The sequence below is a fragment of the Streptomyces sp. NPDC047081 genome (assembly GCF_040643775.1).
Taxonomy (GTDB): Bacteria; Actinomycetota; Actinomycetes; order Streptomycetales; family Streptomycetaceae; genus Streptomyces.
In genome coordinates this window covers 114,024-344,709 of record NZ_JBEYUY010000009.1, presented here as the reverse complement: position 1 = coordinate 344,709, position 230,686 = coordinate 114,024, and the positions used below count along the sequence as shown (strand labels likewise).

At 70.3% G+C, this 230,686-nt stretch carries 195 protein-coding genes, 4 tRNA genes and 2 pseudogenes (1 of these 201 running past the window's edge); 61 read left to right on the top strand and 140 right to left on the bottom strand.

Annotated features, from left to right (window positions below; all coding sequences use genetic code 11):
* The first annotated feature begins 100 nt into the window (after window positions 1-100).
* Window positions 101-538, top strand: a complete 438-nt coding sequence (locus ABZ848_RS20160) for a gamma-glutamylcyclotransferase (RefSeq protein ID WP_242771318.1) — start codon at window positions 101-103, stop codon at window positions 536-538.
* 146 nt (window positions 539-684) lie between these two features.
* Window positions 685-1,509: a purine-nucleoside phosphorylase gene (locus ABZ848_RS20155; RefSeq protein ID WP_360833513.1), complete on the top strand. Its 825-nt coding sequence runs from the start codon at window positions 685-687 to the stop codon at window positions 1,507-1,509.
* A 300-nt stretch (window positions 1,510-1,809) separates the two neighbouring features.
* Here the strand turns inward: ABZ848_RS20155 and dusB are convergent, their stop codons facing one another.
* Window positions 1,810-2,952, bottom strand: a complete 1,143-nt coding sequence (gene dusB, locus ABZ848_RS20150) for a tRNA dihydrouridine synthase DusB (RefSeq protein ID WP_360833549.1) — start codon at window positions 2,950-2,952, stop codon at window positions 1,810-1,812.
* A 98-nt stretch (window positions 2,953-3,050) separates the two neighbouring features.
* Here dusB and ABZ848_RS20145 point away from each other — a divergent pair, with 98 nt between their 5' ends.
* Window positions 3,051-4,496, top strand: coding sequence for an MFS transporter (locus tag ABZ848_RS20145; protein ID WP_360833511.1), 1,446 nt, complete (start codon window positions 3,051-3,053; stop codon window positions 4,494-4,496).
* Between the two features lie 50 nt (window positions 4,497-4,546).
* Here ABZ848_RS20145 and ABZ848_RS20140 read toward each other — a convergent pair whose 3' ends face one another.
* A complete protein-coding gene (locus ABZ848_RS20140; RefSeq protein WP_360833547.1) occupies window positions 4,547-5,443 on the bottom strand; it encodes a helix-turn-helix transcriptional regulator in 897 nt (298 codons plus the stop codon).
* Between the two features lie 110 nt (window positions 5,444-5,553).
* Here ABZ848_RS20140 and ABZ848_RS20135 point away from each other — a divergent pair, with 110 nt between their 5' ends.
* The 3 genes from ABZ848_RS20135 (at window position 5,554) to ABZ848_RS20125 (ending at window position 8,493) form a co-directional block, all read left to right on the top strand.
* Window positions 5,554-6,984: an MFS transporter gene (locus ABZ848_RS20135; RefSeq protein WP_360833509.1), complete on the top strand. Its 1,431-nt coding sequence runs from the start codon at window positions 5,554-5,556 to the stop codon at window positions 6,982-6,984.
* An 88-nt stretch (window positions 6,985-7,072) separates the two neighbouring features.
* The gene (locus tag ABZ848_RS20130; RefSeq protein ID WP_360833507.1) at window positions 7,073-7,279 is read left to right on the top strand and encodes a hypothetical protein; all 207 of its coding nucleotides are present in this window, start codon (window positions 7,073-7,075) and stop codon (window positions 7,277-7,279) included.
* Window positions 7,280-7,347: 68 nt separating this feature from the next.
* Window positions 7,348-8,493 carry a serine hydrolase domain-containing protein gene (locus tag ABZ848_RS20125; protein WP_360833505.1) on the top strand — a complete coding sequence of 382 codons (1,146 nt, stop codon included), beginning with the start codon at window positions 7,348-7,350 and terminating at the stop codon, window positions 8,491-8,493.
* Window positions 8,494-8,499: 6 nt separating this feature from the next.
* Here ABZ848_RS20125 and ABZ848_RS20120 read toward each other — a convergent pair.
* The 3 genes and pseudogenes from ABZ848_RS20120 to ABZ848_RS20110 all read right to left on the bottom strand — a co-directional run.
* Window positions 8,500-8,655 (bottom strand): annotated as a pseudogene (locus ABZ848_RS20120) (VOC family protein); the annotation flags it as partial.
* A 2-nt stretch (window positions 8,656-8,657) separates the two neighbouring features.
* Window positions 8,658-9,248, bottom strand: coding sequence for a TetR family transcriptional regulator (locus ABZ848_RS20115; RefSeq protein WP_360833503.1), 591 nt, complete (start codon window positions 9,246-9,248; stop codon window positions 8,658-8,660).
* Window positions 9,249-9,273: 25 nt separating this feature from the next.
* On the bottom strand, window positions 9,274-10,284 hold the full coding sequence (locus ABZ848_RS20110) for an aldo/keto reductase (RefSeq protein ID WP_360833501.1): 1,011 nt from the start codon (window positions 10,282-10,284) through the stop codon (window positions 9,274-9,276).
* A gap of 148 nt (window positions 10,285-10,432) precedes the next feature.
* Between ABZ848_RS20110 and ABZ848_RS20105 the strand changes: the two genes are divergently transcribed.
* Both ABZ848_RS20105 and ABZ848_RS20100 read left to right on the top strand, forming a co-directional pair.
* On the top strand, window positions 10,433-11,479 hold the full coding sequence (locus ABZ848_RS20105) for a chitinase (protein ID WP_360833499.1): 1,047 nt from the start codon (window positions 10,433-10,435) through the stop codon (window positions 11,477-11,479).
* Window positions 11,480-11,607: 128 nt separating this feature from the next.
* Window positions 11,608-12,714, top strand: a complete 1,107-nt coding sequence (locus ABZ848_RS20100; protein ID WP_360833497.1) for an endonuclease/exonuclease/phosphatase family protein — start codon at window positions 11,608-11,610, stop codon at window positions 12,712-12,714.
* Window positions 12,715-12,764: 50 nt separating this feature from the next.
* Here ABZ848_RS20100 and ABZ848_RS20095 read toward each other — a convergent pair whose 3' ends face one another.
* A complete protein-coding gene (locus ABZ848_RS20095) occupies window positions 12,765-14,147 on the bottom strand; it encodes a glycine--tRNA ligase (protein ID WP_360833495.1) in 1,383 nt (460 codons plus the stop codon).
* 142 nt (window positions 14,148-14,289) lie between these two features.
* Between ABZ848_RS20095 and ABZ848_RS20090 the strand changes: the two genes are divergently transcribed.
* Genes ABZ848_RS20090 through ABZ848_RS20075 form a run of 4 tightly spaced genes read left to right on the top strand, consistent with a single transcriptional unit; the run spans window position 14,290 to window position 17,410 of the window.
* The gene (locus ABZ848_RS20090; protein WP_360833493.1) at window positions 14,290-15,249 is read left to right on the top strand and encodes a metal ABC transporter substrate-binding protein; all 960 of its coding nucleotides are present in this window, start codon (window positions 14,290-14,292) and stop codon (window positions 15,247-15,249) included.
* Window positions 15,246-16,022: a metal ABC transporter ATP-binding protein gene (locus ABZ848_RS20085; protein ID WP_360833491.1), complete on the top strand. Its 777-nt coding sequence runs from the start codon at window positions 15,246-15,248 to the stop codon at window positions 16,020-16,022. Before ABZ848_RS20090 ends, ABZ848_RS20085 begins: the two co-directional genes overlap by 4 nt.
* Window positions 16,023-16,032: 10 nt before the next feature.
* Window positions 16,033-16,935 (top strand): metal ABC transporter permease, encoded by a 903-nt coding sequence (locus tag ABZ848_RS20080; protein WP_360833489.1) that lies wholly within the window; start codon window positions 16,033-16,035, stop codon window positions 16,933-16,935.
* A gap of 58 nt (window positions 16,936-16,993) precedes the next feature.
* Window positions 16,994-17,410 (top strand): transcriptional repressor, encoded by a 417-nt coding sequence (locus ABZ848_RS20075; protein WP_360833487.1) that lies wholly within the window; start codon window positions 16,994-16,996, stop codon window positions 17,408-17,410.
* Window positions 17,411-17,416: 6 nt separating this feature from the next.
* Here the strand turns inward: ABZ848_RS20075 and ABZ848_RS20070 are convergent, their stop codons facing one another.
* The 6 genes from ABZ848_RS20070 to ABZ848_RS20045 form a co-directional block, all read right to left on the bottom strand.
* A complete protein-coding gene (locus tag ABZ848_RS20070) occupies window positions 17,417-17,950 on the bottom strand; it encodes a YcxB family protein (RefSeq protein ID WP_360833485.1) in 534 nt (177 codons plus the stop codon).
* 24 nt (window positions 17,951-17,974) lie between these two features.
* A complete protein-coding gene (locus tag ABZ848_RS20065) occupies window positions 17,975-19,315 on the bottom strand; it encodes a histidine-type phosphatase (RefSeq protein ID WP_360833483.1) in 1,341 nt (446 codons plus the stop codon).
* Between the two features lie 75 nt (window positions 19,316-19,390).
* Window positions 19,391-20,245, bottom strand: a complete 855-nt coding sequence (locus ABZ848_RS20060) for an isoprenyl transferase (RefSeq protein WP_360833481.1) — start codon at window positions 20,243-20,245, stop codon at window positions 19,391-19,393.
* Window positions 20,246-20,271: 26 nt separating this feature from the next.
* Window positions 20,272-21,018 carry a DNA repair protein RecO gene (gene recO, locus ABZ848_RS20055; protein ID WP_360833479.1) on the bottom strand — a complete coding sequence of 249 codons (747 nt, stop codon included), beginning with the start codon at window positions 21,016-21,018 and terminating at the stop codon, window positions 20,272-20,274.
* A gap of 26 nt (window positions 21,019-21,044) precedes the next feature.
* Window positions 21,045-21,668, bottom strand: a complete 624-nt coding sequence (locus ABZ848_RS20050; RefSeq protein ID WP_360833477.1) for a DUF1266 domain-containing protein — start codon at window positions 21,666-21,668, stop codon at window positions 21,045-21,047.
* Between the two features lie 22 nt (window positions 21,669-21,690).
* Window positions 21,691-21,906: a hypothetical protein gene (locus ABZ848_RS20045; RefSeq protein WP_360833475.1), complete on the bottom strand. Its 216-nt coding sequence runs from the start codon at window positions 21,904-21,906 to the stop codon at window positions 21,691-21,693.
* A 138-nt stretch (window positions 21,907-22,044) separates the two neighbouring features.
* On the opposite strand from ABZ848_RS20045, the gene ABZ848_RS20040 reads away from it, so the two are divergent.
* The 5 genes from ABZ848_RS20040 (at window position 22,045) to ABZ848_RS20020 (ending at window position 27,813) form a co-directional block, all read left to right on the top strand.
* Window positions 22,045-22,182 (top strand): hypothetical protein, encoded by a 138-nt coding sequence (locus tag ABZ848_RS20040; protein ID WP_360833473.1) that lies wholly within the window; start codon window positions 22,045-22,047, stop codon window positions 22,180-22,182.
* A gap of 33 nt (window positions 22,183-22,215) precedes the next feature.
* A complete protein-coding gene (locus ABZ848_RS20035) occupies window positions 22,216-22,800 on the top strand; it encodes a DinB family protein (protein WP_360833471.1) in 585 nt (194 codons plus the stop codon).
* A 113-nt stretch (window positions 22,801-22,913) separates the two neighbouring features.
* Window positions 22,914-24,563 carry an NAD(P)/FAD-dependent oxidoreductase gene (locus ABZ848_RS20030; RefSeq protein ID WP_360833469.1) on the top strand — a complete coding sequence of 550 codons (1,650 nt, stop codon included), beginning with the start codon at window positions 22,914-22,916 and terminating at the stop codon, window positions 24,561-24,563.
* Window positions 24,536-26,224: an FAD-dependent monooxygenase gene (locus ABZ848_RS20025; RefSeq protein WP_360833467.1), complete on the top strand. Its 1,689-nt coding sequence runs from the start codon at window positions 24,536-24,538 to the stop codon at window positions 26,222-26,224. The genes ABZ848_RS20030 and ABZ848_RS20025 overlap by 28 nt, the downstream gene beginning before the upstream one ends.
* Before the next feature lie 113 nt (window positions 26,225-26,337).
* Window positions 26,338-27,813, top strand: a complete 1,476-nt coding sequence (locus tag ABZ848_RS20020; RefSeq protein WP_360833465.1) for an alpha/beta hydrolase — start codon at window positions 26,338-26,340, stop codon at window positions 27,811-27,813.
* Here ABZ848_RS20020 and ABZ848_RS20015 read toward each other — a convergent pair.
* The 7 genes from ABZ848_RS20015 to ABZ848_RS19985 form a co-directional block, all read right to left on the bottom strand.
* Window positions 27,801-28,913, bottom strand: coding sequence for an abortive phage infection protein (locus ABZ848_RS20015; RefSeq protein WP_360833463.1), 1,113 nt, complete (start codon window positions 28,911-28,913; stop codon window positions 27,801-27,803). The genes ABZ848_RS20020 and ABZ848_RS20015 overlap by 13 nt on opposite strands.
* A gap of 173 nt (window positions 28,914-29,086) precedes the next feature.
* Window positions 29,087-30,154: a DUF6879 family protein gene (locus ABZ848_RS20010; protein ID WP_360833461.1), complete on the bottom strand. Its 1,068-nt coding sequence runs from the start codon at window positions 30,152-30,154 to the stop codon at window positions 29,087-29,089.
* A 48-nt stretch (window positions 30,155-30,202) separates the two neighbouring features.
* Window positions 30,203-31,186, bottom strand: a complete 984-nt coding sequence (locus tag ABZ848_RS20005) for an SCO2521 family protein (RefSeq protein ID WP_360833459.1) — start codon at window positions 31,184-31,186, stop codon at window positions 30,203-30,205.
* Window position 31,187: 1 nt separating this feature from the next.
* Window positions 31,188-32,150, bottom strand: coding sequence for an SCO2522 family protein (locus tag ABZ848_RS20000; RefSeq protein ID WP_360833457.1), 963 nt, complete (start codon window positions 32,148-32,150; stop codon window positions 31,188-31,190).
* Complete coding sequence (locus ABZ848_RS19995; protein ID WP_360833455.1) at window positions 32,147-33,064, bottom strand: SCO2523 family variant P-loop protein; 918 nt, start codon at window positions 33,062-33,064, stop codon at window positions 32,147-32,149. Before ABZ848_RS19995 ends, ABZ848_RS20000 begins: the two co-directional genes overlap by 4 nt.
* The gene (locus ABZ848_RS19990) at window positions 33,061-34,893 is read right to left on the bottom strand and encodes an SCO2524 family protein (protein ID WP_360833453.1); all 1,833 of its coding nucleotides are present in this window, start codon (window positions 34,891-34,893) and stop codon (window positions 33,061-33,063) included. Before ABZ848_RS19990 ends, ABZ848_RS19995 begins: the two co-directional genes overlap by 4 nt.
* Window positions 34,894-34,960: 67 nt before the next feature.
* Complete coding sequence (locus tag ABZ848_RS19985) at window positions 34,961-35,767, bottom strand: SCO2525 family SAM-dependent methyltransferase (RefSeq protein ID WP_360833451.1); 807 nt, start codon at window positions 35,765-35,767, stop codon at window positions 34,961-34,963.
* A 151-nt stretch (window positions 35,768-35,918) separates the two neighbouring features.
* On the opposite strand from ABZ848_RS19985, the gene ABZ848_RS19980 reads away from it, so the two are divergent.
* Window positions 35,919-36,398: a GNAT family N-acetyltransferase gene (locus tag ABZ848_RS19980; protein ID WP_360833449.1), complete on the top strand. Its 480-nt coding sequence runs from the start codon at window positions 35,919-35,921 to the stop codon at window positions 36,396-36,398.
* Here the strand turns inward: ABZ848_RS19980 and ABZ848_RS19975 are convergent.
* The 3 genes from ABZ848_RS19975 to ABZ848_RS19965 all read right to left on the bottom strand — a co-directional run bounded on the left by ABZ848_RS19975 (window position 36,395) and on the right by ABZ848_RS19965 (window position 37,461).
* Window positions 36,395-36,838: a protein phosphatase gene (locus tag ABZ848_RS19975; RefSeq protein ID WP_360833447.1), complete on the bottom strand. Its 444-nt coding sequence runs from the start codon at window positions 36,836-36,838 to the stop codon at window positions 36,395-36,397. The two genes, ABZ848_RS19980 and ABZ848_RS19975, sit on opposite strands and share 4 nt — an antisense overlap.
* 153 nt (window positions 36,839-36,991) lie before the next feature.
* A complete protein-coding gene (locus ABZ848_RS19970; RefSeq protein WP_360833445.1) occupies window positions 36,992-37,114 on the bottom strand; it encodes a hypothetical protein in 123 nt (40 codons plus the stop codon).
* A 26-nt stretch (window positions 37,115-37,140) separates the two neighbouring features.
* A complete protein-coding gene (locus tag ABZ848_RS19965) occupies window positions 37,141-37,461 on the bottom strand; it encodes a hypothetical protein (RefSeq protein ID WP_360833443.1) in 321 nt (106 codons plus the stop codon).
* Between the two features lie 47 nt (window positions 37,462-37,508).
* Here ABZ848_RS19965 and ABZ848_RS19960 point away from each other — a divergent pair, with 47 nt between their 5' ends.
* On the top strand, window positions 37,509-37,811 hold the full coding sequence (locus tag ABZ848_RS19960) for a hypothetical protein (protein ID WP_360833441.1): 303 nt from the start codon (window positions 37,509-37,511) through the stop codon (window positions 37,809-37,811).
* A gap of 3 nt (window positions 37,812-37,814) precedes the next feature.
* Here the strand turns inward: ABZ848_RS19960 and ABZ848_RS19955 are convergent, their stop codons facing one another.
* Window positions 37,815-38,561: a FadR/GntR family transcriptional regulator gene (locus ABZ848_RS19955; protein WP_360833439.1), complete on the bottom strand. Its 747-nt coding sequence runs from the start codon at window positions 38,559-38,561 to the stop codon at window positions 37,815-37,817.
* 257 nt (window positions 38,562-38,818) lie between these two features.
* Between ABZ848_RS19955 and ABZ848_RS19950 the strand changes: the two genes are divergently transcribed.
* From ABZ848_RS19950 to ABZ848_RS19930, 5 genes are read left to right on the top strand one after another with little or no spacing between them, the layout of a single operon-like run.
* A complete protein-coding gene (locus tag ABZ848_RS19950) occupies window positions 38,819-40,417 on the top strand; it encodes an ABC transporter substrate-binding protein (protein ID WP_360833437.1) in 1,599 nt (532 codons plus the stop codon).
* Between the two features lie 10 nt (window positions 40,418-40,427).
* Window positions 40,428-41,387 (top strand): ABC transporter permease, encoded by a 960-nt coding sequence (locus ABZ848_RS19945; RefSeq protein WP_360833435.1) that lies wholly within the window; start codon window positions 40,428-40,430, stop codon window positions 41,385-41,387.
* Entirely contained in the window at window positions 41,387-43,357 is a 1,971-nt protein-coding gene (locus ABZ848_RS19940) for a dipeptide/oligopeptide/nickel ABC transporter permease/ATP-binding protein (protein ID WP_360833433.1), read from the top strand. Before ABZ848_RS19945 ends, ABZ848_RS19940 begins: the two co-directional genes overlap by 1 nt.
* The gene (locus ABZ848_RS19935) at window positions 43,354-44,373 is read left to right on the top strand and encodes an ABC transporter ATP-binding protein (protein WP_360833431.1); all 1,020 of its coding nucleotides are present in this window, start codon (window positions 43,354-43,356) and stop codon (window positions 44,371-44,373) included. The genes ABZ848_RS19940 and ABZ848_RS19935 overlap by 4 nt, the downstream gene beginning before the upstream one ends.
* A complete protein-coding gene (locus tag ABZ848_RS19930; RefSeq protein ID WP_360833429.1) occupies window positions 44,370-45,296 on the top strand; it encodes a dihydrodipicolinate synthase family protein in 927 nt (308 codons plus the stop codon). The genes ABZ848_RS19935 and ABZ848_RS19930 overlap by 4 nt, the downstream gene beginning before the upstream one ends.
* Here the strand turns inward: ABZ848_RS19930 and ABZ848_RS19925 are convergent.
* From ABZ848_RS19925 to leuA, 6 genes are all read right to left on the bottom strand, one after another.
* Complete coding sequence (locus ABZ848_RS19925; RefSeq protein ID WP_360833427.1) at window positions 45,293-46,477, bottom strand: sialidase family protein; 1,185 nt, start codon at window positions 46,475-46,477, stop codon at window positions 45,293-45,295. The genes ABZ848_RS19930 and ABZ848_RS19925 overlap by 4 nt on opposite strands.
* Window positions 46,474-47,142, bottom strand: a complete 669-nt coding sequence (locus ABZ848_RS19920) for a response regulator transcription factor (RefSeq protein ID WP_360833425.1) — start codon at window positions 47,140-47,142, stop codon at window positions 46,474-46,476. Before ABZ848_RS19920 ends, ABZ848_RS19925 begins: the two co-directional genes overlap by 4 nt.
* The gene (locus tag ABZ848_RS19915) at window positions 47,139-48,317 is read right to left on the bottom strand and encodes a histidine kinase (RefSeq protein ID WP_360833545.1); all 1,179 of its coding nucleotides are present in this window, start codon (window positions 48,315-48,317) and stop codon (window positions 47,139-47,141) included. The genes ABZ848_RS19920 and ABZ848_RS19915 overlap by 4 nt, the downstream gene beginning before the upstream one ends.
* A gap of 56 nt (window positions 48,318-48,373) precedes the next feature.
* Window positions 48,374-50,455 carry an MMPL family transporter gene (locus ABZ848_RS19910; protein WP_360833423.1) on the bottom strand — a complete coding sequence of 694 codons (2,082 nt, stop codon included), beginning with the start codon at window positions 50,453-50,455 and terminating at the stop codon, window positions 48,374-48,376.
* A gap of 150 nt (window positions 50,456-50,605) precedes the next feature.
* Entirely contained in the window at window positions 50,606-51,301 is a 696-nt protein-coding gene (locus ABZ848_RS19905; protein ID WP_360833421.1) for a TerB family tellurite resistance protein, read from the bottom strand.
* A 184-nt stretch (window positions 51,302-51,485) separates the two neighbouring features.
* Entirely contained in the window at window positions 51,486-53,207 is a 1,722-nt protein-coding gene (gene leuA / locus ABZ848_RS19900) for a 2-isopropylmalate synthase (protein ID WP_360833419.1), read from the bottom strand.
* Window positions 53,208-53,552: 345 nt separating this feature from the next.
* Between leuA and ABZ848_RS19895 the strand changes: the two genes are divergently transcribed.
* From ABZ848_RS19895 to ABZ848_RS19880, 4 genes are all read left to right on the top strand, one after another.
* The gene (locus ABZ848_RS19895; RefSeq protein ID WP_360833417.1) at window positions 53,553-54,626 is read left to right on the top strand and encodes a M4 family metallopeptidase; all 1,074 of its coding nucleotides are present in this window, start codon (window positions 53,553-53,555) and stop codon (window positions 54,624-54,626) included.
* Window positions 54,627-54,647: 21 nt separating this feature from the next.
* Window positions 54,648-54,914 carry a protealysin inhibitor emfourin gene (locus ABZ848_RS19890; RefSeq protein WP_360833415.1) on the top strand — a complete coding sequence of 89 codons (267 nt, stop codon included), beginning with the start codon at window positions 54,648-54,650 and terminating at the stop codon, window positions 54,912-54,914.
* Window positions 54,915-54,998: 84 nt separating this feature from the next.
* Window positions 54,999-56,321 carry a GH1 family beta-glucosidase gene (locus ABZ848_RS19885; RefSeq protein ID WP_360833413.1) on the top strand — a complete coding sequence of 441 codons (1,323 nt, stop codon included), beginning with the start codon at window positions 54,999-55,001 and terminating at the stop codon, window positions 56,319-56,321.
* Window positions 56,318-57,571, top strand: coding sequence for an MFS transporter (locus tag ABZ848_RS19880; RefSeq protein ID WP_360833411.1), 1,254 nt, complete (start codon window positions 56,318-56,320; stop codon window positions 57,569-57,571). Before ABZ848_RS19885 ends, ABZ848_RS19880 begins: the two co-directional genes overlap by 4 nt.
* Here ABZ848_RS19880 and ABZ848_RS19875 read toward each other — a convergent pair.
* Window positions 57,568-58,422, bottom strand: a complete 855-nt coding sequence (locus tag ABZ848_RS19875) for an NAD(P)-dependent oxidoreductase (protein WP_360833409.1) — start codon at window positions 58,420-58,422, stop codon at window positions 57,568-57,570. The genes ABZ848_RS19880 and ABZ848_RS19875 overlap by 4 nt on opposite strands.
* Window positions 58,423-58,541: 119 nt before the next feature.
* Here ABZ848_RS19875 and ABZ848_RS19870 point away from each other — a divergent pair, with 119 nt between their 5' ends.
* Window positions 58,542-59,399: a helix-turn-helix transcriptional regulator gene (locus ABZ848_RS19870; RefSeq protein WP_360833407.1), complete on the top strand. Its 858-nt coding sequence runs from the start codon at window positions 58,542-58,544 to the stop codon at window positions 59,397-59,399.
* Here the strand turns inward: ABZ848_RS19870 and era are convergent.
* Window positions 59,379-60,332: a GTPase Era gene (gene era / locus ABZ848_RS19865; protein ID WP_360833405.1), complete on the bottom strand. Its 954-nt coding sequence runs from the start codon at window positions 60,330-60,332 to the stop codon at window positions 59,379-59,381. The two genes, ABZ848_RS19870 and era, sit on opposite strands and share 21 nt — an antisense overlap.
* Window positions 60,333-60,481: 149 nt before the next feature.
* On the opposite strand from era, the gene ABZ848_RS19860 reads away from it, so the two are divergent.
* Both ABZ848_RS19860 and ABZ848_RS19855 read left to right on the top strand, forming a co-directional pair.
* Window positions 60,482-61,804, top strand: coding sequence for an ammonium transporter (locus tag ABZ848_RS19860; RefSeq protein ID WP_360833403.1), 1,323 nt, complete (start codon window positions 60,482-60,484; stop codon window positions 61,802-61,804).
* A complete protein-coding gene (locus ABZ848_RS19855) occupies window positions 61,801-62,139 on the top strand; it encodes a P-II family nitrogen regulator (RefSeq protein WP_360833401.1) in 339 nt (112 codons plus the stop codon). Before ABZ848_RS19860 ends, ABZ848_RS19855 begins: the two co-directional genes overlap by 4 nt.
* Here the strand turns inward: ABZ848_RS19855 and ABZ848_RS19850 are convergent.
* The 5 genes from ABZ848_RS19850 to ABZ848_RS19830 form a co-directional block, all read right to left on the bottom strand.
* Window positions 62,033-63,046 carry a DUF916 domain-containing protein gene (locus ABZ848_RS19850; RefSeq protein ID WP_360833399.1) on the bottom strand — a complete coding sequence of 338 codons (1,014 nt, stop codon included), beginning with the start codon at window positions 63,044-63,046 and terminating at the stop codon, window positions 62,033-62,035. The genes ABZ848_RS19855 and ABZ848_RS19850 overlap by 107 nt on opposite strands.
* 61 nt (window positions 63,047-63,107) lie before the next feature.
* Window positions 63,108-64,427, bottom strand: coding sequence for a beta-xylosidase (locus ABZ848_RS19845; RefSeq protein WP_360833397.1), 1,320 nt, complete (start codon window positions 64,425-64,427; stop codon window positions 63,108-63,110).
* A 157-nt stretch (window positions 64,428-64,584) separates the two neighbouring features.
* Window positions 64,585-65,061: a hypothetical protein gene (locus ABZ848_RS19840; protein WP_360833395.1), complete on the bottom strand. Its 477-nt coding sequence runs from the start codon at window positions 65,059-65,061 to the stop codon at window positions 64,585-64,587.
* Between the two features lie 208 nt (window positions 65,062-65,269).
* Window positions 65,270-65,623 carry a cytidine deaminase gene (locus tag ABZ848_RS19835; protein WP_360833393.1) on the bottom strand — a complete coding sequence of 118 codons (354 nt, stop codon included), beginning with the start codon at window positions 65,621-65,623 and terminating at the stop codon, window positions 65,270-65,272.
* A 28-nt stretch (window positions 65,624-65,651) separates the two neighbouring features.
* A complete protein-coding gene (locus ABZ848_RS19830) occupies window positions 65,652-66,539 on the bottom strand; it encodes a helix-turn-helix transcriptional regulator (RefSeq protein ID WP_360833391.1) in 888 nt (295 codons plus the stop codon).
* Window positions 66,540-66,634: 95 nt separating this feature from the next.
* Between ABZ848_RS19830 and ABZ848_RS19825 the strand changes: the two genes are divergently transcribed.
* Entirely contained in the window at window positions 66,635-68,077 is a 1,443-nt protein-coding gene (locus ABZ848_RS19825) for an MFS transporter (protein ID WP_360833389.1), read from the top strand.
* Here the strand turns inward: ABZ848_RS19825 and ABZ848_RS19820 are convergent.
* The 7 genes from ABZ848_RS19820 to ABZ848_RS19790 all read right to left on the bottom strand — a co-directional run bounded on the left by ABZ848_RS19820 (window position 68,039) and on the right by ABZ848_RS19790 (window position 74,855).
* Window positions 68,039-68,398 carry an MmcQ/YjbR family DNA-binding protein gene (locus ABZ848_RS19820; RefSeq protein ID WP_360833387.1) on the bottom strand — a complete coding sequence of 120 codons (360 nt, stop codon included), beginning with the start codon at window positions 68,396-68,398 and terminating at the stop codon, window positions 68,039-68,041. The genes ABZ848_RS19825 and ABZ848_RS19820 overlap by 39 nt on opposite strands.
* Window positions 68,395-69,702, bottom strand: coding sequence for a hemolysin family protein (locus tag ABZ848_RS19815; RefSeq protein ID WP_360833385.1), 1,308 nt, complete (start codon window positions 69,700-69,702; stop codon window positions 68,395-68,397). The genes ABZ848_RS19820 and ABZ848_RS19815 overlap by 4 nt, the downstream gene beginning before the upstream one ends.
* Window positions 69,699-70,196, bottom strand: a complete 498-nt coding sequence (ybeY, locus tag ABZ848_RS19810; protein WP_360833383.1) for an rRNA maturation RNase YbeY — start codon at window positions 70,194-70,196, stop codon at window positions 69,699-69,701. Before ybeY ends, ABZ848_RS19815 begins: the two co-directional genes overlap by 4 nt.
* 13 nt (window positions 70,197-70,209) lie before the next feature.
* Entirely contained in the window at window positions 70,210-71,268 is a 1,059-nt protein-coding gene (locus tag ABZ848_RS19805) for a PhoH family protein (protein WP_360833381.1), read from the bottom strand.
* Window positions 71,269-71,398: 130 nt separating this feature from the next.
* Entirely contained in the window at window positions 71,399-72,541 is a 1,143-nt protein-coding gene (locus ABZ848_RS19800) for a PfkB family carbohydrate kinase (protein WP_360833379.1), read from the bottom strand.
* Between the two features lie 86 nt (window positions 72,542-72,627).
* Window positions 72,628-73,917 (bottom strand): glucarate dehydratase family protein, encoded by a 1,290-nt coding sequence (locus ABZ848_RS19795; protein ID WP_360833377.1) that lies wholly within the window; start codon window positions 73,915-73,917, stop codon window positions 72,628-72,630.
* Window positions 73,914-74,855 (bottom strand): 5-dehydro-4-deoxyglucarate dehydratase, encoded by a 942-nt coding sequence (locus ABZ848_RS19790; RefSeq protein ID WP_360833375.1) that lies wholly within the window; start codon window positions 74,853-74,855, stop codon window positions 73,914-73,916. Before ABZ848_RS19790 ends, ABZ848_RS19795 begins: the two co-directional genes overlap by 4 nt.
* A 100-nt stretch (window positions 74,856-74,955) precedes the next feature.
* On the opposite strand from ABZ848_RS19790, the gene ABZ848_RS19785 reads away from it, so the two are divergent.
* On the top strand, window positions 74,956-75,741 hold the full coding sequence (locus ABZ848_RS19785; RefSeq protein WP_360833373.1) for an IclR family transcriptional regulator: 786 nt from the start codon (window positions 74,956-74,958) through the stop codon (window positions 75,739-75,741).
* Window positions 75,742-75,921: 180 nt separating this feature from the next.
* Complete coding sequence (locus ABZ848_RS19780) at window positions 75,922-77,112, top strand: MFS transporter (RefSeq protein WP_360833371.1); 1,191 nt, start codon at window positions 75,922-75,924, stop codon at window positions 77,110-77,112.
* Here ABZ848_RS19780 and ABZ848_RS19775 read toward each other — a convergent pair.
* The 10 genes from ABZ848_RS19775 to hrcA all read right to left on the bottom strand — a co-directional run bounded on the left by ABZ848_RS19775 (window position 77,109) and on the right by hrcA (window position 87,854).
* Complete coding sequence (locus ABZ848_RS19775) at window positions 77,109-78,098, bottom strand: adenosine deaminase (protein WP_360833369.1); 990 nt, start codon at window positions 78,096-78,098, stop codon at window positions 77,109-77,111. The two genes, ABZ848_RS19780 and ABZ848_RS19775, sit on opposite strands and share 4 nt — an antisense overlap.
* A 20-nt stretch (window positions 78,099-78,118) precedes the next feature.
* Window positions 78,119-79,024 carry a ribonuclease Z gene (locus tag ABZ848_RS19770; protein ID WP_360833367.1) on the bottom strand — a complete coding sequence of 302 codons (906 nt, stop codon included), beginning with the start codon at window positions 79,022-79,024 and terminating at the stop codon, window positions 78,119-78,121.
* Between the two features lie 10 nt (window positions 79,025-79,034).
* Window positions 79,035-79,388, bottom strand: coding sequence for a histidine triad nucleotide-binding protein (locus ABZ848_RS19765; RefSeq protein WP_360833365.1), 354 nt, complete (start codon window positions 79,386-79,388; stop codon window positions 79,035-79,037).
* A 48-nt stretch (window positions 79,389-79,436) separates the two neighbouring features.
* Window positions 79,437-82,637, bottom strand: coding sequence for a S41 family peptidase (locus tag ABZ848_RS19760; protein WP_360833363.1), 3,201 nt, complete (start codon window positions 82,635-82,637; stop codon window positions 79,437-79,439).
* Window positions 82,638-82,682: 45 nt separating this feature from the next.
* Window positions 82,683-83,249: a hypothetical protein gene (locus ABZ848_RS19755; RefSeq protein ID WP_360833361.1), complete on the bottom strand. Its 567-nt coding sequence runs from the start codon at window positions 83,247-83,249 to the stop codon at window positions 82,683-82,685.
* Window positions 83,250-83,324: 75 nt separating this feature from the next.
* Window positions 83,325-83,717 carry a VOC family protein gene (locus ABZ848_RS19750; protein ID WP_360833359.1) on the bottom strand — a complete coding sequence of 131 codons (393 nt, stop codon included), beginning with the start codon at window positions 83,715-83,717 and terminating at the stop codon, window positions 83,325-83,327.
* 16 nt (window positions 83,718-83,733) lie between these two features.
* Window positions 83,734-84,480: a 16S rRNA (uracil(1498)-N(3))-methyltransferase gene (locus tag ABZ848_RS19745; protein WP_360833357.1), complete on the bottom strand. Its 747-nt coding sequence runs from the start codon at window positions 84,478-84,480 to the stop codon at window positions 83,734-83,736.
* Window positions 84,477-85,553, bottom strand: coding sequence for a nitronate monooxygenase (locus tag ABZ848_RS19740; protein WP_360833355.1), 1,077 nt, complete (start codon window positions 85,551-85,553; stop codon window positions 84,477-84,479). The genes ABZ848_RS19745 and ABZ848_RS19740 overlap by 4 nt, the downstream gene beginning before the upstream one ends.
* Window positions 85,554-85,700: 147 nt before the next feature.
* On the bottom strand, window positions 85,701-86,837 hold the full coding sequence (gene dnaJ / locus ABZ848_RS19735; RefSeq protein WP_242759449.1) for a molecular chaperone DnaJ: 1,137 nt from the start codon (window positions 86,835-86,837) through the stop codon (window positions 85,701-85,703).
* Window positions 86,838-87,854 (bottom strand): heat-inducible transcriptional repressor HrcA, encoded by a 1,017-nt coding sequence (hrcA, locus tag ABZ848_RS19730; protein ID WP_360833352.1) that lies wholly within the window; start codon window positions 87,852-87,854, stop codon window positions 86,838-86,840. It lies immediately after the preceding gene.
* 150 nt (window positions 87,855-88,004) lie between these two features.
* Between hrcA and ABZ848_RS19725 the strand changes: the two genes are divergently transcribed.
* A complete protein-coding gene (locus ABZ848_RS19725) occupies window positions 88,005-88,736 on the top strand; it encodes an MBL fold metallo-hydrolase (RefSeq protein ID WP_360833350.1) in 732 nt (243 codons plus the stop codon).
* Between the two features lie 31 nt (window positions 88,737-88,767).
* Window positions 88,768-89,583, top strand: coding sequence for a DUF3097 domain-containing protein (locus ABZ848_RS19720; RefSeq protein WP_360833348.1), 816 nt, complete (start codon window positions 88,768-88,770; stop codon window positions 89,581-89,583).
* Here the strand turns inward: ABZ848_RS19720 and ABZ848_RS19715 are convergent.
* The 3 genes from ABZ848_RS19715 to ABZ848_RS19705 form a co-directional block, all read right to left on the bottom strand.
* A complete protein-coding gene (locus ABZ848_RS19715; protein ID WP_360833346.1) occupies window positions 89,561-90,139 on the bottom strand; it encodes a Uma2 family endonuclease in 579 nt (192 codons plus the stop codon). The genes ABZ848_RS19720 and ABZ848_RS19715 overlap by 23 nt on opposite strands.
* Before the next feature lie 99 nt (window positions 90,140-90,238).
* A complete protein-coding gene (gene hemW / locus ABZ848_RS19710) occupies window positions 90,239-91,471 on the bottom strand; it encodes a radical SAM family heme chaperone HemW (protein WP_360833344.1) in 1,233 nt (410 codons plus the stop codon).
* Window positions 91,472-91,721: 250 nt separating this feature from the next.
* Window positions 91,722-93,689 carry an ATP-binding SpoIIE family protein phosphatase gene (locus ABZ848_RS19705; protein WP_360833342.1) on the bottom strand — a complete coding sequence of 656 codons (1,968 nt, stop codon included), beginning with the start codon at window positions 93,687-93,689 and terminating at the stop codon, window positions 91,722-91,724.
* Between the two features lie 102 nt (window positions 93,690-93,791).
* Here ABZ848_RS19705 and ABZ848_RS19700 point away from each other — a divergent pair, with 102 nt between their 5' ends.
* Both ABZ848_RS19700 and ABZ848_RS19695 read left to right on the top strand, forming a co-directional pair.
* Window positions 93,792-97,928, top strand: a complete 4,137-nt coding sequence (locus ABZ848_RS19700) for a HAMP domain-containing protein (RefSeq protein WP_360833340.1) — start codon at window positions 93,792-93,794, stop codon at window positions 97,926-97,928.
* A gap of 12 nt (window positions 97,929-97,940) precedes the next feature.
* A complete protein-coding gene (locus tag ABZ848_RS19695; protein ID WP_360833338.1) occupies window positions 97,941-98,513 on the top strand; it encodes a response regulator in 573 nt (190 codons plus the stop codon).
* 36 nt (window positions 98,514-98,549) lie between these two features.
* Here the strand turns inward: ABZ848_RS19695 and ABZ848_RS19690 are convergent, their stop codons facing one another.
* Both ABZ848_RS19690 and lepA read right to left on the bottom strand, forming a co-directional pair.
* Complete coding sequence (locus ABZ848_RS19690; protein WP_360833336.1) at window positions 98,550-100,424, bottom strand: AMP-dependent synthetase/ligase; 1,875 nt, start codon at window positions 100,422-100,424, stop codon at window positions 98,550-98,552.
* A 249-nt stretch (window positions 100,425-100,673) separates the two neighbouring features.
* On the bottom strand, window positions 100,674-102,542 hold the full coding sequence (lepA, locus tag ABZ848_RS19685) for a translation elongation factor 4 (protein WP_360833334.1): 1,869 nt from the start codon (window positions 102,540-102,542) through the stop codon (window positions 100,674-100,676).
* Window positions 102,543-102,764: 222 nt separating this feature from the next.
* Here lepA and rpsT point away from each other — a divergent pair, with 222 nt between their 5' ends.
* Entirely contained in the window at window positions 102,765-103,031 is a 267-nt protein-coding gene (rpsT, locus tag ABZ848_RS19680) for a 30S ribosomal protein S20 (RefSeq protein ID WP_015660447.1), read from the top strand.
* A 203-nt stretch (window positions 103,032-103,234) separates the two neighbouring features.
* Here rpsT and ABZ848_RS19675 read toward each other — a convergent pair whose 3' ends face one another.
* From ABZ848_RS19675 to leuS, 10 genes are all read right to left on the bottom strand, one after another.
* The gene (locus ABZ848_RS19675; RefSeq protein WP_360833331.1) at window positions 103,235-103,633 is read right to left on the bottom strand and encodes a nuclear transport factor 2 family protein; all 399 of its coding nucleotides are present in this window, start codon (window positions 103,631-103,633) and stop codon (window positions 103,235-103,237) included.
* Window positions 103,634-103,700: 67 nt separating this feature from the next.
* The gene (holA, locus tag ABZ848_RS19670) at window positions 103,701-104,687 is read right to left on the bottom strand and encodes a DNA polymerase III subunit delta (protein WP_360833329.1); all 987 of its coding nucleotides are present in this window, start codon (window positions 104,685-104,687) and stop codon (window positions 103,701-103,703) included.
* A 67-nt stretch (window positions 104,688-104,754) separates the two neighbouring features.
* The gene (locus ABZ848_RS19665; RefSeq protein WP_360833327.1) at window positions 104,755-105,000 is read right to left on the bottom strand and encodes a hypothetical protein; all 246 of its coding nucleotides are present in this window, start codon (window positions 104,998-105,000) and stop codon (window positions 104,755-104,757) included.
* Between the two features lie 45 nt (window positions 105,001-105,045).
* Window positions 105,046-105,927 (bottom strand): YceI family protein, encoded by an 882-nt coding sequence (locus tag ABZ848_RS19660; RefSeq protein WP_360833543.1) that lies wholly within the window; start codon window positions 105,925-105,927, stop codon window positions 105,046-105,048.
* Window positions 105,928-106,072: 145 nt separating this feature from the next.
* Window positions 106,073-106,876, bottom strand: a complete 804-nt coding sequence (locus tag ABZ848_RS19655; protein ID WP_360833325.1) for an arylamine N-acetyltransferase — start codon at window positions 106,874-106,876, stop codon at window positions 106,073-106,075.
* A 4-nt stretch (window positions 106,877-106,880) separates the two neighbouring features.
* Window positions 106,881-109,472: a ComEC/Rec2 family competence protein gene (locus ABZ848_RS19650; RefSeq protein ID WP_360833541.1), complete on the bottom strand. Its 2,592-nt coding sequence runs from the start codon at window positions 109,470-109,472 to the stop codon at window positions 106,881-106,883.
* A 386-nt stretch (window positions 109,473-109,858) separates the two neighbouring features.
* Window positions 109,859-110,872, bottom strand: coding sequence for a ComEA family DNA-binding protein (locus ABZ848_RS19645; protein ID WP_360833323.1), 1,014 nt, complete (start codon window positions 110,870-110,872; stop codon window positions 109,859-109,861).
* A gap of 446 nt (window positions 110,873-111,318) precedes the next feature.
* Window positions 111,319-112,164 (bottom strand): DegV family protein, encoded by an 846-nt coding sequence (locus ABZ848_RS19640; protein WP_360833321.1) that lies wholly within the window; start codon window positions 112,162-112,164, stop codon window positions 111,319-111,321.
* A gap of 72 nt (window positions 112,165-112,236) precedes the next feature.
* Window positions 112,237-112,968, bottom strand: a complete 732-nt coding sequence (locus tag ABZ848_RS19635) for a hypothetical protein (RefSeq protein ID WP_360833319.1) — start codon at window positions 112,966-112,968, stop codon at window positions 112,237-112,239.
* Between the two features lie 189 nt (window positions 112,969-113,157).
* Entirely contained in the window at window positions 113,158-116,037 is a 2,880-nt protein-coding gene (gene leuS / locus ABZ848_RS19630; RefSeq protein WP_360833317.1) for a leucine--tRNA ligase, read from the bottom strand.
* A 414-nt stretch (window positions 116,038-116,451) separates the two neighbouring features.
* Here leuS and ABZ848_RS19625 point away from each other — a divergent pair, with 414 nt between their 5' ends.
* Both ABZ848_RS19625 and ABZ848_RS19620 read left to right on the top strand, forming a co-directional pair.
* Window positions 116,452-117,744 carry a cytochrome b/b6 domain-containing protein gene (locus ABZ848_RS19625; RefSeq protein WP_360833315.1) on the top strand — a complete coding sequence of 431 codons (1,293 nt, stop codon included), beginning with the start codon at window positions 116,452-116,454 and terminating at the stop codon, window positions 117,742-117,744.
* Complete coding sequence (locus ABZ848_RS19620) at window positions 117,741-119,357, top strand: NADH-ubiquinone oxidoreductase-F iron-sulfur binding region domain-containing protein (protein ID WP_360833313.1); 1,617 nt, start codon at window positions 117,741-117,743, stop codon at window positions 119,355-119,357. Before ABZ848_RS19625 ends, ABZ848_RS19620 begins: the two co-directional genes overlap by 4 nt.
* Window positions 119,358-119,467: 110 nt before the next feature.
* On the opposite strand, the gene ABZ848_RS19615 is transcribed toward ABZ848_RS19620, so the two are convergent.
* The 4 genes from ABZ848_RS19615 to ABZ848_RS19600 form a co-directional block, all read right to left on the bottom strand.
* Window positions 119,468-119,540, bottom strand: a tRNA-Ala gene (locus ABZ848_RS19615).
* Between the two features lie 105 nt (window positions 119,541-119,645).
* The gene (locus ABZ848_RS19610) at window positions 119,646-119,879 is read right to left on the bottom strand and encodes a hypothetical protein (RefSeq protein ID WP_003976229.1); all 234 of its coding nucleotides are present in this window, start codon (window positions 119,877-119,879) and stop codon (window positions 119,646-119,648) included.
* Window positions 119,880-119,882: 3 nt separating this feature from the next.
* Window positions 119,883-120,056: a hypothetical protein gene (locus ABZ848_RS19605; RefSeq protein ID WP_242759341.1), complete on the bottom strand. Its 174-nt coding sequence runs from the start codon at window positions 120,054-120,056 to the stop codon at window positions 119,883-119,885.
* Window positions 120,057-120,126: 70 nt separating this feature from the next.
* Complete coding sequence (locus ABZ848_RS19600; RefSeq protein ID WP_360833310.1) at window positions 120,127-121,596, bottom strand: MFS transporter; 1,470 nt, start codon at window positions 121,594-121,596, stop codon at window positions 120,127-120,129.
* A gap of 134 nt (window positions 121,597-121,730) precedes the next feature.
* Between ABZ848_RS19600 and ABZ848_RS19595 the strand changes: the two genes are divergently transcribed.
* Window positions 121,731-122,597, top strand: coding sequence for a helix-turn-helix transcriptional regulator (locus ABZ848_RS19595; RefSeq protein ID WP_360833308.1), 867 nt, complete (start codon window positions 121,731-121,733; stop codon window positions 122,595-122,597).
* On the opposite strand, the gene ABZ848_RS19590 is transcribed toward ABZ848_RS19595, so the two are convergent.
* The 7 genes from ABZ848_RS19590 to ABZ848_RS19560 form a co-directional block, all read right to left on the bottom strand.
* Window positions 122,579-122,651: transfer RNA gene (locus ABZ848_RS19590), tRNA-Ala, on the bottom strand. The genes ABZ848_RS19595 and ABZ848_RS19590 overlap by 19 nt on opposite strands.
* 76 nt (window positions 122,652-122,727) lie before the next feature.
* Window positions 122,728-123,399: a histidine phosphatase family protein gene (locus ABZ848_RS19585; protein WP_360833306.1), complete on the bottom strand. Its 672-nt coding sequence runs from the start codon at window positions 123,397-123,399 to the stop codon at window positions 122,728-122,730.
* Window positions 123,396-123,839, bottom strand: coding sequence for a ribosome silencing factor (gene rsfS, locus ABZ848_RS19580; protein WP_360833304.1), 444 nt, complete (start codon window positions 123,837-123,839; stop codon window positions 123,396-123,398). The genes ABZ848_RS19585 and rsfS overlap by 4 nt, the downstream gene beginning before the upstream one ends.
* 102 nt (window positions 123,840-123,941) lie before the next feature.
* Window positions 123,942-125,657, bottom strand: coding sequence for a LytR C-terminal domain-containing protein (locus tag ABZ848_RS19575; protein ID WP_360833302.1), 1,716 nt, complete (start codon window positions 125,655-125,657; stop codon window positions 123,942-123,944).
* A gap of 16 nt (window positions 125,658-125,673) precedes the next feature.
* The gene (nadD, locus tag ABZ848_RS19570) at window positions 125,674-126,360 is read right to left on the bottom strand and encodes a nicotinate-nucleotide adenylyltransferase (protein WP_360833300.1); all 687 of its coding nucleotides are present in this window, start codon (window positions 126,358-126,360) and stop codon (window positions 125,674-125,676) included.
* A gap of 46 nt (window positions 126,361-126,406) precedes the next feature.
* A complete protein-coding gene (locus ABZ848_RS19565; RefSeq protein WP_360833298.1) occupies window positions 126,407-126,568 on the bottom strand; it encodes a hypothetical protein in 162 nt (53 codons plus the stop codon).
* Window positions 126,569-126,678: 110 nt separating this feature from the next.
* Window positions 126,679-126,840, bottom strand: a complete 162-nt coding sequence (locus tag ABZ848_RS19560; protein ID WP_360833296.1) for a hypothetical protein — start codon at window positions 126,838-126,840, stop codon at window positions 126,679-126,681.
* 128 nt (window positions 126,841-126,968) lie between these two features.
* Here ABZ848_RS19560 and ABZ848_RS19555 point away from each other — a divergent pair, with 128 nt between their 5' ends.
* Window positions 126,969-128,069, top strand: coding sequence for a M48 family metallopeptidase (locus ABZ848_RS19555; RefSeq protein WP_360833294.1), 1,101 nt, complete (start codon window positions 126,969-126,971; stop codon window positions 128,067-128,069).
* An 80-nt stretch (window positions 128,070-128,149) separates the two neighbouring features.
* Here the strand turns inward: ABZ848_RS19555 and ABZ848_RS19550 are convergent, their stop codons facing one another.
* The 8 genes from ABZ848_RS19550 to ABZ848_RS19515 all read right to left on the bottom strand — a co-directional run bounded on the left by ABZ848_RS19550 (window position 128,150) and on the right by ABZ848_RS19515 (window position 136,490).
* On the bottom strand, window positions 128,150-129,220 hold the full coding sequence (locus tag ABZ848_RS19550) for a hypothetical protein (protein ID WP_360833292.1): 1,071 nt from the start codon (window positions 129,218-129,220) through the stop codon (window positions 128,150-128,152).
* Between the two features lie 120 nt (window positions 129,221-129,340).
* The gene (locus ABZ848_RS19545) at window positions 129,341-129,916 is read right to left on the bottom strand and encodes a hypothetical protein (RefSeq protein WP_360833290.1); all 576 of its coding nucleotides are present in this window, start codon (window positions 129,914-129,916) and stop codon (window positions 129,341-129,343) included.
* A gap of 152 nt (window positions 129,917-130,068) precedes the next feature.
* Window positions 130,069-131,355: a glutamate-5-semialdehyde dehydrogenase gene (locus tag ABZ848_RS19540; protein ID WP_360833288.1), complete on the bottom strand. Its 1,287-nt coding sequence runs from the start codon at window positions 131,353-131,355 to the stop codon at window positions 130,069-130,071.
* 82 nt (window positions 131,356-131,437) lie between these two features.
* A complete protein-coding gene (locus ABZ848_RS19535; RefSeq protein WP_242761327.1) occupies window positions 131,438-131,890 on the bottom strand; it encodes a hypothetical protein in 453 nt (150 codons plus the stop codon).
* 170 nt (window positions 131,891-132,060) lie between these two features.
* Window positions 132,061-133,167 (bottom strand): glutamate 5-kinase, encoded by a 1,107-nt coding sequence (gene proB, locus ABZ848_RS19530; protein WP_360833538.1) that lies wholly within the window; start codon window positions 133,165-133,167, stop codon window positions 132,061-132,063.
* A gap of 264 nt (window positions 133,168-133,431) precedes the next feature.
* On the bottom strand, window positions 133,432-134,598 hold the full coding sequence (locus ABZ848_RS19525) for a phospholipase D-like domain-containing protein (RefSeq protein WP_360833536.1): 1,167 nt from the start codon (window positions 134,596-134,598) through the stop codon (window positions 133,432-133,434).
* Window positions 134,599-134,802: 204 nt separating this feature from the next.
* On the bottom strand, window positions 134,803-135,546 hold the full coding sequence (locus ABZ848_RS19520; RefSeq protein WP_360833286.1) for a trypsin-like serine protease: 744 nt from the start codon (window positions 135,544-135,546) through the stop codon (window positions 134,803-134,805).
* Between the two features lie 134 nt (window positions 135,547-135,680).
* Window positions 135,681-136,490: a trypsin-like serine protease gene (locus ABZ848_RS19515; RefSeq protein WP_360833284.1), complete on the bottom strand. Its 810-nt coding sequence runs from the start codon at window positions 136,488-136,490 to the stop codon at window positions 135,681-135,683.
* A 570-nt stretch (window positions 136,491-137,060) separates the two neighbouring features.
* On the opposite strand from ABZ848_RS19515, the gene ABZ848_RS19510 reads away from it, so the two are divergent.
* On the top strand, window positions 137,061-137,795 hold the full coding sequence (locus ABZ848_RS19510; protein WP_360833282.1) for an AfsR/SARP family transcriptional regulator: 735 nt from the start codon (window positions 137,061-137,063) through the stop codon (window positions 137,793-137,795).
* Window positions 137,796-138,418: 623 nt separating this feature from the next.
* Window positions 138,419-139,666: pseudogene (locus ABZ848_RS19505) on the top strand (RNA-guided endonuclease TnpB family protein); the annotation flags it as partial.
* Between the two features lie 538 nt (window positions 139,667-140,204).
* On the opposite strand, the gene ABZ848_RS19500 reads toward ABZ848_RS19505, so the two are convergent.
* The 13 genes from ABZ848_RS19500 to ABZ848_RS19440 form a co-directional block, all read right to left on the bottom strand.
* Complete coding sequence (locus ABZ848_RS19500) at window positions 140,205-141,410, bottom strand: glycosyltransferase family 2 protein (protein ID WP_360833280.1); 1,206 nt, start codon at window positions 141,408-141,410, stop codon at window positions 140,205-140,207.
* Between the two features lie 167 nt (window positions 141,411-141,577).
* A complete protein-coding gene (locus ABZ848_RS19495; RefSeq protein WP_360833278.1) occupies window positions 141,578-143,665 on the bottom strand; it encodes a hypothetical protein in 2,088 nt (695 codons plus the stop codon).
* 167 nt (window positions 143,666-143,832) lie between these two features.
* Window positions 143,833-145,329, bottom strand: coding sequence for a bifunctional cytidylyltransferase/SDR family oxidoreductase (locus tag ABZ848_RS19490; protein WP_360833276.1), 1,497 nt, complete (start codon window positions 145,327-145,329; stop codon window positions 143,833-143,835).
* A 193-nt stretch (window positions 145,330-145,522) separates the two neighbouring features.
* Window positions 145,523-146,713, bottom strand: coding sequence for a hypothetical protein (locus ABZ848_RS19485; RefSeq protein ID WP_360833274.1), 1,191 nt, complete (start codon window positions 146,711-146,713; stop codon window positions 145,523-145,525).
* 104 nt (window positions 146,714-146,817) lie between these two features.
* On the bottom strand, window positions 146,818-148,368 hold the full coding sequence (locus tag ABZ848_RS19480; protein WP_360833272.1) for an alkaline phosphatase D family protein: 1,551 nt from the start codon (window positions 148,366-148,368) through the stop codon (window positions 146,818-146,820).
* A gap of 215 nt (window positions 148,369-148,583) precedes the next feature.
* On the bottom strand, window positions 148,584-150,071 hold the full coding sequence (locus ABZ848_RS19475; protein ID WP_360833270.1) for an FG-GAP-like repeat-containing protein: 1,488 nt from the start codon (window positions 150,069-150,071) through the stop codon (window positions 148,584-148,586).
* 131 nt (window positions 150,072-150,202) lie between these two features.
* Window positions 150,203-151,657: a GTPase ObgE gene (gene obgE / locus ABZ848_RS19470; protein ID WP_360833268.1), complete on the bottom strand. Its 1,455-nt coding sequence runs from the start codon at window positions 151,655-151,657 to the stop codon at window positions 150,203-150,205.
* A gap of 118 nt (window positions 151,658-151,775) precedes the next feature.
* Window positions 151,776-152,030, bottom strand: coding sequence for a 50S ribosomal protein L27 (rpmA, locus tag ABZ848_RS19465; RefSeq protein ID WP_242759227.1), 255 nt, complete (start codon window positions 152,028-152,030; stop codon window positions 151,776-151,778).
* Between the two features lie 14 nt (window positions 152,031-152,044).
* Window positions 152,045-152,365 (bottom strand): 50S ribosomal protein L21, encoded by a 321-nt coding sequence (gene rplU / locus ABZ848_RS19460; protein WP_003990208.1) that lies wholly within the window; start codon window positions 152,363-152,365, stop codon window positions 152,045-152,047.
* Window positions 152,366-152,547: 182 nt separating this feature from the next.
* Complete coding sequence (locus ABZ848_RS19455) at window positions 152,548-153,276, bottom strand: hypothetical protein (protein WP_360833266.1); 729 nt, start codon at window positions 153,274-153,276, stop codon at window positions 152,548-152,550.
* Window positions 153,277-153,302: 26 nt separating this feature from the next.
* Window positions 153,303-160,160, bottom strand: a complete 6,858-nt coding sequence (locus tag ABZ848_RS19450; protein WP_360833264.1) for an RHS repeat-associated core domain-containing protein — start codon at window positions 160,158-160,160, stop codon at window positions 153,303-153,305.
* 162 nt (window positions 160,161-160,322) lie between these two features.
* Window positions 160,323-164,033: a LamG domain-containing protein gene (locus ABZ848_RS19445; protein WP_360833262.1), complete on the bottom strand. Its 3,711-nt coding sequence runs from the start codon at window positions 164,031-164,033 to the stop codon at window positions 160,323-160,325.
* A gap of 140 nt (window positions 164,034-164,173) precedes the next feature.
* Window positions 164,174-165,673: a VCBS repeat-containing protein gene (locus tag ABZ848_RS19440; RefSeq protein ID WP_360833260.1), complete on the bottom strand. Its 1,500-nt coding sequence runs from the start codon at window positions 165,671-165,673 to the stop codon at window positions 164,174-164,176.
* A gap of 255 nt (window positions 165,674-165,928) precedes the next feature.
* Here ABZ848_RS19440 and ABZ848_RS19435 point away from each other — a divergent pair, with 255 nt between their 5' ends.
* Window positions 165,929-166,531, top strand: coding sequence for an acyltransferase (locus ABZ848_RS19435; RefSeq protein ID WP_360833258.1), 603 nt, complete (start codon window positions 165,929-165,931; stop codon window positions 166,529-166,531).
* 54 nt (window positions 166,532-166,585) lie between these two features.
* Here the strand turns inward: ABZ848_RS19435 and ABZ848_RS19430 are convergent, their stop codons facing one another.
* The 10 genes from ABZ848_RS19430 to ABZ848_RS19385 all read right to left on the bottom strand — a co-directional run bounded on the left by ABZ848_RS19430 (window position 166,586) and on the right by ABZ848_RS19385 (window position 182,282).
* Window positions 166,586-167,875 carry a hypothetical protein gene (locus ABZ848_RS19430; RefSeq protein WP_360833256.1) on the bottom strand — a complete coding sequence of 430 codons (1,290 nt, stop codon included), beginning with the start codon at window positions 167,873-167,875 and terminating at the stop codon, window positions 166,586-166,588.
* Between the two features lie 77 nt (window positions 167,876-167,952).
* Window positions 167,953-169,236 (bottom strand): nucleotide sugar dehydrogenase, encoded by a 1,284-nt coding sequence (locus tag ABZ848_RS19425; protein ID WP_360833254.1) that lies wholly within the window; start codon window positions 169,234-169,236, stop codon window positions 167,953-167,955.
* 9 nt (window positions 169,237-169,245) lie between these two features.
* Window positions 169,246-170,892: a glycosyltransferase gene (locus tag ABZ848_RS19420; RefSeq protein WP_360833252.1), complete on the bottom strand. Its 1,647-nt coding sequence runs from the start codon at window positions 170,890-170,892 to the stop codon at window positions 169,246-169,248.
* Window positions 170,889-172,475 (bottom strand): glycosyltransferase family 4 protein, encoded by a 1,587-nt coding sequence (locus tag ABZ848_RS19415; protein ID WP_360833250.1) that lies wholly within the window; start codon window positions 172,473-172,475, stop codon window positions 170,889-170,891. Before ABZ848_RS19415 ends, ABZ848_RS19420 begins: the two co-directional genes overlap by 4 nt.
* Window positions 172,465-173,490 carry a Gfo/Idh/MocA family oxidoreductase gene (locus ABZ848_RS19410; protein ID WP_360833248.1) on the bottom strand — a complete coding sequence of 342 codons (1,026 nt, stop codon included), beginning with the start codon at window positions 173,488-173,490 and terminating at the stop codon, window positions 172,465-172,467. The genes ABZ848_RS19415 and ABZ848_RS19410 overlap by 11 nt, the downstream gene beginning before the upstream one ends.
* On the bottom strand, window positions 173,487-174,602 hold the full coding sequence (locus ABZ848_RS19405; protein WP_360833246.1) for a DegT/DnrJ/EryC1/StrS family aminotransferase: 1,116 nt from the start codon (window positions 174,600-174,602) through the stop codon (window positions 173,487-173,489). The genes ABZ848_RS19410 and ABZ848_RS19405 overlap by 4 nt, the downstream gene beginning before the upstream one ends.
* A 436-nt stretch (window positions 174,603-175,038) precedes the next feature.
* Entirely contained in the window at window positions 175,039-178,989 is a 3,951-nt protein-coding gene (locus ABZ848_RS19400) for an Rne/Rng family ribonuclease (protein WP_360833244.1), read from the bottom strand.
* A 271-nt stretch (window positions 178,990-179,260) separates the two neighbouring features.
* The gene (locus ABZ848_RS19395) at window positions 179,261-180,025 is read right to left on the bottom strand and encodes a TIGR03936 family radical SAM-associated protein (protein ID WP_360833242.1); all 765 of its coding nucleotides are present in this window, start codon (window positions 180,023-180,025) and stop codon (window positions 179,261-179,263) included.
* Between the two features lie 48 nt (window positions 180,026-180,073).
* On the bottom strand, window positions 180,074-181,072 hold the full coding sequence (locus tag ABZ848_RS19390) for a hypothetical protein (protein ID WP_360833240.1): 999 nt from the start codon (window positions 181,070-181,072) through the stop codon (window positions 180,074-180,076).
* Window positions 181,073-181,127: 55 nt separating this feature from the next.
* On the bottom strand, window positions 181,128-182,282 hold the full coding sequence (locus ABZ848_RS19385) for a glycosyltransferase (protein WP_360833238.1): 1,155 nt from the start codon (window positions 182,280-182,282) through the stop codon (window positions 181,128-181,130).
* A gap of 198 nt (window positions 182,283-182,480) precedes the next feature.
* On the opposite strand from ABZ848_RS19385, the gene ABZ848_RS19380 reads away from it, so the two are divergent.
* The gene (locus ABZ848_RS19380) at window positions 182,481-183,386 is read left to right on the top strand and encodes a hypothetical protein (protein WP_360833236.1); all 906 of its coding nucleotides are present in this window, start codon (window positions 182,481-182,483) and stop codon (window positions 183,384-183,386) included.
* Window positions 183,387-183,450: 64 nt separating this feature from the next.
* Here the strand turns inward: ABZ848_RS19380 and ABZ848_RS19375 are convergent, their stop codons facing one another.
* The 3 genes from ABZ848_RS19375 to ABZ848_RS19365 all read right to left on the bottom strand — a co-directional run bounded on the left by ABZ848_RS19375 (window position 183,451) and on the right by ABZ848_RS19365 (window position 184,805).
* Window positions 183,451-183,756: a hypothetical protein gene (locus ABZ848_RS19375; protein ID WP_360833234.1), complete on the bottom strand. Its 306-nt coding sequence runs from the start codon at window positions 183,754-183,756 to the stop codon at window positions 183,451-183,453.
* 104 nt (window positions 183,757-183,860) lie between these two features.
* Entirely contained in the window at window positions 183,861-184,271 is a 411-nt protein-coding gene (locus ABZ848_RS19370) for a hypothetical protein (protein WP_360833232.1), read from the bottom strand.
* A gap of 51 nt (window positions 184,272-184,322) precedes the next feature.
* On the bottom strand, window positions 184,323-184,805 hold the full coding sequence (locus ABZ848_RS19365) for a MarR family winged helix-turn-helix transcriptional regulator (RefSeq protein WP_360833230.1): 483 nt from the start codon (window positions 184,803-184,805) through the stop codon (window positions 184,323-184,325).
* Window positions 184,806-184,930: 125 nt separating this feature from the next.
* Here ABZ848_RS19365 and ABZ848_RS19360 point away from each other — a divergent pair, with 125 nt between their 5' ends.
* The gene (locus ABZ848_RS19360) at window positions 184,931-185,314 is read left to right on the top strand and encodes a hypothetical protein (protein ID WP_360833228.1); all 384 of its coding nucleotides are present in this window, start codon (window positions 184,931-184,933) and stop codon (window positions 185,312-185,314) included.
* A 20-nt stretch (window positions 185,315-185,334) separates the two neighbouring features.
* Here ABZ848_RS19360 and ABZ848_RS19355 read toward each other — a convergent pair whose 3' ends face one another.
* The gene (locus ABZ848_RS19355; RefSeq protein WP_360833226.1) at window positions 185,335-186,033 is read right to left on the bottom strand and encodes a TetR/AcrR family transcriptional regulator; all 699 of its coding nucleotides are present in this window, start codon (window positions 186,031-186,033) and stop codon (window positions 185,335-185,337) included.
* Between the two features lie 110 nt (window positions 186,034-186,143).
* On the opposite strand from ABZ848_RS19355, the gene ABZ848_RS19350 reads away from it, so the two are divergent.
* Window positions 186,144-186,584 (top strand): SRPBCC domain-containing protein, encoded by a 441-nt coding sequence (locus ABZ848_RS19350; RefSeq protein WP_360833224.1) that lies wholly within the window; start codon window positions 186,144-186,146, stop codon window positions 186,582-186,584.
* A 62-nt stretch (window positions 186,585-186,646) separates the two neighbouring features.
* The gene (locus tag ABZ848_RS19345; RefSeq protein WP_360833222.1) at window positions 186,647-187,228 is read left to right on the top strand and encodes a dihydrofolate reductase family protein; all 582 of its coding nucleotides are present in this window, start codon (window positions 186,647-186,649) and stop codon (window positions 187,226-187,228) included.
* A 21-nt stretch (window positions 187,229-187,249) separates the two neighbouring features.
* Here the strand turns inward: ABZ848_RS19345 and ABZ848_RS19340 are convergent, their stop codons facing one another.
* The 11 genes from ABZ848_RS19340 to ABZ848_RS19290 form a co-directional block, all read right to left on the bottom strand.
* The gene (locus ABZ848_RS19340) at window positions 187,250-189,214 is read right to left on the bottom strand and encodes a TIGR03960 family B12-binding radical SAM protein (protein WP_360833220.1); all 1,965 of its coding nucleotides are present in this window, start codon (window positions 189,212-189,214) and stop codon (window positions 187,250-187,252) included.
* Window positions 189,215-189,418: 204 nt separating this feature from the next.
* Complete coding sequence (locus tag ABZ848_RS19335; protein WP_360833218.1) at window positions 189,419-190,927, bottom strand: CYTH and CHAD domain-containing protein; 1,509 nt, start codon at window positions 190,925-190,927, stop codon at window positions 189,419-189,421.
* Window positions 190,928-191,013: 86 nt separating this feature from the next.
* Window positions 191,014-192,213, bottom strand: a complete 1,200-nt coding sequence (gene rodA, locus ABZ848_RS19330; RefSeq protein ID WP_360833216.1) for a rod shape-determining protein RodA — start codon at window positions 192,211-192,213, stop codon at window positions 191,014-191,016.
* Window positions 192,210-194,462, bottom strand: coding sequence for a penicillin-binding protein 2 (gene mrdA, locus ABZ848_RS19325; RefSeq protein ID WP_360833214.1), 2,253 nt, complete (start codon window positions 194,460-194,462; stop codon window positions 192,210-192,212). Before mrdA ends, rodA begins: the two co-directional genes overlap by 4 nt.
* A 131-nt stretch (window positions 194,463-194,593) precedes the next feature.
* Window positions 194,594-195,274 (bottom strand): rod shape-determining protein MreD, encoded by a 681-nt coding sequence (mreD, locus tag ABZ848_RS19320; RefSeq protein ID WP_360833212.1) that lies wholly within the window; start codon window positions 195,272-195,274, stop codon window positions 194,594-194,596.
* A gap of 14 nt (window positions 195,275-195,288) precedes the next feature.
* Window positions 195,289-196,227: a rod shape-determining protein MreC gene (gene mreC / locus ABZ848_RS19315; protein ID WP_242759094.1), complete on the bottom strand. Its 939-nt coding sequence runs from the start codon at window positions 196,225-196,227 to the stop codon at window positions 195,289-195,291.
* 144 nt (window positions 196,228-196,371) lie between these two features.
* Complete coding sequence (locus ABZ848_RS19310; RefSeq protein ID WP_004931372.1) at window positions 196,372-197,391, bottom strand: rod shape-determining protein; 1,020 nt, start codon at window positions 197,389-197,391, stop codon at window positions 196,372-196,374.
* A 217-nt stretch (window positions 197,392-197,608) separates the two neighbouring features.
* On the bottom strand, window positions 197,609-198,022 hold the full coding sequence (ndk, locus tag ABZ848_RS19305) for a nucleoside-diphosphate kinase (RefSeq protein ID WP_079311146.1): 414 nt from the start codon (window positions 198,020-198,022) through the stop codon (window positions 197,609-197,611).
* Window positions 198,023-198,089: 67 nt separating this feature from the next.
* Complete coding sequence (locus tag ABZ848_RS19300) at window positions 198,090-198,455, bottom strand: DUF4233 domain-containing protein (protein ID WP_360833208.1); 366 nt, start codon at window positions 198,453-198,455, stop codon at window positions 198,090-198,092.
* Between the two features lie 3 nt (window positions 198,456-198,458).
* Complete coding sequence (locus ABZ848_RS19295; protein WP_360833206.1) at window positions 198,459-199,943, bottom strand: folylpolyglutamate synthase/dihydrofolate synthase family protein; 1,485 nt, start codon at window positions 199,941-199,943, stop codon at window positions 198,459-198,461.
* A gap of 195 nt (window positions 199,944-200,138) precedes the next feature.
* Complete coding sequence (locus ABZ848_RS19290; RefSeq protein ID WP_360833204.1) at window positions 200,139-202,763, bottom strand: valine--tRNA ligase; 2,625 nt, start codon at window positions 202,761-202,763, stop codon at window positions 200,139-200,141.
* Window positions 202,764-202,900: 137 nt separating this feature from the next.
* Here ABZ848_RS19290 and ABZ848_RS19285 point away from each other — a divergent pair, with 137 nt between their 5' ends.
* A complete protein-coding gene (locus ABZ848_RS19285) occupies window positions 202,901-203,887 on the top strand; it encodes a hypothetical protein (RefSeq protein WP_360833202.1) in 987 nt (328 codons plus the stop codon).
* A 77-nt stretch (window positions 203,888-203,964) separates the two neighbouring features.
* Here the strand turns inward: ABZ848_RS19285 and clpX are convergent, their stop codons facing one another.
* From clpX to ABZ848_RS19260, 5 genes are all read right to left on the bottom strand, one after another.
* The gene (clpX, locus tag ABZ848_RS19280; RefSeq protein WP_058925301.1) at window positions 203,965-205,254 is read right to left on the bottom strand and encodes an ATP-dependent Clp protease ATP-binding subunit ClpX; all 1,290 of its coding nucleotides are present in this window, start codon (window positions 205,252-205,254) and stop codon (window positions 203,965-203,967) included.
* Window positions 205,255-205,431: 177 nt separating this feature from the next.
* On the bottom strand, window positions 205,432-206,112 hold the full coding sequence (locus ABZ848_RS19275) for an ATP-dependent Clp protease proteolytic subunit (RefSeq protein ID WP_360833200.1): 681 nt from the start codon (window positions 206,110-206,112) through the stop codon (window positions 205,432-205,434).
* Window positions 206,113-206,164: 52 nt separating this feature from the next.
* Window positions 206,165-206,770, bottom strand: a complete 606-nt coding sequence (locus tag ABZ848_RS19270; RefSeq protein WP_360833534.1) for an ATP-dependent Clp protease proteolytic subunit — start codon at window positions 206,768-206,770, stop codon at window positions 206,165-206,167.
* 313 nt (window positions 206,771-207,083) lie between these two features.
* Window positions 207,084-208,484, bottom strand: coding sequence for a trigger factor (gene tig / locus ABZ848_RS19265; protein WP_360833198.1), 1,401 nt, complete (start codon window positions 208,482-208,484; stop codon window positions 207,084-207,086).
* A 132-nt stretch (window positions 208,485-208,616) separates the two neighbouring features.
* Window positions 208,617-208,693, bottom strand: a tRNA-Pro gene (locus tag ABZ848_RS19260).
* Window positions 208,694-208,858: 165 nt separating this feature from the next.
* On the opposite strand from ABZ848_RS19260, the gene ABZ848_RS19255 reads away from it, so the two are divergent.
* Window positions 208,859-208,932 (top strand) — tRNA-Gly (locus tag ABZ848_RS19255).
* Between the two features lie 373 nt (window positions 208,933-209,305).
* Here the strand turns inward: ABZ848_RS19255 and ABZ848_RS19250 are convergent.
* Together ABZ848_RS19250 and ABZ848_RS19245 are read right to left on the bottom strand one after the other, a co-directional pair.
* Complete coding sequence (locus tag ABZ848_RS19250; RefSeq protein WP_360833196.1) at window positions 209,306-209,713, bottom strand: SseB family protein; 408 nt, start codon at window positions 209,711-209,713, stop codon at window positions 209,306-209,308.
* A gap of 73 nt (window positions 209,714-209,786) precedes the next feature.
* On the bottom strand, window positions 209,787-209,981 hold the full coding sequence (locus tag ABZ848_RS19245) for a hypothetical protein (RefSeq protein WP_016435177.1): 195 nt from the start codon (window positions 209,979-209,981) through the stop codon (window positions 209,787-209,789).
* Between the two features lie 473 nt (window positions 209,982-210,454).
* Between ABZ848_RS19245 and ABZ848_RS19240 the strand changes: the two genes are divergently transcribed.
* Window positions 210,455-211,591, top strand: coding sequence for an acyltransferase family protein (locus tag ABZ848_RS19240; RefSeq protein ID WP_360833194.1), 1,137 nt, complete (start codon window positions 210,455-210,457; stop codon window positions 211,589-211,591).
* A 2-nt stretch (window positions 211,592-211,593) separates the two neighbouring features.
* Here the strand turns inward: ABZ848_RS19240 and ABZ848_RS19235 are convergent, their stop codons facing one another.
* The 4 genes from ABZ848_RS19235 to ABZ848_RS19220 all read right to left on the bottom strand — a co-directional run bounded on the left by ABZ848_RS19235 (window position 211,594) and on the right by ABZ848_RS19220 (window position 216,585).
* Window positions 211,594-212,064 (bottom strand): HD domain-containing protein, encoded by a 471-nt coding sequence (locus tag ABZ848_RS19235; RefSeq protein WP_360833192.1) that lies wholly within the window; start codon window positions 212,062-212,064, stop codon window positions 211,594-211,596.
* Window positions 212,061-214,493, bottom strand: a complete 2,433-nt coding sequence (locus tag ABZ848_RS19230) for an FtsX-like permease family protein (RefSeq protein ID WP_360833190.1) — start codon at window positions 214,491-214,493, stop codon at window positions 212,061-212,063. Before ABZ848_RS19230 ends, ABZ848_RS19235 begins: the two co-directional genes overlap by 4 nt.
* 34 nt (window positions 214,494-214,527) lie before the next feature.
* Window positions 214,528-215,286, bottom strand: a complete 759-nt coding sequence (locus tag ABZ848_RS19225) for an ABC transporter ATP-binding protein (RefSeq protein ID WP_360833188.1) — start codon at window positions 215,284-215,286, stop codon at window positions 214,528-214,530.
* A 117-nt stretch (window positions 215,287-215,403) separates the two neighbouring features.
* Window positions 215,404-216,585, bottom strand: a complete 1,182-nt coding sequence (locus tag ABZ848_RS19220; RefSeq protein WP_360833186.1) for a PP2C family protein-serine/threonine phosphatase — start codon at window positions 216,583-216,585, stop codon at window positions 215,404-215,406.
* A gap of 183 nt (window positions 216,586-216,768) precedes the next feature.
* Between ABZ848_RS19220 and ABZ848_RS19215 the strand changes: the two genes are divergently transcribed.
* On the top strand, window positions 216,769-217,998 hold the full coding sequence (locus ABZ848_RS19215) for a GNAT family N-acetyltransferase (protein WP_360833184.1): 1,230 nt from the start codon (window positions 216,769-216,771) through the stop codon (window positions 217,996-217,998).
* A gap of 225 nt (window positions 217,999-218,223) precedes the next feature.
* Here the strand turns inward: ABZ848_RS19215 and ABZ848_RS19210 are convergent, their stop codons facing one another.
* Together ABZ848_RS19210 and ABZ848_RS19205 are read right to left on the bottom strand one after the other, a co-directional pair.
* Window positions 218,224-219,033, bottom strand: coding sequence for a DNA-formamidopyrimidine glycosylase family protein (locus ABZ848_RS19210; RefSeq protein WP_360833182.1), 810 nt, complete (start codon window positions 219,031-219,033; stop codon window positions 218,224-218,226).
* Window positions 219,034-219,064: 31 nt separating this feature from the next.
* On the bottom strand, window positions 219,065-219,553 hold the full coding sequence (locus ABZ848_RS19205) for a ribose-5-phosphate isomerase (RefSeq protein WP_360833180.1): 489 nt from the start codon (window positions 219,551-219,553) through the stop codon (window positions 219,065-219,067).
* A 207-nt stretch (window positions 219,554-219,760) separates the two neighbouring features.
* On the opposite strand from ABZ848_RS19205, the gene ABZ848_RS19200 reads away from it, so the two are divergent.
* Entirely contained in the window at window positions 219,761-221,188 is a 1,428-nt protein-coding gene (locus ABZ848_RS19200; protein WP_360833178.1) for an amino acid permease, read from the top strand.
* Here ABZ848_RS19200 and ABZ848_RS19195 read toward each other — a convergent pair.
* Entirely contained in the window at window positions 221,175-223,394 is a 2,220-nt protein-coding gene (locus ABZ848_RS19195) for a protein kinase (protein ID WP_360833532.1), read from the bottom strand. The two genes, ABZ848_RS19200 and ABZ848_RS19195, sit on opposite strands and share 14 nt — an antisense overlap.
* Before the next feature lie 185 nt (window positions 223,395-223,579).
* Here ABZ848_RS19195 and ABZ848_RS19190 point away from each other — a divergent pair, with 185 nt between their 5' ends.
* Both ABZ848_RS19190 and ABZ848_RS19185 read left to right on the top strand, forming a co-directional pair.
* Window positions 223,580-224,311 (top strand): hypothetical protein, encoded by a 732-nt coding sequence (locus tag ABZ848_RS19190; RefSeq protein ID WP_360833176.1) that lies wholly within the window; start codon window positions 223,580-223,582, stop codon window positions 224,309-224,311.
* 78 nt (window positions 224,312-224,389) lie between these two features.
* Window positions 224,390-225,724: an FAD-binding oxidoreductase gene (locus ABZ848_RS19185; RefSeq protein ID WP_360833174.1), complete on the top strand. Its 1,335-nt coding sequence runs from the start codon at window positions 224,390-224,392 to the stop codon at window positions 225,722-225,724.
* Here the strand turns inward: ABZ848_RS19185 and ABZ848_RS19180 are convergent.
* On the bottom strand, window positions 225,708-226,286 hold the full coding sequence (locus ABZ848_RS19180; RefSeq protein WP_360833172.1) for a biotin transporter BioY: 579 nt from the start codon (window positions 226,284-226,286) through the stop codon (window positions 225,708-225,710). The two genes, ABZ848_RS19185 and ABZ848_RS19180, sit on opposite strands and share 17 nt — an antisense overlap.
* A 422-nt stretch (window positions 226,287-226,708) precedes the next feature.
* On the opposite strand from ABZ848_RS19180, the gene ABZ848_RS19175 reads away from it, so the two are divergent.
* From ABZ848_RS19175 to ABZ848_RS19160, 4 genes are all read left to right on the top strand, one after another.
* A complete protein-coding gene (locus tag ABZ848_RS19175) occupies window positions 226,709-227,890 on the top strand; it encodes an ROK family protein (RefSeq protein WP_360833170.1) in 1,182 nt (393 codons plus the stop codon).
* Between the two features lie 192 nt (window positions 227,891-228,082).
* On the top strand, window positions 228,083-229,150 hold the full coding sequence (locus ABZ848_RS19170) for an ABC transporter substrate-binding protein (RefSeq protein ID WP_360833168.1): 1,068 nt from the start codon (window positions 228,083-228,085) through the stop codon (window positions 229,148-229,150).
* A 5-nt stretch (window positions 229,151-229,155) separates the two neighbouring features.
* Window positions 229,156-229,989, top strand: a complete 834-nt coding sequence (locus ABZ848_RS19165) for an ABC transporter permease (RefSeq protein WP_360833166.1) — start codon at window positions 229,156-229,158, stop codon at window positions 229,987-229,989.
* A protein-coding gene (locus tag ABZ848_RS19160) for an ABC transporter ATP-binding protein (RefSeq protein ID WP_360833164.1) crosses the window boundary here: on the top strand, window positions 229,965-230,686 show its 5' portion. The gene runs 4 nt beyond the window's last position; 722 of the gene's 726 nt are visible here — the first part of the coding sequence; it begins with the start codon at window positions 229,965-229,967; its stop codon lies beyond the right edge, outside the window. The genes ABZ848_RS19165 and ABZ848_RS19160 overlap by 25 nt, the downstream gene beginning before the upstream one ends.

Sequence of the window (230,686 nt, the reverse complement as noted above, 5' to 3'; positions counted from 1 at the left end):
GCACGCTTCAAGGTGCTACCGCCCGGGGGCGGGGCAACGGGTCGGCAGGAGGCGCCTGATCCCTGTGAGCCCCCTGTTGCCACTGCCGTACCCTCGACCCATGTCGCTCTACGCCGCGTACGCCGGCAATCTCGACGCGCGGCTGATGACCCGCCGCGCTCCCCACTCGCCGATGCGTGCCACGGGCTGGCTGAACGGATGGCGGCTGACGTTCGGCGGCGAGCACATGGGCTGGGAGGGCGCGCTGGCGACGATCGTCGAGGACCCGCTCTCCCAGGTCTTCGTGTCGCTGTACGACATCGCGCCGCCGGACGAGGAGTCGATGGACCGCTGGGAGGGCGTGGGCCTGGACATCTACCGCCGCGCCAGGGTCCGCGTCCACACCCTGGAGGGCGAGGAACAGGCGTGGGTCTACGTCCTCAACGGCTACGAGGGCGGCCTCCCGTCGGCCCGCTACCTGGGCGAGATCGCCGACGCGGCGGAGTCCGCAGGAGCCCCCCACGACTACGTGATGGAGCTGAGAAAACGCCCCTGCTAATGACACAGCCGAGGCACAGCAGCACCACAGTCATCACATAGATCCCGTTCCGCCCCATCCTTCGTTGGAAACGACAAGACAACGATCGCCATCCCGTGAGCTCTGTCATCTACGCGCGTAGGCCCAGACCAGCTACCCTCGACCGCGTGAACGCATCTCTTCTTCCGGACGACATCCAGGGCGACCCCCACGCCGCCGCCGACGCCGCCGCCGCGCGCCTGCGCGAACTGACCGGCGCCGAGACCCACGACGTCGCCCTCGTGATGGGCTCCGGCTGGGCGCCGGCCGTCGACGCCCTCGGCAGCCCCGACGCCGAGTTCCAGGTCACCGAGCTGCCCGGCTTCCCGCCGCCGGCGGTCGAGGGGCACGGCGGCAAGATCCGCTCGTACAAGATCGGCGAGAAGCGCGCGCTCGTCTTCCTCGGCCGCACCCACTACTACGAGGGCCGCGGCGTGGCCGCCGTGGCCCACGGCGTCCGCACCGCGGTAGCCGCCGGCTGCAAGACGGTCGTCCTCACCAACGGCTGCGGCGGCCTGCGCGAGGGCATGCGCCCCGGCCAGCCGGTCCTGATCAGCGACCACATCAACCTCACCGCCACCTCCCCGATCATCGGCGCGAACTTCGTCGACCTCACCGACCTCTACTCCCCGCGCCTGCGCGCGCTGTGCAAGGAGATCGACCCGACGCTCGAAGAGGGCGTGTACGCGCAGTTCCCCGGCCCGCACTACGAGACGCCGGCCGAGATCCGCATGGCCCGCGTGATCGGCGCGGACCTGGTGGGCATGTCGACGGTGCTGGAAGCGATCGCCGCGCGTGAGGCGGGCGCGGAGGTGCTGGGCATCTCCCTGGTGACCAACCTCGCCGCGGGCATGACCGGTGAGCCGCTGAACCACGAGGAGGTTCTGCAGGCGGGCCGTGACTCGGCGACGCAGATGGGTTCGCTGCTGGCGCAGGTACTGGGCAGGATCTGAGGGTCGCAGGAGGGGGTGCCAGGATCGGTCACAGGGCGAGCCGGTGGGGGCTGATCGCGCAGTTCCCCGCACCCCTGATGCGCCGCTGAAGGGGCGCGGCAGCCGCGTACGGCGAGAAGGGGACGGGGCGGGGGTGTCCGCCCGCAGCGAATGGCGCGTCAACCCCAGCACCTTCCTGGCCGACCGATTCCGCGCCATTCCGAGGACGGACACCCCCGACCCGGCCCCGACCCACAACCAAACCAAAGGCGCTACACAAGCCCCCACCAAACCCGCAGCGGCGCCGCAGGCATCCCCACCTCAGCCCCCGGACGTGTCGAGCTCGGCGTCCTCACCGATCCCCGCACAGTCGTACGGATCCTTCAGCCACCCGTCCGGCAACACCACCCGGTTGTTCCCGGACGTACGCCCCCGCGGCCCGTCCGCCCCCACCGGCCACGGCTGATCGAGCTCCAACTCGTCCAGCCCGGCCCGGAGTTCCGCCAACGACGACGTGATCGCGAGCCGCTTGCGCATCTCGCTCCCGACCGCGAACCCCTTCAGGTACCAGGCCACATGCTTACGGAAGTCGACAACACCCTTCGACTCGTCCCCGATCCACTCCCCGAGCAGCGTCGCGTGCCGAACCATGATGTCGGCGACCGAACGCAGCGACGGCCGCGCGATGTCCTGCTCCCGCCCCTCGAACGCCGCCACCAGATCCGCGAACAGCCATGGCCGCCCAAGGCAGCCCCGCCCGACGACCACTCCGTCGCAGCCCGTCTCACGAACCATCCGCAGCGCGTCCTCGGCCGACCAGATGTCACCGTTCCCGAGCACGGGAATTTCCGGCACGTGCTCCTTGAGCCGGGCGATGGCCTCCCAATCCGCAGTACCCCCATAGTGCTGCGCGGCAGTACGCCCATGCAGCGCGATCGCGGTCACCCCCTCCTCCACCGCGATCCGCCCCGCATCGAGGTACGTGATGTGATCGTCGTCGATCCCCTTGCGCATCTTCATCGTGACCGGCAGCTCCCCGGCCCCACTCACCGCCTCCCGCAGAATCGCCCGCAGCAGATTCCGCTTGTACGGCAGCGCCGACCCCCCACCCTTCCGCGTGACCTTCGGCACCGGACACCCGAAGTTCAGATCGATGTGATCGGCCAGCCCCTCCTCCGCGATCATGCGGACGGCCTTGCCGACAGTCGCCGGATCCACCCCGTACAGCTGAATCGACCGCGGCTTCTCACTCGCGTCGAAGTGGATCAGCTGCATGGTCTTCTCGTTGCGCTCGACCAGCGCCCGAGTGGTGATCATCTCGCTGACGAACAGCCCTTTACCCCCACTGAACTCGCGACACAGAGTCCGAAAGGGCGCGTTGGTGATCCCGGCCATCGGGGCCAGGACAACAGGCGGCTGAACGGTGTGCGGACCGATCCGCAGAGAGGACAAGGGCATGGACATTGCCCCATTGTCGCGCACCGGCAATGATCATGTAACACACATTAGTTAGCGGCACTATTAGTTAGACACACTATCGAAGTCGGCGTACTCTGGACCACATGCCCGAGCTCAGCCACCGCCGACGCTTTCTGATCCTCGCGATCTGCTGCATGAGTCTGCTGATCGTGAGCCTCGACGTCACCGCCCTGAACGTCGCCCTCCCGTCGATGCAGCACGAACTCGACGCCAGCACGTCGGGGCTCCAGTGGACGATCGACGCGTACACCCTGGTCCTGGCCTCGCTGCTGATGCTGGCCGGCTCCACCGCCGACCGGATCGGCCGCAAGAAGGTCTTCATGGCGGGCCTGATCGTCTTCTCCCTGGGCTCGCTCCTCTGCTCGCTCGCCCCCAGCCTCGACGCGTTGATCGGCTTCCGGATGCTCCAGGCGGTAGGCGGCTCGATGCTCAACCCGGTCGCGATGTCGATCATCACGAACACCTTCACGGACCCGCGCGAGCGGGCACGGGCGATCGGCGTGTGGGGCGCGGTCGTCGGCATATCCATGGCGGCCGGTCCGCTCGTCGGCGGCGCGCTGGTGGAGTCGGTCGGCTGGCGCTCCATCTTCTGGGTCAACATCCCGGTGGGCCTGACGGCACTCCTGCTCACCCTCCGCTTCGTCCCCGAGTCCCGCGCGCCCAAGGCCCGCCGCCCGGACCCGATCGGCCAGGTCCTGGTGATCGCGCTGTTCGGCTCACTGACGTACGCGATCATCGAGGCGCCGGACTCGGGGTTCACCTCGATCCTGCCGTTCGTGGTGATCGCGGCGCTCGCACTCACGGGACTGCTCCGGTACGAGCCTCGGCGCGCCGAACCCCTCATCGACCTGCGCTTCTTCCGGTCGGTTCCGTTCAGCGGGGCAACGATCATCGCGATCGGCGCGTTCGCGTCACTCGGCGGGTTCCTGTTCCTGTCGACGCTGTACCTGCAGAACGTGCGGGGTTACGACGCCTTGCACGCCGGCCTCTGGATGCTGCCGATGGCCGTGCCGATGTTCCTGTTCGCGCCGGTGTCGGGGCGGCTGGTCGGGAACCGGGGGCCGCGGCTGTCGCTCGTGATCGCGGGGGCGGCGATGACGGCGAGCGCGGTGCTGTTCGCGGCGTTCGACGCGGAGTCCTCCGACCTCACGTTGTTCATCGGGTACGCGGTGTTCGGGGTCGGGTTCGGGTTCGTGAACGCGCCGATCACCAACACGGCGGTGTCGGGGATGCCGAGGGCGCAGGCGGGGGTCGCGGCTGCTGTCGCCTCCACGAGCCGGCAGTTGGGGCAGACGCTCGGGGTTGCCGTGATCGGGGCGGTGTTGGCGTCCGGGGTGGGCTCGTCGTCGTACAGGTCGGCGTTCGCGTCGGCTGCGGTGCCGGGGTGGTGGATTCTGGTGGGCTGCGGTCTGGTGGTGCTGGTGCTCGGGGCGCTGACCAGTGGGCGGTGGGCTCGTAAGACCGCTGAGCGGACGGCGGACGAGCTGGAGTCTGCCGAAGTTCGCCAAATCGCGGGGGTCAGCGCGTAGTTCGGCGGCTGCGGGTCGGTGGGGGCTTGTCGCGCCGTTCCCCGCGCCCCTTAGGGGGTTGCTCTCTCCAGCGCTATTTTGTGCAGTTTTTCCAGCTTCTCCCTCGACTGCTCGTCCGCCGGCGCATACGTGACCATCCGCGGCCCCAACTCCGGCCCCAGCCACAGATCCGTGTGATCCACGGTCACCCGGCCCACATACCGGTTGTCGAACTCCTTGCGCTTCGTGCTCGGCGCGATGACCTCGTGCCGGTCCCACACCTCGCAGAACTCCTCGCTCTCCGCCCGCAGCCGCTTGAGCAGCATCTTCCAGGCGGGCTCGGCGAGATGGCCCGCCATCGCGGCGCGGAAGCGGGCGGCCATCATCCGCTGGGCGTCCTGCAGGTGCACGATCGAGGACTGCCACTCGGCATTCGTATAGGAGAGGACCAGCGCGTTGCGGTCCTGCGGTGGCACCGTGTCCATGTCGCACAGGAGCAGGCCGTACGTGCGGTTGTGGGCCAGGATGTCGTACCGGCTGTTCTGCACGCTCACCGGCACCGGGTCCAGCTGTGCCAGCAGCGCGCGCACCGCCGGGGTGATCGACGGGCAGACGGTGGCCGGTGTCGGGTCGACCTGGCCGGCCAGCTGGAAGAGGTGGGCCCGCTCCCCGGGGTCCAGGAAGAGGGTGCGGGCGAGGGCGTCGAGGACCTGGACGGAGACCTGGATGTCGCGGGCCTGTTCGAGCCACGTGTACCAGGTCACGCCGACCGCGGCGAGCTGCGCGACCTCCTCGCGGCGCAGACCGGGGGTGCGGCGCCGGCGGCCGCGGGGCAGGCCGACCTGCTCGGGGGTGATGTGCTCACGGCGGTGACGCAGAAAAGCCGCGAGCTCGTGCCGCCGGACCGAACCGGCCACGTCCCTGCTCGGCGGGGTACCGGTACCGCGTACTGCCTGTTCCTGGGCCATCGTCGCCATGCCTCCAGCCTGCCGCCCCGCGCACCCTGTTTCCAGGTAGTGGTTCTACCAGGATAAGAAGACTCTGGTACCAGCCTGGGAACGGGCGCACGCTCGTAGGCGTGACCGAAACCATCACCTCACGGACCACCTCCCGCTCACCGGCGGCCCCGCCCACCCTCGGCGGCCTCGGCCTCTTCACCGTGCTGCTGGCCGCGGCGCTCCCCCTCATCGACTTCTTCATCGTCAACGTGGCCCTGCCGACGATCGGCGGGGACCTGAACGCGAGTGAGTCCGTCCTCGAACTCGTCGTCGCCGGCTACGGGTTGGCGTACGCCGTCCTCCTCGTGCTCGGCGGCCGGCTCGGCGACCTTTTCGGCCGGCGCCGTTTCTTCCTCGGCGGTATGGCCGCCTTCGGCCTGACCTCGCTGGCCTGCGGACTCGCGCCGAGCGCCTGGACGCTGGTCGCGGCCCGGGTGCTGCAGGGCGCGTCGGCCGCCGCGATGCTCCCGCAGGTCCTCGCCACCATCCAGTCGGCGACCGCGGGACAGCGCAGGGCCAAGGCGATGGGCCTCTACGGCGCCACGGCGGGCCTGTCGATGGTCGCCGGGCAGATCCTGGGCGGCGTGCTGGTGGCCGCCGACATCGCCGGCACCGGCTGGCGCGCGGTGTTCCTCGTGAACGTCCCGGTGGTCGTCGTAGGCCTGGTCCTGGCGGCCCGTGGCGTGCCCGAGACCCGCTCCCAGCACCCGGAGCCGGTGGACGGGCCCGGCACCGTGCTGCTGACCGCGGCCCTGCTCGCCCTGCTGGCCCCGCTCACCGAGGGGCGGACCGCGGGCTGGCCGCTGTGGACGTGGCTGTCGCTGGTCGCGTTCCCGTTCCTGGCGGCGGCCTTCTACCTGGTCGAGCGCCGGGAGGACCGGCGCGGCCGTACGCCCCTGGTCCCGCCGAGCCTGTTCGCGCTGACCTCGCTGCGGCGCGGGCTGGTGATGATCCTGCCCTTCTCGGTCGGCTTCAGCGGGTTCATGTTCGTGATCGCGGTGGCGTTGCAGCGGGGCGCGGGCCTCGGCCCGGTCCCGGCGGGCATGGCCCTGGCGCCCATGGCCGTGGTCTTCTTCTTCGTCTCGCTCGCCGGTCCGCGGCTCGTCGCGCGGTACGGCACCCGGATCGTGACCGCGGGCGCGCTGCTCCAGGCGGCCGGCGTCGGCCTGATGGCCCTCGCGGCCTGGCGGGCCTGGCCGGACCTCGGCCTTCTCGAACTGCTTCCCGGAGCCGCCCTCGCCGGAGCGGGCCAGGCGCTCCAACTCCCCATCATCTTCAGGGTCGTTCTCTCCGAGGTGGAGCCCGCGCGGGCCGGTGTCGGCAGCGGTGTGATGATGACGACCCAGCAGTCGGCCCTCGCGCTCGGCGTGGCCGCCCTGGGCACCCTCTTCCTGTCCCTGGTCCCCCACTTGGGCATGCGGGACGCCCTGGTCGTCACCCTCCTCACCCAACTCGGCTGCGTGGCCCTGACCGGCCTGCTGAGCCTGCGGCTGCCGAGGACCATCGGCTGAGCAAAGTTCACGGGTTGGACAACTCGTCGTGAAGATACTCCTGTTGATATTGGTCTTGCTGCACACTCCAAGCCGGAGGCGAGGCTTCATGCTGCAGATCAACACGAGCAAGGTGAGCCGCTGGGACCAGCACGGCCGCGAGCACGTCGTCCAGGTGCTGCGCAAAGGTCCGCAGCGCACGATCAGATGTGACACGTGCGGCTGGCGCAAGGGGGCGCAGTTCCTGCCCTGGCTGAAGGCGGAGGAGCACCTCGCCGAGGCCCACCAGGCGACCGTGAACCCGGCGGACGAATAGCGGGCGATGACTTTCCGCCGCGACGGGAGTCGTACGCAGGACGACCGCCGAGACCGGAAGGCCGAGCGATGAGTGCGCTGTACGACACCCTGCGACGGTATGTGGACGACGGGAAGCTGCCGGGTGCCGTGGCCCTGGTGGCCCGCGGCACGGACGTCGAGGAGGTGACCGTCGGCTCGGTGGACGCCGACGGCACCGCCCCGATGGCACGGGACTCGATCTTCCGTATCGCGTCCATCACGAAGCCGATCACGGCGGCCGCCTTGCTGATGCTGGTGGAGGACGGGGTGCTCGCCCTGGACTCGCCGGTCTCGAAGTGGCTCCCGGAGCTGGCCGGGCCGAGCGTGGTCCGTACCCCGGACGCCCCCGTGGACGACGTGGTCCCGGCGGCCCGCCCGATCACGGTCGAGGACCTGCTGAGCTCCCGCACCGGCTGGGGCTTCCCGGCGGACTTCACGCTCCCGGCGGTGCGGTCGCTCTTCGAGGTCCAGAAGGACGGCCGCCACCTCCAGGACTGGCCGGACCACGGCACCTGGCTGGGTCTGCTCGCCGGGGTCCCGATGCTGTACCAGCCGGGCGAGGCCTGGCTGTACGGCACCTCGTCCGACCTCCAGGGCATCCTGATCGCCCGGGCGTCCGGCCGTACGCTCCCCGAGTTCCTCGCGGAACGGCTCTTCGAGCCGCTGGGCATGACGGACACGGCGTTCGAGGTGCCGCCCGCCAAACGCGACCGCTTCACCTCGGCGTTCGCCCCGGCCCCGGACGGCACGCTCCGGCTCGTCGACCGGCCGGACGGCGAGTGGACCCGCACCCCCCGCTTCCACTCGGGCGGTGGCGGCCTGGTCTCCACGGCCGACGACTGGCTGGCCTTCGCCCGGCTCCTGCTGAACTCCGGGGAGACCCCGTCCGGCCGCCGCCTCCTGACCCCCACCTCGGTCAGCCGCATGACCACGAACCACCTCACGGCCCAGCAGCGCGACCGCGTCCCCCTCTTCCTGGAGGGCCAGGGCTGGGGGTACGGCGGCCAGGTCGACGTCACCCCGTCCGACCCGTGGAACGTCCCGGGCCGCTACGGCTGGGTCGGCGGCACCGGCACCGCGGCGCACGTCATCCCGCCCACGGGGACGGTCGCGGTCCTGCTCACCCAGGTGGAGATGGAGAGCCCGACGCCGACGGATGTGATGCGGGACTTCTGGAGGTGTGTCGCGGGCTGAGGCCCAGGACGACATCGCGGCGCGATCGGAGTCACCGCGCAGGACGCAGAACTCGTTGCCCTCGGGATCCGCGAGGACGGCCCAGCCCCCGCCATCGGGCTCGCGCGAGGTCGTCGGGCGCAGGCAGAGGTGGATCCGGTTCTTGACGGTCTTCGCACCAGGCCCTAGGCCCGCAGGCCGCGTACCAGCAGATCGACCACGGCCTCGAACTCGGCCTCCGCGCCCGGTAGTTCCCACTCCCTGGCGTAGTGCGGGTCGTGGAAGCAGGCGGTGGCCCGGAAGAGGGCGTTGGCGGCGGTCGCCGGGTCGTCGACGGCGAAGGCGCCCGACTCGGCACCGTCCCGCACGATGTCCGTCAACTGGCCGGTGAGCTCGGCGATATGGATGCCGACCACCTCCACCGCGTCGACGGCCAGGACCGAGTAGGTGGCGAACAGCTCCGGGTCGATCCCCGCCTTCTGGCGCTTGGCGGCGAACAGCGCCGCGAGCCACTCGCGCACCCGCGCCTCCGGGTCCCGGCCGGTGTCGGCGGCGATGGCCGCGAGCAGCTCCGTCGTACGGTCCAGCCACTGCTTGGTCACCGCCGCCCGCAGCTCCGCCTTGGTCCGGAAGTGCCGGTAGACGCTGCCGTGGCTGACGCCGAGCGATCGGGCCACGTCGACCACGGTGGCCTTGGCCGGGCCGTAGCGGCGCAGCACCTCCTCGGTGGCGGCGAGGATGCGCTCGGCGGTCAGGGTTTCGCTGGTCGGGGCCATGCCTAGACGGTACCCGGCACCGGGATCAGCGTTCGCTGTCGAGCATCGCCATCTGGGCGGGCGCGTACCGCTCCCCGGCCGCCGCGTCCGCCGGCACGGCCGCCTCGATCGCGGCGAGGTCGGCCGCGTCCAGGGTCACGTCCAGCGCGCCGAGCGCCTCCCCGAGCCGCTCACGGGTCCTGGCGCCGACGAGCGGCACGATGTCCTCGCCCCGGGAGAGCACCCAGGCGATGGCGATCTGCGCGACGGAGACGCCCTTCTGCTCGGCGACCTTGCGCAGGGACTCGACCAGCGTGAGGTTGTGCCGGAGGTTGTCGCCCTGGAAGCGGGGCGTGTGGGCGCGGAAGTCGTTCGCGGCGAACCCCTGGCCGGCCGTGAGATGCCCGGAGATCAGCCCGCGGGAGAGCACGCCGTACGCGGTGACGGAGATGCCCAGCTCGCGCAGGGTGGGCAGGATCTCCCGCTCGGGGCCGCGGGAGATGAGCGCGTACTCGATCTGGAGGTCGGCGATCGGGGCGGTGGCGGCGGCCCGGCGGATGGTCTCGGCGCCGACCTCGCTGAGGCCGATGTGGCGGACGTATCCCTGCTCGACGAGTTCCGAGATCGCGCCGACGGTCTCCTCGATCGGCACGTTCGGGTCGAGCCGGGCGGGGCGGTAGACGTCGATGTGGTCGACGCCGAGGCGCTGGAGGGAGTACGCGGCCCAGGTCTTCACGGCGGCCGGGCGGGCGTCGTAGCCGAGCCAGGAGCCGTCCGGGCCGCGGTGGGCGCCGAACTTCACGCTGGTCAGCGCGTTCTCCCGGAGGGCGGCCGGGGCGGTGCGCAGGGCCTCGGCGACGAGCAGTTCGTTGTGGCCCATGCCGTAGAAGTCGCCGGTGTCGAGCAGGGTCACGCCGGCCTCCAGGGCCGCGTGGATGGTGGCGACGGACTCGGCGCGGTCCGCCTCGCCGTACATCCCGGACATGCCCATGCAGCCGAGGCCGAGGGCGGAGACCTGGGGGCCGGTGGTTCCGAGCGTGCGTGTCTGGATCGTCATGGGATCCACCCTGACATGACAGCTGACAGATTTCAATATCTGTCAGCCCATACTTGTCCAGCATGGTCCAGACCTATTGACGAGAGGTCTGGACCAGAGCACTGTCATGGCTACGACACCTCACCGCACCCCCACCGGGAGGCCTCGCATGATCCGTCGCGCCCTGAGCCTGCTCGCAGCCGCGCTCGCGACCGCCTGTCTGACCCAGCTCCCCGCCGCCGCACCCGCCTCGGCCGCCGACACCTGCGCGGTCAAGTCCCGTCCCTCCGGCAAGGTCCTCCAGGGCTACTGGGAGAACTGGGACGGCTCCGCCAACGGCGTCCACCCGCCCTTCGGCTGGACCCCGATCACCGACTCCCGTATCGCCGCGCACGGTTACAACGTGGTCAACGCGGCGTTCCCGGTCATCCGCTCCGACGGGACGGCCCTGTGGGAGGACGGCATGGACAGCGGGGTGAAGGTGGCCACGCCCGCGGAGATGTGCGCGGCGAAGGCGGCCGGCCAGACGATCCTGCTGTCGATCGGCGGCGCGACGGCCGGCATCGACCTCAACTCCACCGCCGTGGCGGACAAGTTCGTCGCGACGATCGTGCCGATCCTGAAGAAGTACAACTTCGACGGCATCGACATAGACATCGAGACGGGCCTGGTCGGCAGCGGCAGCATCACCCAACTCTCCACGTCCCAGGCCAACTTGATCCGCATCGTCGACGGCATCCTGGCGCGGATGCCGTCGAACTTCGGCCTGACGATGGCCCCGGAGACGGCGTACGTCACCGGCGGCAGCATCACCTACGGCTCGATCTGGGGCGCGTACCTGCCGATCATCAAGAAGTACGCCGACAACGGCCGGCTGTGGTGGCTGAACATGCAGTACTACAACGGCAGCATGTACGGCTGCTCCGGCGACTCCTACTCGGCGGGCACCGTCGCCGGCTTCACCGCCCAGACCGACTGCCTCAACAAGGGACTGGTCGTGCAGGGTACGACGATCAAGGTCCCGTACGACAAGCAGGTCCCGGGCCTGCCCGCCCAGTCGGGCGCGGGTGGCGGCTACATGTCCCCGTCCCTGGTCTCCCAGGCCTGGAAGCACTACGGCACCTCGCTCAAGGGACTGATGACCTGGTCGATCAACTGGGACGGCTCGAAGAACTGGACCTTCGGCGACAACGTGAAGTCCCTGCAGGGACGTTGACGGCCGGGGTTCCTCCGTTGGACACCGCTCACCGACGCTCGGAGAATGGGGAGTGTCGGCGAGCAGTCTCCTCGGCGGCGCCTGCCGTCGGCCGCGCGGTGCTCCTGCGCCGCCCGAGGAGGCGCGCCATGACCATCCGTATCGCCACCTTCAACACGGAGAACCTGTTCCGCCGCCCCAAGGCCTTCGAGCTCGAGGACGACAACGACCGCCAGGAAGTCCTCAACGACTACGCCGAGTTGGTGTCTCTGCTCGAGCAGCCGGTCTACCAGGAGGCGGACAAGGTGCGGATCGCCGAGCTCGTCGTGAAGTACCGGGCCTACGACTCCGATCCGAAGAACCCACCGCTGATCTACGTCAACCAGACCCGTGGCGGCTCGGCTCAGCTGTTCAAGAAGACCGGGGACAAGAACTCCCCCACGATCGAGGTCACCGCCAAGGGCCGGGGGAAATGGTCGGGTTGGGCCGAACTGACCCGGACCGAGCTGGACTGGACCGTCGTGAAGAACACCGGCCGGGTGGTCGCCGAGGTCAACGCCGACATCCTGCTGACCGTCGAGGTCGAGGACCGGCTCGCCCTGGCCCGCTTCAACGAACAGGTACTGGGCGGTGCGCTGGGCAAGCAGCCGTACCCGTACACCATGCTGATCGACGGGAACGACCCCCGGGGCATCGACGTCGGGATCCTCAGCCGCCACCCGATCAGGTCCATCCGGTCGCACCTTTCCGAGCTGCGCTCGAAGGGGCACCCGCTGTTCAGCCGGGACTGCCCCGAGTACGAGATCGCCCTGGACGGAACGAGCCTGTGGGTGCTCGGCAACCACCTCAAGAGCAAGCGCAGCGGCGGCGCGTCGCTGCGCCTGGCCCAGGCCCGGCGGGTCGCGGAGATCTACGGCGAGGCCCTGGACCGTTCTCCGTACGTGGTGGTGGCCGGGGACCTCAACGACTCCCCGGACAGCGAACCGGTCAAGCAGCTGCTGGCCACCGGCGCCCGGGACGTGATGAGTCCCCCCGTGTACACGGGAGACCCGGGCACCTACGGGACCGGGCACTCGCTGAACCAGAAGATCGACTACCTGCTCTGCTCGCCGGAGCTCCTCGGCCTGGTGCGGCACGTGGACGTGGAGCGGCGCGGGGTCTGGGCGCCCCGGACGTTCAAGTCCTTCGACACCGTGACGTCGAAGGCCACGGAGGCCTCCGACCACGCGGCGCTCTACGCGGACGTGGACCTGTGAACGCCGGTGCCCCGCACCCCTGAACAGGGGCGCGGGGCACCGAACGACCGCTAGGCGCCGATCAGGCGGCTGGCCAGGTAGCTCTCGATCTGGTCCAGCGACACGCGCTCCTGCTTCATCGAGTCGCGCTCGCGGACCGTCACCGCGTTGTCGTCCAGGGTGTCGAAGTCGACGGTCACGCAGAACGGCGTGCCGATCTCGTCCTGGCGGCGGTAGCGGCGGCCGATCGCGCCCGCGTCGTCGAACTCGATGTTCCAGTGCTGGCGCAGCGTCTGGGCGAGGCCCTTGGCCTTGGGCGACAGCTCGGGGTTGCGGGACAGCGGGAGGACGGCCACCTTCACCGGGGCCAGGCGGTGGTCGAGGCGCAGCACCGTGCGCTTCTCCATCTTGCCCTTGGCGTTCGGCGCCTCGTCCTCGATGTAGGCGTCGAGGAGGAACGCGAGCATCGCGCGCCCGACACCGGCCGCCGGCTCGATGACGTACGGCGTCCAGCGCTCCTGGGCCTCCTGGTCGAAGTAGGAGAGGTCCTGGCCGGAGGCCTTGGAGTGCGCGTTCAGGTCGTAGTCGGTGCGGTTGGCGACACCCTCCAGCTCGCCCCACTCGTTGCCGCCGAACTGGAAGCGGTACTCGATGTCGGCGGTGCGCTTGGAGTAGTGGGAGAGCTTCTCCTTCGGGTGCTCGTACCACCGCATGTTCTCTTCACGCAGGCCCAGGCCGGTGTACCAGTTCCAGCGCTGCTCCATCCAGTACTCCTGCCACTTCTCGTCCTCGCCCGGCTTGACGAAGAACTCCATCTCCATCTGCTCGAACTCGCGGGTGCGGAAGATGAAGTTGCCGGGCGTGATCTCGTTGCGGAAGGACTTGCCCATCTGCGCGATGCCGAACGGCGGCTTGCGGCGCGAAGTGGTCTGCACCTGGGCGAAGTTGGTGAAGATGCCCTGCGCGGTCTCGGGGCGCAGGTAGGCGATCGAGCCGGAGTCCTGCGTCGGGCCGAGGTGGGTGGAGAGGAGACCCGAGAACTGCTTGGGCTCGGTGAACTGGCCCTTGTTGCCGCAGTTGGGGCAGTTGACGTCCGCCAGGCCGTTCTCCGGCAGGCGGTTGTGCTTGGCCTCGTAGGCCTCCTCCAGGTGGTCCGCGCGGAACCGCTTGTGGCAGGAGGTGCACTCGGTCAGCGGGTCCGTGAAGGTGGCGACGTGACCGGAGGCGACCCAGACCTCGGGGGCCAGGATCACGGACGAGTCGATACCCACCACGTCCTCGCGCGACGTCACCATGTAGCGCCACCACTGGCGCTTCAGGTTCTCCTTGAGCTCGACACCCAGCGGCCCGTAGTCCCAGGCGGCGCGCTGACCGCCGTAGATCTCACTGCAGGGGAATACGAAGCCACGGCGCTTGCTCAGGCTGACGATGGTGTCGATCTTGTCGGCGGCCACGGTGCTCTCTTCATTACGACGGTGGACGAGCGAATGCTTCAGGGTACCGGCGGGGGATCCCCCTCAATCAAATCGGTTGGGTGAGGACGCTTTGCAGAGGGTTTATTGACAACGGTTTCCATGTTTGATGAAAATGACTGTCATGAACGTACGACGACAGCACATATCCGGGGTGGCCGTGGCGGCCGTCACCGCCCTCGGCCTCGGCTCGCTCTCCGCCTGCTCCTCCGACACCGCGGCCGCGGCCGGCACCGGCAAGTTCGACGTCGTCGCGTCGTTCTATCCGATGGCCTACCTCGCCGATCAGATCGGCGGCGCCCATGTGCACGTCACCAGCCTCACCCAGCCCGGCCAGGAGCCGCACGACCTGGAGATCAGCGCCAAGCAGACCGCGCAGCTCCAGGAGTCCGACGCGGTGCTCTACCTGAAGAACCTCCAGCCCTCCGTCGACGACGCGGTGGCCCAGTCCGAGGTCAAGACCAAGATCGACGCCGCCTCCCTCACCGATCTGGAGAAGCACGGCAACGAGGTCGGCGGCCACGCGAGCGAGAGCGACCACTCCGAGAACGAGGAGCTGTCCGGCCTCGACCCCCACATCTGGCTCGACCCGGTGCGCTACGCCCAGGTCGCCGAGGGCGTCGGCAAGGCCTTCGAGAAGGCCGACCCCAAGCACGCGGCCGACTACAAGAAGAACACCGCGGCCCTGGTGAAGAAGCTGGACGCGCTCAACACCCAATTCAAGGACGGGCTGGCGAACACCAAGACCAAGGTCTTCATCACCACGCACGCAGCCTTCGGCTACCTCGCCGAGCGCTACGGCCTCACCGAGGAGGCCATCAATGGCCTCGACCCCGAGTCCGAGCCGAGTGCGGCCCGGGTGAAGGAACTTGAGAAGATGGCGAAGGCCGACGGCGTCACCACCGTGTTCTACGAGACGCTCGTCAGCGACAAGACCGCGAAGACCATCGCCTCCGACGCCGGCCTGAAGACCGACGTCCTCGACCCGATCGAGGGCATCACGGACAGGTCCCGCGGCAAGGACTACTTCTCGGTCCAGGAGGCCAACCTCAAGGCGCTGCAGACGGCCCTGGGAGAGAAATGACTGTGGAGGACGGCATGACCGAGCCCGTCATATCGCTGCGCGGCGTGACCGCCGAGCTGGGCTCGCGCCCCGTCCTGCGCGGAATCGACCTCACCGTGTCCCGCGGTGAGGTCGTCGCGCTGCTCGGCGCCAACGGCTCCGGCAAGTCGACGGCGATCCGCACGATCATCGGGCAGGTCCCGGTGAGCGCGGGCGAGATCGAGCTGTTCGGCACGGAACGCAGGCGGTTCCGGGACTGGGCGCGGGTGGGTTACGTCCCCCAGCGCACGACGGCCGCGGGCGGTGTCCCCGCCACGGTCACCGAGATCGTCTCCTCGGGCCGCCTCTCCCGCGCCCGCTTCGGCGTACTGCGCAAGGCGGACCACGCGGCCGTGCGCCGGGCCCTGGAGCTGGTCGGCATGGCGGACCGCGCCAAGGACTCGGTGAACGCCCTCTCCGGCGGCCAGCACCAGCGGGTGCTGATAGCCCGCGCGCTCGCCGCCGAACCCGAGCTCCTGATCATGGACGAGCCGATGGCGGGCGTCGACCTGGCCAGCCAGGAAGTGCTCGCGCAGACCCTGCGGGAGCAGGTCGCGGCCGGTACGACGGTCCTGCTCGTCCTGCACGAACTCGGCCCGCTGGAGCCCCTGATCGACCGCGCGGTCGTACTCCGCGACGGCTGCGTCCTGCACGACGGACCACCGCCGCGCGCGGTCGGCCAGCACGCCCTGCCGGGCCACGACCACGTCCACCCGCACGAGCCGGCGCCCGTGCGCACGGGACTGCTGAGCTGAAGGACCTGTGATGGATTTCCTCGACTACGCCTTCATGCAGCGCGCCCTGCTCGCCGCCGTCCTCGTCGGCATCACGGCCCCGGCGATCGGCATCTACCTGGTCCAGCGCCGCCAGGCCCTGATGGGCGACGGCATCGGCCATGTGGCGATGACCGGCGTCGGCCTCGGCTTCCTCCTCAACACCTCCCCGGTGTGGATGGCCACCCTGGTCTCCGTCCTCGGCGCGGTGCTGATGGAGCTGATCCGCTGGTACGGCCGCACCCGCGGCGACATCGCCCTCGCGATGCTGTTCTACGGCGGCATGGCCGGCGGCGTGATGTTCATCAACCTCGCGCCGGGCGGCTCCAACGCGAACCTGACGTCGTACCTCTTCGGCTCGCTCTCGACGGTCTCGCAGTCGGACGTGACGGCGATCTGCCTGCTGGCGGGCTTCGTGGTGCTGGTCACCCTCGGCCTGCGCCGCCAGCTCTTCGCCGTCAGCCAGGACGAGGAGTTCGCGCGGGTCACGGGTCTGCCGGTGCGCGCGCTGAACCTCCTCACCGCGGTCACGGCGGCGGTGACGGTGACGGTCGCGATGCGCGTGGTGGGCCTGCTGCTGGTGTCCGCGCTGATGGTGGTGCCGGTCGCCGCGGCGCAGCAGCTCAGCCGGAGCTTCGCGGCGACCTTCGCGATCGCCGTCGCCATCGGGGTGAGCGTGACCATCGGCGGCACGGTGACCTCGTACTACCAGGATGTGCCGCCCGGGGCGACGATCGTGCTGCTGACGATCGCCGCGTTCATGGCGCTGACCGTCCTCGCGACCCCGCTGGCCCGTCGCCGGGCCCGGGCGGCAGCCGCCGCGCGGCCCGCCGGGGACCCCGTGGAGTGCGCGATTCCGGCCAGTAGGGAGGCCGACGGGAAGGTCGGCGTCTGACCGTCCACAGCCCGGACTGGCACAATGTCCGGGCAGGCGCAGACGTGAGGAGACAACGGTGACGACCGCTGGACCGCCCGTGAAGGGCCGTGCCACCCGGCAGCGTGCCGCCGTGGCGGCGGCGCTCGACGAGGTCGACGAGTTCCGTAGCGCGCAGGAACTGCACGACATGCTCAAGCACAAGGGCGACTCGGTCGGCCTGACCACGGTCTACCGCACCCTCCAGAACCTCGCCGACGCGGGCGAGGTCGACGTCCTGCGCACCTCCGACGGCGAGTCGGTCTACCGTCGCTGCTCGACCGGCGATCACCACCACCACCTGGTCTGCCGCGTCTGCGGCAAGGCGGTGGAGGTGGAGGGCCCGGCCGTGGAGAAGTGGGCGGAGGCGATCGCGGCGGAGCACGGGTACGTCAACGTGGCGCACACGGTGGAGATCTTCGGTACGTGCGCGGACTGCGCGGCCGCGGCGAGCTGACGCCGCTCAGACGCGGGTGAGGTTGCGGTCGAGGATCTCGCGCAGGCGGTCGGCGTCGGCGGGGGTTGCGAGGCCGCGCTTGGGCAGCACGGTGAAGCAGGTGGCGTTCTTGTCGTCGCTGTAGAGGACGAAGGCGTCCTTGGTCTCCCGGTAGCGGGGCTGCCCGGTCCAGTTGACCGACGTGGTGCTGTGGTCGTTGGCCATGGTCAGCCCGGTGTCGGTCACCGTCACCCGGTACGAGCCGTTGCGGGCGGCGACCTTCATAAGCTGGCGGGCCTGCAGCTGCGGTGTGAGCAGCAGCAGTACCGCGACCACCGGCATCCAGATCAGCAGGAACCAGTCGGGATCACCCTCGGGCACCGAGACCGCCAGGTTCAGCACCCAGGCAATGCCCAGCAGGATCAGGGCCGTGCCCTGGATCTTCCCCGCCCGGTTGAACCGCTTGCGGGCGCGCAGCGCCCCCGCGTAGTCCTCCACCACCGGCTCGTACGTCAACTCGACCACGCCCTGCCCGGCGTCCCGCCCCATGTTCATGACCATGAGGCGGGATCGTACAACCGTCGGCTACGACCTGCCGAAGCAGCGCTCCAGTTCGTCCAGGTCGTAGAACTTGCTGCCCTTCGAGATCGGCGTGCAGCCCGCCTTGAAGGACGTCTCCTTCTCGTTGTAGAGCATGCGGACCAGGTACTGGTCGCCCTTCCTGAACACGTCCCACTGGATGTTGGAGCCCAGCGGAGCCACATCCGCGCCGCGCCACGGGTTGTTCGCGTAGGTGTACGGCACTCCCGGCGTCGCCGCCTCCGTGCTGCCCGGCAGCCCCATCAGCGCCGCCAGCGGGATGATCTCCTCGGCATGGGTGAAACGGAGTTCCGCGCCGAGGGTGCTCGTGCCGGCCTTCTTCGCCTCGACCTGCTTGAAGAAGTCGTCGAGCAGGACGTCCGCCATCTTGTAGGTGATGTCGCTGTCCGAGAAGCCGGGACCCTTCTCGTAGAAGTCCTCGGCGTCGGAGAGGTACCCGAACCAGGCCGCGTTGGAGGTGGAGATGTAGCGTTCCATCCCCCAGCCCTTGCCGTCCGGGCTCTCCTCGCTCATCGCCGGGGCGATGGCGTACAGGTTGTAGACCGCGGTCGCGGCGGCCACCTGGTCGTCGCTGCTCAGCGTGTCGACGAAGTCGGCGGTGAACAGCCGGCGCAGCACGCTGTACGCGGCCTTGTGCGTCTTCGGCTGGTCGGTGATCGACTCCAGGGTCGAGGCGAGCCGCTGATCGCCCGCGATGTAGTCGCGGTAGGCCGCGCCGCCCGCCGCCTTGTGGAAGTACAGCAGGTCCTTGTCGGTGCGGGTCGCGCCGATCAGCGGCTTGAGGTCGGGGTCGGCGGTGGCGAGCGCGCCCGCGTACAGGTTCGCGCTGTCCACCGCGCGGCCCTGGCCGGAGCTGACGACGTCGATCTTCTCGCCGTTCGCGGCGATCGACTTGAACAGGGAGGGCAGGCGGTCGGCCATGCGGTCGGCCGTGTCCTGGATCTCCTGCTTGCCGCGGGCGCTGAGGTTGCCGTACCCGATCGTGGCCATCGCGTCGAGCAGCGCTTGCACCTTGGGGCCGAACTCGGCGCCCTTGCGGGTGAGTTGGTCCGCGGCCTGCGCCTTGTTCCACAGGGCGAGGATCAGGTCGCCGTCCTCGCTGTCGGTCGCGGAGCGCGAGCCGTGGCGGGAGACGTTCTCCGTGAAGACGGGGGTGAAGCCGGCCGGCACCCTCTGGTAGGTGCGGGCGCTCTGCTCGGCCTCGTAGGTGGCTTTCGTGCCGTAGGTGTCGCGGTGGGCGAGCCGGTCCGCGGCCTGGGAGGGCAGGGCCGCGGCCAGCAGGGTGCACAGGGCGACTACGGGGATGGCGGGGGTGACGCGCTTCATGGCCGGATCGTCAACGATCTCCGTGAACCCCCGGTGGCCGTGAGATGACCGCCCCAGGCCCCCACCTGTGAGTTCTTACCGCTCACCCTCGGGCCGGCCCCTCATCGCGGCCTCCATGGCCAGCAGCTCCTCGTTCGGCACCGCGCCCCCGAAGCGGCGGTCGCGGGAGGCGAACTCGACGCAGGCCCGCCACAGGTCACGGCGGTCGAAATCCGGCCACAGGACGTCCTGGAAGACCATCTCGGCGTAAGCGCTCTGCCAGAGCAGGTAGTTGGAGGTGCGCTGCTCGCCGCTGGGCCGCAGGAACAGGTCCACGTCCGGCATGTCCGGGTAGTACAGGTACTTCGCGAGGGTCTTCTCGTTGACCTTCGAGGGGTCGAGCCGGCCGGCCTTCACGTCCTCGGCGAGGGCCTGCGCGGCGTCCGCGATCTCGGCCCGGCCGCCGTAGTTCATGCAGAAGTACAGCGTGAGCTGGTCGTTGCCCTTCGTCTGCTCCTGGGCGACCTGGAGCTCCTTGGCGACCGACTTCCACAGCTTGGGCATCCGGCCCACCCAGCGGACCCGGACGCCGAGTTCGTCGAGCGTGTCGCGGCTCTTGCGGATGAAGTCGCGGTTGAAGTTCATCAGGAAGCGGACCTCGTCGGGCGAGCGCTTCCAGTTCTCGGTGGAGAAGGCGTACAGCGAGATGTTGCCCACGCCCATCTCGATCGCGCCCTGCAGGACGTCGACCACGCGCTCGGCGCCGACCTTGTGGCCCTCCGTGCGCGGCAGGCCGCGCTGCTTCGCCCACCGGCCGTTGCCGTCCATGACGATCGCCACGTGGTTCGGGACGAGCTCGCCCGGGAGCTTCGGCGCGCGGGCGCCGGACGGGTGCGGCTCCGGCGCTTTGTACTCGCGGCGCTGACGCCCCAGGATCCCGCGTACGACCATGTGCCTCTCGTCTCCTCTTGCAGCTCTTACTTCTCTACGTAACGAAGCGAACGCAGCCCGCGTTCCAGATGCCAGTGCAGATACGCGGACACCAGCCCGCTCCCCTCCCGGACATACCGCGGCTCGCACGCGTCCGCGGTCTCCCAGTCTCCCGTAAGCAGCGCGCCGAGGAGTTCCAGGGTCTGCGGCGACGGTACGACACTGCCGGCGACCCGGCAGTCGACGCAGACCGAGCCACCGGACGCGACCGAGAAGAAGCGGTTCGGGCCGGGCATTCCGCACTTCGCGCAGTCGCTGAAGGTGGGGGCGTAGCCGTTGACGGCGAGGGAGCGCAGCAGGAAGGCGTCGAGGACGAGGTGCGGGGCGTGCTCGCCGCGGGCGAGCGTCCTGAGCGCCCCGACCAGCAGCAGGTACTGCTGCACGGCCGGCTCGCCCTCGTGGTCGGTGAACCGCTCGGCGGTCTCCAGCATCGCCGTCCCGGCGGTGTATCGCGCGTAGTCGCTGACGATCCCCCCGCCGTACGGCGCGATGGTCTCGCTCTGCGTACAGAGCGGCAGCCCCCGCCCGACCAACTCACTCCCCCGCGCGAAGAACTGCACGTCGACATGGGAGAAGGGTTCGAGCCGGGCCCCGAACTTGGACTTCGTACGCCGAACCCCACGAGCCACGGCCCGCACCCGCCCATGACCGCGGGTGAGCAGCGTGATGATCCGGTCCGCCTCGCCCAGCTTCTGGGTGCGCAGCACGATGCCGTCGTCGCGGAACAGACTCATGGACCCATTCTCGCGTACCGCGGGGGTCAGCGGGTTCGGTCGGGGTTACTGATGGTGTCCCAGGGGGCCAGATTCCAGGGGCTGGAGGCGTTCGCCGGGTCCAGCAGGGCGCGCAGGTGGGCGTCGGCGACCGTCTGCGGGGCGGGGAGGTCCGGGTCCCCGGCGCCCCGGAGGCCGTCGCGCCACACCTGCCGGCCGAGCAGGTAGTGGTCGGCGTACTCCTGCCAGGAGGCGTACGTGCGCACCACCGACGGCACGATGTTCCTCAGCGCGGTCCAGGCGTCGGCCTCGGTGATCAGCCCGCAGCCGAAGCCGCGCCGCGCGATGTCGACGTACAGGGCGGCGTCCCAGGCGAGCGGCGCGACGCCGAACAGCCGCTGGGCCCGCGCGCGGTAGCCGGTGCGGGAGAGGTCGTCGAGCCGGTCGACCAGCTCTTTCCGCGAGGTGATCTCCCACTGCTCGGCGAGCCAACCGCGGGCGGTCTCGTCGTCGACGCGGGTGAACGGGTACAGGGTGGTCCGCGAGGCCGTGCGGTCCCGGCTCACCGGCGCGCTCAGCGACACCATCCACAGCTGGTGCGTGGTGAGGGGGACGGGGTACCGCTTGGCGGCCTTCGGCTTCAGCCGGTTCCGTATGTTCCACAGACCCATGCGGCCGCACCCTATCCACACGTCAAGGGACCTCGCCCCGGCTGCGTGCGTTGGCGTACGCCGTCGCCGCGCTGAGCCGCTCGGCCTGGGTGGCACCCCGCACCACGCCCGGCTCGGCGTCCCACTCCCTGCCTCCGCCGTACGGTCTGAGTTGGACGTACGGTCCTTCATGTCCCATGACGATGCCGACCTTTCCGGTACGGGTGTCCACTACGTGAGTGCCGACAGGGGGTTTCATTTCTTCTCCTTAACGACCCCCACGGTGTTCCCCTTTCTTTTTGGGTTTCACTCTTCGCATCTCCATCGCGGGCCCTTCCGCCTACACTCGGCAGGAGTCTGTGCACTGTAAGTCCGGTGCAGGTCAGGGGCGTTGCCCATGGCCAACACTTTGCGCGGCCCATTCGAAAATCTCGCCCGTATATCGCACTGGCGGATTTCCGGACGCCCGCGGCACGGCCGCATTTTCGAGCGCTTTTCACTGACGATCGTCACCGGCAAGCAATATGGGGATTGAGACCACGAGCCGTCCATGACAGGCTCATGCCCCATGATCGACGAATTCGCGAAGACCAACCTGCACGGGCGGCTGCGGCGGGACCGCGAGGCCCTGCTCTGGAAACTCGACGGCCTGTCCGAGTACGACGCCCGCCGACCCCTGACGACGACCGGAACCAACCTCCTCGGCCTGGTCAAACACGTGGCCACCGTCGAGGCCAGATACTTCGGCGAGGTCTTCGACCGCCCTTCCCCGGAACCGCTGTGCCGCTGGCAGGACTCCGACGGCAGCGACCTGTGGGCGGCCGAGGACGAGACCCTCGACCAGATCGTCGGGTTCTACCGGCGCACGTGGGAACACTCGGACGCGACGATCGACGAGCTCCCCCTCGACGCTCCCGGTCACGTCCCGTGGTGGTCGGAGCCGTATCCCAACACGAACCTGTTCGCCATCCTGACCCATGTCCTCAGCGAGACCGTCCGGCACACCGGGCACGCCGACATCCTGCGCGAGGGCCTCGACGGCCGGACCGGGCTGCGCCCCGAACACGAGAGACCGATCGACGAGGAAGCCCGCGCGGCCCACCGCGCGAGGATCGAGCAGGCCGCCAGGTCGGCCGCACCGCTCCAGGCTTAGCGGCCGCCCGCTCGCGGCCACACGCCGGTGGCCTCTGGCCACCAGAAGTCATGCCTTGTAGAATTCAACGCCGGGTGCATTCATGGGCATGTCCAGCGACGGTGAGGCCTGCGATGACATACGACGTCGGCGTGATCGGAGGCGGCTTCGCGGGGTCCGTCCTCGCGGCCGCGCTCGCCCGGAACGGCGTACGGACGCTGCTGCTCGAATCCCGCCCCTCCCCCGGCTTCCGCGTCGGCGAGACCCTCGTCCCGTACGCCTCCTCCTTGCTGCGCGCGGTCGCCCGGCGCTACGACGTGCCCGAGGTGGAGGCGCTCGGCACGCTCAGGTCGGTCGAGCGGGACGTCTCGCAGGGCTGTGGGGTCATGCGGAACATGGGGTTCGTACTGCACCGGGAGGGCCTGCGGCAGCACCCCGGCGAGGTGTACCAGGTCGTCAACCCCAAGGTCGTGCCCGACCCGCCGCACCTCTTCCGCGCCGACACCGACGCGTACCTCCTCGACGTCGCCCGGCACCACGGCACCGACGTGCGCACCGGCGCCGAGGTCACGGACGTGCGGATCGAGCCCGGCGCCGGCGCTCACCTCAGTACCGCCGACGGCGCGGACTTCCACGTGCGCTACGTCGTCGACGCGGCCGGTCACCGGTCCCCGCTGGCACGGGAGTTGGGGCTGCGGGAGGAGCCACCGGCGTTACGGCACCGCTCGCGCGCCTTCTTCACCCACATGACCGGCATCCTGCCGTACGACCGCACACCCGCAGGACGCCAGACCGGCCAGCCCAGTCCCTGGCACGAGGGCACCCTCCACCACGTCTTCGACGGCGGCTGGATGTGGGTGATCCCCTTCGGCAACCAGCGCCAGGCGAGGGCGAGTTCGGTGTGCAGCGTGGGGGTGGTACTGCGGGAGACGGGGAGTGAACTCCGGCCGCCGGAGGAGGAGTTCGCGGGCGTGCTCGCGCGATACCCGGACATCGGCGCGCAGTTCGAGCACGCCGTGCCCGTGCTGCCGTGGACCTCCGCCCCGCGGTTGCAGTACTCCTCCCGGTCGACCGTCGGCGAGGGCTACTGCCTCCTCGCAGACGCCGGCGGTTTCGTCGACCCGCTCTACTCGCGCGGGCTCGCGCACAGCCTCGAAGTCGTCGGCGCCCTCGCCCGCCCGCTGATCGACGCGGCGCGGGACGGCGACTGGTCGGCCGCGCGGTTCCGCCCTGTCGAGGCACTCCAGCGCGGGCTGCTGACCGCACACGACGACCTGACGTACGCCTCCTTCGTGGCCTTCCGGGACTACGACCTGTTCAACGCCGTCGTCCGGGTGTGGACGCTGAGCACGGTGCTGGGCGCGCTCGCGGTGGAGAACGCCTGTGCCGCGTACGCGAAGAGCGGCGACGAGGGCGTCTTCGCGGCCGCCCGCCCCGGTGGCGAGCACTTCGCATCGCTGGCGCCGCTCGCCCGCGACCTGTGCCAGGAGGTCGAGGCCGGCGGCCGTACCCCGCAGGACGCGGCGGAGCGGATCTTCGCCGCGCTGGGTGCCGCCGACTACGTGCCGCCCGCACTGGGCCTCGCCGACCCCGCCGACCGCTTCTTCCACAACACCCCGGCACGCATGGTGCGGGCCGCCCGCTGGGTGCGTACCGAGGCGCCCGAGGAGACCGCAGCGCTGCTGAAGGGAGCCATGGCCGGGCTGGTCAGGGAGCGGCTCAGGAGCCGCCGACGACGACAAGGAGAGAGCACCTCATGGAGCCACAGGCAAGCAGCACGTTAGAGCCCGCCAAGGAGAAGGAGACGTACGACGTCGCGATCCTCGGATCGGGGGTCGCCGGTTCCATCCTGGGCGCGATCCTCGCCCGACAGGGTGTCAAGACCCTTCTGCTGGACGCCGGTTCGCATCCGCGGTTCGCGATCGGCGAGTCCACCATCCCGTTCACGCTGGTGTCGATGCGCACCCTCGCCGAGCGGTACGACGTACCGGAGATCGCCCATCTCGCCTCGTTCACGGACACCACGCGCGCCATCGGACCCCGGTTCGGCGTCAAGCGGCACTTCGGGTTCCTGCTGCACCGCCCGGGCGCGCCGCAGGACCCGCGCGAGGTCAACGAGTTCAACACCCCGCCCCAACTCCTGCACGAGGCCGCGCACTTGTTCCGGCAGGACACCGACTCCTACCTCTTCCAGGTGGCGGTGCGCTACGGCTGCAGCATCCGGCAGAACTTCTTCGTCACCGACATCGACTTCGACGGCTCGGGCGTGACGCTCGCGGGGCGGGGCGGCGAGTACCGGGCCCGCTATCTGGTCGACGCGAGCGGCTTCCGGTCGCCGGTGGCGGACAAGTTCGGGCTGCGCGAGGACCCGTGCCGGTTCAAGCACCACTCCCGGTCGGTGTGGAACCACGTCGTCGACCTCACTCCCACCGACCGCATCTTCGACCACGTCCCGGCCGAGCAGCGCCCGCCCGTGCCCTGGTACGAGGGCACGGTCCACCACATGTTCGAGCGCGGCTGGGCGTGGGTGATCGGCTTCGACAACAACAAGTGGTCGAAGAACCCGCTGTGCAGCATCGGCATGACGGTCGACCCGCGCCGCTACCCCAAGCCGGAGAATCTCTCCCCCGAGGAGGACTTCGCCCAACTCGCCGCCCCTTACCCGGACATCGTCCGGCAGTTCGAGGGCATGAAGCCGGTCCGCGAGTGGACGTCCACGGGCCGACTCCAGTACTCCTCCAAGCAGACCGCGGGCGACCGCTGGCTGCTGCTCTCGCACGCGGCCGGCTTCATCGACCCGCTGTTCTCCCGCGGTCTGTCCAACACCACGGAGGCCCTGAACCTGCTCGCCTGGCGCCTGTTGCGCGCGGTCAAGGACGACGACTTCTCCGGCGAGCGCATGGCCCCCGTGGACCGCCTCCAGCAGGGGCTCTTCGACTACAACGACACCCTGGTCAACTCCGCCTTCATCTCCTGGTGCGACTACGACCTCTGGAGCGCCGTCTTCCGGATCTGGGCGTGGGGCGCCAACGCGGGCGTCTACCGCATGCAGACCGCCCTCACCGAATTCCGCAAGGACGGCCGCGACAGCCACTTCACGGATCTGGAGGAGGTGCCCTACCCGGGCCTGTACTGGCCCGACCACGAGGGCTTCGCCGAGCTGTACCACGCGATGGTCCGGCAGTGCGAGGCGGTCGAGGCCGGTGCGGTGAGCGCCGAGGACGCGGCGGACTTCCTCTACGACCGGCTCCAGTCCGCCGACTTCGTCCCCAAACACTTCGGCTTCGCCGAGCGGGAGGTGCGCTTCCTGAACCCGCGCCCCAAGACGCTGCTGAAGATGGCCCGTTGGGCGGCGACGGAGGCGGACCCGGTGGTGCGCAGGCTGGTCCTCGGCAACGGACGGGAGGCGGTGAAGGCGCGGCTGAGGGGCAAGCGGCTGCTCTGAGGGAGGGGATGAAAGGGGGGCCGGGACCAGGGCGGGCGCGGGGGTAAACCCCCCTGCGTACAAGGCTGTTGGCCGGATGGGAGGAGCGGGACGGTTCCGGGAGGCTCGTGGGCATGAAGGAGATCACGAAAAGCGCCGCCCTGATCGCGGCCGCCTCCGGCATCGTCTTCGGTGTCCTCACCCCCCTCACCGCGTCCGCCGCCGACGCACCACTGGCGTGGGGTACGTGCTCGGGCTCGGGCCTCGACCCACGTCAGCAGTGCGCGACCCTCCAGGTCCCGCTGGACCACGACCGCCCCGGCGGCCCGAAGATCGACCTGGCCCTCTCGCGCATCCCCGCCGAGAAGCCGTCCGCCCGCCGGGGCGCCCTGCTGCTGATCCCCGGTGGACCGGGCGGCACCAGCCTCAACGACCCTTCCGGCAAAGGGCAGAAGCTCCCGCAGAGCGTGCGGGACGCCTACGACCTGATCGGGTTCGCGCCGCGCGGCAACGCGCCCTCCACGTCCGTGAGTTGCGGCCTCGGCCACGCCGACCTCGCCCTGACGACCCTGCGGCCGTGGCCCGGCGCCGACGGCTCGGTCACCGGCAACATGGCCGCCGCCCAGCGCATGTCCGACGCCTGCGCCCGCAACGGCGGCGAACTGCTGCGGCACATCAGCACGGTCGACAACGCGCGTGACGTCGACCGGATCCGGGCCGCGCTCGGCGAGCGCAGGATCTCCGCCTGGGGCGTCTCGTACGGCACGTACGTCGGCGCGGTCTACGCCCAGCTGTTCCCTCAGCGCACCGACCGGATCGTCCTCGACAGCAACGACAACCCGGATCCCGTGAACCCGGAGCGCGCCTGGCTGAAGGCGGCCGAGGTCGGAGTCGAGGACAACTTCCCGGAGTTCGCCGAGTGGGCGTCCACGCCCGGCAATCCGTACCGCCTGGCCGATACGGCCGCCGAGGTCCGCCCGCTCTTCCTCCACCTCGCCGCACGCCTGGACCGCGAGCCGATCCCCTGGCCCGGCGCCAACCCGGACGAGCTCAACGGCAATGTGCTGCGTCAGACCATGCTGAGCGCCCTGTACGACCCCGACGACTACCCGGCGCTGGCCCAGCTGATCCTGGCCGCGAGCAAGGGCACGGTCCCGCCCGCGCCGGTTTCCGCTCCGGACGCGGCGCTGCAGAACGTCACCGCGGTCGGCGCCGCCACCATCTGCAACGACGGCGCCTGGCCGCGTACAACGGCCGTGTACGAGAAGGGTGTTGAGGAGAGCCGCGCCAAGTACCCGCTGACGGCCGGCATGCCCCGTAACGCCATGGTGTGCGCCGCGTGGCAGTGGCGGCCCGAGCGGGCGCCGGTGCGGATCACCGACCGGGGGCCGTCGAACGTCCTGCTCGTGCAGAACGAGCGGGACGTGGCCACCCCGTTGAGCGGCGCGCGCAAGCTGCGCGAGGCCCTCGGCGGGCGGGCCGTCATGGTGACCGTCGACGCCACCGGTCACGGCTCCTACCTGCGGAACGGCAACGCGTGCGGAGACGCGACGGTCTCCCGCTTCCTGGCGACCGGTGCGCGCCCCGGCTCGGACGTCTACTGCCCCTGAGCGCAGCGGCCGTACTGCCGGGCCAGCGCGTGGAACGCCTCCTTCGGCTCCCAGTGCCAGCCCGAACGGGGGTCGTCGGGGCGGTCCTTGACGACCTTGGTGATGCTGTAGCTCGCCATGTCGAGGTCCTTGCGCGGGTCGTCGGCGCGGTGCGGGGCGTCGGGGGTGACGAACTCGAAGGCCATCGCGCCGTACAGGCCCATCGACTCGAAGACCGACAGCAGGTCCGTGAGGTAGGCGGCCTGGGTGTGCTCGCTGCGGACCAGGTCGCCCTTGATCTCGCCCTTCTCGTAGTCGACGACGTCCCAGCCCATGCCGCCGGCCTGGGGCGCGCCCTTGTAGGCGCAGGTGCCGAACTCGGTGATGGCGAGGGGCTTGCCCCAGCGCAGGTACTTCCTCAACTCCCGCACATAGTCGTCGTGTTGACGGAAGTACGAGTAGTAGTCGATGCCGACGATGTCGAAGAGCCGCCAGTCGACCTGGTCGTCCTGGGCGGCGGCGTAGGCGAGGTTGCCGTGGAAGACGGAGCGGCCGGTCTTCGCGGCCTTCGCGGTGAAGCGGTCGAGGCGCCGCTGCATCTTCACGGGGTCGAAGGTGCCGTTCTGGAGATTCTTCACCCGCTCCAGAACCGTCTCCCCCGGCACGATCCCGGGCACGAACAGCCAGAACTCGCAGCCCACGCTGAAGTCGACGCTCGCACCCTGCCGGCGCAGCCGCTCCGCGAACCGGCCGCACTCGGCCATGTGCTCCAGGATCTCCCGCTCGGGCGCGTCCGCGAGGGTCGGCTGCAGCCAGACGTGCAGCCCCTGCTCGGCGGCCTCGGCGGCGGTGGCGGTGAGCCGCGCGACGCCGTCACCGGTGACGTCGACGGCGTCGGCGTGCAGCCGCTCGCGGATGACACGGACATCCCGGCGCATCCGGCCTGCACTCCAGGCGGTACCGGGGGTCTCACCCTCCCCGACGGTGTAGACGACACCCCGGTGCCGCAGCCCCCGCCCGCTCGCCCCCGCCGCCCCGCCCGGCAGCACCACCGCCGACACCCCCAGAGCCGCGGCCCCCGCCAAGAACCGGGCCCGACTGATCCCCTTCGTCTTCTCCATGCCCTTCACTGTGGCGTCCCCGGGCCCGCCCCGCCGTCCGCCGATGGTCTACGGCCCGGCAACCAAGGAATGACTTACGGCGTCGGTCGCTGATCGCCGAACGAAGCAGACCGAGATCCCAGCCCACGCCACCACCACCGACCGCCTGCCCGAACTGGAACAGCCGGGGCGTCCTAGTCCGGCCGTCCGTCGGCCGCCTGTGGAATGCCCGCGCCCGGCAGCCTCAGCGTCGCGTCCCACAAGCGGGTGAACTGGCGCATGCGGTGTTCCACGTGGCCGGGGCGGGCGTTGAGGGTGGTCTTGGCGTTGACGTCCTTCGTGTCCTGGTCGATCTCGTACGACAGCTCCCGGTCGAAGATGATGAAGTCGGACTTCGTGCCGAGCTGCGCCCAGGCCGGCAGTTCGGACAGGGCCACCACACGGGCGTCGATCTCCAGCGCGCGCTGGTTGTTGCACAGGGCGCGTACCTCGTCGTCGATCTCCTCCGGGGTGTCGACGAGGAACAGCCGCCGTATCTCCACGCCGTTGGAGAGCGCGTCGCTCTGCGCCTCCAGATAGCGGGCTGCGGGCTCGCTGCCCCAATAGCCCCGGTCGACGGAGGTGCTGGTCGCGTCCAGGCTGTACTTGATGCAGTGGGTGAGGCCGATCAGCCAGTCGTCGTTCTCGCCGAGGCAGTCCGCGCTGCGGCTGCTGAGGTTCTCCAGCAGGCCCGCGAGCCGCTCTATCTCCTCGCTGGCGAAGGTCTTCACGGTCTCGTTGTTGAGCTTGCCGCACTCCGTGGCCCGCCGGGCCAGCTTGATGACGGCGTCCGAGCGCAGCACCGAGCGGTCCACGTTGCTGAACAGCTCGGTCGCCGCGTTGATCTGCCGGAAGCGGTCGTCGACCAGTCCCGTGAGCGCGACATGGTGGCTGACCAGGTTGTCCTTCACGTCCCGGATCATGTCGGCCTGGCTGGTCTCGATCTCCTCCAGCCGTTTCTCGAAGTCGACGAGGTACTGCACGATGAGCGCCGCGCCGCCGATGACGACGGAGGCGGTCAGGTTCCACACGTCCCCGGCGCCCTGTTTCTGGTCGAGCGCGTTGGTGACCAGCAGGGCGATGACGAAGACCAGCGAGGTCACCAGGATCTTCATCAGGACCGGCGGTACCCGCAGCCCCCTGGATTCGGGGCGCTGCGGCGCCGGGGCGGCGGGCGGCGGCTGGCCCGTGGTCGTCGTCGTGGTCGCCGGTGCTCCGTTCATGGCCTCTCCCCCGTCATGTCGACTCCCCCGGTCATGTCCTGTCCCCCGTCATGTTTTCTCCCCCGCCCGGGCGGGCTGCGCGATCGGCTGCTTCGGCAGGGCGTTGAGCAGAGCAAGTCGGTCCCGGACCCGCTGGACGAGGTTGTCCCACTGGCGGGTGAATCCCGGGTCGTGTTCGAGTACGTCCCACAGGGCGCGCAGGGCGCGGTCGCCGCGTGCCCGTGGCATCCACAGGTGCATCAGGTGCTCCACGGCCGGCCGCAGGGCGGTGAGCGCGTCGGGGCCCTCGACCGGGCCGAGCCGGCCGTCGAGCAGTCGTACGACCGTGGTGAGCAGCCAGTCGTGGAGCGCGAAGTCCTCGCACAGGGCGGCGATCGCGGCCGGGTCGGTACCGGCGGGCACCCGCAGTCGTACGGTGCGCAGGTCGTCCTCGGCGAGGGTGAACTCCTCGATGGCGGGCCCCTGTCCGGGTTCGGCGGGCAGCGCGGCCCAACGCAGGCGTGTGTGCCGGGACTTGAGGGGTGCGCGCTGGTCGAGCAGCGGGTGCCGGACGAGGGGGGTGAGCACGCCGTCGGCGATCAGGCCGAGGTCGAGTTCGCCGGGCCGGCCGCCGGTCAGGACGCCCTGGGCGGCGGCCGACTCGGGGAGCCTGCCGAGGGGTTCGAGCACTCCGGGCCGTATCAGGTAGTGCCCCCAGGGGCGGCGCCGGTCGGGGCCCTGGGCCGGGGTGCGGAAGTAGGCGCTGCTCTGCAGTATCCGGCCCTCGGTGAGGGCGGCGCGCACGGCGACCGTGCCGACCACGCGGACCTTCGCGCCGTTGGCCGTGGGCAGGCGGCAGTCGACGCCGGTGAGGGTCTGCGGGGAGAGCGCGTAGAGGTTGGGGCGCTTGGAGACCAGGACGCGTTCGTCGGCGCGCAACTGCAGGAGTTGGGCGGCCGCGTCGATGTCCAGGGGCTGGCGGGAGGGCAGCACGCAGGTGCGTACCTCCCCACAGGCCAGGACCGTGGGCGCGGTGTCCGGCGGGGCCGTCATGTCAGGGTTCCGGGTAGAACACGTAGGAGACCCGGTCGACGACGGAAGCCGGCGTCGGATGCCGCTCGCTGCCGGTGCGCCTGGTGATCTGGTCGACGGCTCCGGCGTCGACGTCGGTCTGGTCGAGGATCACCCGCACCGCGTGCTCGACGGACAGGAAGCGGGTCGGCAGTACGGAGCAGGTGCGATACGCGCTGAACGGGTCCGCGTCGGGGTTCAGCCGGACCAGCGGGGGTAACTCGTCCCACGCGCCCGGGAGTTCACCGACGCGCGCGTCGCGCGGGAGCAGCACGGCCTCGCCCTCGTTGCGGAGCAGGCCGAGGCGGGCGAGCTGCCAGACGGCGGCGAGGAAGGGGCAGGACCAGGTGCGGTTGCCCTCCTTGTCCTCGTCCCACAGTTCGACGTCCACGAAGACCGAGTGCCGGCGCGCGTTGGTCTCGCTGGGCGGCTGCCAGGGCTCGGCCCTGCGCATGGCCTGCGGGGAGCGCCCGGCGGGGCTGCGCTGGCCGTTGGCGAGCCAGCCGGACTCACTGACGGGCGGACGGGCGCCGTAACTGCCGGGCGGCGGCGACTCGACGAGGCGGCCCGCGACGGCCTGGGCGAGCGGGACCTTGTCGGCGACGGCGCAGGCCGACTCGCGGGCCAGGTAGTCGATGACGAGCCCGGCCCGCTCGGCCTCCTCCAGCACGAGCGGCAGCAGGTCGGCGGGGGTGGAGAAGCGGCTGAAGTAGTCGTCGACGAGGAAGCAGGTGCTGATCCGGGGCCGTCCGCCGGTGGTCCGGGCGGCGAGGTCGGCACGCGCCGCGTCGGCCCAGGGCCGTACCCGCTCGAAGTGCCTGCGCAGGCCGTCGCGTCCGTCCGCGAGGTCCTCCATGTACAAGTGGCCCAGTTCCAGGGAGAGATGGGAGAGCGGGACCGCCTCGGTGCGGGGCTGTGCCGCGGTCTCCCGGAAGACGTCCGTCACGGCTGCCCCCAGTGGGTGTCCTCGGTGAGGCGGCGGGCGATCGCCTCCATCGCCTCCAGGGTCTCCTTGTTGGCGATCTGGGTCGCCACGACCTCTTCCTCGGTGATCAGCTGTTCCCGCCACTGCAGGATCGGCTCCAGCGGCACGGTCCCCAGCAACACGCTGTCCCCGACGCCGAGTTCGGCCGCGAGCCGGCGCAGCTTCTCGTCGTACATCTGCATCCAGGCGAACTGGGCGGGCGACAGGTGCGACCACAGTGCGGAGTCCGGATCCGGTACGGCGGCGCGCACGAAGCGGATCACGGACCTGAGGGCGTCCTTGTCGTGGCCGCGTTCGGCGCCGCCCTCCAGCAGGCCGCGCTCGGCGAAGACCAGCCCGGCGGCGGCGATGACGTGCTGGCGGGTCCAGCGGTGGAAGACCACCCAGCGGGAGACGACCCGCTGCAGTTCGCGTCCCGCGGTGGCCTCCAGGACCATGTCCATGGCGTAGCTGCGGCCGGCGCTGAGGTCGACGAGGATCAGGTCGAACTCGGCGTTCAGGCGCAGCAGGAGGTCCACGCAGCGGTGCACGGAGTCCTGGTCGGTGACGAACTCGCCGCCGCTCGCGTCGCCGGGCAGCAGTACGAGCCGGCCCGCGCCGATGGGCATGCGGCGCAGGACGGTGTGCTCGGTGCGCCGCCAGATGTCGATCCGGGCCGGTTCGGGGACCGTTCCCTCCAGATACGAGTGCAGGCCGCCGTACTCGATGCCGCGCTGCATGTCGGGCACGTCGAAGACGGCGGGCGCGGTGGGCGAGCCGAAGTCGAAGTCGACGTAGACCACGTCGTCCCCGGCCAGTGCCCGCTGGTAGGCGAGGTTGGCGCTGGTGACGGAGCGGCCGGTGCCTCCCTTGTCGGAGGCGGCGAAGACGATCACCGTCGCACCTCCCCGGCGGCGGCTCCACGAGCCTGGGCGAGGGTGTCGAGCTCCACGAGCACGGCCATCGCGAGCGCGCTCGCGGTACCGGGCTGCCTGCGGACGAGTTCGCGGGCCCGCCTGAGCCGGATCTCGATCATGCGCAGGGACTTCGCCAGATCGCTGTCGGTGGCGACCACGGACTGCATCTGCTCCTTGCCGAAGCGGTGGGTGGCCTCACTGATCAACGCGGTCGCGTAGGTGCCGAGTTGGGGGCTGCGCACCGGCTCACGCGCGTAGAAGCCGTACGCGGCGACCATGCACTCGGTGAGGCGCTCGGTCATGCTCCAGGACAGCGGCCCCTCGCGCTTGGGCGCGACAGGGAACACCGCCTGGACGTCGTCCCAGAGGTCGACGCCCTCGCCGTCCTCGATGCGCCGCTGCCACAGGTGCTCGAAGGTGTCCTCGGCCAGCTCGAGGAGCCGGTTCTGGGTGCCGATGTTGCGGGAGAACGTGGCCAGTTGGACGGTGCGCTTGAGGAGGTGCGCGGAGAAGTCGGTGACGGTCCAGCGCAGTTGGGGGCCGAGGCTTTCGCTGCCCTCCAGGGGCAGGATGACGCCGGGGCTGTGGAGTTCGAGGGAGCGGTCGTCGCGGGTGAGGGGGCTGTTGATGCGGCCGCGTTCGGCCAGGCGCCACAACACCTCGGCCGTACGGGCGAGTTCCTCGTCGCCGGCCCGGCTGCGCACCAGGTCGTGGACGACGAGCGAGGCCACGGAGAGCGAGAAGTACTCGGATTCGAGCTTCTGGTTGGTGACCCGCCAGGGGATGTCCTCCAGCGGCCAGCGGTCCGCGCCGAACCGTGCGATGCCCGACCAGTACTCGCGGGTGACGGTCCAGCGCAGCCGTAGCGCCTCGGCGAGGGTCTGCTGTTCCTCGGTGAGCAGGCCGAGGGAGAGGGTGCGGTCGGAGGACAGGTCCTGGATGCCGTCCAGGGCGACGACGGTGAAGTAGAGGTAGGGCACGGGGTCGGCGACGCCGTCGCGGTCGGTGGGCCGGATCACGGGGGCGTCGCGCACCATGCCCCAGGCCCAGCCGCACTCGAACATCATGCTGGGGTCCTGGAGGCCGTCCGCGACGTCGACGCCGAGGGTGATGCGGTCGGCGATGGTGGCGCGCAGGGCCGCGAAGGTCTCCTGGAACTGCTGGAGCACGGCCCGTTCGGACAGCCGGCGCTGGCCGAGGGTGCGGGCGAGGCGCCGGCCCTGGGTGGTGTCGGCGTCGAAGACGTTGACGGTGAAGGAGCGCAGCAGGCCCACCATGGCGGCGGTGAGCCGCTCGCTGGTGGCCCGTTTGAGTTCCTCCAAGGCGTCCCGTACGTCCGAACGGACCGTGGTGCCCTGGTACTTGTCGATGAAGCCGAGGGTGGCGAGGCACAGGGTGACGGACATGGAGAAAGAGTCGACCACCCCCAAGTCCCGCTGTTCCGGGGTGATTTCGGCGTCCGGGTCCTCGGCGGTGAAGTAGTAGCCGCCGGCGAAGCTGGGGCTGCCGTCGGGTGCGGTGTGCTGGTGCATGAACTCGGTGAGGGCGGCGACCAGGGCCGCCGGGATCTCGGTGCGGCCGCCGACCGGTCTGAGCGCGCGCTGGACGTCCTTCTGGGTGGTGTCCGGCTCGTCCAGCCGGAACTCGGGGATCTCGGTGGCCGGGTACATGAGGCACAGCAGCCGCTCGGCGTCGGCGACGCTGCTCTGTCCTCCCCAGTCGCCCCAGCCCCAGCGTCCGTCTTCGAAGGAGTGTCGGGCGATCGCTTCCCAGATCTGAAGCAGATGAGCCCTCGGCTTGATCTCCATCCCCATGCCCCTCACACAGGTCGTGACCGCTGCCCCGGCCCCGAGACCAGATTCCGGAACGGAGAATTCAGGACCGGGGGCCCTGATTCCTCTTTCCGTAAGCCAGGATGATTCCGGTATGCCCTGGACGCACCATATGGCTCACCTCACCCAGGCGTTTTGTCTGGATTTCCCCGGTGAACTCCTCGAGGCTTTTCCTCACCTCTGCCTCGTCGACGTCGCACGCGGGAAAATGCCGGTTGCCAACGTCATACCCATGGGAGCCCTCCATGAACGCGGCGGCGAAAGGCGCTCCGGGCGCGAGGCTCAGCATGAAGCACTTGATCGCCTGCCGGAACTCGTCGTGCGAGGTGGAGATGGATTCCGCTACGAAGAACATCGTCCCCATCTGCCACTTGCCCTGGGTGTTGCGCAGACCCAACAGCCCCGGCCGACCGAGCTTGAACAGATTCCCCTTCTGAACGCGGACCGTTTTACGAAATCTTTCGTTCCGCTCCCCGTCGATGCCGGCGTAGGGCTCGCACTCGGACAGCACCTTCCAGAAGGCGTCCCAGTCCGGGTCGAGGCGGTCGCGCTGCTGTCGTAGATAGCCGACGTTCTTCGGTGCCCGCTCGAAGAGGGTGATCTCGTCGCACCACGGCAGCATCGCCAACGCCGGATAGAGATTGGCCCCCGCTCCGATGTCAATACCCAGAATCGGCCGTTCGGCATGGTCAGTGCAGCGACTGAAGTGATCCCTTACAAGTTCAAGGATCTCTGCATCCACGTCGAGAAGATCGCGGTAATTCTGGTCAAGGTATGCGCTGGGGTCGAATTCTTCCCATGGTGCGTCGTCATTGAGAACGCACGATTCGACCGGAGCTCGGGAGGTCATGCTCGACCATACACCCCGGCGAGACCGCGGAGAAAGTTACCAGGTTAGTCCGCCCGATCGGGTAACAAGGTCGATAAAATGACATAGCCGAAAGCGTGCTTGTTACAGGTAAGACGTGCCGTCATCCTGATCGGAACCCCCGGGAGGTGGCATGACTGCTCTGCCCGCGCGTCGAGCCGCACGGCGACTCCGGCTGAGAAGCGTCACGGAAGCGGACCTCGACGCGCTGGCCCTCCTCGACCGGGAGGCCTTCCCGGAGGAGCCGTACCCCTACTTCGTACTGCGTCAGATGTACGACGTGTACCCGGACCATCTGCTGGTCCTCGACGACGGCAGCGCCCTCAAGGGCTACGTGCTCGTCGGCACCCGCCCCGACAAGAGCCGCAGCTGGATCCTGGGCCTGGGCATCACCCGGGACGAGCGCGGCCGGGGCTACGGCCGCCGGCTGATGGAGGAGGTACTGGGCCAGCTGCGCGGCATCGGCGTACGCGAGGTGTTCCTCACCGTCGCCCCGTCCAACGCGGCGGCGATCCTCCTCTACGAAACCCTCGGCTTCACCGCCGAACAGGCCGTCCGCAAGGACTACTTCGGCCCTGGCGCGGACCGTCTGGTGATGCGGCTGCGGCTCTAGACCCGGTTGTCGCCGAACCGGCGTACGTACCGCTTCTGCCACGGCGTCTCCACGGCCCGCGGATGGTAGTGCCGCCGCACGAACTCCACCGCCTCGTCGGCCGGTACGCCGTCCAGCACCGCCAGACAGGCCAGCGCCGTCCCGGTCCGCCCACGCCCACCACCACAGCCGACCTCGACCCGCTCGTCGGCGGCCCGCTCCCAGGCCCCGGTGAGGGCGGCGCGGGCGGCCGGCCGGTCGGCGGGGAGCCGGAAGTCGGGCCAGCGGACCCAGGTGAACTGCCAGGGGACGGGCGGGGGTTGGCGACCGAGGAGATACAGGCCGTACGAGGGGATGGGCGCGGTCGGGTCGAGGGGGCGCCGCAGGCCGCGGCCACGGATCAGCCGGCCGGACGGCAGCCGGAGCACACCGGCATCCCGCTCGCCCCACTGCTCACCCATCCAAGCCACCTCCTCGACCACCGCCCACTCGGACCGGCACACACCCCCAGCCGCTCACGCACGGGCCTTCCGCGGGCCTTCCGCACCCCCGCCCCGCTCGTCCGGACCGGCTCACCCGGCCCACTCGCTGCCCACCCGCTCATCCCGAGCGGATCACTCCCGCCCCGCTTCCCTGAGCGCCTTCTCCAGCAGCGCGCCCGCCGCCCATCGCATCACGTCCTTCGCCTCCCCGGGGTCGAGTTCGCAGACGTCGCGGGTGGTGACCAGAGCCTCCACGCCGTAGACCAGGTTGACCGCGTTGGTCAGGTGGCGGTGGACCTCGGGCGGGAGGTCGCGGCGAGAGGCTCCAGGGCGGTGCGGGTGACGTCGAGGCGGCGGCGGTTGCGGATGGGGGTGTCGTCGCCCCGGGACGGCTCGGTCCAGCGGGACAGGGAAGCGATGAGCACCGCCCGCCACACCGCCTCGTCGCCGAGCTGCATGTCCGCGATGCGGGAGACCACGAGGTCCAGCCGCTCGGCGGGGTCGTCGGGCAGGTCGGCGACCGCCTCGAAGCCGCGGGCGACCGTCTTGGTCTCGCGGAGCAGCTCCTGGGGGTTGGAGAAGTAGCGGTGGGCGGTGGCCACGACCTGTCTGCCCTCGCGGCCCCACGGGCACCATCGCACCCGCCGAAATGGAGGTCCTGATCGCGTCCCACATGCCGGCCGAGGAGCACGGCGATCCGGGGATCCCGGCGGCGCTGGAGCGCTACGAGCAGCTGGTCAAGGATATGTGCGTCAAGAGGTCGCAGCGCACGCACACGTACTACTCCGACGACGCGGCGACGGTGGAGGACCTGACCACCGCGGTGGTCACGGGCCAGAGCCGGCATCGCAGCCCAGCTGACTGCAACCCCCCAGGGGCGCGGGGCTGTATCGATTTGCGGCTCCGCCGCGTGGGCGCGACAAGCCCCCACGAACCCGCAGCCGCCACCTAACCGCTACCCCACCCCCCTAGGCGCCTGACCGGCCCGTGCCTCGATCCCACGAAAGTGAACGGCCATCGCCCGCTGCGCACCCGCGACATCGTGGGCGCGCAGTGCCGTGACGATGTCCCGGTGACGGCGGACCGTGACGTCGGGCGTCGGGTCCTCGGCCCGCCCCCGAGCCCCCGCGACCCGACGGAACACCGTCCAGAACGCGCCGAGCAGCTGCGGCACCAGCGCGTTGCCGAGCGGCGCGTAGAGCAACTCGTGGAACTCACGGTCGAGTTCCGGGAAGGGCCGCCCCTCCCGCCCCGCCGCCTCCATCCGGTCGACCACTGTCTCAAGGCGATCCAGCTCAGCCTCACTGAGCAGCTCCGCGACCCGCCTGACCAGCCCCTCCTCCAACACCTCCCGCACCTGAAGAATCTCGGCCAACGCCCCCGTGTCGTCGTCGTGCCGGGCAAGCGTGCGGAAGGTCAGCCCGTCGACCAGCGGAGTGAGCGAGGCCTGCCCGACATACGTGCCGTAACCGTGTCTGATCTCCACGATGTCAAGCGCCTGGAGTGCCTTCAGGGCCTCGCGCACGGAGTTGCGGCTGACTCCCAGGTCCTCCATCAGCTCCGTCTCCGTGGGCAGCGCCGCGCCCGGCCGGAGTTTGCGATCGAGGATGAGCTGCACGACCTCGCGCCGCACCCGGCTGTTCCTGGACTCCTGGTTCCCGGGCCGGTTCCCGGTCGCCGCACTCCTCGGCCGCTCGGACATGCGCCGCATCGTACGCGCGCCGGACGTCCCACGTCCCACGTCCCGCACTGACGTGCACCAACTCCCGCCATTTCGTGCCGCCATTGGCTCGACCTATGGCGGCTACGCCATTCGTGTGCGACCCCTTGACCGCCCCCTGTGCCCCTCCTATGGTCGCGCCTGACACAGGACGTAGGACGTCGTATCTCCTCGTTCCCGAGGGAACTCCCGATGGAATCCCGAGGGAACTCCCGTTGGAACTCTTTGCTGGAGGAACCGTGCACCGCCGGACCTTCCTGAAGCACACCGGCGCCCTGAGCGCGGCCGCCGCCGTCTCCGCGTCGCTGTCGGCCTGCTCCTCCGGGCCCCAGTCCACGAACGACACCGGCAGCGGCGGCGGCAAGGGCCGCACCCTGACCGCGGTCATCGGTTACGGCAACGACGGCAGCTGGGACCCCACCCAGACGGCGTCCGCCTTCTGCATGGCGGCCAACAACCACATCTACGAGGGGCTCCTCGACACCGACCCGATCTCCCGCAAGCCGTACGCGGCGCTGGCGACCGAGGTGCCGAAGGACCCGAACGCCACGACCTGGCGGTTCACACTGCGGGCAGGGGCGAGGTTCCACGACGGCAAGCCCGTCACCGCCGACGACGTCGTCTTCGTCTTCGACCGGATCCTCGACCCGAAGACCCAGACCCTCGCCAAGGGCTTCTTCGCGAGCTGGCTGAAAGAGGTCCGGAGGGTCGACGCGTCGACCGTCGAGCTGGTGCTCAAGTTCCCCTTCCCGGACGGGGTTTCGCGGCTCACCCTCGCCAAGATCATGCCGAAGCACGTCTTCTCCGCGCCCGGCGCCTGGGACAAGGCCATCGCGGGTCTCGCGGTCGGCTCGGGGCCGTACCGGCAGACCGCGCACCACCCGAAGTCGAACACCACCTTCGCCGCGTTCGAGGACTACAACGGCCCGCGCAAGGCGGCCTTCGCCAGGATGAACTGGCTGACGATCGTCGACGCGGCCCCGCGCGTGGCCCGGATCTCGGGCTCCAGCGCGGGCGCGCAGATCTCCGACAACATCCCGTACGCCAATATCGAGCAGCTCAGGAGCGGTGGGCTGACGGTCGCGGGCGGGGCCGGGATGAACAACCTGTTCCTGATGTTCAACACCAGGCACAAGCCCTTCGACGACGTCCGGGTGCGGCAGGCGCTGCACTACGCCATCGACACCGACAAGATGGTCGAGGTCGCGCTCAAGGGGCACGGCAGGCCGTCGTCGTCGTTCCTGAACGAGGGCAACCCCAGCTACCGGCGCGCGAAGACGGTCTACGACTACGACCCCGACAAGGCGAAGGCACTGCTGAAGGCCGCCGGGGTGAAGAACCTGAGGATCAACCTCCTTGCGGTGAACGTGAGTTGGATCGTCGACTGTCTGCCGACCATCAAGTCCTCCTGGGACGCGATCGGCGTGCGGACGACCCTCTCCCCGCAGGAGACCACCGCCGTCTTCACCAAGATGGACCAGAAGCAGGACTACCAGGTGGTCGCGGCCGCCTCGAACCCCAACCAGTTCGGCCTCGACGCCGACCTGATCATGCACTACAACTACGGGCCCACCAACCTCTGGATGGGCTACACCCGTTGGGCCGACAACACCGTCGCCAAGCAGCTCTTCAAGGACATGGACCGGGCCACCCAGGAGCCCGACGCGGACAAGAAGAAGGCGATGATCCAGGACTACATCGACGTCGTCGCCGAACAGGCCGTGCTCTACCCGGTCGTGCACAACGAGCTGATGACCGCCTGGGACCCGCGCCGGCTCACCGGCATAAGGGCACAGCCGTACCCCGGCATCAATCTCCTCCAGGCCAAATGGGTCTAGGGGCGCGCCCGTGATCGCCGTCGTCCGGATCCTGCTCCGCCGCATCGCCCTGCTGGTGCCGCTGATGCTCGGCATCGTGCTGTTCGTGTTCCTGGTGATGCGGTTCTCGGACGTCGACCCGGCGTCCGCGTTCTTCCAGGGTGCGAACCCCACCCCGCGGCAACTGCACGACTTCCGCGAGCAGAACGGCCTGCTCGACCCGCTGCCCGTGCGGTACGTCCACTTCGTCGGCGACCTGCTCCAGGGGGACATGGGCACCAGCGCCCTGACCCGCGCCCCGGTCCTCGACCAGGTCACCACCGCACTGCCGCTCACCCTCCAACTCACCTTCCTGGGCCTGGGAATCGCGGTCGTCCTGTCGCTGCTCGGCGGCGTGACGGCGGCCATCTACCGGGACCGCCTCCCCGACCAGATCATCCGCGTCGTCTCCCTCACCGGGGTCGCCGCGCCCGGCTTCTGGCTGGCGCTGCTGATGATCCAGTACCTGGCGGTCGACCTCGGCTGGTTCCCGACCGGCGGCTACATCAACCCGGCCGACTCCTTCACGGGGTGGCTGAAGACCATGGCTCTGCCCGCCCTCGCCCTGTCCCTGCCCGTCGCGGCCCAACTGACGCGGATCGTGAGGACGTCGGTGGTGGAGGAGCTCGACAAGGACTACGTCCGTACGGCGATCGGAAGCGGGCTGCCGCAGCGGGTGGTGGTGGGCCGGAACGTACTGCGCAACGCGCTCATGAACCCCCTCACCGTCCTCGGCCTGCGCGTCGGCTACCTGCTGGGCGGCGCGGTCGTCATCGAGACGATCTTCTCGCTGCCCGGCATGGGCAAGCTGATGATCGACGCCGTGAAGAACGGGGACCCGGCCGTGGTGCAGGGCGTCGTCCTGACCACCGCGACCGGCTTCGTCGTCGTGAACCTCGTCATCGACGTCCTGTATCTGCTGGTCAACCCGCGCCTTAGGGAAGCCTCCTGATGTTCACGCGCAAGAGCCTCGCCGACTCCCTCTCGCGGCCCGGCCTCCGCCCGCGCGGATGGCGCCGGCTGCCGCTGCCGTCGAAGGCCGCCGTCTGCTTCCTGGCCGTGGTGGTGCTGGTGGCGGTCTTCGCGCCGCTGCTCGCGCCTCACGACCCGCTCGACCAGCAGGCCCCCGTCGACGGCACCGGGCACCCGTCCGCCGAGCACTGGATGGGCCAGGACAGCCTCGGCCGGGACATCATGAGCCGACTGATGTACGGGGCCCGCTGGTCGCTCGCGATCGGCCTGGGCGCGACGGCGCTCGCGCTGGTCGTGGGGGCACTGATCGGCGCGGTCGCGGCGACCTCCCGCAAGGGCGTCGACGAGACGCTGATGCGCTGCCTGGACGTGGTGATGGCGTTCCCGGGCATCGCGCTCGCCGCGGTGCTCGTGGCCGTGTTCGGCGGCGGGCTCACGGTCCTGATCTGCGCGATCGCGTTCCTGTTCACGCCGCCGGTGGCGCGGGTCGTACGGGCGAACGTCCTCGACCAGTACGGCGAGGACTACGTGACGGCGGAACGGGTGATCGGCGCGCGCACCCCCCACATCGTGGTCCGGCACGTGGCCGTCAACTGCCTCGCCCCCATCCTGGTGTTCTGCACGGTCCAGGTCGCCGAGGCGATCGTGTTCGAGGCGTCGCTGTCGTTCATCGGGGCGGGGGTGCGGCCGCCGGATCCGTCGTGGGGCAGCGTCATCTCGGACGGCAAGAACATGGTGCTGACCGGGGGTTGGTGGGCGACGGTCTTCCCCGGCCTGCTGATCCTGGTCACCGTCCTGGCGCTGAACGTCCTGTCCGAGGGAGTGTCGGACGCATGGGCCGCACCGGCGGCGCGCGCGGTGCCGGTCCGGGAGGCGGAGGACCGGCTGGAGGCGCCGGAGCCGGGGAGCGGTGAGGTGTTGCCGCTGCCCAGCCTCACCGCCGCAGCCCAACGACTCCGTGCCAGGGCCCGCATCCTGCCCGAGGGACAACAACCGGTACTGGCCGTCGAGAACCTCGCCATCGGCTTCCAGGACCGCCACAGCGGTGTCGACATCGTGGACGGCATCAGCTTCGAGGTGCAGCCCGGTGAAGTGCTCGGCCTGGTCGGGGAGTCGGGCTGCGGGAAGTCGCTCACCGCGCTCACCGTCATGGGCCTGCAACCACGAGGTGCCCGAATCCGCGGCCAAGTCCGGTTCAACCAGCGGGACTTGCTCGCCGAGCCCATGCGCGTCCGGCGCCGCCTCCTCGGGCACGAGATGGCGATGGTCTACCAGGACGCCCTGTCCTCCCTGAACCCGGCGATGACCATCCGCGCCCAGCTCAAGCAGGTCGTACGGCGTGGTGGTCGCCGTAGCCCCGCCGAGTTGCTCGCCCTCGTCGGCCTCGACCCCGACCGCACCCTGCGCAGCTACCCGCACGAACTCTCCGGCGGCCAGCGCCAGCGCGTCCTGATCGCCATGGCGCTGTCCCGCGACCCGAAGCTGATCGTCGCCGACGAGCCGACGACCGCGCTGGACGTGACCGTACAGGCGCAGGTGATGGAACTGCTGCTGCGGCTGCGCGAGGAGCTGGGCTTCGCGCTGATCCTGGTCTCCCACGACCTCGCGCTGGTCGCGGACGTCACCGACCGGGTGGTGGTGATGTACGGCGGGCAGATCGTGGAGACCGGCGTGACCGCCGACCTGGTGGAGGCGGCCGCCCACCACTACACGCGCGGGCTGCTCGGCAGCGTGCTCTCGCTGGAGTCGGCCGAGGAACGGATGACCCAGATCAAGGGTGTCGTGCCCTCCCCCGCCGAGTTCCCGGCCGGCTGCCGTTTCGCCGACCGCTGTCCGCTCGCCACCGAGCTGTGCCGGACCACCCCGCCCGACCTCCTCGGCACGCCCACCCACACCGCGGCCTGTCACCACCCGGCGGTCGAGCTCGTCACCTCGGAGGCCGTGCAGTGAACGCGATCATCGAGCTGACCGACACCCATGTGGTCCACAAGGCCCGCAGCGGCGGCCTGTTCGCACGGGACCGGGTGTACGCCCTGACCGGCGCCGACCTCGCCGTCGCGCCCGGCGAGACGGTCGGCGTGGTCGGCGAGTCCGGCTGCGGCAAGTCGACGCTGGCCAAGGTGCTGGTCGGCATCCAGCGCCCGACCGCCGGCACGGTCTCCTTCCAGGGCCGCGACCTGTGGTCGATGCCGCCCGCCGAACGCCGGACCGCCGTCGGGGCCGGCACCGGCATGATCTTCCAGGACCCGTCCACCGCCCTGAACCGCCGCCTGCCCGTCCGCCAGATCCTGCGCGACCCGCTGGACGTGCACGACCGCGGCACGAAGGACCAACGGGATGACCGGGTACGGGAGTTGATGGCGCTCGTCGGCCTCCCGCGCGCGCTCGCGGACGCCCTGCCCGGGCAGCTCTCCGGCGGTCAGCGCCAACGCGTCGCCATCGCCCGGGCGTTGGCCCTCGACCCCGGCCTGGTGGTGGCCGACGAGCCGACCAGCGCGCTGGACGTGTCCGTGCGGGCCCAGATCCTCAACCTCCTGCTCGACCTGAAGGAACGCCTGGGCCTGGCCCTGGTGTTCGTCTCGCACGACATCCAGACGGTACGGCGGATGAGCGACCGCGTGATCACCATGTACCTCGGCCGGATCGTCGAGGAGTCCCCGGCCGCCGACGTCACCGCCCGGGCCCGGCACCCGTACACCCGTGCCCTCTTCTCCGCGACCCCCGGCCTGCTGCATCCGATCGACCCGATCCCGCTGACCGGCCCGGTGCCGTCGGCGACGCATCCGCCGAGCGGCTGCCCGTTCCGTACCCGATGCTGGAAGGCGGACCAGGTCTGTGCGGCGGAAATGCCCGGTTTCTCGGCCGCGTCGACACCGGCTCACCGCTTCCGCTGCCACCATCCTGTGGAGGAGGACGAGGCGACCCACGACCTCGTCCACCAGAACGCCCCCAGGGAGCCCTCATGACCTTCCCCTCCCCGCTGACCGGTGTCGTACCACCCGTCTGCACGCCCCTGACACCGGACCGCGAGGTGGACGTCCCCTCCCTGCTCAGGCTGGTCGACCACCTGGTGGACGGCGGGGTGCATGCGCTCTTCGTGCTCGGGTCGTCGTCCGAGGCGGCCTATCTGCGCGACCGGCAGCGGCGGCTGGTGGTCGAGTCGGTGGTCTCGCATGTCGGCGGGCAACTGCCCGTGCTCGCCGGGGCGATCGACATGACGACCCCGCGGGTCCTGGACCACGTCGAGTCCGTCACGGCGGCGGGCGCGGACGCCGTCGTCGTCACTGCGCCCTTCTACACCCGCACGCACCCGGCCGAGATCGCCCGCCACTTCCGCCTGCTCGCCGCCGCCTCGCCGGTCCCCGTCATCGCGTACGACATCCCGGTCGCCGTCCACACGAAACTCCCCGCCGACCTGGTGCTGGAGCTCGCGGCCGACGGGACGCTCGCCGGGCTCAAGGACTCCAGCGGGGACCTGGCCGGGTTCCGGGATGTCGTCACCGGCGCCCGGGGGCTGCCGCGCTTCAGCGTGCTGACCGGCTCGGAGCTGGTCGTGGACTCGGCGCTCGCGCTCGGCGCGGACGGGGCCGTGCCCGGGCTCGCCAACGTCGACCCGCACGGGTACGTCCGCCTCGACCGGCTGTGCCGGGCCGGGGACCGGGAGCGGGCACGGGCCGAACAGGAGCGGCTGTGCGCCCTGTTCAGGCTGGTGGGCGCCGGGGATCCCGCGCGGATGGGCGGCAGCTCGTCGGCGCTGGGCGCCTTCAAGGCGGCGCTGCACCTGCGCGGGATCATCGACTGCCCGGTGACGGCGGAACCCCAGGTCCCGCTGTCACCGGAGGAGACCGAGCGGGTCGGCAAGTTCCTCGCCTCGGCGGGGCTCCTCTAGAAGGTGTCCGTGGGCAGGCGGCGGAACTCGATCGTGTCGTACGGGCCCGAGGCGCCGGTCTCGTACAGGATCCCAACCGTGTTCCAGCCGACCTGCACCAAGTCCGAGTAGGCGGCGCGCTGCTGACTGAGCGTCAGAACGTTGGTGAAGGTCGCCCCCTGGTCCGTGCTGCGCCAGATCGCCATCGACTGGCGGACCGTCGGCACGGACGGGCCGGAGAACAGCAACGGGGCGTCCGGGGCGCGGAGTTGGAGGACGCTGCCCTCCACGACCGGGACGTCGTTCAGGGTGGGCTGGACGGCGTAGGGGCGGTCGAGGCTCTCGGCGCCGTCGCTCGAATAGGAGTCGAGGCGGTTGCCGGCGCTCGTGCCGCTCTGGTCGCGGGAGCTGAAGTAGAGGCGGCCGTCGGGGAGTTCGGCGGCCGTCGACTCGTTGGGGTTGACGTACCCGTCGTGGGCGCCGTCGACCAAGCCGATGTGCCAGGTGTCGCCGCCGTCGTCGCTGTAGATGGCGTGGGCGCCGTAGTACCTGGCCTCCTGGCCGGTGTCGGTGGAGCCGGCCGGCGGGGCGACGGAGTGGTTGGCGGGGACGACCAGCCGCCCGGCGTGCGGACCGCGGGTGAGTGCGACCGCGTGGCCCGGTCCCGTGGCGTACCAGCGCCAGTTCGCCGGCTTCACCTCTGCCGTGATGTCCCGCGGGGCCGAGAAGCCGCGCCCGTCGTTCCAGCTCTGCTGCACGAACACCCGGCGGCTCTGCTCCGGCGTGACCTCGCCGCGCATGATCTGCCCCTCGGTCACGGCACCGCTGTTGTACGAGGTGACGAGGACGATCGCGCCGGTGCGCGGGTCGACGACGGGCGCCGGGTTGCCCCGGGTGTTGCCGTTCCCCGCGGCGACCACCTGCATCGGGTCCCAGGTGCAGCCGCCGTCCCGGGAGCGCCGCAGGACGACGTCGATGTGCCCGGAGTCGGCGGCACTGTTGTGCCGCCCCTCGGCGAAGGCGAGGACGGTGCCGCGCCGGGTGGTGACGGTCGCGGGGATGCGGTAGGTGTCGTAGCCACCCTCGCCCGAGACGTACGGGACGGAGGACGAGCAGCCGGCGGAGGCGGAGGCGTGCGGGGTCGCGGTGAGGGGCGCGAGAAGGGCGAGGGCGACGAGGAGTGTGCGGCTCAGGAGGGTCACGGGCCCATGGTTCCCGGAGTCACCAGTCCCGACTCGTAGGCCACCATGACCAGCTGGGCCCGGTCCCGTGCCCCCAGCTTCCCCATGATCCGGCTGACGTGGGTCTTCGCCGTCAGCGGGCTGAGGTCCAACACGTCGGCGATTTCCGCGTTGTTGAGCCCCCGGGCGACCAGTGCCAGCACCCCGCGCTCCCGGTCGGACAGGCACTCGGGGCCGCCTGTCGCGGGTGTCGACGGGCTGCGCAGGAACCGCTCGATCAGCCTTGCCGTGGGCCCCGGCGAGAGCAGGGCCTCGCCCGCGGCCACCGTGCGGATCGCGTCGAGGAGTTCGGCCGGACGAGTGTCCTTCACCAGGAAGCCGGACGCCCCCGCCCGCAGCGCCTCGACGATGTTCTCGTCGGTGTCGTAGGTGGTGAGGACCAGGATCCGCACACCGGCCAGCTCCTTGTCCGCGGCGATCAGGCGGGTCGCCTCGATGCCGTCGAGGTCCGGCATCCGGATGTCCATCACCACCAGGTCGGGCCGCTCACCGCGGGTGAGCTCGACCGCCTCCCGGCCGGTGCCTGCCTGTCCTACCACCGCCATGTCCCGCGCCGACTCGACGAGCATGGCGAACGCGGCCCGCACCAGGGTCTGGTCGTCGGCGAGCAGTACACGGATGGTCATGCGGTCCCTTCCCCCGTCGCGTTGAGCGGCAGTACGGCGGTCACCTCGAAGCCGCCCGCCGTCCGTGGCCCGGCGTCGAGTGTGCCACCCACGCTGCGGGCCCTCTCCCGCATGCCGACCAGGCCGAACCCGGGGGTGCCGCCGGGCGTCGGGCCGGTGCCGTCGTCGGTGACGGACAGGCGCAGGGCGCCCTGCTCCTCGTACAGCTCGACCTGTACGGCGGGTTCGGGCCCCGCATGCCGTACCGCGTTCGTGAGCGCCTCCTGGACGATGCGGTAGGCGGCGGCGCCGACGGCGGGCGGGGCCTCGGACACGCGTACCGTCTGCGCCACGCGCGCGCCCGCGAGGCGGGCCGCCTCCACGAGGTCGGGCAGGCCGTCGAGGCCGGGGAGGGGGCCGCGGCCGTCGGCGGCGTCGTTCTCGCGGAGCACCTCCAGGGTGGTGCGCAGCTCGCCGCGCGCGGTCCGGCAGGTGTCCGCGATGTCGTCCAGGGCCTTCGCCACCGTCTCCCGGTCGAGGCGTTCGGGGTCGGCGGCCAGGACGTGCGCGGCGACCGAGGTCTGCACGCCGATGAGGGTGATGGTGTGGGCGAGCAGGTCGTGCAGGTCGCGGGCGATGCGCAGCCGCTCCTCGGCGACCCGGCGGCGGGCCTCCTCCTCGCGGGTGCGTTCGGCGCGCTCGGCGCGTTCGACGATGCCGGCGACGTACTGGCGGTAGTAGCGGACGTCGACGCCGAAGAAGAGGGTGGCGATGACCCAGCCGGAGACGCGCAGGAGTTCGAGCGCCTGGTGTGGGTTGATCGCCGTCATGGCGGTCACGATGATGCCCAGGACGACCACGGCGGTGACGATGGTCCGCAGCGGGCGGCCGGTGACGGCGACCGTGTAGAGCGCGACACAGGTGGCGGGGACGGTCGCGCCGTGGTTGTTGTCCAGGAGGTGGTACGGGGCGACCAGCACCACCATCGTCGCCAGCACGAGCAGCGGATGCCGGCGCCGCCAGACGATCGGCACGTACGCGGCGAGCAGCAGCGTCCAGCCGAGCGCGTCGGGGCGGTCGTGCGGGGAGGTGGTCAGCGCGATGCACACGCCCGCCACGGCGAGCACGGCGGCGAGGATCGCGTCGTTGCGGATGCCGTGCCGGGCGGTGCGCGGATCACGGTTGATCACCGCCATGATCCGCTCGCCCCGCCGGGACCACGGCGTCGTTGTCTGCTGCACGGGGTCCAGCCTCACACGGTCTCCGGCTGGCGTTCCGCCCGCACCGGCTCCGGCGCCCGCGACAGCCGCCCCGGCCACCACACGCGCCGCTCCAGGAGCACGCTCGCGGTCGTGACCAGGTAGGTGCGCACGAGGAAGGTGTCGAGGAGCACGCCGACCGCGATCACGAAGCCGAGCTCGACCAGTCCCACGAGCGGGAGTGTGGTCAGTACCGCGAAGGTGGCGGCCAGCACGACGCCCGCGGAGGCGATGACCCCGCCGGTCGTGCGCAGGGCGGTGAGCGCGGCGGCCCGGGGTTCGGCACCCGCGAGGGACTCCTCGCGCATGCGGTGCATGAGGAAGATGCCGTAGTCGACGCCGAGGGCCACGAGGAACACGAAGGACAGCAGGCCGAGCCCCGAGTCCGTGCCGTCGAAGCCGAGCAACGGCCCGAACACCAGCCCGCCGATCCCGAGCGCCGCGCCCCATACCGCGACCACGGCGACGAGCAGCATCAACGGCGCGACCAGGCTGCGCAGCAGTCCGACGAGGATCACGAACACGGCGGCGAGCACGAGCGGCACGACGACCTCGCGGTCCCGGGCCTGGCTGTCGGCGAGGTCGAGCTGCTGGGCGCTGGGTCCGCCGACATAGGTGCCGTACGTGTCGTCGAGCCCGGCGCGCAGGGCCTCGATGGTGCGGGTCTCGCCCTTCGACTCGGGGGCCGCGGTGGCGTACACGGAGATCTCGGTCCAGCCGGAGCCGCTGCGCCCGGCACTCGCCTGCGCGACACCGGCGGTCGTACGGGACTTGGCGAGCACGGCGTCGGCCTTGGCGGCCGGGGCGATGACGGTGATGGGCTGGCTGCTGCGTCCGGGGTAGGCGCGGGCCAGGGTCTGGCTCGCGGAGATGGACTCGGGCTTCGCGGTGAAGGAGTCCTCCTGCTTGAGCCCACCCGGCAGGTCGAGCGCGCCCAGCGCCAGCGCGCCGAGGAGCACCGCCCCGCCGGCCAGCACGACGACCGGGCGGCGCGTGGCGGACGTACCCATCGCGGCGAACAGCGACCGGCGCACCTTGGGTTCGCTGTCGAAGGCCGGGATCAGCGGCCAGAACACCCGCCGGCCGAGCAGCACGAGCAGCGCCGGCAGCAGGGTGGTCATGGCGACAAGGGCCGCCAGTACCCCCACCATCCCGACCGGGCCCATCCCGCGGCTGCTGTTGAGGTCGGCGGCGAGCAGGCACAGCAGCCCCGCCGCGACGGTCCCCGAGGAGGCGAGGACCGCCGGACCGCAGCCCCTGAGCGCGGCGCGCATGGCCTCGTACGGGCGCTCGTGGCGCCGTAGCTCCTCGCGGTAGCGGGAGATGAGGAGCAAGGCGTAGTCGGTGCCCGCGCCGAGGACGAGGACCGTCATCACACCGCCGCTCTGGCCGGTGACGGTGACGCCGAAGGCCTCGTGGAGGCCGTATCCGGCGGCCATCGCCATACCCGCGGCGACTCCGGCGACGGCGAGCGGCACCAGCCACAGGAAGGGGCTGCGGTAGATCAGGATCAGCAGGGCGGTGACGACGCCGAGGGTGGCGTAGAGCAGCGTGCCGTCGATGGAGCCGAACACCTTGCTCATGTCGGTCTGCAGCCCGCCGGGCCCGCCGACCTCGACACTGAGCCCGGCCCCGCCGTTCGCGATGTCCCGCACCCCGTCGACGAAGCCGTCCCGCGCCTTGTCGTCCTGGCCGGGCCCGGTGCTGGAGACGGGGTACATGAGCGTGCCGCCGTCCCGGGACGGAACCGCCCGCGGCTTCCCGGTCAGCTCGTACGCCCTCCCGATCTCGGCGACCTGCGCGGCAGCCTTGCTCCTGTCCGCGGCCGTGAGCCCGCCGTCGCGGTGGTACACAAGGATCAGGTCGGTGGCCTCGCCGCCCGGCAACTGGTCCTGTATACGGGCGACTTGGGTCGAGTCGGCGCTGTCGGGGAGGTAGTCGACGGAGCGGTTCTGCTGGATGTCGGAGAACTTCCCGGCGAGCGGCCCCGCGAGCACGAGCGCGGCCAGCCACAGCGCGAGCACCACCCAGGGCACGGCTCGCCGCCGCCGTACGGACGTGTTTGCGGCCCCCATGGACGGGCCTCCCTCCGGTCGGGTGTCTGGGTCGGTTCCAGACTCCCGGCGGAAGGGGGCGGGATCGTCGGGCGTGGGGGCGAGTCGGGGGCTACTGCCAGGGGTGACCCGGGGGCGGGATTACTCCCGTGGGAGTACGAGAAGGCGCTTCTAGGACGGTGTGCGCGCCGCCTCCAGCAGCCGCTTCACGTCGTCCGCGCAGATGGTCAAGGCCGCCCCCACCGTAGCCAGCACATCCCGCTCCGCCGGTGTGTACGGCCCGTCCGCCAGGGCGATGCGGGCGCCCTGGAGCAGGATCGATTCGCGGCCTACGGGGGCGAGGTGCGGGGCGAGCGGGTCGAGGGCCTCGTGGAGTTCTATGGCGAGGCCCGCGCCGCAGGACTGGCCGTAGACGCGGCCCGCGTCGGCGGCCAGGGCCTCGACGAGCGCGGCCAGCTGCTCCTCCGTGCAGTCGTCGAAGCCGGCCGAGCGGACGGTGGCCGCGGCGGCTTCGAGGGACGTACGGGAGCAGGTGCCGCCCGCGGCCAGCACCGCCAGGGCGACGGTGTGCACGGCGTCGCGGAGCATCGCCGAGAAGCGGGTGGTGGTCGGGTGGTCGAGGGCGTCGGTGCCGAAGTGGCGGCGGCAGGCCGCGCATTCGACGACCGGGCCGGTCTCGCCGCGCGGCAGGACCGGGACGCCGAGGAGGGTGAAGCGGCGGCGGCCCGTCAGCCGCTGGTAGTTGCGGTCGCCCCCGCACCCCGGGCAGAAGAACTCGCCGTCCCCGACGGGTGTCCACGCGGTGCGGGTGCCCAGAAGGCGCGCAGGCCTGGCCGCTCGGCCGTTTCGTCCCCGTACTGGCAGCACGTCGCACCTCCGTAACCGCGCGGCAACATCGTCGCGCTGGCGTGATGTTAGCCACATAGGAGAGGCGTAGTCAGCACCCCGGACGAGACCTTTCCGTGACCTCCACGGACGGGTGGCCGAAAAGGGACGGGGCCCTGATCGCCGTATACGAAGATCAGGACCCCTAAACCGCCGGTCAGAGGGTCTATCGGGCCGCGCGGTTGACGGCGGAGACGACCGCCTTCAGCGACGCACGCGTCGTGTTCGCGTCGATGCCGATTCCCCACAGGACCTTGTCGTCGATCGCGCATTCGATGTAGGAGGCGGCCTGCGCGGAGGCGCCCTCGCTCATCGTGTGCTCCTGGTAGTCCAGCAGCCGGGCGTCGACGCCGACGGCGGCCAGCGCGTCGAAGAAGGCGGAGATCGGGCCGTTGCCCGAGCCGGTCAGGACGGTGTCCTCGCCGTCGACGGTCGCCTCGACCCGCAGCGTGTCCACGCCGTCCGTGTCGGTGGTCGACTGGCCGTTGCGGACCTGGATACGGCCCCAGGGGTTCTCCGGGTTCGGCAGGTACTCGTCCTGGAAGACCGCCCAGATGTCGGAGCCGGTGACCTCGCCGCCCTCGGCGTCCGTCTTCGCCTGGATGATCTTCGAGAACTCGATCTGCATCCGGCGGGGCAGGTCCAGCTTGTGGTCGTTCTTCAGGACGTACGCGATTCCGCCCTTGCCGGACTGCGAGTTGACCCGGATGACGGCCTCGTAGGAGCGGCCGACGTCCTTCGGGTCGATCGGCAGGTACGGCACCGCCCACTCGATGTCGTCGACCGTGACGCCCTTGGCGGCCGCGTCGGCCTCCATCGCGTCGAAGCCCTTCTTGATGGCGTCCTGGTGGGAGCCGGAGAAGGACGTGTAGACCAGGTCGCCCACGTACGGGTGGCGCGGGTGGACCTCCATCTGGTTGCAGTACTCCCACGTACGACGGATCTCGTCGATGTCGGAGAAGTCGATCTGCGGGTCGACGCCCTGGGAGAAGAGGTTCATGCCCAGGGTCACCAGGTCGACGTTGCCGGTGCGCTCGCCCTGCCCGAACAGACAGCCCTCGACGCGGTCGGCGCCGGCCATCAGCGCCAGCTCGGCGGCGGCGACGGCCGTACCGCGGTCGTTGTGCGGGTGGATCGACAGGCAGACGTGCTCGCGGCGGGACAGGTTGCGACCCATCCACTCGAAGCGGTCGGCGTGTGTGGAGGGGGTCGAACGCTCAACGGTGGCAGGCAGGTTGAGGATGATCTCGCGGCCGGGGCCGGGCTGCCAGACGTCCATGACCGCCTCGCAGACCTCCAGCGCGAAGTCCAGCTCGGTGTCGGTGAAGATCTCGGGGCTGTACTGGTAGCCGAACTCCGTCTCCGGGCCCAGCAGCTTCTCGGCGTACTCCATGACCAGGCGCGTGCCGTCGACGGCGATCTGCTTGATGTCGTCCCTGGACCCGCGGAAGACGACCCGGCGGAAGACGGGCGCGGTGGCGTTGTACAGGTGGACGGTCGCACGCTTGGCGCCCTTGATGGACTCCACGGTCCGCTCGATCAGGTCCTCGCGGGCCTGGGTCAGTACGGAGATGGTGACGTCGTCGGGGATCGCCCCGGGCTCCTCGATGATCGACCGTACGAAGTCGAAGTCGGTCTGCCCGGAGGCCGGGAAGCCGACCTCGATCTCCTTGTAGCCCATCTTGACCAGCTGGTCGAACATCCGGCGCTTGCGCTCGGGCGACATCGGGTCGATCAGGGCCTGGTTGCCGTCGCGCAGGTCGGTGGAGAGCCAACGGGGGGCCTGGGTGATCCGCTGCTCGGGCCAGGTGCGGTCGGGGATGTCGACCTGCTCGTACCGGCCGTACTTGTGGATCGGCATGCTGCTGGGCTGCTGGCGGTTCGCCATGATTGCGGGGCTCCTCTTGGTGTCCTGAAGGACGGCCGACGACGCAACGCGAAGCTCCGCGGGGAGGGAGTCGACCTGGACTACAGGCCCTCGCCGCGGCAGCTAAGAAGAAGCAGCCCGAAACGCATGATGCGAAGCATGCTAGCCGAGCCCATCCGGATTGGCGGTTCCGTATCAGTATGCGGGACTCGGCCTACCCAGGGGCGCGGGGAACTGCGCGACCAGCCACACGCGACCCGCGGCGCATAACACAGAGCAACCACCCATGGCGGAAGCATCCCCACATTTCACCAATCATGGTCGCACCTAGTGACATCTGGCTAACGCAGTGCAATCGTGCCCGGCATGACGAAGACCAACGGGGGCTTCGAGCCCGTCTTCTGCACCGTCGTACCTCCGCACATCCTCGACAAGCTGGCCCAGCACGAGGATCCCGCGCTGGCGGACCCCGCCCGCAAGACCCTGGAGCGCGACGCCTTCGAGCGCACCCATCGCCGCCTGACCACGGTGATCGGCGCCCCGGCCGTCGCCGCCCCTCCCGGCGCCGCCGAAGGCAAACCGCACCGCACGATCTACGACGCCCGCCACCACACCGACCTGCCCGGCAAGAAGGTCCGCGCCGAGGGCTCGGACCCCGGCAAGGACGCCACCGTCAACCGCGCCTACGCCGGCCTCGGCGCCACCTTCGAGCTCTACCTCAAGGCCTACGAGCGCTACTCGATCGACGGCAACGGCCTCCCGCTCGACGCGACCGTGCACTACGACAACGACTACAACAACGCCTTCTGGAACGGCGAGCAGATGGTGTTCGGCGACGGTGACGGCGAGATCTTCCTCGACTTCACCATCCCGATCGACGTCATCGGCCACGAACTCACCCACGGCGTCACGCAGTACACCGCGAACCTGACCTACTTCGGCCAGCCAGGCGCCCTCAACGAGTCCCTGTCCGACGTCTTCGGCTCCCTGATCAAGCAGTACACGCTCGGCCAGACCGCCGCCGAGGCCGACTGGCTGATCGGCGCGGGCCTCCTCGCCCCGCGCGTGACGGGCAAGGCGCTGCGCTCCATGAAGGAGCCGGGCACGGCGTACGACGACGACGTCCTCGGCAAGGACCCGCAGCCCGCGACCATGGACGACTTCGTCCGCACCGGCCGCGACAACGGCGGCGTCCACATCAACTCCGGCATCCCCAACCACGCCTTCTACCTGGCCGCGACCGCCCTCGGCGGCCACGCCTGGGAGAAGGCCGGGCAGATCTGGTACGACGTCCTGACCGGCGGCGAGCTGAAGAAGGACGCCCTGTTCGCGGACTTCGCGAAGCTCACGGTCGCCGCGGCCAGGGCCCGCTTCAGCGACGGCGAGGAGCTGCAGGCGGTGCTGAAGGCCTGGGAGCAGGTCGGGGTGCGGACGGCGTAGTTCCGTACTAGACAGTCACCCATGCGTATTCGAGTACGGCGCACGGGCGGTTTCGCGGGCATCGAGCGGCAGGCCGAGGTAGACACCTCGGGGCGGCCCGATGCCCTCGAGTGGCAGGCCCTGGCCGAGCGGGCGGTCGCCGGCGGCCGGGGCCGGCCGTCGGTCGGGGTTCCCGACGGCTTCAACTACGAGATCACGGTGGACGGAAGGACGGTGTACGCGGCCGACCCCCGGCTCACGGAGGAGCAGCGGACGCTGATCTCCAGGGTGCTGAAGGAAGGCGCGTAGGCCCGTAACAGGCCGTTGGGCCCGTAACAGGCCGTTCACGCACGGGCGTTGACTTCCTTACTGGTGGGTAAGGATGATCCGCGCATGACGACCGAGCCGCTGAAGGCGGCGAACCCGATTCCGCAGTTCCCGGCCGGCTTCCTGTGGGGCGTCTCGACCTCGGCCCACCAGATCGAGGGCGCGGCGGACCAGCGCGAGCAGTCCGTCTGGGACGCCTTCACGGCCGAGCCGGGGCGGGTGAAGGACGGCTCCACCGCGGCGGTGGCCTGCGACCACTTCCACCGCTACCCCGAGGACGTGGCCCTCCTGGCCGGCCTGGGCGTGGACGCGTACCGCTTCTCGATCTCCTGGCCGCGGGTGAACTCCCCCGGGGGCCTCGACTTCTACGACCGCCTCGTGGACGAGCTGCTCACGGCCGGCGTACGGCCGGTCCCGACCCTCTTCCACTGGGACCTGCCGGTCACGCTGGACTGGCTGGACCGGGACACGGCATCGCGTTTCGCGGAGTACGTGTCGGTCGTCGCCGAGCGGCTCGGTGACCGCGTGACGAAGTGGATCACCCTCAACGAGCCCGCGGAACACACCCTGTTGGGCCATGCGCTGGGCGCCCACGCCCCCGGCAAGCAGCTGCTCTTCGACGCGCTGCCCGTCGCCCACCACCAGCTCCTCGCACACGGTCTGGCGGTACGGGCGCTGCGCGCGGCCGGCGCGAACGACATCGGGATCGCCAACTCGCACGGCCCGACCTGGCCGGCCTCCGAGGAGCCGGCGGACGTGGAGGCGGCGGGCTTCTACGACCTGCTGCTCAACCGCCTGTTCGCCGACCCGCTGCTGCTCGGCCAATACCCCGACGGTCTCGGCGAGTTGATGCCGGGCGACGTCGAGGCGGACCTCAAGGTCATCTCCGAGCCGATCGACTGGTACGGGGTCAACTACTACGCGCCGACCCGGGTGGGCGCCCCGCAGGGCGAGGACATCGAGTTCGGCGGGCTGACCATCCCGGCCGAACTCCCCTTCTCGGTACGGCAGATCGAGGGCGTCCCGGTCACGGACTTCGGCTGGCCGGTGGTCCCGGCGGGCCTGACGGAACTCCTCACCACCTTCCGCGAGCGCTACGGCGACCGGCTCCCGCCCGTCGTCATCACCGAGAACGGCTGCTCGTACGAGGGCGTGGACGACCAGGACCGCATCGCCTACCTGGACGGCCACATCCGCGCCCTGCACGACGCCGTCGAGGCGGGCGTGGACGTGCGCGGGTACTTCGTGTGGTCGCTGCTGGACAACTTCGAGTGGGCCGAGGGGTACGAGCGCCGCTTCGGCCTCGTCCACGTCGACTACGAGACCCAGGCGAGGACGCCGAAGGCCTCGTACGACTGGTTCCGGGACATGATCCGGGCCCAGAGATGACGGCCACCCGGCCGTCGGAGGCGCTCGCCGAGCCGGTCGAGCGGGTCGGCGGGGGCTGGACGGCGACGCTGTCGCTGGCCAACGTGGCGATCTGGGTGGGCTGGTACGGCCCGCTGCAGATCCTGCTGGCCCGGCAGGCGGAGGACTTCGCGCCCGGCACGGGCATGTCGAAGGAGACGCTGCTCGCCTGGGTGACGGGTGTCGGGGCCGTGGTCTCCCTGGCCGCGAACCCGTTCTTCGGCGCGCTGTCGGACCGCACCGCGGCCCGCTGGGGCCGCCGTACGCCGTGGATCGTGGCCGGTGCGGCGGGCGGCGCCCTGTCGTTGCTGGTGCTCGCCGGGGCGGGCGGGCTGTGGGTGATGGCGCTCGGCTGGTGTCTGGTCCAGCTGACGCTGAACGCGGCGTTCGCGGCGGTCACGGCCGCCGTGCCGGACCGGGTGCCGCGGCGCCAACGGGGCGTGGTGGGCGGCTGGTTGGGCGCCGCGCAGATCCTCGGCGCGGTCACCGGGACGGGTCTCGCGACGGTCGCGGGCGGGATCGCGGCGGGGTACGCGGCCTGCGCGGTGTTCGCGCTGGCGGGTGTGCTGCCGTACGTGCTCCGCCACCCGGACCTGCGGCTCGCGGTCGCGGACCGGCCGGCGTGGTCCTGGGGGTCGTTCGCGCGCGGCTTCTGGCTGAGTCCGCGGCGCTTTCCGGACTTCGGCTGGGCCTGGCTGACCCGTTTCCTGATCAACCTCAGCAACGCGCTGGTGCTGCTGTACCTGCTGTACTACCTGCGGGACCGGCTGCACTACTCCGACCCCGAGCAGGGCGTGCTGATCCTGACCGCGGTGGACAGTGTGGCGCTGCTGGCCACGGTGGTGGTGGGCGGCGTCTGGTCGGACCGGGTGGGGCGGCGCAAGCCGTTCGTGAAGTGGTCCGGGGTGCTGATGGCGGTGGCGACGGCGCTGCTGGCCGCGTGGCAGACGTGGGCGGGGGCGATCGTGGTGGCGGCGCTGCTGGGCGTGGCCCTCGGGGTGTTCATGTCGGTGGACTTCGCCCTGATGACGGACGTACTCCCGAAGGCCCTGGACCGCGGCAAGGACCTGGGCGTCATCAACGTGGCCAACGCCCTCCCCCAGGTAGCGGCCCCCGCCCTGGCCGCCCCGATCGTGACGTATCTGGGCGGCTACCGGATGCTGTATGCGGTGGCGGCGGTGATCGGGTTGGCGGGGGCGGTGTTGGTGGGCCGTATCAAGAGTGTGGATTAGAGGGCTCCGGCGTCCCTTGCCGCGTACACCGACGGATACACCGGCCGATACCCCAGCTCCCTCCGAATCCGCTCCGTCGACATGATCACCAGCCACGGATCGGGGTCGGTCCGGCCCTGCAGCCCGGCCGGTACCTCCACCCCGTTCAGCTGGTGCAGCTCCACCGCCGTGACGGGCGCGTCGTCCGCGATGTTGTAGATCCGCCCGGCGATACCCGGCGCGTGCAGGACCCGCAGCAGACCCTGCGCGACATCCGCGTGGTGCCCCATGTGCAGCCGCTGGGTCGCCGCCCAGTTCCCGGCCCACATCAGGGACTGCGCGAGGTGCGGGTCCCCCTCGCCGTACACGAACGGCAGCCGGGCGACCCGTACGTCCATGCCGTCCAGCGCCAGCAACTCCCGCTCCGCCTGCGCCTTCGACTCGGGATACGCGCCCCACATCGACCCGCCGGGCCGGCTCTCGTCCTCCTCCGTCACCGGCCGCCCCCGCCCCGTGCCGTACACCAGCCCCGTACTGACCTGCACGAACCGCCGCACGCCGACCGCCTGCGCCGCGCGCCCCAGCTCCACCGCCGCGTCCCGGTTGACGGCCCGCGCCTCCTCGTCCGGCACCCCACGGAAGGCCGCGGCGACGTTCACGACAGCGTCCACGCCCGCGACCGCCTTGCCGAGCGCCTCCGCGTCCCGCAGATCGCCGACGACGACCTCCGCGCCCAGCTCGGCGTACCGCTCCCCGCGGGCAGCGTCCCGCACCAGCACCCGGACCCGCTCGTCACCCCGGGTCTGGGCGATCAGCCTCGGTACGAAACGGCGTCCGACCTGTCCCGTCGTACCGGTCACCAAAGTCAGCATGTCCTGCTCCTCTCGTCACGGACCAGCCTTCAGCGGGGATCCCGGTACCGGGAGAGACCTCCTGATCAGGGGATCGGCAGTCCCTGGATAAGCCGGGCGGCATCCCGCACGCTGGAGGGGTGAACCGAGCCGAACTCGCCGACTTCCTGCGCCGTGGCCGTGCCCGGCTGGACCCGTCCGACGTGGGCCTCACGGCGGGCGCGCGGCGCCGTACGCCGGGGCTGCGGCGCGAGGAGGTGGCGCAGCTGGCCGGGATGTCGGTGGACTACTACACGCGGCTGGAGCAGTCCCGGGGCCCGCGCCCGTCGCGCCAGATGCTCACGGCGCTGGCCCGCGGGCTGCGCCTGACGGACGACGAGAGGGACCACCTGTTCCACCTGGCGGGCGAGGAGCCGCCGCGCCGGGGCGGGGCGTCCTCACACGTCAACCCCGGGCTGCTGCTGGTCCTGGACCGGCTGTACGACACCCCCGCGCTGGTGACGAGCGACTGCGGCGAGGTGCTGGCGCAGAACGCGATGTCGCGGGCGCTCTCCGGGGACGTGTTCGCCCGCCCGCCCCACGACCGCAACATGCTCCGCCGCTTCTTCCTGGACCCGTCCTCGCGCGGGCTCTTCCCGCCGGAGGACGTCCCCGACCACGCGCGCGCCCATGTGGCCAATCTGCGGGCGGTGGCGGCGTCCCGCCCGGACGACCCGGAGCCGGCGGCACTGGTGGCCGAACTTCGTTCCGGCAGCGAGGAGTTCGCGACGCTCTGGGACGAGCACGAGGTGGCGGTACGCCGCCAGTCCACGAAACGCTTCCGGCACCCGCTGGTAGGCCTCCTGGAGCTGGACTGCGAGATCCTCGCCACCCAGGACACCCACCACATGCTGGTCGTCCACACGGCCCGCCCAGGCACGGAGTCCTACGAACGCCTCCAACTCCTGCGCGTGGTAGGCCTCCAGGACCTGACCCCGTCAGAACCCCAGTCGACGTAGCTGCTTGGGATCCCGCTGCCAGTCCTTCGCCACCTTCACGTGAAGATCCAAGAACACCGGCGTACCCAGCAACGCCTCGATCTGCTTCCGCGACTTGATGCCCACCTTCTTCAGACGCTCGCCCTTCGGGCCGATGATGATGCCCTTCTGGCTGGGGCGTTCGATGAAGAGGTTGGCGTGGATGTCGAGGAGGGGCTTGTCGGCGGGGCGGTCCTCGCGCGGGAGCATCTCCTCCACGACCACCGCGATGGAGTGCGGGAGCTCGTCGCGGACGCCCTCCAGGGCCGCCTCGCGGATCAGCTCGGCGATCATGACCTGCTCGGGCTCGTCGGTGAGGTCGCCCTCGGGGTAGAGCGCCGGGCCCTCCGGGAGGAGCGGGACGAGGAGGTCCGCGAGGAGGCTCACCTGCTTGTCGCCGACCGCCGACACCGGCACGATCTCGGCCCACTCGAAGCCGAGTTCCTTGCCCAGCTGGTCGATGGCGATGAGCTGCTCGGCGAGGGTCTTGGAGTCGACGAGGTCCGTCTTGGTGACGATGGCGATCTTGGGGGTCTTGCGGATGCCCGCCAGTTCCTTGGCGATGAAGCGGTCGCCGGGGCCGATCTTCTCGTTGGCGGGGAGGCAGAAGCCGATCACGTCGACCTCCGCCCACGTCGTGCGGACCACGTCGTTCAGGCGCTCACCCAGCAGCGTGCGCGGCTTGTGCAGCCCAGGCGTGTCGACCAGGATCAGCTGGGCGTCCTCCCGGTGCACGATCCCGCGCACCGTGTGCCGCGTGGTCTGCGGCTGGTTCGCGGTGATCGCCACCTTCTGCCCGACCAGAGCGTTCGTGAGGGTGGACTTGCCCGCGTTGGGGCGGCCGACGAAACAGGCGAAGCCCGACCGGTGGGGGGCCGCCGCCGACGGCTCGGATGACTGACTGCGAACGCTCATGCGGCCATTCTCCCTGATCCACGAAGCCCCGCCGTACCGTGAGGTTCCGGTAACCCGCGCGCAATGAAACGTCACGGAAACATATACGTACCCAAGCAGAAATACACAGCGGTGACCCTCTGACGAGCCCCCACCCGTTGGAGACCCGTATGTCCCTCGCCGCCGCACAGGCTGCCGCGCGCATCGACACCGGCGACACCGCCTGGCTGCTCGCCGCCACCGCCCTCGTCCTGCTGATGACCCCGGGCCTCGCCCTCTTCTACGGCGGCATGGTCCGCACGAAGAGCGTCCTCAACATGCTGATGATGAGCTTCGTGTCGATCGCGCTGGTCACCGTGGTGTGGCTGGCCGCCGGCTACTCCCTGGCCTTCGGCGACGACATCGGCGCCGGACTGCTCGGCGGGCTGAAGCACGCCGGGATGACCGGCCTCGGCCCGGACAGCGTGCAGGGCACGGTCCCCACCCTGCTGTTCGCCACCTTCCAGCTCACCTTCGCGATCATCACGGCGGCCCTCGTCAGCGGCGCGGTCGCGGACCGCGTGAAGTTCGGCGCCTGGCTGGTCTTCGTGCCGGTGTGGGCGCTGCTCGTATACGTTCCCGTCGCCCACTGGGTCTGGGGCCCGGGCGGCTGGATCCTGGACCACCTCGGCGCCCTGGACTTCGCGGGCGGTCTGCCGGTCGAGATCACCTCCGGCGCCTCCGGTCTCGCCCTGTGCCTGGTCCTCGGCCCGCGCCTCGGGTTCAAGAAGGACGCGATGCGCCCGCACAACCTCCCGATGGTGATGCTGGGCGCCGGTCTCCTCTGGTTCGGCTGGTTCGGCTTCAACGCGGGCTCCGCGCTCGGCGCCAACGGCCTCGCCGCCGCCGTCTTCCTCAACACCCTCGCCGCCGGCTGCACCGGCCTGCTCGGCTGGCTCTTCGTCGAGCAGAAGCGCGACGGCCACCCGACGACTCTGGGCGCGGCGTCCGGCGCGGTCGCCGGCCTGGTCGCCATCACCCCCTCCTGCGGCTCGGTCTCGCTGCTCGGCGCCCTGGTCGTCGGCCTCGCCGCCGGCGTCGTCTGCTCGTACGCCGTGGGCTGGAAGTTCAAGCTGAACTACGACGACTCGCTCGACGTCGTCGGCGTCCACCTGGTCGGCGGAGTCATCGGCACCCTGCTGATCGGCGTCTTCGCGGAGAAGGCGATGACCGGCGGCACCGAGGGCCTGCTGTACGGCGGCGGGCTCGCGCAGCTCGGCAAACAGCTGGTGGCCGTGGTCGCGGTGGCGGCGTACGCCTTCGTGGTCACGTACGGGATCGGCAAGGCGATCGACAGGGCGATGGGCTTCCGGGCGAGCGAGGAGCAGGAGCACACCGGCCTGGACCTTACGGTGCACGCCGAGACCGCATACGATCACGGCGTCCTGGGCCACGGCGCCCCGGTCAGCTCCTCCGTCGTCCCCTCCGCCCAGAAGGTCAAGTCCCAGGCATGAAGCTCATCACCGCGATCGTCAAGCCCTACCGCCTCGACGAGGTGAAGACCGCCCTCCAGGAGATGGGGATCAACGGTCTGACCGTGAGCGAGGCCAGCGGTTACGGCCGTCAGCGCGGCCACACCGAGGTGTACCGGGGCGCCGAGTACCAGGTCGACCTCGTGCCCAAGGTCCGTATCGAGGTCGTCGTCGACGACGCCGACTCCGACGCCGTCATCGACGCGATCGTCAAGGCCGCACAGACGGGGAAGATCGGGGACGGGAAGGTGTGGGCGCTGCCGGTCGAGACGGTCGTACGGGTGCGGACGGGAGAGCGCGGGCCCGACGCGCTCTGAGCAGCAGGACCGTTCCCACCACGGCCACCACCAGCAGGACCACCGCGACCAGCCAGGGCAGGGCGAAGAAGGACGCGCTCGCCGACTCCCTGGTGTCCTTGGCGCTCGCGGTCAACGTGACGTCTCCCCAGTCGAGTTGGGGCGCGCCCCGCCAGGGTTCGGTGAGGTGGACGCGCTGGCCGGGCAGCAGTTCGGCGGGGATGCGGGTGAGGTCGCGGGACAGCAGCGTACGGCCGAACAGTCCGCTTGCGCGCAGCTCCACCTTGGGGTTCAGGGTGACGTTGCCGGTGTTGTGCAGGGTGTAGGAGATCGTCGCCGTGCTGTCGCCGAGGCCGGGGACGAGGGGCTGGTGGTGGACGACGTGGACGTTCTCGACCGCGATCGCGGACAGGGTCGGACCGCCGACGCGCAGATAGACGCGGGCGGCGACGGCCCGCTGGACGCCGAGTGCGAGTGAGCCGTCGCCCCGGTCGACCTGTTCGTCGAGGGCGACCAACGCGCCCGGGTGGTCGCCGGGTTCGGCGCCCTCGGGCACGGTGAGCGTGAAGGGCACGGTGATCCTGCCGTGCGCCGGGACGGTGATCCGGGACTTCGCGGGCTTGGCCCAGGCGCCCACGCCCCGCTGCCTCTCCTTCACCGTCTTCACGGCGAACCCGCCGTCCCGCGCGGTGTTGTAGGCGTCGGCGGCGTACATCCGGAAGGTCAGCGGCTTCCCGGTCTTGTTGGCGACGACCACCTTGTCGGAGATCGTCGTGCCGGGATCGGCGGAGAGATAGAAGTACGGCCGTGCGCCGAGCTTCGACGCGGCCGGGTAGACGGACCAGCTGCCGTTGTCGGCGGCGTGCGCGGGCGCGGCCGGCAGCGCGGCCAGGACCAGGCCCAGGAGGAGGACGTACAGCTTGCGCATGGGTGCGGACCCCCACGGGTGGAAGAGGTGGACGGGCGGGTGCGGACGCCCGTACGGCCGATCAGCTGAGCGTGAGGGTGAGGACCCCGGAGTACGTGCCCGGAGGCGTGAACGCCGGTACGTCGAGGGAGAGCCCCGCGTCCGCCGTGAACTCACCGCCGGTGACGGTCCCGTTGGGGGTCGACGCCAGCGTCGCGCCCGACGTGCCCACCACGCCCGGCGAACCGGCCTGGCAGGTGCTCGGGCTGCCCGCCTTGGTGGCGCAGGCGGGGGTCCAACTCAGCTTGTCGGCATCGATCTTGGCGCCGGGCGCGGTGAAGTCGGTGACCTTCCCGGTCAGCGACCAGCCGGCCGGCCCGCCGCGGAAGTCCTTGACGGTGACGGTCCGCAGCGCACCGGTCGAGGCCCCGCCGGTGCCGAAGTTGACCGCCGACAGCGCGACCGAGTCCCCGTCCTGGGACATCGACAGCGTTCCGGCGTTCACGGTCGTCGTGATCTTCTGACTCCCGGGCGGGATCGGCGTGTTGTCGATGACCGTGTACGCGGCGACCGGGGAGCTGAGGGCCGCGGTCCACGCGCTGCCCTCGTACGCCACGATCCCGGTCGTCGTCTTGTCGTTGACGACGAGGGGAGCGCTGATCCTGCCGTCGGCGCCCGCGGTGGTGGTCGCGGTGTCCCCGGTCTGGTTGTCGCCGGACCGGCCGGCCAGGGTCACGGTCGCGCCCGCCGTGAACCCGGTGCCGCTGACGGTGACGCTGTCACCGGGTGCGCCGGAGGCCTTGTCGAGCGTGATGGCGCGGTTGTTGACCGGCGTGCTGGTGTCCGTCGCCGTGAGGGTCTCGGAGACCGGCGCGGGCGGGTTGGTCACCGTGCACGGGGTGTCCAGCTCCAGGATGTAGCTGGTGTGGATGTTGTAGTCGCCGGGCGAGAGCGTGATCGACCCGGCGGTGGTGACCTTGAAGGTGCCGGTCATGGAGAACGACGGGAAGGCGCCGTTGCCCGGCACCGGGTCGTTCTTCTTGGGTCCCGCGACCGTGATGTCACCGGTCTGCGCCCCGCCGAGGGTGACCTTTCCGGTCGGCGTCATGATGTCGGCCGGCAGGGCGATCGCGGTGGGGTTGCTGGCGGCGGGCTTGACCACCGTGTAGGTCACGGTGACGGTGTCGCCGACGTCCGGGGTGGTGTCGCTCACGGCGATGCCGGCGGTCGTGGTGCCGTCGATCGGCGGGATGCCGGCGACCGCGGGCGGGATGCAGTGCGTGGCGAAGTCCACGTTCGTGGCGGCGCCGGCCGGGCAGGCCAGCGCACCGCCCGCGGTGACCGCGAGCGCGGTCGCCCCGAGCAGAGACGCCCAGCGGCGTCTTCGGTTCTGCGTTCCCATGGGTGTGCCCCCTCTCTTCTGCGCCTCACTGGGGGGCATTGATGTGTGGATCGCGTGAGAAGTCAATGGAGAGGGCGAAATGAACTGATGAACCGTCAGTTCCTGTATGGGACCCAGGAACTGACGGTCCGTTTGCTGCGAACGAAGCGGGAGGGGCTCAGTCGAAGACGAAGGGGCCCGGGGACTGCGCGGCGGTCGCGGTGCAGGTGACGGTGATCCCGAAGACGGTCAGCTGCAGCGAGCCGCCGTACGCCTCCAGGCTGTCGCCGGAGGCGACGGTGCCGTCGAGGGGACCGACGGTGACGGGGTCGCCGGCCGCGATGGCCGGGTTCTCCGTACCGGTGAAGACACTGGTCCCGCCGGTGGTGTTGTTGACGAGGGTGAGGGTGGAGGAGATCGAGTCCTCCGACAGGGCGATCGGCGCGGTGACGGCCGAGGTGACGGTGATGGTGGCCGCCGTGCCGTCCTGGGTGGCCGTGAGTGTGGCCTCACCGCTGCCGAAGCTGCCGCAGTCGGCGTTGATCGTCGCCGTGTCCGGGGTGACGGCCGCGGCCGTCGGCGCGAAGGCGAGTCCGGTGGCCGCGAGGGCCCCGACCGTCAGTGCCGCACCCATACCGATGCGCTTGCGTCTCATGGGGGTTCAGCTCCCTTCCCGTATACGGGAACCTCTGGGGGAAATGGGGGGTGGCTGGAGGTGCGCCCCGACGGAACGCCCATGGCAGGCGGGTGCGGTCGCGCTGCGCGGCTCGAAATCTGACGGCCCGTCGGAACCAACGTTCCCATTGATACGCGAGGGAAGAGGAACTGCAAGCCGGAATTCCGGCCAAGTGTTACCGGGGGTATCAGCCTGCGGTCACCGTGGTACGGACATTGCCGTCCACCCCCGCCACCAGCACCGGAGTCCCCGCGCCGCCCAGGTCCCGGACGGCCGCCCGGTCCTCCTCGGTGACCGATTCCGCCTCGGTCACCACGGCCGCCGCCTCCAGCGACTTCGCCCCGGACGCCACCGCCATCGCGACGGCCGTGCGCAGCGCGCTCAGCTTCAGGGACGGCAGCTCGACGGTTCCGGCGACATACGTACGTCCCGTCTCGTCCCGTACGGCCGCCCCCTCGGGCACACCGTTGCGGGCCCGTGCCGAACGGGCCAGGGTGACGATCTTGCGGTCCTCGGGGCCAAGCTCGCTGCTGTCGGTCATGAGCCGAGCATACGTACCGGTGGGGCCGCTATCCGGCCACGGGGTACATCGCCCCGCGCCGGCCCTCCGGGGAGGCCAGCCACTCCAGTTTGGCCGCGGTGTTCGCCTCGTCCAGCGGGGTGTGCAGCACGATCGTGAGGTCCGGCCGGGCCGGCACCCGCATCGCCGTGGACTCCACGACCAGCAGCCCGACCAGCGGATGGTCGAGCTCCTTGCGGATCTGCCCGGCGTCCTCGATGTCCCGCTCGGCCCACATCGCCGCGAACTCCGGGCTGGAGCCGGTCAGTTCGGCCAGCAGCGTCCGGAAACCCCCGTCCTCGGGGCGGGCGGAGCTGGCGGCCCGGAACTGCGCGACGACCGTACGGGCGTTCTGCTCCCAGCTCTTGGAGCGGGACCGGTAGAGGGGGTCGGTGAAGAAGTCGACGAGGCAGTTCTGCGAGGTCCCCGAGCGCATGCCGAGCACGTTCGCGGCCGCATCGTTGTAAAGGACGCAGTTGTAGTACCCGTCCATGATGTGCGCCGGGTACGGCATCCAGGTGTCGATCAGCCGCCGCAGCCCCTCGCCCATGTCCCGCTTGTCCGGCGCGACCTCGGGCGCGGGCGGGTTCAGCCCGGCCAGCCGGTACAGGTGCCGCCGCTCGGCGTCGCCCATCCGCAGCACCCGTGCCACGGAGTCGAGGACCTGCGGTGACACCGAGATGTCCCGCCCCTGCTCCAGCCACTGGTACCAGGACGCCCCGACACCGGCCAGCACGGCGACCTCCTCGCGCCGCAGCCCGGGCGTACGGCGCCGGGCCCCGCCGTCCGGCAGACCCGCCTCGCCCGGCGAGACCCTCGCGCGCCGGCTCATCAGGAACTCGCGCAGCTCCCGCAGCCGGTGCGCCTTGCCCGCAGCCGTCTCGACGACCTCCGCCACGTGCCCAACTCCCCCGTCGACTCTGCCTGGTGGTGCCACCACCAGGACAACCTCCCGCTCCCCACGCCTATTCCGGCGCCCGCAGTCTCGTACCCATGGCGATCGACACCACCTCGACCACATCACCGAACACCGCTCCGCTCGACAACCCCCGGCTGTCGACGCGCGACCGGCTCGTCCTCTTCGTCCTGTGCGCGGCCCAGTTCATGGTCGCCCTGGACTTCTCCGTCCTGAACGTGGCCCTGCCGGTCCTCGGCGGTGACCTCGGCATGAGCACCTCCGCCCTGCAGTGGGCGGTGACCGCCTTCGCGCTGCCGTCCGGCGGGTTTCTGCTGCTGTTCGGCCGCGTCGGCGACCTCTACGGCCGCCGGAAGCTGTTCCTGACCGGGCTGGCCCTGTTCGGCGCGGCCTCAATGCTGGCGACCCTCGCCTGGGACCCGGCGTCCTTCCTGACCGGCCGCGCGCTGCAGGGCCTCGGCGCGGCGGCGATCGTGCCGACGGGCATGTCCCTGCTGACGACGACCTTCCCGGAGGGCCCGGCCCGCGACCGCGCCCTCGGCATCTCGGGGACGCTGCTCTCGCTGGGCTTCACGGTCGGCATGGTGGCCGGCGGCGTCCTCACCGACACCCTCGGCTGGCGCTCCACGATGGGCCTGCTGACCCTGTTCGCCCTGCTCGTGCTCCCGCTGGCCCCGGCCCTGCTGCCCGAGTCCCGGACGCCGGAGCGTCCGCGCCTGGACGTGCCCGGCGCGATCACCGTCACGGCGGGTCTGCTCTCCCTGATCTACGCCCTGTCGACCGCCGCCGATCACGGCTTCGCCCGTGCGGACGTCATCACGGCCCTGGCCGCGGGCGTCGTACTCATCACGGCCTTCGTGACGATCGAGTCCCGCAACGCCTCTCCCCTGGTCTCCCTGCCCATGCTGCGCCGCCGCACGGTGGCGTGGGGCAACCTGGGCGGTCTGGTGACCTTCTCGATGATGTCGACGGTGGTCTTCACCCTGACCCTCTACCTCCAGGACGTACTCCACCTGTCGGCCTTCCAGACGGGCCTGGTCTTCGGCGTCCAGGGCGTGCTGTCGGCGGTGGCAGGCACCTTCGCCCCGAGGGTCATCGGCCGCCTCGGCGCCCGCCGCACGCTGGTCGCCTCGCTGGCGGGCCAGGGGGTCCTGACGGCGGCGCTGCTGGGCCTGAACGCCCACACCTGGTCCGTCTGGCTCGCGGTGACCGCCGTGTCGCTGGCCAGCATGTGCCACCTGGGCGCGATCGTCTCGTACGGCCTGACCGTCACGTCCGGCGTCCCCGACGCCGAACAGGGCCTGGCCACCGGCCTGGTCACCTCCACCCAGCAGGTCGGCCTCACGATCGGCATCCCCCTGCTGGGCGTCCTGGCCACGACCTCCGATGACCTGCTGTCCGGGGCGCACACGGTGGTGGCGATCGACGCGGTGGTCGTCCTGCTCGCCGCGGCGCTGGTCGCCGTAGGCCTCAAGTCGCGCTCAGGGGCGGTCGAGACGGAGCCGCTCGGCGCGCGGTAGACCGGCCACGACCAGGTCGTACGAGTCCTCGACGAGCTCCCGGACCAGCCGGTCCGGGAGCTCACCGTCGACGGTGACGGTGTTCCAGTGCCGCTTGTTCATGTGATACCCGGGCACGATCAGCCCCGGGTGATCGGCACGCAGCCGGACCGCGTCCTCGGGGTCGCACTTGAGGTTGACGGTCAGGGGCCGAGCCCCGAGATTCGACAAGGCGAACAGCTTGCCCAGCACCTTGAAGACGGACGTCTCCGGATTGAACGGAAAGTCCTCCACGGTGGCATTGAAGGACAGACAGAACTCGCGCAGCTCCTCGGGACTCACTCCTCCTTCGCCTCCTCCTCGGACTGGTCCGCCGGGCTCAGGGGCTCCACCAGGACCGTGACGATCTTGTTGCGGCGCCCGGAGCCGGCCTCCGCGGTGAGGCGGAGTTCACGGCCGTCGGGGAGCTCCACGACGCTCGACGCCTCCGCGATGGGGACGCGGCCCAGAGCCTTGGCCAGCAGGCCACCGACCGTCTCCACGTCCTCGTCGTCGTACTCGTCGAGGCCGTACAGCTCGCCCAGGTCCGTGATGTCGAGGCGGGCCGTGACGCGGTAGCGGTCGTCGCCGAGGTCCTCGACCGGCGGGAGTTCGCGGTCGTACTCGTCGGTGATCTCGCCGACGATCTCCTCCAGGATGTCCTCGATGGTGACGATCCCGGCCGTGCCGCCGTACTCGTCGATGACGACGGCCACGTGGTTGCGCTCCTGCTGCATCTCGCGCAGCAGATCGCCGGCGTTCTTCGTGTCGGGCACGAACGCCGCGGGCCGCATGGCCGTCGAGACCAGCTCGGACTCGGCGTCCCGGCTGATGTGCGTCTTGCGGGCCAGGTCCTTGAGGTACACGATCCCGACGATGTCGTCCTCGCTCTCCCCGGTGACCGGAATGCGCGAGAAACCGGAGCGGAGCGCGAGGGTGAGGGCCTGGCGGATCGTCTTGTAGCGCTCGATGACGATCAGGTCGGTGCGCGGGACCATGACCTCCCGTACGAGGGTGTCGCTCAGCTCGAAGACCGAGTGCACCATCCGGCGCTCCTCGTCCTCGATCAGCGACTCCTTCTCGGCGAGGTCGACCAGCGCCCGCAGCTCCGCCTCGGAGGCGAACGGGCCGCGGCGGAAGCCCTTGCCGGGGGTCAGCGCGTTACCGATCAGGATCAGCAGGTTCGGGATCGGGCCCATGATCCGGGCCAGCGGCAGCAGCACGTACGCCGCCGCCGTCGCGGTGTTCAGCGGGTGCTGCCGGCCGATGGTGCGCGGCGAGACGCCGACGGCGACGTACGAGACGAGCACCATCACGCCGATCGCGGCCAGCAGCGCGCGGGTGGTGCCGGAGAACTGCTGGAGACAGGCGTACGTCACCATCGCCGCGGCCGCCATCTCGCAGGCCACGCGGACCAGCAGGGCGACGTTGAGGTAGCGGGTGGGGTCGGCGGCGACCTGCGCCAGCTTGGCGCTGCCGCGCCGCCCGGACCGTACGGCCTCCTCCGCGCGGAAGCTGGAGACCCGCGCGAGACCCGCCTCCGCGCAGGCGGCGAGCCACGCCACGACGACCAGGGCGACGGCGCCCGCGACGATCTGCGGACTCATGAGACGGTCGGCGCCGGGGACGGCCCGGTCAGACCCTTCTCAGCCCTCCAGCCATCCACGATGGCCGCCTGCAGACCGAACATCTCGGCCTTCTCGTCGGGCTCCTCGTGGTCGTACCCGAGGAGATGCAGCACCCCATGGACGGTGAGCAGCTGGAGCTCCTCGTCCATGGAGTGCTGTGTCTCGGCCTCCTCGCCCTGCTTCTTGGCGACCTCGGGACACAGCACGATGTCGCCGAGCAGCCCCTGCGGCGGCTCCTCGTCGTCCTTGCTGGGCGGCCGCAGCTCGTCCATCGGGAAGGACATGACGTCGGTGGGCCCCGGCAGGTCCATCCACTGGATGTGCAGCTGCTCCATGGCGTCGGCGTCCACGACGATCACCGAAAGCTCGGAGAGCGGGTGGATGCGCATCCGCGCGAGCGCGTAGCGGGCGATGTCGAGGATCGCCTGCTCGTCGACCTCGGTTCCGGACTCGTTGTTGACGTCGATCGACATGGTGCTGGCTTGTCTACTTCCGCTTGTTGCGGCCGCCCTTGTGGGTGCCGTTCTCCGTGCCGTGGTGGCTGTCGTACTTCTCGTACGCGTCGACGATACGGCCCACCAGCTTGTGCCGTACGACGTCATGGGACGTCAGCCGCGAGAAGTGCACGTCCTCGACCCCCTCCAGGATGTCCTGCACCTGCCGCAGACCCGACTTGGTGCCGTTCGGCAGGTCGACCTGCGTCACGTCACCCGTGATCACGATCTTCGACTCGAAGCCGAGCCGGGTGAGGAACATCTTCATCTGCTCGGGCGAGGTGTTCTGGGCCTCGTCCAGGATGATGAAGGCGTCATTGAGCGTCCTGCCGCGCATGTACGCCAGGGGCGCGACCTCGATCGTGCCGGCCGCCATCAGTCGTGGGATCGAGTCCGGGTCCAGCATGTCGTGCAGCGCGTCGTACAGCGGGCGCAGGTACGGGTCGATCTTCTCGTAGAGGGTGCCGGGCAGGAAGCCGAGCCGCTCGCCCGCCTCCACGGCGGGGCGGGTCAGGATGATGCGGTTGACCTGCTTGGACTGCAGGGCCTGCACCGCCTTGGCCATGGCGAGGTAGGTCTTGCCGGTACCGGCGGGGCCGATGCCGAAGACGATCGTGTGCTTGTCGATCGCGTCGACGTACCGCTTCTGGTTCAGGGTCTTGGGGCGGATCGTGCGGCCGCGCGAGGAGAGGATGTTCTGGGTGAGGACCTCGGCCGGGGTCTCCTGGCCGTCGTTCGTCCCGTTCTCACTCGCTCTGAGCATCGCGATCGAGCGTTCCACTGCGTCCTCCGTCATCGGCTGTCCGGTGCGGAGCACCAGCATCATCTCGTCGAACAGGCGCTGGACGATGGCGACTTCAGCGGCGTCGCCGACCGCGCTGATCTCATTGCCCCGGACGTGGATGTCGGCCGCCGGGAAGGCCTTCTCGATCACGCGCAGGAGGGAGTCGCCGGAACCCAGCACGGTGACCATCGGGTGCTGGGCAGGGACCGTGAACTGTGCTCTCGCCTGCCCCTGCGCGGGGGTGTGAGCTGTGGGTGTCTGAGTCATGGGCCGGCTCTGTAGGCCTTGCTCGTCCTCCTGAAAACGGCACGCTGCCCCGGTGGGCCGCCTGGCGGTTTCAAGGGTACGCCGGGGGACTGACAACGCCGTAGGGCTTTTCGCGGCCCGGGAACTCCCGCTACGCGGACCTGAAGCCGATCGTCGGCACCGCCCGCCGCAGCGGCCACGGTCTCGCCGCCGTCTCCTCCGGGACCAGGTCGTCCAGGAACGCGTACCGCCGCAGCGCCGCCGGCTCCTGGCCCTCCACCGACTGGACCTTGCGCCACCAGGCCCCGATCTCCGACCAGCCGGGCGCCGACAGCGAGCCGCCGAACTCCTGGACCGACAGCGCCGCCGTCAGTCCCGCGAAGGCCAGCCGGTCGGCCAGCGGCCAGTCGGCGAGGGTGCCGGTGACGAAGCCCGCCACGAAGACGTCGCCGGCGCCGGTCGGGTCGAGGGCCGCCACCTCGATCGCGGGGACCTCGGCGCTCTCGCCGGTGCGCCGGTCCACGGCGTACGCGCCCTCGGCACCCAGGGTGACGACGGCGAGCGGTACGTGCTCGGTGAGCGCGTGGGCGGCGGCGCGGGGGCAGTTCGCGCCGGTGTACCGCATCGCCTCCTCCGCGTTCGGCAGGAAGGCCTCGCAGTGCTCCAGGTCGGCGAGGCCCGCCAGGTCCCAGGCGCCGGTGTCGTCCCAGCCGACGTCGGCGAAGACGCGAGTGCCCTTGCTCGCGGCCTGGGCGATCCAGGGGGCGCGCTTGCCGGGCGTGAGGGAGGCGATGGCGGCGCGGGCGCGGGGCGGGCAGTCGGGGGCGGGCTCCTCCGGGGGCGGCTCGTGGCCGTGGGAGACCATCGTGCGCTCGCCCTCGTACGCCATCGAGACGGTGACCGGGGAGTGCCAGCCGGGCACGGTGCGCGAGGTGGCGAGGTCGATGTGCTCGCCGGTCTCCAGGGCGTCCCAGCAGTACTCGCCGTAGTGATCGTCGCCGAAGGCCGCCGCGAGGGACGTCTTCAGGCCGAGCCGGGCCAGCGCGGTGGCCATGTTGGCGACGCCGCCGGGGCTGGAACCCATCCCGCGCGCCCAGGACTCGGTCCCGCGCACCGGGGCGGAGTCGAGCCCGGTGAAGATGATGTCCAGGAAGACCGTGCCGGTCAGATACACGTCCCAGGGCGGATCGTCCGGTGTGCGCAGGGCGGCGAGCGGGTCGACCTGGACCTGGCAGGCCGCTCCCTCGGCGACGGACGACGGTCCCTTCCCGGTGGACGCGCTCGACGGGATCACGGTGCACTCCCTGAATGGTGCGGATCAGGCCAGTGTGCACCACACCACTGACAACCGGCCGCCACGCACGCCGCGGCCGGCGCTGTTCACCAGCGGGGCACCGTCGGCGTCACCCACTCCGGATCGGCCACCCGCATCGCCGCAGCGTCGTCCCGCTCGCGCAGCGCCCCGTCGTCGTCGAGCCACCGCCGGTGCAGGACCCGCAGCTTCTCGCGGTCGAGTTCGACGCCGAGACCCGGCGCGTCCGAGACGGTCACCCTGCCGTCCTCGAAGGTGAGCCGAGACGTCAGCACGTCCTCCGACTGCCAGGGATAGTGCGAGTCGCAGGCGTGGTGGAGGTCGGGGACGGTCGACGCGACATGGGTCATCGCGGCCAGGCTGATCCCCAGGTGGGTGTTGGAGTGCATGGACACCCCGACCCCGAACGTCCGGCAGATCGCGGCGAGTTGCTGGGTGTTGCGCAGCCCGCCCCAGTAGTGGTGGTCGGAGAGCACGACCTGCACGGCGTCCCTGACGAACGCCTCCCTGATCTCGGCGAAGGTCGTCACGCACATGTTGGTCGCGAGCGGCACGCCGGTGGCAGCGGAGACCTCGGCCATGGCGGGGGTGCCGAGCGCCGGGTCCTCCAGGTACTCCAGGACGTCCCCGAGCTCCTTCGCGACCTTCAGCGAAGTCGCCACGGACCAGGCGCCGTTGGGGTCGAGCCGGAGCGGATGCCCGGGAAAGGCCTCCGCGAGCGCCCGCACCGCGGCGATCTCCTCGTCCGGCGGGAAGACACCGCCCTTGAGCTTGAACGAGGTGAACCCGTACCGCTCCTTGAACAGCCGCGCCTGCGCCACGATCCCCGCCGGATCGACCGCGGTCCCCCAGTCGTCCTTCTCGCTCGCCACGCCCTCGGGGTGGCCGGCCCACTTGTAGAACAGGTACGCGCTGTACTCGACCGCGTCCCGCACCTTGCCGCCGAGCAGCGCGTGCACGGGCAGTCCGAGGGCCTTGCCGAGGGCGTCGAGGCAGGCGACCTCGAAGCCGGAGACGACGGAGAGGCGGAGCTTGTCGGCGGTCTGGACCCCGCGCAGCCCGCCGACGTCGACCTGCCCGGAGACCCGCGCTTCGTCGACGGCGACCTCGTCGGCGACCGTGAACAACCCGTTGAGATCGCCGACTTGACGACCCCTCAGCTTCTCCGCGAACGGCCGGGCGAGTTCCAGGTACTTGGTGTCCCCGTACGTCTCCCCGACCCCCGTGATCCCGTCGGCCGTCTCGACCTCGACGATCAGCCGGGGCGTGTACGGCTGGTGCACGCCCTGCGTGTTGAGCAGCGGCGGGTCGGCGACCAGGATCGGAGTCAGCCGTACGTCGGTGACCGTGAGGTTCACAGGGAGGCTCCTACGAGGTCGAGGCCGGTCGCGAGCAGGGACTGGAGTTCGGCCAGGTCGGCGGGGGACGGGTCGGTGAGCGGGGCGCGGACCGGGCCGACAGGGCGGCCGCGGAGCCGGGCCGCCGCCTTCACCAGGGAGACGGCGTATCCCGGTACCCGGTCGCGGAGTTCGACGAGCGGGACGTAGAAGTCGCGCAGCAGCCGGTCGACGGTCTTGTCGTCGCCGGTCCGCAGTGCGGTGAAGAAGGCGTTCGCGATCTCGGGCGCGAAGGCGTGCACGGCGGAGGAGTAGGCGGGGACGCCGACGGTGGCGTAGGCGCGGGCCTGGATCTCGGCGGTGGCGGCGCCGTTGAAGAAGAGGAAACCCTCGGGGGCGGCCAGGGTGAGGCGCTGGAGCCGGTCGAGGTCGCTGTGGCCGTCCTTGAGGCCGATGACGTTCGGGAGCGCCGCGATCCGCCTCAACGAGGCGGCCGTATAGGCGACTTGGCCGCGTTGGTAGGCGATGAGCGGGAGCCGGGTGCGGGCGGCGAGCTGCTCCAGCTGGACGACCAGGCCCTCCTGCGGGGCGGCGACCAGATAGTGCGGCAGCACCAGCAGGGCGTCGGCGCCGGCCTCCTCGGCGATGCGCGCGAACCGGACGGCCTGCGCCCAGCCGTACCCGGTCCCGGCGACGACGGGCACGCGTCCGCCCGCCTCCTCGACGGCGGTGGCCACGACCTGCCGGTACTCGTCCTCGTCGAGCGAGAAGAACTCGCCGGTGCCGCAGGCCGGGAAGAGGGCGCCCGGCGCGGTGGCGAGCTGGGCCGCGACATGGGCGCGGAAGCCCTCGGGGTCGAGGGAGCCGTCGTCGTGGAATGAGGTCAGCGGGAAGGAGAGCACGCCGTCCGCCATCCCGTCCCGCAGCCTGCCCGCGGTCGTCGCCGCCTCACCGGCCATGAGGTCTCCCCATATAGATGTCATCTATGTATGGAGACAGAGCCTAGATATGCGAACCGCGACAGTCAACGGGCGCGCACCGGCCGACTACCATCGCCCCATGTCGGAGACAGGTGGCGGCGTCCGTGAGGTGAAGTCGGCCGCGCGGACGGTCGAACTGCTGGAACTGCTCGCCGCACGCGGCGACCGGCCCGCAAGGCTGCAGGAGCTGGCGGACGCGCTGGGCGTGCCGCGCAGCTCGATGTACGCGCTGCTGCAGACCCTGATCGGCCGCGGCTGGGTGCGCACGGACATCACCGGCTCCCTCTACGGCATCGGCATCCACGCCCTGCTGACCGGCACGAGCTATCTGGACTCCGACCCTCGGGTACGGGCCGTACGCCCCTACCTCGACGAGGCGTCCGAGGCGCTCGGCGAGACCATCCACCTGGGCCGTCTGGACGGCCGGGACGTGGCGTACCTGGCGACCCGCGAGTCGCACGAGTACCTGCGCACGATCAGCCGCGTCGGCCGCCGCCTCCCGGCCCACGTGGGCGCCCTGGGCAAGGCCCTGCTGGCCGAACGCCCCGACACGGACCTCCCCGAGGGCCCGTACGAGTCCCTCACCCCCAACACCCACACGACCCGCGAGTCCCTCGCCGCCGACCTCGAGTCGGTCCGCGCCCGCGGCTATTCGATCGACCGCGAGGAGGGCGTCCTCGGCATCGTCGGCTTCGGCTTCGCACTCCGTTACGAGACTCCGGCACAGGACGCGATCAGCTGCTCGGTGCCGGTGGCGCGGCTGACTCCGGAACACGAGGAGCGGATCGTGGCGGTCATGCGGGAGATCCGGGCGAAGATCGAGGCCACGGCGCGGGGCGTCGGCGGCGCCGTGCACTGGCGCTAATCGGCGCCTCGTTTACCCGGCCCACCCAGCCCCAAACACAACGTGCGCCACATCACACCCCCCGCCCTTTTTCCGCAACCGGGTGCTTGATACAAATTCCTCGCGCGTTCCTGTCCGTCGACGGTCGTCGCCCAACCCCCTTTTTCTGAGCCGTCTTTTTCGCATGCCCTGGGAACGCCCGTGTTCGCCCGCACCACCGCCTGGCCCCTCGTCGCCCTTTTCACGGCCGGGTACCTCGCCCCGTACCTCCTCCCGACCACCGTCGGCCGCCTGGACTCGGGGCTTCCGCTGACCGCGACCCAGGCCGGCGCCATCGGCAGCGCCCTGCTGCTGAGTTCGGCGACCGCCGGGTTCGCGCTGGCCTCCCGGGTCGACCGGATCGGCCCCCGCACCCTCGCCCGCATCGGCCTCGCCCTCGCCGTCCTCGGCTACGGCACGGCCGCGATGACCGGCAACGTCTGGGTCGTGGTGGCGGGAGCCCTCGTCGGCGGGTTCGGATCCGGTACGGCTACGACGGTGGCCGCGACCGGGATCGCCGCGCAGCCGGATCCTCACCGCACGACCACGCTCGGGCTGCTCGGGGTCTCCGCGCTCGCCGGGGCGGTCTATCTGACGGTTCCGCACCTCGGCGCCGGGCACGGGCAGCCGCTCGCCGCGATCGCCCTCACGGCGCTCGCGGTCTGGCCGCTCACCGGGCGCCTGCCGCTCCGCACGGCAGTCGCACACACGCCGCTCGACGGCAGCCGTCTCCCCCATCTCCGCTCCGGTCTTGTCCTCGCGGCGGCCATGCTCTGCTGGTCCCTCGCGCAGAACTCGCTGTGGGGTGTCAGCGGGCGTATCGGCCTGGAGCAGGCGCACCTGGCGGAGGCGACCGTCGGCGTGGTCTTCGCGGTGGCGCTCGGGGCGGGGTTGTTCGGCGTGACGGTCGCGGGAGCGGTGGGACCGAGGTTCGGGCGGGCGGTGCCGGTGGGGGCGGGGACGGTGGTCATCGCGGGCTGCATTGTGCTGAGCGCGTCGGCTACCGGGCTGAAGAGCTTCGCGGTCGGTGAGATCGCGTGGAACCTGATCTATCCGGTGGTGCTTTCGTACGTCATCGGGCTGGCCGCTTCTTTGGATCCGCGGGGACGTTGGGCTGTGCTGGTGGGGTCGGCTTCGTCGCTGGGGACTGCGGCGGGGCCGCTGGCCGGGAGTGTGCTGGCGGCCCGGGCGGGGTTTGCCGTGATGGGGGTCGTCTTGGCGGTGGGGTTGTTGGTGATCGCCGTACCCATGACGGTTGTTGCCTTGCGTGCCGGTCGGTGGGGGCTTGTCGCGCAGTTCCCCGCGCCCCTGTCGGGGCGCGACAGCGCGACGGACGTTGCCAAGGCGGCCTAGAACTCGTACGCCTCCACCTCGGCCAAGTAGCGGGAGCGCCGTTCCTCGTCGTCCTCCAGGAAGGATGCCAGGAAGGAGTTTCGGGCCAGTTCCCGGAGGCGGTCCTCCGACAAACCCAAGCTCTTCTGAACGGCCTCGAAGTTGTCTCCCGCGTAACCCCCGAAGTACGCCGGGTCGTCGGAGTTCACCGTGCACATCAGGCCTGCGTCGAGCATCGTCGGCAGTGGGTGGTCGGCGAGGATGTCGACCGTGCGGAGGCGGACGTTGGAGAGCGGGCACAAGGTCAACGGGACGCGGTCTCGCACCAGCCGCTCTACCAGCTCCGGGTCCTCCATGCATCGCAGCCCGTGGTCCACCCGCTCCACGCCGAGGACGTCGAGGGCCTCCATGATGTACTCCGGCGGACCCTCCTCCCCTGCGTGTGCCACCCGTCGTAGGCCCAGCGCCGCCGCTGCCTCGTACACCTCGCGGAACTTCGCCGGCGGGTGGCCCACCTCCGCGGAGTCGAGGCCGATGCCGGTGATGCGGTCGAGGTGGGGTTTCGCGGACTCCAGGGTCGCCAGGGCCGACTCGGCGGACTCGTCGCGCAGGAAGCACATGATCAGGCGGGTCGACACGCCGTGGTTCGTCTCGCTGCTCCCCAGAGCGCGCCACAGGCCGTCCACCACCGTGGCCATCGCGACGCCCCGCGCGATGTGCGCCTGGGGGTCGAAGAAGATCTCCGCGTGCCGGACGCCCTGCGCTGCGGCGCGGGCGAGGTAGGCGTTCGCGAGGTCCTCGAAGTCCCGCTCGGTGCGCAGGACGGCCATGAGCTCGTAGTACAGGTTCAGGAAGGACTGGAGGTCCTCGAAGTCGTACGCCTTGCGGAGTTCGTCCTCGTCGGCGTACGGCAGTTCTACGCCGTTGCGGGCGGCGAGCTCGAAGGCGAGCTCGGGCTCCAGGGTGCCTTCGATGTGGAGGTGCAGTTCTGCTTTGGGGAGGGGCATCGCAGTATCGTACGGGTGTTTTATAGGCGTTTCGGAACCGGGATCCGGAGCAGGTCGTGCGCCACGGTCAGCTCGCCCTCGAATCCTGCTGCCCTCGCCTGACGTTCGAAGTCGTCGGGGTCCGTGTAGCGCTGGCTGAAGTGCGTGAGCACGAGATGCCGTACGCCCGCCTCGCGCGCGACCGTCGCCGCCTGGCCGGCGGTGAGGTGGCCGTGCTCCACCGCGAGGTCGGTGTCCTCGTCGAGGAAGGTCGACTCGATGACGAGCATGTCGCAGCCGTCCGCGAGGGCGTGCACGCCGTCGCACAGACGGGTGTCCATGACGAAGGCGAAGCGCTGGCCTCGGCGGATCTCGCTGACGTCGTCGAGCGAGACGCCGTTCAGCACGCCCTCGCGCTGGATGCGGCCCACGTCCGGGCCCTTGATGCCGTGTGCGGCGAGGCGGTCGGGGAGCATGCGGCGGCCGTCGGGTTCGGTGAGGCGGTAGCCGTAGGACTCGACGGGGTGCGAGAGCCGGCGGGCGTCGAGGGTGTACGCGGGCGTCACCGCGAGGTCGCCGTCCTTGTCGACGGGGGCCTCGGCGAGGGCGACCGTCTCGCGGTACGCCGTCGCGTGGCGCAGGCGGTCGAAGAAGCGCCGGCCGGACCTCGGGTAGTGGGCGGTGATCTCGTGCGGGACCCGGTCGAGGTTGATGCGCTGGATGACGCCCGCGAGGCCGAGGGAGTGGTCGCCGTGGAAGTGGGTGACGCAGATCCTGTTCAGGTCGTGCGCGGCGACTCCGGCGCGGAGCATCTGGCGCTGGGTGCCCTCGCCGGGGTCGAAGAGGATGCCCTCGCCGTCCCAGCGCAGGAAGTAGCCGTTGTGGTTGCGGTGCCGGGTGGGGACCTGGCTGGCTGTGCCGAGGATCACCAACTCGCGTACGGACATGGCGTGTTGGCTATCCGGGGGGCCACTGGAGGCCGCGGCCGCCGAGGATGTGCGCGTGCGCGTGGAAGACGGTCTGGCCCGCGCCGGCGCCGGTGTTGAAGACGATGCGGTAGCTGTCGAGCTTGTCCTCGTCGGCGACGGACTGGGCCTCGCGCAGGACGTCCGCGGCGATCGTCGGTTCGGCGGTGGCGAGGGTGACGGCGTTGGGGTAGTGGACCCTGGGGATCACCAGGACGTGCGTGGGGGCCTGGGGGTTGATGTCCCGGAAGGCGACGGTGGTCTCGGTCTCACGGACGATGGTCGCGGGGATGTGCCCCTCGACGATCTTGCAGAACAGGCAGTCGTCCTGCGGTTCCCCGGCCATGTGGATTCCTCCAGGTGGTTGATCGTCTGTGGGGGCATCGTATCGTCGTCAGGTGGGCATGCCCGGCGGGGTTTTCGCGGGACTGTTCTCCAGGGCCTCCAGCGCCAGCCTTATCGCCTCGTCCAGCTGGGTGTCGCGATCCGCCGCGTAGTCCTGCGGGCGCTGGACCACCTCCACGTCCGGCTCCACCCCCCGGTTCTCCACGCCCCACCCGTAACCCTCAAGCCAGATCGCGTACTTGGGCTGGGTGATGAGTGTGCCGTCGACCAGGTGGTAGCGGCTGTCGATGCCGATCACGCCGCCCCAGGTGCGCGTGCCCACCACCGGGCCGATGCCCAGGGCCTTGATCGCCGCGTTGACGATGTCGCCGTCGGAGCCGGACCACTCGTTGGCGACGGCGACCACCGGGCCGCGCGGGGCGTCCTCGGGATAGCTGTACGGGCGCATGCCGCGCGGCACGCCCCAGCCGACGATCCTGCGCGCCAGCTTCTCCACGACCAGCTGGGAGGTGTGGCCGCCCGCGTTCTCGCGGACGTCGACGACCAGGCCCTCGCGGGTCACCTCGACGCGCAGGTCGCGGTGGATCTGGGCCCAGCCGGGGGCCTGCATGTCGGGGACGTGGAGGTAGCCGAGGCGGCCGCCGGAGCGTTCGTGGACGTAGGCGCGGCGGTCGGCGACCCAGGCGTGGTAGCGCAGGGGCGTCTCGTCGGCGACCGGGACGACGACGGCGTGGCGGACGTCGCCGCCGCCGGAGGGCGAGATGGTCAGCTCGACCGGCTTGCCCGCCGTACCGACGAGGAGGGGGCCGGGGCCGGTGACCGGGTCGACGGGGTGGCCGGCGACCGCGACGATCGCGTCGCCGGGGCGGATCGCCACGCCGGGCGCGGCGAGCGGGGAGCGGGCGTCGGGGTCGGAGGTCTCGGCGGGGAGGATGCGGTCGACCCGCCAACTGCCGTCCTCGTGGCGGGAGATGTCCGCGCCGAGCAGGCCCTGCCGGGCGCCGTTGCCGTGGCCGCCGTGGGCGACGACGTACGCGTGCGAGGTGCCCAGCTCGCCCTGGATCTCCCAGAGCAGGTCGACGAGGTCGCCGTGGGTGGCGATGCGGTCGAGGACGGGGCGGTAGCGCTCCAGGACACCGTCCCAGTCGACGCCGCCCATGTCGGGGCGCCAGAAGTGGTCCCGCATGATGCGGCCCGTCTCCTCGTACATCTGCCGCCATTCCGCGGCCGGTTCGACGGTCTGGCGGACCCGGGTGAGGTCGACGGTGACGTTGGTGTCGCTGTCGTCGTCCCCCGAGGCGCGCCGGTCGCTGGGCACGACCTTGAGCCGGCCGTCGGTCATCAGCAGAACCCGCTTGCCGTCGCCGCTGACCTCGAAGTCGTCGGCGTCCGAGGCGAGGTACTCGACGCGCTGCTGGACGAGGTCGTACCGCTCCAGCTCGGTCTTGGGCTCGGGGGCGTCCGGGGTGGCCCGGGAGGAGCCGAGGACACCGCGCACCGGGTGGCGCAGCCACAGCACGCCGTCCTTGGCGGCGCGCAGGCCGGTGTAGCGGGCGGCCTCGACCGGGAAGGGCACGATCCGGTCGGCGAGGCCTTCGAGGTCGATACGGGTGGCGGGGGTGCCCTCGCTGTCGGGGGTCTCGTCCTTGTCGGGGGCGTCGAAGGGGCGTCCGTGCCGCTGCGGGCCGAAGGGCGACGGGGTGGTCGCCGCGAGGGTGATCAGGTGCGGGCGGTCGCCGGTCACGAAGGCGAGGTCGAAGACGTGCTCGTCGTAGACCGGGTCGAAGGAGCGGCTGGAGAGGAACGCGAGGTGCTTTCCGTCGAGGGTGAAGGCGGGGTCGTAGTCCTGGAAGCGGAGCGGGGTGGCCTCGGTGACCGAGAGGTCGGTGGTGTTGGCGAGCCGGAGCTGGCAGAGGGGGCGCGGGCCGGGGTGGGACCAAGCGAGCCACGCCGAGTCGGGCGAGAAGGCGAGGCCGGAGACCTCGCCGTCCTCGCTGCGGTCGACCTCGCGGACCTCGCCGGACTCGCGCTCGACGAGCAGCAGCCGTCCGTCGTGCGAGGCGACCGCGGTACGGCTGCCGTCCGGGGCGACCTGGAGCTCAAGGACCCGGCCGAGCTGCCCGGCGGCGATCCGGCGCGGCCGGGAGCCCGGCGCGAGCCCGGTGGCCGGGGCGAACTCCAGGGCGTCGTCGCCCTCGGCGTCCGTCACCCACACCACCCACTCCTCGCCCTCGACCCGGAAGGTGCGCGGCAGCCGGGCCCGTACGCCGGGTTCGGCCGCGAGGGCGCGGGCCGGGCCGGAGCGGTGGGTGATCCAGTGGACGGCGCCGCGCACTTCGATGGCGCTGCCGCGCGCGGTGCGGTCGGGCGCGGCCGACTCCAGACGCCGGGCGGCGTTCACGGGGAAGGGCTGGAGTCCCGCGCGCGGCCCGCCGAGCCGGACGTCCAGGCGGCGCGGCTCGGCCCCGTCGAGGTCGTCCAGCAGCCACAGCTCACCGGCGGCCGAGTACACGACACGGGTGCCGTCGCCGGCGGCCTGGCGGGCGTAGAAGCCGTCGAGGGGAGTGTGCCGCCGTAGATCCGACCCATCGGCCAGGGAGGAGTACAGCGCGCCGGTGCCTTCGTGGTCGGAGAGGAAGGCGATCCGCTCCCCCGCCCACACAGGGTGCTCGATGTTCCCGTCCAGCTCCTCGTGCAGCCGTACGAACTCCCCGTCCCCGTCCCGGTCGATCCACAGCTTGCCCGCCGTACCGCCCTTGTACCGCTTCCACCAGGCGGCCTCGGACTGCATCGGCGCGGTGGCGAGGACCGTGTGCGGGCCGTGGGCGACACCGCCGACCGGGCCGTACGGGAGGGTGGTGGCGGGGCCGCCGTCGAGGGGGACGGCGTACGCCCAGGTCCGGCGCGAACTGGCCCTGCCGTGCGCACTGGTGACCAGGACCTGCCCGTCCGGGGTCCAGCCGCGCACCCGGGCCCCCCAGCCACCCCAGTACGTCAGTCGCCGGGACGGACCGCCATCCACCGGAGCCACATGCACCTCGGCGGCGCCGTCGCGGGTGGAGCTCCAGGCGACGGTGGTGCCGTCGGGCGAGATGCGGGGCTGGTTCACCGGCACGTGGTCCGCGCTGACCCGCCGGGCCCAGCCGCCGTCGAGCGGGGCGAGCCACACGTCGTCCTCGGCCGTGAAGGCCACCAACTCGCCGTGCACATGCGGGAAGCGGAGATACGCCGGAGCTGTGGGCTGCGTCACGCGATCACCCTATGCAGCGGTGGCGTCGCAGGTCGGCGGTTTTGATCACTTGCCCTCGACGGGCCAGCACGTCGGGTCGCCCTTGCACCAGATCGTCTTGGTGACGGTCACCGTGACGGTGGGCCCGGGCTGCTGGCCGTTGCCGTTGCTGGGGTTGGAGATCGGCGAGGGGGTCGCGTTGCAGTTGCCCAGCCCGGTGACATGGAACCAGGTCTTCCCACCGACCTTGGCGGTCAGATCCCCCCGCACACACGCACCGTCGACAGCCCGGGTCACCTTCCCGGTGACGGTGATGTCCTTCCCGTCCTTGGTCTGCCCCTGGCAGTCCACGTTGGCGACGGTGGTCTCACTCGCCGAGGGCGTCGACTTCCCCGGCGTATAAGCCTTGTCGTTGTTCCCGTAGTTGGCGGTGCAGCTGAGCCACTGCACGTCGACGTGCTGGTTCTCCAGCTCCTTGGTCGCGGTCTGATCGGTCGTGTACGCCACGGACGCGGAACTGATCCCGGTCGGATCACACGCGACGACCCCACCCACGACGACCACCGCAAGCCCTGCCACCGCCGCGGCCCTTGCCGCCCGCGGTCGACGCCAAACCCGCCTCAACGCCCCCATGAAGGGCAGCCTGCCACCGAGTCCGCGCCGACGGTAGAGCGCATACGGTCACGAAAGCGCCCCGAAAAGGCCGCCTCACCCCCGCAGCAGCAACCACTCCTGCAGCTCCACCAAGTTGCCCTCGGGATCCTTGAGATGGGCCACGCGCATGCGGTCCGTCATGGGGGCGGGGCCCTGCAGCAGGATCGCGCCGCGCTCCGTGATCTGCTCGCAGTACGTGTCCAGGTCGTCGACCCGCAGCACCACCAGCGACCGGTGCCCGGTGGCCGCGTCGCCCAGTTCCCCCAGTACCTCGGCCATCATCGCGCGGTCCTGGAGGGCGATGCCCGCCGAGCCGGTGGCCGGGCTGAACTTCTCGTACGGGCCCTCGGTCGAGCCCGACTGCGGCTTGAGGCCGAGCGTCTCGGCGTAGAAGCGGTAGCAGGCGGCGAAGTCGCTCACGAGGAGCCGGACCTGGGCGAGTTCCACGGTTGTCCCCCTGTCGTCAGGACCAGCGGCCGGTACGGCCCAGGAGCAGGGCCGCGGCCGCGGTCCCGGCGGTCGATGTACGCATCACGGTAGGCCCCATGACGTACGCCTTCGCGCCCGCCTCCTCGAAGAGCGCCAACTCGTCCTTGGCGACGCCCCCTTCGGGCCCCACGACCAGCACGATCTCGCCCTGGGCGGGGAGTTCGGCGGTGGCCAGGGACGTACTGGCGTGCTCGAAGTCCGAGTGGAGTACGGCGGCGAAGTCGGCTTTGGCGAGAAGTGCGGCAACCTGCTTGGTCGTTGCCGCGTCCGCGACCTCAGGAAAGCGCACCCGGCGGGACTGCTTGCCCGCCTCACGGGCCGTCGCCCGCCACTTGCCGAGCGCCTTCAGCCCCCGCTCGCCCTTCCACTGGGTGATGCAACGGGCCGCCTGCCAGGGCACGATGCCGTCGACACCGACCTCGGTCATGGTCTCCACGGCGAGTTCGCCCCGGTCGCCCTTGGGCAGCGCCTGGACGACAGTGATGCGGGGCGCGGGTTCCGGTTCCTCCGTCACCGGCCCCGGACGGACCACCAGCCGGTCCTTACCCTCGGCCGCCAGCACCTCGCACTCCGCCCAGCGCCCGGCGCCGTCGGTGAGCACGACCGTCTCGCCGGGCTGGAGCCGCTTCACGGAGACCGCGTGCCGCCCCTCGGGCCCGTCGAGCACGAACTGGCCGCCCGCGCCCCCGAGTTGGTCGACGACGAACACCGGCGCGGTCATCGCAGGTCCCCCTTGCCCGACAACGCTGTCTTGGCAGCGTCGAGTTCGGCGGCCAGCACCTCGACCAGCTGGCCGGCGGGCAGCTCACGCGCCAGGCGGTGCCCCTGCCCGGCCCACAGCGCCATGCCCTGCGCGTCGCCCGCCGCGGCGGCCTTCTTGCGCAGCGGCGCGGTGATGTGGTGGACCTCGGGGTAGGCGGCGGGGGCGTACGGGCCGTGCTCGCGCATGAAGCGGTTGACCAGGCCGCGGGCCGGGCGGCCGGAGAAGGCGCGGGTCAACTCCGTACGGGTGAACAGGGGGTTGGTCAGCGCCTGCTTGTGGACGGCGTTGGCGCCGGACTCGGGGGTGGCGACGAACGCGGTGCCGAGCTGGGCCGCGGTCGCGCCGGCCGCGAGGACGGCGGCGATCTGCGAGCCGCGCATGATGCCGCCGGCGGCGACGACCGGCAGGTTCACGGTCTCGCGGACCTGCGCGACGAGCGACAGCAGTCCGATGCCGGAGCCGTCGTTCTCCGGGACGTCCCGGTGGGTGCCCTGGTGGCCGCCGGCCTCCACGCCCTGTGCGATCACCGCGTCGGCACCGGCCCGCTCCACGGCGAGGGCCTCCTCCGGGGTGGTCGCGGTGACCAGGGTGAAGGTGCCGACGCGGCGCAGGGATTCCAGGACCTCGCTGCTGGGGACACCGAAGTGGAAGGAAACGATCGGCACCGGGTTGTCGAGGAGTACGGCGAGCTTGGCGTCGTAACCGTCGTCGCGGCCGCTGTCCGGGTCGCCGAGCTCGGTCTCGTACCAGGCGGCCTCGCCGGCCAGCTGATGTGTGTAGATCTCCACCGCGCCCGGGTCCGCGTACTCCGGCTGCGGCATGAACAGGTTCACGCCGAAGGGGCGGCTCATCAGCCCCCGGAGCTGCTTGATCTCCTGGTACATACCGTCGGCCGTCTTGTACCCGGCGGCCAGGAACCCCAGCCCGCCGGCCTCGGACACGGCCTGCGCCAGATGCGGCACGGAGACGCCGCCCGCCATGGGGGCCTGCACGATCGGATGCGGGAAGAGATCGGTCAGCGCGGAGGACATGACCGCATGTTGTCACGTCCTCCGAACAAGTCCGAATCGGGCCGCCGCCTTGGCAGGGGCCGACAGTTTCAGCCCGTCCGGCGTTTGAGGACGAGGCCCGTTCAGGGCCGAAGCGGGGGTCTGGGGGCGGCAGCCCCCAGCACCACCTCAGCGACCGTTGAACGCGTCCTTCAGCCTGGAGAACAGCCCCTGCTGCCCCGGCTGGAACTGCCCCTGCGGGCGCTCCTCGCCCCGTAGCTTGGCGAGCTCGCGCAGGAGTCTCTCCTGGTCCGGGTCCAGCTTGTTCGGGGTCTGGACCTCGACGTGGACCACCAGGTCGCCCCGGCCACCGCCGCGCAGATGCGTGACGCCCCGGCCGTGCAGCGGGATCGACTGGCCGGACTGGGTGCCGGGCCGGATGTCGACCTCCTCCAGGCCGTCCAGGGTCTCCAGCGGGACCTTCGTGCCGAGGGCCGCCGCCGTCATCGGGATCGTCACCGTGCAGTGCAGGTCGTCCCCGCGCCGCTGGAACGTGGAGTGCGGCAGCTCGTGGATCTCGACGTACAGATCACCCGCGGGACCGCCGCCCGGCCCGACCTCGCCCTCACCGGCGAGCTGGATCCGCGTGCCGTTGTCCACACCGGCCGGGATTTTCACCGTGAGCGTGCGGCGCGAGCGGATACGGCCGTCGCCGGCGCACTCGGGACACGGCGTCGGAACCACCGTGCCGAAGCCCTGGCACTGCGGGCACGGCCGCGAGGTCATGACCTGGCCCAGGAAGGACCGCGTCACCTGCGACACCTCACCGCGGCCGCGGCACATGTCACAGGTCTGCGCGGAGGTCCCCGGCGCCGCCCCTTCACCGTTGCAGGTGTTGCAGACGATCGCCGTGTCGACCTGGATGTCCTTGGTCGTGCCGAAGGCCGCCTCGTCGAGCTCGACCTCAAGGCGGATCATCGCGTCCTGCCCCCGGCGCGTGCGCGAACGCGGCCCGCGCTGCGACGCCGTACCGAAGAAGGCGTCCATGATGTCCGAGAAGTTCCCGAAGCCACCGGCGCCGAAGCCGCCCGCGCCTGCGCCGCCCGCCTGCGAGAGGGGGTCGCCGCCGAGGTCGTAGACCTGCTTCTTCTGCGGGTCCGAGAGCACCTCGTAAGCGGCGTTGATCTCCTTGAACCGCTCCTGGGTCTTCGGATCCGGGTTGACGTCCGGGTGCAGCTCGCGGGCGAGCCGACGGAACGCCTTCTTGATCTCATCCTGCGACGCGTCGCGGCGCACGCCGAGAACGGCGTAATAGTCCGTGGCCACTTACGACTCCGCCAGGATCTGTCCGACGTACCGTGCCACTGCGCGTACCGCTCCCATCGTTCCCGGGTAATCCATGCGGGTCGGTCCGACCACGCCTAGCTTGGCGACTGCCTCGCCGCCCGAACCGTAGCCGACCGACACCACGGAAGTGGAGTTGAGTCCCTCATACGCGTTCTCATGACCAATACGTACGGTCATGCCCGAATCCCCGGCCTCGCCAAGGAGTTTGAGGAGCACCACCTGCTCCTCCAACGCTTCTAGGACGGGTCGGATGGTGAGGGGAAAGTCATGCGGGAAGCGGGTCAGATTGGCGGTGCCGCCGATCATCAGCCGCTCCTCGTTCTCCTCGACGAGGGTCTCCAGGAGAGTGGAGAGCACCGTCGAGACCGTGCCCCGGTCCTCGACGTCGAAACCCTCCGGGAGGTCCTCCACCAGCCGCGGCACGTCCGAGAAACGGCGTCCCGCGACCCTGCTGTTCAGCCGCGCCCGCAGATCGGCGAGCGAGGTCTCGCCGAAGGGGGCCGGGCAGTCGACCATGCGCTGCTCGACCCGCCCGGTGTCCGTGATCAGCACGAGCATCAGGCGCGCCGGGGCGAGCGAGAGCAGTTCCACGTGCCGCACGGTCGAGCGGGTGAGCGAGGGGTACTGCACGACGGCGACCTGCCGGGTCAGCTGCGCGAGCAGCCGCACGGTCCGCGCCACCACGTCGTCGAGGTCGACGGCGCCCTCGAGGAAGTTCTGGATCGCCCGCCGCTCGGGTGCGGTCATCGGCTTGACACCGGCGAGCTTGTCGACGAACAGCCGGTAGCCCTTGTCGGTCGGGATGCGCCCGGCGCTGGTGTGCGGCTGGGCGATGAACCCCTCGTCCTCCAGGGCGGCCATGTCGTTGCGCACGGTCGCCGGGGACACCCCGAGGTTGTGCCGCTCGGTCAGGGCCTTCGACCCGACCGGCTCCTCGGTCCCCACATAGTCCTGGACGATGGCGCGCAACACCTGAAGCCGTCGTTCACTCAGCATCGCGCACACCTCCAGCTGTCGTCCCCTGAACCCTTCGCCTGGCACTCTGTCCGTCCGAGTGCCAGCCGTTACCGGCCAGTGTACGGCGGTGGGGTACACCCGGGGCAAGGTCGACCTCTGTTGAACGGGTCGTACCGCTAGCGTCGCCGTATGACGGTGACTTGGGAAGAGTTCGGGTGGGAGCGGGTGGCGGGCGGGGTCGGGCGGTGCCGGCTGCCGGGCTGGGACTGTACGACGGGGCTGGTCGTCGGGGACGGCACGGCGCTGGTGATCGACTCGGGGTCGAGCCTGGCGGAGGGCGCGCGGCTGCGTACGGAGGCGTCGGCGCTCGCCGGTCACCCTGTGACCCATCTCGCGCTCACCCACCCCCACTTCGACCATGTCCTCGGGACGGCCGCGTTCGAGGGCGCGGAGGTGTACGGCGCGGTGGGCATCGAGACGGTCCTCGGCACCCGGCACGCGCGCGAGGAGCTGCGGGCGGACGCGGTGTCGCAGGGGCTGGACGCGCACGCGGCGGACGAGGCGACGGCCGCGCTCGTCCCTCCCCCGCATCACGTCTCCGGCGAATGGACCCTGGACCTGGGCGGTGGCCGCCAAGTCCTGCTGGCGAACGTCGGCCCGGGCCACACGGCCCACGACCTCGCCGTCCTCGTCCCCGGCTCCCCGGAGGTGGTCTTCTGCGGCGACCTGGTCGAGGAGTCCGGCGAACCACAGGCGGGCCCGGACGCGGTCCCCTCCCACTGGCCGGCCGCCCTGGACCGCCTGCTGGACCTGGGCGGCGAGGACGCGCTGTACGTACCCGGTCACGGAGCGGTGGTGAACGCGGCGTTCGTACGAGCCCAGCGAGACACCCTCGCGACCCGTTTCGGCGTGTCGCGCTAGGCGGGGGCCCGCTTCTCCTATCGTCATCCGAATGCGCCAGTACTCCGCCGACCTGACCCCTCCCTGGAAGAAGCCGAAGCCCGTCCCCGAGGTCGCGGCGGAGCCCGGTCTGGTGGTGGAGGAGCCCGGCACCGGTTTCTGCGGGGCGGTGATCCGCTGCGAGGCGGGCACGGTGACCCTGGAGGACCGCTTCGGCAAGCACCGCGTGTTCCCGCTGGAGCCGCGGGGCTTCCTGCTGGAGGGCCGGGTGGTGACGCTCGTACGCCCCACCGGTAACGCTCCTGTACGACCCTCCCGTACCGCGTCCGGTTCGGTCGCCGTCCCGGGCGCACGCGCGCGCGTGGCCCGCGCCGGCCGCATCTACGTCGAGGGCCGTCACGACGCGGAACTGGTCGAGAAGGTGTGGGGCGACGACCTGCGCATCGAGGGCGTGGTGGTGGAGTACCTGGAGGGCGTGGACGACCTCCCGTCGATCGTCGCGGAGTTCGCCCCGGGGCCGGACGCGCGGCTGGGTGTCCTGGTGGACCACCTGGTACCAGGCACGAAGGAGTGGCGCATCGCGGAGTCGGTGACCAGCGAACACGCGCTGGTCGTGGGCCACCCGTACATCGACATCTGGGAGGCGGTGAAGCCGTCGTCCCTGGGCATCGAGGCGTGGCCCCGCGTCCCGCACGGGCAGGACTGGAAGACGGGCGTGTGCAAGGCGCTGGGCTGGCCGTCGGACAACACGGGGGCGGTGTGGCAGGCGATCCTGAAGCGGGTGGGGTCTTACAAGGACCTTGAGCCGGAGTTGTTGGGCCGGGTGGAGGAGCTGATCGACTTCGTCACGGGTAGCGGTGGGGCCTGACGTTGGGAAACGTTCCGAACCCGGTGGTGTCCAATTCGAGCCCCAGCTCTTCCAACGGCAGCGGGGCTCCGAACTTGGTGATCTGCTGCCGTTGGTAATCGGCGTCCTCTCCCGTCCCCACAGGCCTTGTCAGCAGCACGCACTGCGCCATGATCGGATCTACGATGAGATAGGCAGGCACCTTGCCAGCGGCGTAGATGGACCGTTTGATGTCGTAGTCACGGTGGACGCTGGTCTTGGAGACAACCTCGACCACCACCGTGATCAGCCCAACCGGGAGCAGTCGTCCCGAAGCCGGCAGCACGTCGGGATCGACGACCACCAGGTCCGGAACGGGTTCGCTGGCTTCCTCAAGAAGGTCGACGTCCTGCGTCTGAAGGGCGTACCAGCGGTCGATCGGAATCTGCCTGCTCAGCAGCATCACGATGACGTTGTGCACCAGATCAGGGCTGGCCATCATCACGATTTCCCCCCGCAGAAGCTCCACCTTGAGTCCGTCGGGCGGCTCAAGGCCCTCAAAGAACTCTGCGACTCCACGTTCGTCCACAGCGGTCATCTCCGTGGCCTCCACATTCGCCGCGTACTGTCGGCGGCAGCCTACGAACCAGGTTAGGGACCGAACCGGCGTTCCGCACCGATTCACCCGCCGGAGTGATCAGTCCACCAGGTCCCGCACCACCGCATCCGCCAGCAACCGTCCCCGCAACGTCAGCACCGCCCGGCCCTCCTCGTACGAGCCCTCCTGCAGCAGCCCGTCCGTGAGCGCCCGGCGTGCGGCCTTCAGGCCCGCCTCCCGCAGGAGCGACAGCGGCACCCCCTCCCGCAGCCTCAGCTCCAGCAGGATCCGCTCCACCCGGCGGTCCTCCTCCGACAGCAGCTCGCGGCCAGCCCCCGGCGACTTCCCCGCCGCCAGCGCCGCCGCGTACGCCCCCGGATGCTTCACGTTCCACCAGCGCACCCCGCCGACGTGGGAGTGGGCGCCGGGGCCCGCGCCCCACCAGTCGGCGCCGCGCCAGTACAGCTCGTTGTGGAGGCAGCGGGCCGCCTCCGAGGTGGCCCAGTTGGAGACCTCGTACCAGTCGAAGCCCGCCGCGGACAGGACGTCCTCCGCGATCAGGTACCGGTCCGCGTGCACGTCGTCGTCCGTCATCGGGACCTCGCCCCGGCGGATCCGGCGGGCCAGCTGCGTGCCCTCCTCGACGATCAGGGCGTACGCCGACACATGGTCCGGGCCCGCCCCGATCGCCGCCTCCAGCGACGCCCGCCAGTCGTCGTCCGACTCCCCCGGCGTGCCGTAGATCAGGTCGAGGTTGACGTGCTCGAAGCCGGCCGCCCGTGCCTCCGCAACGCAGGCCTCCGGGCGGCCCGGGGTGTGGGTGCGGTCGAGCACACGCAGCACATGCTGTTTCGCGCTCTGCATGCCGAAGGAGATCCGGTTGAAGCCGCCCTGGCGGAGCACGGACAGATACGCCGGGTCCACCGACTCCGGGTTCGCCTCCGTCGTGACCTCCGCGTCGGCCGACAGTCCGAACTCGTCGCGGATCGCGCCCAGCATCCGTACGAGATCACCGGCGGCCAGCAGCGTCGGCGTACCGCCCCCGACGAACACGGTCCGCACCTCGCGCGGGTCGTCGCCCAGGACCTTGCGGGCCAGGCGGATCTCGTCGATGAGGGTGTCCGCGTAGTTGTCGCGGGAGGCGAGGACGCCGCCCGTGCCGCGCAGCTCGGTCGCGGTGTAGGTGTTGAAGTCGCAGTAGCCGCAGCGGGTCGCGCAGTACGGGACGTGGAGGTAGAAGCCGAGGGGGCGGGTGGCCGACCCGGTGAGCGCGGACTGGGGCAGTGCGCCGTCGGCGGGGACCGGCTCGCCGTCGGGGAGTGCGGAAGGCATGCCCTCCATTGTCCAGCACGCGTGCGCGTACCTGCTCCGCTGCCTGAGCAGACCTGGTGAAGTCGGCTGCGGTACGGCAGCGCCGCCAAGGGGCGCGGGGCTGTGTTGCATGTGCGGCTACCGCCGCGATGGGGGTCCCCCCGCGCGAGCGAAGCCGAGCGTGGGGGAGCGACCAGCCACGACGGCGCCGCAGACGAACGACGACACATCGCCGCACATCCAGCGGAGCGCTTGGCACGCGTGCGCGTGCCTACTCCGCCTGCAGCACCAGCAGCGCCAGGTCGTCCTCGGGTGGCCTGCCGCCGAACTCGTGCACCAGTCTCTTGATGCGCTCCGCGATCAGCTGGGCGCTCAGGCCCGCGCAGCCCGCGAGGGCGGTCGCGAGGCCGTCGGCGTCGTCGAACATGTCGGAGCCGGAGCGGCGCTCGGTCACGCCGTCGGTGACGCAGAGGAGGGTCTCGCCGGGGAGCAGCTCGAAGGTCTCGCTGGTGTACGTCTCGTCCTCGATGACGCCGAGGAGGGTCTGCGGGCGGGCGGCCGTGCGGACGGTCCCGTCGGGGCCCAGCAGCAGCGGGAGCGGGTGGCCGGCGGAGGCGAGGGTGACGCGGACGCCGCCCTCGAAGGGGGCGAGCTCGCCGTAGAGGAGGGACAGGAAGCGGGTCTGCGGGCCGTCTCCGGGCGCGGCCGGCTGGACCAGGGCGCGGGCCGCCGCGTCCGCGGCCTCCGTCGCGTCGTCGAGGAGGAGCCGGTTGAGGCGGTCGAGGACGTCGGCGACGCGGTAGCCCTCGCGCGCGAGGAGCCGCAGCCAGGGGCGGGCGAGCCCGATGACGACGGCGGCCTCGGGGCCCTTGCCCTGGACGTCGCCGACGGCGAAGCACCAGCGGCCGTCGCCGGCCGGGAAGAGGTCGTAGAAGTCGCCGCTGGGGCCGCCTTTGTCGCACGGTTCGTAGACGAGCGCGCTGTGCACGCCGGGGATCTCGGCGACGGCGGTGGGCAGCAGGCCGCGCTGCAGGACCCGGCTGATGGTGGCCTGGCGGGCGTACTGGCGGGCCGCCCCGATCGCGAGGGCGACCCGGCGGCTGAGGTCCTCGACGAGGCCGGTGATCTCGTCGGGGAAGCGCAGCAGGCCGGAGCGGCCGATGACGAGCGTGCCGAGCGGGCGGCCGCCCGCGACCAGCCGGTAGGCGAGCGCGGTGCCGTGCGCGTCCCGCAGGTCGAGCGCCTGACCGGGCCAGGGGTACGACACCGGCCCGGACCGTAAGCCGTCCGTCGGGTGCGGCGGGTCCTTCTCCAGGGCCCGGCGCAGCTGCTCGATGCGGTTCTCGCTGCCGTGCCAGACGCGGGCGAGCCGCGGCCCCGTACCACCCGTCCCGTCGGCCGCCCAGCCGCCCGCGCTGTCGCTGCCGCCCGAGCCCCAGCGGCCCATGACCTCGTCCTCCAGCCAGACCGCGCACCAGTCGGCGAGCCGGGGCACGATCAGCTGGCCGGCGAGCGCGGCGACGAGGTTCTCGTCGAGCTGGCCGGCCAGCAGGTCGGAGGCCTCGGCGAGGAAGGAGAGCGCGCCGCGGTTGAGCCAGTCGCGGTCGCGCTCGGGGCGGCGGGGTTCCGGGGCGAGGAACTCGGCGACGTCGAGGCCGCGTTCGAGTGCCTGCCGGCTGTCGTACACCGCTATCGCGTCCTCGTCGGTGCGCTCCGCGCCCTCCTCGTCCTCGCGGGCCAGCCGCGCCCACACCGTCTTGGCGCCCTTGCGATAGGTCACACCCCAGGACTCGGCGAGCGTGGAGACCAGGCGCAGTCCGCGGCCGTACTCCGGTGTCTCGTACGGCGATTCGGCGTCCGAGTCGCGGGGCGCGCGGGAGGGATGGCGGTCGCACACCTCCAGGACGAGTGCGCCGGTCGGCTCCTCGAGACGGCACACGACCTCGACGTCGGTGCCCGCGTGCACGACGGCGTTGGTGACGAGTTCGCTGGCCACGAGTACGGCGTCGTCGGCGAGGCCTTCGGTGAGGTGCTCGGTGCCGGGCAGGCCGAGGCGGGCCCAGTCGGTGAAGGCGGTGCGCAGGAGCGCGCGGGCGGACCCGGGCGCGACGGGGCTTCCGGGCAGCGTCGCGTGCGCCCGCGCACGCGGGTCCACGGGGCCGTGCGGGAGCGCGTGCGGCTGCGCGGGCGCATCGGAGACACAGCGCGCGGTCTCCCGTTGCGTCGGAATGGCCCCCATCGACAGCTCCCCGAGCGGTTCGGACGAATACGCCTCAAGTGATGCCGACAGAGTGACAGACTGGCCACGCCCATAAGCGCCGAGTTACCGAAGTGGGCCGCCATGAGTGAGAACAGTGCTACGCGTGTGCTCGAAGACGGACAGAAACCGGAACAAGTCCGAGCATCGGAGCTGCGCCCGCTGCTCGCCGCGATGACCGCCGCCCGGGACGGCGACTTCACGAAGGTTCCGGAGACCGGCCACGGGATCGTGGCCGAGCTGACGGCCGTCTTCAACCAGATCACCGACCGCAACACCCACTTCAACACCGAAGTGCAGCGCGTCAAGCGGGAGTTGGTACGGCACGGGCGGCTGGACGAGCGGCTGGCGGCGAGCCCGGGGCAGGGCGCGTGGACGGCCCGCGTCAACGATGTCAACCAGCTCCTGGACGCCCTGGTGGCCCCGGCGGCGAACGCGACGCGGGTGCTGGACGCGGTGGCCGGCGGCGATCTGACCCAGCGGGTCGATCTGCACGACGGCAACCGGCAGTTGCGCGGTGATCTGCGCCGGCTCGGCCGGGCCGTGAACAAGATGGTCGACCAGTTGTCGCTGTTCACCGGCGAGGTGACCCGGGTCGCGCGCGAGGTGGGTACCGAGGGGCGGCTCGGCGGGCGGGCCAAGGTGCAGGGCCTGTCCGGTAGTTGGCGGGATGTGACCGAGGCGGTCAACACCATGGCGTCCCGGCTGACCGCGCAGGTGCGGGACATCGCGCTGGTGACGACGGCGGTGGCGCGCGGCGACCTGACCCGTACGGTGACGGTCGAGGCGACCGGTGAGCTGCTCGAACTGAAGCTCACCGTGAACACGATGGTGGACCAGCTCTCCGCCTTCGCCGACGAGGTGACGCGGGTCGCCCGCGAGGTCGGCACCGAGGGCCAGCTGGGCGGGCGGGCCCAGGTGCGGGGTGTGTCGGGTGTCTGGAAGGACCTCACCGACAACGTCAACTTCATGGCCTCGAACCTGACTTCACAGGTGCGGAACATCGCCCAGGTGACGACGGCCGTGGCCAACGGCGACCTGTCGCAGAAGATCACCGTCGACGCCCAGGGCGAGATCCTGGAGCTGAAGTCCACGATCAACACGATGGTCGACCAGCTCTCCGCCTTCGCCGACGAGGTCACCCGCGTCGCCCGCGAGGTCGGCACCGAGGGAAACCTGGGTGGGCGCGCCCAGGTGCGGGGCGTCTCCGGTGTCTGGAAGGACCTCACCGACAACGTCAACTTCATGGCGGACAACCTGACTTCGCAGGTCCGCAACATCGCGCTCGTCTCCACGGCCGTCGCGCAGGGCGACCTCGGCAAGAAGATCACGGTGGAGGCGAAGGGCGAGATCCTGGAGCTGAAGTCCACGATCAACACGATGGTCGACCAGCTCTCCGCCTTCGCCGACGAGGTCACCCGCGTCGCCCGCGAGGTCGGCACCGAGGGAAACCTCGGCGGTCAGGCGCAGGTGAGAGGCGTCTCGGGCGTCTGGAAGGACCTCACCGACAACGTCAACTTCATGGCGCTGAACCTGACTTCGCAGGTCCGGAACATCGCCCAGGTGACCACCGCCGTGGCCAACGGCGACCTCTCCAAGAAGATCACCGTCGACGCGCGCGGCGAGATCCTGGAGCTGAAGGACACCGTCAACACGATGGTGGAGCAGCTGCGCGCCTTCGCCGACGAGGTCACCCGCGTCGCCCGCGAGGTCGGCACCGACGGCCGGCTGGGCGGCCGGGCCCAGGTGCTCGGCGTCTCCGGTGTGTGGCGGGACCTGACCGACAACGTCAACTACATGGCCGACAACCTGACTTCGCAGGTGCGGAACATCGCCCAGGTGACCACGGCGGTGGCCAACGGTGACCTCTCCAAGAAGATCGACGTGGACGCGCGCGGCGAGATCCTGGAACTGAAGACCGCGATCAACACCATGGTCGACACGCTGTCCTCCTTCTCCTCGGAGGTGACGCGGGTCGCCCGCGAGGTGGGCTCCGAGGGCCAACTGGGCGGCCAGGCACGGGTGGAGGGCGTGTACGGCACCTGGAAGCGCCTGACGACGAACGTGAACGAGCTCGCCTCCAACCTGACCACCCAGGTCCGCGCGATCGCCGAGGTGGCCTCCGCGGTGGCGCAGGGCGACATGTCCCGCTCGATCACCGTGGAGACCCAGGGCGAGGTCGCCGAGCTGAAGGACAACATCAACCTGATGGTGGCCAACCTCCGCGAGACCACCCGCGCGAAGGACTGGCTGGAATCCAACCTCGCCCGCCTCGCCGCCCTGATGCAGGGCCACCGCGACCTGATGGAGGTCGCCGACCTGATCCTGCGGGAGCTGACCCCGCTGGTGAACGCCCAGTACGGCGCGTTCTTCCTGGCCGACCCGGACGAGGACGGCGCGTCCATCCGCACAACCGTTCCTGCGAAGGGACTGGCGTTCATCGCCGGCTACGGCTCGGCCCAGGGCGCGACCGTCGAGACCGGCGGCCTCCCGGTGCACGGCCTGGTCCGGCAGGCGGCCCGGGAGAAGAAGCGGATCCTCGTCGAGGAGGCCCCGCCGGACTACATCAAGATCAACAGCGGTCTCGGGGAAGCGGCGCCCGCCAGTGTCGTCATCATCCCGATCCTCTTCGAGGACAAGCTCCTCGGCGTGATCGAGCTGGCCTCCTTCTCCCGCTTCTCCGACGTCCACCTGGCCTTCTTCGACCAGTTCGTGAACACCATCGGCGTCGCGATCAACACCATCATCGCCAACTCCCGCACCGAGTCCCTGCTCGGCGAATCGCAGCGCCTGGCCATGCAGTTGCAGGAGCGCTCGGACGAACTCCAGAAGCAGCAGGCCGAGTTGCAGCGCTCGAACGCCGAACTGGAGGAGAAGGCGGCCCTGTTGGCCACCAGCTCCCAGTACAAGTCGGAGTTCCTGGCGAACATGTCGCACGAGCTGCGCACACCGCTCAACTCCCTGCTGATCCTGGCCCGGCTGCTCTCCGACAACCCGGACGGCCATCTCACCGACCAGGAGGTGCAGTTCGCGACGACGATCCACCGCTCCGGCTCCGACCTGCTCCAGCTGATCAACGACATCCTGGACCTGTCGAAGATCGAGGCCGGCCGGATGGACGTACGTCCGAAGAAGCTGCCGCTGATCAAGCTGCTCGACTACGTGCACGCCACCTTCCGCCCGCTCACCCTGGACCGGGGGCTCGCCTTCGACGTGGCGGTCGGCGAGGACGTGCCGCGCGAGATGTACTCCGACGAGCAGCGCCTCCAGCAGATCCTGCGCAACCTGCTGTCCAACGCGATCAAGTTCACCGCGACCGGGCGAGTGGAGCTGCGCGTCAACCGGCTCTTCGACGCCGAGCGCCGCTACGTCCGCGACAGCGACGAGGTCATCGCGTTCGCCGTCACCGACACCGGCATCGGGATCGCGGCCGAGAAACTCCCGGTGATCTTCGAGGCGTTCCAGCAGGCCGACGGCACCACCAACCGCAAGTACGGCGGCACCGGCCTCGGCCTCTCCATCAGCCGCGAGATCGCGGGCCTGCTCGGCGGCCGTATCGTCGCGGAGAGCGAGCCCGGCAAGGGCTCCACCTTCACGCTGTACGTCCCCGTCGTCAGCCCCGGCCACTCGGCGACCGGTCCGGTGCCCGAGGACCGTCAGGTGCCGGTGCCGGAGCAGCTGTCGGCCGAGTCGTACCCGGCCACGCACGACGTGGACGACTCCTGGCCGGCCCCCACCAAGCTGGAGGCGTGGAAGTCCGGGCGGGCCGGCCAAGTGCTGCCCGGGCGGCGGGTGTTGATCGTCGACGACGACATCCGCAACGTCTTCGCCCTCACCCATGTCCTCGGCCGCGTCGGCATGCCGGTCCTGTACGCGGAGAACGGCCGCGAGGGCATCGAGACCCTGGAGCGCAACCCGGACGTCGAACTGGTCCTGATGGACATCATGATGCCGGAGATGGACGGTTACGAGACCATCGCCGCCATCCGCCGCACCCCCCGCTGGACCGGTCTGCCGATCGTCGCGCTCACCGCGAAGGCGATGCCCGGCGACCGGGAGAAATCCATCGCCCGGGGTGCCAACGACTACGTACCGAAGCCGGTGGACGTCGACCAGCTGCTGACCGTCGTGTGTGCGCTGCTCGATCCGGAGAGCGCGGCTCGCGAGGACCAGGCGGACGTCGAGGAGGCGGCGGCGACGCCGACGCCCGAAACTGAATGAGGCACAGTCACCATGAGCGCTGAGGCAACGACCGACGAGCGTGCCAGCATCCTCCTCGTCGACGACATGGAGGACAACCTGATCGCGCTCGAGGCCGTCCTGGGGTCCCTCAACGAGCCGCTCGTACGCGCGCGTTCGGGCGAGGAGGCGATGAAGGCGCTGCTGCGGCAGCAGTTCGCCCTGGTCCTCCTCGATGTGCGCATGCCGGGCATGGACGGCTTCGAGACGGCCGCGAACATCAAGCGGCTCGACCAGACCAAGGACGTCCCGATCATCTTCCTGACCGGCGCGGAGGACGACTCCGGCTACGCCTTCCGCGGCTACGCCACCGGCGCCGCCGACTATCTGACCAAGCCCTTCGATCCCTGGGTGCTACGCGCGAAGGTGACCGTGTTCCTGGACCTGCACCGCAAGAACCAGCAACTGGAACGCCTGCTGGCCCAGCAGCAGGCGGACTACGGGGAGGTGAGCGCGAAACTCGCCGGCCTGGAGGAACAGCTCGACGCGGACGAGCCCCCGGACCTGGCCACCTTGCGCGACCGGATCCGGGAACTGCGCCAACTCCTCGACAGGGGACGCCCGTAGGACGCTACGACGCCTCGCGGGTGCCCGCCCTTTGGATCACGCCTCCCGCGTGCCCGCGTACATCTCGTCGATCAGGTGCTTGTACTCCCGCTCCACCACCGGGCGCTTCAGCTTGAGGCTCGGGGTGATCTCGCCGTGTTCGACGTCGAGGTCGCGGGGCAGGAGGCGGAACTTCTTGATGGTCTGCCACTTCTGCAGGCCCTCGTTGAGTTCCTTGACGTACGCCTCGACCATCGAGACGGTGGCCGGCGCGGCGACGATCTCCGCGTACGACTTGCCCTCCAGGCCGTTCTCCTTGGCCCAGTCCAGGATGGAGGGCTCGTCCAGCGCGATGAGCGCCGTGCAGAAGTTCCGGTCGGCGCCGTGCACCAGGATGTTGGAGACGTACGGGCACACCGCCTTGAACTGGCCCTCGACCTCGGCGGGCGCGATGTACTTGCCGCCGGAGGTCTTGATGAGGTCCTTCTTGCGGTCGGTGATGCGGAGGTAGCCGTCGGGCGAGAGCTCGCCGATGTCGCCGGTGTGGAACCAGCCGTCGGCCTCCAGCACCTCGGCGGTCTTCTCCGGCAGCCCGTGGTAGCCCTGCATGATGCCGGGGCTGCGCAGCAGGATCTCGCCGTCGTCCGCGATGCGCACCTCCGTGCCGGGCAGCGGCTTGCCGACCGTGCCGGTGCGGTAGGCCTCGCCGGGGTTGACGAAGGAGGCCGCGGAGGACTCCGTGAGCCCGTAGCCCTCCAGGATGTGGATGCCGGCGCCGGAGAAGAAGTAGCCGATCTCCGGGGCGAGCGCGGCCGAACCCGACACGCAGGCGCGCAGGTTGCCACCGAAGGCCTCGCGGATCTTGGCGTACACCAGCGCGTCGGCCGTCTTGTGCTTGGCGGCGAGCCCGAACGGCACGGAGGCCGTCCCGGTGCGCCGGAAGTTGTCCTGGCTGACCTTGGCGTACTCGCGGGCGACCCCCGCGGCCCACTGGAAGATCTTGTACTTGGCGCCGCCGCCCGCCCGGGCCTTGGCGGCGACCCCGTTGTAGACCTTCTCGAAGATGCGCGGGACGGCCGCCATGTAGGTCGGCTGCACGACCGGCAGGTTCTCGATGATCTTGTCGACGCGGCCGTCGACGGCGGTGACGTGACCGACCTCGATCTGGCCGGAGGTGAGCACCTTGCCGAAGACGTGCGCGAGCGGCAGCCACAGGTACTGCACGTCCTCGGCGCTGATCAGCCCGGTCGCGGCGATCGACTTCGCCATGTACGACCAGCTGTCGTGCGCGAGCCGGACGCCCTTGGGCCGGCCCGTGGTGCCGGAGGTGTAGATCAGGGTGGCGAGCTGGTCCTTGGTGATCGCGCCGACCCGCTCCTTGACCAGCTCGGGGTCCTTCTCCAGGCGCGCGGCGCCGCGGGCCTCCAGCTCGGCCAGGGTGAGGACCCAGTCGCTCGTCTCGACGCCGGCGCCGTCGATCACGACGACATGGGTGAGGGCGGGCAGCTCGCCGCGCTTCTCGACCGCCTTGGCCAGCTGGGCCGCATCCTCGGCGATCAGCACCCGGCTCTCGGAGTCGGAGAGGATGAACGCCGACTCGTCGGCGTTGGTCTGCGGGTAGACCGTGGTGGTCGCGGCGCCCGCGCACATGATGCCGAGGTCGGCGAGGATCCAGTCGAGGCGCGTCGAGGAGGCGAGGGCGACACGCTGCTCGGGCTGCACGCCGAGCTCGATGAGACCGGCGGCGATCGCGAAGACCCGCTCGGCGGCCTGTCCCCAGGTCAGCGACTTCCAGGCGTCCGGTCCCTCGCCCGAGGCCGACGGCACCGGGTAGCGGTACGCCTCGGCGTCCGGCGTGGCCGTCACGCGCTCCAGGAAGAGGTTCGCCACGCTCGGCGGACGGTTCTCGATCAGTGTCTGTGTGTCGCTCACGACATCCTCCGGGCCCGCGGCAGTGCGGCTGGCTCAATTGCGGCTGGCTTCACGCAGTAGCGTTTGTTTAACTCGCGAGTAACTATCGAGCAGAGATCAGACTAGAGCCCGACCGGCCGGTTCGTAAGGGCTCTCGGCCTGTCACTTCGTACAGAGAGCGACGCTACGCACGCGTAGGGGCCCGTCGCGCTTTCGTACGACGGACCCCCGTTCTGCCTGGTTTGGACGGTAACCGGCTGTAACCCGCGGTTACTTCTTGCCCTTGCCCGACCCCGCGCTGTCATCGCTGGAGAGCACCGCGATGAAGGCCTCCTGCGGAACCTCCACGGAACCCACCATCTTCATCCGCTTCTTGCCCTCCTTCTGCTTCTCGAGCAGCTTCCGCTTACGCGAGATGTCACCGCCGTAGCACTTGGCGAGGACGTCCTTGCGGATGGCGCGGATGGTCTCGCGGGCGATGACCCGGGAACCGATGGCGGCCTGGATGGGCACCTCGAACGCCTGCCGCGGGATGAGCTCGCGCAGCTTGGCGACGAGCCGCACGCCGTACGCGTACGCCGCGTCCTTGTGCGTGATCGCGGAGAAGGCGTCGACCTTGTCGCCGTGCAGCAGGATGTCGACCTTGACCAGGGAGGACGTCTGCTCACCCGTGGGCTCGTAGTCCAGCGAGGCGTAACCGCGGGTCTTCGACTTCAGCTGGTCGAAGAAGTCGAAGACGATCTCCGCGAGGGGGAGCGTGTAGCGGATCTCGACGCGGTCCTCGGAGAGGTAGTCCATGCCGAGGAGGGTGCCGCGCCGGGTCTGGCACAGCTCCATGATCGAGCCGATGAACTCGCTCGGGGCGAGGATCGTCGCGCGTACGACGGGCTCGTACACGTCGTTGATCTTGCCCTCGGGGAACTCGCTCGGGTTGGTGACGGTGTGCTCGCTGCCGTCCTCCATCACGACCCGGTAGACCACGTTGGGCGCGGTCGCGATCAGGTCGAGCCCGAACTCGCGCTCCAGCCGCTCACGGATCACGTCGAGGTGGAGCAGCCCCAGGAAGCCGACGCGGAAGCCGAAGCCCAGGGCCGCGGAGGTCTCCGGCTCGTAGACGAGCGCGGCGTCGTTGAGCTGGAGCTTGTCGAGGGCCTCGCGCAGCTCGGGGTAGTCGGAGCCGTCCAGCGGATAGAGCCCGGAGAAGACCATGGGCTTCGGGTCCTTGTATCCCCCGAGCGCTTCCGTGGCCCCCTTGGCCTGGCTGGTGACGGTGTCGCCGACCTTGGACTGGCGGACGTCCTTCACACCGGTGATGAGGTAGCCCACCTCACCGACGCCGAGGCCGTCGGCACCGAGCATCTCGGGCGAGTTGGTGCCGATCTCCAGCAGCTCGTGGGTGGCGCCGGTCGACATCATCTTGATGCGCTCGCGCTTGTTGAGCTGGCCGTCGATGACACGGACGTACGTCACGACACCGCGGTAGGAGTCGTACACCGAGTCGAAGATCATCGCACGGGCGGGCGCGTCGGCGACGCCGACGGGCGCCGGGATCTCCCTGACCACCTTGTCGAGCAGCGCGTCGACGCCGACACCGGTCTTGGCGGAGACCCGCAGCACGTCGTCGGGGTCGCACCCGACGAGGTTGGCGAGCTCCTCGGCGAACTTCTCGGGCTGCGCGGCCGGCAGATCGATCTTGTTCAGTACGGGGATGATCGTGAGGTCGTTCTCCATCGCCAGGTAGAGGTTGGCGAGGGTCTGGGCCTCGATGCCCTGGGCGGCGTCGACGAGGAGGATGGTCCCCTCGCAGGCGGCGAGCGACCGCGAGACCTCGTAGGTGAAGTCGACGTGCCCCGGGGTGTCGATCATGTTGAGGATGTGCGTATTGCTCTTGTCGTGGCTCGGAGCCCACGGCAAACGCACCGCCTGGGACTTGATCGTGATGCCGCGCTCGCGCTCGATGTCCATCCGGTCGAGGTACTGAGCACGCATCTGCCGCTGCTCGACGACGCCGGTCAGCTGGAGCATCCGGTCGGCGAGCGTGGACTTGCCGTGGTCGATGTGCGCGATGATGCAGAAATTGCGGATCAGAGCCGGGTCGGTACGGCTCGGCTCGGGCACATTGTTAGGGGTCGCGGGCACGCAGGGTCCTGTCTCTTGAGGCGCCTTATGCCTCGGGTCGGATCGATACGTAGGCTCCATGGTCCCACGGGCGGCGACCGGAGACCGTTTTGGGCCGTCGGCCCGGCCACTGGTAGTCTGGGCAGCTGTGTCTCATGCCCTCTCAGCGCGAGGCACACCTCAAGAAATCACCTGGTACCGGCCCCGAGCGGGCTTGTGCCTGAACCTGAAAAGGCTCAATCAGTGGCGAACATCAAGTCCCAGATCAAGCGGATCAAGACCAACGAGAAGGCCCGGCTGCGCAACAAGGCCGTCAAGTCCTCCCTGAAGACCGCGATCCGCAAGGCCCGTGAGGCCGCTGCCGCGGGTGACGTCGAGAAGGCCACCGAGTACCAGCGCGCTGCCGCGCGTCAGCTCGACAAGGCCGTCTCCAAGGGCGTCATCCACAAGAACCAGGCCGCCAACAAGAAGTCGGCGCTCGCTTCCAAGGTCGCGTCCCTCAAGGGCTGACACCTTTCTGATCTGACCGCCGGAGGGAATCGAGCGGGCCCTCTCTCATCCGCTCCCGTCCGGCACCCTTCGGGTCCACGCGCGGCCTGCGTTCGCCACGCGGGCGTGGACCCTCCAGCTTGAAACCGAGGCCCCGGCGCCCCGCCCTTCCCCAGGGCGACCGCCGGGGCCTTCGGCATTGCCTGCCCCTGTCTGTGCCCTGGTCACGACCAGAACGCGTTGGCCTTGTCCATGTCCTCGACGCACTCGTCGAGGTCGGTGATCTTGTCTCCGACGATCCGGAAGAAGATCCCGCCGTTCTCCTCTATGTGCTTGTCGCCCCGGTCGGCGGTGAAGCGGTGCACGGAGATGGTGTGCCCGCGGCCGTCGACGAACAGATTGAGCAGCTCGACGCGGAAGGTCCCGCCCGTCTCCGAGTAGAGCCGGCCGTAGTACCCCTCGATGATGTTGTCGAGGCCCTTGTAGTCCCCCGAGAGCGGGTGCGAGCCGGGCACGTGGTGGGTGCAGTCCCCGGTCATCAGCCCGCGCAGGGTGTCCATGTCTCCGCGCTGGAAAGCCTCGTAGCCCTTGCGGACGAGCGCTGCGTGCGGGTGTTCAGCCATGGCGATCGCCACCTTCCCTTGTCAGGCGAGGTGCGGCTGATACGCCCGATTCTCCTCCCCCTGCCGCTCAGCGTCCTCTGGAACGGGCCGCGCGCGCGATGGTCACGACCGCCTTCTCCAGCGCGTAGTCGGGATCGTCCCCGCCGCCCTTCACGCCCGCGTCCGCCTCGGCGACCGCGCGCAGGGCCACCGAGACGCCGTCCGGTGTCCATCCCCGCATCTGCTGCCGCACCCGGTCGATCTTCCACGGCGGCATCCCGAGCTCCCGCGCGAGATCCGCGGGCCGGCCGCCGCGCGCGGACGACAGCTTGCCGATCGCCCGTACGCCCTGCGCGAGCGCGCTGGTGATCAGCACGGGCGCGACGCCGGTGGACAGCGCCCAGCGCAGCGCCTCCAGCGCCTCGGCGGCCCGCCCTTCCACCGCCCGGTCGGCGACCTCGAAGCTCGACGCCTCGGCCCGCCCGGTGTAGTACCGCCCGACGACCGCCTCGTCGATGGTCCCCTCGACGTCGGCGACCAGCTGGGACACGGCGGACGCCAGCTCCCGCAGATCGCTGCCGATGGCGTCGACGAGCGACTGACAGGCCTCGGGCGTCGCCGATCTCCCGGCCGCCCTGAACTCGCCCCGCACGAAGGCCAGCCGGTCCGCCGGCTTGGTCATCTTCGGACAGGCGACCTCCCGGGCCCCCGCCTTCCGGGCGGCGTCGAGCAGCGCCTTGCCCTTCACTCCTCCCGCGTGCAGCAGCACGAGCGTGATCTCCTCGGCGGGCGCCGAGAGATACGCCTTCACGTCCTTCACCGTGTCGGCCGAAAGATCCTGCGCATTGCGTACGACCACGACTTTGCGCTCCGCGAAGAGCGAGGGACTGGTGAGCTCGGCGAGGGTGCCGGGCTGCAGCTGGTCCGGGGTGAGGTCACGTACGTCCGTATCGGCGTCGGCGGCCCTGGCGGCGGCCACCACCTCCTGCACGGCACGGTCGAGCAGGAGATCCTCCTGGCCCACGGCAAGCGTCACCGGGGCGAGAGGGTCGTCATCAGCAGTCTTCCTGGCCATCGGGTAAAGCATGGCACGGGCCACTGACAACGTGCTCCCGCCTCACGCTTACGGGCTTCCGCCGCCCCTACGGCTCCTCGCGCCAGCCGTCCCACTCGCCCGCGAACTCGTCCAACGCCGCCGGGTCCAGCCGCTCGCCCTCGTCCCGCAGCACGACCAGCCACTGCGCGTCCTCGGCGTCGTCCTCTCCGGCCAGCGCGTCCCGCACCAGCTGCGGCTCCTCCGCCAGCCCGAACCGCTCCCTGACCGCCTCGGCCGCTTCCTCCGCGGCGTCGCGGTCGGGCAGCACCAGCACATGTCTCACATCGCTCACGGCAGCCATTGTCCGGCACGGTCGGGAGGGCTCCCGCAGGTCAGGTCACCCCTTGCGCACGATCTGCACGTCGAGGTCGATCCGAATGCTCGGTCCCACCACGGCTATCCCCCGCGCCAGCATCGTCTGCCAGCTCACGGTGAAGTCGTCCCGGTGCAGCTCGGTGGTGGCCCGGCAGGCCGCCCGCACCTCGCCCTCCATGCCGTTCCCGAGCCCGAGGTACTCCGTGTCGAGCGTGACCGTACGCGTCACCCCGTGCAGCGACAGCGCCCCGGTGACCGCCCACCGGTTCCCGCCCTTGTGCACGAACCGCTCGCTGTAGAACTCCAGCGTCGGAAACCGCACCACGTCCAGGAAGTCGGCGGACCGCAGATGGTCGTCCCGCATCCTGACGTTCGTGTCGATCGACGCCGCGTCGATCACCACATGCATCGCCGACCGCTCCACCGGCTCCGCGATCCGCACGGCCCCCACGAACGAGTTGAACCGCCCGTGGATCCGCGCCAGCCCGATGTGCCGCGCGGTGAAGGCGATCGAGGAGTGCATCGCCTCGATATCCCAGTCCCCCACCGCCGGCAACTCCGGCGGCTGCGCCACCTGAAGCGTCACGTCTCCCAGCGAGGCGAGCGAGTTCTCCCCGACGGTCGCGCCGGCCCGGTACGGCGTGTACCCCTCGGCGGACACCGCGAGCCGGTACTCGCCCGCGGGCACCGTCGTCACGAACGACCCGAAGGGATCCGTCTCCCCGCCGACCACCTTGCGCCCCATGGCGTCGCTGACCGCGAACTCCGCATGCGTCACCGGCTCGTTGACCGGATCCAGCACCCGGCAGCTCAGCACCCCGGCACTCGGCGGGGTCTGCACCGCCGCCAGGGGACTCGTCCGTTGCACCCTGCTCGTTCGGTTTCCCAGCCAGCGGCCGAACATCCACGCCACCCCTGTGCGCCTCGATTCACTCGTCACCGAAGAGACATTCGATCACTGTTGAGGCTTTCGAGGCAACACGGGTCGGCTACGCACGATTAGCAACGACTGGTACCGCCTGATCCCTCCTAGTCCCTGCTGATCCCGATCAGTCACGCCTGGTGGGATTTCGCACAGTCGGCACACGGTCGAGCTCGATCCCGAACCGCTCCCGGTAGACCGCAAGCACCTCCTCGTCCGTCCCCAACTCCCGCTCCGTACGCGCCCCGTCGGCGCCCGTCTCCTTGAACGTCCGCCCGCTGAGCGTGATCCTCCCTCCGTCCTCCGTCACCCTGGAGCACACCAGCGACTGCGTGAAGTGCGAGGCGGGCGAGGTGCTGTGCCACCAGGCCCCGGCCACGAAGTCGGGAAGCACCCGCGGCCGCACCTCCAGCCGGTACTGCGGCCGCCCGTCCAGCAGGACATCCAGGTCCGGCCCCGCCTCGACGATCCGGAACGTCCCCACGGGATCCTCCTGCTCACCCCGCTCCCCGAACCCCAGCGGATAGTGGCTGTTCGCCCCGAACCCGACATCGGCCAGCCACTCGCCCCCGTCCACCGTCCGCACCCGCAACGCCAGATGGTCGTACGGGATCCCGAGCCGTCCCCCGTCGCCGTGCACCCGCGCCGCGAGCGGCGTGACCTCGAACCCGAACGCGCCGAGCAACATCCCGAAGGCGCCGTTGAGTTCGTAGCAGAACCCGCCCCGCCGCGCCCCGACCACCTTGTCCAGCAGCCGCTTCTCCTCCAGCACGATCTCCTCGCCGAGGTGGACGGACAGGTTCTCGAAGGGCACGGCACGCAGATGGCGCAGGTGCAGCTCCCTCAGTACGTCCGCGGTAGGGGTGGTGGGCCGGTCCCCGGGCTCGATCCCCAGGCGGCGGAGGTAGGCGTCGACCTGTGTGATGTCCATGCCCTCAGTCTCGCGCCACCTCCAGCTCCGCGCCCGCCCCCGTGACGGCCAGCGCCCCGTCCAGATCCGTCCGCAGCACCACCGCCCCCGCGGCCCGCAGCGCCGCGACCGTACTGGGAGCCGGATGCCCGTACGGGTTGTCCTCCCCGCAACTGATCAGCGCGAGCCGCGGCGCCACCCTGCGTATCAGCTCGGGATCCTGGTACGCGGACCCGTGATGGGCGACCTTCAGCACGTCCACGCCGCCCAGCAACGCACCCTGGGGCGACCTCAACAGCTCTTGCTGGGCCGGGGGTTCGAGATCCCCGAGCAGCAGGAGCCGCAGCCCGCCGGAGCGGACCAGCATCGCCACGCTGGCGTCGTTCGGCCCGTCCGGCTCCAGTACCGGACGCGACGGCGGCCACAGCACCTGCCAGGCCAGCGACCCGGTGCGCCGCTGCTCCCCGGCGACGGCACGGGTGACCGGAATGTGCCGAGCCGCGGCCTCCCTCCGTACGAACTCGACCTGGTCCTCCGGCTCTTCGAACCCCGTCGTCTCGATCGCCCCCACCGAACGCCCCCGCAACACCCCGGGCAGCCCCGCCACATGATCTGCGTGAAAGTGGGTGAGAACGACCAGCGGGATCCGGGTGATGCCGAGTGTGCGCAGACAGTGGTCGACGAGCGTCGGATCAGGCCCGGCGTCCACGACCACACCACTGCCGTCCCCCGCCGCGAGCACCGTCGCGTCTCCCTGACCGACGTCACACATCGCGAACCGCCAACCGGGCGGCGGCCACCCCGTGACGACCCTGACCAACGGCGCCGGCTGCACGACGACGAGCACCAGCAGCACTCCGCATGCCGCGCACGCCCACGGATGCCTCAGCAGCCGCCGACCGGCGAACACGACGGCCACCGTGACGAGGGCGAGCAGCAGGGCTCCGCTCCAACTCCCAGGCCAGTCCACTCCCCCACCGGGCAGCGAGGCCCCCGTCCGGGCGATACCCGCGATCCAGCCGGCCGGCCAACTCGCGCACCAGGCAAGCCCCTTGGCGACCGGCATGAACACCGGCGCCGTCGCCAGCGCGGCGAATCCGAGCACCGTGGCCGGCGCTACCGCGATCTCCGCGAGCAGATTGCAGGGCACCGCCACCAGGCTCACCCGCGCCGACAGCACGGCGACGACCGGCGCGCACAGGGCCTGCGCCGCGGCAGCGGCCGCCAGCCCCTCGGCCAGCCTGGGCGGCACCCGACGCCGCCGCAACGCCTCGCTCCAGCGCGGCGCGAGCGTGAGCAGGGCACCGGTGGCCAGCACGGACAGCACGAAGCCGTAACTCCGCGCCAGCCAGGGGTCGTACAGCACCAGCAGCAGTACGGCCGTCGCCAGCGCCGGGATCAGCGATCTGCGGCGTCCGGTCGCCAGGGCCAGCAGCACGACGGCACCGCAGGCTGCGGCCCGCAGCACGCTCGGGTCCGGCCTGCACACGATGACGAAGCCGAGGGTGAGGACGCCGCCGAGCAGCGCGGTGGTGCGCAGCGGGATGCCGAGCCAGGGCGCGAGGCCTCGCCTTTCCACCAGTTGTGCCATGCCCGGCGGTCCGATGAGCAGGGCGAGGATGATGGTGAGGTTGCTTCCGGACACGGCGAGCGTGTGTGCGAGGTCGGTCTCCTTGAAGGCCTCGTCCAGCTCCGGGGTGATCCGCGAGGTGTCCCCGACGACGAGCCCCGGCAACAACGCCCGCGCGTCCCCCGGCAGCCCGTCGGTCGCCTCCCGCAAGCCGGCTCGCAACCGCCCGGCGAACCGCTGCGCCCCCGACGGCCCACCGACGACCTCCGGCACCCCCTGCCCCCGCACCCGCAACACCCCGGCGATCCGATCCCCGCCCACGGCGGCGGGCACGACCCGGGCAACGACCCGCACCCGCGTGGAGGGGAGGAGGTCGAGCCAGGGGGAGCGGGGCGGGCCGTCGGCGGAGGGCTTTTCAGGGCGAGTGAGGGGGCGTTCGCCCTTGGTTGCGGAGGGGTTCCCGGTGCTGGTGAAGGGGGCCTCACCCTTGGCTGCGGAAGGTTTGTCAGCGCCGGTGAGAGGGCGCTCGCCCTTGGCGGAGGCCGACTCTCCGATGTCCACGATCATCAGTACCGGGGCCCGCGTCGCCACGGCCGTCCCGTCCGTCTCCTCGACCCGCCGTACCTCTCCCTCGACCAGCACGGCAGTCGGAGCGGCGTGATCCCCTCTGATGCGGGGCTTGGTGAGCCGCGGATCGGAGGACACCTCTACCTCGGCGGTCACGGTGGCGTACTGCCGCGCCAACTCCGGCAGGGGCCCGCGCCGGACGTCGGCCCCGTGCAGCCCTGCGGAGACGGCGGCCGCGGCGACGCAGAGCAGGACACCGGCGACGGAGATCCGCGGCCAGGTGGCGCGGGGCAAGGAGGCATGCGGCCGGGTGCCGCGGGGCCAGGTGGCACCAGGCCGGGCAGCACGCGCCGGTCGATGCGCGGGCTTGCCCGTCCGCCCGCCGCTTCCCCCACGTCTCCCGGCAAGCAGCAGCACCCCCGCCACGACAACGCACACCACGACAACCCCGGTCACCCACCCAGGCGTGGCGTCCAGCATCAACGCCGCCGTCCCCCAAGCGGCCAGCGCAGGCGCCACGAGCCGCAGGTCCGTCGGCCCCTCCTGCCGGGGATTGGCCGCTCCGAGCCGTCCCTGGGAGGCGGCGTGAACGGCCGCCCGCCGGTGTGCGGGGTCGGGGTCGCCGCTTGCCGAGGGGCCGGCGCCGCCACCCACCGCGAGGCCGGGGATATCACCCGCCGAGCCATCGGAAGCACCGCCCACCGACAGGCCCGCACCGCCACCCACCGCGAGATCAGCGGTACCGCCCGCCGAGCCATCGGAAGCACCGCCCACCGACAGGCCCGCACCGCCTCCCTCCCCAGGGTCAGGGGTACCGCCCGCCGAGGGACCAGGAGCGCCGCCAGCCGAAGACCCAGCCGTCCTGCTCATGGCCGTACCAGATTCCGCAGGTCGGCGAAACGGCGGTCACCGATGCCGTTGACCTCGCGCAGCTCGTCCACCGAGCGGAAACCGCCGTGCTGGGTGCGGTAGTCGATGATGTGCTGGGCCAGCACCGGGCCGACGCCGGGCAGCGTGTCGAGTTGGTCCACCGTGGCCGTGTTGAGAGCGACGGGTGCCGCAGGAGCCGCGCCGCCCGCCGAGCCACCCGCGGCTCCAGCGCCCGCACCGGCCGGAGCAGGCGCGGGCGCGGGGCCGCCGACGACCACCTGTTCCCCGTCCACCAGGAACCGGGCCCGGTTGAGGTTCTCCAGGTTCGTACCGGGCTTCACCCCACCAGCCGCCCGCAACGCGTCCGCGACCCGCGACCCGGCCGGCAGCCGATGGATCCCCGGCTCCCGAACCTTCCCGCTGACGTCCACGACGATCTCGGCCCCGGCCGTGCCCGCGGCCTCCGGCACACCGGCCGCTGCCCCACCCGCCGACCCACCCGCCTTGGACGCCCCGCCCTTCTCCCGTTCCCCGAACGGCGCCGCCGCCCGAACCACCTCCGGCGCCCGAACGGACTGCGTGCGCCCCGCCCAGAAGTGCTGCACGGCGAACACGGCGGCCACGACGAGCAACACCCCGAGCGCCACCACACTCCGCCGCTCCAGCCCACACCGAGCCTGCAGCCACAACGGCATCCGCTCCCGCACGGCGAGCCCCACCCGCGCCTGCCAAGCGTCCCGGGCCATATGAGCTTCCGGCCGCCCGAGCACGCCGCTTACGGGAGGAGCCTCGCCGCCGTTGGCCAGAAAGGCATCAGGTCGGCCGGGCGGAAGGACACCGGAACCGCCAGGTGGAAGAACCGCTGGGCCAACGGACGGAAGAACATCGGACCGGCGGGGCAGATGCACATCCGGCGCCACGCGCGGATGAGCATCGGGTTCGACGCGCGGAGGAGCGTCAGGCTTGACGGGCCGAGGAGTATCCGGGCCGTATGGCCGCAGAACATCCAAGTCTTCGGGCCGAAGCGCATCCGGACCGTCAGGCGGAACGACATCAGCCTCGTCCCGCTCCTCCACAACCGGCCCCGACGCCCCCGGCGCCCCAGCCCAAGACCCCCGCCCCTCCCCCACCCGTTCCGGAAACAACACCTCCGCCCGCCGCCGGAGTTCCTCCGCCGACGCCTGTCGATGGCGGGCGCGGTTCCGGGCGGGCGTGCGGCGATGGCGGGTCCGGCCGTCGGAGGCAGGACCCCGCCCCGGGCCACTCGTAGCGGTCGCTGTGCGTGAACGTGATCGAAGAGCCATGCGCCGAGGATCGACCACCTCGCCGCCCCCGCGATGATCTTGCTCAATTCCCGGGGATTACCCCCCAGTTGTGGATAACTCCACCACCCCCACGGGTGATCACAGGTCCCCCTCACAGCCCCAGCCCCGCCGACAGCGCCCGCGACGGACCGTCACCTAGGCGAAACCACAACCCCCAACAACCCAGGCCCGGTATGCGCCCCGATCACCGCCCCCACCTCACTCACATGCAGGTCCGCCACCCCCGGCACCCGCGCCCGCAACCGGTCCGCGAGCGCCGACGCCCGGTCCGGTGCCGCGAGGTGGTGCACGGCGATGTCCACCGGCGCGCTGCCGGCGCGGTCGGCCGCGATCTCCTCCAGGCGAGCGATGGCCTTCGACGCCGTACGCACCTTCTCCAGGAGTTCGATCCGGCCGCCGTCCAGCTGCAGCAACGGCTTCACGGCGAGCGCGGAACCCAGCAGCGCCTGCGCCGCACCGATCCGGCCGCCGCGCCGCAGATAGTCGAGGGTGTCGACATAGAAGTAGGCCGAGGTCCCGGACGCCCGTTTCTCCGCCGCGGTGACCGCCTCGTCCACCGTGCCGCCCGCCTCCGCGGCCTCCGCCGCGGCCAGCGCGCAGAAGCCGAGCGCCATGGCGACCGTCCCGGTGTCCACCACCCGCACCGGCACCGACGCCTCGCGCGCCGCGAGGACCGCCGCGTCGTACGTGCCCGACAGGTCGGCGGAGAGGTGGAGGGAGACGATGCCGGTGGCCCCGGACTCGGCGACCCTGCGATACGTCTCGGCGAACAGCTGCGGGCTGGGCCGCGACGTGGTGACGGGGCGCCGCTTCTGCAGCGCCTGAGCCAGCGACCGTGTGGAGATCTCGGTGCCCTCGTCCAGCGCCTGGTTGCCGAGGACCACCGTCAGCGGCACCGCTGTGATGCCGTGGCGCTCCATCGTCCGCGGCGGCAGGTAGGCCGTTGAATCGGTGACGATCGCGACATGGCGGGACATGAGCTGGAGGTTACCTGCCGTAGCGCCCGGACGGCAGCCCGGCCCCTCTCACCTGGTCTGCCCTTGACCGGATCAAGTAGTGCTCTCGGGACGGGGTTTCTTCTGCCATGGGTAGCTCGGGCGCTGCCCCGGCGGGGTGATGGCGGACCGCGTCGGCTCCTCGGCCGCGCGCGATCGGGGTGTCTCCGGCCAGGTCTGCTGCGCCGACCCGCTGTCCGGAACCGGCGCCTCGGGCCACGGCGGCGGGGCCTCGGCGGGCTGGGCCTTCGTCCAGTGCCGCAGGGCGTCGGCCTCCACGCCGATCTGTGCGCTCAGCGTGTCCAGGTCGTCGTCGGCGAAGCGGCGGGCCCGGTCGCGGGCCGCCCAGCGCAGGGAGTCCGCGGACTGTGTGACGCGGTCGGTGCGGGCGCGCAGGTCGGGCAGCCGCTCGGCGAGCGTCGCGCGGTCGGGGTCGGACTCCAGGCGCTTGAGCTCGGCGTCCAGTTCGTGGCCGTGCGCACTGAGGCGCCGGAAGAGCGCCAGGGACTCCTTGAGCGACTCGTCCTCCTGGGCTCCCGCGTGCAGCGCGTCCTGGGTGGCGCGCATGGAGGTGCGCAACTTCAGGCGCAGCTGGGCGACCTCGCTCGCCGGGCCCGGAACGTACGTCTTGGCCCGCAGTGTGTGGTCCTCGACCGTGCGCCGGGCCTGGTCGATGGTGCGGTCCACGCCGCGCTTGGCGGCGCCGATCACCTTCACCGTGGCGTAGGCACCGAGCACGAGGAACAGCACGAAGAGAAGGGCGAACACCGCGACCACTGCTTCCACCGCTCCTCCTCCGACCGGGCGCGACACACGCCGCGCCGCTCTTCCACGGTAAACGCAGCGGGCAGGCCCGGAGTTCCAGAAGAACCCCGAACCTGCCCGTAGGGGACTACCCCGAGACGCTCGCAGCCCGGGCCTCCGACGCCGGCGCGAGACCGACGCCCAAGCCCGCGCCCAAGCTCAAGCGCACGCTCACGCCGGCACGATGTTCACCAGCTTCGGCGCCCGCACGATCACCTTCCGGATCCCCGCCCCGTCCAGCGCCGCGACGACCTTCTCGTCGGCCAGCGCGACCTTCTCCAGCTCCTCCTCGGAGATGGACGGCGAGACCTCCAGCCGCGCCTTGACCTTGCCCTTGATCTGCACGACGCAGGTCACGGACTCGTCCACGACGTAGGCCGGGTCCGCCACCGGGATGTCCTGGTGGACCACCGAGTCGGTGTGGCCCAGCTTGCGCCACAGCTCCTCGGCGATGTGCGGGGCCAGCGGCGCGATCAGCAGCACCAGGGGCTCGGCGACCGACCGCGGCACGGCACCGCCCGCCTTGGTCAGGTGGTTGTTCAGCTCGGTGACCTTGGCGATGGCGGTGTTGAACCGCATGCCCTCCAGGTCGCCGCGCACTCCGTCGATCGCCTTGTGCAGGGCACGCAGCGTGTCCTCGTCGGGCTCGGCGTCCACCACCGTCACGGCACCGGTCGCCTCGTCGACGATGTTGCGCCACAGCCGCTGCAGCAGCCGGAACTGGCCCACCACCGCGCGCGTGTCCCACGGCCGGGAGACGTCCAGCGGGCCCATGGCCATCTCGTACAGGCGCAGCGTGTCCGCCCCGTACTCGGCGCAGATCTCGTCCGGAGTGACCGCGTTCTTCAGGGACTTGCCCATCTTGCCCAGCAGCCGGGAGACCTTCTCACCCTGGTAGTAGTAGGCGCCGTCGCGCTCCTCCACCTCGGCGGCCGGCACCGCGATGCCCCTGCTGTCGCGGTAGACGTAGGCCTGGATCATGCCCTGGTTGAACAGCTTGTGGAACGGTTCGGCCGACGAGACATGGCCCAGGTCGAACAGCACCTTGGACCAGAAGCGCGCGTACAGCAGGTGCAGCACGGCGTGCTCGGCGCCGCCGACGTACAGGTCGACACCGCCGTGCGGCTGGCCCTCGCGCGGGCCCATCCAGTACTGCTCGATCTCGGGGTCGACCAGCTGCTCGCTGTTGTGCGGGTCCAGGTAGCGCAGCTCGTACCAGCAGGAACCGGCCCAGTTGGGCATGGTGTTGGTCTCGCGGCGGTAGCGCTGCGGACCGCGGCCGTCGCCCAGGTCCAGCGTGACGTCGACCCAGTCCTCGTTGCGCGACAGCGGCGTCTCGGGGGACGTGTTCGCGTCGTCCGGGTCGAAGGTGCGCGGCGAGTAGTCCTCGACCTCGGGCAGCTCCAGCGGCAGCATCGACTCGGGCAGCGCGTGGGCGATGCCGTCCTCGTCGTAGACGATCGGGAAGGGTTCGCCCCAGTAGCGCTGACGGCTGAACAGCCAGTCGCGCAGCCGGAAGTTGACCGTGCCCTCGCCGATGCCCTTGCGCGCCAGCCACTCGGTGATGCGCGCCTTGGCCTCGGCGACGCCCAGGCCGTCCAGGGAGATCTCGTCGTTCGAGGAGTTGATGATCTTCGCGTCGTACGACGAGAAGGCGTCCTCCCACGTCGAGGTGTCCGTGCCCCGCCCGTCGGTCGGCTCGACGATGCAGACGATCGGCAGCTCGAAGGCGCGCGCGAACTCGAAGTCGCGCTGGTCGCCCGCCGGTACGGCCATGATCGCGCCGGTGCCGTAGCCCATCAGGACGTAGTCGGCGATGAAGACCGGGACCTGCTCGCCGTTGACCGGGTTGGTGGCGTACGAGCCGATGAAGACACCGGTCTTGTCCTTGGCCTCGGCCTGCCGCTCGACGTCGGACTTGGAGGCGGCCTGCGCGCGGTAGGCGGCGACGGCCTCGGCCGGGGTCGCGTGACCGCCGGTCCACACCTCGTGCGTGCCCTCGGGCCAGGCGGCCGGGGTGAACTTCTCGACCAGGGGGTGCTCGGGTGCCAGCACCATGTAGGTGGCGCCGAACAGGGTGTCCGGGCGGGTGGTGAAGACGGTGATGTTCTCGCCGTCGATCGGGAAGTCGACGCGGGCGCCCTCGGAGCGGCCGATCCAGTTGCGCTGCTGCAGCTTGATGGCCTCGGGCCAGTCCAGCTCGTTCAGGTCGTCCAGCAGCCGGTCGGCGTACGCGGTGATCCGCATGTTCCACTGGCGCAGCTTGGCCTTGAAGACCGGGTAGTTGCCGCGCTCGGAGCGGCCGTCGGCGGTGACCTCCTCGTTGGCCAGCACGGTGCCCAGGCCCGGGCACCAGTTGACCGGCGCGTCGGAGGCGTAGGCCAGCCGGAACTCGCCCAGGACGTCGGCGCGCTCGGCGGCGCTCAGCTCGCTCCACGCGCGCGTGTGCCCGGGTACGACGCGCTCACCGGTCTCGAACTGGGCGATCAACTCGGCGATCGGGCGGGCCTTGCCGGCCTCGTCGTCGTACCAGGAGTTGAAGATCTGCAGGAAGATCCACTGGGTCCACTTGTAGTAGTCCGGGTCGATCGTGGCGAACGACCGGCGCTTGTCGTGGCCCAGGCCCAGCCGGCGCAGCTGCGCCTTCATGTTCTCGATGTTGGACTCGGTGGACACGCGCGGGTGCGTGCCGGTCTGCACGGCGTACTGCTCGGCGGGCAGGCCGAAGGCGTCGAAGCCCAGGGTGTGCAGGACGTTGTGCCCGGTCATGCGCTGGAAGCGGGCGAAGACGTCGGTGGCGATGTAGCCCAGCGGGTGGCCGACGTGCAGGCCCGCACCCGAGGGGTACGGGAACATGTCCATGATGAACTTCTTGGGGCGGGCGACGACCTCCGGGTCGCCGGCCAGGTCACCCTTGGGGTTGGGCGCCGCGTACGTGCCCTCGGCGTCCCAGAAGTCCTGCCAGCGTGCCTCGATCTCGGCCGCCATGGCGGCCGTGTAGCGGTGCGGCGCAGCCACCTCGGCAGCCGCGGCGGGGTTCGTCTCGCTCATGATCCTCAAAGCTCCATCGATCGTCTCTGCCAGCGGCTGTGTCGTTCGGAAAACGAAAAATCCCCTCGCACAGGAGGGGACGCCGCGCCGATGCCGACCACGTCTGACCGGTGGTCGGGACTGATCAGCGCGGCTCGCTAAGCAGAAGGCGTACGGCACGCATGCGGTTAGGGTACCGCAGCGCTTGAGCGGACTGCGACGCGCTTCCGTATGGGTCCTTGGCACCGGATCACACCCGACAAAAACTGAACCGAGGTCAAAAGTTACTTCGCGTAACGCCCACTACCCGGACATCACAACAGCCACGTAGTCCTTTGATAACAACGCAATAACTCAAACGTCGTACCCACCGGTATGGCGCCGCTTAGAGTGCGGCACCGGGACCGCTTTCCCGAACCGCTCGGAGTTGCCCCCATGAACCCTCGTCGTAGTAACAGTTCGCTACCCAAGGCAGGCCGGTCGGCCTACGGGGTGGCGACCGCCGTCGTTCTGCTGCTCATACCCGTTGTCGTGCTGCTCGGAGGCGGCTGGCTCCAGGACTTCCTCAACTTCGGCGCGGGCGTGCTGTCGCTCGTGTGCCTGACCTGCTCGGTGATCTGGGGCCTGGTCGCCCAGGACCGGCTGATCCTCAACACGCGTCAGCGCATCATCGCGCAGGGCATCCACCGGGTGACCGCCGTCGGCTCGATCGCCTTCCTGCTGGTGCACATCACCATCAAGCTGGCCCTGGACCACACCGTCCTGATCGCCGCGCTGATCCCCTTCAGCCTCGGCGTCTCCGGCAGCGGCGGCCTCATCGGCCTCGGCTCCCTGGCCGGCCTCCTCATGATCTTCGTGGGCGTCACCGGCGCCCTGCGCAACCAGTTCGCCTCCCCCGCGCCGGTCGCGGCCCGCTGGCGCGCCATGCACGCGCTCGCGTACCCGGCCTGGTGCTCGGCGCTGATCCACGGCCTGTTCGCGGGCCGCGCGGCGAAGCCGTTCTTCATGATCTCGTACGAGCTGTGCCTGGTGGCCGTCGCCGCGATGCTCGCCCTGCGCGCCGCCCCGCGCCCGTTCAAGCGGAAGGTCGCCGACCGGCTCGCCGTACTCCTGGGCAACGATCCGGGGTCGATCCGCGCCGAGGAGCTCGAGGCCAGCCGCGCGCGCGTGGGTGAGACCTCCTCCGCGCTGCCGGGCTACGAGCGTGCGCCCAGGCCGTCGCGCGCCGAGACGACGAGCACGCCCGCCGCGGCGTTCTACGACACCTCCTCGTCGCGCACCATGTCCCCGGAGTCCACCGGCGGCTTCGCGGCGGCCTACCGCGCCGTGACGCCCCAGCAGCCGCCGTACGGGGCCGACCAGACCGCGCGCATGGACCTGCCGCTGGACATGCAGGCCACGGAGGCCATCCCGCGCATGGACGGCGGCGGCAGCACCTCGGGCAGCTGGCCGGTGCCCTCGCCCCCGCCGGTCGGCGAGGCGCCCCCGTCGGCGTACGACCCGATGCAGGACACCGGATACAACATCCCGGCCTATGGCAATTCGGGCACCGCGGCCTACCGCAACAGTGATGTGTACGACACCGGTGAGACGAACAGCCCCTACGGCACGTACAACCCGAACGACACGTACAACAGCGGTCCCGCCAATGCACCACAGCCCGGTGAGTCCTTCGACGCGCCGGGTTCGGGCGAACCTTGGAACACGCCCTCCGGAGGCTATAGGTGAACGAGGCCCTGCCCGACGTACCCGAAGTCCGCGTGGTCGGTCTTCCGCAGCTCACGTCTGGCTTCGACCTTGTCGAACGACTCGATCTGTCCATGCACCTCAAGGTGCACGGACCGCTCGAACCCCTGGGCGGCGAGCAACTCGCGAAGCTCGCCGAGAACATCAACCTGAAGGGCCGCGGCGGCGCGGGCTTTCCCTTCCACAAGAAGCTGCGCTCGGTCGCCGAAGCGGCGATCAAGCGCGGCGTACGGCCGGTCGTCGTCGTCAACGGCAGTGAGGACGAACCGGCCTGCCGCAAGGACACGGTGCTGATCAACCGTGCCCCGCATCTCATCCTGGACGGCGCGCTGCTCGTCGCCGAAGCCCTGGGTGCCCGCACGCTCGTGGTGGGGGTCACCCGGGAGTCGACACAGCGCTCCATGGAGGCCGCGCTCGCCGAACGCGGCCTGAGCAACAGCCGGCGCTCGGTGCTGCGCGCGAGCGTGCAGCGCAACCCCATCCGCATGGTGACCGGAGCGGCGGCGTCGCTGATCCGGTCCATCGACGGCGGCCCGGCGATCCCGCCCGGCCGCAAGGTCAGCGCCTCGCAGAACGGCGTCGGCGGCGCACCCACCCTGCTGTCGAACGCCGAGACCTTCGCCCAGCTCGCGATCGCCGCCCGCATCGGCCCCGAGCGCTACGGCAACACCGGTCTGTACGACGAACCGGGCACCGTCATGCTGACGGTCTCCGGCGCCGTCGCCCGCCCCATGGTGATCGAGGTCCCCACGGGCGTGCCGCTGCGTTACGTCCTGCAGCTGGCCGGCGCCCCGCCGGTGCCGCAGGGCGTGCTGACCGGTGGCTACCACGGCAAGTGGATCGACGCGGCGACGGTCAACGAGGCGATCGTCTCCCGCAACTCCCTGGATGCGGTGGGCGGCGCGCTCGGCGCCGGCGCGATCCTGCCGATCACTCAGGAGACCTGCCCGCTGGGCGAGTCGCTGCGCGTGGCGCAGTGGCTGGCCGAGGAGAGCGCGGGCCAGTGCGGCCCCTGCTACCTCGGTCTGCCGGCCGCCGCGCGCGGCATGGAGGACATCCTCAACGGCGGCGGCCCGGCCGCCCTGGAGGCGCTCAAGCAGGTCGCCAAGAACGTGAAGCGGCGCGGCGCGTGCTCGCACCCGGACGGCTCCGCGATGTTCCTGGAGTCGACCATCAAGGCGTTCACCGACGACCTCGCGGCCCATGTCCTCGGAAACGGCTGCGGACGGCCCGTGGAGGGCGTTCTGCCGCTCTTCGAGGACGGCAAGCTGCCCACGGGCATCCCGGGCGGCGGAGAGGCGCCACAGGAGACCGGAGCCAGCCGCCAGAAGATCTACGTCGACTGGACGCTGTGCCGCGGCCACGGCCTGTGCGCGGACATCCTCCCGGAGGTCTTCGAACTGGGCGCCGACGGCTTCCCGACCGTCGCCCAGGCCCAGGTGCCGCGCTACGCGGAGGCCAAGGCGCTGCGCGCGGTGCGCCGCTGCCCGGCGCTGGCCCTGCGCATCGAGGAGGAGGCCCCGCGCGACCGCACGCCCTCCCGCAACCTGCCGGTCCTCTCCCAGGGCCGCGGACGACGCGCACTCGGCCGCTGACTCCCGCACCAAGAAGGGCCGCCCGATCCGGGCGGCCCTTCGGCGTTCCCAACTCCCCCCGTGGAAACGGAAAATCCCGCCGGATCGTCTCGACCCGGCGGGATCTGCTGTGGAGCTAAGGAGAATTGAACTCCTGACCTCCTGCATGCCATGCAGGCGCTCTACCAACTGAGCTATAGCCCCTTGCTGTGGTCCTCCGGGGTCTCCCCGGCGGCGACGCCAACATTACACGGTCCACCGGGTGGAACACCAAATCGTTTCCGTCGGCCCAGGACAGGGCCGACGGCGTCAAGCAGTGACGAAGGAATAGAAACGCTTGAGGGTGCAGTGTTCCTCCAGAAGGCGCCCGTAGATCGGCTCGCCCTCCAGTTCGCGGTACGTCTCGATCGGGTCGCCCTTTATGATCAGCGCCCGCGCGCACTCCTCGCACCAGTACTGGTAGTCGGGGTTGACCGGTTCCATGTCGCGGACGATCGGCGTACCGCTGCCGCACCAGTCGCACTTTCGCCTGTGTGCACCCATCGATCAGCTCCAGCTGTGGCCGCAGGCCGTGCACACGTAGGAGATCCCGCCGTTGTCGCCGAGGACCTGGGCGACATGGAGGGAACCGCAGGAAGGGCAGCTCAGGCGGGTGACCGTGTCCCGTGTCGACGCCGCTTCGAGGAGGTGGCCGTCCTCCTCGAGGATGCTCGCAGGCATCACTAGCTCCCTCCCGTCGGGCCGCGCCCCCTTCCGGCCGTTTGATTCTGCCACGGCCGGACCGATACGGTCAGCGACGCCTCAGTACCAGTCCGGACACGGCACCCGCCGCGGCCGTCCCGGCCAGCGCGAACATGCACGCCAAAAGCGCCTCCGCAGAGGTATACGCCTCCGGGGCCCCAAGTGACTCAAGCCGGTTCAAGAACAGTGTGCCGAACGCGGCGACTCCGGTCAGCTGTCCGAGCTGCGCGACCGTGGCGAGCAGTCCGCTGGCGTCCGCCGCGTCCTCGGGCCGGACCGTGGCCAGGGCCCGGGTCAGGGTCGGACTGAAACCGAGCGCGATGCCCACTCCGACGCCGGCGTAGGCGACGTACAGCGGCACTCCGCCCTCGTCACCGCCCTTCAGCGCCAGGCCCACGCCGATCACGGACAGGGCGGTCAGCACGAACCCGGCGGGGGTCAGCAGCCGTTGCCAGGACGCCGGCCAGTTCCGCCAGGTCAGACCGACCAGACCGAAGACGACCGCGGTCGGCGCGAAGCTGAGGCCCGCCCGCAGGGCGCTGTATCCGAGGCCGCCCTGGATGTGCAGGGTGAGCGCGAACAGGAAGCCGCCGTTGACGGCCATGACGGCGAGGATGCGGAAGACCGCGAGCCCCATGCCGGGGTGACGCAGCACGCGGGGCGCGATCAGCGGGGCGCCACCGCGCCGGGCGAGCCGGGACTCGTAGAAGCAGAAGAGGGCGAAGAGCACAGCCGCAGAGGCCAGGGACAGCCAGGACCACAGCGGCCAGTCCTGCTCCTGCCCGAGCACCAGCGGCACGGTGAACAGCGACACGGCCGCACCGAGCAGCAGCAGGCCGGGCAGGTCGAGGCCGCGCCCCCGCGCCCCCGCCTCGGCGTCACGTGCGGGCAGCACCCGGCTGCCGACGGCCAGCAGTACGAGTCCCACCGGCACGTTCACCAGGAACACGGGACGCCAGCCGGTGCCGAACAGGTCGGCGCTGACCAGGATTCCGCCGACCACCTGCCCGGCCGCGGCGCCGACGGCGATGACCGCGGCGTACGCGCCGAGCGCGCGGGCCCGGGCCTCGCCGGTGAAGTTCCGCTGGATCAGGCTGAGCACCTGCGGGATCATCACGGCCGAGCCCGCGCCCTGCACCAGCCGGAACACGATGAGTTCGGTGGATCCCTGCGCCAGGCCGCAGGCGAGCGAGGCCGCGGTGAACAGGGCGAGCCCGGCGAGGTGGACCCGGCCGTGGCCGAGCCGGTCGCCGAGGCGGGCACCGGTGATCAGCAGGACCGAGTACGTGATCGCGTAGCCGGCGATCACCAGCTGCAGGTCGGCGCCGGAGGCGTGCAGGTCGGTGCCGATGGTGGGGGCCGCGACGTTCACGATGAACACGTCGAGCAGGGCCATGAACTGGGCGGCGAGGACGAGCGCGAGCAGCGCCCGGGGCCGGTTGTCAGTGGCGGGTGCTTCACTTTGATCAGGCGTTGGAAGGGGCGCGGGCCCCGGTCCCGTCCGGGATGTCGTCGTCATGCCGTCGAGCCTGACGAGCCCCCGGTACGGGTGCCGAGAGCCCGCCGATGCTGGTACTGACAGCACCTGGCAGCGGACGAGTCCGGCATCGAGGATGGTTGTACGACGGGGGATGTGACGTGGGGTACGTGACGATGACACAGCGACGGCGGCCCGAGCTGGCCGCGTTCCTGCGCGGCAGGCGGGCCCGGGTGACACCGGCGGACGTCGGCATGCCGCCGGGCTTCCGGCGCCGCACACCGGGGCTGCGCCGCGAGGAGGTCGCCCAGCTCTCGGGCGTCGGGGTGACCTGGTACACATGGCTGGAGCAGGGCCGGCCGATCAACGCGTCGGCGCAGGTCCTGGACGCGGTGGCGCGCACCCTGCGGCTGGACGCGCCGGAGCGGGAGCATCTGTACCGCCTCGCGGAGGTGCCCTTCGAGCCGGTGCCCGAGCGGATGACGCAGACCGTCGCGCCGGAGGTGCAGGGCATCATCGACGGCCTGGATCCACTCCCGGCGGTGGTCTACAACTCGCGGTACGACATCCTGGCCACCAACCCGGCCTACCGCGACCTGTTCATGGTGCCGGCGACCCTCCGGATCGGTGTTCCGAACGTGCTGTGGACGCTGTTCACGGTCCCCGAGAAGGCCTGCCCGGTGGTGCACCGGGAGCGCGAACTGCCGGTGATGGTCGCGACTCTGCGGTCCTGGTACGGCCGACATGTGGGCGAGCCGGCCTGGGAGGACTACATACGCGCGCTCTCGGCGGCCAGCCCCTACTTCGCCGAGCTGTGGGCGAGCGGCGAGGTGATACCTCCGGGGCCGCGGGTGAAGACGTTCCACCACGAGGCGGTGGGCGAGCTGCGGATGACCTCGCAGTCACTGCAGATCGACGGGATGCCGGAGTGCCGCATCGTGGTCTACACGCCGGCGGACGAGGCGGCACACAGAAAATCCCGCCTCCTGAGGGAGACGGGATCTTCATCCACTTCATCAATACGTGGAGCTAAGGAGAATTGAACTCCTGACCTCCTGCATGCCATGCAGGCGCTCTACCAACTGAGCTATAGCCCCGAGTGTTCTTCCTGCCTTCCCGGCGGGGCGAACAAGAAGAACTTTAGCCTGCGACCTGCCGGAAAGTGAAATCCGCTCAGTCGTCGTCGCCGAGCACCGGTTCCGGGAGCGTGCCGGCGTTGTGCTCCAGGAGGCGCCAGCCGCGGGCGCCCTCGCCGAGGACGGACCAGCAGCAGTTGGAGAGGCCGCCGAGGCTCTCCCAGTGGCGGGCCTCCAGACCGAGGAGGCGGCCGATGGTGGTGCGGATCGTCCCGCCGTGGCTGACCACCACGAGCGTGCCGTCGTCGGGGAGCTTGTCGGCGTGCCGGAGCACGACGGGGGCGGCGCGCTCGGCCACCTCCGTCTCCAGTTCGCCGCCGCCGCGGCGGACCGGCTCACCGCGCTTCCACGCGGCGTACTCCTCGCCGTGGCGCTCGATGATCTCCTCGTGCGTCAGCCCCTGCCAGACGCCCGCGTAGGTCTCGCGCAGCCCCTCGTCGTGGGTGACCTCCAGGCCGGTGAGCGCGGCGAGCTCGGCCGCCGTGTTCGCGGCGCGCTGGAGGTCGGAGGCGACGATCGCGTGGGGCTTGAGCGAGACCAGCAGCCGGGCGGCGCGGCGGGCCTGGGCGACGCCGGTCTCGGTGAGCGGGACGTCCGTGGTGCCCTGGAAGCGGCGCTCCACGTTCCACGAGGTCTGGCCGTGCCGCCACAGGATGACGCGGCGGCCCCGCCCCGGCCTGCCCGTGGACACCTCACCGGTGGCGCTCACCACTCACCGCCCAGGTCGGCCGCCTCCTCGGCGGCCTGCAGCTTGGCGTGCTCCTCGGCCTTGCCGCGGGTGGCCTTGGCGTCGGCCGGGAGCTCCAGCTCGGGGCAGTCCTTCCACAGCCGCTCCAGGGCGTAGAAGACGCGCTCCTCGCTGTGCTGGACGTGGACGACGATGTCGACGTAGTCGAGCAGGACCCAGCGGGCCTCGCGGTCGCCCTCGCGGCGCACCGGCTTGGCGCCGAGCTCCTTCTGGAGCCGCTCCTCGATCTCGTCGACGATCGACTTGACCTGGCGGTCGTTGGGCGCGGAGGCCAGCAGGAAGGCGTCCGTGATCGACAGGACGTCGCTGACGTCGTAGGCGATGATGTCGTGCGCGAGCTTGTCGGCGGCCGCCTGGGCGGCGGTGTGGATGAGCTCGAGAGAGCGGTCAGTGGCGGTCACTACGTGGCTTTCGGTCGGCGGTCACTTGACATCAAGGGTCTCACGGACCGCCGGGGGCACCCCACGTGATTAAGGGATCACCTGGGGCGCCCGTGGCCGCGCCTAGGACGAGGAGGGCTTGTAGTCCTGGCCGAGGATCACCGAGACGTCCGCGTTCGAGGTGGTCTTGCCCTTGCTGACGGAGCTCGCGGACAGGCCCAGGGTCTTGGCGACCTCGGTGGCGTTCTCCTTGTCGGCCGCGTCCGTGTAGACGACCTTGGAGGTGGCCGAGGTGGTGGACGCGGTGCCGCCGCCCAGGAAGGTGAAGCCGCCGTTGAGCAGGACCACGCGGGCCTTCTCGGTGTTGTCCTTCGCACCGCTTGCGTTCTGGACGGAGACCCGGACCGCGGACCCCTGGTCGGGGCTCTTGGCGGTACCGCCGAGGACGTCCTTCACCACGCTGGCGCTGGCCTGCTCGCTCAGCGTGCCGTCGCTCTGCACGGGCAGCAGGGCGGTCTTGTAGTCGCCGCCCTTGGCCAGGTCGGCGAGCTTGGCGAGGAAGGTGCCGAGGTCCTTGTCGGTCAGCGACGGGTCCAGGATCTGGGCCAGCGTCTGCACGGTGGTGGTCGCCCCGGTCGGGTCCGAGGAGATCTTGCGCAGCACGCCCTGCATGACCTGGCCGAACCGCTCCAGCTGGGCGTTCTGGGCCTCGCCGGAGGCGCGGTAGGTGGCGTAGGCGACGGCCATCTTGCCGCTGAGGGTCTGGTCCTTGCCCTTGTGGACCAGGGCGGCGGCGCCCTTCTTGGTGGCGTCCGGGTCGGGGACGTCGGCGTTGGTGTCGACCTCGATGTTGCCGACGAGGTCGACCAGGTTCTGCAGGTAGGGGGTGTCCAGGCGCCAGGTGCCCTCGATGTCCGTGCCGAGGACGGTGTCGAGGGCGTCGCGGGTGCCGGAGGAGCCGTCGTCGTCGACGGACTTGGCGAGGGTCGTCGAGTTGCCGTCGTCGTCGGTCACGGAGAGGTCGTTGGGCAGCAGCACGGTGGTGCCCTGCTTGGTGGTGGTGTTGTCGACGAGCAGCGCCGTGGAGGTGCCGCCCTTCTTGGTGTTGTGCAGATGGACGACGATCACGTCGCGGTTCTGGGCGCCCGCGGCCGTCGCCGTGCCCTTCTTGGTCTCCGACTTCGACAGGCCGGGCAGCTTCCCGGCGTACCAGAGGTAGCCGACACCGCCGACGGCGACCAGGGCGAGGACCACGACGAGGGCGACGAGCCGGCTGCGGGCGCGGCGCTTGGCCTCCTCGCGGCGCTCGGTGCGGTTCTCGGTGAAGTTCAGCCAGTCGATGACGTCCTCGGACTCGGCGTCGGGGTCCTCGACGAAGGCGAACTGCTCGGTGCGGTAGTCCCGTTCGGGCCGGGCGGGGCTCTCCGTGCCGTCCGCCGGCTCGGCCGGGCCGGCCTGCTGCGGGATGTAGGCGGTCTGCTCGGCGACGCGGGGCTGCTGCCCACTGGCGGCGGCCCGCCCGTAGGGGTCGTACGAGGACGGGGCGCCGGCGGTGCCGCCCTGGGGCGTGGCGGTGCCGTACGGGTCGTAGGCGGGCACGGACGGCTGCTGCCCGGTGCCGTAGGGGTCGTACTGCGGGGCCGGCTGCTGGGGGCCGGTGGCGTACGGGTCGTAGCCGTAACCCTGCTGCTGGTGCTGCGCGTACGGGTCGTACTGCTGCTGGGGATTGTGTTGCTGCGGGACCTGCCGGTACACGGGCCGGCCGTACTCGTCGTAGCCGACGAGCTCGTACTGGTCCTCGCGGTCTTCGCCGTAGCCCGCGTCGTATCGGTCGTTCACCGGTGCCCCTCTCGGCTCACTCGCCGCGGTACAGCTCGCGCTTGTCGATGTAGCGCACGACTCCGTCCGGCACCATGTACCAGATGGGTTCGCCCTTGGCGACTCTCGCACGGCAGTCTGTGGAGGAGATGGCCAGCGCGGGAACCTCCACCAGAGAGACACCGCCCTCGGGCAGGCCGTGGTCGGTCAGCGGGTGGCCGGGCCGGGTGCAGCCGATGAAGTGCGCGAGGGAGAAGAGCTCCTCCGAGTCGCGCCAGGTGAGGATCTGGCCCAGGGCGTCGGCGCCGGTGATGAAGAAGAGGTCCGTGTCCGGGTTGAGCTGGCGCAGGTCGCGCAGGGTGTCGACGGTGTAGGTGGGGCCGCCGCGGTCGATGTCGATGCGGCTGACGGAGAACTGCGGGTTCTCGGCGGTCGCGATGACCGTCATCAGGTAGCGGTCCTCGGCCGGGGAGACGTCGCGGTGGGTCTTCTGCCACGGCTGCCCGGTCGGGACGAACACCACCTCGTCCAGGTGGAACTGCGCGGCGACCTCACTGGCCGCCACGAGGTGCCCGTGGTGGATCGGGTCGAACGTTCCGCCCATGACGCCCAGGCGGCGCTTGCCCGGGTTCGACGGGCCGTTGCCGGGGCCGCTCACCGGGCGGCGCTCCGTGCCGGTCTTCGCGTCTTTCGCCGGACCGGTAGGCATGTCCTGCTCTCCCATGCGTGCAGACCCTACCGGCCCGGCCTGAGAGCGCCGGTCGCCGGACTCAGCGGTCGCGGTTGAAGCGGGTGGTGATCCACAGCAGGAGCAGCAGGATGACCAGGGCCCCGCCGCCGGTGACGGCCGGCTGCAGGCTTTCGTGGTTGCCGCCGTGCTCGCCCTCGGCAGCGAGGGTGACCAACTGGGCAGCGGTGCTGTGGAGGCTCATCGGCAGCAGACCTATCGGGTGTGGGCGGGACAACGACGTCGGCCCAATCGTAAGCGGGCGGCCGGGCGGCGATCACGCCGACTCCTCCGTTGGGGAACCCTGGGCGCGGCTCAGTCGTCTTTCCGCTTGTAGCCCCGCAGCAGCAACCACGCAGTCAGCACACAGCCCACCATCATCACGATCAGCACGACCCGGAGCAGATACCCCGACCCCTGATGCTGTGCGGCGCTCGTGGCCTCGGCGAGCCAGGCGGCCGCGGGGGTGTGCTCCATGACTGTGGGACTCCTTCGGTGTAGTGCCCGTCCACGGTAACTCCGCCTAGGCTGGGCCTTGCTTCGGGGGCGCAAAGGGCCGCACAAGGGTCCGCAAAGGGCCACTCACACGTACATGGGGGGAAGACATGTCCGACGACGGCCACGAGCACAACGGACACGAGAACGTACCGAGCAGGCAGCGCAGGCGTTTCCCCGGGATCTCCTCGCGTGCGTACGAGCACCCGGCCGACCGCAGCGCGCTGGTGGCGCTGCGCAAGCTGAGCGGCTTCGACACGGTCTTCAAGGCGCTCAGCGGTCTGCTGCCCGAGCGCAGTCTCAGGCTGCTGTTCCTCTCCGACTCGGTACGCGTGTCGGACCAGCAGTTCGCGCATCTCAACGACATGCTGCGGGACGCCTGTTACATCCTGGACCTGGAGAAGGTCCCGCCGATGTACGTCACCCAGGACCCGCAGCCGAACGCGATGTGCATCGGTCTGGACGAGCCGATCATCGTCGTCACCACCGGGCTCGTCGAGCTGCTCGACGAGGAGGAGATGCGGGCGGTCGTCGGCCACGAGGTGGGCCACGCCCTGTCCGGACACGCGGTGTACCGCACGATCCTGCTGTTCCTGACCAACCTGGCGATCCGGGTCGCCTGGATCCCGCTGGGCACGCTCGCGATCATGGCGATCGTGACGGCGCTGCGCGAGTGGTTCCGCAAGTCGGAGCTGTCCGCGGACCGCGCGGGTCTGCTGGTCGGGCAGGACCTGAAGGCCTCGATGCGCGGCCTGATGAAGATCGCGGGCGGCAACCACCTGCACGAGATGAACGTGGACGCGTTCCTCAAGCAGGCCGAGGAGTACGAGGCTGGCGGCGACCTGCGCGACTCGGTGCTGAAGATCCTGAACCTGCTGCCGCGCTCGCACCCGTTCACCACCATCCGGGCGGCCGAGCTGAAGAAGTGGTCCGAGAGCCGCGACTACCAGCGGATCATGGACGGCCACTACCCGCGCCGCGACGAGGACAAGGACACCTCGGTCTCCGACTCCTTCAAGGAGTCCGCGGCGAGCTACGCCAGCAACGTGAAGAGCTCCAAGGACCCCCTGATGAAGCTGGTCAGCGACATCGCGGGCGGGGCGGGCGGAATCGGCGGCCGGGTCCGCCGAGGCTTCGACGGCTTCACGAGCTCGGCGCCGTCAGAGGACCGCCCGACAGGAAACGACGAGCCGCCGAGGAACGAGGACTGACTGCAACGCCCTAAGGGGCGCGGGGAACTGCGCGACCAGCCCCCACCGGCCCGCAGCCGAGACTCAACCCCTGCGCCCCGTCACACCTTCGGCTCCGCGCTGGTCGCCAACGAGCCGCACAGCGCCGTGGCTCCACCCGTCGCATACGGGTCGGTGCCCGCCGGGCCACCCGTCCTGGCCGTCTGTCCGGCCAGCAGCGGGTGGAAGTGGTTGGTGGCGTCCTCCGCGCAGGACAGCGGCCCCACCTGGACGTAGGAGACGACCAACTGCGCCTGGTGCAGCCGCAGATCGTCGCGGTCGAACCGGAACTGCAGCTCACGCCGGACGGTGAACAGGGACGACTGGGCCTTCGTGCCGGAGCCCGTCGGCTTGAGGGCGTAGACGAAGGTGTGATCGGCCGTCACTTCGAGCGTCGCCGAGTCGGTCTCCGCGGCCTGCAACGAGCCCTCCACACGGATCTTGGGGTCGGCGAGCTCGGCGCGGGTCTGGTCGAAGCGAACCAGCCAACCCGTCGGCTGGTGCCGCCCGTCGGCGACCGGATGCTCGAAACTCTGGTCGAACTGGTCGAGTTGGTCGCCGTCGAGCATGACGCGCACCGGCCGGACCTCCTGACCGCTGATCACCTCGGGGTAGAGCGAGGAGCGGACGATGTAGTCCTTCGCGGTGGTGAGCGCGGACACCACCTGGCTGTCGGAGAAGTGCGCGGTGCGCCGCGCGGCCGGCAGCGGTATGCCCTCGGCGCCGACCCGGAACTGCGCGGCGGGACTGTGCGCGTACAGGTACTCGGGATCGGCCGCCCCGGGCACCTTGCCCTGCGGGGCGAGCGGGATGACGGTCATCCGCAGGGGCTCCACGGGCTGCCGGGCGGCGGGGGTGGTGTACGGGTGCCGTACACCCATGTAGATCGCCGTCCCGAAGGCGACGGCGATCAGCAGGACCAGGATCAGGGCCTGCCGGGACAGGCCGCGGCGCAGGGGCGGGCGGCGGCGTACGGCGGGCGCGTGGTCGGCCATGCGCTCCTGCGCGGAGAACTCCTGGAGGCGGGCAGCACGGACGAACGATTCGTCGAAGACGACGGACCGGTACTCGTCCTCGCCACCTCCGGGGCCGCCCTCGGGTGTCCCCTCAGGTGGGTCTCCAGGCCCTCCCATACATTCAGGGTAGGTCTCCGGAGGCTCAGGTAAACGCCCTGGTACACGACAAGTTCTGACAGGTTCTCACCAGGATCGAAAGAGAGAGCGACCAGACCGCTCGGGGAGCCGATCAGCCGCTCAGGGGTTGCGCGGGATCACCGAGATCGCCGGCTGGGAGGTGTCGGCGGAGGCGGAGGGCGTCGCGGGGGTGCCCTGTTCGAGACCGGTGGAGGCGGGCGGTGGCACCTGGTCCCGGCTGCCCGAGGAGGCGCCCCGGTAGACCGCCGTGAAGGCCAGCGCGACCATGCCGATCCCCATCACGAGGGCCAGCATCCAGGCGACCGGGCGGTGCCAGTGGACCTTCTTGCCGTACGTCCCCGGAGCGCCGTAGCGGCCCTCCAGGACGTCGGTGTCGTCCAGGTCGTCGAGTTCGGGATCATGGCCGAAACCGGTGCGGCCCTCGGGGCCGTACCCGTCCTCGTGGCGCTCGCCGCGGCCGTGGGCCCGGCGTGCCTCCGCCTCGGAGGCCTCGGCTCTCGCCTGGGCGGCGGCAAGGAGGCGTTCGACAGCGGTCGGCTCGTGCACCACCGCCGCCCGTACGAAGGCCTCGTCGAAGACCACGGAGGCGAACTCTTCGTCCGACACCCCGCGGTCGTGGTCGTCGTCGGGCTCCCAGCCGTCAGGGAACGGCGTGCCCCCCACGTCCTCCGGCACGGATCCAGAGTAGACCTGGGGGGTCAATTTGGGCAGACGGTATGGAAATTCATCCGCCTTGTGAGACACCTCTCGTGCGCCGCGGACGCGTACCGGGCGCGTGTGCCCGGCGCATATTCACCCCGTGACCGGCGCACATGCGCCCGCGCCGGTCAGCGCCGGATGTGCCCGTCGCCGGTGACGATGTACTTGGTGCTCGTCAGCTCCGGCAGCCCCATGGGGCCCCGGGCGTGCAGCTTCTGCGTCGAGATGCCGATCTCCGCGCCGAAGCCGAACTGGCCGCCGTCGGTGAAGCGGGTGGAGGCGTTGACCGCGACCGTCGTGGAGTCGACCAGCTGGGTGAAGCGGCGGGCGGCCTGCTGCGAGGTCGTCACGATCGCCTCGGTGTGACCGGACGACCACAGCCGGATGTGTTCGACGGCCTTGTCGAGGGAGTCGACGACGGCCGCGGCGATGTCGTAGGAGAGGTACTCGGTGTCCCAGTCCTCCGGGGTCGCCTCCACCACGGTCGCCTTGGAGTCCTTGGCATATGCCAGCACGCGCGGGTCGGCGTGCACGGTCACCCCGGCCTCCGCGAGGGCGTCCAGGGCGCGCGGCACGAACTCGGCGGCGATGTCCTGGTGGACCAGGAGCGTCTCGGCGGCGTTGCAGACGCTGGGGCGCTGCGCCTTGGAGTTGATCAGGATGTCGATCGCCATGTCGAGGTCGGCCTGGGCGTCGACGTAGACGTGGCAGTTTCCGGTGCCGGTCTCGATGACGGGGACGATGGACTCCGTGACGACCGTCTGGATCAGGGAGGCGCCGCCGCGCGGGATCAGGACGTCGACCAGACCGCGGGCGCGCATCAGCTCGCGCACGCTGTCGCGGCTCTCGCCGGGCACCAGCTGGATGGCGTCGGCGGGCAGGCCCGCGCCGCCCACGGCGTCCCTGAGGACCCGTACGAGCGCCGTGTTCGACTCGTAGGCGGAGGCCGAGCCGCGCAGCAGGACCGCGTTGCCGGACTTCAGGCAGAGGGCGGCGGCGTCGACCGTGACGTTCGGGCGGGCCTCGTAGATGATGCCGACCACGCCGAGCGGGACGCGGACCTGGCGCAGGTCGATGCCGTTCGGGAGGGTCGAGCCGCGCACGACCTCGCCGATCGGGTCGGGCAGCGCGACGACGTCCCGGACGTCCGAGGCGATGGCCCGCACCCGCTCCGGGGTGAGGGTCAGCCGGTCGATGATCGCCTCGCTGGTGCCGGCCTCGCGGGCCTTGGCGATGTCCTTGGCGTTGGCCTCGACGATCTCGCTCGTACGGACCTCCAGGGCGTCCGCGATGGCGGCCAGAGCGTCGTCCTTGACCGCGCGGGGCAGCGGGGCGAGGTCGGCGGCGGCGGCCTTGGCGCGGTAGGCGGCCCGGTTGACCGGGGACATGGAGTCGTACGGCGAAAGCGTGGTCATGAGGGAAGGGTAGTGCGCCACGGGGACGGGTCCATCGGACATTCCAAACCCCGAGACGCCTGTCCAAGGTGCCCACGCGGGCTCAAAAGGGGTGCACGCCCACCGGGCTCGCCGGGGGCGGGCCGTAGCCCTCCGCGAGGCGCTGGTGGTAGGTCTCGCGGTCGATGACCTCCAGGCCGACGATCTCCCAGGGCGGCAGCTTGGCGGTCTGGCGGTGTTCACCCCACAGCCGGAGGGCGACCGCGGCGGCGTCGTGCAGGTCCCGGGCCTCCTCCCAGTAGCGGATCTCCGCGTGGTCGTTGGCGTATCTGCTGGTCAGCAGAAAGGGGTGGTCGTGGGCGAGCTGCTCAAGGCCGCGCCGCACCTCCTTCAGCGGGGCCTCCTTGCCGGAGACGCTGAGGGTGACATGCCACAGGCGGGGCAGGTCGGCCGGTTCCTCGTAGCGGTCGCCGGCCGCGACGCTGGTCAGGGCGCGCTCCTCGCCGGCCGGGCGGGAGGCGACGCCGTCGCGGGACGCCGCCGCCCCAGGGCGCACTCGTCTCACGACGGCCTCCTTCACCACGGTTCGAGCGATGCTCGGCGGAATGGGTCCCTGAGACAAAGTTGAGCAGGCCGCAAGGGTCCGTGGGGCGGTTTTGCGGAACGTCCACCTCAGGGCGGGCCGTTTTGCGGGGCGTTCACCCTGTTTTCGGTCCCTGACGAGCGTCAGGGATGCAGGATCACCAGGTCGTCCCGGTGGACGACCTCACGCTCGTACGCCGGTCCCAGCTCCCGCGCCAGCTCCCGCGTCGAACGTCCGAGCAGCTGGGGGATCTCCTTGGCGTCGAAGTTGACGAGCCCGCGCGCCACCGCCCGCCCCTCGCCGTCCCGCAGCTCCACCGGGTCCCCGGCGACGAAGTCGCCCTCGACGGCGGCGATCCCGGCCGGCAGCAGCGACTTGCGCCGCTCCACCACCGCCCGTACCGCACCGTCGTCCAGCGTCAGCGAGCCCTGCGGGGTGGAGGCGTGCTGGAGCCACAGCAGACGGTCCGCGGAGCGCTTGCCGGCGGGGTGGAAGTGGGTGCCGGTGTCGCCGCCGTGCAGGGCCTCGGCCGCGTGGATCGCGCTGGTGAGGACGACCGGGATGCCGGCCGCGGCCGCGATCCGGGCGGCCTCGACCTTCGTGACCATGCCGCCCGTGCCGACGCCCGCCTTGCCCGCGCTGCCGATCTCGACGTGCGCGAGATCCTCCGGCCCCCGCACCTCCGCTATCCGCGAGGTGCCTGGCCTGCTCGGATCGCCGTCGTACACACCGTCGACGTCGGACAGCAGGACCAGCAGGTCGGCGTGGACGAGGTGGGCCACCAGGGCCGCGAGCCGGTCGTTGTCGCCGAAGCGGATCTCGTCGGTGGCGACGGTGTCGTTCTCGTTGACGATCGGGAAGGCGCCCATCGCGAGCAGCTTGTCGAGGGTGCGGGAGGCGTTGCGGTGGTGGGCGCGGCGGCTCATGTCGTCGCTGGTCAGCAGCACCTGGCCGACGCGGACGCCGTAGCGGGCGAAGGAGGCGGTGTAGCGGGCGACGAGCAGGCCCTGGCCGACGCTGGCGGCGGCCTGCTGACGGGCCAGGTCACGGGGGCGGCGGCGCAGGCCGAGCGGGGCGAGACCGGCGGCGATGGCGCCGGAGGAGACAAGGACGATCTCCTTCTCTCCTCCGCTGCGGCTCTTGGCGAGGACGTCGACGAGCGCGTCGACCCGGTCGGCGTCGAGGCCGCCCGCGGCGGTGGTCAGCGAAGAGGAGCCCACCTTGACGACGATCCTGCGGGCTTCGGCCACGGCCTGCCTAGCGCTTGCCACCTGCGTTGTCCCCACTTCCTTGCGTGTGGCAGCAATCTACGCGAACAGCTGTGGGCACGGCGTATCTGTCCAACAGTTGGCAGCCCCCCTCTTGGGAGAAGGCAGCCTCACTAAGGAGCCTGGTCGAGTGCGACGGGACTGACGGCCAACGAGGCCCCCGCGGCAGTGAGTCGAGGCTTTGAACCACTCTCAACGGCACGGGAGCCTCGTATGTCGCGAGCCCCCGAAAGGGCTCAGTGCGCCTCAGGTGCCCTGGTCACAGTCGTGTGGGTGGGTCCACAGCGTCTGGAACTGATCGATGTATCGGTTGGTGACCCATCCGTCGATGACACGCAGCATCACGTCGTTGGCCCGATGCGCCGAGTTCTCGGTGAGGTTGTAGGAGCCCACGAAAACGGCCTTGCGCCACTGACTGGCGTACTTCGCGTCGATCAGGAGCAACTTGTTGTGGCTCCAACCATCGCAGCCGATCTGGATGTCGTCGACACCGTATTTCTCGATGATGTCCTTGCCGGACTGCTCCTGGACGATGATCTTGACGTCACAGCCGAGGTTCTGGAGTCGGTTCAGCTGAGTGATGATCTCCCGCGCGTAGCCCTCGTCCTCGACGAGGCTCGCCTCCAGCCAGATCCGGTCGTTGCCATCTTCACATGCGCTGACGTTGCCCAGAACATCAGCTACACGGTTGCTGTCGGGTTGCGGAAAGAAGTAGGCCTTTGAAAGGTCATTACTGCCGTCGATCGTCCTGCTGGCGTCAGTGCTCCAGGTAACACTGTCGTACGTCCAGCTACCTGCGTACAGACGACGCCAGTAGTTCACATAGGCGGAGAACAACTCGGCGTCATCGCGGCTGATCAGCAGGTTCTGCGCATGCTGCGCCTGCCATGCGCCCAGGTTGCTGGAGCTCTGAAGCACCAGCTTCGTGTCACCCTTTTTGATCACGAAGAACTTGTTGTGCATGGAGCCGTGATCGGTATCCATGCAGGAATTCCCGCAGTACTTCCAGTCGATGTTCGCGGCACTGAGAATGTCCGCGATATCCTGACTCGAAGGACCGATCACGACCCGCACACTCACGCCAGCTTTCGCGGCCGCCGCCAGCGAATTGGCGATTGCAGTACCGCCTCCGTCGACATCCCAGTTGTACAGTGCGACGCGAATATAGTCACCGGTCTCACCGTCGGTCGCGGCGGCTGCCGTGGCATCAATCTTTGCCTTGATCTTGGCTGCAATCAGACGATCCTCGATTCCACCCCCATAGGTGAAGCAGACCTCATAGTTGCCGGATTCCTCACAGGTTCCGTCTATGGCGGCTGCGGGAGGCGCGGAAACCACTGCCGCCATCAATGATATAACGAGAAGCAAAGCGAGTTGGAATGAGCGCCACAAGTGGGCGAACTTTTCTTTCATCACCGGCACATCATATGACACATAAAAGCCGAGGAAAGCAGAATTCGAAAATCCAGGGATAACGGCCCGGTCGACGACTTTCCAGGCATCGACCCCCAGCGCCCTGCATTGCAACCGTCCGGTTCATTGTCGCGCCGCGTGACGCAGCGCGGTGCCCGAGCCACAAAGGCACGGACACCGCACCGGGTCAGTTGTTCGGGCAGGCTAGAGGCCGGCTACCTGGTTGATCCAGTCAAGGCTCGTGGGGACAGTGGCGGCCACCATGGGGCCGGTGCAGACACCCGACGAGTTGTAATTACCCCAAGAAGTCACGCCGACCTGGTAGCGCAGGCCGTCGACGAGCTTGAACTGCGGACCACCGGAGTCTCCGGAACAGGCAATGCCGTTGCCCTTCGAGCTCTTGATGCCCCGGCCGCCGATCCAGTCGTCGGCGTTGATGTCGGTGACCTTGATGGTCGCCCGCTTGAGGTTCACGGACGGGGAACCACCGATCTTGCTCTGCGAGCCCCAGCCGAAGATGTAGTTCGTGGTGCCCTCCACGGGGCTGGCGCTCGCCAGACGTACGTGCTCGGAGTTCGCGTCGCGGGTGAGGTGGAGCAGGGCGATGTCGTGGTTGGTGCGCAACTTGATGTCGTCCACCTCGATCACGCCACCACCGCTGTTGTACTGCTTACTCTTGACCCGGACCTGGATCTTGGAGGCGTCCTGGCCGATCCCCGTCTCCGAGAAGCAGTGCTTCGCGGTGAGAATCCACCGTTCGGCGATGATGGATCCGGAACAGAGCAGATTGCCTCGTCCCGTGCCCGCATCACTGTTGTCGTACAGGATCGCGGCTATGCCATCCGCCGAGTCAGCGGCCTCACCGTTCACGATCGCCGGATCCTCGGTCACTCCGTCTCCTGTGGCGCCGATCGGCAGGAACTCGGTGAGTTCTGCGTCATCCGCCATCGCGGAGGGCGTAGCGGCTCCGACCAGGCTCGCTCCAATGATCGCGGCCGCAGTCACGAACGTACGAATTCTCAAAGCTCATCCTTCGGGTAGTGCCGAGACGGGAAGATGACGAGAGGCCGTGAGCGCACCTCTCACAGACCGGCCACTTCGTTGATCCAGTCGAGACTGGCCGGCACACTCGCGTAGGTTTGGTAGCCCTGGCAGACACCGCCGCTGCTGGTGACCGTGGACAGCACGCCGACCTGGTAGCGCAGACCGTCGACGAGCTTGAACTGCGGGCCACCGGAATCCCCGTAGCAGGCGTAACCGTTGATCTTGTAGCTACGGATGGCCTGACCGCCGTAGTAGTCCACGGCGTCGGTGTCGGTGACTTCGACCGTCGCGCGCTTGAGGTAGGTGGAGGCGCCGCTGTAGCCGTTGGTCGAGCCCCATCCGAAGATGTAGTTGGTGGTCCCCACGGCCGGATTCTTGGTCGGTAGACGCACGTACTCGGCGTTGGCCGAGCGGGTGAGGTGCAGGAGTGCGATGTCGTGGCTGGTGCGCACCTTGGTGTATTCGACGTTCACCACACCGCCGCCGCTCGTGCGGTCGAGGCTCTTGACTCGGACCGACAACCGGTCTGCGGACAGCTTCGCCCCGTCACCCTCGATGTCGAGGACGCAGTGCTTCGCGGTCAGCACCCATTCGGCAGCGACCAAGGAGGCGGAACAGCGGAACTCATCGTCCAGGAGCAGCGCACCCATACCACTGGCCGACGTAGCGGCTTCACCGTTGACGACGGCGGGCGATTCACTGTCGTCTCCCGAAGTCTGAGGGAGAGCCAGAACTTCTCCGTCGTCCGCCAGTTCGGCAGCAACAGCCGGTGATACCAAAGCTGTCGAGCCAGCCACGGCCAAGGACGCGGCCACAGCCACAGTCGCCAGAAGGGAGCGGAGTCTCATAGTCGTTGCGATCCGTTCGTCCAGTAGAGCCACTGGGCTACGGCCGTCCCGGTGGACCCCGCCGGCCGACTCCGCAGCACCTGAATGCGAGAGCATGTTCGACGCAACCGCTGAAAACGCGCTGAACGTGCGCTGAAACGGGGCATGGGCTCCCGCGGTGGCATCCAGGGGCGACCACCTCCCCGACCGGGCATGGTGTGCCGACGGCTGCAGCGGGCGATCTCGACGCCGCCCGGCAGCACCTGGGCGGCAGTCAGCGAAACGACCACCTTCGAGAAGCAGACCGACCGGCGCCACTCCGCCAAACGCCGCAAAGCAGTCGAAGCTGACGGCCCCGACACGGCGCGGAAAATTCGCCCACCCGATATCGCGCCGACAGGTTCCACACAGGTAAATCCGACAGATCGGCACGAAAGGGTGGCTTCGAGGGAATCAAGGCAGGACAGAGGGTATTGTTAAGGTAAATTAGCGGCATCAGAGGGGTGGGCGAGCTGCATCTGAGGGGGCGCGGTGAATCGGGTGGAATTCCGACTTCTTGGACCTGTGGGGATCTGGCACGAGGGTCAGCTGTTGGGGCACACGACCCCGCAACAGCGCAGCGTCCTGTCGACGCTGCTCCTGAATTCCAATCAAGTCGTCCCAATAGAAAACATGGTGCGTGCACTGTGGGGAGAGGAGCCACCGAATTCCGCCCGCAATGCCGTACAGGGATACGTATCCAAGCTCAGACGCACCTTGAAGGATTTCCCTGAAAACGAGATATCCACTCACCTGCAAGGGTATTCACTCAGGGCAGACAAAGAACAGGTAGATCTCCACCGCTTTCGTCACCTGGTCGACATGGCCCAGAACGCCGATGCCGTGCGGGCGGGCGAACTGCTACGCAAGGCACTCGACTTGTGGCACGGCCCGCCGCTCTCGGGCGTGGCTGGCCATTGGCTGACCTCAACGGCCGGTGTCTACATGGAGGAGGAACGGCTTTCCGCACTCGAGGAGCACGCCACGGCTGTCCTCGAAGCCGGTCGAGTACACGACGCGATCAGAGACCTGACCTCCCTTGTCATCGAACATCCTCTCCGTGAACGCGCTGCGAGTCTACTCATGACAGCACTTCACAGATCAGGCAGACGCGGTGACGCGTTGACCGTTTTCCGTGATATACGACGCCATCTCGTAAAAGAGCTCGGTATCGAGCCGGGTAGCATCCTGCACGATACGCATCAGCAGGTTCTGAGTGACATTTCTGGCGTTCTACGTGAAAATAAAAGCGCTCCCCAAGAAGAGTGCGCAGGAGTCAGGCATTAGAACACCCTGATTTGTCTGTGACTGCCGCACCAGTTTCGGCCCTGTGTGCCCGCGATAAGGGCCGGTCTACCGAGCACCGCAGCCAGGCCGTCGGTAGACCGGCGTCCCTGTTGCCCAAGGCCTCCGTACACACGCGTGCCGTCCTGTGGTCGAACCTCGCCGTATCTTGCGACGGCCTCCGAGTGCTCCCGTCCCCCCTTCCCTCCCCGGCCAAGCCCCCGCTTCGCCCTCCCGCGCGCCGCCGCGCCGTCCCGCGTCCACGGCGACATCACGGTGCTGCCGGCGGGCACGCCTACCCGGATGCATCTGTAGCGCACCAGAGTCACTCCGGTGGCGAAGCAGATCTGTCTTCGTGGCGTGGAGCGGCACGGCGACGAGCCCGCGGAGCGGGCGATCGTATCGGGAGGGCCGGGGCAGAGAGCCTGGTCAGTGGGTCGGCGGAGCCGGAGTGAGCCGCCGCGGGCCACCCCGGGACGAGGGCCGTTCCCACAAGGGACAGTCGCTGATCATGCGCGGATGTCATCGGATTACTCCACCTGCAAGGCGTGATCACAAAGAGGCGTTGGCGATCATAAGGAGACATGCAGGGATGCGCCGGGCCGGACGCGCGTAGCGTGCCCAGTGTGCAGCTGCGATACGCCTTCCGCCTCTACCCCACCGCCGGTCAACAGGCCGCGCTGGGGCGGGCGTTCGGCTGCGCCCGGGTGGTCTACAACGACGCCGTGCGCGCCCGCCGAGAGGCCCACGCCCAAGGCCTTCCGTACCCGAAGCTGGGCCTGTTGTCCCGCCTGTTGATCACCGAAGCCAAGCGGCGTCCCGAGCGGGCCTGGCTAGGTGAGGTGTCCGCCGTGGTGCTGCAGCAGTCGCTTCGCGACTGCGAGCGCGCCTACACCAACTTCTTCGCCTCCTTGAAGGGAGAGCGCCAAGGGGCACGGGTGGGCGAGCCGCGCATGAAGTCCCGCAAGGACCACCGGCAGGCGATCCGGTTCACGGCCAATGCCCGCTGGTCGCTCACCGCCTGCGGCGAGCTGAACCTGCCGAAGATCGGCGAGGTGAAGGTGCGATGGTCACGCACCCTGCCCGCCATGCCCTCCTCGGTCACCGTCATCAAGGACGCGGCCGGACGCTTCTTCGCGTCCTTCGTCATCGACACGGACTCCCACGCCGAAACGGAGCACATGCCCGAGACGGACCAGTCCGTCGGCATCGACCTGGGCCTTGCCCACTTCGCCGTACTTTCCGACGGCACGAAGATCGATTCACCGCGGTTTCTGCGCCGCGCGGAGAAGAAACTGAAGAAGGTCCAGCGCGAGCTGGCCCGCAAGCAGAAGGGATCCAACAACCGCGAGAAGGCCAGGGTCAAGGTTGCCCGCACGCACGCTCAAGTGGCCGACGCACGTCGCGAGTTTCTCCATCAGCTGTCCACGAAGGTGATCCGCGAGAACCAAGCAATCGCCGTCGAGGACCTACCGGTGAGAGCGCTGTCGCGCTCCACGATGGCCAAGTCTGTGCACGACGCGGGCTGGGCCCAGTTCGTCGGCATGCTGAAATACAAGGCCGCACGGTATGGCCGCATCCTGATACAGATCGGCCGGTACGAGCCCACCAGCCAGGCGTGCTCCGTGTGCGGCCACCACGACGGACCCAAACCCCTCGACGTACGCGAGTGGACCTGTCCCGCATGCGGCACGGTCCACGACCGGGATGTCAACGCCGCACGTAACGTGAAAAAGGCCGCTGGACTATGAACAGGCGACCGAAAGGTCGTCGCGGTCTCAAGCCCGTGGAGCGCAGGTAAGACCAGGCCAGGTGTGCTGGCACCGCGTGAAGAAGCAGGAAGCCAAGGAATCCCCACCGGGCATGGTGCCGCGAAGCGGCACAGCACCGGTGAGGAAGGCCAGAATCCTCGGGATTCACCAGGAGGAGCAAGTCAATTCGACATCCCGCACCGCCGGATCGGCCAACTGACCGGCGGCCACCTGGAGCGCTTCGAACGCTTCCCTGCGTTCCTGGACCCTGCGGCCTGCGGAACGCTTCACCCACGGCGACGGTGGCGCGGCCTTCAAGGCCCAGATGAGCAAGGTGGCCTTCCCACCGGGCATCCTGCCCTCGAACGACGCCCACCTGACAGCCTCACTCACCTCCCACTTTCGGCTGGAAGCAGAGACGCATTCCAAACTGGCCCTGGACAATGCCCTGTTAAAGCGAGAGCTGAAGCGAAGCGCCGCCAAACCGACGGCACCGGACGGCATCTGTCCAACGCCGCTGCCGCCGCGCAGTGGGCCGTCCCATTCGCGAAACACTGCAGTCGGGTCGGCAATAAACGCCGGCAATCAAGAGTGCGCCGTAGGGGGCACGGGGAACCGCGCGACCAACGCGCAGTCGCGCAGTAACCACATCCCAGAACTCCTAGGCGGCCACAACCGCCCGCCCCTTCAAAACCCTCCGGGCCTTCCGCACAGCCCGCCGCACCACAGACGACGGCGCATGCTCCCGATACCCCGGAAACGCCCGAGCCTCCCGCACAGGAGCGAGATACACCCGGTCCGGTATCCCCGCGGAGGCATCCCGGAAGTACGGATACACCAGGTACACCTCCCGCCCCTTCTTCTCCAGCAGCGCCGCCGCCTGCTTCTTCGCCTTCACGAACTCCACGACCGGCACCAGGAGTTCGGGCCTCTCCTCGGCGACCAGGTGCAGCCGCAGCCGCTCGTCGACCCGCAGCCGCTGCGCCACCCCGTCCGTCCAGAACTCCTCGATCAGCGGCTTGGCCAGCTCGAACTTGTGCCGCCGTACAGCCTCGCTGTCCTTCAGGAACCTCGGCCCGAACTGCGGCAGCAGCGTCACCACGAACGGCCGGTGCATCAGCGAGTCCCGCCGCTCCCCCGGCGGCACGAACTCGGCGATCAGATTCATCAGCGCACGCGCCGAGTCGAACCGCAGGGTGTAACTCCCGCTCTTCGTCACGTGCTTGCCGTCCGAGCGGCCCACCAGGTAGTAGCAGGTGTAGTCGGCGAGCACCGAGACCCCGTCGGCCCGCAGATACGCCTCCATCGTGAACAGCGCGTCCTCGCCGGTCCACAGGGACTCGTCGAACCGCATCCCGTGCCGCTCCAGGAACTCCCGGCGGAACAGCTTCTGCGCGCTCAGCGTGAACTTGATGTTGGAGGAGAAGACGTCCGTACGCTCCAGCGTCCTGCCCCACATCGACTGCGGCGGCTTGCGGTTGACGCCCTCGACGCGGCCGAGGACCACGTCCGTGCCGTTGCGGTCGGCCATCGCGACCATCCGCTCCAGCGCCTCGGGGCCGAGCCGGTCGTCGGCGTCCAGGAAGAAGACGTACCGCCCGGAGGCCTTGCCGAGCCCGACGTTGCGCGGGCCGCTGGGCCCGCCGGAGTTGTCCTGCCGTACCACCGTGACCGGCATGGCCACGCGCGCGGCGAACTCCTCCAGGCACTCCCCCGTCCCGTCGGTGGACCCGTCGTCCACCGCCACGACCTCGATGCGCCCCGGGCCGATGGTCTGCGCCTCGACCGAAGCCAGGCACTCGACCAGGTACGGCATCGCTTCGTACGCCCCGATGACGACAGTCACATCAGGCTGCGCCACGGTCACATTTCCCCCTAGTCACGGAATGTTTCCCCCGAATCATCATTTTGGCTACCTAGTAGACGGACGACCCGGGCTGTGGGTTGCCTGTAGATACGTAAAAAGGGCCCGGTTTTCGAGGATCACTCCTCGAAAACCGGGCCCTTCTCACCGTTTTCACACGGTGGGCGGCCTCATGCGGTGGGCGGCTGCGCCGACAGCGCGTCGGAGAGCTCGTCGGCCCCCGGTGTGCCGGCCGCGGCGGTCCGCGACTCCTGGCCGAGATTGCGCGTCTCGGCCTTGAGCGCCAAGTCCGCCACCGCGGTGTTGAACTGCTGGATGGAGGTCGGCTCGTCCGGGCCGAGCAGGTACTGCTTCAGCTCCTTGCGGTCCTTCGCCAGCGAGTCGGCGGCCGGGTCGCGCACCGCGCTCAGCAACTCGCCCAGTTCGGCGGCGGAGTTGGAGAGGATCGTCGCGGCGCGCACGGCGGTGTTCTGCCGCTTGAACTCCTCCACGCCGAGCTCCGCGGAGTCGGTGACGGCGTACGGCTTGCCGCTCGCGAGGAAGTCGGAGACCACGGAGGAGATGTCGGAGACCATCGCGTCCGAGACGTTGAAGCAGTCGAACAGCCGCGGCTCGGCGCCGGAGATGACCCGGTGCTCGAAGCTGCCGAAGGAGCGCCAGTACGCGTCGTTCCACTCGGCGCGCAGCCGGGCGACCTCCTCGTGCTTCTTCATGTCGACCAGGCCGTCCCGCGCGGCCTCGGCCTCGTCGCCCCGGTCCCTCCCGGTGCCGGACAGCTCGGCCAGCCGCGCCTCGATCCGGACGAGTTCGGCCTTGGCCTGCTCCTGGGCCGCCGCGTCCGCGGTGAAGCGGGAGTCGGCGGCACGCTCGGCGGCGGCCTTCTCGACCAGCGCGACGATACGGCGGTGCGCGGCGCCGGCCTCCTTGCTCACGGTGCCGGTGAACGGGTGCGCCTTGTACAGCACACGGACCGGCGGATCGGCCTTGACCAGCCTCTTCACGATGTTCTCGCCGGCCAGCACGATCGAGGTGTTGCCCGGGTCGCCGTCCCAGCCCTCCCAGGTGGGCGCGTACAGCACGGTCGGGATACGTCCGTCCGGCACGCCCTCCCAGCCGCTGATCGGCGCCAGCTGCGGGCGGCCGACCTCCACGATGTCGTCGTCACGGACGCCGACGTCGGCGATGGCGTAGCGGTCGCGGCCCGCCCGGCCGGCGGTCCACACCTCGTCGTACACCTTGCTGAACGGGTTGACGCTGGCCAGCTTGTCGCTGTCGCCGTGGCCGATGAAGACGTGCTTCATGGTGGGGACGCGCAGCAGGTGGATGTTCTTGCCGACGTTCGCCGCGTAGAGGGCGACGCGGACCGTGGTGAGGTCCATGTTCATCAGGTGCACACCGCCGGGCACGCAGATGACCGGGACCGTGGTGGGCGACAGGTTGTTCAGGATGACCCGCTCGCGCAGGATGACCAGCGGCCTGGAGTCGAGCTGCTCCATGGTCTCCAGCCACATGTTGACCTGGTACGCGGAGTCCTTGGACCCGGAGAAGTACAGCACCGTCTCCGGGCGGTACTCGCGCAGCCAGGCGCTGATCGTGTCCAGCACCTTGTCCGGCTTGGGCGGCAGCCGGTCGGCGCGCAGGTGCGGCATCAGCAGCAGGACGTACAGCGCGCCGAGGAAGAGGGTCACGCCGACGCCGATGTAACCGGCGAGGTCGAGGTCGTCGCCGATGGCGCAGACCAGCAGGCCGGCGACGGCCGCGAGGTCCAGGTGGAGCATCTTCTGCCCGGCCTTGGTCAGCAGGGCGCGCGGCGGGGCGTCCGGGATGGTCAGCCGGGAGGCCAGGTCGACGTTGCGGGTCACGACCGGCATCTGACGGCGCTTGCCGATCAGGGTGACCAGCGCTCCGTGTGGGGCCTGGAGGCCGAAGAAGACGATGAAGCAGGCGATCGCCGCGTAGAAGACCGGCTCCTGCGACAGGCCGAGCCTGGCCAGCAGCAGGACGAGCAGCAGCTCACGGATCAGGAACCGGATGGACAGGCCGGCTCGGACCTTGTTGAGCAGGTTGATGAGGTAGCTGCCCTTGCGGTGCAGATAGTGGTCGGCCAGGTACGTCACGGCTGCCGCTGCGGCGAAGGCGGGCGCGCTCGGGATGATCGCGGCCAGCAGCAACGCCGGGTAGCCCAGCATCATGAGCGCCGCCGCGGCCAGCTCGGCCGCGCTGCCCACCCGGGCGACGCGAATAGCGGTGGATATCACGGAGAACCTGCTCTGGGAGGGGAGTGCCGGTTTTGTTCTGTTTACGTATACAGGCTTTTTACGTATACAGGCCCCTGCGAAGCCCCGGGTCGATGCACTGCCTAATGCACTGCGTTAACGCCGGAAAGCAGAGGCCTGAATAACGGAAGACTAATTGGCGTCGATTATTACACGCCGTCCTGTCGGTCCAGCACCGAGGCCAGGGCCGCCTCGAAGCCGGAGGCCTGCGCCGCGCCCGCCGTCGGGTCCTGCTGGCGGACGTCGATGACGTGCCCGGTGAGCTCGGACAGCAGCACGTCCAGCGAGGTGCGGGCGACCGCCTCGGAGGAGAGCAGCGAGCCCGCGGGCTCCTGGCCGAAGGCCTTGGTGCGCATGGGTGTCGCGGTGCGCTCGGGGTTGATGCAGTTGACGCGGATGCCGTCGCCGGCCCACTCGTCGGACAGTGCCTGGGTGAGGTTCACCATGGCGGCCTTGGTGGAGGAGTAGAGGCTGTACTCGGCGCGGCCGCGGGTGTAGCTGCTGGAGGTGTAGAGCAGCAGCTGGCCCTTGGTCTCGGCGAGGTACTTGTAACTCGAACGTGCGATCTGCACGGGGGCCAGGTAGTTGACCTTCAGCGCTTCCTCGATGGTCGCGTTGTCGGTCTCGGCCAGCTTGCCGATGCGCAGGACGCCCGCGGTGTTGACGACGTAGTCGATCCGGCCGGTCTCGGCGTACGCCTTGGACAGCGCGTCGTCGACCTCCTCCGGGTTCTCCACGTGGGTGCCGGTGGTGGAGCGGCCGAGGGCGTACACCTTGGAGCCGTAGGACTCGGCGAGCTCGGCGATGTCCTTGCCGATGCCGTACGAGCCGCCGAAGATCACGATCGTCTTGCCGGTGAGCAGCTCGCGGTAGGCGGCCTCGTCGACCTGCTCCGGCGCGACCATGGAGGCGAGCTGGAACAGCTTGTCGGCGATGAAGACGTCGACCGGCTGGGTGACCTTCATGTTGTACTCGTCGCCCGCGACGACGTGGATCGGCACGTCCGGCAGGTACTTCAGTACGACGGAGCAGTCGTCCGTGGCCTGGAAGTTGGGGTCGCCGGCCGCGACCTCGTAGGCGCGCTTGATGGTCGACAGCTTGAAGGCCTGCGGGGTCTGGCCGCGGCGCAGCCGGGAGCGGTCCGGGATCTCGGTGATGAACTCGCCGTCCTCGCCGTGCGTGCGCGTGACGATGATGGTGTCCGCGGACGGGATGGCGACGTCGACCGCCTGGTAGCGCTGCAGGGCGGTCACGCAGTCGTCGATCACGCGCTGCGACAGCAGGGGGCGCACGGCGTCGTGGAAGAGGACGTTGAGGTCCTCGCCGTCGGCCAGGCCCTCGCCGAGGGCCGCGATGGCGCGCTCGGTGGTCTCGTTCCTCGTGTTGCCACCCTCGATGATCTTCTTGACCTTGGTGAACCCGGCCTTGGCGACGATCTTCTCGACGTCGGGCACGTAGCCCGGCGCCATCAGCACGATGATGTCGTCGATCGAGTCGGCCTGCTCGAAGGTCGTCAGGGTGTGCTCGATGACTGCCTTGCCTGCGATCTTCAGCAGCTGCTTGGGGATCGAAAGACCCACACGCTGGCCGGTACCACCGGCCAGGATCACTGCGGTGGTACGGGGCTTGGCTATGTGCTGGGACACAGAGGACCTACCTTGGGGCGTCAGGGAACGGGGAAATGGTCCCACTTGCGGTTACCGCTGTGCAAGGTGAGCGCCGTTCGCTGCATATGTACGCGCTACCTGGTATTCACCTTGCACTGCTGGTGGCACCGCGAGCCCCAGTGGGACCAGAGGGAAATCCGAACCTCGGTTGCTGTGAGTAACCGCACAGCTTTCAGTGTCGCCGCAGCTTCTTCAGACAGCGGTGGCACAGCACCTTCACAAGTTCCTTGGAAGAAGTCTGGTGAACCGTGCGCGCCTTGGCCGCCGAGGTGTGCCGCACGGGTGCGGCGGCGGCCGCGGCGAGAGCGCCGTACAGGGCGTGGGCGGCCACTTCGGGGGCGATCCGCGGCTCGGCGGGGGCTTCCCAGACGGGCGGCTTCGGTACGGCGGTGAGCAGCGCGGGGTCACCCAGGACGCGTACCCCGAGTCCGCCGATGCGCTCCACCATCTCGGCGCCGACGCCGGCGGCGGCCTCCAGGGCCCAGGCCGGGGTGCTGATCTTCACGTCCTCGGGCGAGGGGCTGCACGTATTCTTCATATGCATCACGGCGCCATTGCGCACAAGTTTCGAATACAGCTCGTCCGGCAGCTCATTGCCGCGGAATTCCTTGTTAAGATTCCGCAGCATTTCGGTCTCGGCGAGAGTAAGGGAACGATTCGCCGTGTCCGGAACCGGCTGCAGAAGATTGGCCGGAAGTCCGAGCAGCGCCTCGAAGGTGCGCATGAGCCCGCCCTTGTCGCTGTCGTCCACGACGACCACGGTGACCCGCTCGGGGCCGACCACCCGGGCCCACCGCTCGATCAGCCGGTCGTGCCGGTGCCGGCGCCAGAAGCTGGGGTTGGGCTGCTCGTACGGCGCCTTCTTGAGCATGTGGGTGAGCCAGTTCTCGTAGCCCATCCGCAGCCCGTTCTGCACGTACTGCTGCCACTGCGAGGGCATGATCTTGGCCAGCGGGCGCAGGGTGACCAGGATGTGCACGCGCTCCCCGCCGAGCTGCTCGACGATCCGGGCGATGGTCGCCTCGTCGTCGGCGTCGGCGAAGAACTCGCTGCTGACGACCGAGGTCCTCGCACCGGTGGCCTCGACCTGGCCCAGCAGCTTCGTCCAGTGCTGGTCGGTGGGCACGGTGTCGCCCATCATCGCCGGCCGGGCGCAGGCGGCCAGCGCGGCCTCCATCGGGTGCCGGGTGTGCGCCGGGAACTCCACGCCGTGCGCGGGCAGTTGGTCCTTGGCGGCGAAGAGCGCGCCCTGGATCGAGGTCGTCCCGGTCTTGTGCGGGCCGATGTGCAGCAGCCGGGTGCCGGCCGGCAGTGGGGCGAGTCCGTTCATCCGGGCTTCGTCTCTCGTACAGTCCGTCTCCATGGTTAAGGGACGGTAAGAGTAGTACCTGAGACTTACCTGAGAGAGGCCTGGGACACAGATGAGTCCCAGGCTCCCGTCACACGGACTTCACACAGCCACGGCCGTCACGCGAGCTCGACGCCCGGACGGCCGTTCTCCACCCGCAGCCGGGCGTAGGTGCTCGGCGTGGCCTGCGGCTCGACCACCGTGTCCACCACCCGCACCTGCGCGTCGATGCCGTCGCGGCGGATGTCGAACAGGTGGTAGCCGCGGTGGGCGTCGATCAGCTTCCAGTGCGGGTTGTCCGCCTTCAGCGGGTCCCACTGGGCGTGGAACGCGGCCTGGTCCTGGTCGCCGTTGCTGGAGATGGACGTGCCGACGAACTCGGCGCCGACGACCTCGGAGTCCGCGTCGGCGTAGTCCGTCCTCAGGTCGCTGATCATCGTCAGGTGCCGGTCGCCGCTGAGCACGACCGGGTTGCGGACGTCCGCGAACTCCCCGAGCAGGGCGTTGCGTTCGACCTGGTAGCCGTCCCAGGCGTCGTAGTACCAGAGCTTGCCCTCGCCGATCTGCAGATCGGTCTCGGCCATCATGATCTGCGAGGCGACGAGGTTCCAGCGGGCCGGCGAGTCCCGCATGCCGTCCAGCAGCCATTCCTTCTGCTCGGCTCCGAGCATGGTCAGCGCCGGGTCCTGGGCGCCGGCCTGGCCGGTGGCCTGGTCGCTGCGGAACTGGCGGGTGTCGAGGACGTTGAGCCGGGCCAGCCGGCCGAACTCCAGGCGGCGGTACATCTGGATGTGCGGGCCGCTCGGGACGGCGCTCGCGCGCACCGGCATGTGCTCGTAGTACGCCTGGTAGGCCGCGGTCAGCCGGGCCACGAACGCGTCGTGCGACTGCTTGGCGGGGTCCTGCGGGACCTCGCCGGCGAAGTCGTTGTCCACCTCGTGGTCGTCGAAGGTGACCACCCAGGGGGCGTTCGCGTGCATCGCGGCGAGGTCGGGGTCGGTGCGGTACTGGGCGTACCGGTTGCGGTACTGCACCAGGGTGTACGGCTCCCCCGTCCCCTCGTGCCGGCGCGGGCCCGTCGAGGCCGGCGTCGACTCGTAGATGTAGTCGCCGACGAAGAGGACGAAGTCGGGGTCCTGGTCGAGCATGTCGGCATACGGGGTGAAGTAGCCGTGCTGCCAGTTCTGGCAGGAGGCGAGGGCGACGCGCAGGGTGCCGCCCTTGCTGTGCGGGTGGGGGGCGGTGCGGGTGCGGCCGGCCGGCGAGATCTGGCCGCCGGTGCGGAAGCGGTACCAGTACGAGCGGTCGGGGTGCAGGCCCCGTACATCGACGTGAACGCTGTGCCCGTACTCGGGCCGGGCCTGGGCGACGCCCCGGCGCACCGGCTTTCTGAACCGCGCGTCCTGCGCGATCTCCCACTCCACCTGGACCACCCTGTCGGGCATGCCGCCGCCGTTGAGCGGGTCGGGGGCGAGCCGGGTCCACAGGACGATGCCGTCGGGGAGGGGGTCGCCGGAGGCGATACCGAGGCTGAACACCCCGTCCGGCAGGGTGTTTTCAGCCGCTCGGGCGGTTCCGGGAAGCCACAGCTGGGCTGAGGCGGCGGCGCCGAGGACGGCGGCGCCCGCGGTAAGAAATCGGCGACGGTCGGGCTGAATGGCACCGGTCATGCGCGAACTCCCTTGCCTCGCTGGCCTCTTGGACACGTGCAAGGCTCACGCAGTCGGGCGGTCCACCCGCTGAACCCAGGCCTGCGCGTGCATGACAAATAGGTAGACAACAGAAAACCCGTTGCGACACGGGAACAACAGGGTGAACGTGATCTTGTCGCAACGGGTCTCACGGCACGTCAATCGACACGCGCCGCACGGTGTTCGGGGGCTGGTCAGTAGCCGAAGCCAGAGCCCAGCCTCGCGCCCGCGGCCACCGTGCCGAGCGTGCCCGCGCCGAAGGTGAAGGAGCCGGTCGCGGTGATGGCGTGCTCGGTGGCCCGGAACACCCACACCCCGCCCTGGCCGCCGTTCTCCCCGGGCGCGCCGACGGCGAGTTCGGCCCGGCCGTCGTGGTCGACGTCCACCAGCCGGGTGGCCGACCCGAACGCGTCGCCCTTCTCGCCGGTGCCGGGCACGCCCGCGGTGTTCTGGCTGAACACCATGGAGCCGCTGCTCGTCGGGCCGGTGTTGGTACCCCGCAGCACGACGACGCTGCCCGCGTCGGGGACCGAGCCGAGGTCCTCGCCGGGGATGCCGGCCGCGATGTCGGCGTACCCGTCCCCGTCGACGTCGGCGACCTGGACGTCGGTCCCGAAGCGGTCGCCCTTCTCTGCGGTACCCGGCACCAGCGGGGTGTCCTGGTAGACGAACTTCGCCTTCACCCCGTCGGGCCCGTCGGCGGTGCCGGGGATCCAGGTGATCCGGCCGCCCTTGACGTACGGGTTGTCGAGGTCGCTGTCGTAGCCGTCGACGGCCCGGCCCACCACGATGTCGTCGTAGCCGTCCTTGTTGACGTCCCCGAGGTCGAGGTTCTCGCCGCCCTGCAGTCCGGCGCCGTCGATGTCGTACACCAGCGTGAACGGGTTGATCCCCGTCGTGCTGCCCAGCCAGTAGACGACCCGGCGGGCGTCGTACTCGTCGCCGTCGTTCTCGACCGCGGCGATGTCGGTGATGCCGTCGCCGTTGACGTCCCCGGTGGCGAGGTCGAGCACCCGGCTGTCGTACCGGTCGACGACGACCTGTCCGCCGTGCGCGGTGGAGCCGTCCCGGGCGAAGGTGCCGCTGAGGATCCGCAGGTCATGGGCGTTCTGCACGGTGATCACGTCCGGCGCCCCGTCGCCGTCGACATCACCCGCCGCGAGGTGCCCCTTGTCGCCGAGTCTGTCGTACGACGATGTCCCGCCCGCAAGAGTGGCGCCACCGGACAGCCCCCTCGCGCCGCCCCAGATCACCTCGACGAGCCCGGCGTCGGCACCGACAGTGGTGTCCTCCCCGCCCGCCCCGACGATCAGGTCGGCGTACCCGTCGTCGTCCAGGTCGGCGCTGGTCACCGCGGAGCCGAAGCGGTCGCCGGTCTCGGCGGTCCCCGGCACCCCGGCGCTGTTCTGGCTGAACACCTGCCTGGTCGAGGTCTTCAGGCCGCTCGACGACCCGTACACCACGGCGACGTACCCGGCGGTCTTCCGGCCGCCGACGGTCGCCGAGGGGGCGGCGACGGCGAGGTCGGAGTAGCCGTCGCCGTTGAAGTCGTCCTGCAGCCGGGTGGCGGCCTGCTGGGTGCCGGCGGCGTGCGCGGCGGTGGGGAGCACACCGGCCCCGGTGACCGCCAGGACGACGGCGAGTCCGGTACGCCAGGCCATGCGGGGTCTGCGTCTGTCCATGGGGCAACTCCGGGAGTCCGTAGGGCGATTGCCCAGTACGACTCACCTCGGGATGAAGGAGTTGCCCTGGGGTGCGCCGGGAATTCGCCCGGAGTTAACCCGGCCCGGTGTCGAGCCGGGCCGCCCTGCGCCTACTCGGCGAACGGATCGAAGTCGCCGTACTCCCGCGTCGCCTCGTCCCGCTCGGCGTCGCGGTCCCGGCGGCGCTGGGCCGCGGGCCGCGGTGCCTCGAAGCGGTGGTCCTCGCCGCGGCGGCCCAGCATCTCCGCACCGGCCGTCATCGACGGCTCCCAGTCGAAGACGACCGCGTTCTCCTCGGGGCCGATGGCGACGCCGTCACCGGAGCGGGCGCCGGCCTTCATCAACTCCTCTTCCACACCGAGGCGGTTGAGCCGGTCCGCGAGGTAGCCCACCGCCTCGTCGTTGTTGAAGTCGGTCTGCCGCACCCAGCGTTCGGGCTTCTCGCCACGCACCCGGAACAGCAGCTCGCCGTCGAACTCCTCGCGGCTGACGGTGAATCCGGCGTCGTCGACGGCCTTCGGCCGGATCACGATCCGTGTGGCCTCTTCCTTCGGCTTCGCGGCCCGCGCCTTCGCGACCATCTCGGCCAGCGCGAACGACAGCTCCTTCAGCCCGAGATGGGCGACCGCCGAGATCTCGAAGACGCGGTAACCGCGAGCCTCCAGATCCGGCCGCACCATCTCCGCGAGGTCCTTGCCGTCCGGTACGTCGATCTTGTTCAGGACGACGATCCGCGGCCGCCGGTCCAGGCCGCCGCCGTACTGCTTCAGCTCCTCCTCGATGACGTCGAGGTCGGAGACGGGGTCGCGCTCGGACTCCAGGGTGGCCGTGTCCAGCACGTGCACGAGCACACTGCACCGCTCCACGTGCCGCAGGAACTCGAGCCCAAGTCCCTTGCCCTGGCTGGCGCCCGGGATCAGCCCCGGCACGTCGGCGATGGTGTAGACGGTCGAACCGGCCGTCACCACACCGAGGTTGGGCACGAGCGTCGTGAACGGATAGTCGGCGATCTTCGGCTTGGCGGCGCTCAGCACCGAGATCAGCGAGGACTTGCCCGCGCTCGGGTAGCCCACCAGCGCCACGTCGGCGACGGTCTTGAGCTCCAGTACGACGTCCTGCAGATCCCCGGGCTCACCGAGCAGCGCGAAGCCGGGCGCCTTGCGACGGGCGCTGGCGAGGGCCGCGTTGCCGAGGCCGCCGCGGCCGCCCTGGGCGGCGACGTACGAGGTGCCGTGCCCGACCAGGTCGGCGAGGACATTGCCGGCCTTGTCCAGCACCACGGTCCCGTCCGGCACCGGGAGGACCAGGTCCTGCCCGTCCTTGCCCGAGCGGTTGCCGCCCTCGCCGGGCTTGCCGTTGGTGGCCTTGCGGTGCGGGGAGTGGTGGTAGTCGAGGAGCGTGGTGATCGACTGGTCGACGGTGAGGATCACATCGCCACCGCGCCCGCCGTTGCCGCCGTCCGGCCCGCCGAGCGGCTTGAACTTCTCCCGGTGTACGGAGGCACAGCCGTGGCCTCCGTTACCCGCGGCGACGTGCAACTCGACGCGGTCCACGAAGGTGGTCATGGTTCTGTGCCTCCAGAAAAGTACGGGTGTTACCTATGTCAACACGCGAAAGGCGGACCCGCCTTCCCACCAGGGAAGTGAGGTCCGCCTCGCGCGAAGCTTCCGGTCAGGGCCTGATTCAGGCGACCGGAACGATGTTCACGACCTTGCGGCCACGGTGGGTGCCGAACTCCACCGCACCGGCCTGCAGCGCGAACAGCGTGTCGTCGCCGCCACGGCCGACGCCCGCGCCGGGGTGGAAGTGGGTGCCGCGCTGGCGGACGATGATCTCACCCGCGTTGACGACCTGACCGCCGAAGCGCTTCACGCCGAGCCGCTGGGCATTGGAGTCGCGACCGTTCCGGGTGGACGATGCGCCCTTCTTGTGTGCCATCTCTCCTCAGTCCCTTACTTCGCAGCCGTGGGGATCTCAGTGACCTTGATCGCCGTGTACTGCTGGCGGTGGCCCTGACGACGGCGGTAGCCGGTCTTGTTCTTGTAGCGCAGAATGTCGATCTTCTGGCCCTTGTGGTGGTCCACGACCTCGGCCTGGACCTTGATGCCGGCCAGCACCCACGGGTCGCTGGTCACAGCGTCGCCGTCGACAACGAGCAGGGTCGAGAGCTCGACCGTGTCGCCAACCTTGGCGGTGGAAATCTTGTCAACCTCAACGATGTCGCCGACAGCAACCTTGTGCTGGCGACCACCGCTGCGCACGATGGCGTACACGCGGATCTCACTCTCTCGCTCGGGAACGGCACCCCCGCAGTCCAGCCACCCGACACGGGCAGCCTCTCCGGAGCACCCAGTGCCCTGGAGGAATGAGGTTTACGGGGATGTGGCGCGCCCATATCCAAGGACACGCCGACGGTCAAGGTTACGGGGCCGCCCTTCGGGGGTCAAACCGAGCCCTACAGGTACTCCTGCCGGAACAACCGCCGCTCGAGCACGGCGGGCACCGCCGCGGCGACCAGGCCGACCAGATCACCGCCGCTCCACCGGAACCCACGCCCGACCAGGAACTGCCCGACCCTGAACCGGACGGCCGGATTGGAGTGCCCGAGGACTTCCTCGAACCATCCGGCCGCCTTCGCGTCCTCCGCCGTTCCGTCCGCCGCCCAGGCGCACGCTGTCGCCGCCAGGGCGAGATCGGCCTGGATCACCGGATCCGATTCCCGCTCAAAGGCACTCCTGAATCGCTGGAAATCCGCGGCGGGTGTCTCGGACGCACTGCCCAGGAAAACAATGGCAGCGCCTCTGACATCCCGGGAAGAACTGTTCTGCTCCTGCTCGGCGAGCGGCACCGAACGCAGTACTTCCGCACGCACCCGGGCTTTGAGAGGACTGGCGGAATCGAGGACGCCCGCGACCGAAATGATCGTGTCGAGGAGCTGGAGCGCGAACTGCTTCCATCGGAAATCCGGCAGCCCGAGCATTCCGCGCAGCGCCCGCGCGGCCGGCACCGTCTCCTCCTCAACCGTCACCGCCGCGTAGCAGACGAGCTCGTGCAGAGCGGCGGCGGCGTCGATCGCCGCTTCCTCGCCGTCCGCACCGGCCAGCTTGTCCAACTCGGCCCGAACTCGCCGAGCCACCTCCGGATCCACGTCGAAGGATCCCCACTCCACACCGAACGCGTCCACGAATCTCCCACCTGATACCGGAGCCATCAGAAGTCTATGCCCAGCCCCTTCAGCATCGCGTCGCACTTGCTCCAGCAAGGTTCCGCCGGAGTGCCGTGTTTCGCCGCGTCTTTCGCGAACGAATTGAACACGAACACGGTTCTGATGGATCCGCCCCGGACAGCGGTCGCCGCCTGTTCCAGACTGGCGCCCGCATCACGAGCACTGCTGTAGGCGCTCAGCAGGCATCCCACTTCGGCGCAGCCATAGTGAGAACGCTCACCGACCGCTTCCACAAATCCCTCGGGAAGGTCTTCCGCTTCCCGGTGGACATTGTGCCCGTAGAACTTCTTTCCGGTGGAGTCGGTGTATTCAGACGCATACTGTACGGACTTCTTGCCTGCCTTCGGCTGTAGGGAATCCGCGTACTGGGACAGCGGGTCGCAGTTGTGCACCAGGAGCGGTGTGCGTCCCGCGAAGACGTAGTACGCGTGGATCCCCGTGACCGTCAGATCGTGGGTGCGCTGGCGCTTGTCGAAGTGGCGGTTGACCGTGACCTCGACCGTGTTACCGGACGGGGTGCGGAGCTTCATGCCGGGTGTGAGGGCGCCGGCCTTGATCCAGCGGTGTTCGGACTCGACCCAGAACGGGTGCGTGACCGTGGCGACCAGCATTTCCTCCGTGCCGGCGTCCGTCCTCACCGTGAGGTCCGAGAACTCCTTGTCGTCCTCGGTGACGATCGTGCCCGCGACCTCGCGGACGACCGTCTTCCCCGTCTTCGGGTCGGTCACCGTCACCTTGTCGCCGAGGTCGACCTCCTCGATCGGTTTGGTGGAGCCGTCGGCCAGCAGGACCTTCGTGCCGGGCAGGAAGCTGTGGCACTCGGTCTTCCTCAGCTTCTTCAGCGCCTCCGCGGCCTTCGAGCGCGCCGCGGCGAGCCCGTCCTTGGCCTTGGAGAGCGCCTTGTTCGCCTTGAGCAGGTCCTTCACTCCGCCGATGAGGTCACCGACGAGGCCCACGACCCGCTTGGCGAGCTTGACGCCCTTGGCCCACTTCCACGGCACGCCGTACTTGGCCATGATCTTGCCGGCCAGCCCGCCGGCGAAGCTGCCCGCGATGTTCAGCAGCGTCTCGCCGCAGGATCCGACGTCACCCGTGGATATGCAGTCGAGAGCCGCGTCGACCCCGAGGATGTCCCGGACGATCTTGACCAGTTCCTTGCCGGCCGAGCTGATCCGCTTCTTGGCCGAGGACTGCTGGTTCTGGGCCTGGTTGACCTGCTTCGTCGCCTCGTGGACCTCCGCCCCCGCGGAGCCCGGCTTGCACAGGCTCCCGCAGCCCGGATCGCCGCAGCCCAGCGCGCTCGGGAAGAGGGCGCACGTCGTCGACGACGCCAGTCCGCTCGGGTCGGACAGCGTGACCGGGCTGTTGTTGGCGTAGGTGTAGCCGTTGATCTGCTGCGGCTGGGTGTAGTCGATGACCGGGTCGACCGAGACGAACTTGCCGATCACCGCGTCGTATTCACGCGCGCCGAGATGGGTCAGCCCGGTCGACGTGTCGATCGTGCCGCCGACGTAACCCTTCTCCCCGGGCCAGGCACCCGTGGCCTTGCCGCGCTCGACGCCGTACGGGTCGAAGCGGCGCTGCGAGACCGCGCCCGTCGCCGCCTCCACGGCGATCTCGCCGGTGTTGTGGTGGTCGGCGGCGAGGAACGACAGCTTGCCGTCATCGGTACGGACCGCGACGGTCTCACCGGCGTACGAGTAGTACCGGGTAGCGGACTTCTTGGTGCCGTCGACGGAGAGCTTCAGCTCCATGCCGGGCAGGTAGACCGTGGTCCCCGAGGTGTCCTTGCGCTGGATCCGGTTGCCCGTGGCGTCGTACAGGTACGTCGTCTCGGAACCGCTCGCCTCCTTGACCTTGGTGAGCCGGCCGGCGTCGTCCCACTCCAGCGTCTGGGCGTCGCCGCCGATCGTCCGCTTGGTGGTCGAGCCCGCGTCGTCGTACTCGTACGCGTACTGCTTGTCGCCGGTCGGGGTCTTCTCCACGACCTTGGTGAGCTGGTGCGGCCCGTCGCCGAGGGCGCCCGCGCCGCCGTACTCGTAGTCGCGCGTGACGTCCTTGGCCGCGTTGAGGCCGATGTCGTGGTTGGTCTCCGACTTCCGGTTGCCGATGGCGTCGGTGACGTACGACTTCCAGTAGGGGGCCGGGCCGCCGAGCGTGCTCGTGCCCGGGGCCGCCTTGCAGGCGGCGGGTCCTGAGCCGTCGACGGGCGCGGTGGAGCCGACCGTTCCGGAACCGGCCGCGTTCGCCGCCGTGGACGCCGGCGTCCACGCCTCGGACAGCCGCTGCCGGCTGTCGTAGGCGAAGCACTGCACGTCCGGGGAGGCGCTGTTCGCCGAGTCCGCGATGGACAGGACGTTGCCGGCCTGGTCGTAGGAGTACGTCGACTGCTTCGCCGGAGCCGTCGCGCCGTAGACGTCCACGGTGGAACGGGTCAGGCGGTCGGTGCCGGTCTCGTAGTCGAAGGTCTGCCAGACCTTCTTGCCGGAGCCGGTGTACAGCTCCAGCTGCTGGAGCCTGCTGGTCTTCGAGTAGACGGTGCCGGTGACGTAGGAGGTCGTGCCCGTCAGGGTGGTCGGACGCTGGAGCTCGTCGTACCCGTAGGTCAGCGCCTCGGCGGGCAGGCCGCCGGCGGCGGGCAGGCCCGTCGACTGGACGGTGCCGTCCCGGTTGTACGTCGAGGTGAAGGTGTACGTGCCGGCCAGCGAACCCTGTGACGCGGGCACGGAGTAGGCCGTCTTCAGCGGCTGGTAGAACTCGTCCACCGACTGGACGACCGACGCGAAGTACTCGGTCGGCGAGACATAGCTGAGCTGGGCGTACGCCTGCCCGAGCCAGCCGGCCTTGTCGTACCGGGTCTCGGTCAGCCTGGTCCCGGTGCCGACGTCGCCGGTCCAGGTGCCGGTGACCCGGCCGAGGGCGTCGTAGGACGTGGACGTCTTCTTGTTGCGGCCGTCGTACTGCGCGACCGGCTGGTCCAGCTCGTCGTACTCGGTGCGGGAGGTGCCCGCGTCCGGGTCGACGGACTTCTTCTTGCGGCCGAGCTGGTCGTACTCGTTGCGCCACACGTTGCCCGCGGCGTCGGTGACCGTCTCCAGCTTGCCGGCCGGGGTGTAGGTGTACTTCGTCGAGTCGTACGGGGTCGGCGAGGCCGGGGAGGCTCCGCGGTAGTGGCGGACCTCGGTGATGTTGCCCTCGGCGTCCGAGATCGTCGTCGCGGGCACCCCGCCGACGGGCGGGTCGACGTGGGTGAGCTCGCCGTCGTACGTGGTCGTGGTACGCCACTGCTCGGCGCCGGAGACCGCGAAGATCTCGGCGGTGGTGCGGCCGAGGGCGTCGTACTCGGTCCTCGTCTGTGCGCCGACCTCGCCGTTGTGCACGAGCAGCAGCTCGTCCGAGGCGGCGCCGGCCGCGTTGTACGTGGCGTTGGTCTGCCTGACCTTGCCCGCGCCGTCGTAGAACGAGTCCGCGACCATACGGCTGCCGTTCGGGCCCTCGGTCTGGATCTGGCGGGGCCGCAGCAGGCTGTCGTAGAGCTGGTACTCGGCGCCGTAGGAGCCGTCGTTCTCGATCTTCTCGGTCTTGATCGAGGTGACCTTGTCCTTGCGGACGTTGTACGAGTACTTGATGCTCGGCGTCTGCGTCCTGGCCCGGTCCGGGAGCCAGACGGAGGTCAGCCGGCCGAGGCTGTCGTAGGCGAGGTCCGTGCGCCGGGAGTTGGGGTCGGACTGGCCGGTGGACAGGCCCCACGCGGGGGCGTAGTCGGTGGTCGTGACGTGGCCGAGGGCGTTGGTCAGCTTGGTCTGGGTGAGCAGGCCGTTCGTCTCGGTGTAGTCGGTCCGCGTCGGGTTCTGCTTGGCGTCCTTCTGCAGCTTGGGACGGCCGAAGTCGTCGTAGGTGGTGGTGCCGGTGACCTGGTACGTGGCGGTGGTGCCGTCGTGCGCGGTCAGGCGCTCGGTCTTGGTCGCGTCGCCCTTGGCGGGTGCCGCGCCGAACACCCCGTCGTCGTAGTAGGTGCGTTCGTCGGCCAGGACCTGGGTCCTGCGGTCCGGGGTGGCGGAGCACTTCACGGACACCTTCTCGCTGCGCGAGGGCAGCGAGAGGATGTTCTTCGCGGTGTTGTCCGCGTACCACAGGCGGGTGCAGGTGTCGTCGCCGGTTCTGGAGACGTCGGCCTGGTCGTCGACCTCGATCGGCCGGCCGGTGCCGAGGTCCGTCTCGAAGGTCGTGGTCGACCTGGTCTGGCGCCAACTGCCGTTCGACAGCAGGGTGTAGCCGCGTTCCGTGTCGGAGTTGACGATGCTGGCGCGCGTGGTGCCCCAGCTCCGGGTCTGCGTCGCGGTGGTGTGCTTCCAGGGCTCGCTGATCGCCTTCGAGATCAGCTTGGTGCCGTCGTAGGTCGCGACCTCCAGCTCGTGGCCGGTGAACTCCTCGGAGTCGGTGTAGGAGACCCCCGTGGAGTCCTTGACCGTCACCGAGCGGGTGCCGCCCGCGGGGTCGGCGTCGCCGTTCATGCCCTGCAGATAGGTGTAGTCGACGCGGGTCTTCTGGTCGTCGGCGGTGCCGGAGGTCACCGTGACCTTGCCGTAGCCCTGCCAGGCGCCCCAGGTGAGGTACTTCTCGTCGGTGATGCCGTCCGGCTTCGCCTTACGCCAGGCCGCGTCGCCCTGGTAGTCGTAGCGGGTGACGAGCTGGTCGCTGCCGCCGGTGCGGTCGGTCTCGACGACCGCCGACACGACGTACTTGTGGAACCAGTCCGTGATCGGGTCGATGTAGCCGGGCGGGGACCACTTCACCGGGTAGCAGCGCTTGGTGGACTCGCCGGGCTTGGGCAGGGCGGCCTTGGTGCACTCGGTGGGCGCGTAGTTGACGTCGAGCTGGGAGCCGGTCTCGCTGAGGACCGCCGAGAGGCGGAAGCGGTAGAAGGGCGCGATGTTGTCGCCGACCGCGTCGACCCGGTTGGCGAGCTGCTCGCCGAAGAGGTCGACGGTCGGCAGCTTGGTGGCCGTGCCGGCCCGGCCCTCGTGCTCGATCTTCGACAGCCACAGCGTCTTGGAGTCGTCGCCGTTGTCGGTGAACAGATGCGTGAGGGTCCAGGCGTCCACGTCCTGGTAGTTCGTGGCGTCCTTGCGCATCTGGGTGACGACCGACGTCAGCCGCTTGGTGGTGAAAAACGTCTGGCCGACCGTGCACTTGGTGCCGGACTTGCACTCCTGGTCGACCGGGACATCCGGCCAGTGGGACGCGTTGGCGGTGGTGCGCTTGCTCTCCGCGCAGTCGAAGTCCGCGGTGGGCAGGCAGCGTTCGGCCACGTTGAAGACGATCCGGGCCGGGGCCTTCGCCGCATAGACCTGACCGTCGCGCTGACCGTAGTCGATGCGCTTGAGGTAGCCGCCGCGGTGGTACGCCGTCCCGTTGACGTCCGTCTTCCCGTTCAGCGCGTAGTAGTTGGTCTCGCGGTCGTAGAAGTAGGACATCACGTTGCCGTGGGTGTCCTTGACGTAGTCCAGGCTCCAGCGCCACGCCTGCTGGCAGTGCGCCGAGGTGAAGGTGGCGTTGTAGCAGGGCTCACCGGAGTCGTCGCCGAAGACCGGCGCGGTCCAGACCGAGTTGGTCTCCTCGTTGCCCGCCGCCCAGCCCGGCAGCCGGTTCTGGCCGAAGTAGTACTCCGTGCCGTCGGTGGTGGTGACCCGCCAGTACTCGCCGTCGTTGTCGCCGTTCGTGGCGCCGGTCAGCTTCTCGACCTTGGAGCCCTCGTCGCCGGACAGCCGCCACTTGCCGGTGGTGTCGTCCTTGACGAGCTCCGAGGCGGAGCCGCCCAGCATCACCGTGGCGTTCTCGAACGCCCAGCACTGCTCCCCGGAGCCGTCGTGGCCGTCGTCGGAGCACGGCTTGTAGCGGCGCTCGACGTAGCCCGGGTCGTAGGAGAAGCCCTCACCGATCCAGGAGCCCTGGTTGTTGGTCGCCGCGGTGCGCCCGTCCGCCGACTGGGAGGAGTAGCCGAGACCGGCGGTCGGGGTCAGGCCGCCCGGGGTCGGGACCGTGCGCAGCGGATAGTTCCAGGAGAAGCCGCCGGAGGAGTTCGCGACCGTCCAACTCGCCGACGGGGCAAGGGCGGTGGCCTTGTAGGTGCCCTGCGCGCCGGAGGGGCCGGCCGCGACGGCGACGAGGGAGGTCGCGTCGGTGGCCATGGCCGAGACGCCCTCGGCCGCGGCCGGCGCCGCGGTCACGTCGGCCGACACGGTGCCGGCCTTGACGTCGTTGACCGTCTTCAGTGCCCTGGGCTGCTGCGGGCACTTCTCGCTGCCGGGCGTGGCGAACTCGGCGCAGGCCGGGAGCTGCACCAGCCGCAGTCGGGAGGCGTAGGAGCCGCCGAAGCCCTCCGCGAACTCGGAGTAGTCCACCGTCAGCCGGACCTTGCCGGCCTTGTCCGTCTCGCCGTCGGCGCGCTCCACGCCGAGCAGGACGCCGGCGCCGAGCTTCGTGGCCCGCTTCGGGTCGAGGACGTCGACCCGGACCTTGCCGGCCGCCTGTGCCGCCTTGGCCCTGGCCTTCGCCCTGGTGACCGTGACGGGCAGACCGCCCGCCTCCTCGGTGGCTCCGAGCTCGACCTCGGCGCCGCCCTGCTTCGGCCACACCGCCTTGTCGAGGCCCTTGACCGCGGCCTTGTGCGCCGGGTCGGAGGGGCGGGACTTCTTCTTCGCGTCGGACCCCTGGGCGGGATCCCCGTCGTCCTGGACGCCGGGGCGGCTGGTGCGGCCCCGGTCGCCGTCGTCGAGCGCCAGTGCCTGGACCGACGAGGCCGACAGCGCGAGCGTGAGCCCGAGCACTGTCGCGGCCAACGCCGGCCTGGGCATACGGCGGCTCAGAGAGCGGCCACGGAAGAACATTCGGCGACTTCCTGATCGTAGAAGAGCTGCATGAGGAGCAGGGAGGGGGGAGGGAGCAGGCCGATGTCCGCCGGGCCCTCAACAGGCCCGGCAGACACCAGAGGTGACGGTTCGTCACATGTCGGGCAGTGCCGTCAGCGCGGCCATCTGCTGCACCGCGATCTGGTCGGCGGCGCCGCTGTAGACGCGGACCTCGTCGATCGCGCCGGCGAAGTACTCGCTCGCCCCGCGCAGTGAACGGCCCACCTGGAGACCGCCGGTGGCGGACCACAGGGTGTCGTCCGTGCCGTAGGCGCCGGCCACGAGCTGGCCCTCCACGTAGAGGCGGACCGAGTTGGCGAAGGCGTCGTAGACGACCGCCAGGTGCTGGCCGGAGCCGCCGGTGTCGGGCAGTTCCTGGTCGTCGGTGAAGGTGACGACCTCGGGGGCGGCCGCGTCGGACTTGGCCACGACCAGCTCCCACTGCTGGGTGGCCGCCTGGTAGCGGACCTGGAGGCGGTTGGCGCTCGCGCCGGGCAGGGACAGCACGGTCTGCGACTTCTCCGGGTCCAGCGAGGTGAGCTGGGCGCGGGCGGTCACCGTGAAGCTGCTGTTGCCGGTGACCGGGGCGGTGGCGGTGGACGCGTAGTCCCCGTCGCCGTCCAGGACCAGGTTGCCGTCGCCGACCAGGGCGGCGGTGTCGAACAGCGGGTCGGCCGGCCGGTAGATCGAGGCGTTGCCCGCGAGGGTCAGCGCCTGGCCGCCGCCGGTCTCGGCGGAGGCGCCGCCGGTGGCGTCGTCGAGCTGCCAGTAGGCCCTGCGCTGCGGCCGGACGGTCATCAGCTCGGCGACCTGGGCGGACGGCAGCACCCGGTCGAAGACCCGCACCTCGGCGAGGTCGCCCGTGAAGTGGTCGCGGTAGCCGCTCTTGGCCGTGGCCCGGCCGATCTGCAGCGGCCCGTACGACTTCCAGGTCGAGCGGCGGGCGGCGGAACCCTTCAGGTCCTTGTTGACGTAGAGCTGGAGCTCGGGGCCGGTGCTCTTCTGCGCGTCGTACACGCCGGTCAGCAGGACCCACTGGTCCTTGACCGGGGTCACACCGGTGGAGACGGCCTTCCACTCGCCGAGCGAGTCCACGTCCTCGACCGGCGCGGAGAACTTCCAGGTCTGCGCCGAGGCGTCGTAGCCGAGGGTGAAGCCGGGCTCGCCGGTGCCGTCCTGGCTGACGACCACCATGTCCCGGTCCAGTGCGGTGGGCCGCACCCAGGCGCTGACGCTGAAGCCCCTGGCCGTGTCGAGGACGGTCTCGCTGGTGTCGAGGTACGCCCCGGAACTGCCGTCGAAGCGGGCGGCCTGGTCGACCTTGCCGCCGGGTCCCTCCACGCCGAACGTGACGGCGGAGCCCGCGGTGGCGGAGAACTCGTCGCCCTCGTCGTGCGCCTCGGTGTCACCGGCCTGGTCGGCGAGGTTCCACTGGGCGACAACCGGGGTGCCCTCGCTCACCAGGAACTCGTAGTGCGCCTTGGAGCCCGGGTTCTCCGCCTTGTCCACGGCGATCACGTCGACCCAGTGCCGCCCGGCCCGGGTCGGCATCCACTGCACGGAGGCGGCGCCGCCGGGCGTGGGCGCGGGGACGGTGGTCGCCGGGCTTGCGGTGCCGTCGAAGGCGTAACGGTACTTGACGACGTCGTTGTCCGGGATCTTGTCGTTCGGGTTCGGGGCGAAGGTGAAGGTGCCGTAGGTGCCCACGCCGTCGTGGTAGACGGTGTCGGACGGGTACTGCTTGGACAGCACGTTCGGCTTGCCCGGGAAGTCCGGGTCGTAGATGAACTCGCAGCGCTGCGCGGGGTCGCCCTCGGAACTCCACGGGCCGTAGCCGTCACCGTCGTAGGCCCGCGCGCTCCAGTAGACGACCGTGTTCTTCGGGATCGTGGACCGCACGGTGTGGGTGAACCTGGTGCCGGCCGTGGGAGACAGCCAGTCCGGGGTGGTGTAGGTGTACGAGCCGCCCGACCACTCCACCTTGAACTCGACCTTGACCTTGTCCGTCTGGCCGTTGCCGTGGTCGGGGTCGCTCGCGATGGCGTAGAGCTTCGGCGGGACCTCCGCGTACTCGCGGCTCGCGCCCCACTTGCACACACCGCCGGGGTCGGTGGCCATGTCGGACGTCTTGATCTGCCGCGGCAGGTTGTTGTACTTGACCGACAGGTAGGCGTTGCCGCAGATCCGCTTCCACTCGGCGAAGCGGGACTCGTCGGCGGCCCTGAGGCCCAGCGTCATCGAGTTCCAGCCGCCCGCGGCGGCCGTCTTGATCTCGCTGGTCAGCTCGCCGGACTCGCCGCTCTCGAAGTGCAGGTTGGCCTGGCTGGAGCAGGAGGTCGGGGAGATCGCCTTGTCGACGGTCTGCAGGTGGTCGTCCCAGTCGTCCGAGGTGTTGGACCAGTTGCTGGACGAGTTGAGCGAGTAGTTCTGGCCGCCGATCCGGTAGAGCTGGATGGGCTCCGCGGTCGGGGAGGCGCTGTAGATGTGCTCGACCCTGGCGGAGAAGGTCGCGCCCAGGATCTGCTTCCCCTTGTAGAAGGAGAGCGGCATCGTGAACATCACGCGGCGCACGCCGACGCCGTTGCAGGAGACCGGGTTGTAGTCGGTGGGGCACTTGCCGACGCCCGCGCTGCCCGAGTACTTCCAGTCCTGCTCGCCCGGCATCCCGGACATGACGCCGGTCCAGGAGGTGCGCGAGGTGGTGCGGGAGATCGGGTCGATGACGACCGGGAAGACGGTGTCCGCGCCCTTGAGGAGCTTCTGGTCGGGGACGAGGCTCAGCCTGCCCTTGCCGACCTCGACGTCCAGCGGGGCGACACGGCCGCCACCGCCCGGGCCCTCGAGAGCGGGCTCGGCGGAGGCCTGCGGGCCCGAGGTGGCCGAGGCTGCCGTGGGGGTGGCCGCGGTGGTCGTCGGGGTAGCCGTGCTGGTCGTGGGAGCGGCCGAAGGGGCCGCAGGGGTCGCGGCCTCGCCCGCCGCCGCGGCCTTCAGCGCCTTCGCGACGGCCTTGGGGCCCTGCTTCCTGGTGGCGGCCTCCTCCACGGCGGCCGAGTCCCACATCGAGGGCTTGCCGGCCTGGAAGACGGTCCCGCCGACCGCGGAGTCCTCCGCGACGATCGCCCCGTCGCTGCCCTCCGCGACCTTCAGACCGTCGGTGGTCATTCCGAGGTCGATCCGGGCCAGCCGCGGGTCGGCCGCCGCCTCGGGCGTCTTGACGACGAGGAGATGGCCGAAGCCGTCGGCCTCGGCGCGCACGGTCAGGTCGACGCCGGGCAGGACCTCGGCGTAGGTGGCGGTGTCGCCCTCCACCCGCGGCGCGGGCAGCTTGCCGTACGGCCAGGTCAGGGCGAACTCGCGGCCCGCCTTCCGCATGGTCACGAACGGTTTGCCCGCCTGGCCGGCGGAGAGGCTGAGGCCGACGGTGGCGGCCTTCGGCCCCCAGGTGCCGTCGGCACGCTTCACCAGCGTCTCGTCGACCGGGACCCACTTGCCGCCCTGGACCGTGCGCACCGGCTCGGTGTACTCGCGGGCCGTGAAGGTGCCGTCGGGCTCGGCGAAGATCTCCCGGCGCTCGGTGCGCGCGCCCACGACCTCGGTCTTCTTGCCGCTGTCCTTGGCCATCGCCATGGCCTGCTGCTCGGTCACCGCCGACCGGTCCGCGGCGACCGGCTTCTGGTCCCGGCCCGGGCCGGCGTCCGGCAGGGCCGCCAGGGTGCCGGCGGTCACCGCGCCTGCCACGGCGGCCGCGACGGCGGCGCGCACCAGCACGCCACGCCGTATCGGTCTGTGTCTGTCTGCGGACACGCGTCCACTCTCCCGTTGGTTCAACTCTGTCTGGGGTCCGGGTGCCGGACGCGCGCGCCGAGCGCGGCGCCCTCCGGTCCGGTTGCGCACAGGGCGAAGTCCCCGGCCGGGGCGGCCGGTTGCTTCTCGTCGGCGGTTGGTCAGCGGACGGCCGCGCCGAAGGCGACGTCCGTCGCGGGGATCCCGTTCTCGCCCGGCTTGATCGTCTGGGTGGGCGCCCCGCCGGAGGTCACGCTCCACGGGAAGCCGTGCACCGCGTGGCCGCCGGCCGGGCCGTAGGGCACGCCCACGTACAGCAGGGAGGGCGAAGCGGCCAGGGAGAGTCCGGCGAGCATGCGGGACGCGGGCGTGCCGGGGATGCCGTTGCCGGGGCCGATCCACTGGTCGGAAGCGCCGGGGGCGCCGACGAGCGGGACGATCTGGACGCCGCCCTCGTCGGTGTACTCCTCGGAGGCCTCCTCGCCCGGCACGCCGACCGCGACCTTGGTGGTGGCGGCGGTGGAGGTGGCGTTCGGGGAGGTGTTGACGGCGGTGAGCCGCTTGCCGAACAGGTCGCCGGCCTCGGCCGCCTCCTCGACGTTGTCGGTGTTCTGGTCGATCCAGGCCAGCTGACTGAAGGTGCCGCTCGCGGTGAGCCGGAACACCTGGACGGCGCCCGCGTCGACGGTGGTCTTCAGGTCCTCGCCGGGGACGCCCACCACGAGCAGCGACTCGGTGGTGGAGGTGGCTCCGGACGCCCGGTACGGGACCATGGCGAGCGCGGCGCCGAACTGGTCGCCGACCTCCTCGGCACCGTTGACGAGGTCGTCGGCCTGGTCCTGGCCGAGACCGCCGAGCGGCTTCGGGGAGCCCGAGGTCAGCGCGTGGCTGAAGTAGCCGACGCCGCCGGCGAAGACGGTGGTGCCGAGGGCCTCGCCCGGGGAACCGACCGCGAAGTGCGTGGGGGTCGCGGCGATCGAGGCGCCGAAGCGGTCGTCCTGCTCGGCCACGCCGGGTACGGCGCCGGCGGTCTCGGTGTCCTGGCTGATGCCCGCCACGGTCTGCGCGGTGCCGCTGACGTAGAAGAAGGCTCCCGCGTCCTCGACGGTGCCGATCGACTCGCCGGGGCTGCCGATCAGCAGGAACGGCGTGCCGGCCGAGGTCTTCCCGGCCTCGACGGCGTAACCGACCCAGTCTCCCGCCTCCGCGGCGCCGGCCAGCGGTTTGTCGGTGCCCTGGAGGAACTCCTTGACGGCCTTGCCCGTACCGAGTCCGGCCGTGGCGCCGTAGACGACCTGCACCAGTCCGGCGTCGGCGGCGGTGCCGAGGTCCTCGTACGGGGTGCCGACCACCAGGTCGCTGCAGCCGTCGAGGTCGGCGTCGTAGACGGCCAGCGAGAAGCCGTACCGGTCGCCCGTCTCGGGGGCGCCCGGGATGTTGTCCGGGGCCTGGGAGACGGTCGTGCTGCCCTTGCCGCCGCCGTAGACGACGTGCACGGCACCGGCCTTGGCCACGCCGTCGACGGTCGCCTCGGGGTCCGCTATCGCCGTGTCCCTGACACCGTCACCGTTGAAGTCGGACTCCACCCCCGAGGGACAGGCGACGGCCGCCGCGGCGGGCGTACCCCCGCTTCCGAGCCCCCAGGTCAGCAGTGCGCTCACGGCCACGACGCCGGCAGCACGCCGCCACACTTTCCCCACCCTTGACACAAGCACCCCGTTGATAAACGAAATCTAAAGAAGGTCAAGGAATCATCTATTGCATGACGTGCACACGCAACAGTCACCCCCATTACCAGTGCATGACATAAATCACAGGAGCCTCACAGAAAACACCAGGTGTCATCCGGGCACACAGGCCGCCCGCAGCGGCCCGTATGCTCGCCGGAACCAAGGCAGACACCGGAAGGCGAGCGAGTGAACTACAGGGTCCAGCCCAGTGCGCAGGTCGACGAGAGCGCCGTGATCGGCGACGGCAGCAGCGTCTGGGACCTCGCGCAGATCCGTGAGGGTGCGCGGCTCGGCGAGGGCTGTGTGATCGGCCGGGGCGCGTACGTCGGCTCGGGCGTGCGGATGGGCGACAACTGCAAGCTGCAGAACTACGCGCTGGTCTACGAACCGGCCGAGCTCGGCAGCGGCGTCTTCATCGGCCCGGCCGTGGTCCTCACCAACGACCACAACCCGCGCTCCGTGGACCCCGACGGCAAGCAGAAGCGCGGCGGCGACTGGGAGGCGGTCGGCGTGAAGATCGCCGACGGGGCGTCGATCGGAGCGCGTTCCGTGTGCGTCGCACCGCTGACCATCGGCCGCTGGGCGATGGTGGCCGCGGGCGCGGTCGTCACGAAGGACGTCCCCGACTTCGCCCTGGTGGTGGGCGTCCCGGCCCGCCAGATCGGCTGGGTCGGCCGCACGGGCGTCCGCCTGACGGAGCACGAGAACGAGCCCGGCGTGTGGGAGTGCCCGAAGACGGGCGAGCTCTACGACGAGAAGGACGGCGTCCTGAGCGAGCGGGCGATCTGAGCAGGAGGCGGGCGGTCCGAGCAGCCGAGCGCGACCTCTGACGAGCGGCCGGGCTCAGCCCTCCGGACTGGGCTCCGGCTCGCCCGCCCCGCGCCAAACCCAATGCCGGTCCACCGCCAGCGGCACCCCCAGCACCACCGGTATCCACATCAGCGCGCCCAGCCGGTCCGCCTCCTGGATCAGGGGGTGGTTGGTCACCACGAACGCCCCGCTGAGTGCCGTCGCCGCGGCGAGGAGGCCCAGGCCTTCGCCGTAACGATTCAGCGCCCAGACCGCGAGTGCGGTCAGTGCCAGGAAGTACGGCAGCCCGGCCTGCTGCGCTGCCCAGTCGCGCCAGAAACGGCCGGCGAGGGCGAGCAGTTCGCGCCACGGGTCGGGCACCTCGCGCAGCCGGAAGTGGTGCGTGAAGGTGTCCTGGAGGGTCACCTGCGCGGACGGCAGCGCCAGCGCCTTCATCGACACGGCGACCGATGCCGCGGCCACCGCCGACACTCCCGCCAGTACCGCCGTCCCCCGGTGCCGCAGCCGGCCAGGCAGGAGCAGGGCACCCGTCGCGGCCGCCGCAATGAACGCGGCCAACACCAGGACCGACGAGTAGCGGGTGAACGCGCCCACCCCGTAGGACACAGCCGTACCCGCCGCCGCCGTCAACACGCGCCGGCCACGCAGCAGCGCCAGCCCGCCCCACAGCGCCCCGAGCGTGCACATCGTGAACAGCCCCTCGCTCAGGGCCTGGTCGCTCCACCAGCCGAGCGGGCTCGCGAGGAACGCCACCTGCCCGGTGAGGGCGGCCGTGCGGCCCACCCCCGCCCCGCGCCGCAGCAGCCCGAAGACCATCAGGGAGCCACCCGCCGCGGTGAGCAGGCCGAGCAGCCACATGCCGTCGAGCACACCGAACGCGGCGACGAAGGGCGCCGCGAGCAGCGGATAGGCGGGACGCGCGGCGAAGATGGCCTGGTAGCGGGGGTCCGCTGTCGTGATGTCCTGGGCGTCCGCCCACCGGTCGAGGCAGCTGCGCTCGGCCGCGGACCGAAGGGCCCGCTCGCTCTGGTGGTTCGTCGGCTGGAGCCGCGCCTCGTGCGCCTCACGGCTCGCCCGGCTCGCGCAGAACGCGGCGAGCGCCGTCCGGTGCGCCTCCTCACGGGAGGCCCCCAGATACTGCTCGGCGGCACGGGCGTAACGGTAGGAGTCGGGGAACAGCGTCCAGCGGGGACCGGCGGCGAGCTGCAGGACGGCGTACACGACACAGACCAGCAGCGGCAGGGCGGCGGCCCGCAGCCGGGGCGGCATCCGGGTGGTGCCCGCCACCGCGGGCTCGCTACGGACGGACAGCTCACCCGGCATGAAAGGGGCACCCCCGAGAGTCACGAAGACGACGGCCCCGGCCGAGTGGCCGGGGCCGCATCCTACGACGAGCCTGGTCAGCCGCCGATGACCACCCTGCGCACGCCCTTCCAGGCCTCCGGGTCGGTCGTACGACGCCCGTCGACGAGGACCGTGACGTCCGGCAGGTCGGCCGGGGTCAGGGTGCGGTACTCGGCGTGGTCGGCCTGGAGGATCGCCGCGGTGACGGTCTCACCGGCGTGCGGGGTCAGGCCGTGCGCGGCGAGTTCCTCGGCCGTGTACATCGGGTCCGAGACGTACGGGACCGCGCCGCGCGCCTTCAGCGCCTCGACCGTCGGGAAGACACCCGAGAAGGCCGTCTCCTTCACGCCGCCGCGGTAGGCGGCGCCGAGGACGAGGACGTTCGCGCCCCTCAGGTCGCCGTAGGCCGCCGCCAGCAGGTCCACCGCATACTCCGGCATCGCGGCGTTCGCCTCCCGGGCGGAGCGCACGACGGTCGCGGACGGGTCGTTCCACAGGTACATCCGCGGGTAGATCGGGATGCAGTGGCCGCCGACCGCGATGCCCGGCTGGTGGATGTGGCTGTACGGCTGCGAGTTGCAGGCCTCGATGACCTTCTTGACGTCGATGCCGTTGCTGTCGGCGAAGCGCGCGAACTGGTTCGCCAGACCGATGTTGACGTCCCGGTAGGTCGTCTCGGCCAGCTTGGCGAGCTCCGAGGCCTCGGCGGTGCCCAGGTCCCACACCCCGTTGGGCTGCGGCAGGTCGGCGCGCTCGTCGAAGTCGAGGACCTGCTCGTAGAACTCCACACCGCGCGCCGTCGACGCCTCGTCGATGCCGCCGACCAGCTTGGGGTAGCGGCGCAGGTCGGCGAAGACCCGGCCGGTGAGGACGCGCTCCGGGGAGAAGACGAGGTGGAAGTCCTCGCCCGCGGTCAGACCCGAGCCCTCGGCGAGCATCGGCGCCCAGCGGGTGCGGGTGGTACCGACCGGGAGCGTCGTCTCGTACGAGACCAGCGTGCCCGGCTTCAGACCCTGGGCGATCGCCTTGGTCGCCGCGTCCATCCAGCCGAAGTCCGGGACACCCTCGGCGTCCACGAACAGCGGGACGACCACGACGACTGCCTCGGACTCGGCGACCGCGGACGCGGTGTCCGTGGTCGCGCTGAGCAGACCGGCGTCGACCGCCTGCTTCAGCTTGACGTCCAGGTCGTGCTCACCGGGGAACGGCTCGACGCCGGCGTTGACCAGCTCGACGACCTTCTCGTTGACGTCCGCGCCGATGACCCGGTGGCCCTTGGCGGCGAACTGCACCGCCAGCGGAAGCCCGATCTTGCCGAGCGCTACTACACAGATGTTCATGGAGGGTCGCTACTTCTTCCTCTTGGCACGGGACTTCATCCGGGCAAGGCCCGCCAGCACACGCTGGGCCGCGGTTGGCTTCGGGGGGTACATCTGGGCCGTGTCGACCACCACCCGCCCCTTGGGGTTGACCAGGGCCGACGCCCGGTACGGGTCGTCGTCCCGGCCCCACCTGCGGGCCAGCGGCATGGGCAGCCCCTTGCCGCGCACGGGTATCTCGTACGTCGAACCGGCCACGTCCAGGTACACACGCACGCCGAACTTGCCGGTGACCTGCGCCAGCGGGACGCGGGCGTGCAGCACCGTGGCGGCGCCGTCGACGGACTGCTCCAGCTTCATCTCGCCCACCACGGGCGGGAGTTGGTGCCCGCGCGGCAGCTTGCGGGCGCCCGCCTTGTCGGCCGACTTGGGCATCGCGCCCTTGACCAGGCGCAGCGCCACGCTCGCGTCCTCGACCTCGCCGAGGACCGGCAGCCGTACGGACGCGGTGTAGTCGAGCTGCTCGCCCGTCTGTTCCCACGCGGACGACAGCAGCACGGTGCCCTTGGCGAGGCGGCCCGGGACGGCCTCCCCGACCAGCTCGTACACCCGGTCGGGCACGCCGACGCGGGCGTCGCGGAAGCCGGGGTAGCGGGCGTACGCGCGCTCGCCCTCCACGACGAACGGGGGTGCCCCGTGCTCCTTCTCCGAGGAGATCGCCCGGGCCAGCTCGTCGACCGCCCCGGCCCGCGCCAGCGCGATCCGCACCCGGCGCTTGACGTCCATGGCGTCCCGGATGCCGTCGGTGAAGTACGCGTCGGCGAGCCGGCCGATGCCCGAGCACAGCCGGCGCTGCAACTCCCGGTCCAGGGACGGGAAGTCGTCCTGGACGAGCTTGGCCAGCTCCCAGGTGAAGTGCCGGCGCAGCAGGGCGTCGCGCTTCGGGCCCTCCTCGACGAGACCGGCCGTGAAGTCCACGATCTCGGCCGCCGCCCCCAGCCGCGCCAGATGGTCGGCGCGGTAGGTGATGTTGCTGGCGTCGCCGCGCTTCACCGCGTAGTAGCAGGTGTAGTCGGCCACCACCGATATCTTCCGGGCGCGCACGCACGCCTCGATGGTGAACGGCTGGTCGCTGCCCACGGGCAGGTGCTCGGGGAAGCGCAGGTGGTACTTCTCCACCATGTCCCGCCGGAACAGCTTGGTGTTGGCGAGGGTGAACGGCAGCGCGGAGTCGTACAGGCTGACGTCCGCGAGGTTCTCCTTGTACAGCGCCTGGTGCACGTACCGGCCGTTGGTGCCGACCATCTTGCCGACGACGACGTCCGAGTCGTTCTCGTCGGCGCACTTCACCATGCGCTCCAGGGCCTCCTCGCCGAGGTGGTCGTCGGAGCCGATGAAGTAGACGTAACGGCCGGTGGCCACGTCAAGGGCGCGGTTGCTGGGCGCGGCCGGGCCGCCGGAGTTGGCCTGGTGGATCACCTTGACGGTGTCCGGATAGAGCGCGGCGAAGCGGTCCAGTTCCTTGCCGCTGGAGTCCGTGGAGCCGTCGTCGACGGCGACGATCTCCAGGCGTTCCCGCCCGATGCTCTGCCCGATCAGGGAGTCCAGGCACTCCGTGAGGTAGGGCATCGTGTTGTACACCGCGACGACGACGCTGACGTCCGGTCTGCCGGTCATGCTCCCGCCTCCACCCGTCTGCGCTCGGCCACCGGGCGGACCGCGCTGCCGGGCACCAGCCGCGTGTAGACCGCGTCCAGCCGCTCGGCCTGGGCCTCCCAGGTCCACTCGTCGAGCAGACCGTCCTTCTCGTACACGCCGCGGTAGCGCTCGGTGTCACCGAGCACCGACTTCACCGCGCGCACGTAGTCCTCGACGTCCTCGGCCTTGAAGACCTCGCCCTGGCCGGTGCGTTCGACCATCTCGCCCATGGTCTTCACATCGCTGACGACCAGCGGCAGCCGGGCGTGCGAGTACTCGAAGAACTTGGTGATGAGGGCGATCTCGTGGTTCGGCCAGTGGTGGATGGGGATGACCCCGAGGTCCGCCGCGGCGAGGAAGCGCACCACCTGGTAGTGCGGCACGTACGGCAGGATGTGCAGCCGCTCGGAGACGCCCAGCTCCTTGGCGCGCTCGCGCAGGCTCCGCATGTACTCGGAGTCGGGGTTGAGCACGACGAACGCGGTGTGCACATCGGCCAGTTGAGGCAGCGACTCGACCATGATGTCGAGGCCGCGCTGCGGGGCGGCGGCCCCGCTGTACACGGTCAGCGGCACGTCGAGGCCGATGCCGCACAGCTCGCGCAGGTCCGGGACAGGCTCGGCGGCCTGCTCGGGGGAGAGCTCCGCGTCGGGCGCGTTGAGCACGACCGACGGCAGCTCCTTGAGGCCGTGCCGCTCCTGGAGCATCTCGGCGAGCGTGGAGGACACCGTGGTGACGGCGTCGGCGTGCCGCGAGTACTCCAGCTCGTGCGCGCACTGCGCCTTGTGCCAGCGCGGGTGCGGGTTCCACGGCTTGATGCCGGGCAGGAACTCGTGCGCGTCCCACACCAGCTTGACCTTGCCGCCGCGGGCCCGGGCGCGCAGTGCGGCGCGGGCGCCGACGCCGAGCATGCGGAAGTCGTTGGCGTGGATCAGGTCCGGGTCGAGCTCGTCGATGACCTTGCCGTACGCCAGCTCCAGGTCCCACAGGTGCGGTTCGAGCCGGCGCCAGCTGCGGTTGCCCATGGTCCTCTGCCAGAACGCGGTGGTGAACCGGTCCAGCGGGCCGTCCATCTCCTTGCGGCGCCGGTCCAGATCACCGGTCTTGCGGGCGCGCAGGTTCACCCAGGACTGCGCGAACCGGGACGCCAGCCGCGGCAGCACCAGACGCAGCCGGGTGAGGAACGAGCCCTCCTGCCGGGCGAGGATCAGCCGGACGTTGAGATCGGCGCGCCAGGCCTTCATCTTCTGCCGGCGGTACGAGGCCAGCGGCCCCGGCTTGTAGGCCAGCGGCGAGCGCAGTACGGCCCGGCGGTACTCGTGGCGGCGGCGGTGCAGCGGGTTGGGCACCGGCAGCAGACGTACCTGCGCCTTGCCGATCTCCCAGGTGATCTCGCTCTTCGCCTTGGCCTTCCCCTTGCCGAGCAGGATCACGTCCCACCCCGCGTCGGCGGCCGAGCGTGCTTCCTTCTGCACGCGCGAGTCGCCGTTCACCCCGTTGTCGACGAGCATGACGATGCGACCACGCACCGCGGGCTGCGCCGACGTCTTCTCAGCTGCCATGTGTTGCCAGGTCCTCCGCCTGAAGGGAAACGCTGCGGTTGTGTGTCGCCGACTCCAGCACGGCCGCGGCCACCTGCACGGTGCGCATGCCCTGGCGCAGGGTGCAGATGTCGGCTTCCTTGCCCAGCACCGCGTCCCGGAACAGCTCGTGCTCGACCAGCAGCGGCTCGCGCTTGGGGATGGCGTACCGGATCATGTCGCCCTCGGACACCCCGCGGAAGGCCTGCAGGGCCTCCCATTCGGTGGTGACCGCGGCGTTGGAGTGGAAGGTCAGGTCGGCGGTGAGGGTGTCGGCGATGAAGCAGCCGCGCTCCCCGGTCACCGAGGTGAAGCGCTCCTTGAGCGGGCTCAGCCAGTTCACCAGGTGGTTCACCATGGTGCCGTCGTCGAGGCGGCCCACCGCGGAGACCATGTCCTCGTGGCTGCGGCCGCTCTTGGAGACGGTGTGCGCGGCGATCGACACGTACGTGCGTCCGAGCACCCAGCCGGTGAGGTCGATGTCGTGGGTGGCGAGGTCCTTGACCACGCCGACGTCCGCGATGCGGTGCGGGAAGGGGCCCTGGCGACGGGTCACCACCTGGTAGACGTCGCCGAGTTCACCGGCCTCCAGGCGGGCGCGCAGGGAGCGCAGCGCCGGGTTGCAGCGCTCGATGTGGCCGACGCCGGCCACCAGACCGCGCGACTCGAAGGCCTCGACGAGGCGGCGGGCGCCTTCCACGGACTCCGCGACCGGCTTCTCGATGAGCGCGCACACCCCGGCCTCGGCGAGCATCAGGCCGACCTCCTCGTGGAGGTGGGTGGGGCAGGCCACGACCGCGTAGTCGACGCCGAGGGAGATGAGCTCCTCGACGGTGTTCAGGATCGGCGCCCCCTGGGAGGCGCCGAACTTGTCGCCCATCGGGTCGACGACGCCGACCAGGTCGACGCCCTCCAGGCCGGACAGGACCCGGGCGTGGTGCCGCCCCATGGAACCGAGACCGACGAGTCCCGCGCGCAGCGCCTTCCCGGTGCTCACAGCTGTTCCCCCAGGGTGTTCACGGCGGCGACGATCCGCTCCAGGTCGCTCACGGACAGGGCGGGGTGGACGGGCAGCGACACGACCTCGGCGGCCGCGCGCTCCGTCTCGGGCAGGTCCCAGTTGCGGCCCGCCTTCTGGTCCGGCTCCCAGTACGGCTTCAGCCGGTGGATGGGGGTCGGGTAGTAGACGGCGTTGCCGATGCCGGCCTCGGTCAGCTTGGCCATGGCGGCCTCGCGGTCGCCCTGGATGCGCACGGTGTACTGGTGGTAGATGTGCCGGGCGCCCTCGGCGACCTTCGGCGTGACCACGTTCGGCGCGCTGATGTGCTCGGTGAGGTAGGCGGCGTTGGCGATGCGCTGCTCGGTCCAGGCGGCGAGCTTGCCGCGCTGGACGCGGCCGATCGCGGCGGACACGTCCGTCATCCGTACGTTGGCGCCGACGATCTCGTTGGCGTAGCGCTGCTCCATGCCCTGGTTGCGCAGCAGGCGCAGGGTGCGGGCGGTCTCGGCGTCGCCGGTGGAGATCATGCCGCCCTCGAGGCTGTGCATGTTCTTCGTCGGGTAGAAGCTGAAGGTGCCCGCGGCTCCGAAGGCACCGACCGGGATGCCGTGCAGGGCGGCGGCGTGGGCCTGGCAGGCGTCCTCGACGACGGCGAGGCCGTGCTTGCGGGCGATCGCCAGGATCTCGTCCATGGCGGCGGGGTGGCCGTAGAGGTGGACCGGCATGATCGCGGCGGTGCGCGGCGTGATCGCCGCCTCGACCGCGACGGGGTCCAGGCAGAAGGTGTCGGCCTCGATGTCGGCGAACACCACGTCGGCGCCGACCAGTCGAACGGCGTTCGCGGAGGCGGCGAAGGAGAACGACGGGACGATCACCTCGTCGCCCGGGCCGAGTCCGAGGGCCAGCAGCGACAGGTGGAGGGCGGAGGTGCCGGAGTTGACCGCCACACAGTGACGTCCCCCGACCAGTTCCGAGAACTCCTCCTCGAAAGCGGCCACCTCGGGCCCCTGGACGACCATGCCACTGCGCAGAACGCGCACCGCGGCCTCGATCTCGTCCTCACCGATCACGGGTCTCGCGGCCGGTATGAACTCATGGGCGTCGGTCATCGACAATCCCCCTCCTCTACGGCGACCTCTAGGGCGCACCACTTCATGCCGTCGGGAGGGACCATGTCGATGTACAGCACGGCCGCATCCCAGGTTGTCCATGGCCGCCTGCGGGCGGATGGACGGTTCGTACACAGGACCCCGCCCCCACGAGGGTTCCTTGCGGGAAGTCAGCCGTGCCCGGCGCGAGGGCCGGTGTGCTCATCGGCTGTTCAACTCATCCGCACGTTACCAGCACTTGGTCGGCAATTTTCCTTGACGTTACGACAGTGAAATCACCCTCTGCCGTTGCCTCCGTCACAGGAGAAACACAGCGCAACCTGTGGATGAACACAGCGTTACGCCAGAAAGACGGCAGTGATACGACGGCGCGGGCGCCCGGTGTGAACCGGACGCCCGCGCCTGTGTCGTTCCCGCTTCGCCGCGCGTGCGGAGGTCAGTCCTCCGTCGACGCCGAGACGGACGCCGCGCTCTGCTGCGCCGCCGCCGTCTTCGAGGCCGTCGCCTTGGCGGCCTTCTTGGCCGTCGTCTTCTTGGCGGCGGCCTTCTTCGCGACCGTCTTCTTGGCCGCCGTCTTCTTCGTGGCGGCCTTCTTCGCGGTGGCCTTCTTGGCCGTCTTACGGGCCGTCTTCTTGGCCGGAGCCGCCTCCTCGGCGCCCTCCGCCGCGGCCTCGCCGGCCGACGGGACGACCACCACGGCCGCCTCCTCGGACGCGGTCGGCGCCGTCTCCTTGCGCACCGCACGGCGTCGCGGACGGGCCGGAGCGGCGCTCTCGGCAGCCGCCTCGGGCTGCTCGGTCACGGGCGCGGCGGCCTCCTCGGCCGGCGCGGCCGACTGCGGTTCCGCCACGGGCGCGGTCTCGGCGACCGTCACCACGGCGGCCTCGGCCCCGGCGGGCGACCCGGCCGGCGCGGACACCTTGCGGGTGGCACGGCGGCGGGTACGGCCCTTGGGCGCGGCCTCCTCGACGGCGGGCGCGGCCTGGGCGACCGGGTCCTCCACGGCGACCGGCTCGGCCTGCACCTCGGCGGCCGTCTCCGGCTGCACCGGACGCGCGGTCTCCTCGGCGACGGTGACGTCCTGAGCGGTCGGCACCTCGGCGACGTCCGTGTCGCCGTACCCGGCGTCGGCATGCTCGGTCTCCTGACGCGTGGCCCGCCCCTTCGGCGAACCCGCCGGAGCCGAGGCCCGACGGCCGGACCGGCGCCGCGAACGACCGCCGCGCACCGCGGCCTCCGCCTCGGCGACGCTGCTGTACAGCTCCTCGTCGGGTGCGAAGGAGGGTGCGGCCAGCGCGACCGGCTCGGCGACCTCGGCGGCGACCTCCGCCTCGGTCTCCTCGGCCTCGGGCGCCTCCACGGCCACCGCGGCCTCGTGCACGTGCTCGTGCCCGTCCCCGCCGCGCCCGCGCTTCTTGCGCTTGCCGCCGCCACCGGCGGAGGTCGGCTGCTCCATGTGCACGATGACACCGCGGCCGTTGCAGTGGACGCAGGTCTCGGAGAAGGACTCCAACAGGCCCTGGCCGACCCGCTTGCGGGTCATCTGGACCAGGCCCAGCGAGGTCACCTCCGCCACCTGGTGCTTGGTCCGGTCCCGGCCCAGGCACTCCAGCAGGCGCCGCAGCACCAGGTCCCGGTTGGACTCCAGGACCATGTCGATGAAGTCGATGACGATGATGCCGCCGAGGTCGCGCAGCCGCAGCTGACGCACGATCTCCTCGGCCGCCTCCAGGTTGTTCCTGGTGACCGTCTCCTCCAGGTTGCCGCCCTGGCCGGTGAACTTCCCGGTGTTGACGTCGACGACGACCATCGCCTCGGTCCGGTCGATCACCAGCGAACCGCCGCTGGGCAACCAGACCTTGCGGTCCAGGGCCTTGGCGAGCTGCTCGTCGATCCGGTACGTGGCGAAGACGTCGACCTCGGAGGTCCACTTCGACAGCCGGTCGGCGAGGTCGGGCGCGACGTGCGAGACGTATCCGTGGATGGTCTCCCACGCGTCGTCACCGCTGACGACGACCTTGGTGAAGTCCTCGTTGAAGATGTCGCGGACGACCCGGACGGTCATGTCCGGCTCGCCGTACAGCAGCGTCGGGGCGTTGCCGTTCTTCGACTTCTTCTGGATGTCCTCCCACTGCGCCTGCAGCCGCTCGACGTCACGGCGCAGCTCGTCCTCCGAAGCGCCCTCCGCGGCCGTACGGACGATGACGCCCGCGTCCTCGGGGACGATCTTCTTGAGGATGGTCTTCAGCCGGGCCCGCTCGGTGTCGGGCAGCTTGCGGCTGATGCCGGTCATCGAGCCCTCGGGGACGTACACGAGGTAGCGGCCCGGGAGGGAGACCTGGCTGGTCAGACGCGCGCCCTTGTGCCCGATCGGGTCCTTGGTGACCTGGACGAGCACGGACTGCCCGGACTTCAGGGCGCTTTCGATGCGGCGCGGCCCGTTGGCCATGCCCAGCGCCTCGAAGTTGACCTCACCGGCGTACAGGACGGCGTTGCGCCCCTTGCCGATGTCGATGAAGGCGGCCTCCATCGAGGGCAGCACGTTCTGGACCTTGCCCAGGTACACGTTCCCGACGTACGAGGTCGACTGCTCCTTGTTGACGTAGTGCTCGACGAGCACGCCGTCCTCCAGGACGCCGATCTGCGTGCGCTCGCCGCTCTGCCGGACGACCATCACCCGCTCGACGGCCTCACGGCGGGCGAGGAACTCGGCCTCGGTGATGATCGGGACGCGCCGGCGCCCCTGCTCGCGCCCTTCGCGGCGCCGCTGCTTCTTGGCTTCCAGACGGGTCGAGCCCTTGATGGACTGCACCTCGTCGGAGGGCTCGGCCTTCGGGCGGGGCTCGCGGACCTTGACGACGGTGCGCTCGGGGTCGCCGTCGCCCGGCTCGGTGTCCACGGAGGAGTCACCGGCGCGACGACGACGCCGACGGCGGCGACGGCTGGAGCTGGACCCGCCGGCCTCGTCGCGGGCGTCGTCCTCGTCCTCTTCCTCCTGCTCGGCGGTGTCCTCGGCGTCCTGCTCGGCCTGCTCGGCGGCGGCCTCGTCGGAGTCCTCGTCGTCACCGGCGGCCTCGGGGGACTCGCCCCGGCGACGGCGCCGGCCACCACGGCGACGACGGCGACGCGAACCGGTCTCCTCGGCCTCCGCCTCGTCCTCACCGGCGTCCTCGGCCGACTCCTCGGCCTCGGTCTCGTCCTCGACGACGGCCTGCGGCTCGGCCTCCTCGCCGAAGGCGGCACCCCGGCGACGCCTGCGACGCCGCGATCCGCCCTGCTCCTCCGCCGGCTCCTCGACCTCGGGGACCTCGACCTCGACCTCGGCCTCGGCGGCCGCTTGGGCGGCGGCCCGCTCCGGCGTCTGGAACTTCGGCTCGGTGAACACGGGCGCCTGGAACACGGCGACGGCAGGCCGCGCCGGCTTCCGCGGCCCCTCGTCCTCGGCCTCTTCGGCCCCGGCACCGCGCTCGGGCTCGGAGAACCCGACAGCGGCCTTACGAACGGCCCGACGACGGGTACGACGGGGAGCGGCGTCCTCGATGACAGCCTCCTCGGCAGATCCGGATTCGGCGGCACGAGCAGCGGGGGCCTCGGCGGCAGCGGGCTCGGCGGCGGGGGCAGCCTCGTCGGCGGCCTGCGCGACAGTCGCGTCCTCGGCCTCGGCGCTCACGGCACCTTCCGCCTCGGCAGGCGCGGACACCCGACGAGTGGCCCTACGCCGGGTACGACGCGGAGCGGCGTCCTCGGCAGGAGCCTCATCGGCCTCGGCGACAACGGCCGTCTCGGCGGCAGCAGGAGCCTCGGCCGTCTCGGCCTCAGCGACCGGCGCGACCTCGGCAGCCGGAGCCCCGGCAGGCGCGGAAGCCCGACGGGTCGCACGACGCCGCGTACGCGCAGCAGGCGCGGCCTCCTCGACAGGCGCCTCCGCGACGGCGGGCGTCTCGGCCACAGCCTCGGCCACCGCCTCCTCGGAAGCAACCGGCGCCACGGTCTCGACCACCTCGGCGGCAGCCGGAGCCCCGGCGGGCGCCGAAGCCCGACGCGTGGCACGACGCCGAGTACGCCCGGCAGGCGCGGCCTCCTCGACAGGCGCCTCGGCGACGACAGCCGTCTCCGCGGCCTCCTCGACCTCGGCAGCCTCTTCAGTCACGTCGGTCTCTTCGATCTCGGCCTCGGCTGTGACCGAGGCCGCGGCCTCGTCCTCGTCGGCCTTCTTCTCGACGTCGGCCGGTATGGCCGGCTCGGTGATCTCCTCCGGCGCTGCGGAGGCGGCCCCGGCGGGCGGTCCCGCGGGGCGTGAAGCGGCACGGCGCCGACGACGCGGCGGCAGGGTGTCGCTGGGAGTGTTCAGTTCGGAACCCTCTGTGGGTTCGGTCGGCTCGAGCATGCGGGCTTTTCTCCCGTCAGGCTCCCGGGCGCCGCGCCCGGTCCGGCGTCGATGACTCGATCGCCGTTGACGTCCGCGGCTCGCGCGATGCGCGGTGCCGCCGTTCGGGGCGCGGGCGCCGCACGGGAGCTCTCTGTGTCCTGTCTCGCCGGTTCCGTACACCCTGTTGGGTACGGCCTGGCGAAAGTCTTCTGGTCGGTGCGCTGCCCGACCCAGGTGGCTCCCGAGTACGAGGGCGGCGCTACGACGTCCGTCCTTCGCGGGACCTTCCTTACGCCGGCGCCTTCGCGGTGGCAGCGGGGTCGGCCGTGGGTAGGGCCGTCGCTGCCTCGCGGTCGGGCGCGAGCGGGTCGGTCACCGTGCCGGTCTCTTCATCGAACAGCCCCTGCGCCAGCCTGGTCACCGCTGCGGCGACCGGCGGCGCCAGGTCGGCCACGGCGCGAAGACCGGACAGGACGTCGTCGGGTCGTACGGCAGGCGTCACGTGCCGAACAACCAGCCGCAGTATCGCACAGGGCTGGTCGGTCGGCCTATCAGCCGTTTCATTGTGCGTTTCCAGTCGTACGACCGCGGCCCGGGCGTCGAAGGTGCGGACGCCGTTCTTGGTGGTGCGCTGGACCTCCACGGCCTCGGCGGCGTTGAACGCGGCGACGGCCCGCTCGGCCTCCGCCGGCTCCACGCCGTCCAGCCGCAGCTCCCACACGGAGGCGGTGAGCCGGTCGGCGAGCCCGGAGGTCCGGGCCTCGACGGCATCGACGACGTCGAGCCCGGCGGGCAGCGACTCGTCGAGGAGGAGCCTGAGCTTCTCCGGGTCCCGCGCCTCGGTGAGCGCGATCTCCAGGTACTCCGCCTCGCTGCCCGTGCCGGTGGGTGCGGCATTGGCGTACGACACCTTCGGATGCGGCGTGAACCCCGCCGAGTACGCCATGGGCACCTCGGCGCGGCGCAGCGCACGCTCGAAGGCGCGCTGGAAGTCACGGTGGCTGGTGAACCGGAGGCGGCCGCGCTTGGTGTAGCGCAGTCGGATGCGCTGCACCGCGGGTGCGGGCGGCGGGCCTTCGGGCTGTCGCTTGCCCAGTGTCGCTCAGTCCTTCGTGAGTGCGGTCGTACTGCTACCAAGAGTACGTGTGTCACGGCCCGTCGGTTCCCGCCGGTCCACGGCCTCGGCGCGGGCGGGCTCGCCGAACACCATCCGCCGGAGGTCGGCGCGGGCCTGCCGTACGGACTCCCGGGCGGAGGCCAGGGCCAGCCGGGTGGCCCGGCCGACACTGCGCGCGGCCTCGGCGGCGGGCCTGAGCACGGCGTCCCGGACGACGTGTCCGACGGGCGTGAGCACGGTCCGGTAGAACCAGCGCGCGGGCTCGACGAAGATCCACCGGAAGAGGGTCCCGAGCGCCCGCCCCACGGCGAGTGAGATCCGCCCCGCGACCCGCCAGGCGTGCCCGAGCGCGTCGCCGACCTCGCGCGCGACGACGGCGAGCACCCGCCCGACCGGCACGAGCACCCACCGCCACAGCGCCAGCGCGGGCAGGACGAACAGGACGCGGGCGGTCCAGTAGAGCCCGAGGCCGATGCCGGTAATGACCATCTCCAGGGCCCACCCGATCCCCTTGGCGCACCAGACGATCGCCTGGCCGACGGGCGTGAGCACCCGCATGACCGCTTGCCCGATCGGCGTGAGCACGCGCGCGTACAGCCATCCCAGCCCGGCCGCCACACCTCGCGCGGCCCATGCGACGGCGTGCCCGAGGGGAGTCAGCACGTACTGGTAGATCCACACGGCGGGTATGACGAGAAGCACGTTGCCGAGCCACCCCAGCGCCTTGGCGACCGGGACGACGACGTACCGCCAGAGCCCCACGAGCGGCCAGACGAACACCGCCCGCGCCACCCACACCAGCGCCCGGCCGACCGGCCTGAGCACGGTGTCGTTCAGGAACCGTCCGGCCACGACGAGCGCGTCCCACACCATCCGTACCGGCACGACCAGCACGAGCACGACGATCCGCACCGGAATGCGGATCGCGACGACGAGACACCCCTCGGGCCCCTGCCCCTGCGGCGGGCGCTTCTCCAGATCCATACCTGCCTAGACGCCCCGACGGGCCCGACCGGATCCCGCCACGGCACCGGTTCTCCTATTTCCTGCGGGAGTTCCGCGCCGCCTTGCCCGCGCGGGCCGCCTTCGGCCGGCGGGCCGGTGACGCGGGCGCGGGTACGGCGGACAGCTGCCGGGCCGAGAACTCGCGGTTGATCTCGGTCTGCCGGCGGATGGCCTCGGGGAGGTCGGGCAGGGCGAGGAGGGTGTCGCAGGCCCGGAGCGCGGCCGTGTGATCGCCCACCCAGTAGGCGGTGATGGAGAACTCGAAGAGCAGGCCCCAGCGGTACACCCAGGACCGGGTGAAGAGGAGGTCGGCCGGCTCCGGGCGGCCGACGGCGTCGGCGAGCAGGGCGTGCGCGGTGCGGTGACGGCCCTTCAGACGCAGCCGGGAGGCCAGCTCGTAACAGGCTTCGAGCCGCTCCGGCCGCGCCTCCCAGGCCCGGGAGAACGAGTCCATCGCCCCGGGCCAGTCGTCCGCCGCCTCCGCCCGCAGGACTCCGGCCTCCAGGAGGGAGCAGTAGACCTCCTCCGGCCAGCCGCCCATCGCCGCGCGCCGCTCGTACAGCTCGACGGCCTCGGCCGTGTGGCCCAGGTCGCGTTCGGTGTTGGCGAGGTAGAAGACGGTGCGGGCGTTGCCGGGGTCGCGTTCGAGTTCGCGCCGCAGCAGCCGGGCGTCCCGCTCGAACTTGTCGCTGCGACAGCCGCCGTCGGCGTGGTCCTCGATGACCAGCGCGTCCAGGTTCTCCTGCACGTCGGGCTCGTCCGTGCACGGGTACTCGTGGGTGACGCCCTCGTACCGCCACGCCCAGTCGCCCCGCATGAGGTGCTTGAACCGGTGCTGGGTGCCGGGAGTGTCGTAACGCAGCATGTACGAGCCCGCCGTGAGCCGGGGCAGCGGGGCGTCCTGGCGGATGACGTGGTCGGCGTCGAGGGTGAGGAGGTAGTCGGCGCGGCCGCGGGCCCGCCGGATGTTGGCGGTGCGGTTGTGGCCGAAGTCGACCCACGGTTCCTCGTGCAGCTCGCCGGGGATGCCGTCGAGCGCCTTGCGGACGAGTTCCTGGGTGCCGTCGGTCGAACCGGTGTCGGAGATCACCCAGGTGTCGACGAGATGACGGACCGAGCCGAGACACCGTTCGATGACCTGCGCCTCGTTCTTGACGATCATGCAGAGGCAGAGGGTCTGCTGCTTCACGCTTCGAAATGTGACATGCCTTCGGATTTCCTCCCGGACATCCACACACCAAATCGCCCGTACGGCTCCATCCGCTGGTCCGATCTACGGATAAAACAGCGAGTCCCGTACGGCGACGCCGGTCGGCGCCGGACACCCGGGTCACCCTCACCTCGGGGCCGGGAGCTGTCCCGGACCATCGAGGCAAGGAGCACACAGATGAGTCCTGAGCACAGGACATCCGCGCTGTTCGGGCCGCTGGCCCGGGACGGGTTCAGGAAGGCCGGGATGCTGGCCTCGCTCACGCTGGTCCTGGCGACCGGCGTGGCCGGCCCGGCGGCCGCGGCGGCGCACGACATCGGCGACCGGACCCCGACGGCCCGCGGCGGCGACGACCACTGCAAGCCGAACGGCCACCACAAGTCCCTGCAGGCGACCCCTGCGAACGGCGACCACGGCAAGGGCGGCTGCAAGGGCCCGACGGGTCCGACCGGCCCAACCGGCCCGAAGGGCATGACGGGCGCCACCGGCCCCACGGGGGCGACCGGGCCGACCGGACACACGGGCGCGCCGGGGGCGACAGGAGCTCCGGGTGCCACGGGACCGGCGGGGGCGACAGGAGCTCCGGGTGCCACGGGACCGGCGGGTCCCACCGGCCCGGCCGGCCCGACCGGGCCTGCGGGACCGACGGGCCCGCAGGGCGCGACCGGTGCCCCCGGCCCGTGCTCCGACCTCGACGCCTACCACCCGCAGGGCAACGTCGAGTACCGGGCCGCGCTGACCGGCGGCCGGTTCTACGGCGGCATCCGTGACCTCTCGGGCAGCGCCCCGAACCCGCCCGTGCTGTGGACCGATCTGAGCACCCACAACGGTTATCCCGCCGGCGGCGCCGCCGGGCTGCCGTGCGGCGCGGCCGTCGGCGAGCACCCGACATCGGGTGGGATCCAGTTCGAGACGATCACGACCACCGGCCGTGTCTACCGGATCACCTGCACCTTCGACAGCAACGGCGCCAACCCGGCGATCCTTCAGTGCGGCACCAACGCCGGCAACACCTGGGCCGAGGCAGCCAACCGACCGGCCCCCACCGGGGTCAACGACGGCACCACACCCACGCTCCCCTGACCGTCACGCCGAGGGGCGTCCCGGAGAGCCTCGCCGCCTCCGCGGACGCCCCGCGTGTGTACGCTCAGATCGCCTCGCACAACGCCTGGTCGGCGAGGAGCAGGGCGTGCCAGTAGCGGTAGAAGCGGACGCCCTCCGAGTGCCCCGTGAACTCGCAGTACTGGATGGCGGCGGCGACGGCCTCCAGCGGCGGCAGATACGCCGAGGGGAGCACCTCGGCCTCTCCCCCGGCCGAGGCCAGCTCGCGGATCGCCTCGTGCGCCGTGGCGACCACGTCCCCCTCCAGATCGGGGAGGTGCTCGCTCAGCGCCTGGTAGTACTTCAGGTGCTCACGCAACGCCGTAGCGAGGAGAGTGCTCGGCTCTGCCATGGGGGCCTCCGTCGGGAAGTCGCACGACCCGGAGAAGCCGCGCGGTGCCGCCAGATTAGGGCCGACGTACGGAGATCCGGGCCCTCACCGGTGGTGCGGTGAGGTCAGGTAGTGCTGAGATCTTCGAACGCGTCCTCGCCGGGCCGCCAGACCATCCAGGCGCGATCGACGAAGCCGTTCAGCCCGGCGATCTCCGGACCGACGAGTTCGCTCGGCTCGGGATGCAGGTGGATCAACCCGCCGACCAGATCGACCCTGATCCCCACGCCGGTCTCCTCGCGGGTGGCGGTCACGTGCCGCGCGATGAGCCCCCGGAGCGCGTCGGCCCAGCCGGTCTCCGTCGGGGAGAAGCGCCGCCCGGAGAGCGTGACGGCGGGCAGCACTTCGCACGTGAGCACCGGCATGTCGTCGGTCGGACCGTCGAAGCGCAGTTGTACGTAGTCGAGGACGAACTGCACGGAGTACAGCCGGAAGCCGACGAGGCGGCCGAGGAGGGAGTTCAACTCATAGGGCATGGCGGGGAGTCCGGGTAGGTCGTGGTCAACGCGGGTGGCCGTCAAGCGAGTTCAACGCTCGCGTTCCTCCGCCACCACCGCCTCGTAAGCACGCAGGGTGTCGACGAAAAGCCGCCGTTGCGCCGGGGCGAGCGGGGTGAGGACGCGGCGCCACGCGGCGGCGCCGGGCGCGAGCCAGGCGGCGATGGCGTCATGCCGGTCGGCGGCGATGGCCACGATCCGGCGCCGCCGGTCGACCGGATCCGCACGCCGGTCCAGGATGCCCTTCGCGCTCAGGTCCCCGACCATCAGGCTGACGGTCGTGGGCGCGACCTCCAGCCGTGCGGCCAGTTCATTGACGCTCATGGGCCCGTCGAACAACAGGCAGGACAGCAGGGAGAGATGACGGGGCGCCAGTGACTGCGACTGCAGCTCCTCGGGTACGGGGATGCGCTTGACCCGGCCGACCATCCGCGGCATGAGCAACAGCAGCTCCCGCACCGCGTCGTCGACGTCACCCGCCCCGGACTCGTCCCGCCCGGATCCGGCCATCATGCACCCCCAGCATTTACCTTTGACTACAAAGGTGTTTTGCTCGCGAAGACAGCTCACGAAAGCAGCCCGCGAGGACACCAGCACCCGATCCGCCCACCACCGCGGGCCCGAACGGAGACTCCACCATGCCTCACTTCACCGTGCACATCAGCGAGTCGGCCCTGGACACGAGGACCGAGGAGAGCCTGATCCGCGGCCTCACGGACGTGATCGGATCCGTATACGGCGAGAGGTTCGGCCAGTTGGCCGCGGTCGACCTGATCGGCATCCCGCAGCGCCGCCGCGGCCTGGCCGGAAAACCGACCACCCGCATCGCCCCGAACATCACCCTGAGCCTGCGCGAGGTGGCGTACAACCACCCGGACGTGCCGAACGCGCCGGCCCGCCTGATCACCGCGATCACGGATGCGGTGACGGCCGCGCTGGGCGAGGAGACCCGTGAGGAGGTGACGGTGGCTCTGCTGGCGGTGCCGGAGGGCCGCTCGGGTGTCGGCGGCCGGGTGGCGTGACCGGCCGCCGACACCCGATCTCACGCGGACGCGAAAGAGGCCAGGCCGATATCGATGAGCCGGGCGGCCCGGCGGACGTCGGCAGTCACGGCCGCGTGAATCTGCGCCGCCGTACGAGCACCGTCCAGATGCTTCCCCAGGCTCCGGAACTGAACGGACCACAACCCGACCAGAGCCGTGGCCGCGATCTGCGGCTCCGGCTCGTCGGGGCTGGTGCGATCGCGCCGGGCGAGCGCCTCGGCCGCGACGGCGACGAGCCGGTCGGTCATCTCCCGGTGATAGGCCCTGAGTGAGGGCGTGGACCTGGTCAACGCACCGAAGCGCCTGACCATGCCGACGGCCTGGACGGGATCGTCCTGCGCGGCGATCCAGGAGGTCATGACCCCCAGCTCGCCGGAGAGGATCCCCAACACCGCCTCGACCACCGAGTGATTCGTGTCGGCCAGGCCGTCACGCAAGGCGACCATCGTGGACTCGCCCTGATCCAGGATGAGCGCTTCCTTGGTGGAGAAGTAGTTGAAGACGGTCTTCTCCGAGACTCCGCAGGCCTGGGCGATCTCCGACACCCGCACGGCGTCGAAACCGCGCTCCAGGAACATCTCGGTCGCGGTGTCGGACAACCGCTGCCGCAACAGCCGCTTCTTCTGCTCCCGCAACCCTTCGCCACCCTCGGGCACCGAGGTTCGCGGCCGCCAGGCGGCCCAGTCCACCGTCCTCATGAGGCCACACTAGTACAGCGGCAGAATATTTACTGCTACTGTAAATTTTCAGCGACTGTACGCCGCGTCCGAAGACTGCCGCGCTACCACCTGCCCTCGACGGGAGCCCCATGAGCGCCATCCACATAGTCCGCGACTACCCGCACTCCCCCACCAAGGTCTGGCGCGCAGTCACCGACCCCCACCTCATACCGCTGTGGACAGCCACGGGAGCAGGGGCCCGCCCGAAAGGATTCACCCCCGCCGTCGGCACCCACTTCCAGTTCATCGCCAAGCCCAAGCCCGGCTGGAGCGGCATCGTGGACTGCGTCGTACTGGAGGCGGACGAGCCCCGACTCCTGCGCTACTCATGGACCGACCACGGCGGCGGCGAAACCACCGAAGTCACCTACCGCATCGAACCCCACGACACGGGAGCCCGCTTCACCTACGACCACACGGGCTTCACAGGCGCCGGCGGCCTCCTGATGACCCAGATCCTGGGCCACGTCCGCCGCAAGATGCTGACGGTCGGCCTGCCGGCGGTACTGAAGGACCTGGACGGCGACTGAACGGCTGGCGAGAGCTCACGCCACGCTAGCTTTGGGGGCACCCCAGAGCAGAGGAGAGCCCCGTGGGCAAGGTGGTCATGTACGGCTCGGTGTCGGTGGACGGCTTCGTCGCGGACGAGAAAGACCAGCCCGGGCCACTGTTCGAATGGTTGTGCAACGGTGATGTCCCGTTGGACGAGAGCGGCGAGGTGAAGGTGTCGCAGACGTCCTACGACTACACCCGGCCGTACTGGGACCAGATCGGGGTGACGGTCGTCGGCCGCCACGTCTTCGACATGACGGACGGCTGGGACGGGAAGCCGCCGGGCGGGGTCGACCACGTGGTCGTCGTGACGCACCGGCCCCAGCCCGAGGGCTGGGACCCCGAGACACCGTTCCACTTCGTCGAGGGCGTCGAGGCAGCCCTGGCCAAGGCGCAGGAGCTCGCGGGTGACCGCGTGGTCGAGGTCGCCGCCGGCGAGGTCGGCGGCCAGGTACTCGCCGCGGGCCTGGTCGACGAGGTACGCATGGACGTCGTACCCGTCGTACTAGGCTCCGGCAAGCCCTACTTCGGGTCGACCCACGCGCAACACCTGCTGGAAGATCCCGACGTGACGATCCAGGGCAACCGCGTGCTCCACCTGCGCTACCAGGTACACCGCTGAGCCGGTCCCCCCTCACTCACCTCAGTGCGAGTGCCCCCCACCCGCCGGCACCACGTTCTTCACCGTCAGCGGCAGCAACTTCTTCCCCGTGGGCCCGATTTGGATATGCGTGTCCATCTGCGGACACACCCCGCAGTCGAAACAAGGCGTCCACCGGCAGTCCTCGACCTCCGTCTCGTCGAGGGCGTCCTGCCAGTCCTCCCAGAGCCAGTCCTTGTCGAGGCCCGAGTCGAGGTGGTCCCAGGGGAGGACCTCCTCGTACGTCTTCTCGCGGGTCGTGTACCAGTCGACATCCACGCCGAAGGCCGGCAGCGTCTTGTCGGCGCAGGCCATCCAGCGGTCGTACGAGAAGTGCTCGCGCCAGCCGTCGAAGCGGCCGCCGTCCTCGTAGACGGCGCGGATCACGGCGCCGACTCGGCGATCGCCACGCGAGAGGAGGCCCTCGACGATGCCCGGCTTGCCGTCGTGGTAGCGGAAGCCGATCGAGCGGCCGTACTTCTTGTCGCCCCGGATCTTGTCCCGGAGCTTTTCGAGGCGGGCGTCCGTCTCCTCCGCCGAGAGCTGCGGGGCCCACTGGAAGGGGGTGTGGGGCTTCGGGACGAAGCCGCCGATCGACACCGTGCAGCGGATGTCGTTCGAGCGGGAGACCTCTCGGCCCTTCGCGATCACCTTCGTCGCCATGTCGGCGATCTGCAGGACGTCCTCGTCCGTCTCCGTCGGCAGGCCGCACATGAAGTACAGCTTCACCTGGCGCCAGCCGTTGCCGTAGGCGGTCGCGACGGTGCGGATCAGGTCCTCCTCCGACACCATCTTGTTGATGACCTTGCGCATGCGCTCCGAGCCGCCCTCGGGGGCGAAGGTCAGGCCCGACCTGCGGCCGTTGCGTGTCAGTTCGTTCGCGAGGTCGACGTTGAACGCGTCCACCCGCGTCGACGGGAGGGACAGGCCGATCTTGTCCTCCTCGTACCTGTCCGCCAGACCCTTCGCGATGTCACCGATCTCCGAGTGGTCCGCCGAGGACAGGGAGAGGAGGCCCACCTCCTCGAAGCCCGTCGCCTTCAGGCCCTTCTCGACCATCTCGCCGATGCCCGTGATCGAGCGTTCGCGCACCGGGCGCGTGATCATGCCGGCCTGGCAGAAGCGGCAGCCGCGCGTGCAGCCGCGGAAGATCTCCACCGACATCCGCTCGTGGACCGTCTCGGCGAGGGGGACCAGCGGCTGCTTGGGGTACGGCCACTCGTCCAGGTCCATGACGGTGTGCTTGGACACCCGCCACGGGACGCCCGACCTGTTCGGTACGACACGGGCGATACGGCCGTCGGGGAGGTACTCGACGTCGTAGAACGCCGGGATGTAGACGGAGCCCGTCCTCGCCAGGCGGAAGAGGACCTCCTCGCGGCCGCCGGGGCAGCCCTCCGCCTTCCACTCGCGGATGATCTTCGTCATGTCCAGCACGGCCTGCTCGCCGTCGCCGATGATCGCCGCGTCGATGAAGTCCGCGATCGGCTCGGGGTTGAAGGCCGCGTGGCCGCCGGCCAGGACGATCGGGTCGTCCAGCGTCCGGTCCTTGGACTCCAGGGGGATCCCGGCCAGGTCCAGCGCCGTCAGCATGTTCGTGTAGCCCAGCTCCGTGGAGAAGGACAGGCCGAACACGTCGAAGGCCTTCACCGGGCGGTGGCTGTCGACCGTGAACTGCGGGACGGCGTGCTCCCGCATCAGCGCCTCCAGGTCCGGCCACACGCTGTACGTGCGCTCGGCGAGGACGCCCTCCTGCTCGTTCAGCACCTCGTAGAGGATCATGACGCCCTGGTTGGGCAGCCCGACCTCGTACGCGTCCGGGTACATCAGCGCCCAACGCACATCGCAGGACTCCCACGGCTTGACCGTGGAGTTGAGCTCTCCGCCGACGTACTGGATCGGCTTCTGCACATGCGGGAGCAGAGCTTCGAGCTGCGGGAACACCGACGCAGCGACTTCGGCAGGCATCTCGCGAACCTTCGGGCTGGACTGAACTGACAGGGGTGACCATCTAGCCTAACGCGCCCCCGCCCCCACCCCGACCGCCCAAGCCACACCAGAGAGCAACACCGCCCCCTGAAGGGACCGCATCCCCGAGCCGCTCCAGGGCCCCGCCCAAGCCCCCGGGCCCCCAGAATCCCGCCTCAGCCCCGAGCCGCTCCAGAGCCCGCCTCAGCCCCCCAGCCCGCCCTTGACCTCCGCCCACAACCCCGGCAGCTCCGCCTCGTCCGTCGCCGCCCGCTGCTCCTCCCGCCCGTACAGCACCCCGTACGTGAACGCGCTCTCCCCCGCCCCGTGCGCCTGCGCCGCGATCTCGCGCAGGGCCTCGCGGGCCATCACGCTGTCCTGGTGATCGCCGAGCAGGTTCTGCAGTGCCTTCGCCGACTTCACCAGCGTGGACGCGGGGCCGCCGAGCGCCGGTACGGCCGCCTCCGCCGCGTACCGCGTGCGCTTCGCCTTCTTGCGGGCCTCGTGCAGCGCCAGGTCGCGCTCGGCTCCGGCAGGCTCGCCGAGCGCCTGCTCGACCAGCTTCGCCACCTTCCCGAAGTCCTTGCGTACGGTCTTGGCGAGCACCTTCTCCGGCTTCCCGGCGGCCGCCTCCAGCAGCGGCGGATCCGCGACCAGCGCGTCGAGGGTCTCCAACAGCTGCAGGTACTGCTTTCCGTCCAGTACGGCGATCAGCCGCCGCCGCGATCCCCCGCGCCGCGCGTGCGCCCAGGTGCGCAGGCGGGTGCGGACGGGGCCGACTACCAGCGTGCGGGGCAGTTCGTCGACGGCCGCCGTGATGCGCTCGCTCAGCACCTCCTGGTCACGGTCCACCCCGAGCTCGCCGGCCAGCCACTTCAGCTCCTCGCCGATCGGGTCGGTGACCGCACGGTCGAGGACCTTCGCGTACGAGCGGAACGAGCTGCGCATCCGCCGCGTGGCGACCCGCATCCGGTGCACGGAGTCATACGTGTCCTGCCGTACCGCCGGGTCGAGCTCCAGGATCGCGTCCCGCTGCTCACGGACGTACGCGAGGACGTGGTCGCCCGCGGTCACCGGTTCCGGCGCGGCCTTCTGCTGCTTCTTGCGCTTCTTCTTCGGTTCCGTCTCGGCCAGCGCCCGGGCCAGCTTGGACGCCGACTTGGAGGGCCGTACGCCCGCCTTGCGCAGCCGTTTGTCGACCTTGTCGAGGAAGGCCGGGTCGCCGTCGTCGGCGAGCTCCACCTCCATCTCGGTCCACTGCGCGGTACCGCCGTCCCCGTCGAGCCGCTCGGCCCGTACGGCGTCCACGCTGACCTCGGCGAGCAGCCGGCCCTCGGCGTCGACCAGGTCGCGGACGTCGCGGTCGGAGCGCAGCCGCACCACGGGCCGCAGCTCGGCGTCCCGGATCCGGGCGCGGATGAGGGCGACGAGGCTGCGCGGGACGGTCGCGGAGAGGGGGGCGTGGACCTCGTCGCGGACGCCCGGCGCGACCGGCAGCTTCAGATGCCAGCCGGCGTCCGAGCCACCGAGGCGGCGGCGCAGGGTGATGGAAGCCGCGGCGAGGCGCTCGTCCGGGGTGTCGTAGTAGGTGGCATCCAGGTGCGCGACTCCCTTGTCGACCACGGCCGCGACACCGGCGACGCCGGTCAGGTCGGGCAGTCCGCTGTCGTCGGATTCGTACTTCCGCTCGATCTCACGCTTTGTGTCCGCCATGAACCGAATCTAGTGGGATTCCACTTCGAGCGGCAGTGCCCATCGAGCATGAATGTCAGGCAAACTCAGAGAAAACACCCGGCCACTCACGCCGACATGGGTCTCTGCACCCTGATCGACTGCAGCAGCCCCACCGCCACCCACACCGCGAACATCGACGAGCCTCCGTAGGACACGAACGGCAGTGGCAGACCCGTCACCGGCATGATCCCGAGGGTCATGCCGATGTTCTCGAAGGACTGGAAGGCGAACCAGGCGACGATCCCGGCGGCCACGATCGTCCCGTACAGCTCGGTCGTCTCGCGGGCGATCCGGCACGCGCGCCACAGCACCACACCGAGCAGCACGATGATCAGGCCCGCGCCGAGGAAGCCGAGCTCCTCCCCCGCGACCGTGAAGACGAAGTCGGTCTGCTGCTCGGGCACGAACTGACCGGTGGTCTGCGAGCCGTGGAAGAGTCCGGCCCCGGTCAGCCCGCCCGAACCGATCGCGATCCGCGCCTGGTTGGTGTTGTAGCCGACGCCGGCCGGGTCGAGGTCGGGGTTGGCGAAGGCGGCGAAGCGGTTGATCTGGTACTCGTCGAGGATGTGCAGCTGCCAGATGGCGACGCAGCCCAGCACACCCGCGGCGAGCAGGCCGAAGATCCAGCGGTTGGAGGCGCCGGAGGCCAGCAGCACGCCCAGGATGATGGCGACCATGGCCAGGACCGTGCCGAGGTCGGGCATGAGCAGCACGATCAGGATCGGGATGGCGGCGAGGCCCAGCGCCTGCAGGACCGTGCGGTGGTCGGGGTACTGCCTGTCCCCGGCGTCGACCCGGGCCGCCAGTATCATCGCCATGCCCAGGATGATCGAGACCTTCACGAACTCGGCGGGCTGCAGCGAGAAGCCGCCGCCGAGCACGATCCAGTTCCGGCTGCCGTTGATGGTGGCGCCGAGCGGGGTGAGCACCATCAGCACGCCGAGCAGCGAGATGCCGTAGAGCACCGGCACGACGTTGCGCAGGGTGCGGTGGCCGAGCCAGACCGTGCCGACCATCAGGGCGAACCCGATGCCGGTGTTCATGAGGTGCCGGATCAGGAAGTAGTACTGGTCGCCCTGGTTGATCTCGGTGCGGTTGCGGGTCGCCGAGAAGACCAGGACCGAGCCGATCAGCGACAGCGCGAGGGCCGCCAGCAGTATCGGCCAGTCCAGCCGGCGGGCCAGCGAGTCGCGGGCGAAGATCCGCGTCCAGCTCGCGCGCTCGGGTCCGTAGCCGGAGACGGAGAAGCTGTTGGCCCCGGTCATGTGAGCATCCTCCGGGCTCCCCTTCTGCGCGGTCGCCTGCGGGTGTTGCGGTTGGTCGCGGTGGGCGAGGCGGTGGTCGCGCCCGGCTGGGTCTCGTCCGGGGCGGTCGCGCCCTCCTCCTCGGCCTTCTGGAGGTCCTTGACCGGGTCCTTGGAGACCTTCGGGGAGTCGATCGTGCCGTCGGTCTTGACCTTCGGCAGGCCCTTCTGCGGGGAGGGCAGCAGCGCCTTCTTCTTGTCGATCGAGCCGTCGGCCTGGACGCCGTACAGGGCGCTGTAGATGCTGCGGACGGCCTCACCGGAGGCGCCGGAACCCGTACCGGCCTGGGCGATCGTCATGACGACCGTGTAGTCCTTGGAGTACGTGGCGAGCCACGAGGTGGTCTGCTTGCCGTAGACCTCCGCGGTACCGGTCTTGGCGTGCAGGGTGATCTTGTCCTGCGGCCAGCCCTGGAACTTCCAGGCCGCGGTACCGCTGGTGATGACGCCCGCCAGGGCCTTGTCCATGCCCTTGAGGGTGGCCTGGGAGACCGGGAGCTTGGCCTTGACCTGCGGCTTGATCTCCTTGACCGTCTTGCCGTCGGCGCTGACGATCGCCTTGCCGATGGTCGGGACGTACTCGGTGCCGCCGTTGGCGAGCGCCCCGTAGATCATGGCCTCCTGGATCGGCGTGACGAGGGTGTCGCCCTGGCCGATGGAGTAGTTGATCGAGTCGCCCTCGCGCATCTTGTTGCCCTCGAGGCAGTTCTCGTACGCGATCTTCTGGACGTAGGTGCCGTCCTTCTTGCCGGTCTTGCACCAGACGGCCTTGTTGGCCTTCCAGTAGGACTCCTTCCACTGGCGGTCGGGGACGCGGCCGGTGACCTCGTTCGGGAGGTCGACGCCGGTCTCCTTGCCGAGGCCGAACTGGTGCGCGGCCTTGTAGAAGTAGTCCTTGGGCTCGCCCTTCTTCGGGTTGATGCCGCCGTCCTTCTTCCACTCGCGGTCGGCGAGGCCGTAGAAGACGGTGTCGCAGGAGACCTCCAGGGCGCGGCCCAGGGAGATCGGGCCGAAGTTCTCGCCCTCGAAGTTCTTGAAGACCTGGCCGCCCACCGAGTACGAGCTGGTGCAGGGGTAGCCGCCGTCCCAGACGTAGCCGGCCTCGACCGCGGCGGCCGTGGAGACCACCTTGAAGGTCGAACCGGGCGCGGACTGACCCTGTATGGCCCTGTTGAGGAGCGGGTAGTCGGAGTCCTTGCCGGTGAGTTTCTTGTAGTCCTTGGCGGAGATGCCGCCCACCCACACGTTCGGGTCGTACGTCGGCGCGGACGCCATGGCGACGATCCGCCCCGTCTTGGCCTCCATGACGACCACGGCACCGGAGTCGGCCTTGTAGTTCTCGCCGGTGATCTTGTCGTACTGGGTGCGGGCGATCTTCATCGCGTTGTCCAGCTCGTACTCGGCGACCCGCTGGACGCGGGAGTCGATGCTGGTCACCAGGTTCGAACCGGGCTCCGCCGCATCGGACTTGGCCTTGCCGATCACGCGCCCGAGGTTGTCGACCTCGTACCGGGTGACGCCGGCCTTGCCGCGCAGCTCCTTGTCGTACTCGCGCTCAAGGCCGGAGCGGCCGACCTGGTCGGAGCGCAGGTAGGGCGAGTCGGTGTCCTCGGCCTGCTGGATCTCGTCGTCGGTGACCGGGGAGAGGTAACCGAGGACCTGGGCGGTGTTGGACTTGCCGGGGGCCGGGTAGCGGCGCACGGCCTCGGGCTCGGCGGTGATGCCGGGGAAGTCCTCGGAGCGCTCGCGGATCTGCAGAGCCTGGCGGGGGGTCGCCTCGTCGGTGATGGGGATCGGCTGGTACGGCGAGCCGTTCCAGCACGGCTGGGGCGTCTTCGCGTCGCACAGCCGGACCTTCTGCATGACCTCCTCGGGCTTCATGCCGAGGACCTTGGCCAGCTTGGTCAGAACGGCCTTGCCGTCGTCCTTCATCTTCAGCAGGTCGGTTCGGGAGGCGGAGACGACCAGCCGTGTCTCGTTGTCCGCGAGGGGTACTCCGCGGGCGTCCAGGATGGAGCCGCGCACGGCGGGCTGGACGACCTGCTGGACGTGGTTGCCCGACGCCTCCTTCTGGTACTCCGTGCCCTCGCGGATCTGCAGGTACCACAGGCGGCCGCCGAGGGTGCCGAGCAGGGAGAGGACGAGGATCTGGATGACGACGAGACGGATCTGGACGCGTGGGGTCCGTCCGGTCTCGGGAATGTTGGTCACGGTGGCTGCCTCCCCCTCTCAGTGCGCGGACGTGTGTGCGCTTACGCATGATGAACGACGGGCCTGTGAGGCGTCGTTCCGCAAAAAGTGCCCCGTTCGAGTGAACTCGGACGCGAGCAACTCGCCTGCCCTCACAGCCGCTTGACCCCCTTGATGCGGCCCGCCCGGGCCGTCCGCGTGCGGGCCTTGGTCTTCAGGCTGCCGAGGCCGCCGCGCTGGCCGCCGATCTTCAGGCCGGTGCCGGCGGAGATCCAGCCGGAGGAGATGTCGGTGGCCTTCTTGGACGAGGAGTTGGTCTCCGCGAGCGGGTCGTTGTCCGCTCGCCGGGCCAGCGCCATGATCCCGGGGACCACGAACGGGGCGAGCAGCAGGTCGTACAGGGCGGCGGAGAACAGCAGGCTGCCCAGGCCGACATGGCGGGCGGCGGTGTCGCCGACGAGGGCGCCGACCCCGGCGTACAGCAGGGTGGAGCCGATCGCGGCGGCCACCACGACGAGCATCGGGCCGGTGGCCGACTTGAGTCTGCCGTTCTCCGGTTTGATCAGGCCGGCGAAGTAGCCGATGACGCACAGCACGAGGGCGTAGCGGCCCGCCGCGTGGTCGGCCGGTGGTGCGAGGTCGGCGAGGAGGCCCGCGCCGAAGCCGACGAGGGCGCCGCCGACATGGCCGTACACCATGGCCAGGCCCAGGACGGTCAGGAGCAGCAAGTCGGGTACGGCGCCCGGGAGATGGAGGCGGGCGAGGACGCTCACCTGGATCACCAGGGCGACGACGACCAGGGCCGAGGAGAGCAGGATCCGGTTGACGCGCATGGGGAACTCAGCTCCTACTGCTGCTGGCCGTCGACGGGCGCGTTCGCCGACGGGGTGACCGTGACGGTGACCGTCGGCGTGGGGGTCGGCTTGGGCTTCTTGGGCAGGACCGTGTCGCGCGGGTCCTTCTTCGGCGCCTCGACGACGACACCGACGATGTCGAGCTTGGTGAAGCCGACGTACGGAGTGACGTAGATCGTGCGGGTCAGGCCGCCCTCGGAGGGCTCGACGCGGGAGACGACGCCGACCGGGACGCCCGGCACGAAGGGCTTGTCGGCCTGCGAGCCGAAGGTGACCAGGCGGTCGCCCTTCTTCACGTCCGCCTTGCCGTTGAGGAGTTCGACGCGCAGCGGCCGGTCGCCCTGCCCGGAGGCGAAGCCGAGCTCGTCGCTGTCCTCCATGCGGGTGCCGACGGTGAAGTCGGGGTCGTTGGCGAGCAGGACGGTCGAGGTGTCGGGGCCGACCGTCGTCACGCGGCCGACCAGGCCGTCGCCGTTGAGCACGGTCATGTCCCGCTTGATGCCGTCGTTCGCGCCGACGTCGATGGTGATCGTCCAGGAGAAGCCCTGGGCCGCTCCTATGGCGATGACCTCGGCGCCCTTGATGCCGTACTGGCCCTCGCCCGCGATCTTCAGCATCTTGTCGAGCTGCTTGAGCCTGCTGGCGTTGCGGTCGTCGCTGCCGAGTTTCGCCTTGAGGGCCGCGTTCTCCTGCTCCAGGCGGGCGAGCCGGTCGTGCTTGCTGCCGGAGTCGCGGATCGCGGAGACGGCGTTGCCGACCGGGTCGACCGCCGCCGACACGCCGTCCTCGATGGGCCCGAACACGGTGGCCGCGGCCTGGCGGGCACCGTCGACCGGTGAGTCCTCCCCGCCGCGGATGTCGACCGTGATCAGCGCGAACGCGACGGCGATCAGCAGCACCAGGAGCAGCCGGCTCTCTCTCGTGTCCCTCACGTGCGGCGGCCGTGCCTTCCTCATAGGAATGTGCGGGTGTTCAGGTATGGGGGTGCGGAGGCTTATGGGCGAGCTTATGCCTCTATATCAACGATCCGCCGCACGAGAGGAGATCATCTCGTACGGCGGAATCGAAGAGTTACGTCATCTGCGCGGCTGGGCGTCCAGCACCTGCTGGAGCGCCTCGAACTCCTCCACGCACTTGCCGGAGCCGAGCGCCACGCTGTCCAGCGGGTCCTCGGCGATGTGGATCGGCATGCCGGTCTCGCGCCGCAGCCGCTCGTCGAGGCCGCGCAGCAGCGCCCCGCCGCCGGTCAGAACGATTCCGCGGTCCATGATGTCGCCGGACAGCTCCGGCGGGCACTTGTCCAGGGTCGTCTTCACGGCGTCGACGATCGCGTTGACCGGCTCCTCGATCGCCTTGCGCACTTCGGCGGCCGAGATGACGACGGTCTTGGGCAGCCCGGAGACGAGGTCCCGGCCGCGGATTTCGGTGTGTTCGTCAGCGTCGAGGTCGTACGCCGAACCGATCGTGATCTTGATCTGTTCCGCCGTCCGCTCACCGAGGAGGAGCGAGTACTCCTTCTTGATGTGCTGGATGATCGCGTTGTCCAGCTCGTCGCCGGCGACCCGGATGGACTGGGCGGTGACGATGCCGCCGAGCGAGATGACCGCGACCTCCGTGGTGCCGCCGCCGATGTCCACCACCATGTTGCCCGTGGCCTCGTGGACCGGCAGGCCGGAGCCGATGGCCGCGGCCATGGGCTCCTCGATGATGTGCACCTGGCGGGCGCCGGCCTGGGAGGACGCCTCGATGACGGCACGGCGCTCGACGCCGGTGATGCCCGAGGGCACACAGACGACGACGCGCGGGCGAGCCAGATACCTCCGCTTGTGGATCTTCAGGATGAAGTAGCGGAGCATCCGCTCGGTGATCTCGAAGTCGGCGATCACGCCGTCCTTCAACGGCCGGACGGCGACGATGTTCCCGGGCGTGCGCCCGATCATCTTCTTCGCTTCCGCACCGACCGCGAGAATTCCACCGGTGTTCGTGTTGATCGCGACGACGGACGGCTCGTTGAGTACGATCCCGCGACCCCTGACGTACACCAGCGTGTTGGCGGTCCCGAGGTCGACAGCCATGTCACGGCCGATGAACGACATTGAGTTCCCCATCAGGATTCGTCTGGCCTTCCTGGGAGCTTGAGGGCTTTTCAGGTCGGCGAAGTGGGTGCTGTGACGTGAAGGCTTCCATCGTAGACGCGCCTTCGCGAACACTGCGGGAGGGTCTTCGCCATTGTCAGCAGATGATGCGCGGCTCCGCTTCTGGAGACGGGCGTTCGGGGGTGCTCGTTCCCTCGATCGCCGCGCATATGCGGACCTACGCCCGACCCGGGAAGAAGATCTTCACCTCGCGCTCGGCGGACTCCTCGGAGTCGGAGGCGTGGATGAGGTTCTCGCGGACGATCACGCCGAAGTCGCCGCGGATGGAGCCGGGGGCGGCGGCGATCGGGTCGGTCGGGCCGGCGAGCGCGCGGACGCCCTCGATGACCCGCTCGCCCTCGACGATCAGGGCGACGACCGGGCCGGAGGCCATGAACTCGACCAGCGGCTCGTAGAACGGCTTGCCCTTGTGCTCGCCGTAGTGCTGCTCCAGGGTCTCCTGGTCCAGGGTGCGCAGCTCCAGCGCGGTGATCTGCCAGCCGGCCTTGCGCTCGATACGGCTGATGATCTCGCCGGTCAGGCCGCGACGGACGGCGTCGGGCTTGAGCAGGACGAGGGTGCGCTGGGTCACTGCGGGCTCCTATGGATCATGGGTCGAGCGGGGTGTTCGAAGGTTACAGGGCGTGTCGGGGCCCTTGTTACGCAGCGTCAGGTGTAGAGGAGCCCGACTGTGCCGCCTGCGCCGCGAATCTGGCCTTCGCCTCGTCGATCTTCCGGCCGTAGTGGACGGAGGCCCACCACAGGGCCGCGAAGACCGCGCCCAGGAAGAACATGGTCGGGACGGCGAAGCCGGAGGCGATCAGGACGATCTGCAGGGCCCAGCCGAGAGCGATGCCGCCCGGCCGGGTCACCGTCCCGCACAGCAGCACCGACAGGAACATCAGCACGCCGCAGACCGTCCAGACCGTGCCCGACGACAGGTCCGGGTCCTTCATGGCGACCAGTCCGGCGAAGCCGATCACGAAGAACTCGCCGATCAGCGTGGAAGCACAGAGCGTACGCACGGGTCAGCCCCTCCCGAGGAGCAGTCGGGCCTCGCCCACGGTGATGACGGAGCCGGTCACGAGGACACCGCCGCCGGCGAACTCGCCCTCCTCCTCGGCCAGCGTGATCGCGGCCTCCAGGGCGTCGGGCAGCCGCGGCTCGACCTGGACGCGGTCGTCGCCGAACACCTCGACGGCGATCGCGGCGAGCTCGTCGGCGTCCATCGCGCGTGCCGTGGAGTTCTGCGTGACGACGATCTCGGCGAAGATCGGCTCGAACGCTTCGAGAAGCCCCCGGACGTTCTTGTCGCCGCTCGCGCCCACGACCCCGATCAGCCGGCTGAAGTCGAAGGCCTCGCCGACCGCCTCGGCGGTGGCGCGGGCGCCGGCCGGGTTGTGCGCGGCGTCCAGGACGACGGTGGGAGACCGTCGTACGACTTCCAGGCGGCCCGGCGAGGAGACCGCCGCGAACGCCTTGCGCACGGTGTCGATGTCGAGGGGCTCGGGGCGCTGCGAGCCGACGCCGAAGAAGGCCTCGACGGCGGCGAGCGCGACGGCCGCGTTGTGCGCCTGGTACGGGCCGTGCAGGGGCAGGTAGACCTCTTCGTACTCGCCGCCGAGGCCCCGCAGTGTGAGCAGCTGGCCGCCGACGGCGACCTGGCGGGCGACGACGCCGAACTCCAGGCCCTCGCGGGCCACGGTGGCGTCGACCTCGACGGCCTTCTTCAGCAGCACCTGCGCCGCGTCGACCGGCTGCTGGGCCAGGATGACCGTCGCGTCCTGCTTGATGATCCCGGACTTCTCGGTGGCGATCGCGGCGGGCGTCTCGCCGAGGCGGTCGGTGTGGTCCAGATCGATGGGGGTCACGACCGCCACGTCGCCGTCGATGACGTTCGTCGCGTCCCAGGAGCCGCCCATGCCGACCTCGACGACCGCGACGTCGACGGGCGCGTCCGCGAAGGCGGCGTACGCCATGCCGGTCAGCACCTCGAAGAAGGACAGGCGGTACTCCTGCTGTCCGTCGACCATCTCGACGTACGGCTTGATGTCCTCGTACGTCTCGATGAAGCGCTCGGCTGAGATCGGGGCGCCGTCCAGGCTGATGCGCTCGGTGATCGACTGGACGTGGGGGCTGGTGTAACGGCCTGTGCGGAGGTCGAAGGCGCCGAGGAGGGCCTCGATCATGCGGGCCGTGGAGGTCTTGCCGTTCGTGCCCGTGATGTGGATCGAGGGGTACGAGCGCTGGGGGTCGCCCAGGACGTCCATGAGGGCGGTGATGCGGGTGACCGAGGGCTCCAGCTTGGTCTCGCCCCAGCGGGTCGCGAGCTCCGCCTCGACCTCGCGCAGGGCCTTGTCGACCTCGGGGTCTTCCGGGCGCACGGGGACGTCGGCCTGGGGCTGGCCTCCCTGGGTACGCAGGGTTCGGCTGCCGGCCTCGATGACCGCGAGATCGGGGTCGCGGTCGGTCTCTTCCGCGATGATCTCGTCGAAGGGGTCGCTCTCACTCACGGGGCCAGTCTACGGAGGCGGACTGACAGTGCGCCCAGGGAGTGGGGTGGCTGGGCTTCGGGGGCGGCTGCGGGTGCATCGTGGCTGGTCGCGCCCGCGCGGCGGTAGCCGCAAATTCAACACAGCCCCGCGCCCCTGAAAGCCGAAGGCCCCCGGCGCTCCGCAGCACCCGGGGCCCTCACTTGCGTAAATGACTCACGCCTCCGGCAGCCTGTCCAGCTGGGCCTGGATCCTCGCGATGTCCTCCTCCGCCTTCGCCAGGCGGCCTCGGATCTTGTCCACCACGTTGTCCGGGGCCTTCGCCAGGAACGCCTCGTTGCCCAGCTTCGCCGTCGCCTGGGACTTCTCCTTCTCGGCGGCCGCGAGGTCCTTCGCCAGGCGCTTGCGCTCCGCCGCGACGTCGATCGTGCCGGAGAGGTCGAGGGCGACCTCGGCGCCGGAGATCGGGAGCGTCGCCGTCGCCGTGAACGACTCGCCCTCCGGCTGGAGGCGCAGCAGCTGGCGGATCGCCGCCTCGTGCGGAGCCAGGGCCGTGCCGTCCAGCGTCAGGCGGGCCGGGACCCGCTGGCCGGGCTGGAGGCCCTGGTCGGCGCGGAAGCGGCGGACCTCGGTGATGACCGACTGGAGGGTCTCGATCTCCTGCTCGGCCGCGGTGTCACGGAAGCCACTGTCCTTCGGCCACTCCGCGATGACGATCGACTCGCCGCCCGTGAGCGTGGTCCACAGGGTCTCCGTGACGAACGGGACGACCGGGTGGAGGAGCTTGAGGGTGACGTCGAGGACCTCGCCCAGGACCCGCTTGGAGACCTCCGCCGGCTCGCCGCCCGCCTGGAACGTCGTCTTGGACAGCTCGACGTACCAGTCGAAGACCTCGTCCCACGCGAAGTGGAAGAGGGCGTCGGAGAGCTTGGCGAACTGGTAGTCCTCGTACAGCGCGTCGACTTCGGCGACGACCGAGTTGAGGCGGGAGAGGATCCAGCGGTCGGTCGCCGACATGGCCGAGGCGTCCGGCAGGGGGCCGTCCACCGTCGCGCCGTTCATCAGCGCGAAGCGCGTCGCGTTCCAGATCTTGTTGGCGAAGTTGCGGGAGCCCTGGACCCAGTCCTCGCCGATCGGGACGTCGACGCCCGGGTTGGCGCCGCGGGCGAGGGTGAAGCGGAGGGCGTCGCTGCCGTACTTGTCCATCCAGTCGAGCGGGTTGACCGCGTTGCCGAAGGACTTCGACATCTTCTTGCCGAACTGGTCGCGGACCATGCCGTGCAGGGCGATGGTGTGGAACGGCGGGGTGCCGTCCATCGCGTACAGGCCGAACATCATCATCCGGGCGACCCAGAAGAAGAGGATGTCGTAGCCGGTGACCAGGACGGAGTTCGGGTAGAACTTCGCGAGCGACTCGGTCTGTTCGGGCCAGCCGAGCGTGGAGAAGGGCCACAGGCCGGAGGAGAACCAGGTGTCGAGGACGTCGGTGTCCTGACGCCAGCCCTCGCCGGTGGGCGGCTCCTCGTCGGGGCCGACGCAGACGACCTCGCCGTTCGGCCCGTAGAAGACCGGGATGCGGTGGCCCCACCACAACTGCCGTGAGATGCACCAGTCGTGGAGGTTGTCGACCCAGTCGAAGTACCGCTTCTCCATCTCCTGCGGGTGGATCTTGACCTTGCCCTCGCGGACCGCGTCGCCGGCGGCCTTGGCGAGCGGGCCGACCTTGACCCACCACTGCATCGAGAGCCGGGGCTCGATCGTCGTCTTGCAGCGCGAGCAGTGGCCCACCGAGTGGACGTACGGGCGCTTCTCGGCCACGATCCGGCCCTCGGCGCGCAGCGCGGCGACGATCGCCGAGCGGGCCTCGAAGCGGTCCAGGCCCTGGAAGGGGCCGTGGACGGTGATGACCGCGTGCTCGTCCATGACCGTGATGGCCGGCAGGTCGTGCCGCTGGCCGATCTCGAAGTCGTTCGGGTCGTGGGCCGGGGTGACCTTGACGGCGCCCGTGCCGAACTCGGGGTCGACGTGCTCGTCGGCGACGACGGGGATGGTGCGGTCGGTGAGCGGGAGCTTGATCCGCTTGCCGACCAGGTGCTTGTAGCGCTCGTCGTCGGGGTGGACGGCGACGGCGGTGTCGCCGAGCATCGTCTCCGCGCGCGTGGTCGCGACGACGACCGTCTCGTCGCCCTCGCCGTACTTCAGCGAGACCAGCTCGCCGTCGTCGTCCTGGTACTCGACCTCGATGTCCGAGATGGCCGTCAGACAGCGCGGGCACCAGTTGATGATGCGCTCGGCGCGGTAGATCAGCTCGTCGTCGTACAGCCGCTTGAAGATGGTCTGGACGGCCTGGGACAGGCCCTCGTCCATGGTGAACCGCTCACGGGACCAGGCGACGCCGTCGCCGAGGCGGCGCATCTGGCCGCTGATCTGGCCGCCGGACTCGGCCTTCCACTGCCAGACGCGCTCGACGAAGGCCTCGCGGCCCAGGTCGTGGCGGGACTTGCCCTCCTTGCCGAGCTCGCGCTCGACGACGTTCTGGGTGGCGATGCCGGCGTGGTCCATGCCGGGCTGCCAGAGGGTCTCGTAACCCTGCATGCGCTTACGGCGGGTCAGCGCGTCGATGAGGGTGTGCTCGAAGGCGTGCCCGAGGTGGAGGCTGCCGGTGACGTTCGGCGGCGGGATGACGATCGTGTACGACGGCTTGTCGCTCTTCTCGTCGGCCTCGAAGTAACCGCGCTCTACCCAGCGCTCGTACAGCGGCCCCTCTACGTCGGCCGGCGCGTACTGGGTCGGCAGTTCGGTGTCGGGCGCTGATGGCTGCTGCTGAGCGTTCTCGGTCACGGAGTCAGTTTAGGGGTGTCGCGGGGGTGTCCCGAAACGCGTTTGTTCTGTAACGGTGCGACCCCCGATGCGGTGCGGCCTCCAGGTCTGCGCCAGGATGTCGGGAACACATAAAGCATCTGGAGGGGAACCCAGAAATGAGCTACAACCAGCCGGGCCCGTACGGCGGGCAGCCTCAGCAGCCCGGACCGTACGGCCAGCCGGGACCGTACGGCCAGCAGCCGCCGCAGGCCCCCCAGCCCGGCTACGGCTACCCCCAGCAGACGCCTCCGCCGCAGCCGGGTTACGGCTACCCGCAGCAGCCCCCGCAGGGCGCGCCGGGTCAGCCCCCGCAGGGCGTGCCGCCGCAGCCGAACCCGTACGACCAGCAGCAGGCGTACGGCCAGCAGCCGCCGTACGGCCAGCCCCAGTACGGCGTCCCGCAGCCGCCCCCGCCGGGCGGTGGCGGCAAGAAGGCCGGCCTGATCATCGGCGCCGTGGCGGTCGTCGCGGCGATCGGCGTGGGGGCCTGGCTGGTGTTCGGCAACGGGAGCAGCAGCTCCGGCGGCGGTGGCGGCAGCAACGTCGCCAGCGACGGCGCGCACAAGCTGACGGCTCCGGCGACGATCGTCTCCGGCGCGTACAAGAAGAGCGGCAAGTCCGAGGCCGGCACCATGACTTCCAGCGACATCAAGGACGCCGAGTCCTGGGGCGTCAAGGACCCCAAGGACGTCAGCGCGAGCTACACCTCGGGCACCGGCCTCACCGCCAAGAGCCTGATGTTCGCCGGGGTCTACGGCACCATCGACGACCCGGAGAAGGTCGTCGACGCGATGTTCGCCCAGATGAAGACGGAGTCGGAGAAGGACTCCGGTTCCTCCACGACCGACGGCAAACTCGTGGGCACTCCCCAGGAGTTCAAGCCGGCCGGCTTCAAGAACGGCATCATGAAGTGCCAGGTGGTGGAGACCACCACCTCCGGTCAGACCATGAAGATGCCGTTCTGCATCTGGGGCGACCACAGCACCCTGACCTATGTGCTGTCGTACGACCTGGAAGCCCTGACCTCGGGCAAGAGCCAGACGATGGACGAGGCGGCGGCGCTGACCTCGAAGGTCCGCGACGACGTGCGCGTGCCCGCGTGATGCCGTAGGCCGTCACAACGGCGAAGGGGCCCCGGTCGGTTCGACCGGGGCCCCTTTCGGCTTGTTCTGTGCGGCGGTTACGCCGTCTTCTGCTCGCCCGGTCCCCGGCCGTTGCGCGCGTCGCGCGGAATGAGGGTCGGGTTGACGTTCGAGTGGACGACGTCCGCCGTGATGACGACGCGGGCCACGTCCTTGCGGGACGGGACCTCGTACATCACGGACATGAGGACTTCCTCCATGATGGCGCGCAGGCCGCGGGCGCCGGTCTGGCGGAGGATGGCCTGGTCGGCGATGGCCTCCAGGGCCTCGCGCTCGAAGTCCAGCTCCACGCCGTCGAGTTCGAAGAGGCGCTGGTACTGCTTCACCAGCGCGTTGCGGGGCTCGACGAGGATCTGGAGGAGTGCCTCGCGGTCGAGGTTGTGGACGCTCGTGATGACCGGGAGGCGGCCGATGAACTCGGGGATCATGCCGAACTTGACCAGGTCCTCGGGCATGACGTCCTCGAACTGGTCCTTGGCCTCCAGCTCGCGCTTCGAGCGGATCGTCGCGCCGAAGCCGATGCCCTTGGCGCCCGCCCGGGACTCGATGATCTTCTCCAGGCCCGCGAAGGCACCGCCCACGATGAACAGGACGTTCGTCGTGTCGATCTGGATGAACTCCTGGTGCGGGTGCTTGCGGCCACCCTGCGGCGGGACCGAGGCGGTCGTGCCTTCGAGGATCTTGAGGAGGGCCTGCTGGACGCCCTCGCCGCTCACGTCGCGCGTGATGGAGGGGTTTTCACTCTTCCTCGCGACCTTGTCGATCTCGTCGATGTAGATGATCCCGGTCTCGGCCTTCTTGACGTCGTAGTCGGCCGCCTGGATCAGCTTGAGCAGGATGTTCTCGACGTCCTCGCCGACATAGCCGGCCTCCGTCAGCGCCGTCGCGTCCGCGATCGCGAACGGGACGTTCAGCATGCGGGCCAGGGTCTGGGCGAGGAGGGTCTTGCCGGAGCCGGTGGGGCCCAGCAGGAGGATGTTGGACTTCGCCAACTCGATCGCGTCGTCACGGCCGCTGCCGCCGCCGTTCTCGCCGGCCTGGACGCGCTTGTAGTGGTTGTAGACCGCGACGGACAGCGCCTTCTTGGCCGCCTCCTGGCCCACCACATAGCCCTCGAGGAACTCGTAGATCTCGCGCGGCTTCGGGAGCTCCTCCCAGCGCACCTCGCTGGTCTCCGCGAGCTCTTCCTCGATGATCTCGTTGCAGAGATCGATGCACTCGTCGCAGATGTACACACCAGGCCCTGCGATGAGCTTCTTGACCTGCTTCTGGCTCTTGCCGCAGAACGAGCACTTCAGCAGATCGCCGCCGTCACCGATGCGTGCCACGGTGTGCTTCCCCTTCGCCTGGGAGACGCCTAGATCCAGCGGCTCCTGGTGCTGCCTATTCCGACGGTACCTTGCCGGGCCCCCCGTTCGGGCCCCCCTTGGCGCGGTTCACTTTGACGTGCAGCGTGTCAAAGGCCACCAACCGTGCCAAGGGGCGGCAGACAATACAGCCTCCGACTAGCGGACGGCCGCGTTGTTCATCTTCCGGGTGGAGATGATCTGGTCGATCAGCCCGTACGAGAGCGCTTCCTCGGCGGTGAGGATCTTGTCGCGCTCGATGTCCTCGCGGATCTTCTCGATCGGCGTGGTGGAGTGCTTGGCCAGCATCTCCTCCAGCTGCGAGCGCATCCGCAGGATCTCGTTGGCGGCGATCTCCAGGTCGGAGACCTGGCCGCGGCCCGTCTCGCTGTACGGCTGGTGGATCAGCACGCGCGCGTTCGGCAGCGCCATGCGCTTGCCCGGCGTACCGGCGGCCAGCAGGATCGCGGCGGCGGAGGCCGCCTGGCCCATGCAGACCGTCTGGATGTCGGGCTTCACGAACTGCATCGTGTCGTAGATCGCCGTCAGCGCGGTGAAGGAGCCGCCGGGGCTGTTGATGTAGACCGAGATGTCCCGGTCGGGGTCCATCGACTCCAGGCACAGCAGCTGCGCCATGACGTCGTTGGCGGAGGCGTCGTCGATCTGCACGCCGAGGAAGATCACGCGCTCCTCGAAGAGCTTCGCGTACGGGTCGTACTCGCGGATGCCCTGCGAGGTGCGCTCGACGAAGCGGGGGATGACGTAACGGGACTCCGCCGTGGGACCCGTGTACTCGGCGCGTGTGCGGTCGTACAGGCCGCTGCCGGGGAAGTCGTTCACTGTCTCTCTCCTAGGAGCTTGGGCGGTCGGCTGAGGGGCTTGTGCGGGGGTCTCAGGCCCCGGTGCCGCCGCCGCCCGGCATGCCGGCGGCCGTCGGGATGACGTCGTCGATGAGGCCGTACTCCTTGGCCTCGTCCGCGTCGAACCAGCGGTCGCGGTCCGAGTCACGGGTGATCTGCTCGACCGACTGGCCGGTGTGGAAGGCCGTGAGCTCGGCCATGCGCTTCTTGGTGTGCAGCAGCCGCTCGGCGTGGATCTTGATGTCGGAGGCCGAGCCGGCGAGGCCGGCGGACGGCTGGTGGATCAGGATCTCGGCGTTCGGGAGCGCGAAGCGCTTGCCCGGGGTGCCCGCGCTGAGCAGGAACTGGCCCATCGAGGCGGCGAGGCCCATGGCGATGGTCACCACGTCGTTCTTGATGAACTGCATGGTGTCGTAGATCGCCATGCCGGCCGTGATCGAGCCGCCGGGGCTGTTGATGTAGAGGTAGATGTCCTTGTCCGGGTCCGCGGCAAGGAGCAGCAGCTGTGCGGTGATCTTGTTCGCGATGTCGTCGTCGACCGGCTGGCCGAGGAAGATGATCCGCTCGTTGAGCAGCCGGTTGTAGACCTGGTCGCCGAGGCCACCACCGATGGAAGGCTCGCCGGCGGCGGAGGGCATCAGATTCGTCACGTATCCACCTGCTCGTCTTACGACGGCGCCGGGCCGTCTCACGTGTCCACTACGGGGCTGGAGCCGTCGGGGACTCCACTCCCCTCGTATTCATGGACCCTAACGCGCTGGTCCCTTCGGGGAATCCCGCAGAGGGGGGTGTTCGCCGGGGGCGTAGCGCCATGGGGCCCCGGTTCGCTGCCGGGTGCGGGCAGTCCGTGGCTGGTCGCGCAGTTCCCCGCGCCCCTGGGTAGGCAGACGGGCCCCGGGTCAGAAGTGACCCGGGGCCCGTCCTGCGTCCTTCACGGCGCCGTGGGCCTGGTCAGCCCTCGGTCTTCTCCGTCTCGTCGGCCTCGGTGGCGTCGGCCTCCGTGGCCTCGGCGGCGACGTCCGCGGCGCTCTCCACCTCGTCCTCGTCGTCCAGGTCGATGACCTCGCCGTTGGTGTCCTTCACGGTGGCGGCCTCGACCACGACCGCGAGAGCCTTGCCGCGGGCGACCTCGCCGACCAGGAGCGGAACCTGGCCGCCCTCGACGACCGCCTGGGCGAACTGGTCGGGGGACATGCCGGAGGAGGCGGCACGGCGCATGAGGTGCTCGGTGAGCTCCTCCTGGTTGACGTTGAGCTTCTCGACCTTGACGAGCTCGTCGAGGACGAACTGGGTCTTGATGCCCTTGACCGCGGCCTCGCGGGTCTCGGTCTCGAACTCCTCCTCGGTCTTGCCCTGGATCTCCAGGTACTTCGCGAGGTCGAGGCCCATCTGACCGAGCTGGTGGTGCTCCAGGTTGTGCTTGCGGGTGTTGATCTCGTCCTCGAGCAGCTTCTCGGGGACGGGCACCTCGACGAGCTCCAGGAGCTTCTCCAGGACGCGCTCCTGGGCCTGGGTGGCCTGGTCGTACTGCTTCATGTTCTCGAGGCGCTTGCGGCTGTCAGCCTTCAGCTCCTCCAGGGTGTCGAACTCGGAGGCGAGCTGCGCGAAGTCGTCGTCCAGCTCGGGGAGTTCGCGCGCGGCGACCTGGGTGACCTTGACGGTGACCTCGGCCTCCTTGCCGGCCGCGGAGCCGCCCTTGAGCTCGGAGGTGAAGGTGGCCTCCTCGCCGGCGGACAGGCCCTTGACGGCGTCGTCGATGCCGTCGAGGAGCTCGCCGGAGCCGATGGTGTAGGAGACGCCCTCGGCGACGCCGTCCTCCAGGACCTCGCCCTCGACCTTGGCCTGCAGGTCGATGGTGATCACGTCGCCGTCCTCGGCGGCGCGCTCGACCGGGGAGGTGGAGGCGAAGCGCTCGCGGAGCTGCTCGACCGACTTCTCGATGTCCTCGTCGGTGACCTCGACCGCGTCGACCTCGACCTCGATGCCGGAGTAGTCCGGGATCTCGAGGGACGGGCGGACGTCGACCTCGGCGGTGAAGTTCAGCGTCTCGCCGTCCTTCAGCTCCGTGATGTCGACCTCGGGCTGGCCGAGGACGTCGATCTCGGCCTCGTTGACCGCCTCCGTGTAGAACTTCGGAAGCGCGTCGTTGACCGCCTCCTCCAGGACCGCACCGCGGCCGAACCGCTGGTCGATGACGCGCGCCGGGATCTTGCCCTTCCGGAAGCCCTTCACCGTGACCTGCTGGTTGATCTTCTTGTACGCCGCGTCGAGGCTGTCCTTGAGCTCCTCGAAGGGCACCTCAATGCTGAGCCGAACCCGGGTCGGGTTCAGGGTCTCGACGGCGCTCTTCACGGTTCGGTCTCCTTGGGGCTGACTTTAGGGATCGTGCCCGGCACAGAGACACACGGGCATGCAGCTTGCATAGTAACGGCAGCGGCGACACGCCCCAAAGGCGATCACTGGGGATCACCGGGGATGATCAGCTGGTCGGGGTGGCGGGATTTGAACCCACGGCCTTCCGCTCCCAAAGCGGACGCGCTACCAAGCTGCGCCACACCCCGTCTGGTGCGACACGTAGGGTACATGCCCGCAGGCAGTGCGGCTGCCGCATTTCCCGAGGGGCGCGGTGGAGTCCGGCCCGGACGGCAATGGGGTGTGCGGCAAAGCGGGGCGACCCGCTACGATGCCTTCAGTGCCGCGGTCGGCTGACCTGCGGCGCGTGCTGTGCGGGCGTAGCTCAATGGTAGAGCCCTAGTCTTCCAAACTAGCTACGCGGGTTCGATTCCCGTCGCCCGCTCCATACGGCGAAGGCCCGGGCGAGAGGTCGACTTCCTCTCCCTGGGCCTTCGTCGTTCCCGGGGCCGCCCGACCTCGACGGGCGCGTTGGCGCGTCCACTTGGCAGACCTCATGACTTCGTGCGCCCCCTGTGCACCGGCACTGTCGGTCAGGTCACGCTTACGCATCGGTGCGACCGGAGAGACCCCATCACAGTGGCTCAACACAAAGCCCACCGATCGCTGCACAGGCTTCCCGGCGAGGGCAGCGATCGGCGGGCGCGCACCTAGGAGGTACTTGTGCGCGCGGCATCGGCGAGCCGGACCCATATGGACGCGTAACCAGCTGTGCGAAGGCCCGGTGAGAGGTTCGTTCGCTCTCCCCGGGTCTTTCGTTTTCAGGCGAGGCAGCGGGCCAGGAACCAGCGGGCCTCGTGGGCGGACAGGGTCAGGGAGTCCTCGTGGCCGGCGTCGATGGACAGCACCACTTCGTCGGTCGGCCAGTGCTGGGCCAGCTGGCGCAGGGTGACGGGGCGGTAGCAGGGCACCTGGGGGAAGGCCTTGAGCATCCGCTCCTCCGAGGTGAAGACCATGACCTTGGGGGCGTCGTTCAGGCCCTCGATCACCGGGAGCACGAACCGTACGAACTCACCGCGGCCGCGGGTGTAGCGGATCCCGCTCACCGCAGGGATGAGCACGTCGCAGCCCGCGAGCGCCTCCAGTGCGCGGCCGTCGGGCGCCGTGGCCAGATCCCGCAGAGCGTCCCGCGCCACCGCCTCGAACACCTCGGCCGGGATCTCCGTCATGACTCCACACCCTCACTGGACGAGCCGCCACCGGATAGGTCGCGCCTACCCCCGATCGGCCCGGTCATGCGGGTCAGAAGCTGATCGAGTTGATCGTTTCGGCTATCGAGTTGAGGAACCTGTTGATCGACGGGGCCATACCGGTCGACGCCAGGAAGAAGCCGAAGAGCACCGCGACGATCGCGGGGCCGGCCTTGATCGATCCTCCTCGGATCAACACCACCAGGATGATCGCCAACAGCAGCACCACTGACAGTGAAATGGCCACAACTGATCACACCCTTGGTCGGTCCGCTCCCGGCCCGGAGGTGCCGGCCCCGCACACCCCCGCCAGAACCATCGTGCCACCAACAAGCCCCGCGTATGCGGCGGGTGAGGCATCGGCGGCCACACTGTGCCCTACCTTTGCCTGCGCCATGCACGCGCCCCCGCGCCAGGATCACCGACCGGCGCCGCCGGCACGGCAATTCGGGGGGCATCCGCGCAGCCAATTCAACGGGTTCGTTTCCATGTCCACACAACCCGTTCGCAGCTATTTCGAATTGTTGCCACGGGCACATCAAAGTCACCGCACAATGCACCCAGTTGTCACGATTCATCCGGACTAAAAGGTGCATAACATCAGTCGACGGCGATGTCGACTTCCCCAACGCTCCGTTATTCGCGGGTACTCGAAGCCGAAAAGCAGGAATGACGTGGGCCGTTTTACGGAATCCCACAGACGACGCTAGGGTGCCTCAGATGTTTCACGCCGCCTCGCCCCCCGGTCAGCACAGAACGCCGCTCCACCCGGCACAGTCGCCGGCGTCCGGAGTGCCGAGACCGCAGCGCGACGCCTTCTTCGACAACGCGAAGTACCTGGCGATCGTGCTCGTGGCGATGGCCCACTCGTGGGAGCCGCTGAAGGGCGACAGCCGCGTCCTGGAGGGCGTGTACACCGTCGTCTACACCTTCCACATGCCGGCGTTCATCGTCATCTCCGGCTACTTCTCCCGCAGTTTCGACATGCGCCCCGACCGCCTGCGGCGGCTGGTCACCGGCGTCCTGGTGCCGTATGTCGTGTTCGAGACGGCGTACTCGCTGTTCAAGCGGTACGGCGACCACGACCCGAGCATGGACATCAGCCTGCTCGACCCCTGGTACCTGACCTGGTTCCTGGTCGCGCTGTTCATCTGGCGGCTGACCACCCCGCTGTGGAAGAGCTTCCGCTGGCCGCTGCCGCTCGCGCTCGGCATCGCCATGCTGGCCTCCGTCTCGCCGGACATCGGCGACGACCTCGACCTGCAGCGGGTGCTGCAGTTCCTGCCGTACTTCGTGCTGGGTCTGTGCATGCGGCCCGAGCACTTCCGCATGGTCCGCACGCGCGCGGTGCGGATCCTGTCCGTGCCGGTCTTCGCTGCCGCGCTCGCCGTCGGCTGGTGGGCGGTGCCGCGCATGAACACCGCGTGGTTCTACCACCGCGACTCCGCGCAGGAGTTGGGCGCGCCCTGGTGGGCCGGGCCGGTCATGACGCTGGCGCTGTTCGGCTGCTCGCTGCTGCTGACCGCCTGCTTCTTCGCCTGGGTGCCGCGCCGGACGATGTGGTTCACGGCGCTCGGCGCGGGCACGCTGTACGGCTATCTGCTGCACGGCTTCCTGGTGAAGGCCGGTGACTTCTACGGCTGGTTCGACCACGGGTGGATGCACCGGCCGCTCGGCGAGATCGCGGTGACGGTCGCCTTCGGCGCGGCGGTCACCGTGCTGTGCACCAAGCCCGTACAGCGGATGTTCAGGTTCGCGATGGAGCCCGAGATGACGTGGGCGTTCAAGCAGGACCCGGCGGAGCTGGCGCGGGAGCGGCAGAAGGCCGAGAAGCAGCGGGAACCGGCCAACGCCTAGAGCTACGGCCGTCCCTCCTCCAGACCGAGAAGTGCGCGCATGTGTGCGTACTTCTCGGTCAGTCGTCTGCGGGTGGGCTCGTCGTCGAGGCGGGCCAGGCGGGCCGGGTCCGCGTTGTGCGCCAGGTCCGCCTCCTTGACCAGGAGGGCACCTGGCGTGCTGCGGATGCGCTCCGCGTACGTTTCCGGGGGCTCCCCCGCGCGCTTGGTGACGGCCAGGACGATGGCCTTCGTGCGGGGGCTCAACGCGGCCTGTTCCAGCCATTGTTCGGAGAGGGCGTCGTCCTCCACCGCGTCGTGCAGCCAGGCCGCCGCGATCTGCTCCTCGTCGCCGCCACGCGCGCGTACCCCGTCGGCGACGGCCCGCAGGTGTTCGGCGTACGGCCGTCCCGCCTTGTCGGTCTGGCCCTCGTGGGCGGCGCGGGCGATCGTCTCGACTTCGGTCGGGGTCAGCCGCGGTGGGGTCGCTGTCACTCCTCCAGTGTCTCCTTGCGCAGGGCCGCGCGGGCCGGGAGGGTCGCGGCGGTCACCCCGAGGACGACGATCGCGCCCGCGAAAGTGCCGTACACCAGCGGGGGTATGTACGGCCCCTGCCCGGTCAGGCCCTTCATCATCGGGACCAGTGTGGCCAGCGCGATGCCCGTGCCGAGGGCGATGCCCGCGAGGGCGACCATGAGGGCCTCCCAGCGGATCATGCGCAGGACCTGGCGGCGGGTGGAGCCGATGAGGCGGAGCGTGCCGAGTTCGCGGCGGCGGTCGAGGACGGTCATCACCAGGGTGTTGACGGCGGCGACGGCCGCGAAGCCGCCGAGGACGCCGGCCATGACGCCGTTGGCCCAGGCGTTGAGCTCGCGGTCCAGGGACTGAGCGGTGGTGTAGTCGCCACGGTCCAGGACGGTGCCGTACGCCTTCAACGCCTGCTGCGTGCCGCCCTTGGTCCACAGTTCGGTGGCGAAGGCCGAGCTGACGTGGGTGGCGAGGTCGGCGCGGGCCATCGTGACCTGGGACAGACCCATGCCGCGTCCGTACGTCGCGACGACCACGGGAGCGGCCTTCGTGCCGTCGGGCAGCCGCAGGTGGAGGCGGTCGCCGACCTTGACGTGGGTGGTGTCGGCGAGGTTGGCGTCGACGGCGATCTCGCCCTGCTTGAGGGAGAGTCGGCCGTGCTCGACGTCGAGATCCTGTACGGCGGTCAGGTCGCGGACGGAGCCTGTCACGCCCTGTGCCGTCGCCTGCTCCAGGGAGCCGGAGGCCGGGACGAGTACCGAGGTCTTCAACAGGCCTATGGCGGCCGTGACTTCGGGCGTGCGGGACGCCTGTCGTACGGCGTCCGGGGTCAGGCCCGGGTCAGCGGTGACCATGTGGTCGGCGAGGATGCCGTCGCGCTGCTGGGCGGCGGTGACGTGGTCCGTGCTGGTCTGCATGAAGATCAGCACGGAGGAGAAGGCCATCGCGAGCACGATCGGGGTGATCGCCGAGGCCAGACGGCGGGCGTTCGTACGGGAGTTGGCGGCGGCGAGGGCCGCGGGGGCGCCGGCTCCGCGCAGGGGCAGGCCGATCAGGCCGGCGCAGGCGCGGGCGACGAACGGGCCGAGCAGCGCGACGGCGAGCATGAACAGGAAGACCACGCCGAGGGCCGCGTTGGCCGCGTCCTCACCGTTGAGGGAGGCGGACAGGCCCGCGCACACGAAGCCGCCGGCCGCGGCGGCGACGCCGAGCGGCGTACGGATCCAGCCGGGGCGCAGCCGTTCGACCGAGGCCTCGCTGAGCGCCTGGCCCGGCTTGATGCGGGAGCTGCGGTGGGCGGCGATGTGGCCGGAGAGGAGCGCGGTGAGCAGGACCGCGCCGGCGGCGGAGACGAGCGGGATCCAGGAGACAGAGAACCGGACGGCCTCCGGGACCGCTCCCCTGTCCTGAAGCTGCCCGAACCACCAGCGGGCCAGGGCGACTCCGGGAAGGCAGCCGAGGACGCCGGCGAGCGGGGCGATCAGGAGGGTCTCGGTGGCGATCGTGCGGCGGACCTGGCGCGGGGTGGTGCCGATGGCACGCAACAGGGCGAATTCGCGGGCGCGTTGGCCGACGGCGAGGGCGACGGTGCCGGCCGCGGTGAAGACGGCGACCATCGTGGCGACGCCGCCGAAGGAGCCGCCGATGCCGATGAGGGTCTCCTTGGCCTCGGCGAGCAGGGGGTCCTCGACGGTGCCGCGGTCGTCGCCGGTGTGGATCTTCGCGCGGGTGCCGAGGGCTTGCGTGACCTGGGACTTGAGGGTGGCCGTGCTGACCCCGGACTTCGGGAGTACGGCGATGGCGTCCACGCGACCCGGGTGGCCGGAGACCCGTACGGCGTCGGAGTCGGCGAGCCAGACGGTGTTCGACTTGGCTCCGGTCGTGCCGGAGACGCGGTAGGTGCGGGGGCCGTCGGGGGTGGTGAGGGTGACGTCCGAGCCGACCGTGCCGTGGGTGAGGACGACCTCGCCGGGGGCGGGGGCGTGGCCGGCGGTGAGCTGCTCGCCGGTGAAGGCGGTGGAGTTCCAGTTGTGGGCGGTGAAGGGGGTGTCGTGCGGGCCGCCGACCGGGAAGGTGACGTCGGCGATCGCGGTGCGGGCGCCGGGGGCCGAGGCCGCCTTCTCGACGAGGTCGGCGTCGAGGCGGGCGCGGTCGGGGAGGGGTTCGCTGTCGGCGTCGTCGCCGTGGCCGTAGGGGGCGCGCTGGTCGGCGGCGGCCACCACGGGGGCGGCGGCGTAACGGGCGGGCGGGACGGTGGCACGGATGCCGGTCTCCAGGAGGATGCCGCATGCCGACACCACCATGGCGGCCATCGCGAGCGCGATGAACGTACCGACGAAGGCGGAGGGGCGGAAACGGAGCGCTGCGCGGGCCAGGCCGTTGGGGGCGAACATCATGGCCTCCGTACGTGGTCGGAGACGGTCGGCGTGGTCACGCGGCGGCCTCCGCGTAGGCGGGGCGGGCCGTGAGTGCCGTCATGCGGGCCGCGATGCGGTCCGCCGGGGAGCGGTCCAGGTGGTCGGCTATCTCGCCGTCCGCCAGGAACAGGACGCGGTCCGCCCAGGCCGCCGCCGTCGGGTCGTGGGTGACCATGACGACCGTCGCGCCGTAGGTGTCGACGGCGTCCCGCAGGAGGGTGAGGATCTCGGCGGCCGTGGTGGTGTCCAGGGCGCCGGTCGGCTCGTCGGCGAAGACGACGTCGGGGCGGGTGACCAGGGCGCGGGCGATCGCCACGCGCTGCTGCTGGCCGCCGGAGAGCTGGCCGGGGCGGCGGCGGGCCTTGTCGGCGAGGCCTACCTGGGCGAGGACCTCGGCGGTGCGGCGTCGGTCGGGGCGGTGGCCGGCCAGCCGCATCGGGAGGACGACGTTCTGCTCGACCGTGAGGGACGGGAGGAGGTTGAAGGCCTGGAAGACGAAGCCGAGGCGGGTGCGGCGCAACGCGGTGAGCTTGTTCTCCTTCATGCCGGTGATCTCCGTGCCGCCGAGCCGGACGGTGCCTGCGCTGGGGCGGTCGAGGCCGGCCGCGCACTGCAGGAACGTGGACTTGCCGGAGCCGGAGGGGCCCATCACCGCCGTGAAGGTGCCGGGCGGGAGGGTGAGGTCGATGCCGCGGAGGGCGTGCACGGCGTTGCCGCCGCGGCCGTAGCACTTGCGGACTCCGTGCAGTTCTACGGCCCAGTCGCCTGACATGCCTGGTTCCTTCCGGTCCGGGGTGATGCTTCGACGCTACGGACCGGAAGGGGGCGCGGACGATGAGGACGGCTGGCGGATACGGGCGGGGGTAAACCCCACCACCGGCACCACGGTCTACAGGGGCTTCGCCGCCGCCGTCGGGCCTTCGCGGCAGATCAGCAGCAGGGCCCGGTCGTCGTTGACGTCCCGGGCGACCGCCTCGATGAGGTGCCAGGCGGCGCCGTGGAAACCGCCCGCGACATACCGGTCGGCCTCCCCGGTGAGGCGGTCGATGCCCTCGACGATGTCCCGGTCGGAGGTCTCCACCAACCCGTCTGTGAACAGCATCAACACGTCCCCGGGCCGCAGCGATCCCTTCACGGGGTCGAACTGCGCACCGTCGTACACACCGAGGAGCGGCCCCTCGGCCGCCTTCTCCTCCCAGCGGCCGCTGCCCGCGCTGAGCTGGAGGCCCGGCGGATGGCCCGCCGAGTACAGCTCGTAGTCGCCGGAGTCGAGGTCCAGGACCAGGTGGATCGAGGTCGCGAAGCCCTCGTCCCAGTCCTGGCGGAGCAGGTAGCCGTTGGCCGCGGGGAGGAAGGCGTGCGGGGGCAGCGAGCCCAGCAGGCCGCCGAAGGCGCCCGACAGCAGCAGCGCGCGCGAGCCCGCGTCCATGCCCTTGCCGGAGACGTCGGTCAGGACGACCTCCAGGGTGCGGCCGCCGTTCGTACGGGACGCCACCACGAAGTCGCCCGAAAACGACTGCCCGCCGGCCGGCCGCAGGGCCATCTCGCGGTGCCAGCCCTCCGGCAGCGTGGGCAGCTTGCTCTGCACCCGGATCCGCTCGCGCAGGTCGAAGAGCATGGTCCCGCCGCGCCGCCACGGCACCCCGACCCGGCTGCGGAACTGCGCCACGAGCAGCCCGAAGAAGCCGCAGGCGGCCACGACCAGCACCACACCGGGCGTGACCCGCGAGGGCCCCTCGGTGTAGGGGCCGAGTTTGACCGACTCCACGATCAGCGCGGTGGCGGCGGCCGCGTACAGGCCGAGCAGGCTGGCCGGGCGCAGCAGCAGCCCGCCCGCGACGATCGGGACGACCAGGGCGGCCGGTGAACACCACACGGAGTTCACGAGGGTCACGCCCGCGATCAAGGGGATCGTCAGCAGCAGTCCGGCGAGCGCGACCCAGTCCGAGCCGTCCCCGCGGAAGTAGTCCACGGCGCTTCTGCGCAGGCCGGTGCGGACCCGGTGCCACTGGATCCTCAACCGGGCCGTGAACGTCTCGGCCGCCGCGCGCCGCTCTCGTCCTGCTGCCATTAGTTCGGGACCTTATCCGTCGGACCCGCCACTTGGCACAGGAGGTACGACTTGTCCCCCATCCGAGGTTCAACTTCACAGTCACCCTTCGGACAGTGAACGCCCCGTTTTGTGCAAGGGCGTTCACGACTTGTCCGGAGAAATTCCCTCGCCCGCCCCGCGAGGCCCTGGTAGGCATGGTTCATGGGGACTGACTTGCGGGTGCTCGCGGACAGCGAGTGGGACGAGTGGTACGACAACCTGCTCCGGGCCTTCGGCGGAATGCCGGAGTCCGCCGAGGAGCGGGCGCTGTGGCGTGAGCTCACCGAGACGGAACGGTCCGTCGGCGTCTGGGACGGGGACCGGTGCGTCGGGACCGCCGGGGCGTTCAGCTTCCGGCTGACCGTGCCGGGCGGGGCCTCGGTGGCCGCGGCCGGCGTCACCATGGTCAGCGTGGCCGCGACGCATCGGCGGCGCGGGGTGCTGAGGTCCATGATGCGGCGGCAGCTGGACGACGTACGGTCCTGGGGCGAGCCGCTGGCCGTGCTGACGGCGTCCGAGCCGGCGATCTACGGCCGGTTCGGGTACGGCGTCGCGACACAGCAGCTGGCCGCCGAGATCGACACGACCCGCGTCACGTTGTCCGTGCCGCCCGGCACCGACGACGTACGGCTGCGGTACGCCTCGCCGACCGAGGCGCTGGGCGCCTGCGAGGCGGTGTACGCGCGGCTGGTGTCCCGGCGGCCGGGGATGGTGGCGCGGATCCCGGGCTGGGAGCGGCTGTGGGTGCTCGACCCGGAGGGCGAGCGGGACGGCGCGTCGCCGCTGCAGTGCGTGCTCGCGGAGCGGGAGGGCGAGGTCGTCGGGTACGCGCGCTTCCGGATCAAGCCGGAGTGGGACCACTCCGGCCCCAAGGGCACGGTGGTCCTGTCGAGCGCCGAGGCCCTGGACCCGGCAGCGCACGCCGCGCTGTGGCGGTTCCTCTTCGACATCGACCTGACGTCGACACTCAGCACGCACGGCCGGCCGGTGGACGAGGCGTGGCAGTACATGGTGTCCGACCTGCGCCGGTGCGGGCGGCGGGTCAGGGACTCGTTGTACGTCCGTCTCGTGGACGTCGGCGGCGCGCTCGAGGCCCGTACGTACCAGGCGCCGGTGGACGTGGTGTTGGAGGTCGAGGACGTCTTCTGCCCCTGGAACAGCGGGCGTTGGCGACTGACCGGCGACGCGAAGGGCGCGTCCTGCGCGCGGACCGAGGACACGGCCGATCTCGCGCTGTCCGTACGGGAGTTGGGCTCGGCGTACCTCGGTGGCGTGAGCCTCGACTCGCTCGCGGCGGCCGGCCGGGTACGGGAGCTGCGCCAGGGCGCGCTGGCAGAGGCGTCGCTCGCGTTCGCGTCGACGGTGGCGCCTTGGCTGCCGCACGGGTTCTAGGGCCTGTCGTCAGATTCCCGTCGTCCGCCCGAAGGGCGGGCCGCGCGGCGTGTGGTGCGTGCGATCGCAAGGCGCCGGAGCCGCCCTCGATGGGGGTGCACCCGCGCGAGCCGCGCGAAGCTCGGTTCGAGCGTGGGGGAGGAGCCACGTGGGCGGTTCGGCAACGCGGCGAGCGCGCGTGCCAGACGCCGCGCGGCAGGCGGGAATCTGACGACAGGCCCTGGCTCAGCGCCCCTGGCAGGCGGGGCACCAGAAGAGGTTGCGGGCGGCGAGGTCGGCGGTGTGGATCTCGCCGCCGCAGATGTGGCAGGGCAGGGTGGCCCGGCGGTAGACGTACACCTCGCCGCCGTGGTCGTCGACGCGCGGCGGGCGGCCCATCGCCTCCGGGGTGTGCTCGGGGCGGACGGTATCGATCCGGTTGTTCCGGACACCCTCGTGCATCAGCGCGACGAGGTCGGCCCAGACGGCGTCCCACTCCGCCGGGGTGACGTCCTTGCCGAGGCGGTAGGGGTCGATGCCGTGCCGGAAGAGGACCTCGGCGCGGTAGACGTTGCCGACGCCGGCGATCACCTTCTGGTCCATGAGGAGCGCGGCGATCGTCGTACGGCTGCGGGAGATCTTCCTGTACGCCGACTGCGGGTCGGCGTCGGCGCGGAGGGGGTCGGGGCCGAGGCGGGCGTGTATGGCGTCCTTCTCGGCGTCCGTGATGAGGGCGCAGGTCGTCGGGCCGCGCAGGTCGACGTACGACGTGCTGTTGGCGAGGCGGAGGCGGACGGTGTCGGTGGGCGGGGGTGCGGGGGCGTCACCGAAGCCGACCTTGCCGAACAGCCCGAGGTGGATGTGGACCCAGTCGGTGTCCCGGAACCCGAGGAACAGGTGCTTGCCGTGCGCCTCGGTACGGGTGAGCTCGGAGCCGTTCAGCAGCTCGGCGGCGTCGGAGAACTTGCCCTGGGGACTGGTGACGCGTGCCGGCCGGCCGGAGAAGCGGTCGGCGTAGTCCAGCGCGAGCCGGTGAATCGTATGCCCCTCGGGCACGGTTCCTGTCCTTCCAGCCCCCTGGGGGCGATCAGTCCTGCTGCGGGTGGTGCGCCGGGATCGGCGGCAGGTCGCCCGTCGTCTCGTAGTCCGCCAGCATCTCGATGCGCCGCACATGCCGCTCGTCGCCCGAGAACGGCGTGCCCAGGAAGGTCTCGACGAACTTCGTCGCCTCCTCCTCAGTGTGCATGCGCGCGCCCACCGCCACGACGTTGGCGTTGTTGTGCTGCCGGCCGAGCGACGCGGTCTCCTCGCTCCAGGCGAGAGCCGCCCGCACGCCCTTCACCTTGTTCGCGGCGATCTGCTCGCCGTTGCCGGAGCCGCCGATCACGATGCCGAGGGCGTCGGAGTCCGCGGCCGTCCTCTCCGCGGCGCGGAGGCAGAAGGGCGGGTAGTCGTCCTGGGCGTCGTAGATGTGCGGGCCGCAGTCGACGGGGTCGTGGCCGGCCGCCTTCAACCACTCGACGAGGTGGTTCTTGAGTTCGAGGCCGGCATGGTCGGAGCCGAGATACACGCGCATGGCTCCGAGTGTGACATGGCGGTTTCGGGGCAGCAGCCCGGGGTGTCGACCAGGAAAAATTTGAGGCCAACCACAGAACCTCAAGAAAACCTCAAGTAACGATCCGGATTCAAAGGTTCACGAATTTCTTTGCCTGCGATTCACTGGCCCAACTCGTACAGACCCCAGTACGGGAGACCGCTCACCCGGCGCAAAGGAATTCCCCCCATGACTTCCGGGCTCCAAGCAGGCCTCAAGAACCGCCATCTGTCGATGATCGCCATCGGCGGCGTCATCGGCGCCGGCCTCTTCGTCGGCTCCAGCTCCGGCATCGCCACAGCAGGCCCCGGCATCCTCCTGTCGTACGCCCTCGTCGGCACGCTCGTCGTCCTCGTGATGCGCATGCTCGGCGAGATGTCCGCCGCCAACCCCACCTCCGGCTCCTTCTCGGCGCACGCCGACCGCGCGCTCGGCCGCTGGGCCGGGTTCTCCATCGGCTGGCTGTACTGGTTCTTCTGGGTCGTGGTGCTCGCGGTGGAGGCCACCGCCGGCGCCAAGATCCTGGAGGGCTGGATCCCGGCCGTACCGCAGTGGGGCTGGGCGCTGATCGTGATGGTCGTGCTGACCGCGACGAACCTCGTATCGGTCGGCTCCTACGGCGAGTTCGAGTTCTGGTTCGCCGGGATCAAGGTCGTGGCGATCGGCGCGTTCATCGTCGTCGGCGCGCTCGCGGTGTTCGGCGTGCTGCCGGGCGTCGACAGCGACAAGGCGGGCCTGGGCAACCTCACCGACCACGGCGGCTTCCTGCCGAACGGCCCCGGCGCGATCCTCACCGGCGTACTGCTGGTCGTCTTCTCCTTCATGGGCAGCGAGATCGCGACGCTGGCGGCCGGCGAGTCCGAGGACCCGCAGCGCGCGGTGACGAAGTCGACCAACAGCATCATCTGGCGGATCGCCGTCTTCTACCTGGGCTCGATCTTCGTCGTCGTCACGCTGCTGCCGTGGAACGACCCGTCCATCAAGGACAAGGGCTCGTACGTCGCCGCCCTCGACTCCCTCGGCATCGCGCACGCCGGTCAGATCATGAACTTCATCGTGCTGACGTCCGTGCTGTCCTGTCTCAACTCCGGCCTCTACACGGCCTCCCGGATGGCCTTCTCGCTCGGCCAGCGGGGCGACGCGCCGAAGGTGTTCGCGAAGACCACCTCGCGTGGTGTGCCGATGGCGGCGATCGTCGCGTCCGTCGTCTTCGGCTTCGTCGCCGTCTTCTTCAACTACAAGTTCCCGGACTCGGTCTTCCTCTTCCTGGTCAACTCCAGTGGTGCGGTTGCCCTGTTCGTGTGGCTGGTGATCTGCTTCTCGCAGCTGCGGATGCGGCGGATCATCCAGGCCGAGGCGCCGGAGAAGCTGGTCGTGAAGATGTGGCTGTACCCGTATCTGACCTGGGCGACGGCCGCGTTGATCGTGTTCGTGCTCGGCTACATGCTGACCGACACGGAGCACGACGGCCGCGAGACGGTACTGCTGTCGCTGCTGGTCGCAGCGGTCGTACTGGCCATCGCCTTCGTGAAGGAGAAGGTGCGCGGCGGACGGACGACGGCGGCGGTCGAGGACGAGGCCGAGGCCAAGTCCAAGGACGCCGTCAAAGCACCGTGAAGCTGTCCTTGACCTTGTCGTAGGTCTTGACCGCCTGGGCCTCCACGTCCGGGTGGTACCAGATGTTGACCTGGTACGACCTGCCGTCCTGGTTGAAGCCCAGCTGACGGGCGTGCCACGGAACGCCGTTGACGGTGACCGTGTACTCCCAGACCACGGCCGGGTTGCCGTGGAAGGTCGTCTGCTCGAAGCGGATCTTCCGGTAGTCCTGCCCTTTGTGGGCGTCCTGCTCCGACTGCTCCCAGGTCTTCACCAGGTCGCCGCGGGCCACCGAGGACTTGGCGACGAGTTCCTGGGCGCCGTCCGGGGACGTGTAGTGCACATCCGCCCCCGTCTTCACGTTCCGCTGCCAGCCCTTGGGGGTGGCCCAGGCGTATCCGGCGGCCTCCTCGTGTGTGCCGGGCGGCAGGGTGCGGGGGCGGGTGGTGCCCTCGACGGTGGGCGAGGGGCTCGTGGCGGACGCGGACGGCGAGGTCGAGGACCCGCCCGCCTTGTCGTCGCCGGGCGACCCGGAGTTGGCGAGCAGCAGCACGACGACGACCGCGGCGACGGCGGCGACACCGGCGCCCGCGAAGACTCCGATACGACGACGGTCGCGCCGGGGTCCGCCGGGCGCGGGCGGGCCTGACGGACCCGGCTCCTCGGCCTGGCGCTCGGGTGTCCTGAGCGGGTGGGAACCGAGAGCGGGACGCGTACGGCGCTCGTGGTCGGCGCCGTTCGGGTGCGCGGGGCGCTGGGTCACCGGCCCCGCGGCGCGGATCAGGGAGACACCGCCGCGTTTGACGGTGGTGGGCTCGGAGTTGACGGGGCGCTCGGCGGGCTCGTCCGCGTCCGGGACGAGGGTTGCCGGGTGCGCGGCGGACTCGTCCGCGTGGAGCGCGGGGCTCCCCCGGAAGGGCGCCGGGACGGACGGGGTCTCGGAGCGGGCGTCCGGGCGGAGTTCGGAGGGGACTTCCGTGGAGGCGCTGGGGACGGGCGGCTCGTGGGAGGTGCGGTGGCCGAAGTCGTGGGTGTCCCTGTGGTCCGGCGGGATCGCGTCCTCGATGGGCTCCGGTTCGGGTTCGGGTTCGGGTTCGGCCGCGGGCTGTGGCTGCCTGGGGTCCTGGACGGCTCGTACGAAACGGGTCTCCAGGTAGGCGGGGGTGGGTGACTCGTTCGGGGACCACGGGGACGGAGGGGTGGGTTCCTCTGCCTGCTCAGGCTCCTGCACCGCCTGGTCTTCCCGGACTTCCCGAGTCTCCGGCACCTCTGTGGCTTCCGGTGGTCCCGGCGTCGGCTGCGGTGCTCGCTTCTCCAGGGCTACGGCGTATTCGCCCTCCGACGGCTCGGACTCCAGGTCTCCTGACGGCTCCTCCTCCCCCGGCTCTCCCCCGCCCACCGGCAGCGTCGGCGTGGACGCGGGGAACGCGAGCGGCCGCAGGGCCTCTTCCAGGTCCGCGAGGCCCGGCCTGACCTCCGGTTCCTTCTCCAGGAGGGCCGCCAGGACGTCGCTCAAGGGCCCTGCCGCGGGCGGGATTTCGGGCTCCTCGTAGAGGACCGCGTGCAGGGTCGCCAGGGTCGTGTCGCGGGAGAAGGGCGAGCGGCCCCCCAGCGCCGCGCACAGCGTCGCGCCGAGGGACCAGATGTCCGAGGGCGGGCCCTGGGGGCGGCCGGAGACCCGCTCGGGGGCCATGTAGTCCGGCGAGCCGACCAGCATGCCGACCATCGTGAGCGCCTTCGCGTCCTGGATCGCGGCGATGCCGAAGTCGGTGAGGACGATGCGCTCGCCGAGTTCACCGGCGCCCTCGACCAGGACGTTGCCCGGCTTGATGTCCCGGTGTAGGACTCCGCGCGCGTGCACCTGGCGCAGGGCGGCGACGAGTCCCACGCCGATGCGGGCCGTCTCACGCGCGCCCAGCGGGCCGTCCTCCACCATGATCCGTTCCAGGGAGCGGCCGTTCACCAACTCCATCACGATCCACAGGCGTTCGCCCTCGTCCACCACGTCGTAGACCCGTACGACGTTGGGGTGGTCGATCCGCGCGGTCGCCCTGGCCTCGCGCAGGGTGCGTTCACGGCGGGTGCGGGTGTCCTCCGCGTCCAGGCCGTCTATCCGCATCTCCTTGACGGCCACCGGGCGATCGAGCATTTCGTCGGCGGCTCGCCACACCCGCCCCATTCCCCCCTGCCCGATACTTTCGACCAGCCGATAGCGGCCCGTCACCAGAAGCCCTGGAACACCGCCGCTCCTCAAATTCCCCGGCAAATCCACCGCACCCCCTCGACCACGTCCGGTCCACCCCGAGTGAAACACAATGGTCACACTTCATGCCGTACCAGCATAGTGCGGAGAAATCTTGTGGTAGCTCTTCAAGTACTGCGAATTCAGGCGCAGCCAAGGGGGATGTGAACATGAGTTCTCGTCGCACGACGACCATCGCGGGATCTGTGGTCGCGGCATCTTTTTCGGCGGTGATGATCCTTTCCTTCACCGCCACCGCGGACGACCAGGGGCCCGGCAGCGGCAAGGGGGGAAAGGTCATCGACGAGGCCCCGGCAGGCGTGAAGCTGACCACGCTCCTGCCTTCGAAGATCTCGGTCGACAACAGCACACAAAAGACGGCGATCACGGCCACCGTCAAGAACGACGGGACCAAGGACAGCGGAAAGATCCAGCTTTTGGTCGTCGGTTTCGACGGCCTTACGGTCAAGAACGTTCAAGGCTGCTCCGCGATCGACAAGGGGAGTCTTCCGGAGGGCTCGAACAGTGGTTTCGCCTGCCCGATCGACAATCTCGCGGCCGGTAAGTCGAAGTCGTACGCGGTGGACGCCACGTTCGACCTGAAGAAGACCGGAAAGATCTGTCTGCCCGTGCAGACCGGTGACGGAAAGAAGACGTACTGGCAGCAGGGCCCGGTTCCGTTCGGTACGAACAACCAGTCGCCGAACGCCCCGGCCACCCCGCTGCTCCTCGGAACCGACAACAAGCCGGTGTCCCCGGGCGGCAGCGCCAGTGAGCTGCCCAAGACCGGTGTCGGGCGCGACATCCTGCCGCTCGGCGCGGCCGGTGCCGCGCTGCTGACGGCCGGTGCGGCCGGACTGTGGTGGTCGACCCGACGGCCGACCCGGCAGCTGGGCGCCTGAGCACCCAAGAGGGCACGGATTCACCCCGCCCGCATAACCTGACGGCAGGTGTCAGGTTATGCGGGCACTCTGTGCGCCATGAACACCGTCGACAACACCGCAGACCTGCTGGTCCTCCGACCCGGCGACCCCGGTTACGACGACGAACTCGCCGGTTTCCAGACCGGGTTCACCCGCCGCCCCGCCGTGGTCTTCGCCGCCACCTCGGCCGACGACGTGATCGCCGCCGTGCGGTACGCGGCCGAGCGCGGCCTTCCCGTCGGTGTGCAGGCCACCGGTCACGGGCTGCCCGGCACGTCGGAGGGCGGTGTGCTCGTCACGACGCGGCGCATGGACCGGGTGAGCGTGGACCCCGGGGCGCGTACCGTCCGCGTCCAGGCGGGCGTGCGCTGGGGCCAGGTCGTCGCGGCAGCGGAGCCGTACGGCCTCGCGCCGCTCAACGGCTCTGCCCCCGGCGTCGGCGCCGTCTCCTACACGCTCAGCGGCGGACTGGGCATCCTGGCAAGGGAGTTCGGCTACGCGGCCGACCATGTGCGCTCCCTGGACGTCGTCACGGCGGACGGCGTGCTCCGGCACGTCACCCGGGACTCAGAGCCCGACCTGTACTGGGCGCTCCTCGGCGGCGGCCACAACTTCGGCGTCGTCACCGAGCTGGAGATCGGCCTCGTACCCGTGAAGACGCTGTACGGCGGGTCCCTCGCCTTCGACGGGCGGGAGACCGATCCGGCGGCGCTGCTGCGGGCCTACGAGGAGTGGACGCGGACCGTGCCGGACGGGCTGACCTCGTCCTTCTCCGCCGTACCGTATCCGGACCTGCCGGCGCTGCCGTCGCAGCTGCGGGGGCGGTACGTCGTCTCCGTGCGCGTGGCGTACACCGGCGCCGACGGGCCCGAAATCGTCGCTCCGCTCAGGGAGTCGGGGCCGGTGCTCGCGGACTCGCTGCGGGAGATGCCATATGCCGAGAGCCACACCATCCACAGTGACCCGGACTTCCCGCACGCCTACTACGGGGACAGCGCGGTGCTGAGCGAGCTGGACGTGGCGCGGGCCGGTGAGCTGCTCGCGCGGGTGGGGCCGGACTCCGGCGGGCCCATGTGCGTCGTCCAGGTCAATCATCTGGGCGGGGCGCTCGCCCGGCCGGCGCCGAACTCGGTGCCGTACCGCGAAGGGCGTTTCCTGGTGCGGCTGTTGACGGTCGGGGAGCGGGAGGGGGCGCGGGCGCTGCTGGATCCGGCCTTCGCGCTGCTCGCGGACGTCACGCTCGGGCGGGCGCTCAACTTCGCCTTCGGGGCCGGGGACCGGACCGCGGGGCTGTACGACGGGGAGACGCTGAAGAGGCTCGCCGGGCTGAAGTCGTCGTACGACCCGGCGAACCTCTTCCGTCACAACTACGACGTCAGCGCTGCTTGTTGACGAGCTTCCAGGCGGTGGGCGTGACACCCATCGCCAGGGCCGCCTTCAGGGCGTCGCCGAGCAGGAACGGGGTGAGGCCGGCCGCGACCGCGGCGGACAGGGACATGTCGGCCGCGTACGCCAGGTACGGGACGCCGACGGCGTAGATGAGGGCCTCGCCCAGCAGCATCGTGCCCGCCATGCGTACGACGGAGCGGTCGGCGCCGCGGCGGGCCAGGGCGCCCACGACGGTGGAGGCCAGGATCATGCCGAGGATGTAGCCGAAGGAGACGGAGGTCCCGGAGGTGCCGCCCGCGAACCACGGCAGGCCCGCGAGACCGGCCAGCGCGTACAGGACGAGGGCGCTCAGGCCGCGGCTCGCGCCGAGCGCGGTGCCGACGAGCAGCGCGGCGAAGGTCTGGCCGGTCACCGGGACCGGGGAGCCCGGAACGGGCACGGAGATCTGGGCCGCGAGGCCGGTGAGCGCGGCGCCGCCGAGCACGAGGGCCACGTCCCGGAGGCGGGACGCGGGCAGCAGGTCGGCGAGGACCTGGGGGCGGGCGGTGGCGGCAGCGGTGCTCATGGGGACTCCGCGGGTGACGGGGACATGCTGGGACACCGTGACGCTATCCCGGCCCGCTTGAGCCGATCACCGTCATGGGTCGACAAAGGGTGGGGCGGAGGCTTGGTGGGCTCCGGACAAAGGATGCCCGTTACACCGGGTACGGCGTGAGAACGGTCACTGAGGCAGGGAGGGCGGGCTCACTTCAGCGACTTCAGCGGCTCTGTAAGGTCCCGCCAAATGAATCCTAGCGGTCTGGTCTGATTCGCCCTTCCTGGCCTACCCTTCGAAGCATGGTTGCCCAGGCCCGGAATCTCACGTCGCGTCGCTATGTCGACCTGCGACGTCAGGGTGCTGCCACCTGTCGCCGTCCCGGCTGAGGCGGGCTGCGGCGCGCCTCGGTCTCCGAGACGTGTCGGCCCCGTTCCCGAGGACGGTCTTCCATGCCCGCTGCCCTGGCGTCCACTCCCGCCGCCCCCGCCTCCCGGCGCCGTACGAGCGCCAGCGTCGTCCTGCGGTCCGTCCTCGAACACGGACCGGTGGCGCGCTCCACCATCGCCCGGCTGACCGGGCTCTCGCCCGCGTCGGTGACCGACTACTGCGCCCGGTTCGCCGAACTCGGCCTGATCCGCGAGTCGTCCGCGCCCCGCCGCTCGAACGGGGTGGGCCGCCCGCATGTCCCCGTCGACCTGGACGACTCGCGGTTCGTGGTCGGCGGGGTGCATGTCGCGGTGCCCTACACCACCGTCGCGCTGCTCGATCTGCGCGGGCGGGTGGTGGTCCGGCGCGAGCTGCCGCACGAGCGCACCGATCCGGGGTGGGTGCTGGCGCGCGCCGCCGAGGGGCTCGCCGATCTGCTCGCGGAGGCACCGAACTGCCGTCCGCTGGGCGTCGGCGTCGCCGTCGGCGGCTGGGTGGACCGGGAGTCCGGGACCGTCGTGGAGCATCCGCTGCTCGGCTGGCGGGACGTGGCCGTGCGCCGGACGCTCGGCGAGCACACCGGGCTGCCGGTCCATGTGGACGGCCACGCGCGGGCGTTGGTCAACGGGGAGCGGCTGTTCGGGCGGGCCCGCGGCAGCGGGAGCGTGCTGCATCTGTTCGTCGGCAATGTGGTCGACGCGGCGTTCGCCACCGGTGACGAGGTGCATCACGGGCCGCGCTCCCAGGCGGGCGCGATCGCCCATCTGCCGGTACCGGGCGGCACCGAGCCCTGCGCCTGCGGTGAAGTCGGCTGCCTCCAGGCCGAGTTGAGCGAGCGCACGCTGTGCAGGCGGGCCCGGGAGGCGGGCGTCACCGACGGTGTGAACCCCATGCACGTGGTCGCCGCCGCGGCCTCGGGCGACCTTCGGGCGGTACGGCTGCTGGTGGCGCGGGCGGGTGCGATCGGGCGGGCGGCGCGGCTGCTGCTCGACGTGCTCAACCCGGAGACGGTGGTGGTGACCGAGGTGGGGATCATCCACCGGGAGGACTGCCTGAGCGCGTTGCGCGCGGGGGTCGGGGCCAGGCGCGCGGCTTCCGTGCTGCCGACGAGTTTCCCGGATTCCGTGCTGGCGGTGGCGGGCGGTTCGGTGGCGCTCGACGTGCTCTACCGGGATCCGCTGGCGTCCTCACCTGAGGTTAATTAATTCAGAAACGCCGAATGTTGACAGCCGTTCCGCGAAACCGGGAACATCCTGTCCATGAGCCCGCACCTGTACTGTCGCGCCCTTTGTTGCTGACACGTTGCCCCGCGTGACGCGCTCATTTCCCCTGCGTGAATCTCCTGCCCACTGATTTTCCCGTGCGCTGCTCCAGTGCAGAATTCAGGGAGTTCTCCCATGCCTTTTTCCCGCACGTCCGGCGTCGACCGGCGGCTGTTCCTCACCTCCGTGCTCGGCGCCGCAGCCGGTGTCGCCGGACTGAGCGGCTGCGCCGGCAGCAGCGCGGCCGCCGACACCAAGGGTGCCTCCTCCGCGCCGCTCGCCGACAAGGTCCCGGCCGGCACCAGCCTGAAGGTCGCCTCGTATCTGAACGCCCAGCAACTCCAGTTCAAGCTGGCCAAGCTGGGCACCCTGCCCTTCACGGTTTCCAGCTGGGTGAACATCGGTGCCGGACCGGATGTCATCAATGCCTTCCGCGCGAAATCCCTGGACCTCGCCAACAACGCGGGAATTCCGCCGATACAGGCGCACTACCAGGGATTCGACGCGAAGATCGTCGCGATCGACATCACCCGCAAGCCGAATTACCTCTTCGCCACCAAGCCCGGCAGCGACATCCGCTCGGTCGCCGACTTCAAGGGGAAGAAGCTCGCGTTCTCGCAGGGGCAGGCGCAGGGCGTCGTACTCCTGCGGGCGCTCAAGCAGGCCGGGCTGAAGTACGACGAGGTGAAGCTGGTGCCGCTGACCAGCAACCAGTTCCTGACCGCCCTGCAGTCCGGCCAGGTCGACATCGCACCGCTGTCCAACACCCAGGTCCCCGCGTACCTCCAGCAGTACGGCTCGAAGGGCGCCCGCACCATCACCACGGACGTCGTCGACCTGGTCAACCTGCTCTGGGCGCCCACGTCGGTGCTCGCCGACTCCGCGAAGGCGGCCGCGGTCGCCGCGTACATCCCGTTCTGGGCCAAGGGCCTGGTCTGGCAGTACGAGAACCCGGACAGCTGGAACGAGGAGTTCTACGTCAAGACGCAGAACCTGACCCTCGCGCAGGCGAAGTCGATCTCCGACCTCGCCAACAAGCCGCTGTTCCCGCCGAGTTGGGACGAGGCGATCAAGTGGGAGCAGGAGACCGCGGATCTGCTCGCGGAGGGCGGCTTCGTGAAGAGGTTCGACGTCTCCTCGCTCTTCGACCACCGCTTCGAGGCCATCGCCGCCCGGGCCGTACCGGCGGAGTACCGGAGGTGAGCGCCGTGACCACGACCACCGTCGCACCGGCGCCGACCGCGCAGGAGAGTCGTCGGGTACGGCGGCGCGGCCTCGCCCCCGGCAAACGGCTGCCCGCGACCTGGCTGACCGGCCCCGCCGTCCTCATCGCCCTGTGGGCCGCCGCCTCCGCCGCCGGACAGCTCGACCCGGGCGCGATACCGGCGCCCTGGACCGTACTGCGGACGGCCGGCCGGCTGTGGACCGCCGGGACCCTGCCCACCGACATCCTGACCTCCCTCGAACGCGCCGCGTACGGCTTCGCGATCGGCCTCACCGCCGGGGTCCTGCTCGCGCTGGCGTCGGGGCTCAGCCGGGTCGGCGAGGCGCTGATCGACGGGACCGTGCAGCTCAACCGGGCGATCCCGACCCTCGGTCTGATCCCGCTGTTCATCCTCTGGCTGGGCATCGGCGAGACCTTCAAGATCGCGATCATCGCCATCGTCGTCTACATCCCGATCTACCTCAACACGCACGCGGCGCTGTCCGGCATCGACAGCCGGTTCGTCGAACTCGCCGAGGTCCAGGGGCTGTCCAGGCTCCAGTTCGTCCGCCAGATCGTCATCCCCGGCGCCCTGCCCGGATTCTTCGTGGGACTCCGGCTCGGGGTGACCGGCTCCTGGCTCGGTCTGGTGGTCCTGGAGCAGATCAACGCCACCAGCGGGCTCGGCTACATGATGTTCCAGGCCCAGAACTACGGCCAGTCCGACGTGATCCTCGTCGGGCTGCTGGTCTACGGGGTCTTCGGCCTGGTCTCCGACAGCGCGGTCCGTCTCATAGAACGGAGGGTGCTGTCATGGCGCCGCACACTGAGCAGCTGACCCGGCCGGCCGTGCAGATCCGGGGCCTCACACGGTCGTTCGAGGGGCGTACGGTCCTCGACGGCGTCGACCTCGACATCCCCGCCGGGCAGTTCGTGGCGCTCCTCGGGCACAGCGGATCCGGGAAGAGCACGCTGCTGCGGGCCGTCGCGGGGCTGGACCACAACGTCGCCGGGAGTGGGCAACTGGCGGCTCCGGAACGGGTGTCGGTGGTCTTCCAGGACTCCCGGCTGCTGCCCTGGCGGCGGGTACTGGACAACGTGCTGCTGGGGACGGACGGCGAGGAGAAGGGGCGCGCGGCTCTCGCCGAGGTCGGGCTGAAGGGGCGCGAGCGGGCCTGGCCGAACGAGCTCTCCGGCGGCGAGGCCCAGCGGGCGGCACTCGCGCGGTCACTGGTCCGTGAGCCCGAACTCCTGCTGGCCGACGAGCCGTTCGGGGCGCTGGACGCGCTGACCCGGATCAGGATGCACGCGCTGCTGCGGGAGCTGTGGAAGGCCCACCGGCCGTCCGTGCTGCTGGTCACGCACGACGTGGACGAGGCGATCGTGCTGGCGGACCGGGTGCTGGTGCTGGACGCGGGGCGTATCGGGCTGGACCTGACGATCGACCGGCCGCATCCGCGGTCGTACCGGGACCCCTTGCTGGGCGAGTACCGGGAGCGGCTGCTGGGCGCGCTGGGTGTCACGGAGGACGCCTC

Coding starts and splice junctions, on each gene's coding strand:
- ABZ848_RS20160 (WP_242771318.1), top strand. CDS start 101: ATGTCGCTCTACGCCGCGTACGCCGGCAATCTCGACGCGCGGCTGATG.
- dusB (WP_360833549.1), bottom strand. CDS start 2,952: ATGTCCATGCCCTTGTCCTCTCTGCGGATCGGTCCGCACACCGTTCAG.
- ABZ848_RS20145 (WP_360833511.1), top strand. CDS start 3,051: ATGCCCGAGCTCAGCCACCGCCGACGCTTTCTGATCCTCGCGATCTGC.
- ABZ848_RS20140 (WP_360833547.1), bottom strand. CDS start 5,443: ATGGCCCAGGAACAGGCAGTACGCGGTACCGGTACCCCGCCGAGCAGG.
- ABZ848_RS20130 (WP_360833507.1), top strand. CDS start 7,073: ATGCTGCAGATCAACACGAGCAAGGTGAGCCGCTGGGACCAGCACGGC.
- ABZ848_RS20125 (WP_360833505.1), top strand. CDS start 7,348: ATGAGTGCGCTGTACGACACCCTGCGACGGTATGTGGACGACGGGAAG.
- ABZ848_RS20115 (WP_360833503.1), bottom strand. CDS start 9,248: ATGGCCCCGACCAGCGAAACCCTGACCGCCGAGCGCATCCTCGCCGCC.
- ABZ848_RS20110 (WP_360833501.1), bottom strand. CDS start 10,284: ATGACGATCCAGACACGCACGCTCGGAACCACCGGCCCCCAGGTCTCC.
- ABZ848_RS20105 (WP_360833499.1), top strand. CDS start 10,433: ATGATCCGTCGCGCCCTGAGCCTGCTCGCAGCCGCGCTCGCGACCGCC.
- ABZ848_RS20100 (WP_360833497.1), top strand. CDS start 11,608: ATGACCATCCGTATCGCCACCTTCAACACGGAGAACCTGTTCCGCCGC.
- ABZ848_RS20090 (WP_360833493.1), top strand. CDS start 14,290: ATGAACGTACGACGACAGCACATATCCGGGGTGGCCGTGGCGGCCGTC.
- ABZ848_RS20085 (WP_360833491.1), top strand. CDS start 15,246: ATGACTGTGGAGGACGGCATGACCGAGCCCGTCATATCGCTGCGCGGC.
- ABZ848_RS20080 (WP_360833489.1), top strand. CDS start 16,033: ATGGATTTCCTCGACTACGCCTTCATGCAGCGCGCCCTGCTCGCCGCC.
- ABZ848_RS20070 (WP_360833485.1), bottom strand. CDS start 17,950: ATGGTCATGAACATGGGGCGGGACGCCGGGCAGGGCGTGGTCGAGTTG.
- ABZ848_RS20065 (WP_360833483.1), bottom strand. CDS start 19,315: ATGAAGCGCGTCACCCCCGCCATCCCCGTAGTCGCCCTGTGCACCCTG.
- ABZ848_RS20060 (WP_360833481.1), bottom strand. CDS start 20,245: ATGGTCGTACGCGGGATCCTGGGGCGTCAGCGCCGCGAGTACAAAGCG.
- recO (WP_360833479.1), bottom strand. CDS start 21,018: ATGAGTCTGTTCCGCGACGACGGCATCGTGCTGCGCACCCAGAAGCTG.
- ABZ848_RS20050 (WP_360833477.1), bottom strand. CDS start 21,668: ATGGGTCTGTGGAACATACGGAACCGGCTGAAGCCGAAGGCCGCCAAG.
- ABZ848_RS20045 (WP_360833475.1), bottom strand. CDS start 21,906: ATGAAACCCCCTGTCGGCACTCACGTAGTGGACACCCGTACCGGAAAG.
- ABZ848_RS20040 (WP_360833473.1), top strand. CDS start 22,045: ATGGCCAACACTTTGCGCGGCCCATTCGAAAATCTCGCCCGTATATCG.
- ABZ848_RS20035 (WP_360833471.1), top strand. CDS start 22,216: ATGATCGACGAATTCGCGAAGACCAACCTGCACGGGCGGCTGCGGCGG.
- ABZ848_RS20030 (WP_360833469.1), top strand. CDS start 22,914: ATGACATACGACGTCGGCGTGATCGGAGGCGGCTTCGCGGGGTCCGTC.
- ABZ848_RS20025 (WP_360833467.1), top strand. CDS start 24,536: ATGGAGCCACAGGCAAGCAGCACGTTAGAGCCCGCCAAGGAGAAGGAG.
- ABZ848_RS20020 (WP_360833465.1), top strand. CDS start 26,338: ATGAAGGAGATCACGAAAAGCGCCGCCCTGATCGCGGCCGCCTCCGGC.
- ABZ848_RS20015 (WP_360833463.1), bottom strand. CDS start 28,913: ATGGAGAAGACGAAGGGGATCAGTCGGGCCCGGTTCTTGGCGGGGGCC.
- ABZ848_RS20010 (WP_360833461.1), bottom strand. CDS start 30,154: ATGAACGGAGCACCGGCGACCACGACGACGACCACGGGCCAGCCGCCG.
- ABZ848_RS20005 (WP_360833459.1), bottom strand. CDS start 31,186: ATGACGGCCCCGCCGGACACCGCGCCCACGGTCCTGGCCTGTGGGGAG.
- ABZ848_RS19990 (WP_360833453.1), bottom strand. CDS start 34,893: ATGGAGATCAAGCCGAGGGCTCATCTGCTTCAGATCTGGGAAGCGATC.
- ABZ848_RS19985 (WP_360833451.1), bottom strand. CDS start 35,767: ATGACCTCCCGAGCTCCGGTCGAATCGTGCGTTCTCAATGACGACGCA.
- ABZ848_RS19980 (WP_360833449.1), top strand. CDS start 35,919: ATGACTGCTCTGCCCGCGCGTCGAGCCGCACGGCGACTCCGGCTGAGA.
- ABZ848_RS19975 (WP_360833447.1), bottom strand. CDS start 36,838: ATGGGTGAGCAGTGGGGCGAGCGGGATGCCGGTGTGCTCCGGCTGCCG.
- ABZ848_RS19960 (WP_360833441.1), top strand. CDS start 37,509: ATGGAGGTCCTGATCGCGTCCCACATGCCGGCCGAGGAGCACGGCGAT.
- ABZ848_RS19955 (WP_360833439.1), bottom strand. CDS start 38,561: ATGTCCGAGCGGCCGAGGAGTGCGGCGACCGGGAACCGGCCCGGGAAC.
- ABZ848_RS19940 (WP_360833433.1), top strand. CDS start 41,387: ATGTTCACGCGCAAGAGCCTCGCCGACTCCCTCTCGCGGCCCGGCCTC.
- ABZ848_RS19930 (WP_360833429.1), top strand. CDS start 44,370: ATGACCTTCCCCTCCCCGCTGACCGGTGTCGTACCACCCGTCTGCACG.
- ABZ848_RS19920 (WP_360833425.1), bottom strand. CDS start 47,142: ATGACCATCCGTGTACTGCTCGCCGACGACCAGACCCTGGTGCGGGCC.
- ABZ848_RS19915 (WP_360833545.1), bottom strand. CDS start 48,317: ATGGCGGTGATCAACCGTGATCCGCGCACCGCCCGGCACGGCATCCGC.
- ABZ848_RS19910 (WP_360833423.1), bottom strand. CDS start 50,455: ATGGGGGCCGCAAACACGTCCGTACGGCGGCGGCGAGCCGTGCCCTGG.
- leuA (WP_360833419.1), bottom strand. CDS start 53,207: ATGGCGAACCGCCAGCAGCCCAGCAGCATGCCGATCCACAAGTACGGC.
- ABZ848_RS19895 (WP_360833417.1), top strand. CDS start 53,553: ATGACGAAGACCAACGGGGGCTTCGAGCCCGTCTTCTGCACCGTCGTA.
- ABZ848_RS19890 (WP_360833415.1), top strand. CDS start 54,648: ATGCGTATTCGAGTACGGCGCACGGGCGGTTTCGCGGGCATCGAGCGG.
- ABZ848_RS19885 (WP_360833413.1), top strand. CDS start 54,999: ATGACGACCGAGCCGCTGAAGGCGGCGAACCCGATTCCGCAGTTCCCG.
- ABZ848_RS19880 (WP_360833411.1), top strand. CDS start 56,318: ATGACGGCCACCCGGCCGTCGGAGGCGCTCGCCGAGCCGGTCGAGCGG.
- ABZ848_RS19875 (WP_360833409.1), bottom strand. CDS start 58,422: ATGCTGACTTTGGTGACCGGTACGACGGGACAGGTCGGACGCCGTTTC.
- era (WP_360833405.1), bottom strand. CDS start 60,332: ATGAGCGTTCGCAGTCAGTCATCCGAGCCGTCGGCGGCGGCCCCCCAC.
- ABZ848_RS19860 (WP_360833403.1), top strand. CDS start 60,482: ATGTCCCTCGCCGCCGCACAGGCTGCCGCGCGCATCGACACCGGCGAC.
- ABZ848_RS19855 (WP_360833401.1), top strand. CDS start 61,801: ATGAAGCTCATCACCGCGATCGTCAAGCCCTACCGCCTCGACGAGGTG.
- ABZ848_RS19850 (WP_360833399.1), bottom strand. CDS start 63,046: ATGCGCAAGCTGTACGTCCTCCTCCTGGGCCTGGTCCTGGCCGCGCTG.
- ABZ848_RS19845 (WP_360833397.1), bottom strand. CDS start 64,427: ATGGGAACGCAGAACCGAAGACGCCGCTGGGCGTCTCTGCTCGGGGCG.
- ABZ848_RS19840 (WP_360833395.1), bottom strand. CDS start 65,061: ATGAGACGCAAGCGCATCGGTATGGGTGCGGCACTGACGGTCGGGGCC.
- ABZ848_RS19835 (WP_360833393.1), bottom strand. CDS start 65,623: ATGACCGACAGCAGCGAGCTTGGCCCCGAGGACCGCAAGATCGTCACC.
- ABZ848_RS19825 (WP_360833389.1), top strand. CDS start 66,635: ATGGCGATCGACACCACCTCGACCACATCACCGAACACCGCTCCGCTC.
- ABZ848_RS19815 (WP_360833385.1), bottom strand. CDS start 69,702: ATGAGTCCGCAGATCGTCGCGGGCGCCGTCGCCCTGGTCGTCGTGGCG.
- ybeY (WP_360833383.1), bottom strand. CDS start 70,196: ATGTCGATCGACGTCAACAACGAGTCCGGAACCGAGGTCGACGAGCAG.
- ABZ848_RS19805 (WP_360833381.1), bottom strand. CDS start 71,268: ATGACTCAGACACCCACAGCTCACACCCCCGCGCAGGGGCAGGCGAGA.
- ABZ848_RS19790 (WP_360833375.1), bottom strand. CDS start 74,855: ATGGCCGGTGAGGCGGCGACGACCGCGGGCAGGCTGCGGGACGGGATG.
- ABZ848_RS19785 (WP_360833373.1), top strand. CDS start 74,956: ATGTCGGAGACAGGTGGCGGCGTCCGTGAGGTGAAGTCGGCCGCGCGG.
- ABZ848_RS19775 (WP_360833369.1), bottom strand. CDS start 78,098: ATGCCCCTCCCCAAAGCAGAACTGCACCTCCACATCGAAGGCACCCTG.
- ABZ848_RS19770 (WP_360833367.1), bottom strand. CDS start 79,024: ATGTCCGTACGCGAGTTGGTGATCCTCGGCACAGCCAGCCAGGTCCCC.
- ABZ848_RS19765 (WP_360833365.1), bottom strand. CDS start 79,388: ATGGCCGGGGAACCGCAGGACGACTGCCTGTTCTGCAAGATCGTCGAG.
- ABZ848_RS19755 (WP_360833361.1), bottom strand. CDS start 83,249: ATGGGGGCGTTGAGGCGGGTTTGGCGTCGACCGCGGGCGGCAAGGGCC.
- ABZ848_RS19745 (WP_360833357.1), bottom strand. CDS start 84,480: ATGACCGCGCCGGTGTTCGTCGTCGACCAACTCGGGGGCGCGGGCGGC.
- ABZ848_RS19740 (WP_360833355.1), bottom strand. CDS start 85,553: ATGTCCTCCGCGCTGACCGATCTCTTCCCGCATCCGATCGTGCAGGCC.
- hrcA (WP_360833352.1), bottom strand. CDS start 87,854: ATGCTGAGTGAACGACGGCTTCAGGTGTTGCGCGCCATCGTCCAGGAC.
- ABZ848_RS19725 (WP_360833350.1), top strand. CDS start 88,005: ATGACGGTGACTTGGGAAGAGTTCGGGTGGGAGCGGGTGGCGGGCGGG.
- ABZ848_RS19720 (WP_360833348.1), top strand. CDS start 88,768: ATGCGCCAGTACTCCGCCGACCTGACCCCTCCCTGGAAGAAGCCGAAG.
- ABZ848_RS19715 (WP_360833346.1), bottom strand. CDS start 90,139: ATGACCGCTGTGGACGAACGTGGAGTCGCAGAGTTCTTTGAGGGCCTT.
- hemW (WP_360833344.1), bottom strand. CDS start 91,471: ATGCCTTCCGCACTCCCCGACGGCGAGCCGGTCCCCGCCGACGGCGCA.
- ABZ848_RS19705 (WP_360833342.1), bottom strand. CDS start 93,689: ATGGGGGCCATTCCGACGCAACGGGAGACCGCGCGCTGTGTCTCCGAT.
- ABZ848_RS19700 (WP_360833340.1), top strand. CDS start 93,792: ATGAGTGAGAACAGTGCTACGCGTGTGCTCGAAGACGGACAGAAACCG.
- ABZ848_RS19695 (WP_360833338.1), top strand. CDS start 97,941: ATGAGCGCTGAGGCAACGACCGACGAGCGTGCCAGCATCCTCCTCGTC.
- ABZ848_RS19675 (WP_360833331.1), bottom strand. CDS start 103,633: ATGGCTGAACACCCGCACGCAGCGCTCGTCCGCAAGGGCTACGAGGCT.
- holA (WP_360833329.1), bottom strand. CDS start 104,687: ATGGCCAGGAAGACTGCTGATGACGACCCTCTCGCCCCGGTGACGCTT.
- ABZ848_RS19660 (WP_360833543.1), bottom strand. CDS start 105,927: ATGTTCGGCCGCTGGCTGGGAAACCGAACGAGCAGGGTGCAACGGACG.
- ABZ848_RS19655 (WP_360833325.1), bottom strand. CDS start 106,876: ATGGACATCACACAGGTCGACGCCTACCTCCGCCGCCTGGGGATCGAG.
- ABZ848_RS19650 (WP_360833541.1), bottom strand. CDS start 109,472: ATGCTGGACGCCACGCCTGGGTGGGTGACCGGGGTTGTCGTGGTGTGC.
- ABZ848_RS19640 (WP_360833321.1), bottom strand. CDS start 112,164: ATGTCCCGCCATGTCGCGATCGTCACCGATTCAACGGCCTACCTGCCG.
- leuS (WP_360833317.1), bottom strand. CDS start 116,037: ATGAGCGAGACGAACCCCGCCGCGGCTGCCGAGGTGGCTGCGCCGCAC.
- ABZ848_RS19625 (WP_360833315.1), top strand. CDS start 116,452: ATGAACCCTCGTCGTAGTAACAGTTCGCTACCCAAGGCAGGCCGGTCG.
- ABZ848_RS19610 (WP_003976229.1), bottom strand. CDS start 119,879: ATGGGTGCACACAGGCGAAAGTGCGACTGGTGCGGCAGCGGTACGCCG.
- ABZ848_RS19605 (WP_242759341.1), bottom strand. CDS start 120,056: ATGCCTGCGAGCATCCTCGAGGAGGACGGCCACCTCCTCGAAGCGGCG.
- ABZ848_RS19600 (WP_360833310.1), bottom strand. CDS start 121,596: ATGACGACGACATCCCGGACGGGACCGGGGCCCGCGCCCCTTCCAACG.
- ABZ848_RS19595 (WP_360833308.1), top strand. CDS start 121,731: ATGACACAGCGACGGCGGCCCGAGCTGGCCGCGTTCCTGCGCGGCAGG.
- nadD (WP_360833300.1), bottom strand. CDS start 126,360: ATGGGAGAGCAGGACATGCCTACCGGTCCGGCGAAAGACGCGAAGACC.
- ABZ848_RS19565 (WP_360833298.1), bottom strand. CDS start 126,568: ATGAGCCTCCACAGCACCGCTGCCCAGTTGGTCACCCTCGCTGCCGAG.
- ABZ848_RS19560 (WP_360833296.1), bottom strand. CDS start 126,840: ATGGAGCACACCCCCGCGGCCGCCTGGCTCGCCGAGGCCACGAGCGCC.
- ABZ848_RS19555 (WP_360833294.1), top strand. CDS start 126,969: ATGTCCGACGACGGCCACGAGCACAACGGACACGAGAACGTACCGAGC.
- ABZ848_RS19550 (WP_360833292.1), bottom strand. CDS start 129,220: ATGGGAGGGCCTGGAGACCCACCTGAGGGGACACCCGAGGGCGGCCCC.
- ABZ848_RS19540 (WP_360833288.1), bottom strand. CDS start 131,355: ATGACCACGCTTTCGCCGTACGACTCCATGTCCCCGGTCAACCGGGCC.
- ABZ848_RS19525 (WP_360833536.1), bottom strand. CDS start 134,598: ATGAAAGAAAAGTTCGCCCACTTGTGGCGCTCATTCCAACTCGCTTTG.
- ABZ848_RS19520 (WP_360833286.1), bottom strand. CDS start 135,546: ATGGCGGATGACGCAGAACTCACCGAGTTCCTGCCGATCGGCGCCACA.
- ABZ848_RS19515 (WP_360833284.1), bottom strand. CDS start 136,490: ATGAGACTCCGCTCCCTTCTGGCGACTGTGGCTGTGGCCGCGTCCTTG.
- ABZ848_RS19485 (WP_360833274.1), bottom strand. CDS start 146,713: ATGGAGACGGACTGTACGAGAGACGAAGCCCGGATGAACGGACTCGCC.
- ABZ848_RS19480 (WP_360833272.1), bottom strand. CDS start 148,368: ATGACCGGTGCCATTCAGCCCGACCGTCGCCGATTTCTTACCGCGGGC.
- ABZ848_RS19475 (WP_360833270.1), bottom strand. CDS start 150,071: ATGGACAGACGCAGACCCCGCATGGCCTGGCGTACCGGACTCGCCGTC.
- obgE (WP_360833268.1), bottom strand. CDS start 151,657: ATGACCACCTTCGTGGACCGCGTCGAGTTGCACGTCGCCGCGGGTAAC.
- rpmA (WP_242759227.1), bottom strand. CDS start 152,030: ATGGCACACAAGAAGGGCGCATCGTCCACCCGGAACGGTCGCGACTCC.
- ABZ848_RS19430 (WP_360833256.1), bottom strand. CDS start 167,875: ATGCCGGGTGAGCTGTCCGTCCGTAGCGAGCCCGCGGTGGCGGGCACC.
- ABZ848_RS19425 (WP_360833254.1), bottom strand. CDS start 169,236: ATGAACATCTGTGTAGTAGCGCTCGGCAAGATCGGGCTTCCGCTGGCG.
- ABZ848_RS19420 (WP_360833252.1), bottom strand. CDS start 170,892: ATGACCGGCAGACCGGACGTCAGCGTCGTCGTCGCGGTGTACAACACG.
- ABZ848_RS19415 (WP_360833250.1), bottom strand. CDS start 172,475: ATGGCAGCTGAGAAGACGTCGGCGCAGCCCGCGGTGCGTGGTCGCATC.
- ABZ848_RS19405 (WP_360833246.1), bottom strand. CDS start 174,602: ATGACCGACGCCCATGAGTTCATACCGGCCGCGAGACCCGTGATCGGT.
- ABZ848_RS19400 (WP_360833244.1), bottom strand. CDS start 178,989: ATGCTCGAGCCGACCGAACCCACAGAGGGTTCCGAACTGAACACTCCC.
- ABZ848_RS19390 (WP_360833240.1), bottom strand. CDS start 181,072: ATGGATCTGGAGAAGCGCCCGCCGCAGGGGCAGGGGCCCGAGGGGTGT.
- ABZ848_RS19380 (WP_360833236.1), top strand. CDS start 182,481: ATGAGTCCTGAGCACAGGACATCCGCGCTGTTCGGGCCGCTGGCCCGG.
- ABZ848_RS19375 (WP_360833234.1), bottom strand. CDS start 183,756: ATGGCAGAGCCGAGCACTCTCCTCGCTACGGCGTTGCGTGAGCACCTG.
- ABZ848_RS19370 (WP_360833232.1), bottom strand. CDS start 184,271: ATGCCCTATGAGTTGAACTCCCTCCTCGGCCGCCTCGTCGGCTTCCGG.
- ABZ848_RS19365 (WP_360833230.1), bottom strand. CDS start 184,805: ATGATGGCCGGATCCGGGCGGGACGAGTCCGGGGCGGGTGACGTCGAC.
- ABZ848_RS19360 (WP_360833228.1), top strand. CDS start 184,931: ATGCCTCACTTCACCGTGCACATCAGCGAGTCGGCCCTGGACACGAGG.
- ABZ848_RS19355 (WP_360833226.1), bottom strand. CDS start 186,033: ATGAGGACGGTGGACTGGGCCGCCTGGCGGCCGCGAACCTCGGTGCCC.
- ABZ848_RS19350 (WP_360833224.1), top strand. CDS start 186,144: ATGAGCGCCATCCACATAGTCCGCGACTACCCGCACTCCCCCACCAAG.
- ABZ848_RS19340 (WP_360833220.1), bottom strand. CDS start 189,214: ATGCCTGCCGAAGTCGCTGCGTCGGTGTTCCCGCAGCTCGAAGCTCTG.
- ABZ848_RS19335 (WP_360833218.1), bottom strand. CDS start 190,927: ATGGCGGACACAAAGCGTGAGATCGAGCGGAAGTACGAATCCGACGAC.
- rodA (WP_360833216.1), bottom strand. CDS start 192,213: ATGACCGGGGCCAACAGCTTCTCCGTCTCCGGCTACGGACCCGAGCGC.
- mreD (WP_360833212.1), bottom strand. CDS start 195,274: ATGCGCGTCAACCGGATCCTGCTCTCCTCGGCCCTGGTCGTCGTCGCC.
- ABZ848_RS19310 (WP_004931372.1), bottom strand. CDS start 197,391: ATGTCGTTCATCGGCCGTGACATGGCTGTCGACCTCGGGACCGCCAAC.
- ABZ848_RS19285 (WP_360833202.1), top strand. CDS start 202,901: ATGAGCTACAACCAGCCGGGCCCGTACGGCGGGCAGCCTCAGCAGCCC.
- ABZ848_RS19270 (WP_360833534.1), bottom strand. CDS start 206,770: ATGCCCTCCGCCGCCGGCGAGCCTTCCATCGGTGGTGGCCTCGGCGAC.
- ABZ848_RS19250 (WP_360833196.1), bottom strand. CDS start 209,713: ATGACGGAGATCCCGGCCGAGGTGTTCGAGGCGGTGGCGCGGGACGCT.
- ABZ848_RS19240 (WP_360833194.1), top strand. CDS start 210,455: ATGTTTCACGCCGCCTCGCCCCCCGGTCAGCACAGAACGCCGCTCCAC.
- ABZ848_RS19230 (WP_360833190.1), bottom strand. CDS start 214,493: ATGATGTTCGCCCCCAACGGCCTGGCCCGCGCAGCGCTCCGTTTCCGC.
- ABZ848_RS19225 (WP_360833188.1), bottom strand. CDS start 215,286: ATGTCAGGCGACTGGGCCGTAGAACTGCACGGAGTCCGCAAGTGCTAC.
- ABZ848_RS19220 (WP_360833186.1), bottom strand. CDS start 216,585: ATGGCAGCAGGACGAGAGCGGCGCGCGGCGGCCGAGACGTTCACGGCC.
- ABZ848_RS19215 (WP_360833184.1), top strand. CDS start 216,769: ATGGGGACTGACTTGCGGGTGCTCGCGGACAGCGAGTGGGACGAGTGG.
- ABZ848_RS19205 (WP_360833180.1), bottom strand. CDS start 219,553: ATGCGCGTGTATCTCGGCTCCGACCATGCCGGCCTCGAACTCAAGAAC.
- ABZ848_RS19200 (WP_360833178.1), top strand. CDS start 219,761: ATGACTTCCGGGCTCCAAGCAGGCCTCAAGAACCGCCATCTGTCGATG.
- ABZ848_RS19190 (WP_360833176.1), top strand. CDS start 223,580: ATGAGTTCTCGTCGCACGACGACCATCGCGGGATCTGTGGTCGCGGCA.
- ABZ848_RS19185 (WP_360833174.1), top strand. CDS start 224,390: ATGAACACCGTCGACAACACCGCAGACCTGCTGGTCCTCCGACCCGGC.
- ABZ848_RS19180 (WP_360833172.1), bottom strand. CDS start 226,286: ATGAGCACCGCTGCCGCCACCGCCCGCCCCCAGGTCCTCGCCGACCTG.
- ABZ848_RS19175 (WP_360833170.1), top strand. CDS start 226,709: ATGCCCGCTGCCCTGGCGTCCACTCCCGCCGCCCCCGCCTCCCGGCGC.
- ABZ848_RS19170 (WP_360833168.1), top strand. CDS start 228,083: ATGCCTTTTTCCCGCACGTCCGGCGTCGACCGGCGGCTGTTCCTCACC.